Source organism: Amycolatopsis sp. cmx-11-51, assembly GCF_047608665.1.
Lineage (GTDB): Bacteria > Actinomycetota > Actinomycetes > Mycobacteriales > Pseudonocardiaceae > Amycolatopsis.
On sequence record NZ_JADNQO010000004.1, the window covers coordinates 56,941 to 286,416 of the forward strand.

The window sequence follows — 229,476 nt, forward strand, 5'->3', positions numbered from 1 at the left end:
TCGCCGATCTGTGCGGACATCTGCCCCTCGCGCTGCGGATCGCGGGCGAGCGCGTGGCCGCCCATCCCTATCTACGCCTCGCCGACCTCCTGACCGAACTCGCGTCGGAGGCGCTGAGGCTGGACGCGTTCGAGACGGGTGACGACGAAATGTCCGCCTTGCGGCCCGTGTTCTCGTGGTCGTACCAGGCCCTTGATTCCGCGACCGCCCGCGTCTTCCGGTTGCTCGGCCTGCATTCCGGCCCGACGATCAGCGTGGCCACCGCGACCGTGCTGGCCGGGACGCCCTCGGCCGATGTCCGGCGCAGGCTCGACAAGCTCACCGGCGGCTGCCTGTTGTCCGAAGTCGGTCGCGACCGGTTCCGGTTCCATGACCTGCTGCGTGTCTACGCGAAGGAGTGTGTCGAAGCAGAGGAGTCGGCCGAGGAGCGGGAGAACTCGTCCAAACGGCTGCTGGAATGGTATCTCGCCTGTGCCGATTCCGCGGATCGTGTGCTCACACCCATGCGAAGGCGCACCGCCCTCGAGATTTCCGCCTCCGACAGGCTCGAATTCGACACCTACGGGGACGCGCTCGCCTGGTGTGAGGCCGAGCAACCGAATCTGGTCGCGTCCGTGCACGGTGCGCTGGCCGCGGACCGGCCGTCGATCGCGTGCCGGTTGCCGCTCGCGTTGTGGGCGTTCTTCACCCTGCGCAAACCGTGGGCCGACTGGATCGCGACCTACAAGACCGGGGTGGACGCCGCCAGGCGATGCTCCGACCCGTTCAGCGAGGCGTCACTCCTGGCCGGACTGGGGATCGCGCACCGAGACCTGTGCCGGTTCGAAGAAGCGATGGAGTACCTGGAGTCGGCGCTCGCCATCCGGCGCCGGATCGGTGACTCCTGGGGGCAGGGTCAAGCGCTGATCAGCCTCGGAATCGCCTACCACGAACAGGGGCGGTTCACCGAGGCCCTCGAACATCACGCCGACGCGCTGGCGGTCTTCCACGCGCTCGGCGACGAATGGGGAGCGGCGCAGACCCTGCACTTCGTCGGTCTCACGAACCACGAGCTGGGCCGGTTCGATCAAGCCTACGAGAACCTTCGGCAGGCTTTGGCCATCCGCCATCGCATCGGCAATCGCTACGGCGAGGCGGAAACGCTGGTGGGGCTCGCGCTCGTGTTCCAGAAGATCGACCGCAGCGGGGAATCGGCGGGACAGCTGGACCGGGCGCTGCGGCTCCGCCGTGAAATGGGGGATCGCTACGGCGAGGCGGCGGCGTTGGACCATCTCGGCCAGCTCTGGGAGACGAAGGGCAAGACCGACTCGGCCCGGGACTGCTGGGGTGACGCGCTGAAGATCTTCAACGAACTCGGCGCCCCGAGGGCGGCGGACGTGTACGCGCGGCTCCGGCGGATCCAGGCAAGCTCACCGGGGTCGTGAGCGGTAAAAGCGGTTATTGAAGGTAAGGGGAAAGGGCTCGACCCCTTCCCGCGTCGACATCACGGAGCCGGACTCCCGAGAGCCACCCGCGTGCATGAAGGAATCGGGACAGTGACCTCACCAACAAGCCCGAGACCGTCTACGAAATCCGCGTCTGTGGCCGTCGCCACGAAACGGCAAAGTGAGTCCCCCTCACTACCCGGACCCTCAACACCGTTTCCGTGCCCAGCCTCCGTTTCGTGAGCGTCAGCGGAACTTCCACCGCGCCGGCGAGCCGCCGGGCGGCCGGTTCGGGAAGGCCCCGGCCGCGCGGGGAACAACGCGACCGCGGCGTGATCGGGAAGCGTCACGAGCCGGGCGTCCCACGACCGGACCGATTCCACCTCGAACACCTTTCCCAGCAGGGTTTCCGCACCCTCCGCGTCGAAGTTTGACAACCGCCGGGGCGAAGACCCGGCTCACCTCGGTGAGCGCCTCGATCGGTTCGGGCACGTGGTGCAGCGTCCGCAGGGCCGCGGCGCCGTCGAAGGTCCCGTCGTGGAAGGGGAGACCGGCGACATCCGCCCGGACCGCGAACCCCGGTGCTCGCGAAACGTGCGACGACAGGTCCGCCACCACGGTCCGAATCTTCCGGCGCGTGAGTAACCGCGAGAGCGTCCCGGTGCCGCCTCCGACGTCCAGCACGAGCGAGCAGCCTTCCGCACGAAGAGAACTGCGCCGCCGAAAGCCCATTGGCCGCGAAGCGCCCGGAATCGGTCTCCTAGTCGACGGGTACGGCAGCGTTCGTCGACGTCGGCATCCAGGACTTCTCCCGCCCACGGCCTTCCGGGGTAAGGACCGGGAAGTCGTCTGCTCGGTTAGAGTGCGGTCAGAGCGAGGGGAGGGCGATGACGACGGGATCGGGCGAGTCCCGGCTGCGGTCGGCCGTTCTCGCGCAGGCGTGGGAGAGCATCTCCGGGGTGGAGGTCCTGTCGTCGGCCGACGGCGGCCCGCTGACCCGCACGATCAAGAAAATCATCGACCCGCTGGTGATCCGCACGGCGGCGCGTCCCCGGCTCGGCCGTCCGGTGCTGGACCCGATCGTGGCGGCGGAGCTGACGGAACTGCTCTTGGCCGACGCGGACCGGTTGCGCGCGACGGCCGCGTGGTTCATCCATCTGAAACGGCAGCGCCGCGTCTTGCGCATCACGGCGGGCAACGTCCAGGACGTGTGCTTCCCGCTGGCGTACGAGCTGGCGACGGGTTTCGGCGCGCCGGGTCCGGAAGCACCGGCGACGGCCGCGTCGGCGTTGCGTGATCTGCACGGTGAGGGCGGCGCGGCGGGTGTCGATCAGCTCACCGGATATCTCGCGGATCCCCTGCTGTCGGCCGATCTGACCGCGGAGCTGCATCGCCGCTGGCACGCCGAGTCCGCCGCGCCTCAGGACATCACCGCGCTCCAGACGTTCGTCGAGAGTCTTTCCGACACCGCCTGGCGGGTCCTCGCCGATTCGGCGACCGGGCACGCCCTCGGGCTCGCGCTGCGAAGGCCGGGTGGGGCGCGGGCCTTGAGCCAGGCCGTTCAAAGGATTTCCGGGCTGCCCGTACCGGACCTCGGCCTGCAGCGCGGGGACCGCACCGCCGTCCCGCCACTGAACCGGCGCGACGAAACCGGCGCCGAACTCCTCGAACGCAGTGTCGAGCGCCGGGTACGCGCGACCTTGCGCCGCCTTCCGCCGGACGAGCGAGCTTCCGTGGCCGAACTCGTCGACGACGAACTCGACCGTGTCGCCGCCGGGTTCGGGCTCGGCCTGCCCGCCTTGGCCGCCTGCTTCGCGCTCGGTGTCGTCCTCGCGCCCGCGTTGCGTCCGCTCGATGGCGCGGCGCCAGCGGGCGTCCCCGAATTCGCACGGCAGCTCAACGCCCAGGTCGCGCGAGAGGGTTACGTGCTGCACGCCCGCCGCGCACTGGCCGGGGCCACGCCGCTCACCCCGCGGCCCGACGCCGAACTCCTGCGCGATCTGCGTGAGTTCGCCAAGCAGTTCCTCAGCAGACTGTGGGTCCGGCTCCACGGCTTCGACGTCCGCGGCGACCTGCCCGCCGACGCCGCCGACGTACGCGACCTCGTCACCGGCGTGGTCCGGTCGACCTCACTGGATCTGCGGACGAAGGTGCGCCGCGCGCTCGTGGCCCGCCTGCCGGATCTGGAGGCCGTGTCGTGACGCATCCGGTGCGCACCCCCGTCGTCGCGGCGGACGGCGGCCTCGTCCATTTCGCCCTCGACGATCTTCTCGCCGGTCGGGCGTCCTCGATGCGGATCGAACTCAGCGACGCCGGAGCCGCGGAACCGTGGCTGACCCGGCTCGTTGGCGCGGAAACCAGCCTCACCGTGCTGGCCAAGGGGCACGCGGACCTTCCCGCCCGGCCGGAACTGGCCAGACTCGCCTTGCTGCTTTGGCTGCGTCGCTGGTGGCCTGCCGGCCCATCGCTCGGAGTTCCTTCGCTCGACCCGGCGTTGCTCGACCTCGAAACGGCGGTCGCGACGGTCGAGGTCGAGGAAGTCGCCGAAGGTCTCCTCGACGGTTTCGAAGCGTCCCCGGCCGAGCTGTTCGACACGGCGATCGCGGACGACGCCCTCCTGGCGGCCGCGCCACCGGTCGCACACGAGGTCCGAAGCCTGTGCACCCGCCTCGCGGCCTGGTTCGACGACCAGGACGACGTCGTGCGCGCCGAAGCCGCGGCGGAAGTACTGGCACGCCTGGCGATCGCGGCGCCGGGCCAACGCGCGTACACGCTGGCGGCCGGCACCGATCCCGGCGCACCCGGGGAAAGCGTACTCGCGAGCGGACGGGCGAGCGTGGACTGGGCGCGAGTACCGTCAGGGATCCTGGACGCCGCCGAAGAGACGGTGACCTGGCGGATCGTCACGGCCGCGGCCGCCACCCGGCTCGAAGTCGACGTCGCGGGCGCGTTCGCCGACGCGACGCTCACCGCGGTCGCGACCCACGACGGTGAACCTTTCGCGGAGGTGTCCCTGGCGCTCGGAGCCGGGCGGTTCACCGGGACGGCGGACCTGGACGAAGCCGCATCCCGCCTCGTGGCGAGCGTCCACAGTGGACGCATCGGGCTCGTCGTGGGTGTGGCAGCCGAAGGAGTCGCCGGGACAACGGCGGAAGACCGGGCGGAAGTGGTCGCGCTGGTGCGGGCTCGACCGCCGGAAGACCGGACACTGGCCGAACGGGCGGCGGCCGCTTCCGCCGAAGAGGAGTTCTGACGTGCTCGTCGGCATGCCGCCGCCCCAGACCCCGCCGGACCGCCCGCTCCCGCCCGAGCTGAGCCCCGCGACCTCGCACGGCTACAACTGCCGTTGTGTCGCAAGGCATTTCGGTCTCGACCCGGTCCGGTATGACGAAGTGCCCGCATGTTCGCTCTCCGAGAGCAAGTATCGCAAGCTGCTCAGGGAAGCCGCCAAGGTCCAGGACCAGGCCAAGCGGCTCGCCGCGGTGCGGAACGTCGCCGGTGCGCATCGGAAGTACGCGCGGATGCGGGAGATCGCGCGGAAACTCGACCGGACCGACCTCGAAGTCGCCGCGGTCAGCGATCTGGCCCACGTCTGCTACACCGCGGGGGACCTGCGCAACGCGAGGCAATGCGCCGAGGCCGTACTCCAGGTCTTCAAGGTGAGCACCGCCGCCATCGTCCACTTCGGACAGTACGCCGAGGTGCGGATGATCGAAGGCTCACGGGAGGTCGCCGAGCGTGTGCTCATTTCCCTGGCCACGGAGGAAGGTGACGTCGCCAAGGCGCGTGAGCTGATCGCCGGGCAGCGCCGCCGGGCGGCGTTCCGCAAGGAAGCGGGGCCGGAACAGTATCCGCCCGAGTTGCTCGACATCCACGGTTCCGACGAGATGGAACTGCGGATCTTCGACGTGCGCGTCCAGATCGCGGCCGGAGATCTGGCGGGTGCGCGGGTCGCGCTCGAGGAGATCCTGGCGGCGCTGGAGGCCATGGCGGAGATCGACGAGGTCCGCGAACGGGTCATCCAGCAGCAGGCCATGGCCAGGGCCGAACGTGCCCGGATCCGCCAGGCGGGCGGTGAGGACGCCGACGCACGGGCCGACCTGCTGAGGCTGAGCGCTCAGCACGCGAGCGCCCCGATGGCCGCGAAGGCCGACATCGGGCTGGCGGAGGGCCGTGCCCTGGCGGGTGACTTTCCCGGCGCGGTCGCCGCGATCGTCGCCGCCCGCGACGAACTCGCGGCGGCGGGCCTGACCGGCGACGTCGCGGAGGCGAGCCACGCGCTGGGCACATTGCTGCTGTACACGGGCGACGTCACGCAGGCAAGAGAACAGTTCGAGCACGCGAAAACGATCCGGACGGCCAACGGCGACGTTCCGGGCCTGCGCCTCGTCGACACGGCACTGGCCCGCTGTGCCGCGGCGGAAGGCGACTGGGCGACGGCGGAGGACTACGCGACCCGCGCCAGGGAGTCGGCGCGGGCGTCGGGGGACTGGTCGGACTACCTGCACACGGATTTCGTGGCGGCCACGATCGGGTTCGCCCGCGGGGAAGACCTGCGGGCGGTGCTGGATCTGGCGCTCCCGCTGACGCTTGCGGCGGCGGAGTACCGGTTCGAGTTCGTTTCGCCACCGGCGCGCACGGCCTGGGCGCGCGACATCGCCGCTCCGACGATGGGGCTCACGCTGGCGTTGCTGGCCCAGTTGAAGGAGCCGAGGCTGGCGGCCGAACTGATCGAGCGCACCTGCGCGGTCGGGGCGTACACGGGGGTCGAGGGGCCGTCGCTCGACCTGACCGGAACACTGCCGAGCCTCGAAATACTCCCGTCCACTGAGGACGATCGACTTCCACTGGCGGCACTGGGTTCCGTCACGTCGTCGCTCCCGCTCAGGCTCGCTCCACCGCCCGCCCTGCGCTGGTCGCCATCCTCGCCCATGGAGCTGGATCGGTGGCACCGCCTCGCCACCGAGCGGTATCGCCTGCCGCGGCTCGCCGCCGAAACCGTCGAGACCTGGCCCGCCGCCCAGCCCGGCCGTGAGACCTTCCTCCTGCGCTTCGCCGACGCCGGGCACACCTTCCTCACCTGGCGGACCACCGAGGATCTCGACACCGTCCACACGCATCCGCTCGACTTCGCCTTGGTCGGGACGGCTCGCGAGTACCTGGACGCCGCCTCCCCGACCCCGCACGAAGGCGAGAGTGTCGCCGGCGCCGTCCGGCGCTCACTGAGCGAGGAAGCGTTCGGCAGCCTCGCCGGTGAACAACGCCTGGCCCGCGTCCTTGCCCTCAATCTCCTGCCCGCCGACCTGGTCGAACGGCTCCGGCGTGCCGCCGACGGAGGAAACCGTCCGCTCCTGCGCGTCCAGCCGTCGCCGAGCCTCGCCGGGATCCCGTGGGGACTGCTGGCCCTGCCCGACCGGCGGGCCGATCGCGTGCTCGACATCGGTGAGCTCGGCATCTGCTTCGACAGCGACGATCGCGTTCTCGACATCGCCGACGTCTCACTGCTCGCCCCGGCCGGGATCCCTCGTCGTCCGCCCACCGCCGACGGCCCGCCCGTCTACCTGCTCGATCCGCGGATTCCCGGGCAAAGCGCGTTCGGCGACCTGGGATCGGTGCTCGGCAAGCAGGACACGACGTCGCCGCTGATCCGGCACCTGGACGCGCGGCTGGCCGACGGCCCGGTCCTTCCCGCCGCCGCACGCGGGCTCGATCTGGTCCGCCGCACCGACACCGACCGCCGTCTGCTCGCTTCCCTGTTGTCCGAGCCGTGTTCGCGGCTGGTGTTCGTGGGACACGTCAGCCGTGTCCGCGACGAGTACGGCGCGCAGACCGCGCTGCACCTGTCCTGTTCGGCCGATCTCCCCGGCACGGCCGAGCCGATCGGAGCGCACCGGCCGTACACCGCCGCCGACCTCGCACTGTCCGAAGTGGACACCATGCCCGCGCGGGTGGCCTTGATCGGCTGCGCGAGCGCGGGCGACTTCGGCCTGGCCGAACCGTTCGGTGTGCTGCTCGCCGCCGTCGCGGCCGGAGCGGGGCTGGTCGCCGCGACCGTCTGGGCCCTGCCGACGTCGGCCGCCGTGCCCGGCGCGGACCCAATGGCCGAACTGGTCATCGCCGTCGACACCGCGCTCGCCGGTGAGGACCCGGTCTCCGAGCTGAACGCCTGGCAGCGGTCGAGGCTCGCGCGCTGGCGCGAGAATCCCGAACCGGCCGCGTCGCCGGTCTTCTGGGCGCCCCTGACCTGCCTCGACGCGACCGACGACGGGAAAACCTGGGTTCGGTAGCAGGCCGCCCGGCCGAAGCTGTGTTCATCGAGAACGACACAGCGAAAGGCGGCACCTGATGTTCAAGAAGATCCGCGACAAGATCAACGACGCGACGCAGCAGGGCATGGCGCGGGGCGAGCAGGACTTCCAGCGGCACGCCGAGCAGTTCCGTCAGGCCGCCGCCGCGCAGGGGCACGACATCACCCCGCAGCTGCCGACGCCGCAGCTGGCCGCGCAGGCGTTCCGGACCATGAACGCCGACCCGGACATGGCCGCGTTCCTGGCGCTGCCGATGGAGGAGCAGCTGCGCCAGCGGCAGGAACTGCAGGCATACGGCACCGAACTGCGGCGGCTCTACGACACCTGCGAGCCCGCCACCCTGGTGATCCGCGGCCTGGAGCCGACCGGCCGGAAGATCGCCGGACAGGCGCAGTACACCGCGACGCTCGAGGTCATCCGCGCCGACGGCGCCACCTACCGGACGGTGACGCAGCTGATCACGCCGCTGGCGACGATCCAGCAGTACGCGCCAGGAACCCGGCACGAGGCCCGCGTCGACCCCGCCGACCCGGCGAAGGTCGCCGTGTTCGGCCCGATCGCGTAGGGAGTGGCGATGTTCGGGTCCTTCGAGTTCGCTCTGCCGGAAGACCCCCGGCAGGCCCGCCGTCCCGGCCTGCGCCTGTGGCTGCTCGGTGTGCCCACGACGCTCGCCTGGGCGGTCGCGGGCTGGTCGGGAACCCTCGGGCTGCTGGACGGCTTCCGGCTGATGTCGCTGAACCGCGTCGGCGCGTGGGGGGCCGACGCGGGCCCGGCGGTCTCGCTCGTCCTGTTCTTCAGCACCTCGATCACGGTGGCGTCCTCGCTCGGGTTCGCGATGCTGTGGGGCGGTGGGATGTCGTTGCGGGGGATGGGCGTCGGCTTCCGCGCGAGCAGCCTGGCCGCATCCCTCGGTGTGGCGCTGGGCAGCGGCTTCGCGATCCCGTCGTGGACGCCGCCCGAATCGGTGGGGCAACGGTTGCCGGTCGGCGGCGGCGTGGCCGAGCCGTGGACCGACGTCGACTGGATCGTCTACTACGAACCGTATCTCGTGCCGGGAGTGGCGGGGGTGACGGCGCTGGTCATGGTCATGGTGCTGGGGCGGGCGTTCGTCACCAGGGCGGAGGCGGACGACCGCGCGCAGGCGCTGGCGCAGACCGGCCGCCAGGTGACCGGGCAGCTGATCGGCGTCGAGTTCACGAACGTCTGGGTGATGGGGAATCCGAGGTTCACGGTGCAGGTCCGGTTCCCCACGGAAAACGGGGAGCGGACGGTGGTCACGACGATGACCACCTCGCCGTTGCAGACCCCGTCCCGCGGTTCGACGGTGAAAGTCACCTACGACCCACACAATCCCGACTCGGTCCAGGTCGATCCGGACCCGGCGGATCGGGCCGCGGGCGGGAACCTCGGTGCCTTCCTGCCCCCGTTGTTCTGATCGCCCTCTACACTCCCGCGGATGGACGAACAGACGGCAGAGGTGTCCACCTCTCAAGCGGTCCGCAAAGCGATGATCCGGCTGGTCCCGTTCCTCGGGCTGCTCTATCTGCTCAACTATCTCGACCGGGTCAACGTCGGGTTCGCCGCGCTCACCATGAACGCCGACCTCGGCATCAGTTCGGCCGCCTACGGGCTCGGCGCCGGTCTGTTCTTCGTCGGGTACTTCTTCTTCGAGGTGCCCAGCAACGTCATCCTGCACAAGGTCGGCGCCCGGATCTGGATCGCGCGGATCATGGTCACCTGGGGCATCGTCGCCTCGGCCACCGCGTTCATCCAGGGCGAGGTCAGCTTCTACATCGTCCGGGTGCTGCTCGGTATCGCCGAGGCCGGGTTCTTCCCCGGCATCATCCTGTACCTGACCTATTGGTTCCCGCGTAAGCAACGAGCGAAGATCGTCGCGCTGTTCTTCCTCGCGGTGCCGCTGTCGTCGGTCATCGGCAGCCCGGTTTCCGCCCTGCTCATCCAGAACGGTGAAGGCGTCCTCGGCTTCGACGCGGGCTGGCGCTTCATGTTCTTCGCCGAAGGAGTGCCCTCGATCCTCCTCGGCCTGGCCGTGTTCTTCCTGCTGCCGAACCGGCCGAAGGACGCGAAATGGCTGACTCCGGTGCAGCGCACGGCGTTGCAGTCATCCATCGACGCGGAGGACACCCGCGAGGTCGGCAAGGAGGTGAGCACGCGATCGGCCCTGACCGACCCGCGTGTGCTCGCGCTGAGCGCCGTCTACTTCGGGATCATCTTCGGCCTCTACGTACTCGCTTTCTTCCTCCCCCAGGTGGTCAAGGGCTTCCAGCAGCAGTTCCAGACCACGTACAGCGTCGTGGAGATCGGGCTCATCACGGCGATTCCCTACGCCGTGGCCGCCGTGGCCATGGTGCTGTGGGCACGCCATTCGGACCGCACCGGCGAACGGGCGGGGCATGTCGCCATCGCCGCGTTCGTCGGCGCGGTCTCGATCGCCGTCGCGCTGTACCTGGGATCGCCACTGATGGTGATGATCGCGGTGACCCTCTGCGCGGTCGGTGTGTTCACCGCGATCCCGGTGTTCTGGCAGCTTCCCAACGCCTTCCTCACCGGCGTCGGCGCCGCCGCCGGGATCGGCCTGATCAACTCGTTCGGCAACCTGTCGGGCTTCGTGGGCCCCTATCTCACCGGGTGGCTGCAGGGTTTGACCGGCAGCTTCCGTGCCGGGATGTGGTCCGTCGCGTTCTTCATGGCGATGGCGGGCTTCATCGCGTTGTCCTTCCGCCGCAAAGAGAAGAACGCAATCAAGTGAGGTGGTCGAAGTCGCCGTTCACCCACCGGATGTGGGTTTCGGCGCTTCGGTGGACGACGGCCCTGGCGTCACGATCGATGGTGTCGCCGCCGAGGGTGTAGAGCCGGTCGTAGGAGAAGTCGTCGAGCCGGTCGACGATCCGGCGCACCACGGCGGCGGACATCGGGATGTGCTTGGGGAAGTTGCGCTGGAACGACACCCAGTCCGGCGCGAGTCCGCCGGTGATCGTGTCCCCGGCCAGAATGCTGCCGTCCGGGGTGCGGGCCACGGCGCTGCCGCGCATGTGTCCGCCGAGCCGGACGAGTTCGAGTCCCGGCAAGGGTTCGGCGTGCTCGTCCCAGAACTCGAACGCCGGGTCGGGCGCGGGCAGCCATTCGCGATTGCGTTCGTTGACCAGCACCGGGACCCCGCCCAGCGCGCGGCTCCAGCCGAGCTGGGCGCCGAACATGTGCGGGTGACTGGTGGCGATCGCGGCGACGTCGCCGAGACCGCGGACCACGTCGAGCACTTCGGTGTCCAACCAGGACGGCGGATCCCAGAGCAGGGTGCCCGCCGGGGTCACCGCGATGAACGACCAATGCCCGATGGCGAAATGCGGCTCTCGCTTGATGCTGTGCAGGCCGCGGCCGTGGTCACGGTGCGAGGTCTTGTGCGGCGCGGAAATCAGTTCTTCGTGCGTCCACCAGCGTCCGGTGTGCGCGCCGAGGTCGCCGGCTTCTTCGATGCCGACCTCGCCGCGGTCGAGAACGCACCGGGGCGGCTCCGGAGTGGCGGGATGTTCGATACCGCACCTGTCGCAAATCCACATGATCGACAGCGTGCAACTTCCAGTGTGCTGGAGGTCAAGACGCGTTTCCCCCGGCTCGCCGAGCCGGGGGAAACGGGGTTTCAGCTGACGGTCGTCTTGCCGAGGGTGGCGTCCTGGCCGGGCGGGTCGAGCGTGAGCTGGACGTCGAACTCGCCGAGCGAGCTGTCGGTGACGATGTGCGAGGTCGCCGCGGGGTCCACACTGCTGGTCGCCTCACCGGCGGGGGTCCCCGCCGGGATGGTGAAGTCGACCGTGCCCGACGCGGTGAACTTCAGCGATCCTTCCGCGGGCACCTCGGTGTCCGGGATGGGCAGCTCGATGGGGATCGACACCTTCTGCTCGCCGAGCGCGACGTTGACCTTCGAGCTGATCGTGCCGGAAAGCTTCGTGGCCCCGACCAGCCGGAGTCCGTCGCCCGCGGCCTGTCCGGAATCGACGTCGAGGGTGAACGGCACCGAAATCGGCGTTCCGGCCTGTGCGGTCGCCGGGATTTCCGCCTTCACCACCACCGCCACCTGCTGGTCGCCGATGAGGGGGAAGCCACCCTTGTACGTGAGATTCTTTTCGACGGCGGCCGCGGTTCCGGCCGCGGTGAGCATCACGGTTCCGGCGACCACGGCGGCGATCCCGGCCGCGCAGAACCGGCGAACACCCTTCCGTACGAGGGTTTCCGTCATGTCTGGTCCTTTCGTCGTTGAATGGGCTCGCCGCCGAATCTAGGTGGAAAGTCACCAACGGGGAAAGGGAAAGATTACTTGCGTTTTCTTTGCGCGCCGATCTTGTCACGGGTATGCGGAATGATGTGATCGCGACTTGTCATGCGAAAGCGGAAAGGGGAAATCTGCCGGAGTTTCTTGTCACCCCGGTGACAGGTGCTCCGGTCGCAGGGTGACCGGCTAGGGTCATGATCGTGACCGACCGACCCGAGCCGTGGCACCTCCGGACCCGCAAGTTCCTGCGGGCGACGGACCAGCGTGGTGAACTGGTGCGCGGCGCGCGGCTCCTCCGCAAGCTCGTCCCCGGGGCCGACACGCCCGGTGATCCGCTGGCGACGTCGACGGGCCGTTCGTCCGACAGGCTCGCGCGGCTGCTCACCGAGGCGGGCGCCGATCGCCCGAGCGCGACCCGTGAACTGGGGCTGGCCGCCGTGCAGGCCTGGCAGGCCGTCCGTCGATCCGGCGACCAGCCACTGGCCGCGAACGGGATCACGGTGCTGTTCACCGACCTCGTCGGCTTTTCGACCTGGGCGCTGCACGCCGGCGACGACCGTGTCCTCGAACTGCTCCGCGCCGTCGCCGACGTGACGGAGTCCGTCGTCACCGGGCATCGGGGAAGTGTCGTCAAGGGGCTGGGTGACGGCGTGATGGCCGTGTTCGCCGACCCGGGTGAAGCGGTGAACGCCGCCTACGAGACGTGCTCCGCCGTGAGCGTGATCAAGGCCGACGGCTACCTGCCCCACCTGCGGGCGGGCCTGCACCGCGGGAACCCGCAGCGTGTCGGCAACGACTATCTCGGTGTCGACGTGAACATCGCCGCCAGGGTCATGGCCGCGGCGGACGGCGACGAGGTGCTGGCCAGCGGCAGTGTCGTGGAAGAACTCGACGCGGACGCCGTCATCGTGCGTCCGCGCCGGAACTTCCGCGCCAAGGGTACCCCGAAGGATCTCCGGGTGTACCGCGTCGTCCCTCGCTACTCGCCTACTTAGGCATCTCCGACGGCTGCGAATCCAGCCCTGCCCGAGGCTTCGACCAGCCGCCGCGGGTGAAGTCCGGCACCGCGACCGGTTTACCGCCGCGGGCCAGCGAGACCACGCTCAGCGGCACGGGGGAGCACCAGACCGCGGAGTCGTAGACGTCGATGTCCGGCACCAGGCCCGCGCGCATCTGCTGCACGATCCGCCACTGCAGCACGTAGTCCATGCCGCCGTGCCCGCCGAGGTTCGGGTCGTCCTTGAGCTTCTTCCACAGCCAGTGGTCGTGACGTTCGCGGTACGGCCCGAAGTCCTTCCACGCGTGCCCGCTGTGGTCGGGTTCGACGTAGATGCGGGCGGGGTAGTCCTCCACGATGCCGCGGCTGCCGGCGAGACTGTTGATGCGGCTGTAGGGACGCGGCGAGCTGACGTCGTGCTCGGCGCGGATGATCCGTCCCCGTTCGGTCTCGATCAGACAGCTCACCAGGTCGCCGTTGATGTAGGTCTCTTTCCACGACGGGTGGCCCGGCGGCATGTGCCGCTTCCGGTAGTCGGCGAGTCCCTTCGGTTCGGTCGCCGTGGCGCGCAGCGTGGCGAACCGGTCGCCGCGGTTGACGTCCATGCAGGCCGCGATCGGGGCGAGACCGTGCATCGGATAGAAGCTCGCGGTGCTGCGGGTGTGCCACTTGCGGCGCCACGCGTCGGTGTAATACGTGTCGGAGAACAGCAGTTCTCGCAGGTCGTGCAGATAGCCGCCGTGCCCGTTCGTGACCTCGCCGAAGACGCCTTCGTGCGCCATCTTGAGGATGGCCAGCTCGTTGCGGCCGTAGCTGCAGTTCTCGGCGAGGAACAGGTGTTTGCGGGTCTGCTCGCTGGTGTTGACGAGGTCCCACAGCTGGCCGAGCTCGGTGGCGATGGGCAGTTCGACCCCGACGTGCTTGCCGGCGAGCAGGGCGGCCTTGCCCTGCGGGTAGTGGAACTCCCACGGCGTCGCGATGTAGACGAGGTCGATGTCGGTGCGGGAGAGCATCTTCTTGTAGGCGTCGGCGGAGCCGCCGTACTCGGCCGGGCGCGGTCGCCCGTCGGCGGCGAGCTTGTCCGCGGCGGCCTTCGCGCGCTCGGCACGGATGTCGCAGACCGCGGTGACCACGGCGCCGGGTACGGCGCTCCACCCGCCGATCATGGACATACCGCGGTTGCCGAGACCGATGAGCCCGATCCGGACGGTTTGGTGCCGGTCGAACGGCACCCCGATCATGCTGCGCTGGCCCGGACGGCGGGGCGCGCTTTCCGCTCCGGTGGTCTCTGCGGCGTCGGCACTCACCGGGATCGCGGCGAGCGCCCCGGCGGCGAGAGCGCCACCGAACAGTGTCCGCCGGGAAACAGAGGGCAGGTCGGCCATGAAGAACACTCCTTCGTGTCACCTTCGGTACCCAGACTGTGTCCAATCGCCGCCAGATATGTCAAGAGATGCATCAAAGCGAGCATAAAAGTGCACTAATGCGCAGTTTGGCTGTGTGGAAACAAGCGGTTCGCGCAACCCGGGTGCGTGCACGCACCTGGGTCACGCGTCCGCTCAGCGGCGGATCAGCACCTGGTCGATCGACTTGCGCACGAGGTTCGGCACCACGCAGTCGTCCGCCGGATAGCCGACCGGGATGACGGCGAACGCCTTCTCGTTCTGCGGCCGCTCCAGAAGTTCGCCGAGGAACCGCATCGGCGACGGCGTATGCGTCAACGCGGCCAGCCCGGACAGATGCAACGCGGTAAGCAGCATGCCGACCGCGATACCCACCGACTCGTCGACGTAGTAGTGCTTGTGCTTGGTGCCGTCCTCGTCGAGGAAGTAGCGCTGCTGGAAGACCACGATGAGGTACGGGGCGTCGGTGAGGTGGGTCTTGACGGCGTCGGTGCCCAGCGGGCGCAACGCCGAGAGCCACTCTTCGCCGAGCCTGCCCTCGTAGGAGACGCGTTCCTCCTCTTCGGCGGCCTCGCGGATACGCTGTTTGGTCGCGGGGTCCTTGATGAGAGCGAAGGTCCACGGCTGCTGATGCGCGCCACTGGGCGCGGTGGAGGCCACCGCGATGGCGTCCACCAGCACCTGCTCGGGTACCGGGTCGGTCGAGAACATCCGCACGGTGCGGCGGGTGTCCATGCGGCGGCGCAGATCGGCGGCGGTGGCCAGCGATTCTTCCTCGGACAGGCGAGTGGGGTGGTAGGGCACCGGCTCGAAGGGGTCGCCGTAGGTCGGGGTCCACTGTGCTGCGGTCATGATCCCGATTCTGGCGCCGCACGGCGCTCACCGGAAGCCCCGGCGACAAGTTATGTCCCCGGCGTTATGCCGCCATCTGTCCCAAATGGACGGACGCCGGGCGGAGTATCGAACCGCTCGGTTCGATACCTAGAAGAACCCTTAAGGGTGGTCGTGACGACGAGATAGGTACCTATTGCACGACTTTCGGCGGTGTCCGATTTCTCTTGTCGCGTCCCAGAATCAGCACACCCGTCCCTATCGCGCGGCTGAACCCCGGGCCGCAGAAACGAGCCGGAACCATGCGACTGCGCTCCTTCGCCCTGATCGCCGGCACCGCCTTCGCGGCGTTGCTCGGCGTGACCGCCCCCGTGGCGTCCGCCGCGGAACCGTCCTCCGATGTCCAGCCGATGATCATCGGCGGCCAGAACGCGTCGAGCGGCCCGTGGGCGGCCCGGCTCTTCGCCAACGGCCGTCAGACCTGTACCTCGACGATCATCGCGCCGCAGTACATCCTGACCGCGAAACACTGTGTGGCCGGCGGCGGCACGTTCACCTTCCGGATCGGCAGCCTCGACCAGCAGAGCGGCGGCACCATGGCCACCGGCTCGACCGTGACCCGCCACGCCAGCGCGGACCTCGCGATCGTGCGCCTCACCGCGCCGGTGAACGCCACGTACTCGCCGCTGGGCACCACCGCCAACGTCTCCGTCGGGCAGACCGTCCAGGTCTACGGCTGGGGCGCGACCAGCCAGTGCGGCTCGGAGATCAACTGCCAGTCGCGCTACCTGAAGGTCGCCAACGTCTCGGTCACGTCGGTCTCCTGCCGTGACTACAACGGTGGCATCGCGGTGTGCGCGCGCCGCGGCGACGGCATCACCGCCGGCGGGGACTCGGGTGGCCCGATGTTCGCTTCCGGCCGCCAGGTCGGCGTCGCTTCGACCAGTGACCGGCAGACGACCACCGCTTACACGAACATCACGCGGTACCGGCCCTGGATCCAGCAGATCGCCGGGGTCTGACCCCTTGGTGTGAGCGGAGCCCTTCCCGGTGGTTGCCGGGGAGGGCTCCGGCTCTTCGTGCTTGGTCACCTAAGCTCGACGTTCGCCTCACCCGTGGCGCTTGACTCCTCGCCTGAGCAGCGAGAGGTTCGCTTGAATGGAGACTATTCGCAGCCTGGCGTTGTCGCGATGACAAGCGCGCCATGCCCTGGCCCGCATGGTTTCCGCCGTCCTCACCCTCGCCGTGAGGGGCGCACCAGCCACCCCCGGGTGTCGCGAAAGCCACTTTCGGGACGTCAGACGTCCCGAAAGTGGCTTTCGCGACACCGCCACCGGGCAGTAACGCCATCCCTTCCGTGGTGGCGACCGGCGTCATCGCCGCTCTTATCGCACTGGGCCTCGGCCTGCTCCTGTGTTCGATGACCGGCACTCTGGTCACTCTCGGCGCCGCGCTGCTGGTGATCCCGATTTTCGCGCACTTTCTCCCATTACCGCTCGGAGAACGTGTCGCCTCGTTCATGCCGTCGAATTTGCCGCCGCAGCTGACAAGAATGAACGACGCATACGTTCTTCCGCCGATCGGGGCGGTGCTGGTGATGCTTTCCCGCGTCGCGCTATCGCTGGTCGCCGGAGTGGCTGGCTTCAAACGTCGCGATGCTTGAGGCGTGCCCGGTGGTTGGCCACGTTGACGCGGTTCCCGCACAACCCCGGCATGCAATAGCGACGCCGCCCGGGTCGTGTCGTGTCGATGAACGCGCCTCGGCAAGTAGGCGCGCCGCACGCACGGAACCGTTCCGTGCCGAGAGCCTGAACGACGCCGAGGATCCCGACGCCACAGATCACGGACAGTGCGTCCGACACGGAAGTGCCCGGTTGAAGTGAAACCGCCCAGCGCACGGAATTGTCGGCGAGGGTGACGTGACCGGCCGGTGATGTGAGTGCGGAGGCACCGGCGATGAGGCGTGCCCGGTCTGGGTGATCGATCAGTTCCCGCACCGTGGCGCGCAGCCGATGGACGGCGCGCAGATCACCGGGTCGAGTGGGCTCGGGTAGCGAGTGAAGGTCAGCGAAGACGGCGAGAGACGCGAGATCGGGCAGGTGATCTTCGCCGTGCCAGACCTCGGAAGCGGTGTTGACCAGGTCAGTAGCGATGCCCGCCGCCCAGACGTAATCGTCCAACGCTACTTGCATCCCTTACCAACCTCTCGTACGTTCACGGTTAACCGCCACTTTAACCCTTACCTGGAGGTTGTCCGTGGAGATCGACGCTTTGGTGTTCGACATACTCGGCACGCTCGTCGACGAGCCCGCCGGGATTCGTGCGGCGGTCCGTCAAGCCGTACCGGCTGCCGACGCGGATGAGCTGGTCAGCCGGTGGCTGGGTCACGTCGAAACCGAGCAGCGGCGCATCGTCGCAGGGGAGAGGCCGTACGTCGCGAGTGACGTCCTCGACCGCGAAGCCGCCCGGACGGAAGCGCTCGCGACAGCGGGCCGCAGGATGCCGCCCTGGCCTGACACTGTCGAAGGGCTTGCTCGCCTCGGCGAGAAGTACGCGCTCATCGGCCTCTCCAACGCCAGTCGGACGACCCTGCTCCGGATGAACGCCTACGCGGGCCTCCGCTGGCATCAGGCGCTCTCGGCCGAGGAGGTACAGAGCTACAAGCCTGACCCGGCCGTCTACGAACTGGCCGTCAAGGTGTCCGATGTGCCGCCGGAGCGGCTGCTGATGGTCGCCGCCCACGCTTGGGACCTGCGAGGTGCCCAGAGCGTCGGTCTGCGGACCGCCTACGTCGCCAGGCCCATCGGGGACCCCCCGTCGGCGACGGATCGGTTCGACTTCCACGCCGAAGATCTCGCGGATCTGGCCGTTCAGCTCGCAAATCATCGAATCTGATCAGAACTGTCGGTGCTTCCCGCTAGGTTCTTCCCAGTCCCCACCGAGGCACCCCGCAAGGAGAAGATGCGTTGTCAGACTGGGAAAGAGCGAGTACGGCCCGGGTGTTGCCACCGGCCCGCCCGCGCAAGCTCGCGAAGGTCCCGTTCGTCGAACTGGCCGACGGACGGGTGCAGGGCGTCGTGTCCAGCGGATCGGACATCGGGCGCGTGTACGTCTCGTCGGTCGCGGCGGGCACGTATGAATTCGCCTGCAGTACCAACAACAACCGGCCCTGCGGCGGGGCGCGGGGCATGTTCTGCAACCACATCCTCGCCTTGCTCAACGAGTCCGTCCTTCAGTACGGCGGCGAGCGTGTCGCGCGCTATCTGCGTGTGGAGCCTGACGAACTGACCGGCCAGGCCATTTCGCAGACCATGAGCGCGACCCGGCCGTCGCAAGGAGACAACACCGCCGCCGCGTCTGTCTTCAGCCAGTTCTTGCGGCACCTGGCATACCTGGAGTTCGAGCCGTCGACTGCTCCCGTGCCGGAACTGCACTGGTTCCCGCCGACCAGGACGGTGGTGTGATGCGTACCGATCTGCTCACCGACCCCATCGCCGGTCTCGACGAGGCATTGGCGACCGTCGACGCCTTCGATCAAGTACTCGTCTCAGGGCTGCTTCGCCCCCAACAGATCACCGGGCTGACCGGGTTGGCCGACGCCGTCGCGGGGTCGCCGCTGGCGGCGCGGGTCGCCGAGGCCGCCGAGAAAACCGCGGCTGGAGCGGCGGGGGAGGAGCACTTCGTTTCCCTTGCCGCAGCGAGGATCGCGGTGTTCGGCTCGGTGCACGACGCCCTTGTCACCCGGGCCGCCGAAGCCACTGGTCGGTCGTCTGGAGAGGAAGCCGTTCGAACAGCCGCCGAGACGGAATCGCCGAATCTGCTGGCGGCCGTTCGTTCCTGGCTGTCCGATCTGGCCCGTGCCGGCTGGCAGGGCATCGACCACGACCTTATTTCGGCCTCGGCGCCGGTGATCTCCGCACTGCTCGCGGAACCGGGCCTGCGACGGCTGGCGGTCCTGCTCGACGGCTTCGCGGCCGAACTCGCGGCGTCCTGCCCTGGTGCGGCGCTGGAGCGCGTTCCCGTCCGGCGCTGGGGTGATCTATGGTCTCGCGGGATGCTGCTGACCGTGCCCGGAGTGGCGGCGACGCCCGCGATCGGCACCCTCACCGGCCGCCTGCTGCCGCTCGGGGTCGACCTGCTGGAGCATGCGACGGCCGCGCAGGCCCAGGTCCACGCGGTGTTCGAACCGGAGGACGGCATCGCGCCACGTCTCGTCCGCGCGAGCGTGACCGTGCCGAAACCGGACACGATCATCGGAGCCGGGATCTGGCAACTGCTACGCCCGCATCTGTCCTTGCTCGCGGCGGTCGGCGAGGGGCGCTCGATGGACCTCGCCGACATGCCGGTGACCGCGGAGGGCGACCTTCTCTGGAAAGACGAACTCGCCCGTCTTGGCGAGCCCGCGGACCCTTTCGCCACCGCACGTGTCGTCTTGCCGAAGGCCACCACGCCGTCGGCCGCGCCACTGGACCGGCATCCGGCGCGAATCGCCGTCCCTGTCTTCCTGGAGGGCTACAGCACTGAAGGCGACGAAGACGCGCTCACGTTCACGTTCGCGGGAAATCAACTCGCCGTCGAGACCGATCGCATCCCCGCCGCCGGTCCGCTGACCCCGAAGGCGGTCGCGAGCTCCAGTGCGTGCATCGGCCTGCTCCGGTGGGACGGCGGTTTCCGGCTGCAGCCGCTCGCCGTGGAGACCACCGTCCGCAAGAAGACCACCGCCGTGCACGCCGGAGCGTGGGCCGGGGGCACCACGGACAAGGTCGGGGTGAAAGCCGAGAAGGCGGCCACCGACGCCGCCGCCGTGCTGCGCGAACGTGCCGGAAGGCTGTTGCGGAAATGACCGAACCCGAGGACAACCGCCGCCAGGTCCTGTACTGGCGGCTGCTCGCCCGGCTCTTCGACAACGACGAGCAGGCCACGCTCGAATCGGCGAGTGTGGCCGTGGTCGAGGACATCGGCCTGCCGTCCGCGTTGCTGGACCCGAACGTCGCCGTCGACTCGATCGTCCAGCGCCATCCCGAGCTGGCCGCCGAGTTCGACGGGCTGATGGTTCCCGAACCCGAGGACAGCCGGGACAAGGCCGCGGAGGTGCGGCGCGCGGCGCTGGTGTCGAAGGTGCTCCTCAACGTCTTCGCCGCCGCACCCCACACGGTGACGGCCGGGCAGCTGTCCTGCTGGCAAGCCGACGCGGGCTGGCTCGAGCGCTCGCTGGGATGCCGTCCGGGTGAACTGCGTGGCGGTCGTCCCGGCGGAGCACTGACCGGGCGCGGAGGCGGGGCGCCCGACTTGAGCACGCTGCTCCCCGCGATCGGCCCGGAACTCGGCGCCATCGAGGCGGACCTCGTCAAGCGGATGCATCTACGTGAGGTCCTCGCCGATCCGGCGCTCGCGGCGAAGTTGAGCCCGAGTATGTCGCTCATCGAACAGTTGTTGCGGGACAAGGACAACCTGTCCGGAGTGGCGTTGGCCAACGCCAAGTCGCTGATCCGCCGCTACGTCGACGAGATCGCGGAAGTCCTGCGGACTCAGGTCGAGAAGGCCTCGACGGGCAAGGTGGATCGCTCGGTCCCGCCCAAGCGCGTGTTCCGCAACCTCGACCTCGATCGCACCATTTGGAAGAACCTCACCAACTGGAGCCCGGAAGAGGAACGGCTCTACGTCGATCGCCTCTACTACAAGCAGACCGCGAAGAAGACCACGCCACAGCGGCTCATCGCGGTCGTCGACCAGTCCGGTTCCATGGTCGACTCGATGGTCAACTGTGCCGTGCTGGCCTCGATCTTCGCCGGGCTGCCCAAAGTGGACGTTCATCTGATCGCCTACGACACCCAGGCGCTCGACCTCACGCCGTGGGTGCACGACCCCTTCGAAACCCTGCTGCGCACCAATCTCGGCGGCGGCAACGACGGCATGGTCGCGATGGCGCTGACCCAGCCGAAGATCGCCGAGCCCGCCAACACCGTGGTGGTGTGGATCTCCGACTTCTACGAGACCCGCGTCGAGCAGCTCTTCGAAAGCATGGCCGCGATCCACCGATCCGGGGCGAAGTTCATCCCGGTCGGCTCGGTCACCAGCGCCGGCCGAGGCAGCGTGAACCCGTGGTTCCGCGAGCGCTTCAAGGACCTCGGCACACCGGTGATCTCCGGCCACATCACCAAGCTCGTCCACGAACTCAAGACCTTCCTCACCTCCTGAACTTTCCGAAAGGCACGACATGTCCGACGTCTTGCGCGCCCCCGCCGAACTCAAGTACGCCGAAGAGCTGGACTGGCTGGAGTCGGTCGACGACAGCCCCAAACCGTTCGCCTGGCGCCTGTCCCCGAAGATGGTTCGCCTGTTCGTCCTGGGCGCCGAGCGCGCCGACGGCCTCGACCGCGAGATCTCGCAGAAATGGTTCGGCGACCGGAGCATCGTCGAGCGAGCCATCGTCACGCTCGCCTCCGACCGAGGGCTGCTGCTGATCGGCGACCCCGGCACCGGCAAGAGCTGGCTCGCCGAGCTGCTGGCCGCGGCGATCTCTCGTAACTCCACGCTCGTCGTGCAGGGGACGGCCGGGACCACCGAAGACCACATCAAGTACTCATGGAACGTCTCCATGGTCATCGCCAAGGGCCAGTCCCGCGACTCGATGATCCCGTCGCCGATCATGACCGCGATGGAGGCGGGCTCCATCGGCCGTTTCGAGGAGCTGACCCGCTCCACCAGCGACGTGCAGGACGCGCTGATCTCGATCCTGTCGGAGAAGTACATCTCGGTGCCGGAACTGGACAGCGACGGCATCGTCTTCGCCAAGCCCGGCTTCTCCGTGATCGCCACCGCCAACAGCCGCGACCGAGGTGTCAACGACCTGTCGTCCGCGCTCAAGCGCCGGTTCAACTTCGTCCGCATCCCGGTGGTGACGAACAAGAAGAGCGAGGCGGAGATCGTCCGCTTCCGCACCGAGGAACTCCTGCGCCGCCACCAGATCGAGCTGGACGTGCCGCCGACGCTGCTCGACGTGCTGTTGCGCAGCTTCGGCGACCTGCGTGCCGCGGCGGCATCTGCGGGCAGCGACGACGAGAAGCTGGAGTCCGCGTTGTCCACCGCCGAACAGATCGGCGTCCTCGAAGACGCGGTACTGCACAGCAACTTCTTCGGAGAACGCGCGCTGACCGCCCGTGCGCTGGCGTCTTCGCTCGTCGGCTCGCTCGCCCGTCGTGAGCCGGAGGACCTGGCGATCCTCAACAAGTACCTGCACGGCGTCGTCGAGCCGCGCAGCAAGGACGAGGGCGGGGACTGGCCGGAGTTCCTCGACGGCGGCCGCGACGCGATCGCCACCCTCTCGTGAGCGGCGCCTTCGAGGCGCTGCGCGGCCAGTTGCAGGAGGCCGCGGCCGCTTTCGCCGACGGGCCCGGCGCACTGGAGGGCATCCTGCTCGGTCTCGTCGACGACGTCGACCGCGCGGTGCGGGAGCCGCTGGAGATCTTCCCGGTCTGCCACCATTCCCCGGCTTCGGCCGTGGCGATGGCGCGGCGGTTGCGGGAGAAGCAGCCGAAGGTGGTCTACCTCGAACTGTGCGAGGACATGGCGCCGCTGCTGACCGAGCTGCGCAACTGCCGTCTTCCGGTGGCCGTGCAGGCTTTCGCGACGGACGTGAAGGGATTCCCCGCCGACTGGGCGCCGCTGTCGGTGGTCGCGCCGATCACCGAGGCTTCGGCCGAGTACCAGGCGATCGCGTATGCCCTCGACACCCCGGGTGTCGAACTCGTCCTCGTCGACCGCTCGGCCGACCATGTCTTCCAGTGGGACGAGCGCGAGCCCCAGGTGGATCCGGACGCCCCGCCCGCCGAGGAAGAGGCGGCGTTGCACGGCGACGCGATCGGTGTCGAGATCGGTGATCTACGGCCTCGGTTCGCCGAACTCGAGGAACACCTGCTGCGTCACGGGCGGGTGCGGCACTGGTCGGAATGGTGGCACCAGTACGTCGAACTGCCACTCGGCGACGGCGACCACGACACCTATCGCCAGGTCATGTTCCTGATCGGCAGCCTGTTCCGCAGGCTCGCCCCCGGGGACACCCGCCGCGTGCGGGTGGACGAGGACCGCGAGCGCTACATGTGGACCCGGATGCGCGAGCACCTCGCCGCTTCGGGTGCCGATCCCGCGGACTGCCTCTACGTCTGCGGCGCGTTCCACGCGGCCAGCCGGGTCGCGGAGTTCGGCGTCGAGGGCACGGACGGGTTCGTGATCAGCCCGCGCAGCGCGAGCGCCTGGCAGTACGGGCTGATCCCGTCGAGTCACGCGTCGATCGAGGCGCAGTTCGGCCTCGCCGGGGGATCGGTGTCGATCGCCGCGACCGAGTGGGCGAAGAATCTCAAACGCACCAAGGTCAAGCAGTTCCAGCTGGAAGGGCAGGTGGGCGGGCCGAAGCGAAAGAAAGCCGCGGAGCTGCCCACTCCCACGCCGGATCCGGTGTCGTCGGATCATCTTTCCGGCTTCCTGCAACGACCTCCGGTCCTGGACCGGCTGGACGAGGCCGAGTTGCTCGGTTGGTCGGTCGAGGTCGTGCGGGCGGCGCGCCGCAACGGATATCTGTCCTCGACGGCCGACGCGATCGCGGTGTTCGAGACCTCGATCCTGCTGGCCGGCCTGCGCGATCGGGCGAAGCCCACGCCGTACGACTTCCAGGACGCGGCGGTCACCTGCATCGAGAAGGAGGTCGTGCCAGGCAGGCGCGACGTGCGCCGCATCGTCGAGATCATGATGGGCGGCGACCGGATCGGCCAGGTCGGCTACGACGCGCTGCCACCGCTGGCACGCGACGTGCACGACAGGCTCGAGCCGCTGAACCTCAAATTGCAGCAACGAGGTGTGCAACGAGCGCTGCTCGACATCGCTTCCCAACCGGAACTCGAACCCTGCTCTGATCTGCTGTGGATGCTCCGGTATCTGATGCCGCACGGCGCGGCGCGGCCGATCATGGGGGAGCGGCGGCTCGGCGAACGGCCGATCCAGGAGTCGTGGGATCTGGCGCTGGGCACCCATCAGCGGGCGCTCATCGAGCTGGGTTACGAGGGTGTCAGCATCGAACAGGTGCTGGAACAACGGCTCCGGCGGTCCGCGTACCACCCGCAGGTCACCGCGGCGAAGGCGCTCGGAGCCGTCGAGGACGCGACGCTCTATCTGCGCGGCGCCCGGCTGGCGGGGGAACTGGGCACGCGCGCCTTGGAAGTCCTGTCCACCGAACGCACCGTCGACGGCGCGCCGGAGGTACTGCGGCGGGTGCGAAGGCTGCTGGCGCATTACCGGACCAGCGAGCCGGTGCTACCCCGGTGGGTCGAGGACTTCGTCAGGACGGGGTACGCGCATTACTGCACCCTGCTTCCGGCGGCCTTCACCGACGAGGAGGCCGGTGTCGAGCAGGTCGCCGCGATGCTGGGCTTCCTGTTCAGCATGGAGGCGCTCGCCCTGTCCTTGGGTTGCGACCGTACCCAACTGGAGCTGGCGATCGCCGGATCGCATCCACAGGAGCCGTCGAAGGTGGCGCTGCTGTGGGCGGCCCAGGTACAGCTCGGCCGGCTCTCTCGTGCGGAACTGCGGGAGAGGTGCGCCGGTCTGCTGGCGAACCCGTTGGTGCTGCCCGCGTACCCGCGTTACCTGAGTGGTTTCGTCCACGCGCTGGAACCGGCGCCAGGACTGGCCGACTTCGTCGTCGAGGCGGTGTCGAACGCCTTCGCCGAGCTTCCGGACAGGTTGTTGCTGCCCTGGCTGCCGACGTTGATCACCACGCTGCGCTCGCGTGGGGCGGACCTCGTTCCGCTGCTCGTCCGCGAAGCCGGGCGGGTCTTTCCCGGCCGTCTCGCGGCGCTCGACGCATGGGTCCCGCCCTGGAAGAACCAGCCGGAAAACCCTGCCGCACCGAGGAAATCGGGTGGGAGCGGCTTGGCACTCCTGGCCGCGCATCCGGCGGCCTGCGACGCGGTGGCGAACCTGCTGGGCTGTGACGAGCCGTGGGGGAGTACCGCGCCGACAGGCTTGGGGCTGCTTGAGCGGTATCCGGACTCCGCGGCGGCGCTGGAGGAGGTGCTCACCGGCGGGTGACCTTCGGTGACCGGGATCCGGGTGGTCCGCACCACGCGGCCGGTCCGGTCGATCATCAGATGCCGTACGTGGTCCCAGGTCGGTTAGTAGGTGACGTCGGCATGGGCGTCGAACTTGGTGTGCGCGGTGTAGAAACCTCCAGCGAACCGCTGAAATCGAACGGCCCCAACGTGTTCAGCTCGTCGTCGAGTTCGTACGGCCGGGGACCGGACTCCTGGAGGGCGAGGATGCGGCCGTGGTGGCGCTCTCAAGTACAGGCAGCATTTCCCGAGATGCACCTGTTCAGCGACGACGAGCTGTGCGCCATCGGCGTACTCATCCGGATCGTCGTCGCCGAACGGAGTGTCCTTCACCAGGCCTGTGAGGTGGCGGCCCGGCTCGAATCACTGAGTCCGCACCTTCGCGTCGAGGTCGTCCCCAAGACCACGCACGGACTGTTCCTCGAGAAACCGGAACTGCTCACCGCCCGGATTCTCGAGGCCGTCCCGGTCAAGCCTGGGGCTTGGCGTCCGGCCATGAGGGGGAACGGCCGAGCAGTGCGACGATCGTGTCCAAATCGGACGGTCCCTTCTCGTCGACGGCCGGGCCGAACGCGGCACCCGGTGCCCTCCGGATCTGCCCGTCCGGGATCGACTCGGCCAACCGCAGCCCGGCGTCGAGTACCTCTTGCTGGAATTTGAGCGGCAGGCCCAGGGTCTTGGCGACGTCCCAGGAGTGCACCAGGTAGTCCACGAAATGGAAACCCAGGGCCTGTTCCGCGGTGAAGGTGATTTCGGTGGAGAACTCGGGGAGCGCGAACCTGCGGGCTTCGAGGTCGTGGGGGACGAAGGCGTTCAGGACTCGGTTGACCGAGTCGCGGTAGGTGGCGATGGGGTCTTCGCCCAAGGGGATCAGGCGCCAGTGGTCGAGGTGGCTTTCCCCGTCGGCCGAGGCGGCGAAGCCGTAGTGCTGGGTGGCCATGTGAGAGAGGAGGCCGTGCAGGGTCCAGGCGGTGCAGGGTGTCGGTCTTTCCAGGTCGCTGGGGGTGATCTGGGAGACGAGGTCGAGGCTGGCCCGGACCACGATGGCGTCGAGGAAGCGAAGGTCATTGATAGGCATATGCATATCATCTACATATGCATATGAGTTAGTCAACCGATTTCGGGAGATCGATCGGTATGGTCTGCGCATGGCGGAGCAGAGGAGGCCGGATCTCGCGGCGATGCTCGGCGGGCTCATGCGACGGCTGATGACGGCCGAGTCGCCGGTGCTGGCCGAGCACGGGTTGACCATGTGGGGTTACGTGGTGCTCAGCGCGCTCGACGACGGCCCCGTCCGCACGCAGGCCGCGCTCGCCAAGGCGATCGGCGCGGACAAGACGCGCATCATCGGCACCCTCGACACACTCCAGGAGGACGGCCTGATCACCCGCGAGCCGGATCCGAGGGACCGTCGGGTCCGGCTGCTGGGGATCACCGACGCCGGCCGCGCCGCGCGGCGGTCCACTCAGACGCGGATCCAGGAACAGGAGGAGCGGCTGCTCGACCAGCTGCCCGCCGCCGACCGCGAGGCGTTCCTCAAAGCCGCGCGCGTGCTGTCCGAGGCGCAGTGGCCGTGAGTCAGCGGTTGGTCAACGTCTGGAACCGCGTGAGGAACTCCGGTTCGTAGTCCTCGTCGACGTGATTGACGTTCCACAATCCCGATCGCGGACCTTCTCGCTTTCCGCGTGCTGGCCGAGCCATCCCCCGCTCGGGCGGTCGGGCGCGTCGCGCCGGTTCGAGAGCGGCGCGATGCTGTTCCGCTCGATGTAGCCGCGCAGGCTGGTACCGTCAAGGTCGGTGGGCACCGTCGGCGAGCGGAACGGCATCCGGCCGATGTACTCGCTGACCTGCCGCTCGATCTCGGTCTCGGCCCACTCGGGCAGGCGGCGCTTCCTTGCCCACGCTGTCAGCAGCTCCCCGGATCCTCCGTCGCGTTTGATCAACGCGGTCCCGACGTGGGACGCCACGCAGCCCGCCGTCATCGACCTTGGACTTGGCCAGGACCCCGGCCCGTGCGCGGAGCATCGTCTCCGACCAGACGGTGCCGGTCTCATCGGCGTGCCCGCCTCGGGTCTTGCTCTTCGAACAACCGAGGATCGTCAGGGCCCCGCGCGGACCGATCGCGTCCAAAACACGGGATGCCTCCACCGGGCGAGCCTATCCGGTGACGCGCTGATCGGACGCTGACCGGGCACGGGCATGCTGGGGAGCACAGACATCGAAGGAGGAGCATGCCGCCGCTCGTCGTGCACGGCCTGTGGTCCCCAGGCCGCGGGATCGTGCTCTGGGGCGAACACGGCGACCGCCCCGCGACGACGTCGATGCGGCCGTCGATGTCGGCCCGGCCGCATCCGTTCGCCGCGTCGGTGGCGGATCTGACCGCGCTGCACCCCGGCAAGCCCGCGTCGGCCACCCTGCTGCTGCCGTCACGGCGCGGCGGCCCGGTCGCTTCGCCCGAACTGGGTGCCCGCGGCCGTCCGCAGCAGGAACTGTCGCTGGAACCCTGGTCGGTACCGGCGCTCCTGATCGACCCCACCGAGCTGGGGGATCTCGCCGACACGGTCAGCTACGGCACCTCCGTCCGCCACCTCCGCGCCATCGTCCGGCTGGCGGACGACCTGGTGCGCCGCGGCCGGGTGCTGCCCACCCTCGTGCGGAACGAGATCGTGGCGCGAGCGCGCTGGCGGCCGGTGGCCCGCGGTGGTGACGCGGTCGCGCTCCAGGCGCTGATCGCGGCCACCCCGCCGGTCGGCCGGGCCGAACACACCAGGCCGGACCCGGCGGCGCTCGTCACCGACGCGCTCCACACTCTCGTCGACACCGCGGTCCGCGAGCGCCTGGCCGCCGCCGGCCACGCCACGGAAAGCGACGGGCGCGAAGGTCCATTCGGATCGTGGCTCCACGCCCTGAAGTCCGCCGACGACCGGATCAGCCAGGCACCGGGGCGGCTGGGGATCGTCGCCGAGGGCATCGCGGCCTGGGACGCCCTCGGTGACACAGACCTCACCGAGGGCACCGTCTGCCTCCGGCTCGACGAGGTCCCCACCCTGTACGGCCCGGTCGACGACCCCGACGACCAGACCGGCGACGGAACAAAGTGGCAGCTGCGGTTCCTCTTGCGCTCCGCGGCCGACCCGAGCCTCCTCCTCCCGGCCGAGGACGTCTGGTCCGGCAAGGCCGGAGCGAAGTTCACCGACCCCGAAGGCCTTTTCGCCGCCGAACTGGAGCGAGCCGCGGGAGTGCTGCCGTTGCTGGGTCCGGCGGTCCAAGCCGACAAGCCGGGTCTCTACGACCTCACCGTCGCCGAAACCGTGGAGTTCCTCGACGGCGGAGCGGAGCGACTGGTCGCGGCCGGTTTCGACGTCCAGCTCCCGGCGAGCTGGGGCGGCAGGCGGAAGCTCGCGCTCAAGCTGTCCGTCCGCGGCGCGCCCGTCGACCAGGCCGCCGTGCACCGTCTCGGCCGTCACCAGCTCGCCTCCTACCGCTGGGCGCTCGCGATCGGCGAGGACGCGCTGACCGACGAGGAACTGGCCGGGCTCGCCGCCGCGAAGTCGTCACTGGTGCGGCTGCGCGGCCGGTGGGTGAGCGTCGACCCCGAGCTGCTGCGCTCCGGCCTCGAGTATCTGCGCCGCGACGCGGACTGGGAGAAACCGCCACTGCCGACGCCTGCCGAACTGCTGGCGTTGCTCCACGGGTTCGATGACACGCCGCTGCCGGTCACCGAGGTCACCACCGACGGCTGGATCGACGATTTCCTCGCAGGCCGCGTCCAGCGCACCATCGCTCCGGTCGAGCCGCCGCCGACCTTCCTGGCGACCCTGCGGCCATACCAGAGCCGGGGCGTCGCCTGGCTCGCGTTCATGACGTCGATCGGCCTCGGCGCCTGCCTCGCCGACGACATGGGACTCGGGAAGACCGTCCAGCTGCTCGCGCTCGAAGCGATCGAGCGGGCGCACGACGACACCGGACCGACACTGCTCGTCTGCCCGATGTCGCTGCTCGGGACGTGGCAACGCGAAGCGGCCAAGTTCGCGCCGGAGTTGCGCGTCCACATCCACCATGGCGCCGACCGCGAGCACGGGGCACGGCTGGCCGCGCGCATCGGCGGCGCGGACCTCGTCGTCACCACCTACTCGACCGCCGCCCGCGACGCCGACGAACTCGCGGGCACCCGGTGGCACCGGCTCGTGCTCGACGAGGCGCAGGCGGTCAAGAACCAGAACACCGGTCCGGCACAGGCCTTGCGCCGGATCCCGGCGGGGCACCGGGTCGCCCTGACCGGGACGCCGGTGGAGAACCGGCTCGCCGATCTGTGGTCGCTGTCGGATTTGCTCAACCCCGGCGTCCTCGGTGTCAGGCAGGAGTTCCGCGAGCGGTTCGAGGTGCCCATCGAGCGCCGGGGCGACTTGACCGCGGCCACCGAACTGCGCCGGCTGACCCGGCCGTTCCTGTTGCGTAGGCTCAAAACCGATCCCACGGTGCTCGCCGACCTGCCCGAGAAGATCGAGATCCGCCAGGAATACCGCCTCACCCGCGAGCAGGTGACGCTGTATCGCGCGACCGTGGACGAGATGATGACCAAGATCGCCGACAGCGCCGGGGTCAAGCGGCGTGGCAACATCCTCGCCGCGATCACCAAGCTCAAGCAGATCTGCAACCATCCCGCGCATCTGCTGCACGACGGTTCGCCGATCGGAAGCCGTTCCGGCAAGGTCAACCGGCTCGAAGAACTCCTCGCGGAGGTCCTGGAGTCGGGCGACCGCACGCTGTGCTTCACGCAGTTCGCCGAGTTCGGGCATCTGCTGGTGCCGCATCTGTCGCATAGGCTGAACGCGAAGATCGCCTTCCTGCACGGCGGGTTGTCACAGCAGCGCCGCGACTCGATCGTCGAACACTTCCAATCGGGCGACGGTCCGCCGATTCTGCTCGCGTCGCTGAAGACCGGGGGAGCGGGGCTGACGCTCACCGCGGCCACCCACGTCCTGCATCTGGACCGGTGGTGGAATCCGGCTGTCGAGGAACAGGCGACCGACCGCGCCTTTCGCATCGGCCAGCGGCGGAGCGTCCAGGTGCGGAAGTTCGTCTGCCCCGGCACCATCGAGGAACGCATCGACGCCGTCATCACCAAGAAGGAAGCGCTGGCCGGCCTCGTCGTCACCGACGGGGAGGACTGGCTCACGGAGCTGTCCACCGATTCGCTGCGTGACGTCTTCGCACTGGGACGGGAGGCGGCCGATGACTGACGGATTCCGCCGGGCACTCGACGAACTGGGCGTCCACAAAGGACTCGTGCCGCCCTGTCGGGTCGACACCCTCACGATCGGGCCCGGCGCGGCCGTCGCCGAGGTCCGGGTGACGCGGCAACGGTTCTACGAGGTCCGCGTCGGCCTGCCGACGTTCGGCAAGCAGGTGTGGACGGCGGTCACGGCCGCCATCGTCGCGGAGGAGGCCACGACGGCCGCCCTGCTCGACGGGCGGGTCCCGGACGACGTCGAACGCTTCTTCGTCGCGGAGCAGGTGCCGCTGTTTCCCGAAGCCGCGTGGGAACTGTCGCTGGACTGCACGTGCCCGGGCACCCGCGTTCCATGCGATCACCTTGTCGCCGGGCTGATCGCACTGGAGCAAGAGGCCGAGACGGAACCGTTCTCGATCTTCGCGCTTCGCGGACGCGATCGCACGACGCTGCTCGAAGACATCGGACGTCAAGCGGGCGCCCGCGTCACGGCCCCATCGGCCAATGCCGAGGCACCCGCTCTGGACGAGGTCATGGACGACTTTTTCGGCTGGGGCCCGGCCGGGGACGTCACGAACACGCGACGACCGCCGTCCGGTGACCCGCTGGGACTGCTCGACGAGGTCCCGCCGCTCAAGGCCACGGTGGCCGGAACCTCGGTCACTGCCCTGCTTCGACCGCTCTATCGGGTGCTCACCGGTCAGGAGTGAAAGAACTCCGGCTCGCGTTTCTCGGTGAACGCGGCCATACCCTCTTTCTGGTCCTGGGTGGCGTTCGAACCGGAGCCCGTCGGCCAGACCGGACTCGGAGGCCTGGTTGACGGCTTCCTTGACCATCATGGCCGCGGGACGCCGACATGCTCGCGATCTTCGCCGCGACCGCGTGGGCCTCTTCGAGCAAGCTCTCGGCAGGCACTGCAGAGCTGCTGGCGGTAGTCGGGGCTTGATTTCTGGTGCCTGCAAGGGCCGAGTGGGGAGGATTTTGGACGTTGAGCGCCCGAAAGGTTCCCCGCTCGGGCGTGTGCCGGGGCATGTCCCCCTGAACCCTTGTTGATCAAGCTCCGCGACCGGTGTGATCCCGCGACGATGGAGGAATAGGGACACTCAACGTCCCGATTTCTCCATCGTCAGCTCACGCAGTGACGAATACCGCCTGACCTACAAGATTTCGACTTTGCCGGGACCTTGACCCTCAAAGTTGGAAGGAGTCCTTCACGGCGTCGCCGACCCGGGACTTTCCACCGGTTGTGAACCGGATCTGGTAATTGTCGGATATGAGCGACCAGCCGACCGCCGCCGAACTCGCGGACGAACTCCTCGACGCCCTCGCGGCCGAGATGCCGTTGATGGCGACCTTCGACAACATCCCTGGGCACGACCACGAACTGCGCGACGTCTCCGAGGCAGGGGACGCGCGGCTGCGGGAGGTGGCCGTCCGGGTCGCGGGGCACGCCGCACGGTCGGCCGATCCGGACCGGGTCACGCTCGGCGTGATCACCCATCACGCGGAAGGGCTTCTGGCGAGGCTGGACTCCCGGAAGATCGAGTTCATCTTCGGCGATCCCATGGCCGCCGAGGCGGCCGGGGTACTTTCTTGGCTGCCGCAGCTGGCACCGTCGGGAGAACAAGCCGAGGAGGACTACCTGGCCAGGATGGCGGCGATCCCCGCGTACCTCGCGGGCCTGGCCGACCGCTATCGCACCGGGATCGACGCGGGACGGACGCCGGTCGAACGCGCGGTCGGCAACGCCATCGCCCACGTCGACCGGTTTTTGGCCGTCGAACCCAACGCCCTGCTACTCCCGCCGCTGACCGGCGATCGTGGCGCACGGCGGGAACGGCTGTTCACCGAGCAGGTCCGGCCGTCGCTCGTCGCCTATCGCGAGATGCTCGCCCGTGACATCGCCGGGCACGGGCGCCCCGACGAACGGCCGGGTCTCTGCTGGCTGGAAGGTGGCGAGGAGACCTACGCGCGGCTGGCCCGGACGCACACCACCACCGGGATCTCCCCGGCGGAACTGCACGAGACCGGCCTCGAAATCGGTCGTGCGCTGGACGAGGAGTACCGCCGTCTCGGCACCGCCGTGTTCGGGGTGGACGATCCCGCCGAGGTCCGGCGCCGGTTGCGCACCGACCCGTCGCTGTGCTGGCGTGACGCGGACGAGATGGTCACGACCGCCGCGGAAGCGGTCGCGCGGGCCACGGCCGCGGCGCCCGGCTGGTTCCGCGAGGTGCCGTCCGCCGAATGCGTCGTGCGGGCCGTGCCGGAATCGGACGGGCCGTCCGCCGCGCAGGCGTACTATCTGACGCCGTCGGCCGACGGCACTCGTCCGGGCGTCTACTACACCAACACCTACCGGGTGGAAGAGCGGTTCCGGTTCATCGCCGAGTCCGTCGCCTTCCACGAAGCCGTTCCAGGGCACCATTTCCAGGCTTGCCTGTCGCACGCCCTCGACGACGTTCCGTCGCTGCGCAAGCTGGTCCCGTTGTCGGCGTTCGACGAGGGCTGGGCGCTTTACACCGAGCGGCTCGCGGACGAGATGGGTCTGTACTCCGACGACGTGATGCGGCTGGGCATGGTCGCCGAGGATTCCCTGCGTGCGGCGCGGCTGGTCGTCGACACCGGACTGCACGTGCTGGGCTGGACCCGGCAGCAGTGCGTGGACTACCTCACCGAGCATTGCGTGCTCAGCGACATCGAGGTGCAGTCCGAGACCGATCGGTACATCGAATGGCCAGGCCAGGCGCTCTCGTACATGACGGGCAGGCTGGAGATCCAGCGGCTGCGCGCCCTCGCCGAGAAACGCCTGGGCGAGGCCTTCGACGTCCGCGACTTCCACGACCTCGTGCTGAAACAGGGGCAGGTGCCGCTGCCCGTACTCGGCGACATCGTCGGAGAGTGGATCGAGTCAGAGGCGAAGTAGCTTTTCGACGTTGCCGTGCGCGATCTTCTCGCGGTCGGCTTCGTCGATGGGCGCGGTCTTGAGCAGGTCCACCATGGGCTCGTTCGGGGTGTACGGATGGTCGACCGAGAAGATGATCCGGTCCGCCCCGAGTACGGCCAGCGCGCACTGCAGCGGCGGGAACGTCGCGTAACCGCTGGTGGTGATGTGGACGTTGGTCTTGAAGTAGTCCGCGACCGGCTGGCGCAGGTGCTCGTTGATCGGCGTCAGCACGACGTCGATCCGCGACAGCGCGAACGGGATCATCTCGCCCATGTGACCGATGACGATCTGGAGGTCCGGGTACTCGTCGAGGACCCCGGAGACGATGAGCCGCAACAGGTGCACGGCGGTCTCGGAATGCCAGCCCCAGGCCGCGGTGGCGAGGTTGTCGGCTTGCAGGTCGGAAAGTCCCGAGAAGTAGGCGTCCAGCACGGGTTTCGGCGGAAGCGCCGGGTGCAGGTAGAGCGGGACGCGGAGTGACTCGGCGGCGGCGAGCACCGGCTGAAACGCGGCGTCGTCGAGGAAACGGCCGGTGGTGAGACCGTTGAGCATCGCGCCCTTGAGCCCGAGTTCGGTCACGGCACGGCGGAGTTCGTCGGCGGCCGCGTCCGGTGCCTGCATCGGGAGGGCGGCGAAACCGGCGAACCGGTCGGGATGGTGGGAGATCGCGTCGGCGAGCGCGTCGTTCGCCTGGCTCGCCCGATGCGCTTCTTCCGGCTTCAAGGCTTCCGCGCCCGGGACGGCGTGCGACAGGACCTGGACGTCGATCCCGGCCGCGTCCATCTCCGCGATCCGGCCCCGGCCGAGGTCGCGGAGCTTCCTCCGGATGCCGGCCATGATCGGGTGGTCACCCAGTTCCCCTTCGCCTTCCTCGTTGTACAAGGTCGGGTGGGTGAAATGCTCCTCGATGGCGATGACCTTCAACTCGACCCCTCCACGCGCACGATCACGGACTTGGACGTCCAGTCTTCTCGTTTCGCGCTCTCCGGGGGTCTTCTTTCGTGCGGAGCACGCGGCGCCGGGAGTGTCCCCGGCGCCGCGTGTTCTCAGTCGCGCTTCGCGAGTGTCGCGACCTCGGCGTCGGACAGTGACCGGTCGTAGAACCGGACGTCGTCCACCGCCCCGCGCAGGAAGTCGACCTGCTGGCCGCCGTACTGGCCGCGGCCGATCACCGTGTGGCCGGTGCTCGGCTGAGCGGCGCAGGCGTTCTGCGAGGCGACTTTCTCGCCGTCGACGAAGAGCGACAATGAGCCCGCTTTCGCGTCACGGACCCCGGTCAGGTGGTACCAGCGGCCGACTTCCGGCTTCTCCGGCGACAGGGCGCGGAGACCGACGAAGCTCATCGCCCACCGCTGGTCCTGCCCGGAGTACTGCAGGAAGAACGCGCTGTCGCGGCCGGTGTCCTGGCTGACGACGGTCTGGAACGCGCCGCTAGCCTCGTCCAGCTTCGCCCACGCCGAGACCGAGTAACTGCCCGCCGTGTCTACGAGGTTCGCGCCGGTGTCAGCCTGTCCGTTCCCGGCGAAGGCCAGCGCACCGCCCTCGACACCGCCTGCCCACTGGGCGTTGGTCAGCGCCGCGTGCGCGTTGCCGACCGAGTCCGCGGCACGGGAACCGTTGCCCTCGTTGAATTTGTACGCGTGCACACCGGTGAGACCCGGGGTGCCGGGGCCCGGGTCGGGCGCGCCGGAACCACTGCCGTCCGCGTTGCGGATGATCGCCTGGTTGACCGCGCGCACCTGCGCGAAGTCCATCTTCTTCACCTGCCTGTCGTAGGTGAAGAAGCCGTTGACCTCGTGCTCGACGTCGGTGATCTGCGTGTAGATCGAGCCGCTGATGGCGCAGCTCTGCGCCGACGCGAGCACGTCACGCTGGTTCTGGACGTAGCGGCTGTTCAGGGTCGTCTGGTCCTTCACCATCTCGTAGGCGTGGCCTTCGCCGAACCACATGTGATCCTTGACCTCGAGGCCGTAGCCGCCGTGCTCACCGTCGATCGAGATCCGCTTGCCGTCGGGCATCGGCTTCGCGGGGCCAGGGTAGGCGTGCCAGTCGATGACATCGCCCTTGCCGGAGTCGCCGAGGGAATCGCAGCAGTTGACGCCGCTGTGCGCGTTGACCAGCCGGGTCGGGTCCTGTGCCTTGACGCTGTCCGCGATCTTCCCGGTGGTGTCCCGCGACCACTCGCCCCAGCCCTCGTTGAACGGCACGTAGCCGACGATCGAGGTCCAGTTCTTCTTCTGCTCCACCAGTTCCTTCAACTCGACCTGGAACTGCCGCTGCGCGTCGGCAGGCGGGCGGCCGCCGGTACGCATCGACGGCATGTCCTGCCAGACGAGCAGGCCGAGCTTGTCGGCGTGGTGGTACCAGCGGTCGGGTTCGGTCTTGATGTGCTTGCGGACCGTGTTGAAGCCGAGGACCTTGTGCTGCTCGAGGTCGAAGCGCAGCGCCTTGTCGGTCGGCGCGGTGTAGATGCCGTCCGGCCAGTATCCCTGGTCCAAAGTGGACTGCAGGAAGAGGATCTTGCCGTTGAGGGTGAACCGGAGTTTGCCGTCGGCACCCTTCGCGGTCCCGAATTCACGCATGCCGAAGTAGGACGACACCTTGTCGACGGTGCGCCGTCCGTCCTTCAGTTCGACGTCCAGGTCGTAGAGGAAGGGCGAATCCGGCGACCAGAGCTTGGCCTTGGGCACCGGCAGGGAGATCGTCCCGGCGGCGGAGGCCCTGCTGCGGCTGACCACCTTCCTGCCGTCGCGGACCACGGCCTCGACGGTCAGCCCGGAAGCGCCGCCGGTGTCGACGGAAAGCTTCAGCGTGGAGGACTTGAGGTCGGGGACCATGCCAAGGGTGCCGACGTGCCTTGCCGCGACCGGCTCCATCCAGACCGTCTGCCAGATACCGGAGGCGCCCTCGTAGAAGATCCCGCGATCGGGGGTCAGGCGCTGCTTGCCGACGGGCTGCCAGGTGGCGTCGGCGCGATCCTCGACGCCGACGATGATTTCCTGTTCTCCCTTCGGTTTCAGCGCCGAGGTCACGTCCGCGGAGAACGCGCCGTAGCCGCCCTGGTGCGCCGCGACCTCCCTGCCGTTGACGTAGACCTTCGCCTTGTAGTCGACGGCGCCGAAGTTGATCCGGAGGGTGTTGTCCTTGCCGACGCCCCAGTTCTTGGGCACCGTGAATGTGCGCCGGTACCACATGTGGTCCTCGTGGCGCTGGATCCCGGACAGCGCAGACTCGGCGGGGTAGGGGACCAGGATCTTCTCGGCGAGCCGCTCGCCGAACGGCGGGACCTCGCCGGGTGCGGCGCCGGCGAACTCCCAGACCCCGTTGAGGTTCTGCCAGTTCTCACGCACCAGCTGCGGCCGGGGATACTCGGGCAACGCGTTGGACGGCGATACCTGGTTGGTCCACGGGGTGGTCAGGCGAGGCTTGCCCATTTTCCAGCCGCTTTCCGCAGCCGTCGCGGCCCCTGACGTCAACGCCAGGGCGGAGACCATCGCGACGGCGGTGGCCAGTGTCTTTCGACAGCGTCTGGTACTACTTCGGGGGCGATGAGGTGACAACGTTGACAACATCTGCTCGACACCCTTCTCCGGGGGCGGCCGCCTCGGCGGAGGTACGCCTCCCGTTGGACTTGTGCAGGCGTGAAACCACGGCCCCGTGGCCGAGGGAACCGGTGTGAGCTGGGCCACGGCAAGCCGTCAGACTTTTTTACATCGTTGATACAACGTTGTAAAGCGTCGAAGGGTGCGGAGGAAGGGTTGATGTCTCCAATGGGGCATTGGAGACATCAGCCGAGCGATCAGGCTTCGTTTCTCCTCTCGTTGACACAGCAACTGACCGATAAGTAACTTACTGAGGAGTCAGATCGAACGGGGACAACGATGTCGACCGAAAACCGGTCCTGGTGGGGCTGGGGCACCACCGACGGCGAATTATCCGAACAAGAATCCGACGCGCTCGTCGCGCGCACGGCGGCGGTCCTGCCTGGCCACGACTTCACCGACCATGCCCCGCCGAAACCCTCGGACCTCGATGTCCCACCTTCGCGGATCCGCCCTCCCGGGGCGCTCGCGGCGTTGTGCGGTGACGAACCCGTCGACCGGTTGTCCCATGCTCGTGGCAAGGCCTTCCGCGACGTCGTCCGTAATCTGCTCGGACATCTCGACCACATCCCGGATCTGGTCGCCCGGCCGCGCACCGAACAGGACGTCATCGATCTCCTTGACTGGTGTTCGGCTTCCGGAACCCCGCTGATTCCTTATGGTGGCGGCAGTTCCGTGGTCGGCGGGATCGAACCGCGCTTCGACGGGCCCGCGGTGTCGATGGATCTGGCGGGTCTCGACGCGGTGCTCGAAGTGGACACGGTCAGCCGCGCGGCCCGGATACAGGCAGGGATCTTCGGCCCGGCCCTGGAAGACCGGCTTCGCCCACTGGGGCTGACCCTGCGGCACTTTCCGCAGTCGTTCGCCCATTCCACCCTCGGCGGCTGGCTCGCCACGCGCGCGGGCGGGCATTTCGCCACGCTCGCCACGCATATCGACGACCTCACCGAGTCGATGCGCGTCGTCACCCCGGCCGGGATCAGTGAATCGCGACGGCTGCCCGGATCGGGCGCCGGACCGTCGCCGGACCGAATGTTCCTCGGTTCCGAGGGTACCCTCGGCGTGATCACCGAAGCCTGGATGCGCCTGCAGGACAGGCCGGTCTGGCAGGTCACCGCGTCGGTCACCTTCGAGCGCCAGGAAGACGCGGTCGCCGCCACCCGCGCGATCGCGCAGTCCGGGCTGTATCCGTCGAACTGCCGCCTCCTCGACCCGGCCGAAGCCTTCATCAACGCGGGCGCGAGTGTGGGCGGCGGCCTTCTCCTGGTCGGATTCGAATCCGCCGACCATCCAGTGGACACCTGGCTGGACCGTGCGCTGGAACTGGCCATCGGTCACGGTGGCCTGGTGAAAGCCCGCCGCGACAAGCATTCCGGGCGCCAGGGTGGCGATTCGGCGTCGGCGTGGCGTTCTTCGTTCCTGCGGATGCCGTACCAGCGCGACGCTCTCGCCCGCCGGTCGCTGATCGTCGAGACCTTCGAGACCGCGTGTACCTGGGAAGCCTTCGACGAACTGCACCACGCGATCACCTCGGCCGCCCGCGCCGCGATCGACGAGGTGTGTGGCGGCGCCGGTGTCGTGACCTGCCGCTTCACCCACGTCTATCCCGATGGTCCCGCGCCCTACTACGGGATCTACGCCGCCGGGCGCTGGGGGAGCACGGTCGGGCAGTGGGACGAGATCAAGGCCGCGGTGTCCGAGGCGATCGCCGGTCACGGCGCCACGATCACCCATCACCACGCCGTCGGCCGCGATCATCGCCCCTGGTACGACCGGCAGCGTCCCGATCCGTTCGCCGCCGCGCTTTCCGCCGCCAAGACCGCCTTCGACCCGGCGGGGATCCTCAACCCCGGTGTGCTGATCCGCTGACCGGCGGGTGGACGAACGAGGTCAGCAGCGCGGTGAACCGCAGGGCGGCCGACGACGACGTCCGCCCCGCCATGGTCTGCACCTGTGCTTCGCGCTTGCGGAAGACGGCGTTGTCGAGAAGCACGTAGGCGACACCCTCGGTGGCCGCGTCCCGCCGGACGTCGCCCAGTCCGCCGACGAGCGCCAGCCCGCCGCCGCAGCGGACGAACTCGTACTTGGGGCTCAGTTCGTCGCACACCAGCACCGGACGCGTCGCGAGGTTCTCGATCCGGGCGGCGATGTCGAACAGATCGCGCAGGCTTTGGCCTTGCGACGGCAGGGCGAGGGGATGTCCGCACAGTTCGGCGAGCCCGACGGAGTCGCGGCCGGTCAGCGGATGGCCGAGCGGGACGATCGCGTACACCGGAACGACGACGGCGCTTTCGACCCGCACACCGTGCTGTGGCCCTGTCGTGAACGTGACGGCGACGTCGGCCGCGCCGTCGAGCACGCGGCGGGTGGCTTCCTCGCGGTTCACGACGTCGATGTGGAAGGTGACGTCGTTTTCGCGGCGGAAGGCGGCGATCGCCTGCGGCACGACACGGCGGGCGAATCCCTCCGAGCAGGCGACGGTGACCGAACGCGCTTGAAGCCCCCGCCCGGTGCGAAGTTCGTCGACGAGGACGGCCGATTCGGCTTCGCCGCGGCGGACGTGGTCGAGTAGCCGGTTCCCGGCGTCGGTCGGCTCCATGCCACGCGGATGCCGGACGAACAGCGGTACCCCGATCCCGGCTTCGAGCTTCGAGATCTGACGGCTGATCGCCGATGGCGCGACGGTCAGTTCGGCTGCCGCTTCGGACACCGAGCCGGTGCGGGCGACTTCGAGGAAGTACGTCAGCGCGATCGGCAGCAGGCGCATGGGTCTTCCTTTGCCTCGATCAGAACGCAGGGCACCGTAAACGGCAATGGTCAGTGTAGGGCGAACCGGCTTACGCTCTCCTCGACATTCGGCGGACGAATCGGGAGAGAACGTGCCCACCCCAGCGGAACTGGTTTCGAAGGCCCGAGCACACGTGGACTCGGGCGCCTTCTTCGCCGAACTCGCCGAACTGGTCCGGTATCCGACCGTCAGTGACCATCCGGACGGTCGCGTTGCCATCAAGGCATACCTGGACGAGGTGCTGACTCCGGCACTGACGGCGCTCGGCTGCTCGGTGCGGCGGTATCCCAACCCCGACCCCGCCGGTGGTCCTTTCCTGATCGGCACCCGGATCGAGTCGCCGGAGCTGCCGACCGTCCTGTGCTACGGCCACGCCGACGTCGTCGACGGCCATGAAGGGCGGTGGAGCGAGGGCCGCGACCCGTGGACGCTGACCGCGGACGGCGAGCGCTGGTACGGCCGTGGCTCGGCGGACAACAAGGGACAGCATCTGATCAACTTGACCGCGCTCAGGCTGCTCCTCGCCGAAACGGGCTCGCTGGGGTTCAACCTCAAGTTCCTGTTCGAGACCGGCGAGGAGATCGGCTCACCCGGTCTCGGCGAGTTCGTCACGGCACAGTCGCCGGCACTCGGCGCCGACGTCCTCATCGCCTCGGACGGCCCGCGGCTGGACGCGGCGACGCCGACGGTATTCCTCGGCGCGCGCGGCAGCGTCCGGATCTCGCTCGACGTCGACCTGCGCCCCGACGCCTATCACTCGGGGAACTGGGGAGGAGTGCTGCGCAATCCCGCCACCACCCTCACCGGGGCGATCGCCTGTCTCGTCGACGGGCACGGTCGCATCCAGGTGCCAGGGCTCCTGCCGCCCGAACTCCCGGACAGCGTCCGCGAGGCACTCGCGGAGATCCGGATCGACGGCAAACCAGGTGATCCGGCACTGGAGGAAAGTTGGGGCGACACCGGGCTTTCGGCCGCTGAGCGGCTCTACGGCTGGAACACCCTCGAAGTCCTTTCGCTGGGAGCCGGCGACATCGACCGGCCTGTCAACGCCATCCCCGGCAAGGCCCGCGCGGTACTTCAACTTCGCTACGTCGCCGGGACCGATGTCTCGGGTGTCGCGGACACGATCACGAAACAGCTGGCCTCGCACGGGTTTTCGATGGTCGAGGTCAGCGCCGAAGCGAGTTTTCAAGCAAGTCGCACCCCGGTCGGGAACCCGTGGGTGGGCTGGGCGAAAGGCGTCCTCGACGAGGTTTCCGACCGGCCGGTGGCGATCCTGCCGAGTTTCGGCGGCGGCTTGCCCAACCACGTGTTCACCGACATCCTCGGCATCGCGACGCTGTGGCTGCCGCATTCCTACCCGGGTTGCCTGCAGCACGCGCCCGACGAACACCTGCTCGCGCCGATCGCCAGGGAAGGCCTCGTGCTCGCCACTACCCTGTTCCACGCGCTCGGCCGGTTCACTGCTCCCGCAACAGGTACCGCCGCAGCTTCCCGCTCGCGTTCCGCTCGGTGACCGCCAGCGCGCCCGCCTTGAGCACGGCCAGCGAGACCGCGGCGCGCACGGTGTGTTGGTGCCTCTCAGGAGTACGCGGTTTCCCGGCACCACACCGAAGTCGTCGACGAGGACGTGCGCGCCGGCACTTGTCACGACCGTCGAGAAGGCGCAATGCCATGGCAGAATGTCCCCTGTGGACGTCGAACCGCCCCAACACGCGCGCTATACCGACTATCGCCGGGCTTTGGCGCGAGTGGCGGACGCCGACGAGGTCGTCTTGGTGGCCGAAGTGCTCGCCGACCCGGACCGGGTGATGGCTGAGGCGGCCATCTCGGGGCATCTCGACGACCGGACGATCACGCTGAACGCGCCGCGGGCGACCGAAGACCTGCTCGCCGCCACGGATTGGTTGCAGCGCAAGGCTTGCGAATGCTCCACGTCGCCAGAAACCCTCGCCGTCCTCGCCGTCCTCGCCGGGAACGGCCGGACGAAACGAGTGCGCAACGCGGCGTCATTGAAACTCAGCCGACGACGTCGGTGACCGCGCGGCGCAGCGTGCTCCGTACGGTCTGGGCGTCGTCGAGGTTCCCGCCGTGCAGCGCGCCGTCGCGGAGGAGGACGAGCGTGCGGGCGGCGTGCTCGGGGTCGGCATGGCCGGCGTCGCTCGCCAGGTCGCGGAGCAAACCGAAGAACCAGTCCCGGTGGTCGTCGATGACCTGCCTGACCCGGTGCTCGGGATCGGGGTACTCGGCGGCGGCGTTGAGGAACTGGCAGCCGCGGAAGTCGTCGTCGAGCGTGCGGTCGCCGATGATGCCCAGCGCCGCCAGCAGGGCCTCGCGGGCGGATTTACCGTATGTCGCCGCGCCGACGCCCGCGCGGATCCGCTCGCTCGTGATGTTCAGGTACGCGGCGACGAGGTCGTCCTTGGTGGGGTAGTGGCGGTAAAAGGTCGCCCTGGTCACGGCCGCCTCGGAGACCAGGCGCTCCACCCCGACGGCGTGGATGCCTTCGGCGTAGAACAGTCGCGACGCGGTCTCGAGCAGCCGGATCTTCGGGTGCGGCCCCCGGTCGGCAGTTGTCATCTTCGCAGCTTAGAGAAAGAACGGTCATTCCACTAGATGGCCCACGCCACATTGTGGAAGATCTGACGGACGGGCATTGTTCAGGCAGAAAGACCGATCGTTCTCGCTAGCTCTTAAGGAGCAACCATGAGCAACCAGAAGCCCACCATCGTCCTGGTCCACGGCGCTTTCGCAGACTCGTCCAGCTGGAACGGCGTCGTCCCGAAGCTGCGTGAGCAGGGCTACCGGGTGCTGGCGGCCTCGAACCCGCTGCGCGGGATCGAGTCCGACGCCGACTACGTCGCCGACGTCGTCAACGGAGTGGACGGCCCGGTGGTGCTGGCCGGGCACTCCTACGGCGGCGTCGTGATCAGCCGGGCGGCCACCACGGCGCCGAACGTGAAGGCGCTCGTCTACATCGCCGCCTTCCAGCCGGAGGTGGGGGAGAGCGTGTTCGAGCTGTCCGGCCGTTTCGAAGGCAGCAAGCTCGGCCCCGACACCACGAACGTCCTCGCGGCACAGGGCGAGCTGTCGATCAAGCCCGAGAACTTCTCGGACGTGTTCGCGGCGGACGTCCCCGCGGAGACCGCCGACGTCATGGCCGTCACCCAGCGCCCGGTCACCGAGCGCGCGCTGGCGACCCCGTTCGACGGCGAGCCGGCGTGGAAGAACGTGCCGTCCTGGGCGCTGATCGCCGAGCAGGACCACGCGATTCCCGCCGCCGCGCAGGCGTTCATGTCCGAGCGGGCCGGTTCGGAGGTCACCCGGATCGAGGCCTCGCACGCGGTCTCGGTCTCGCGGCCGGACGTCGTCGCCGAGGTCATCCTCGCGGCGGCCGCCATCGCTTGACAGGTGAAACCCTCTCCGGAGAGACTGCAAAAGCGTTTTTGCAGTCTCTTTCGGGGAGGACCACGTGAAGGTCTTGGTGCTCGATTCGAGCCCGCGTCGTGAAGGGAATTCCTGGGCGCTGGCCCAGGCACTGGCCAAAGGGGCGGAGGAGGCCGGTCACACGATCGACTTCGTCCGCCTCTCGGATTTCGTCGAGTCGCCGCTGGGGGACTGCCGCCGCTGCCGGCTGAGCGACCGGTCCTGCGGGATCGCGGACGGCTACGAGCGGCTGCTGTTCGACCATGTGCTCCCGGCGGACGCGATCGTGTACGCGACCCCGCTGCACTGGTACGGCATGACCGGACGGCTCAAGTCGTTCTTCGACCGGCTTTTCTGTTACACCTCGGGGAGTTCGCCGCACACCGGCCAGGTCGTGCCGGGCTTGATGAACAAGCGTGCCGCCGTGGTGATCTCCTGTGAGGAGAGCTATCGCGGCGCGACGCTCGGCCTCGAAGCGCAGTTCCAGGAACTCACCCGGTACCTGCGCCAGGACCTCGCCGGGATCGTGGTCGGCGTCGGCAACAGCAGGGGCGAGGTGGAGCGCGATCCCGCTCGGCCGCTGGAGGCCGCGGCGGACCTCGGACGTAGGCTGGGCGACGCCCACGTCACCGACTATCGGCTGGACACCGACCGGCCGAACCGCGTTTGGGGACCGCCTGTGGAGGTCTGATTGTCGCCGACCATCCGTGATGTCGCCGCCGCCGCGGGGGTCTCGATCACCACCGTGTCCCATGTGCTCAGCGGGCAGGGCAGGATCTCCGAGGACACCCGGCGGCGCGTCGCGCGGGCGGCGGCCGAACTCGGCTACCAGGCCAGTGTGCACGCACAGCAACTGGTCACGCGGCGCAGCCGGACCCTGGCGATCCAGCTCGCGAACTCGGTCGACGCGAGCAATGCCTGCGCGCTCGTGCCGAACTCGGACTACTTCCTCGAAGTTCTCAACGGCGCGGCCGAAGCCGCGTCGAAACGGTCGTATGGCCTGTTGCTGACGCCGCCGGACGCGGACCTCGACCGGCTCAACGCGTTCGCGGTCGACGGCGCCGTCCTCGTCGACCCCCGTGGCGACGAGCCGTTCTTCGCCACCGGCTGGTGCCGCGACCGCCCGCTGGTGACCGTCGGACGCCCGCTCGCGTCGCCGTGCCCCGTGCCGGTCGTCGTGGACAACGACCTCGTCACGGCGGCCCGGTTGATGCTGGATCACTTGGCGGACAACGGTTATGAGCGCCCCGCGATGATCACCACCGACACCAGCCGCTCCTACGCGGCGGATCTCGTCGCGGGGTACACCGGCTGGGCGGAAGACCGGGGACTGGAGCCGGTGGTTGTCGAGATCGACGAACCGCCGACCACCGACGGCACGGCGGCAGCGCTGGGCAGACTGCTCGACCGGGGAGTGTGCCCGGACGCCGTCTTCACTACGTCGGAGAATCTCGCGCTCGGCGTTCTCCACGAGGCTCGTCGCCGACGGCTCGCGGTGCCCGGTGAACTCGGGATCTGCAGTGCGGTGGACAGCGGTTCGCTTCGGCTCACTTCGCCGCAGGTCACCGGGATGTTCGTGCATCCACGCGAGGTGGGCGGCCGCGCGGCCACGGCGTTGATGGACCTCATCGAAGGCGGCGCTCCGGACGGCGGGCCACGCCGGATCGAAGTGCCCGTCCGGTTGAACGCGCGGGAATCGACCAGCCGCTGAGCGAGGTCCTCATGAGTGGCCCCGCGCCACTACCCGACCGCAAGTAGTCCTCTAGTGGCGGTAGTTGCAAGCGCAACTACCGCCACTAGAGGACTACTTGCGGCAGGGATAGCCGGGTTCCTCGCCGTCCGTGACCTCGGGGGGAGAGCTAGAGCCGCGGAGCTCTTTCGACCGGCACACCGGCCGCCGCGAGCCACGCTTCGGCGAGGAGCCGATGGCCGAGCGGGCTGGGGTGAACGCCGTCCGGGGCCAGCGTCGCGGCGCCGTGTTCCTCGGCGGCGCGCGGCATGAACAGATCCGCGCGAACCAGGCGGGCGCCGAACTCGGTGGCCACTTCCAGCGCGACCTCGAGACGCGGTGCCAGATCGGCTACCCAGTCGTGCTGCTCCGGTTCGACCGGCAGCAGGAACGGCGTGATGACGTACAGCTCCGCCGGAAGGTGCTGCCGCGCGGCGGACAGCAGCCGGGCGTAGGCCGCGCGGAACTTCCCGATCGGGCTCGGCAGGCCGCGGTCGAAGGTCCGCCAGGTGTCGTTGATGCCGATCTTCACGGTCAGCACCGTGGGGCGGAGCGCGAGGACGTCGGTGGTCCAGCGCGCTTCCAGGTCGTAGATCCGGTTGCCGTTGAGCCCCTTGTTGAGTACCTCCGGGCCGTCGCCCAAGCGGTCGGCGATCTGCCGGACGTAGCCCTTGCCCAGCGACGCCGGATTTCCGCGGTCGCGGCTGGAGTCGGTGATGGAGTCCCCGGCGAACAGCAGCCGATCGGCTTCGGTGAACCTCACGCGCCCGCCTCGATCAGTTTGCGCAGCGAGTCGGCCTCACCAGGGATGAGGTGGGGATCGTTGTCCGGGACGAACTCGAGCAGCGCGTCGAGCGGTCGTTCCGCCCGCGCGAGCAGGGCGAACGCCCGCGTCCACAAGTCCGTCCTCGCGGTCAGCGGATGCCGTTCGTTGCTGGGCCACCACGAGAAGACGTGTACCGCGCGAACCCGGTCGAGGACCAACTCCAGTCCCGCCAGCGCCTGCTCGTCCGGCAGGTCCTGCGGTGGTTGCCAGTAGGTGCCGAGATTGTCGCGACCGACCTCGTCGAGTAGCCGGACGGTCGACTCGGCGGTGTCGGTCAGCGTCCCGCCGTGGAACTCCAGCGCGACTTCCAGACCGTGCCCGCCCGCGACGTCGGCGGCCTCACGGAGACCGGCGACAACCTGCTCCCGCTCTTCGGGGTCGACGTCCGCTGAGCCCGCTTTGCCCGCCCACACCCGGATCCTGGTGGCACCGAGCCGGACGGCGGTGGCGGCGATGTCGCCGAACTTCCCGGCCTCCATCGGGGTGGCGCGGAAGTAGGACCCGTAGGAATCACAGCTCAGGCCGTGCTGTGCCATGGCTTCGAGTACGCGGTCGGCCGCCCAGTCGTCGCCGGGACGCACATGGACGTCGGCGCCCCACTCGATCACCTGAAGGCCCGCCTCCGCGGCGCGGCGGGCGACCGCGTCGGCGTCCAGTCGTCGCAGCGTCACCGAACACAGTCCCGGCCGGATCATTTTCCCTCCAACGGTTGAGTACTTTCCCGCAGCACGACCTCGCCGGTGATCGGTTTGACGCGGGGGCCGTCCGCGCGGTCGTCGAGGATGAAGTCGAGTGCTTGTTCGCCCATCCGCTCGATCGGGACGCGCACGGTGGACAGTGAAGGCCGGATGTCGCGCAAGGTGATGATGTCGTCGAATCCCGCGATCGCGATGGGCGACGGCACCTCCAGGCCGTGGTCGCGGCAAGCGGCCATCGCGCCGACGGCCATCACGTCGTTGACGGCGAAAACGCAACCGCGGAAGCCGTTCTCGATCGCCCGCATCATCGCCGCGTAGCCCCCGTCGCGGGTGAATTCCGCGCGCAGCACGCGGTTCTCGGGCAACGGGATGTCCTGTCGGATGAGGCCGTCACGAAAACCCAGGACACGATCCCGCGAGGTCATCAGGCCGGGTGGCCCGGCGAGGACGAGAAAATCGCGGTGTCCGAGGATGACGAGACGTTCAGCCAGATCCGCTGCTCCAGCGCGGTTCTCCAGCATGACGGTGTCGAACGGAAGCTTCCGCTGCCCGATCACCACGACCTGGCCGTCGGCGGCCTCGAACGCCTTGAGTTCCTTCGTCAGATCTCGTTCCAGGGCATCGCCCTCGTTGCGCGACCCGGCGAGGATGACCGCCCGCGCCCGTTGCCCGCGCAACGTCGTGACGTACTCGAGTTCCTTCTCCGGACGGTTTTCCGTACTCGCGATGGTGACCGTCAGCCCGTGCCGGGCGGCCACGCGCATGACCCCGGACGCGATCGAGGAGAAGTACGGGTCGACGATGTCGTGCACCAGCAGGCCGACGACGTTGCCGCGGCCGCGGGCCATTGCCTGCGCGGGCACGTTCGCGGTGTACTGGAGCCGTTCCGCGGCCTGCAGCACCGATTTCCGCAGGTCCCCGCTCACCTGTCTGGTCCCGCCGTTGAGCGCCCTCGACGCCGTCGCGAGCGACACTCCCGCCTCGCGGGCGACGTCGGCAAGGGTGACCGAACCCGCGGCGCGCTGCGGCATGGTTCCTCCTCGGTGGTACGGGCTCACGCCGGCGAGGACGGCCGCCGGCGTGAGCCCGGGTTTCGCTACGGAGCGGCGGGACCGACGTCCGCGGTGGTGAGCGGCCGGTTCGCGATGGCGGCCGTCGAGTACTCGTCCGCCCCGACGTCGCGCCGGCTGCCGCGGGCCTGGCCGTCGATGTCGAACGCGGTCGGCGCGGTGGACAGCGTGGCCGCGTTGATCGCGGGGCTGTTCGAGGCGAGGCGCGAGACCCCGTCCGACGCCTGCACGAGTTTCGGGTCGATCCGGCGGAAGGTGCCTGCCGGGATGTTGCCGTCCCCGCCCGAACCCCACAGGATGTTGCCGGACCACGTGAAGTTGCCCGTGGTGCTCATCGAAACCAGGTCGCCGTTGCCGCCGACGAAGATGTTGTCCGAGATCGTGCAGTCGCGCGGTTCGATCGTCCGTTTGGTCTCGCCGGAGAGCGTGCCGCCGTTGTTCAGCAGCGTGTTGTGCGCGATGAGCACGCGGTCCGCCGCGTCGTTGCCGCGCCGCGATTCCTTTGATTCACCCGGGAAGTGGTCTCGAACGGAGCCGCTGCCGACGACCAGCGCGCTGCTGGACACTCCGGCGACGTAGTTGTTGAGGATCTTGTGGTCGTTGCCGTAGATCCGGATGCCTTCCTTGCCGCCGAGGATGAAGTTGGCTTCGACGACGGACTTGTTCCCGTGGCGCAGCACGATGCCGCCCAGGCTGTTCCGGATGGTGTTGTTGCGGATGAAGTTGCCCGACGACTTGACCGAGATCGCCTCCGGGTCGCCGTTCGCGCGTTCGAAGAGGTTGAACTCGATCTTGGCGCCGGCGGTGCTGAGCGCACGCGGGCTGACACCGAGCCGGATCGGCTCGCCGCCGTTGTCGCCGGCGAAGGTGTGGTCGGAGAAGTAGTTCCGGAAGACCTCGACGCCGGACGCCATCTTGTCGTCGTCCGCGCCCTCGATGCAGAGCATGACGCCGAGCGTGGTCTTGTGGTGGAAGTGGTTGCGGTCGATCTTGCTGTTGTCGGCGCGGACCATCACCCAGTGCAGGTCTGTGATGTCGGCGAACTGGAGATCGTTGCGGGTCAGCCGGATCCGCGAGCAGTTCGGCGGGATCTCCAGCGTGGTGCTCTGGCGGAACTTGAACCCGCTGATCGTGACACCGGTGGAGTCGTCGAAGACGAAGCTCTGCTCACCGTTGAGGGTCACTCCACCGCGGGACTGCGCGACGATGGTGATCGGCTGGTCCTTGGTGCCCCGCCTGCCCTTGATGCTGATCGGCTTGCCCGTGGGCACGGTGTATGTGCCGTTGTTCACGGTGATGACCGCGCCGGCGGCCGCCGAATTGATGGCGTTCTGCAGTTCGGTCAGCGAACTGACATTCAGCGCGCACAGCCCCTTCGGCTTGGCCGACGCCGTTCCGGCGGTGACCCAGGGGACGGTGACCAGCGCGGCGCCGAGAGTGGCGCCGGTGAGGAACCTTCTGCGATCCATGATGCCTCCGTGCTCAATCGGTGGGGAGGGTTTCGGCGGCGGGGCTGGTGAGGAACAGCTCGATCACCGGGACCGGGGTGTCCGGTTTCCGGATGGGGAGTTTGAGGGTGAGCGTGCCTGCCAGCTGCCCGCCCATCTGGGTGTTCTGCGCGGTCTGTCCTGGATCCGTGTGCACCTGCCGGATTTCCGATGCGTCGTCGAGCAATTGGGCGTAGCGGACGCGCCCGGCCATCCCCGGCAGGTGGACGTGGTTCATCGGCCAGCTGAACAGGTGCAGGTAGAGCCGGTCTCCGCGCTGGGTGTAGCGGCCGTCCGCGGGAGCGGTGAACTCGGCGGGACCGCAACCGCGGACGGAGCGTTCGTGCCGGTCCATCCAGCGGCCGAGTTCGGCGAGCACCGCGTGCGCACGAGGGTCGATCTCGCCCCGGCCGTTCGGCCCGACGTTGAGCAGCAGGTTGCCGTCCTTGGACACACCGTCGACCAGCATCCGGATGAGCAGTTCGGGGCTCTTGTAGTCGAAGTTGTCGCGGTCGTAACCCCAGCTGCCGTTGAGGGTCTGGCACGCCTCCCACACCACCGGGACGCCGTCGCGGGTCATCGGCCCGGACGGCTGGTACTGCTCCGGGGTGATGAAGTCGCCGGGAATGCCGGTGCGGTCGTTGACCAGGATGCCGGGCTGCAGTTCGCGGACCAGGTCGAGCAGGCCGGGGGAGTCCCAGTCGTCCGGTCCCTTGCCGCCCCACCACTCCTTGCGGCCCTGGTACGAGAAATCGAAGAACAGGTAGTCGATCGTGCCGAAGCGGGTGAGCAGTTCGCGGACCTGACCGTGCAGGTACAGCTGGTATTCGGCGATGTCGGCGTACTGGTGCGCGGCGATGTACTCCGCGTCGTCACGGCGGGGATGGGTGCCGTCGACGGGGAACGCGGGATGGTGCCAGTCGATCAGCGAGTGATAGAAGCCGACCTTCAAGCCTTCCTCGCGACAGGCGTCGACGAACGGGCCGAGCAGATCCTTGCCGTACGGCGTGTTCGTCACCTTGAAGTCGGTGAGATCGCTGTCCCACAGGCAGAACCCGTCGTGGTGCTTGGTGGTGAGCACGACGTAGGTCATGCCCGCGCCCTTCGCGGCCCGTGCCCAGGCGCGCGGGTCGTACTTGTCCGGTTCGAAGTGGTCGAAGTAGACGCGGTACTGCTCGTCGGTCAGCTCTTCGCGGTTCTGCACCCATTCGTGCCGGGCGGCCAGCGAATACAGGCCCCAGTGGACGAACATCCCGAACCGGTCGTGGGTGAACCAGGCGGTGGAACTCACTTCAGGATCGCTCCTTGATTGTCTTTGGTGCGTCAGCCCTTCAGTGCGCCCGAGGCGAGGCCGCGGACGAACGAACGCTGGAAGAACAGGAACGCGGCCACCGAGGGCAGCAGCGCCAGCAGCGAGGCGGCCATGATCACGCCGGGTGTCACGTCCGCGTCGATGCGCAGCGTGCGCAGGGCCAGCGGCAGCGTGTAGGTCGAAGCGTCGGACGAGACCAGCATCGGCAGCAGGTACTGGTCCCAGATCATCGTGAAGCCGAAAACACCGATCACGCCGAGCGCGGGCTTGCACATCGGCAGGATGATCTGCGCGAAGATCCGCAGATCCCCGGCGCCGTCGATCCGCGCGGCCTCTTCGAGTTCGCGGGGCACGTCCTTCATGAACTCGGTCATCACCAGGATCGAGAAGGCCCACGCGCCGAGCGGCACGATCATCCCGGCCAGGCTGCCGATCAGGTTGATGTGCACCACGGGAAGGTCGGACAGGATCAGCGAGAGCGGGATGGCGAGGATCTCCTCCGGCAGCATCAGCGTCGCCAGGATCGCGACCAGCACGAAGGTCATGAAGCGGAACTTCTTGCGTGCCAGCGCGTATCCGGCCAGCACCGAGACGACGACCTGCAACAGCAGGCCGAAGCCGACCACCAGGAAAGAGTTGAGCAGGTACATTCCGACGCCGTGGTCGAACGCGATGCCGAAGTTGTCCAGGGTCGGGCTCGACGGGATGACGCTCAGTGCCGTCGGGTCGGACACGTCGCTGAACGCGCCGACCAGCAGCGCCAGCAGCGGGCCGGCGAACACCACCAGCAGAAGCGCGTACACGGTGTACTTCAGGATCCGTCCGCCCGGCGACTTGACGGCGTCGAGGCCGAGTGCGGAATCGTTGGCCGCGGTCATGCGTCTCGCCTCCGTCGGAGCACCTGGACGAACAGGGTCAGCACGAGCGTCGCGAGGAACAGCAGGACCGCTCCCGCCGCGCCGACGCCCAGCCGGTTCTGTTCCAGTCCGAGTTTGTAGATCAGGGTCATCGCGACTTCCGTCGAGCCGTTCGGCCCGCCGTTGGTCAGCAGGAACACCTCGGTGAACACCCGCAGGCCGCGGATCGCCGCGAGGACGAACAGGATCGAGAACACCGACCGCAGGCCGGGCAGCGTCACGTGGAGGATCTTGCGCCAGCGGGAGGCACCGTCCACAGTGGCCGCTTCGTAGAGCCCGCGGTCGATTCCCGCCAGGCCTGCCAGGAAGATCATCATGTCGTACGGCGCGCCGCGCCAGATACCGGTGACGATGACCGAGATCATCGACGTGTCGGGATCGTTGATGAAGCCAGACGGCCCCAGCCCGACCATGCCGAGGATGGAGTTCAGCATCCCGTCCTCGGTCGGGTGGTACATGATCCGCCAGAGTTCGGCGACCACCGCGATCGGCACGACCACCGGCAGGAACGCCGCCGACCGCAGGAACTTCAGCCGTTTGCTCTGGCCCTCCATCAGCAGGGCGAGCGCGAGGCCGATGACCATCGACCCGACCGTCTGCCCGACGGCGATCACGATGGTGTGCCAGATGGCGGAGTGGAACGCCTCGTCACCGAGGACGGTGCTGTAGTTCTGCCCGCCGACCCACTGGTTGCCCAGGTACGGCTGGACGTCCTGGAAGGACATCGTGACCGCGGTGATCATCGGGATGAACTTGAAGTACACGAACAGGATCAGGGCGGGGGCCAGGAACACCCACGGCGTCCACCATTTCCCGTCGCGGCCGCTGCGCCCGCGGGCCTTCGGCGCGGGCGTCCGCTTGGCGGCGGGACGGTCCGCGCCGACGGCAGCCGGCTTGGCGTGATCTACGGTCATGACGCGCTGATCCCCTGTTGCTGCAAGGTCGCGGTGAGCTTGGTGTCGAGTTTGGACAGTTCCGCCTTGGTGTCGAGCTTGCAGTCGGCGACGAGCGCGCTGACCGTGTCGGCGGTGTCCTGGCGGACCGGCGTCCAGTTCGGGATGGACGGTGCGTAGTGGCCGGACTTGGCGTAGATCTCGGCGTAGGTCTTCCAGCGCGGGTCCGGGCGGACTTGCGCGATGTCGACGTTCTTGTTCACCGGGAGCTGCACGATGAAGGCCGACTCGCCCGCCATGCCGATCTTCTGGCCGTCGGTCGAGATCGCGAAGTCACCGAAGGCGTCCTGCCCGGCCTGGTTCGGGGAACCGGCCATCATGTAGATCGACAGCCCTTCGGCCAGGACGTCGGAGTTCTTGGCACCCTTCGGCATCGGGACGACCTCGTACTTGTCCTTGCCGAGCGACTTGTCGAAGCGCGGTAGCAGATACGGGCCGACGACGTACATCCCGGCCTTGCCCGCCTCAAAAGTCTCGTTGGTCGCCGGGGTCGGCATGGTGACCGAACCGGGCTGGATCACGTTGTCCTTGCAGCCGAGGTCGCGGAACCACTGCACCGCGGCCTGGGATTCGGGCGTGCTCATCGACGGCTTGTACTTGCCGCCGCCCGCCTCGGTGATGAAGTCGCCGCCCGCGGCCCACAGGAAATTGGAGAAGTACCAGGAGGCGTAGCCCCGCTTGGTCGACAGCGTCGCGGTCAGCCCGGCGGTGTCGTTCTTGCCGTTACTGTCGGGGTCGCCGGTGGTGAACGCCTTGGCGAGGTCGACGAGTTCGGGCCAGCTCTGCGGCACGCTCTTGCCGAGCTTCTCGCGCCAGTCCTTGCGGATCAGCAGCGCGGAGGCCTGAGCGCTGTACGGCAGGCCGTACAGCTTGCCGTCCGGGGTCTGGTTGGACTTGAGCGCCTGCTCGGTGAGTTCCGAGGCGTGCTTGATCTTGCCCTGTTCGACCTCGCGGACGAGGCCCTGGCTCTTGAGGGTGCCGACCTGCGTGACGTCGTTCATCACGATGTCCGGCAGGTCGCGCTGGGCGGCGCGCTGGGCCAGCTTCGTCTCGAAGTCGTCGAAGATCGCGGTCACCTGCACCTTGAACCCGGTGGCCTTCTCGAAGGCTTCCGCGAGTCGTTTGGTGGCCTGCTCACCGGCGCCGCCGGGAGTCGTCCTGGTCCACAGTTCCAGTGGTGCCTTGGTGTCCTGCGCGACGTTCGTGCCGGCGGGGCCTGCCGAGCAGCCCGAAACGACCAGCGCTGAGACGGTGAGTCCCACGCCGATCCATCGCGATTTCCGCATCGCTTCTCCTGTTCACTGTGGACCACGCTGTCTACTCCGCAGGGACGGTAAGCGCTTTCACAGTCTCCGGTCAATGGTCCGATGATTACGAATTTCCATCAACGGCTGTTGCCTATCCGTCGGACTTGCCGCCCGTGGACCGGTTCAGGCATCCGATGTATGGTCGCCGCGGAGGTAGGGATGACCGAGCTGCAACACCGCCCGACAGCGCTTCTCGTGATGGAGGAGCGACGCCGCGACGACGTTTACCCCGAGGCGGTGCTGAAGGAGATCGGGGCGCTGGCGGATCTGCGCGAGCCGCTCACCCGCGAGCGGCTGGCGGAGCGCCCGGAGGCCATGGATGGCGTCGAAATATTGCTCTCGGGCTGGGGATCGCCTGTTCTTGACTCCGTACTGATGGCACACGCGCCGGACCTGCGAGCGGTGCTCGTCGCCGCCGGATCGGTACGTCCGCTGACCACGCCGGAGTTCTGGGCACGCGAGATCCCGATCGTGTCGGCCGCGGCCGCGAACGCCGTTCCCGTCGCCGAGTTCACCCTGGCCCAGGTCCTCTTAGGACTCAAACAGGCGCATCGCATCTCCCGTGAGATCCGGGAGCGGCGGTCCTACCCGCCCGATTCCAGGGTTGCCGGCGCGTACCGCTCCAGGGTCGGGCTGCTCGGTCTCGGCGAGATCGGTGCTCTCGTGGCGTCGCATTTGCGGAGTTTCGACGTCGAAGTCCTCGCGAGCGATCCCGTCGTCGACAGCGCGGCCGCCGCCGAACTCGGCGTCCGGCTGGTGGGGCTGGACGAACTGTTCGCCACCTGCGCCGTGGTCAGCCTGCACGCGCCGCTGCTCCCCGAGACCGAGGGACTGGTGAACGGGGACCTCGTCGGCCGGATGGGCATCGGCGCGACCCTGATCAACACCGCGCGCGGCGCCGTGGTCGACGAGCCGTCGGTCATCCCGGTGCTCGGCGAGCGCCCGGACCTCACGGCGATCCTCGACGTCACCTGGCCCGAACCGCCCGTACCGGACTCGCCGCTCTACACGCTGCCGAACGTGGTGCTCACCCCGCATCTGGCAGGCGCGCTGGGTGCCGAGCGGGCGCGGATGGGTGAGCTCGTCGCGCGGGAACTGCGTCGGTTCGTGCTCGGGCAGCCGTTCCAGCACGCCGTCGCGCCGGATCGAGCCCACCTGCGGGCCTAGGCCGGCCATGCTGGGGGAGGTCGGAACAATTCGGGCTCGGGCTCGACTGCGTCCAGTGCTGAGCCCGGTCAGGTGCCGAGCCAGCCGGGATTGGCGGCCGCCCACTCGGGAAGCCGGTTCCGGATCGCGGCCAGCTCGGCGATCGCCCGCACCAGTCCACTTCGGACGGCCGGGACGTCGACCGGTGAGCCGTCGCGCCACAGCAGGAGATGCCGCGTCCTCAACGGCACACCCCGCAGGGCCACCACCGTGCCGGGCGTCGTGGAACCGGAGTCGAGTGACCGGGTGAGCGCCACTGTGCGGGGATCGTGCCGCAAGGTCTGCCGTAGCACCGCCGGTTTCAGCTCTCGCATGGTGATCGTGCCGAGTCCGGCGCGGGCCCATTCGTCCTTCAGATGATCGTGGAACGCGTCGTCCCCGCCCGCCGGAGTCAGCCAGGTCGAGTCGGCCAGCTCCGTCAAGGACACCTCGGCGCGCCCGGCGGTGGGATGCCCTGGAGACACGATCACGAAAACCGGCTCCGTTCCTACGGGAAGCATCTGGACACCGTCCGGGGGAACGATTTCCTGGCCCGGATGGTCGACGTACAGCGCCAGTTCCACCGTGCCGTCGAGAAGCGCGGAGAACAACGCCGTCCTGCTGGTCACCGTGAGCAGTTCGACCGGACGGCCGGGGGCGACCTCGGCGACCACGCCGCTCACCGTCTCGGCGAAGACCGTCGGGAGGGCGCCGATCCGCAGCAGGCCGTCGGCCGGTGCGCGGTCGAACCAGCGGATCGCCTGGTCGAGGTCGTCCGCCGCGGCCACCACCCGCCGTGCGTGGCTCAGCAGCACCTCGCCAAGAGCGGTGGGGCGCACGCCGTGCCGGTCCCGTTCGAACACCGTCCGGTCCAAGATCCGCTCCACCCGGTGGAGTTGTGCGCTCAGCGCGGGCTGGGAGAGTCCGAGCGCGGCCGCGGCCTTCGCGATGCTGCCCGCCGACGCGATCGCGTCGAGGAGGCGAAGATGCCGGACGTCGAATTCCACCGGCCAGGTCTGTCCGTTTCCGGGACCGATCAGAGGGCTGATCACAGGTCGTCCTCGCTGACGATCGTGCGGAGTTTGTGCAGGGCGCGGTGCTGGGCGACCCGGACAAGGCCAGGGCTCACCCGCAGGACCGCGCCCGTCTCGGGCGCCGACATGCCGACGGTGATGCGCAACCGGAGGATCTCCCGCTGGATGCCGGGCAGGGTGCTCATCAACCGGGTCAGCCGGTCGTGGCCGTCGGCGGCGAGGGCCTGTCGTTCGGGCTCGTTGGGCTCCGGCGTCGCGCGATCGGGCGGATCGGGGGTGGGTTCGGACCTGTCCCGGGCCCGCACCCGGAAGGCGTCGGCGACCTTCCTGGCAGCGATCCTGAGGACGGCGGTGAGGAAGGCGCCGCCGGTGACCCGGGCCGTGGGAAGCGCGGTGAGCACGGCGAGGCAGGTCTCCTGCGCGACGTCCTCGGCGGCGATCACCCGTGCGTCGGTCCCGCTCATCCGGCTGCGGCAGTAGTTCGCGACGACCGGCTGAACGAGGCCCATCAGCTCCCGGGTCGCGGCGGGGTCGCCGCGACGGGCGCGGGGGACGAGGGACTCGAGATCCGCCGTCAGCGCGACGTTGTCGGGGGAAGGAGCCGCCCCCGGCGAGGTGAGCTCACCGGGGGCGGTCCAGGTCAGGCGAGTTCCCAAAGCGCGGGCACGTTCGGCGGTTCCCAGCCGGGCATGGAGGTGTGCGGCTGGATCACGCGGTAAGTGCTACCGCCGTAGGTGGTGGTCGCGCCGGAGCCGTAGTAGGTGTACGGCGCCCAGGTGCCGCCCGGCGGGTTCGACGTCGTCGGGCTGGTCGGGGTGGTGGGCGTGGTCGGCGTCGTGGTGGTGCTGGACGGCGGGTTCCCGCTGACCGTCAGGCGCAGGCTGTAGACGCTCAGGATCTCCGTGATCGGCTGGAAGTAGATGGTGCCGCCGGAAGTGCAGTTGCCGGAGCCACCGGAGGTGACGCCCTGCGCCTGGTCGCCGGTGATCCACGAGCCGCCGGAGTCGCCGGGTTCGGCGCAGGCGTTCGTGCGGGTCAGGCCGGTGATGGTGCCCTCGGGGTAGGTGACCGAGGTGTTCTTCTGCAGGATGGTGCCGCAGCGCCAGCCGGTGGTGGAGCCGGAACGGCACACCGACGAGTTGACCGGGGCCTCCGTCGAACCGGCGACCGGCACGGTGCCGGGGTAGCGGTTCACCAGCGGACGCGGGGTGTTGCCGGCGTCGGCGCGGACCCAGGCGTAGTCGTTGCCGGGGAAGCTGGAGCCGGCGACGGTCCCGCTCGGGTTCGAGGTGCGGGTTCCGGTGGTGCCGCAGTGGCCGGCGGTCACGAAGCCGCCCTCAACCGCGAAACCGATGGAGCAACGGCCGGAGCCGAAGGTGTAGGCGTTGCCGCCGATGATGTCGATCAGCGCACGCGGCCGCTCGGTGCTGGCCTCGACCCGGACCAGGTCGGCCTGGACACCGGACTCGGCGGCCCACGACTTGGCCGCGGCTTCGCCACCGGCGTTGGCCAGCACGACGATCGAGTTGGTGGTGACGTCGGTGTACCAGCCGGGCACGGTCTTCGGTGCCTTGGCGGACTTGGCGTCCAGCGCCAGCTTCGCGGCGTCGAGCTGGGCGGCGCTGCGGGCGACGGTCTTCGGGGTCGCGCCCGCGGCGCGCACCAGGTCGGCCTGGACGGCGTCGGTGACCGCCACGGTGAGCGCGGTATCGCCGGCGTCCAGCCACGATCCGGCGTACGAGGCGCCGAGCTGCCTCTTCAGCGTGTTGTCGGCGACCGCGGCGCGCTGCTCGCTCGCGACCCGGAGCTTGGCCTGTTCGGGGCTGATCTTCAAGTCGCGGGACAGCGCGGCCAGCATTTCGGACTGTGCCTGGTCGGCGGCCGTGACCGGTTGACCGGCACTCGCACTCGGGGTGAGGGCGATGGCCGTGACCAAGCCCGCCCCGGTAATGGCCGCGGCTGTGGCGGCGAGGATCTTTTTGTTCATGTCAACGCTTTCCTCGAAACTGGCGGGGGAGGGAGGTTCGTTCCCGACCGTACGAGGCACCTCACGTGACTGGTACATACCATTTGGGTCATATCACCCGGCTTGAGCGTGGGGTGATATGGCGGCCCGTCATGGTGATCCTGCAGGCACTTCCGTTGCTGTGCAACGGTTTCAGTCAATGGGAAAAGGGGATGTCCGCCGTGCCCGATTCGGTTCGCCGCGGTGCCCCAATCGTCAATACCGTACTTTTGAGGGGTAGGGCAAAGGGTACGCCACAACTTCTCACAGAGTGAGGAAGTGCCCGAGCGCAAAACTCAGACGTTCTTGACCGGTGCGGTTGCGTGGAAGTCGCGCGAAGAAGGAACGAGCGCGGCGGCGGCCGGAGCGGCGAAGCAGATGACGGTGCACACCGCCAGCACCGGTACCGCGCCGAACTGGCCGATCGCGGGTGCGATGAGCGCCAGCCCGGCGGGCGCCAGGCCGTAGGAGAACAGGAAGTCCAAAGAGGACACTCGAGCGAGCTTTCCCGGTTCGACCTCCCGCTGGGTCGCGGTGAACCACGGGACGTTGAACAGTTCGATGCCCAGTCCGGCGACGGCGTAGGCCGCGATGACGAAGGCCGGGTGCACCGGGAACAGCAGGCTCAGTGGCGCGAAGCCGTAGCAGCCGAGTCCGATCAGCGCCGCCCAGCCCTGCCGCCGAGGGCGCCGGCGCGCGATGACGACGGCACCCGCGAGCGCGCCGAGTGTGTACGCGGTCAGTCCGACGGCCAGGACGGCTTCGGTGTCGTAACGGTCGCGGCTGACCATCGGCAGCACGACGCCGGTGGCGGAGTAGCCGGTTGCGATCACGGCGGTGAGTGCCCCGAGTCCGGCCAGGAACCACGGGTGACGGCGAGCTTCGCGGAGCCCTTCGGCGAACTCGCCGAAGAAGCGGGTCTTGGCGGTCGGCGACGGCGCGAAGGTGCCTCCCGGCGGGATCAGCGCCGCGCCCAGCCAGAGCACGCCGGTGCCGATGACGAGGACCGACGTGGAGGCGAACTGCGACAGCAGGGCGGTGAGACCGGGCGCGACCAGCGTCGTGACCCGGACGGCCAGGGTCATCGCGGCGTTGGCCTGCTGGCGCTGGTCCTCGGCGATCACCTCGGCGGTCAGCGCCTGGAACGCCGGGCGGCACGCGCCCTGGCCGATGCCGACGACGGTGGCCGCGACGGCCATCAGCAGGACGGATCGGCCCATCCCGACCGCGATCAGGGGAGTGGCGAGACCGGCGATGAGTCCTGCCCAGAGCACGACCTGGCGGCGTGAGTGCCGATCGGCGAGTACTCCTGCCACCGGGACGGCCACGAGGAATCCCGCGGTGCGCGCGGCCAGCACGATGCCCAGGTCCACGGCTGAAAGTGACCGTTCGAGCACGGCCAGCCCGAGGATGAACGGCAGCGCCCAGGTCGCCAGCCCGGAGGTCGTGTTCCCGGTCCAGAGCCGTCCGAACGACAGGCTGCGGAACACCGGGGTCCGTGTCTGCGCGGTGTCGTCGGTCACGGGGTCTCGCACCTCAACTCACTTGAAATCGGTAATCGTTATCGGTAAGCCTATCGGGTGACACTCGAGGGCTGGAGGATCCATGGCATTTCCCGTACGGCTGGCGACCGCGTCCGTCGTCATGGCGCTGGTCGCGGGCTGCGCCACCGGCACATCTGATCAGGGTGCGCCTGGCGCCGCCGCACCGGGCGCGATCGAAAGCTGCGGCAAGCGGTCGTCGTTCGCCGCCCCACCGCAGCGCGTCGTCGCCTTGGACCAGTCTTCGACCGAGACCCTGCTCGCGTTGGGCGCGGGCGGCAAGATGGTCGGGACGGCCAATCTGAAGACCAAGGTGTCGCCGGAGCACGCCGCGGAGTACGCGAAGATCCCGGTGCTCTCGCCCAAGGTTCTCACCGCCGAACCGCTGCGCGCGGCGAATCCGGACTTCGTGACGGCCTCCTTCAAGGAGCTCTTCACCGCGGACCGCGCGGGCACCCGTGACGAACTGGCGGCCCTCGGCGTCCCCACCTATGTCAGCGCGGTCAACTGCCCGTACGGCAAGGCCGACGCGTTCGAGCGGTTGTTCCGCGACTACGAGAACCTCGGCAAGGCACTGGGCGTCGCCGATCGCGCCGGTGAGCTGGCCACCGCTCAACGGGCGTTGCTCGCCGAGGCCCGTCAGAAGGCCGCGAAACGACCGCAGGGCCTCAAGGTCGTGTGGGTCTACTCGGTGTTCAAGGACGTCCCGTATGTCGCCGGGCGCACCGGGATGCCGAGCGAGATGAGCCGGATCTCCGGTGTCACCAACGTTTTCGACGACATCGACCAGGAATGGCCGGAGGTCTCGTGGGAGGCGATCGCCGACCGTGCCCCCGACGTCGTCGTGATCGGCGACCTCTCCGAACGCGGCAACCCCGGCGACACCGCCGACGAGAAGCTCGCGATGATGCGCGCGCATCCGGTGCTCTCGCAGCTGCCGGCGGTACGCGACGGCAAGGTCGTCAAGCTGCCGGGGATCGAACTCGACGCCTCCGTGCGGACGGTCAACGCCTTGCGTGCCTTCGGTTCCGGGCTCGACACCCTCGGTCATGGCTGAACCGGCGAGAGTCCGGAGCCGAGGGCTCCTGGTCTCCGGCTGGCTGCTCCTGCTGATCGTGTCGCTGGTCGTCGCGACGCGCGCCGGGCTGGGAAGCGGGATCGGCTGGGCGGAACTCGGCCGGGCCGCCGGTGTGCGGCTCGGTCTTCCCGTCCAGCCGTTGCCGCGGCTGGCCGATTCGCTGATCTGGGATCTCCGGGTGCCGAGGGTGCTGCTGGCGGCGTTGGTCGGTGCGGTGCTGGCGGTGTGCGGCGCGGCCCTGCAGAGCGTCACCCGTAACGCGCTCGCGGATCCCTATCTGCTGGGCGTCTCCTCCGGTGCGTCCACCGGCGCCGTCGTCGTGGTCGTCCTCGGCTTCGCCGGTTCCCAGCTCGGTGTCACCGGCGGCGCGTTCGCGGGCGCGCTGATCTCGTTCGGGCTGCTGATGCTCCTGTTGCGGCGCCGGGGCGTCGACTCGATGCGGATCGTGCTCACCGGTGTCGTGATCGCCGAACTGTTCGCCGCGCTGACGTCGCTGGTGATCATGTCCTCCGGTGACGCGGACAGCACGAGGGCCTTGGCCCACTGGCTTCTCGGTTCGCTGGCGCCCGCCCGGTGGCAATCGGTCGCCGTCTGCGCCGTCGCCGCCGCGATCGGGCTGCTGGTGATCTGGTCCTGTTCGGCGGCGCTGGACGGATTCGCCTTCGGCTCGGACACCGCCGCGTCCTTGGGGATCGACGTCCGCACGACCCGGACCGTGCTGCTGGTCACGACTTCCCTGCTGACCGCGGTCGCGGTGGCGGCGGTGGGCGCCATCGGCTTCGTCGGGTTGATCGTCCCGCACGGCGTGCGGTTCCTGACCGGGCCGTCGCACCGGTTGCTCCTGCCGCTTTCGGCGGTGGCCGGGGCGGTGTTCCTGGTGTGGACCGACGCGGTGGCGCGGGTGCTGTTCGCGCCACTGGAGGTGCCGGTCGGCGTGTTCACCGCGCTGGTCGGCGTTCCACTGTTCCTGCTGGTACTGCGCGGACGGGGAGAACTGTGAGGATCGAAGCCCGCGGGGTGGACTGGGGCGTCCCCGGCAAGAGGATCGTGCGCGAGGTGGACCTCGTGGTCGAGCCGGGGGAGACCGTCGGCATGATCGGGCCGAACGGCTCCGGCAAGTCGTCGCTGTTGCGCTGCCTCGCGGGGTTGCGGGCTCCGACGGCGGGCTCGGTCCACTACGACGGTGTCGACATCTCCACCTGGCCGGTGCGGACGAGAGCGCGGCACGCGGCCTTCGTCGAGCAGAGCGCCGAGACCGAGAGCGATCTGTGCGTCGCCGAGGTCGCGATGCTCGGCCGCACGGCCTACCGCTCCCGATGGCGGGCGCCGGACGCGACGGACCGGGCGATCGTCATGGCGGCGCTGGACCGCCTCGACCTCGGAACGCTGGCCGACCGGCCGTGGAAACAGCTCTCCGGCGGCGAGCGCCAGCGCGCCCATCTCGCACGGGCGCTGGCGCAACGTCCGTCGGCGCTGCTGTTCGACGAGCCGACCAACCATCTCGACATCCGGCATCAGCTGGAGCTGATGGACCTCGTCGCCGGAACTGAGCAGACCGTCGTGATCGTCCTGCACGACCTCACGCTGGCCGCGCGATACTGCGATCGTCTGGTCTTGCTGCGGGACGGAACGATCGTGGCGGACGGCCCGGCCGGGGACGTCCTCACCGAGTCCTCGCTGCGGGAAGTGTTCGAAGTGGACGCCGAAATCGGCCGTGACCAGGACGGATACTTGTCCGTCCGCTACCTCGGCGCGAGCAGGAAGGATAACGAACGGATAACGCCGTGATCCGCGGCCGACCTCGAACCGTAGTACCCGATATGCCCCGGGCGTCATCGATACGCGACAGCGGGCCCGGTCGCGTTCTACTCTGCCACCCGTGCGCGTGCTGACCCCGACCCGAGGCCCGGCCCGGCGCCTCCGGGGCGGTGCCGTGGGGGTGCTGACCGGCAGCCTGGCGACCGGTGCCCACCTCGGCGCCAGCGGGCGGATCCCCGATCTTGGCGTGGTCGTGCTGCTCGTCGCCCTGCTGAGCTGGGTGGCTTACGCGCTCGCCGGGCATCAACGCGGTCCGCTCGCCATCCTCGGCTTGGTGGGCGGCGGGCAGTTGGCGATGCACGCCTCCCTCACCTTCCTGGTCTGGGAGTCGCACTCCCCGCACGCCGAAATCCCGGACAACGGTCTGCTCATGACCGCCGGGCACGCCGCCGCGACCCTCGTGGTGGTCGCGGTGCTGGCCGGCGCCGAGCGTGTGCTGTTCGCCCTCATGACGCTGATCGCCTCGGTCCTCCCGCGCCGCCTGACGCCGTGGCCCGCGACAGCGCCGCTGCGGATCCACGTCCCACTCGCGGTGAAGCACCCCGCGACCGAGGCACTTCTGCGGGACGTCCTTTCCCGGCGCGGTCCACCGGTGTTGTTCGCCTGATCCTCGAAACCCTGCCGAGACCCGTGTCGCGGCAGGGCTCAGCACGTGCGCCGTGACCACTTCCGGCGTACGGCGCAGGCGCACGTCTCCCCACCGACGCCTCAGGAGTTCCCCATGGCAACCCAAATCGAACCGGCCACGAGCCCGCCGCGCGCGTCCGCCTGGCGCGGACTGTTCCTCCGGCTCCACTTCTACGCCGGCGTCCTCGTCGGTCCTTTCGTCCTCATCGCCGCGCTCACCGGTGTCCTTTACGCGGCGACTCCGCAAATGGAGTCGTGGGTCTACTCCGACCAGTTGCGGGCACCCGTCGGGCTGAACCAGGTCTCGCTCGCCGACCAGGTCAAGGCGGCGCAGGCGGCCAACCCCGGCGGTGACCTGGTCGCCATCCGCCCCGCCCCCGAGCCGGGCGACACGACCCGCGTGCTGTTCGCCGAGGAAGGGCTCGGCGAGTCCGAACGACGAGCGGTCTTCGTCGACCCCGCCACCGCGCAGGTGCGCGGGGACCTCGTCGCGTATGGCTCGAGTGGCTCCCTGCCACTCCGGACCACCCTCGACCAGTTGCACCGCAACCTGCTGCTCGGTGAACCGGGCCGGCTCTACAGCGAACTCGCCGCGTCCTGGCTGTGGGTGGTCGCGCTGGGCGGCCTCGTGCTGTGGGTGAGCCGCCGTCGTGCCCGCCGGACCGAAAAGGCCGCGAAAACGGAGTCCCCACGCGGAAAATCCGTCCGCAGGCACGGATCTGTCGGCCTGTGGGTGCTGCTCGGCGCACTGTTCCTGTCCGCGACAGGGCTGACGTGGTCGACGTACGCGGGCGAGAACGTCTCCGCGCTGCGTGAATCCCTCGGCTGGGCGACCCCGGCGTTGAAGGTGACGGGCACCGACGAGCACGCTGGTCACTCCGGGCACGGGGAAGCGCCCGCGGCGCCTGCCCCCGTCCGGCCCGAGAGCGTGGACGCGATGCTGGCCTCCGCCCGCGCCGCCGGAATCGACGCGGCTTCGGTCGAGATCGGGCTGCCCACCGAACCCGGATCTCCTTGGCAGGTGGCGGAAGTCGAACGCGGCTGGCCGACGCAGGTCGACGCCGTCGCGGTCGACGGCACCACCGGGCAGATCCTCGGCGAGGTGCGGTTCGCCGACTACCCGCTAATGGCCAAGCTCGCCCGCTGGGGAATCGACGCGCATATGGGCGTGCTCTTCGGCTGGCCGAACCAGATCTTGCTGCTCCTGCTCGGCGCAGGTCTGGTCACGCTGGTCGTGCTCGGCTACCGGATGTGGTGGCGGCGCAGGCCGACCAGGGCCACCGGGCTGACGTTCGGACGGCCCATCCCGCGCGGACAGTGGCGGAAGGCGCCGCCCGCTCTGGTGGCGGGGCTCGTCGTCCTCGCCGCCGCGATCGGCTGGTTCCTGCCGTTGTTCGGCATCAGCCTGCTGGCGTTCCTGGTGATCGACCTGCTGCTGGGCCTCCGGCCCGGCCGTCGGTCCAAATCGGACTCCGCCGACGTCACCGTGTGACCTCGACGCCGATGAGACCAACGCTCGCCGCCCACAACCGGGCGGCGAGCGCGGTGTCGGCCAGCTTCCCGCGCACCGGCTCCAGCCGTGGCTCCCCGCGCAGGCCGAATACCCGGGGGCCGAACATCTCACCGCCGCGCACGTCCGGGTCGAGAACCGCGCGGACGGCGGGCCAAGCCCCGGCTTCCTTGCCGTGCAACAGAAGTCCGGCGGGAAACTTCCGGCCGCTCGGCGCCGCGTGCACCGGCCTCGGCGGTGTCAGGGAGTCGAGCGCACCACCGGGATGGTTGACGACGCTTAGCGCCGTGCTCCCGGCCGCGCGCTTGGGCTGGTAGTCCCGCTTGCTCTGGAGGTCGTCCAGGTCGAGTTTCGCGGACTTGCCCACGAAGCTGCCCGTGGTGACGACGCGACCGGCCTCCGCCGCTTCGAGCAGCGGCATGAGGTGGTGGACCAGGACGAAATGCCCGAGATGGTTGGTGGCGAACGTCAGTTCGTGGCCATCGGCGGTCTCGCGCCTCGGTTGATTTTCCAAGAGCACGCCGGCGTTGCAGACGACGGCGTCGAGCCGCTCGATCTCCAGGGTGTCCACGGAGGACTTGAGGGACGCAAGGTCGGAGAGATCGAGCCGCAGGTGCCCGAGGCTCGTGTCCGGGACCCGGGATCGGATCGACGTCATCGCGGCGGCGGCCTTGGCGGCGTTTCGGCTGCCGAGGAGCACGGTGGCACCGGAACCGGCGAGCTGTTCGGCGGTGAAGTAGCCGATACCCGCGTTGCCGCCGGTGACCAGGAAGGTCTTGCCTTCGGCACGCGGTGGATGGCGAACGCCCCAAGAGGTCATGGCGGGCTCCAGGGCAAAGTCGAACTCACTCCGAATATACATACATTTCGCGTTCGGACTTCATCCGATGGACCGTGGGTGGCATGACACAGACCGAGCCGGGCAGGCGCGAACGCAAGAAGGCGGCGACCCGCCTGGCCCTGTCGGTGGCGGCGCGGGACCTGTTCCTGGAACGGGGCTTCGACAACGTCACCGTCGCGGAGATCGCCGACGCCGCGGACACCGCGGTGTCCACGTTGTTCGCGCATTTCCCCGGCGGCAAGGAGGCGCTGGTCCTCGGCCACGGGCGTGCGCGCGAAGAGTCGCTGGCCGCCGCAGTGCGTGACCGCGCCGAGGACGTCTCGATCCTGCAGGCTTTGCGGGACTTTCTCGCGACCCGTGGCCCGTTCGACCCGGATCCCGATCCGCTGTCGCGCCGCGTCGCGGATCTGGTGGTCGCCACCCCGGCACTGCGCGCTTACGCGAGGACACTCTGGACCGGTTGCGAGGACGCGCTCACAAAGGTCATCGCCGAGCAGTCCGGCCAGGACGATTTCTCCGTGCGGTTGCTGGCCCGCTATGTCCTGGAGATTCCGGACCTGGTCGGTGTCGAACCCGATCCCGGCGCCGCGCTGGACGCCGCGTTCACCTTTCTGCGGCGGGGTTGGCCGGAGTTCTGAGCCGAGATGAAGGGTCTGCTGCCGCGGTCCGGTCATCGCCGGCCGTCGGATGCCGGACCAGGTGCGGCCTCATGGACCATGGGCGGCACGATACGACACGGCATCGAACTGCAGAGCCCGGACCGGCACGGCAGATCCATGACGAGTTCGACGAACTCGGCCGACCCGCCGGATTCGTTCAAACAAAGCCCCGCCGAACGATGGCGCGGCACACGCGAAACTAACGAATCGGCGGACCAGGGTTGTGCCCGATTCTTGTCGGTGGTCGGTTGTAGGTTCTTTTCGTGGCTACTTCTGGGGCCGAACTCTTGGCCGTTCTCGAGGAGATGACCGATCCCGATCGTTTGGAGGAGATCAATGCTTTAGTGAGTTCTTTGGATGACAAGGAATCCATGCTTGTCGCGAAGAAAGTTAGTGTCGCTCTCGCGCGTCTTGAGGCAGTGCGGTTTCGGGCTTTGTCGCGGTTGAGTGAGGTGCGCGGCGGGGTGCGGAGCATGGTGCAAGAGGTGGCGATGGATCTGCACCTTGTGGACGGTTTCGCGGGTTCTCTCGTGGCGACCGGTGTAGCTTTGACGTCGCGGTTACCGAGGACGTTGTCGTTGATGGACAAGGGAAAGATCGACGGTCACTCCGCCATCAAGGTGTCCGAGGCGACGGCCTGGCTGTCCGATGAGGACTCACTTGTCGCGGATGCGGCGCTGGAGTCGAGGTTGCCGGAGAAGAACAGCGGCCAGGTTCGCAAAGCGGCGAGCTACGCGGCGATGAGAGCTGATCGAGCCGGCGCCGACCGGAAGGCGACCGAATGCAGGGAAGGACGTCGGTTGTCCATGGCACAAGGTGAGGCCGGAGTCGCTTCGATCGAGGTGGTGGACGGCCCGGTGGAGAAGGTCACCGCCGCCTATCAGCGGATCAATCGTGAGGCTCGAGCACTTCGGAACCAGGGAGATTCGCGGACGATGGATCAGCTTCGGGCTGACATCGCCCTGGACCTGCTTCTGGGTGGACAGGGCGGTGTCTCGGAACGCACCGAGGTGTTCCTGTACATGGACCTCTCCACGTATCTGGGCTTGAACCATGATCCCGTGAAGATGGCAGGGCACGGCCACCTCCCCGCCTCGCTGGCACGCCAGATCGCCGCGGGACCGAACACCGTGCTCCGGCGCATCATCACCGACCCTCTCAGCGGCCAGGTCCAAGACTTGGGCAGAACCCGGTATCGCCCCGACGCGGCGACAGCCGAATTCGTCCGCGTGCGGGACCGTGAGTGCCGAAGAGCCGGCTGCAACCGGGCCGCCCATGCCTGCGAACTCGACCACTCGATTCCGTGGCAGTTCCAGGGCGAGACGAACGTGGCCGACCTGGTCACCTACTGCCCCCGTGATCACCGGTTGAAAGACGAACCCGGCTGGATCTATCACCTCGACCCCGATGGCACCTTGAAGATCACCACCCCGACCGGACAGATCCACACCAGCACGCCGCCGCCACTGCACGACCCACGGCCGGAACCGCCGCCGTTCTGACTCGTTGCCGCGAAACGGCGACGAGTTGTTTGTGGTCGTGTCGAGCTGTTCCCGTGTGGCGGCCAGACTGGCTTGTCTCGTGCTCGGTGGTGGGGTGTCGCCGCAGAATGGCAACGACCACGGCTGGCGGCCTGACCTAAGCTGCTCGCCTGCTGGGTTCCCCTGGGGCCGTTCCCGCAGAACGGCAACGCCAGGTGCCTGGGTGTTCTGTGCTCGGCGGCATGGTGCTGTCGCGGAATGGTGACGGCCGCGGGTGGCCGCCTGATCAACGCTTGTCGGTCGCTGGGTTCGTCCTTGATGGTTGCTACGAAACGGCAACGTGTGCAGGGCTCGTTCCGGCAGCTGAACAGGAATCTATGACGTGACCTCTCGGACGGTCGCCCGGGTGTTCTTCGGCTTGCCGAGTTCGTTGCCGTAGAACGGCAACACCAGGCACCTGGCAGTCGCGCGCTCGGCGGCACGGCGTTGCCGCGAAATGGTGACAACCACGGCTGTCGCTCGACCATGCTGCCGCATGCTGATCCGCCTGGGCCCGTTGCCGCAGAACGGCAACGTGTGCGCGGGGCTCGTTTCGGCAGCTGAACAGACTTCTATGACGTGATCACTCGGACGGTCGCCAATGATCTCCGGCTTGCCGAGTCCGTCGCCGCAGAGCGGCAACACCCGGAACCTGACTGTCCTGCACTCGGCGGCAAGCCGTTGCCACGAAATGGCGACAGCCGGGGCTGTCACCTGACCAAACTGCCGCATGCCGATCCGCTCAGGTTCGCCGCAGAACGGCGACATCCTGCTCAAGCCGCAAGTGCTAGCCCACTTCCCGAGCGACCCGGAACTCCACCGCCGTCCGTTCCTCCGAAACCAGCCGTGAGCCCTGCAGGGTCAGTCCGCATTCGGCCCCCAGTTTCGCCAGTTCGTCGATCGTCCGTTCGCGGCCGGCGTAGCACATCAGCATGAACAGGTCGGTCGCTGTGTCGGCGCCGCGTTCCCGGACCAGTTCGATCACCACGACGGTGCCGTTCGGTGCGGCGGCGCGGCGGCAGGCGGTCAGGATTTCGCGGGCGTGTGCGTCGTCCCAGTCGTGCAGGATGTCGGACAGGAGGTAGGCATCGGAGCCTGCGGGCAGCGGGTCGAAGAAGCTGCCGGTGAAGGTGCCCGCGCGGTCGCCGAGGCCTGCTTCGGCGAATCTGGCTGTGGCGGCGGCTGTCGCGGGGGCCAGGTCCAGGACCTGGCCCCGGACCGCGGGGTTCGCCCGCAGGATCGCCTCGAGGATGGTGCCATCGCCGCCGCCGACGTCGACGATGTCCTGAAAACGGCTCCAGTCGAACCGTTCGGCGACTTGCGGGGCCTCTCGTTCGATGCGCCAGGTCATCAGGTGGTCGAACGAACGCCGCAGCGCCGGGTCGGCTTCGACGTCGGACCAGAAGTCGCGCCCGTAGCGTTCGGTGTAGGCGGGCTTTCCGGTGGTGATCGTGCCGAGCAGGTCCACGAAAGCGAGTTCCGCGCGCCCGCCGGCGGCGTTGATGTCGAGCAGGGGCCCGACGTCGCGGATCTGGGCGCCGAGGCTCGTCGGGCTGTAACGACCGGTTTCCGTGTCGAGGGCGAAGACGCCGACCGAGACCAGATGGTCGAGCAGGCATTTCAACGGGCCGGTGGAGGTCCCGGTTTCGGAAGCGAGGTGCTCGGCCGTTCCCTCGCGCTCGGCCAGGCCGAGGGTCGCTGCCACGCGGATGGCCATGGGGGTGGCCAGACCTGCCAGGTCCAGAATCGAGGATTCGTCCATCGTCCGAGGCTAGCCAGGCGCCCTCGAAATCCGGACCAGACGAGTCAAAAACCGATGGGCAGCCCCGCGTAGTTCTCCGCCAGCCCCGCCCGGCCCGCCTCGCTCCGCGCCAGCCAGCGTAACTGCGAAAGCTGCAACTGCCGGTCGAACGGATCACCCGATTGGTGCAGCATCGTCGTCATCCACCACGAGAAATGCGTACACCGCCAAACCCGGCGCAGTGCGTCGTCGGAGTAGGCGTCGGCGAGCGCGGAGTTCTTGTCCCGCACCAAAGCGGCCAGCGCGGGGGCGAGGAGGGCGACGTCGGCCACGGCGAGGTTGAGGCCTTTGGCGCCGGTCGGCGGCACGATATGGGCGGCGTCACCGGCGAGGAAAAGGCGGCCGTGCCGCATCGGTTGCTGTACAAAACTGCGCATGGGCAGCACGCTTTTGTCGATGATCGGCCCGGGGGTGAGCGTCCAGCCGTTCTGACCGTGGCCGAGCCGGGCCGCGAGCGCCTCCCAGATCCGCTCGTCGGACCACGTGCCGATATCGGTGCCGTTGGGCACCTGGAGATACAGCCTGCTGACGGTGGCCGAACGCATCGAATGCATGGCGAAACCGTCGGGATGCCAGGCGTAGATGAGCTCGTCGGTCGACGGGGCGACGTCGGCGAGGACGCCGAGCCACGAGTACGGGTAGGTGCGCTCCCAAGTCTGCTTCGCGGCGTCGGGAATCGCGGTGCGGCAGGGCCCGAAGGAACCGTCGCAGCCGACGACGACGTCGGCGTCCAGCCGCTGAGGTGTGCCGTCCAGGGCAGTGAAGGTGACGTAGGGCTTGTCGGTCTCGATGTCGTGTACGGCAGTGTCGCTGACTTCGTAGTGGATCTGCTGCCCCGCAGCCGCTCGCGCCTTGCCGAGGTCCTTGGTCACCTCGGTCTGGCCGTACACGGTGACGCTTCGCCCGACCAGATCGACGAAATCGAGATGGTGCCGTTCCTCCGGCCACTGCAGGTAGATGCCGCGATGCTCGTCACCCTCGCGGTCGAGCCGGTCGGCGAGCCCGACCCCGCGCAGGAGGTCCACTGTGGACTGTTCGAGGATGCCCGCCCGGATCCGCGCCTCGACGTACTCGCGCGAGCGGGTCTCCACGATCACCGATTCGACGCCCGCCAGATCGAGTAGCTGCGACAAGAGCATTCCGGCGGGGCCGGCGCCGACGATGGCGACTGGGGTTCGCATGACCGGAGTCTGGTCGCGAGGCAGGCGAACTCCTAGCGTTTGCTTTCACTCAGTGAAACTCGCAGGCTTCGGCCGATTCCGGCGGCCGCCACCTGCAGTGCGGAGACCAGCCGTGCCCTGCCGCGGCTTAGATCCGGGACGACCAGGCCGAGTGCCGCCACGACGTTCCCGGTGGCGGACGGCCGGATCGGGACGGCGACCGAGCAGGCGCCTCGGCTCATCTCCTCGACGGTCTGCGCGTAACCCTCCCGGCGGACGCGCCGCAACTGCTCGCGCAGCCGTCCGGGCTGCGTGATGGTGTACGGCGTGACGCGGGTCAGCGAGGCGAGCACCTGCCGCTGGACATCCTCCGGAGCCCACGCCAGCAGGACCTTCCCGACCCCGGTGGCGTGCAGCGGCAGCCGCCCGCCGATCCGGCTGACCACCGGCACCGACGCGTTCCCGGAAAGCCGGTCGAGGTAGAGCACCTGGCCACCGTCGCGCTCGCCGAGGTGCACGGTCGCCCCGGTCGCGCCGTAGAGATCCTGCAGGAAGGGGGCCGCGACCTGCCGCAGTTCGAACTGGACGGGGGCGAGCAGGCCGAGATCCCAAAGCAGCCTGCCGACGGCGTAGCGATCCTCGCGTCGCTCCAGCGCGCCCAGTCCCACGAGTTCGCGGGCGAGCCGGTGCGCGGTGGGCAGCGGCAGGTCCGCGCGGTTCGCGAGTGCGGTCAGCGGCAGCTCCCGGTGGTCGACGTCGAAGGCGCCGAGCAGCGCGAACGCCCGCGACGTGACGCTGGCGCCCGGCGTGGAAAGATTCCCGGACATCCGGGCATTCTCTCACTGAGTGGAATCAGGGGCAGCGAGACAAGGCCGGCGACGAGCTAGTCTGGGCAGGGTGCGCGAGACGAACTGGGCGGGAAATCAGACCTTCACCGCGGAACGGATACTTCGCCCTCGCACGGTCGAACAGGTTCAGGAGGCGTCGCCGAAGCGACCGCCGTCAAGGCACTCGGCAGCAGGCACTGCTTCAACGACATCGCGGACTGTCCGGGCGGCGTCCAGCTCGACCTGACCGCGCTCGACGCCGAGGCCGTACTCGACGCGGAGTCCGCGACGTTCTCGGTGCCGGCGGCGGCCCGTTATGGCGACGTCGCCGTCCAGGTGCACGCGGCCGGGTTCGCGCTGGCCAACCTCGCTTCGCTGCCGCATTGCACGGTGGCGGGCACCGTCGCGACGGCGACCCACGGCTCCGGATGGCGCAACCAGAGTCTCGCGTCGGCCGTGTCCGGTCTGGAACTGGTCACCGCGGACGGGGCGCTGGCCACCGAACTGGACCCGGACGGCAAGTTCCGGAGCCCGTTCGTCCGGCGGCTCGTGTTCGGGGAGCGCTAGTCCGATTGCGACCAAGCGGCGACAGGCAGTGAGAGGTACACGCCGACATCGTCGATCCCGGTCGCGGACTCGATACTCGTGCGCAGCAGGTCCACCCGCTCCTGGCGATTGCCCGCCCGGCTCGGGAACCATTTGGACTTGACCTCGATCAGCAAATCGAGCCCGAAACGGTCGAAGGGGCCCGGCTGGCGGAAGCGCAGCTCGACGTCGCCCGGCTGCAGATCGCCGTCGTAGGGCTCCTCGGGACACTCCACCGCGACGGACACGAGGTGCGGCAGAACCGAGCCCAGTTCGCGCAGCTTGGCTTCGGAAAGGCGGGGCGCATAAGTGATTTCCACGATCGGCACAAGACCGAGCCTATGGCAGGCGTCGACTGATATCCTGACGGCGGTTGCTTGCGCACGGGACGATCCCCGGTGGCCGCACACTGAGCCGCACGTTCTCCCGAGGAGCTTCCATGTCTCTTCCCCTCGCCCGTCGTATGGACGGCGTCACCAGTTCCCCCGTGCGTGACCTGCTCGCGCTCACCGCCCGCCCGGGCGTGATCTCCTTCGCCGGCGGCATGCCCGCGCCGGAACTGTTCGATGTGGACGGTCTCCGCACCGCCTTCGATCGCGCGCTCGCCGAGGAGCCCGCCCGCCGCGCGCTGCAGTACTCGCCCACCGAAGGGAATCCGCGTCTGCGGGAACTGCTCGCGGCGCGGCTGACCGGTCGCGCCCTGGCGACCACTGTGGACGATCTGCTCGTGACCACCGGTTCCCAGCAGGGCCTGCAGTTGCTGAGCACCGCGTTGCTCGATCCCGGCGCCACCGTGCTGGTGGAAGAACCGGTGTACCTGTCCGCACTGCAGTGCTTCCAACTCGCCGAGGCACGGATCGTGCCCGTTCCCGGCGACTCGGAAGGGATCGACCCGGCCGTGCTGGACGAGATCGCGGCCAGGGAACGGCCTTCGCTGCTGTACGTCGTTCCGACGTTCTCGAATCCGTCCGGTCGCACGGTCGGTCCCGCGCGACGCCGCGCGCTCGCGGAAGTGATCGCGCGCCACGGGTTCTGGCTCGTCGAGGACGATCCGTACCACGAACTGCGGTATCGCGGTGAACGCGAAGAACCGATGTCGGCCCGGCCGGAACTCGCCGAGCGCGCGATCTACCTCGGCAGCTTCTCGAAGGTGATCGCCCCGGGCATGCGGCTGGGCTGGCTCCGGGCGCCGAGGGAGCTCCTGCGCCGGGTCGCGATCCTCAAGCAGGCGAGCGATCTGCACACCTCGACCATCGACCAGGCCGCGGCGGCCGAGTACCTGGCCACCGCGGATCTCGACGCGCATGTGCGGAGGCTGTGCGAGACCTATCGTGTGCGCCGCGACGTCATGCTGGCCGAACTACCCGCGATCACCCCGTCCGGAACGACCTGGACCGATCCGGACGGCGGGATGTTCGTCTGGGTCATCCTTCCCAGCGGCACGGACACCGACCTGCTGCTTCCCGAGGCGCTGCGCCACGACGTCGCCTTCGTGCCCGGCTCGGCGTTCCAGGTGGGGGAGCCGGACCGGTCGGCGTTGCGGCTCTCGTTCGCCACGCACGCGCCCGAGACGATCGCGGAAGGACTTCGGCGGCTGGGCAAGGCCTTGAGCTAGTCGGTCCGCGGACCTGGTCACGGCGCGGCTCCGCCAGTCGTCCGAGCACGGAAGGTGCGGCGGTAGCTGTCCGGCGGCACTCCGACGGTCCGGTTGAAATGCCGTCGCAGTGTCGTGGCGGTGCCCATCCCGGTGGCCTCCGCGATGAGGTCGACGCTGTCGTCGGTCCGCTCCAGTAGTTCCTGCGCGCGACGGATGCGCTGGTTCAGCAGCCAGCGCAACGGCGTCGTCCCGGTCGCCGACCGGAAATGCCGGGCGAGGTTGCGCGAACTCATGTTGGCGTGCCGGGCGAGATCTTCCACGGTGAGCGGCCGGTCCAGCCGTTCGGTCGCCCAGGGGAGCAGGCCGCCGAGCGGATGCTCGTCCTGTTCGGGCACCGGGGCGGTGACGAACTGGGCCTGCCCGCCCGCGCGGTGCGGTGGCACGACCAGCCTGCGCGCGACGGTGTTCGCGACCGCCGAGCCGTGGTCGGAGCGGACCAGATGCAGGCACAGGTCCATCGCGGCGGCTTTGCCCGCCGAGGTGAGGACACTGCCGTTGTCGACGTAGAGGACGTCCGGCTCGACCTCCACCAGGGGATGGCGGGCGGCGAGCACGTCGGTGTGCGCCCAGTGCGTCGTCGCGCGGCTGCCGTCGAGGAGACCGGCGGCCGCCAGTACGAAAGCGCCAGTGCACAGGGACGCCACCCGTGCGCCCGCCTCGTGGGCGGCGCGTACGGCGTCGACGAGGTCGGCGGGCGGAGCGACGTCGACGTCGGCCCAGCCGGGAACGATGACGGTGTCGGCGCGCGCGAGATGGCCGAGATCGTGGTCCGGTTCGAGGAGGAACCGGCCGACCTTCACCGCGGCCGGACCGCAGACGGTGAGTTCGTACCAGGAGCCGGTGAATCCCGGCAGGCTCGAGCCGAAGACCTCGTTGGCGATGGCCAGCTCGAACTGCAGCATCCCGTCCGTGGCGGCGAGGGCGACCGTACTCATGTCCGAAAGTGTACGCATGATGGCGTTCCGGACACTGTCGTCGGCCGGTTCCCGTCGGCAGAGTGGTCCACAGTGGATCGGTCGAGGGCAGGAGAAATCATGGGTACGGGGTTCAGTGTCGCGGTATTCGGGGCCTACGGGCACACCGGCCGGTTCGTGGTGGCGGAGTTGCGTGAGCGGGGCTTCGGTGTCGTGGCGGTCGGTCGTGACGAGGCCAAACTGCGTGGTCTGTCCCGGCCCGATCTCGAGATCCGCCGAGCTTCGGTCGACGACCCGGCCTCGCTCGACCGTGCCTTCGCGGACGCGGACGCGGTGATCAACGCCGCCGGGCCGTTCGCCGACACCGCCGCCCCGGTGGTCGAAGCGGCGCTGCGGGCGGGCATCCCGTACCTGGACGTGGCCGCGGAGATCGAAGCGAACATCGACACCTTCGCGCAGTTCGGCGACCGTGCCGCGGGAGCGACCGTGATCCCGGCGATGGCGTTCTTCGGCGGCCTCGGCGACCTTCTGGTCACCGCCGCGATGGGCGACTGGACGGCGGCCGACGAAGCGCACATCGCCTACGGGCTGAGCAGCTGGCACCCGACGGACGGGACCCGAGCGGCGGGCAAGGTCTCGCGGGAGCGGCGGAACGGGAAGCGGATCCGGTTTTCCGGCGGCCGGATCGAACATCGCGAAGACGCGCTGCCGGCACTGGACTGGGACTTTCCCGCGCCGTTCGGGACTAGGGCGGTGCTCGGCGAGTTCACGATGGCCGACGTCGTCACCGTCCCGAGTCACCTCGCCATCCCCGAAGTGACCACGTACATGACGGTGAACGCGGCCAGTGAGGTGGTGACGCCCGAGACGCCGGCGCCTCCCGCGGACGGCCCGTCCTCACAGACGTTCGTGGTCGACGTCGTGGTGCGTTCCGGTGGGGAGGAACGGCGGATCGTCGCTCAGGGGCGGGACATCTACGCGATCACGGCGCCGTTGGTGGTGGAGGCCGTCCAACGGGTGCTCGACGGGCGGACCAAGGCGACCGGGGTCGTCTCGGCGGGGAAGATCTTCGACGCGGCCGACTTCCTGGCGGCGCTGGCTCCCCACGTCACCGTCACCGGGTGACCCCCATCCGCCAGCCGGGGTGCGGCAGCCGCGCGGGCGGAATCCCGGGCCAGTACTCGAAATGCCACCATTCGTTGTCGTACGTCCGGTAAAGCGCGAAGCGGGCGCCGTGGTCCTCCAGCCACTGCGCGCCTTCGCGGCCGGACGTCCAGCGCGATACCCCGGACGTGCGCCGAGTCCTTCGCTGGCAGGACCCGCTTGCGCGCCGCCTCCGTCTTGGCGACCTCGTCGACGTACAGGCGATGCTGCTCGGCGGCGTCGCGGTGCCCCGAGGTGAGGCCGAGCAGCGTGCGGTGCCGCCAGAACGCCTCGGTCCTGGCGGCGGTGAACGCGTCGAGGGTGCCGCCGGTGAGCCCGGCGAGGTCTTCGGCGGGGAAACGCAGCGACAGCGCCCATCCGCAGGCGAGCCGCCGGGCGTGGCCGGGGGACCGCAGCCACGCCGGGATCAGCAGCATCGTCGCGAGGACGCGGGTGACCACGGCGAGAACGATTTCCTTCATGTCGTCCACCGTCGATGCCGCTTGTCAGAAGCCGATCGCGGCCACGTGCGCGGACGCCTATTTCGGTGACTCCCGGGTCGTCGACGCCTGCGTTCAGCGGCTGCGGGCGAAGATCGAGGACGACTCGTCCGCCCCGGTGTACGTGCAGACGGTCCGGGGGTTCGGGTACCGGTTCGGGCCACTGTGAAGCTCTGGGGTCTGCGCACCCGTCTCCTGGTGGCGTTCAGCCTGCTGGTCGTGATCACCGCGGCGACGGTCGCCGGTGGCACCTTATGTCCTGTCCCGCACCTTGATCCTCCAGCAGACGCAGGACGCCACCGCCCGCGTCCTCGTCGACAAGGCCACCGCCCTGTATCCGCTCGGCACGCTGCCGCCGGGCGACGGGACGCTGGGCCGGATCAGCGGCGAACTGGCGGACCGTGACCTGAGTTCCCTGGTCCTCTACGCGGACAGGGCGGTCGGGAACAAGCAGATGCGAGCGCTGATCTCGCCGGAACTCCGGGCGCAGGTCCAGTCGGGAACCGTCGCCTGGCAACGGGTCGTCTCCGAGGGGACGCCGATGCTGGTGGTGGGTACCGGGTTCACCGTCGCCCTCCCGGACGGGAAGCGGCAGGACTCGGGCATCGAGGCCTACGTCGCCCGCTTGCTGGTTTCCGAGGAACAGAGCATCGGAGAACTCGCCACCCGCGCCTGGATGATCGGCGGGGTGGCCCTCGTGTTCGCCGTCGGGCTGGCGCTGCTGCCCGCGCGCGGGGTGTTACGGCCGGTGCGGGAACTGGGCGCCGCGGCGCACCGGCTGGGGGAGGGTGACCTGCGTGCGCGGATCAGCGTCCGCGGTTCGGACGAACTGGCCGGAGTGGCGCGCACGTTCAACGAGACGGCCGAGGCCTTGGAACGGCACGTCGGTGAGCTGGAACGGATGGAGTCCGACGCGCGCCGGTTCGTCGCCGACGTCTCCCACGAACTGCGCACTCCGCTGGCCGCGATGACCGCGGTCGCGGACGTGCTGGAGCAGGAGGCGGCGCGCCTGCCGGGGGACGCCGGCCGTGCGGCGCGGCTGAGTATCGAGGAGACGCACCACCTGACCCGGCTGGTGAACGACCTCATCGAGGTGTCCCGGTTCGACGCCGGAGCGACCACCCTGATGCCGGAGGAGGTCGACGTCGCGGAGGTGATCACGGCGAGCCTGCGCGTTCGAGGCTGGTCCGCCGAGGTGGAGAAGGACCTGCCTGCCGGGATCTTCGCCGGGCTAAAACCGAGGCGGCTGGACGTCATCGTGGCGAATCTGGTCGGGAACGCGGTGCGGCACGGGGAAAAGCCCGTTTCGCTCCGGCTCTCCGAAGCGGGGGAGTGGATCACGCTGGAGGTCTCGGACCGCGGCCCCGGCCTGGCGCCCGAGGTGCTGCCGCACGTGTTCGACCGGTTCTACAAGGCGGATCCGGCACGGGCGCGGTCCGGCGGGAGTGGGCTGGGGCTCGCGATCGCCTGGGAGAACGCCCGTCTGCATGGCGGGACCCTGGTCGCCGCGAACGGCACGGACGGCGGTGCGGTGTTCACCCTGCGCCTGCCCCGGCGGGTGGTGACGGCGTGAGGCGGGACTGGCTCGCGCTGCCCCTGGTCGCGCTGGCGGTGGCCGGCTGCGGTGTCCGGCCCAGTGGCGTGATCCCCGGTGGGCCCGCTCCGGTTGGCCCGTCCAGCGACGCCCCCGGGCAGCCCGATCACGGGACGGTGCTCTACTTCCTGTCCGGTGGGGAGCTGGTGCGGGTTCAACGTCGGCTGGACGAGGAACTGCCCCCGGCACGCACGATCGAACTGCTCGCCGCGGGACCGGACGAGACCGAACGGGAACGGCGCTACACCAGCGAGGTCCCGCTCGGGACCAGGGTTCTCGACCAGGCGGCGGGGCCGGACGAGGCCACGGTGACCCTGTCGGCCGAGGTCGCCGGGCTGTCGACGGGGGCCGTCGACCAGATCGCGTGCACCGTCAGGGACTCCCTCGGCGGTACCGCGGTGATCACTTTGCGGAGCGGGGAAACCGACCGCGGCCCGCTGTCCTGCCCTGTGCCTCGTTAGAAGTGTCCCTAATCACCGGTGTCGGTCCCTCGCTTTGTCCGGATCCGCCAGCTAGCTTAGGCAAGGCTAACTAGTGGGACGTGGGGTGGTTGTGGCGTGGAAGGGATCGAGGGCAAGGTCGCGCTCGTGACCGGAGGCGCGCGCGGGATCGGAGCGGCCGTCGTGGACGGGCTCGCCGAGGCGGGCGCGATCGTGGCGGCGGTGGACCTGACGGACGGGCCTTCCCTGGACGGGGTGACCTCGTTCGTCGCGGACGTGGGGGATCCCGCGGCCGTGGCGCGGGTGGTCGACGAGGTCGAAAGCGGACTCGGGCCGATCGGGATCGGGGCGTCCGTCGCGGGCGTGCTGAAGCCGGGTTCCGTCTGCGAGACGAGCGACGAGGACTGGGCGGCGACCTTCGCCGTCAACTCCACCGGCGTCTTCACCGTGCTCCGTGAGATCTCCCGCCGGATGCTGCCGCGCCGGAGTGGTGTGCTGGTGACGGTCGGGTCGAACGCCGCGGGTGTCCCGAGGACCGGGATGGCCGCCTATGCCGCTTCGAAGGCCGCGGCGACGATGCTGACCCGCTGTCTCGGTCTCGAACTGGCGGGCTCCGGCATCCGCTGCAACATCGTCTCGCCCGGTTCGACCGACACCGATATGCAACGTCTACTGTGGACGGACGAAAACGGCGCGGACCGTGTCATCGCGGGAAATCCGGAGCAATACCGGGTCGGCATACCGCTGGGCAGGATCGCCGAGCCCGCCGATATCGCCGACGCCGTGTTGTTTCTGGCTTCCGATCGCGCGCGGCATATCACCATGCAAAACCTCTATGTCGACGGGGGTGCCACGCTCCGCGCGTGATCTCGATGCGGCAACGAAGACTTTTCGCGGTGGTCTGATTAGGTTAGGCTAACCGAAGATTGTCCGCCTGATCAGTAGTATTTGCGAAAGGGAATCCTGTCGTGTCCTCATCCGCACCGGCCCGGCCAAGGCCGGTCCACCAGGCGGCCGATCTGCTGGCGGCGTACCTGCCTGGATCGTTCTACTACTCGTCGGCTCGAGGATCACTGCTCGCCGACGGCGTGTACTCCCCGGTGCACGCGGCGCCTGGGCGGCGGGCCCGCGCCGCCGCCGAAGTCCTCGACGCCGCCCTCGTGGCCGGAGTGACCGACCCCGTGGTGGCCGGGGCGATCGGGTTCCGCCCCGACGCCCCGAGCAGCCTGGTGGTACCCGCCGTGGTGCGCCGCGCGGGCGCGCCGGGAGCAGGCAGGCCGGTGGCCCCGCTCGGTGGCGGGAGCTGGTCCGTGTCGCCCCGGCCGGCGCCCGAGGTCTACACCACTGCCGTCGCCAAGGCGCTGGACGAGATCCGCGACGGCGACCTGCGCAAGATCGTGCTGGCCCGCTGCCTCGACGTCACCGGTGGCGACCCCATCGCCGTGCCGCGGCTGCTGGCCCGCCTCGTCCACGCAGACCCGGCGGCCCACGCCTTCGCCGTCGACGTCAGCGCGCCGGGGGATCCCGCGCCGCGCACGCTCATCGGCGCGAGCCCGGAACTGCTGGTCTCCCGTCGCGGGCGGACCGTGACGGCCAACCCGCTGGCCGGATCGCGGCCGCGGGTCGCCGACGAAGCCGAGAACGCCCGCCGGATCGGTGACCTGCTGGCGTCCGGAAAGGACCGTGCCGAACACGCCCACGTCGCCGCGCAGGTGGCCGAGGTGCTGGGCCGGTTCTGTGTGGACCTCGACGTTCCCGCCGAGCCCGAGGTGATCGGCACTCCCACGATGTGGCACCTCTCGACCCGGATCACCGGACGGCTCTCCGACGCGGGTGACGCCGGTTCGTCCGCGCTCGCGCTGGCCGAAGCACTGCATCCGACGCCCGCCGTCTGCGGCGTCCCGACCGGACTCGCCCGCGACACCATCGCCGCGCTGGAACCCGAGGATCGCGGCTACTACGCGGGTCTCGTCGGCTGGACCGATCAGGACGGTGACGGCGAATGGGTCGTCACCATCCGCTGCGCGGAGGTCCGTGACCGGACCGTTCGGCTGTTCGCGGGCGCGGGAGTGGTGGCGGGTTCCGACCCGGAGGCCGAACTCGCCGAGACCGGCGCGAAGTTCGGCACCATGCTGCGGGCGCTCGGCCTGGAGGGAGTCGCGTGAACCCGGACCAGGTGCCCTGGCCGCCCGAAACCGCCGCGCGTTACCGGGCTTCGGGACACTGGCGGGGACAGACCTTCGGCGCGCTGCTGACCAGCCTCGCCGAGGCCTACGCCGAACGTCTCGCCGTGATCGGCGAGACCGCTCGCTGGACCTTCGCCGAACTCGACGAGCGGGCACACCGTCTCGCCGCCGGGTTCGCCGGAGCCGGAATCCAGGCGGGTGACCGGGTCGTGGTGCAACTGCCGAACGTGCCGGAGTTCGCGTCCGTCGTCTTCGGACTCTGGCGAGTGGGCGCGCTGCCCGTGTTCGCGTTGCCCGCGCACCGGGCCAGCGAACTGCGGCACTTCGCCGAACAGAGCGAGGCCGCGGCGATCCTGACCGTCGGTGAGCACGAACGGTTCGACCACGCGGCCATGGCGCGTACGGTCGCGGCCGGAATCCCGTCGGTGCGGGAGGTCTTCGTCGTCGGCACGGAGGAGTTCGCCGCGCTCGAGGCGACGAAGCCGCGCGCACTGCCCGATCCGGATCCCGCCGGCGTCGCGTTCCTCCAGTTGTCCGGCGGCAGCACCGGGCTGCCCAAACTGATCCCGCGCACGCACGACGACTACCTCTACAGTGTCCGCGAAAGCGCCCGGATCTGTGGCCTGCGCCCGGAAAGCGTGTACCTGGCCGCGTTGCCGGCCGCGCACAACTTCCCGCTCAGCTCACCCGGCGTACTCGGGGCGCTGCACGCGGGCGCGGCCACGGTGTTCGCGCCGCGTCCGGACGCCGACACCGCGTTCCGGCTGATCGAGGCCGAGGGCGTGACGATCACCGGGCTCGTGCCACCGCTGGCCGCCGCGTGGGCACAGGCGGCCGCGAGGACCACCCGCGATCTGTCCACTTTGGACGTCCTGCTGGTCGGCGGCGCCAAATGCGCCCGCGAACTGGCCGAGAAGATCGGACCCGCGCTGGGCTGCCGCCTGCAGCAGGTGTTCGGCATGGCCGAGGGCCTGGTCTGCTACACCCGGCTCGACGATCCGGACGAGTACGTCCTCGCCACGCAGGGGCGGCCGATCTCGCCGGATGACGAGATCCGGGTCGTGAACCCGGACGATCCACTGTCCACTTCGGACGACATGGTCGCGCCGGGCGAGATCGGCGCGCTGCTGACCCGCGGCCCGTACACGATCCGCGGCTATTACCGGGCCGTCGAGCACAACAAGACAGCGTTCACCGAAGACGGCTTCTACCGCACCGGCGACCTGGTGCGGCAACATCCGTCCGGGCACCTCGAAGTGGTCGGGCGGGCCAAGGAACAGATCAACCGCGGCGGCGAAAAGGTGGCCGCGGAAGAGGTCGAGAACCACCTGATGGCCCACCCCGGCGTGCTCGACGCCGCCGTCGTCGCGGTGCCGGACCCGTACCTCGGCGAGCGCACCTGCGCCTACGTCGTCGCGGTGCCCGATCCGGAGGTGGCCGAACCGGTCGCGGCGGAGCTGCGCCGGTTCGTGCGCGAGCGCGGGGTGGCGGCGTTCAAGGTGCCCGATCTGGTCCAGGTGGTGCCGGAGTTCCCGGTGACCGGCGTCGGCAAGACCAGCAAGCGCGAGCTGCGGGCGGCACTGGCCGCCCTCGCGAAGGAGGGATGAAAGTCGTGTCACTGCCCGAGATCCGGCCCTATCCGCTGCCGACGGAGGCCGAGTTGCCCGCCGGACGGGTCGACTGGAAACCCGACTCCGCCCGCGCCGCGCTGCTGGTGCACGACGCGCAGCGGTACTTCCTCGCGCCGTACGAAGGATCGCCGGTCCCGGAGATGGTCGCGAACATCGCCGCGCTCGCCGGAGCCGCCCGCGCGGTGGGGGTTCCGGTGTTCTACACCGCGCAGCCCGGACGCCAGGCCGCCGAGGACCGCGGTCTGCTCACCGAGTTCTGGGGTGACGGCATCGGCGCGGTCATCGACGACGACCCGAGTGCCGCCGACGTCGTCGACGAACTCGCCCCACAGCCAGGCGACACCGTACTGACGAAGTGGCGCTACAGCGCGTTCCAGCGCAGCACGTTCACCGAACAGCTCGCCGAGGCCGGCCGCGATCAGCTGCTGATCACCGGCGTCTACGCGCACATCGGCTGCCAGGCCACCGCCGTCGAGGCGTTCATGCGCGACGTCCAGCCGTTCCTGGTCGGAGACGCCGTCGCGGACTTCTCCCGCGAACGCCACGACCAGGCCTGCGAATACGTCGCCCAGCGCTGCGGCGCCCTGACCACCACCGCCGCCGCGCTCACCGCGCTGGCCCCGATCCACGCCGGAGCACAGTGATGAGCCTCTCCACCGAGAAGATCCACGCCGACGTCGCCGAACTGCTCGGCTGCGACGTGGCCGAGCTGAAGCCGGAAACCGACCTCACCGACCTCGGGCTCGACTCGATGCGGATCATGGGCCTGGTCGAGCAGTGGCGTGCCGACGGGGCGGACACCCTCGAATTCGCCGACCTCGCCGAGCAGCCGAATCTCGGCCACTGGACGAAGCTCCTCACCGGGAACGCCGCGTGAGCCGCGCCGACCATCGCCACCGCCACCTCGAACGCATTGCCGAGGTCCGCGGCGGCCGGCACGCGGAGAAGGTGCCGTACCCGATCCGCGTGCGGACGGCCGAAGTCGTGCGCACCGCGAGGATCGGCTCCGGACTGCTCCGCGTCACCCTCGGCGGGCCCGGAACGGCCGGGTTCGAGGCACATTCGCCCGACGAACACGTGAAGCTGATGTTCCCGGAACTCGACGCCGAGCCGAAGCTGCCGGTGCAGGACGGTGACATGCTGCGCTGGCCGAAGCCGTCGCCGACGTCGCGGGAGTACACGGTCCGCCGGTACGACCCGGCCACCGGCGAACTCGATCTCGACGTCGCGCTGCACGACGGCGGACTCGGGTCCGGATGGGCGGAGAAGGTGACTCCTGGAACCCCGGTGCACGTCGCCGGCCCGCCCGGCGGGCTGATCGTGCCGCATACCTACGACCGCTACCTGCTTGTCGGTGACCTCACCGCGCTGCCCGCGATCGCGCGCTGGCTCGAAGAACTGCCTCGCACCGCCACGGGCTGGGCGTTCATCGAGGTGACCGACGCGAGCGAAGAGATCGAGCTGTCCGCGCCCGAAGACGTCGAGGTGCATTGGCTGCACCGCGGCGACGTCGCGCCGGGTGCCTCCGACGTGCTCGCCCGCGCGGTGCGGACGATCGAAGTCCCCGCCGGTGAACGGCTCTACGCCTGGGTCGCCGGGGAGGCCGGGCAGATCAAACCGCTGCGCCGCTGGCTCAAGAACGACCTCGGACTCGGCAAAGACGACCACGACGTGACCGGCTATTGGAAGCGCGGCGTCGCGGACTTCGACGACGAGCACGACCACTGATCCCCACCAAGAAAACCGAGGAAAACCCATGAGCACCACCAGAACCCGCCGCTTCGCCGGAGCGATCGCACTCGCGTTGACGGTCGTGACCGCGGCCACCGCCTGTGGCTCCGGCGACGACGGCAAAGCGGCCGACGGCGGCCAGACGCGGGTGTTCGCGGCCGACAACGGCCAGATCACCATCCCGGTCTCGCCGAAACGGGTCATCGCCACCGGTTACGCCGTGCCCGCGCTGCTCGAAGCCGGCGCGCCGTTGGTCGGGGTGTCCAGCTGGAAGCGCGGCATCCCGCTGTTCAACGAGCAGGAGCGCAAGAAGTACGACGAACTGGCGAAGGTCGCGGGTGAGGCGGCGTCGGAGACGAACTACGAGGCGATCGCGCAGGCCGACCCCGACCTGATCGTGATCGGCGTGCCGAAGCCGGTGCTCGCCGACATCGACCTCAAGCGCCTCGAAGCGATCGCCCCGGTCGTGGCGATCGGCCCGTCGGTGCCGTCGATGTGGCGTGAGCTGTCCCGTAAGCAGGCCGACGCCGCCGGTGCGGCCGCCGGGTTCGACGCGATCAAGACCGCGTACGAGACCAAGGCCAAGGGCCTGACCGAGAAGTACAAGGCCGTGCTGCCGCAGCTGAAGCTCGGCCACGTCGGTGCCTACGGCGAGGTCGCGAAGGGCAACTTCCAGCGCGAGTTCAACGGTTCCTGGGGCACGAACGCCGCACAGGACATCGGCGCCACCTACTACGGCCAGGTCAAGGTCAAGGGCGGCGGCTCCAAGGACGTCAGCGAGTACCCGTCGATCGAAGAGCTGTCGACGGCGTTCGCCGAGGCCGACGCGATCACCTACTCCGTCAGTGCGGACGGTGCCGTCCCGGCGCCGGTCAAGTACGTCCTCGACTCGCCGCTGTGGAAGGAACTCCCCGCGGTGAAGGCGGGCAAGGTCTACCCGTTCCGCTACACCGAGGCCGCCACCTACCGGGCCGCGACGTCCACTTTGGACGCCATCGACCAGGCGTTCGCGCCGTTGCTCAAGCAGTGACCACGACCGGGCGGTCCGCGCTGCTCGGCGCCGCACTGCTCGGGCTCGTCGTGGTCGCCGTGCTGAGTGTCGGCGTCGGCGCGCACGCCATCGCCCCCGGCGAGGTCGTGCGCGCCCTGCTCGGCGACGGGAATCCGAGTGACCGGGCGGTCGTCCTGGACATCCGGCTGCCGAGGGCGGTGCTCGCGATCGGTGTCGGCGCGGCCCTCGCCGTCGGCGGCGTGCTCGTGCAGGCCTTGTCCCGCAACGCCTTGGCCGAACCCGGCGTGCTCGGCGTGACCGCCGGGGCCGGATTCGTCATCGCGGTGGGGTCGGCGTTCGGCCTCGCCGCGTCGGCGCCCGCGGAACTGGGCCTGGCGGTCCTGGGCGCGCTCGGCGCTTCGGCGCTGGTGTACGCGGTCGGCAGCCGGTCGCCGTTGCGGCTGGTGCTCGCCGGGACCGCGTTGAGCGCCGTGCTGCTGGGCCTCACCCTAGGCCTGCGCCTGCTGTTCCCGGACACCTTCGACGTCTACCGGTTCTGGTCGGTGGGTTCGCTGGCGGGCCGCGAACAGGCGCCGACCACGGTGCCACTGGTCATCATCGGCCTGTCCCTGCTGGGCGCGTTCGCGGTGAGCCGTCAGCTCAACGCCATCGCGCTCGGCGAGACGGTCGCGCATACGCTCGGCGCGAACGTCGCCAGGGTCCGGACGGTCACCCTGCTGCTGATCACGCTGATGGCGGGCGCGGCCACCGCGCTGGCCGGGCCGATCCTGTTCGTCGGGCTGATCGTGCCGCATCTGGTGCGACGGGTGGCCGGTGCGTCGATCCCGTGGCTGATCGCGTTCGCCGCGTTGCTCGGCCCGGTCCTGATGCTGGCCGCGGACGTCGGATCCAGGGTCCTGCTACCGACCGGTGAGGTACCGGTCGCGATCGTGACCGCGTTCCTCGGCGGCCCGGTGCTGATCTGGGCCGTCCGCAAATACGGGGCGGCGCCGCTGTGATCACCACTGGGTCCACCGCATTCGTCCTGCGGCGCGGGCGGTTCTCCGCCCGGCTGGAACGCCGCACCCTCTGGTTCCTCGTGGCGATGACCGTGGTCGTCGCCGGGCTGACACTGCTCGGGCTCTGTTACGGCGCGGCGTGGGCGAGTCCCGCCCGCGTGTTCGCCGCGCTCACCGGTTCCGGTGGCGGCCCGGGGGTGGTCATCCGGGAATGGCGCCTGCCGCGGGTGCTGGCCGGGCTGGTGTTCGGTGCCGCGCTCGGACTGGCGGGCGCGATCTTCCAAAGCGTCACCCGCAATCCGCTCGGCAGCCCGGACGTGATCGGCCTCGACGCCGGCGCCTACACCGGCGCGTTGTTCGCGATCACCGTGCTTTCGGGCACTTCGACACAGCTGACGGTCGGTTCGGTGCTCGGCGGCGTGCTCACGGCGGCCGTCGTGTACGCGCTGTCGCTCGGCGGCGGGCTGTCCGGGCTGCGGCTGATCGTCATCGGCATCGCGATCAACGCGATGCTGACCGCGCTCAACTCCTGGATCGTGTTGCGCGCGGAACTCGAAATCGCGATCGCGGCCGTCGGCTGGAGCGCCGGTTCCCTCAACGGGGTCGGCTGGGACGACATCGCCATCCCGTTCGGAGTGCTCGCGGTGCTGTTCGTCGTGTTGTTCACCCGGGCACAGGCGTTGCATCAGGCCGCGCTCGGCGGCGCGCTGGCGGTCACCACCGGCGTCCGGTGGGACCGGCTGCGCCTGGTACTGGTGCTGATCGGGGTCGGCTGCACGGCCACGGTCACCGCCGTCGCCGGGCCGATCGCGTTCATCGCGCTGGCGGCACCGCAGATCGGACGGCGTCTCGCCCGCACGCCCGGTATCGGCCTGCTGCCCGCCGCTCTCACCGGCGCGGTGCTGCTGACCGCCGCCGACCTGGCCGCCCAGATGTTGCTCGCGCCGGAAGCGCTGCCGGTCGGTGTGGTCAGCACCGTGATCGGCGGCGGCTATCTGATCTGGCTGCTCACCAAGGAGGTACGGCGCACATGAGTGCTCGCTTGACCGCGCGGGAGCTGACCCTGCGCTACGGCGACCGGGTCGTGTCGACCCGGCTGAGCCTCGACGTGCCCGACCGCGCGTTCACCGCGGTCGTCGGGCCGAACGCCTGCGGCAAGTCGACCTTGCTGCGCGCGTTCGTCCGGTTGCTGCGCCCGGCCGGGGGCGAGGTCCTGCTCGACGGCAAGGACGTCGGTTCCTTCCACGGCAAGGGTTTGGCGCGAGAACTCGGTTTCCTGCCGCAGGATCCGGTCGCGCCGGAGGACGTCCGTGTCCGGCAACTGATCGCGCGGGGCCGGTTCCCGCACCAGTCGCTGTTCGCGTCGTGGTCCGAAGAGGACGAACGCGCGGTACTCGACGCGATGACCGCGGCCGGGGTGGTGGGCCTCGCCGACCGGCCGGTGCAGGAGCTGTCGGGCGGACAGCGCCAGCGTGTGTGGGTGGCGCTGGTGCTGGCGCAGAAGACGCCGTACCTGCTGCTCGACGAACCGACGTCGTTCCTCGACATCGCGCACCAGTACCAGCTGCTGGGGTTGCTGGCACGCCTGCGTGACGAAGGCCGCACGGTGATCGCCGTCCTGCACGACATCAACCAGGCCTGCCGCTACGCCGATCACCTCGTCGCACTGCGGGACGGCCGGATCGTCGCCGAAGGCGCTCCCGCCGAGATCGTCGACGCCGAGCTCATCAAGGAGGTCTTCGATCTCCCCAGTGTCGTCGTACCCGACCCGGTGACCGGCACCCCGATGGTGGTGCCCGCATGCTGAGCCTCACCGGAGCGCAGCTGGGCATCTGGACCGCGCAGCGGTTGGAGCCCGACTCGCCGTACTACGTCGTCGGTGACGTCATCGAGATCACCGCGGGCGAGGATGACAAGCCGGTCGACCTCGCCTTGCTGGCCGAGGCGATCCAGGCGACCGTCGAGGAGGCCGACAGCCTGCGGCTGCGCGTCTTCGAGACGCCGGACGGGCCGCGCCAGACGGTGTCGGCGGAGCCGGTGCCCCTGCCGGATGTGGTGGATCTGAGCAATGAGGCCGATCCGGTGGCCGCGGCGCACGAGCGGGTGGCGGCCGAACGACGCCGGGTCGCCGAGGCGTGTCGCGAAATGGTGGACCGGCCGCTGTTCGCCCATCTCGTGCTGCGGCTTTCGGCGTCGGAGGTGTGGTTCACCCAGCTAGGGCACCACCTCGTGTTCGACGGGTACACCGCCGCGATGCTCGCCCGCCGGACCGCGGCGCGCTACACCGCCGCGTTGAACGGGACGAATCCGCGTTCGTCGGCGTTCGCGCCGTTCACCGACCTGGTCGAGGCGGATCGCGCCTACCGAGACAGCGATCGGTTCGAGCGTGACCGGGAGTACTGGCGTTCCCGGTTCACGCCGTTGCCGGACATCGATGACGGCAGTGGCGCGTCGGGGCCTCCTGAGCGCACGGTGACGGCCCGGTCGGTCCTTCCCGCCTCGGACGTGGCTCGGCTGGGCGAGCTGGGCAAACGTGCCGGAACGACTTGGGGCGACGCGCTGATCGCCTGCTACGCCGCCTTCCTGCACCGCGTGCTCGGCTGGTCCGACGTCGTGTTCGCGGTGCCGTTGATGTGCCGTGAAGGGGCCGCGTTGCGGACTCCGGCGATGGCGGTCAACGTGCTGCCGTTGCGGGTCTCGGTGCTCCCGGGGGACTCGGCCACCGAACTGACCGCGCGTGTCGCGGGCGCGCTGAAGGAGATGCGCACGCACCAGCGCTACCGGGGCGAGGAGCTGCCGCAGGAGCTGGCGGTGCCGGGCGCGGGCGCGTTGCTGCACGGCCGCGGTATCAACCTCAAGGCGTTCGACCTGAAGCTCGACTTCGCGGGTGCGCACGGCACCATGCGCAATGTCGCCGGAGGGCCGCCCGAGGATATGGGCCTGTCCGTGCTCCCGACCTCCGATGGCGGGCTGCTGCTCGGGTTCGAGGTCGACGCGCGCACCCATGACCAGGCCGCCGTCGACGCGAAGCTGACCGCGTTGCGCTGCCTGATCACCGCGATGACCGACCCGGACGGCCCGGCGGTCGGTGGCGCGGACCTGGTCCCGCCGGGGGAGCGGGACGCCTTGCTGGACGCGTGGTCGACACCCGCGCCGGGCAGCGAACCCGCCGGTGTGCCGGAACTACTGGCCGAACTCGATCCTGGCCAGACCGCTTTGGTGTCCGGCGACGAGCGCCTGACCGCCGGGGAACTGGTGGCGCGGGTTCACCGGCTCGCGCGGGCTTTGCGGGCGCGTGGCGTCGGGCCCGACGACGTCGTCGCGCTGGCCCTGCCGCGGTCGGCGGATCTCGTCGTCGCCCTGCTGGCGGTGCTGGACGCCGGTGCCGCGTTCCTGCCGCTGGACCTCGCCCATCCGGCCGAGCGGTTGCGGGAGCTGGCCGCCGAAGCCGGTGCCGTCCTGACGGTGGCCACCAGCGCGGACATCGTGCCCGGACCGCAGTTGCTGCTGAACGAAACCGATCTGTCCACACTGGACGCGTCCCCGCTGCCGGTGACGCGTCACCCTGAACATCTCGCGTATGTCATCTTCACCTCGGGTTCAACCGGTCGCCCCAAGGGGGTACTCGGCCGGGTCGGCGGTCTGGCGACGCTGCTGCGTCACCACCGCGCGACGACGGTCGCCGTGACCGAACGCGCCGCCGGGAGGCGGCTCCGGGTGGCGCACACCTACTCGTTCGCCTTCGACTCCGCGCTCGACCAGCTGATGTGGCTGCTGTTCGGGCACGAACTCCACGTTTACGGCACCGACGTCGCCCGGGACGCCGACGAACTGCTGGCCGCGTTCGCCGGCGACCGGATCGATGTCGTCGACACCACGCCGTCGATGGCCGCGCCCCTGATCGAGGCCGGACTGCTCGACGGCCCGAACCCGCCCGCGCTGCTCGTCCTCGGCGGCGAGGCGACCCCGCCCGCGCTCTGGCGCCGCGTCGCGGAGTCCGGTGTCCGTGCCCGCAACATGTACGGCCCGACCGAGGCCACTGTGGACGGTGCCGGATCCTGGCTGGACGGCGGGGAACCGACGATCGGGACCGCGGTGCCGGGGACGGCGGTCCGGGTGCTCGACGCCGCGCTCCGACCGGCACCCGCGGGAACGCCGGGTGAGCTGTACCTCGCCGGACCGCATCTGGCGCGCGGCTACCTCGGCCGCCCCGGCGCGACGGCGGAGCGGTTCGTCGCCGATCCGTACGGCGCGCCCGGCGACCGCATGTACCGGACCGGCGACCTCGTCCGCTGGGTACCGGGCCGAGGGCTGGAGTACCTGGGCCGCCGTGACGGCCAGGTGAAGGTGCGCGGCCACCGCGTCGAACTGGGCGAGGTCGAGGCCGCGCTGACCGCCGTGCCCGGCGTGCGGGCGGGCGCCGCCGCGGTGCGCGGACCGAGGCTCGTCGGGTACGTCGTCGGTGAGGTCGCCCCGGACGACGTCCGCGCGGCACTCGCGGCACGGGTGCCGGAGCACCTCGTGCCCGCCGCGGTGGTCGTACTCGACACACTTCCGTTGACCTCAAACGGGAAGATCGATCGCGCGGCACTGCCCGCTCCGCGTGCGGCGGCCGGGCGGACCGCGGCGACCGAACGCGAACGGCTGTTGTGCGCGACCATCGCCGAGGTCATCGGTGTCGAGGAGGTCGCCGTCGACGACGACTTCTTCGCACTGGGCGGCGACAGCATCACCGCGATCAGCGTCAGCAGCAGGCTGCGCGCGCACGGCCTCGACCTGCGGCCGCGCGATCTGCTGGCCCGGCGCAGTTTTGAGGCGCTGGCGGCGGCGAGCACGCAGCTCGGCGGCCCGGCGGACCCGCCGGACGAGCCGGTCGGCGAGGTGCCCGCGCCGCCGATCGCCCGCGCCCTGCTCGACCCGCATCCGGACGTCACCACGGTCGCGGGGTACACGCAGTGGACCGCGGTCCGGCTCGACGAGGACCTGCCGCCCCACCTGCTGATCGAAGGTGTGCAAACGCTGCTGGACCACCACGACGTCCTGCGCCTGCAACTAGAGGACGAATTGCGTGTCCGCGAACGCGGTTCCGTGCACGCCGCTGACATCGTCGTCGAAACGACAGGTGATCCGGCGGACATCGCCAAGGACCTCGCGGACTCGCTCGATCTCCGAGCGGGCGTGCTGAGGGTCGCGTTGCTGCCGGACCACCTCGTCATCGTGCTCCACCACCTGGCGATCGACGGCGTTTCCTGGCGAGTCCTGCTGCCCGACCTGCGTGCCGCCTGCGCGGGCGAAACACTCGAACCGGCCGGGACGTCGTGGCGGCGGCACGCGCTCCGCCTCGCCGCACAAGGCACTTCCGGTGCCCGGCGCGGCGAACTCGACCACTGGCGCGGCGCGCTCGACGGCCCGCGCCTCGGCCACCGGCCGCTCGACCGGGCCGCCGACACGGTCGCGACCGCGCGGCGTTCGGTCACCATCGCCTCACCGGAGCAGACCGAGGCGGTGCTCACCGGCCTGCCCGCGGCTTACCGGGCCGGACCGGACGACGTCCTGCTCGCCGCGCTCGTGCTCGCACTCCGGTCGTGGCGGGCCGCTCCGGTCACGGCCGAAACCGTGTCCCTCGAAGGGCACGGCCGGGATCAGGACGGCCTGGACCTGTCCCGCACCGTCGGCTGGTTCACCGCCGAACATCCGCTGCGCGTGCCCGCCGGAGAGGTGGCCACGACCGCGGACTTCGACAACGCGCTCACGGGTGGTGCCGTGGCCGGAAAGCTGCTGCGGGCCGCCAAAGAGGCCAAACGCGCCGTGCCGGACAGCGGTATCGGCTTCGGTGTCCTGCGCTACCTCGACCCGCTCACCCGGGACGAACTCGCCGCCGCCCCGCCGCCGGACGTCGTGCTGAACTACCTCGGCCGGTTCGCCGCCCTGCCCGGTACCGGCTGGCGGCTACCGGAGGAAGACCCGTTCGCGGTCACCGAACCCGAGGGCAAGTCTCTGGACCAAGTGCTGGCGCTGAACTGCTTCGTCCGCGAGGGCGGCCGTCCCCGGCTCGCCGTCGAGTGGACGGCGGCGAGCGCGGTCCTGCCGTCGGCGAGTGTCGAGGCGCTTCAGGAAGCGTGGTCGCGAGCGCTGGAAGCGATGGCCGCGCACGCCGCCCGGATCGGACCGGACGGCGGCGGCCTCACACCGTCGGATCTGCCGCTGGTCGGCCTCGGCCAGGCCGACATCGACGCGCTCGAACGCCGGGGCCGGATCGAAGACGTCCTGCCCGCGACCCCGTTGCAGACCGGGCTTTCGTTCCACACCCTGGCGCGTGGCGCCGACGACACCGACGTCTACGTGGTCCAGGCCGTCACCCTGCTCAGCGGCGCGCTCGACGCCGACCGCATGCGCGAGGCCGCGGCGGAAGTGCTGCGACGGCATCCCGCGTTGCGTGTCCACCTGCACACCACCGACGCGGGCGAGGTCGTCCAGGTGGTGCCCGAGGCGGTGTCGCTGGACTGGCGGCACGTGAGCGCGGCGCCCGGGGAAGTCGCGGCCGAATGCCGGGTCGAACTGGCCCGCCCGTTCGACCCGGCGACCCCGCCGCTGATCCGGTTCCTGCTGCTGACCCTCGGCCAGGACGAGCACCGCCTGGTGCTCACCAACCATCACGCGCTGCTCGACGGCTGGTCGATGCCGCTGGTCGGCCGGACGCTCTTGGCCACCTACGCCGAACTCGGCGGCGGCCCGGCGGCCCCGGTCGCTCCGCCGCTCTCGGAGTATCACCGGGTGCTCGGCGAACGCGATCCGGACGCGGCATTGGACGCGTGGCGTGCGGCGCTGGCCGGTCTCGATGAGGGTACGCGGCTCGCCCCCGCGAGCGTCGAGTCCACTGTGGAGCGTCCGGACCGGGTCACCGTGGAACTGGGCGACGAGTTCAGCGAACGGCTGCGCGCCTTCGCCCGCGAACGCGGGATCACGCCGACGACGGTGTTCCAGACCGCGTGGGGTGTCCTGCTCGCCCGGCTGACCGGCCGCCGCGACGTCGTGTTCGGCTGCCCGGTCTCCGGACGGCCCGCCGACGTCCCCGGCGTCGAGCGGATGATCGGCCAGCTCGGCAGCACGATCCCGGTGCGAGTCCGGTTCGACGCCGCCGACACGGCGGTCACCGTGCTGGAACGCGTGCACACCGAAAGTGTCCGGCTCACCGATCACCACCACGCCGGACTGCCGGACATCCAGCGCGCGGCAGGCGTCGGCGACCTGTTCGACACGATGCTGGTGATGGAGAACTTCCCGCTCTCCAGCCGCGCCCGCACCACTTTGGCGCCGGGGCTCGACCTCGTCGGGGTCGACATCACCGACGCCACGCACTACCCGCTCACGGTGATCGTGCTGCCCGGCGACGGGTTCACCGTCGGCCTGGGCTATCAGCCCCAGGCCTTCACCCGCGCCGAGGCCGAGTCCTACGGGCGCTGGCTGCGCGCCGTCCTGCACGAGATCGTCGCCGATCCGGCGCGGCCCGTCGCCCGGCTGCGCGCGCTCGACGCCGACGAGGAACGCGCGATGCTGCGGCTCGGCGAAGGGCCGGAGCCAAGGCGCGAACGCGGCGGGATGCTGGAGGAGTTCGGCCGCTGGGTCCGCGAGACCCCGGACACCGAAGCCGTGGTCTGCCGCGACCGGAGCCTCACCTACGCCGAACTCGACCGGCGGGCCAACCGGCTCGCGCACACCCTGATCGACGCCGGGGTGCGGCCACAGGACCCGGTCGCGGTGCTGCTGCGCCGCGACGTCGATCTGGTGGCCGCGCTGTTCGGCGTCATCAAGGCGGGTGCGGTGCACGTGCCGATGGATCCGGACTACCCGGCCGACCGGCTGGCCTACATGCTCGACGACATCAAGCCCGCCGCCGTCGTGTCCACTTCGGACGTCGACGGGCTACCGGTGGTGAACCCGGAAAATTTGTCCACTAAGGACAGCCAGCCATCGGTTCGGATCAGTGAAGACTCGCTCGCCTACGTCATCTACACCTCCGGCACCACCGGCAAACCCAAGGGGGTCGCGGTGCCGCACCGCGGGATCCCGAGCCTGATCGCGCTGCAGGAGGACATCGTCGGCATCGGCACCGCCGAGCGGTACCTGCACTTCGCCTCGACGAGTTTCGACGTCGCGTTCTGGCAGTTCATGCTTCCGCTGCTGTCCGGCGGCACGTCGGTCATCGCGCCGGAGGAGGTGCGCGTCTCCGGCGACGACCTGCTGGCCTACGCGGCCGAACACCGGGTCACCGGGCTGAACCTGCTGCCGTCGTTCCTGTCGGCCATGCCCGACGACACGACCGTCGATCCGGACGTGTTCTTCGTCGTCGGCGCCGAACGCCTCGACCCGGAACTGGCCCGGCGCTGGGGGAACCGGCGGGCGCTGTTCAATGCCTACGGCCCGACCGAAGTCACCATCAACTCGGTCACCTGGCACTACGACCCGGCCGACCCCGGGCCGTTGCCGATCGGCCGCCCAGATCCGGAAGTCCGCGCATACGTGCTCGACGGCGGTCTGCTCCCGGTCGGGACGAACGTCACCGGCGAGTTGTACCTGGCAGGCCCGAAGCTCGCCCAAGGCTACGTCGGCCGGGCGGCGCTGACCGCCGAACGGTTCGTGGCGGATCCGTTCGGGCCGCAGGGGGAGCGCATGTACCGCACCGGTGACCTGGTCCGGTGGCGGCCGGACGGGCAGATCGTCTTCCTCGGCCGCGCCGACCACCAGGTCAAGCTGCGCGGATTCCGGATCGAACTCGGTGAGATCGAGACCGCGCTGACCGGGCACGACGACGTGCGTGCCTCCGCCGTGATCGTCCGCGAAGACCGGCTGGTCGCCTACGTCGTGCCGGTCGACGGCGCCGAACCCGATCCGGCGGCGCTGCGCGAGCACCTCGCGGCGGATCTGCCCGCGTACATGGTTCCGACGGCGTTCGTGCCGCTGGAGCGGCTTCCGCTCGGCCCGAGCGGCAAACTCGACCGGTCCGCACTGCCCGCGCCCGAGGCCCGTTCGACGGGTGGCAGGGAACCGGCGACTCCCGCGGAAGCCGTGCTGCTGCACGTCGTCCGCGATCTGCTCGGCCCCGGCGTCGGCCTGGACGACGGCTTCCTCGAAGCGGGTGGGGACAGCATCGCGTCGCTGCGGGTGGTTTCCCGCGCCCGCCGCGAAGGGCTGCACCTGACCGCGCGCGACGTCCTCGAAGGCGGCACTGTCGCCGGGATCGCGGCGCGCTGTGGCGAACCCGAACAGGCCGAGGAGGCGCCCGCGGTCGGCGATGCGCCGCTCACGCCGATCATGCGCGATCTGTTGCTGCGTGCGGAAAAGGCGGCGGACGGGTTCTGCCAGTGGGTCGAGGTCTGCGTGCCGTCGGCGGACGACGTGCCGCGGTGGCGCGCGGTGCTCGACACCGTCCTCGCCCGCCATGACGTCCTGCGGGCGCATCTGGTCGAGGACGCGTTGCGGATACCCGCCGTGGGCGCGGTGACCGGTGCGGACGTGCTCACCACCGCCAGGGTGGCCGACGATCCGCGCGCGGTGCTGGACGCGCGGGTCGAGCAGATCGTGGCCCGGATGGACCCCCGTACCGGCCCGCTGCTGCACGCGGTGCTGGTGGACGCGGGCGAGCACCGCCCGGGACGGCTCCTGCTGGTGGCGCACCACCTCGTCGCCGACGCGGTGACCTGGCGCGTCCTGCTCGACGACGTCGAACAGGCCTTCCACGGCAACACCCCGCACCGGCGCGGGCAGTCGTTCCTCGGCTGGGCGCGTTCGCTGCGGGCCGCCGCACCGGCTCGGCAGGACGAACTGCCGTACTGGCAGTCGATCGCCACCGCGCCCGCGACGCGACTCGGCCGGACCGGGCTCGATCCGGCGCGCGACACCGTGGCGACCGCACGGCACCACCGGATCGACATCGGCGCGGACACCACCCACGCCGTGCTCACCGCCCTGCCCTCGGCCTACCGCACCGGGCCGGACACCGTGCTGCTGACCGCGCTCGCCCGCGCGGTCGCCACCTGGCGCGGTACCGAAGCCGATCTGCTCGTCGCCGTCGAAAGCTACGGCCGGCCGGGGCACACCCCGGACTTCGCGGGCACCGTCGACCTGGCACAGACCGCGGGCTGGTTCACCGCCGTGCATCCGGCGCGGATCACCCCGACGGCCGGACCGCTGCCGGACGCGCTGAGGGCGGTCCGCGACCACCTCCGCGCCGCCGGCGACGGCCTCGGGCACGGAATACTCGGCGTCGGGGGCACCCGGCCGGAGATCGCCTGGAACTACCTCGGCCGGTTCCCGGCGCCGCCGGTCGACGAAACGCCGTGGCAGCGCCCGCCGGACGCCGACCCGCTCGGTTCGGGCGGCGGCGCGGACCTGCCGCTGCCGTACGCGCTGACGGTGAACGCGATGGTCCCCGACGGCGGCACGCTCGGCGTCCGCTTCACCTGGCCGTCCGCGCTGTTCACCGACGACGAGATCGCCGTACTGGGTGAGCACTTCCGCCGGGCACTGGACGAACTCGCCGCCGATCCGCCCGGACCGGGCGAGGTCCTGCCACTGACGCCGTTGCAGGAGGTGATCCTGCGCGAGTCCCGCGCGGCGGACGAGGATCCGTATCCGGTGCAGGCCGCTTTCGCGCTGTCCGGGGAACTCGACGTCGAGGCACTGCGGGCCGCGGCGACCACCCTGGTGCGACGGCACCCGAACCTGGGCGCCGTGTTCCCGCCGTCGCACGAGGTCCAGGTGATTCCCGCGGTACCGGAAGCCGGGTTCGGCATCCGTGAAGTGTCCGATGTGGACAGTGCGCTGGACGAAGAACTCGCTGAGCCGTTCGATCTGGCGAACGGTCCGCTGTGGCGGGTCACCGTGCTGCGGCAAGGGCCCGGCCGTCAGACCCTCGTGCTGACCAGTCACCACTTGCTGTCCGACGGCTGGTCCGCGCCTCGCGTCCTCGGCGAGTTGTTCGCGCTGTACGCGGGGAAGCCGCTGCCGGAGCCCGTACCGCTGGCCCGGTACACCCGCCTGCTCACCGCGGCCGATCACTCCGCCGACGTCAGAGCCTGGCGGGCGGAACTCGACGGCTTGCCCGAAGGTGACCACCTGCCGCGTACCGGCGGTCCGGCCGAGCCGGTGGTGTTCACCGTGGACGGTCAGCTGGTCGCGGAACTGACCCGGCTCGGCGCGGCACGCGGGCTCACCGTCAACACGTTGTTGCAGGGCGCCTGGGCGGCCGTGCTCGCGAACCACGCCGGGCGCCCGGACGTCAGCTTCGGGGTGATGACCTCGAACCGGACGTCCGATGTGGACGGTGTCGAGGAGATCATCGGGTTGCTGGCGAACAGTGTCCCGGTTCGCGCCCGGTTCACCGGAACTGTCGGCGAGGCGCTCACCGACCTGCAGAAACGGCAGCAGGCCATGATCGCGCACCACCGGATGGGCCTGCCGGAACTGGCGTCGCTCGCCGGACGCGGGCGGCTGTTCGACAGCCTGCTCGTCTTCGAGAACTACCCGGTGGATCCGGCGAAGCTGCGCGAACCGGCGCCCGGCCTGACCGTCACCGGCACCCGGTTCCGTGAACGGACCCACCATCCGGTGAGCGTCACCGTCGTTCCCGGCGAGCACGGCTGGGAAGGCGTCCTCTACGCACGGGGCGGAGACGCTCGGCCACTGGCGGACGACCTGGTCCGGTTCCTGCGGGAGCTGCCGTCCTGGCTGGACGGCGACGCCGCCGAATTCGCGGGGGAGCGGTGACCGCGCGCCCGATCGACGCGACGCTGTGGCGCACCGCGTCGGTGCTGGTCCTCGGCACGTTCATGGCGACCTTGGACAGCACGATCGTCTCGGTCGGCGTCGACACCCTCGCCGAGGAGTTCGGCGCGCCGGTCACCGGCGTCCAGTGGGTGACGACGGCCTACCTGCTGGCCGTGGTCACCGCGGTGCCGTCGTCCGGCTGGCTCGCCGACCGGTTCGGCGGCCGCCGCGTCTGGCTCACCGCGGTCGTCGTGTTCCTGCTGGCGTCCCTGTTGTGCGCGCTGGCACCGACTTTGCCCGCGCTCATCGCCTGCCGTGTCCTGCAAGGGCTCGCGGGCGGGCTGCTGCCGCCGATCGGCCAGGCGTTGCTGGCGCGGGCCGCCGGACCGGACCGGATCGGCCGCTTGATCAGCGTCGTCGGCCTGGTGCCGCTGTTGTCGCCGGTGCTCGGCCCGCTGGCGGGCGGCACGATCCTCGCGATCGCCGACTGGCCGTGGCTGTTCTACGTCAACCTTCCGGTCGGCGTGGTGGCCATCCTCCTGGCGCGGCGCTGGGTTCCGGCCGGAGAGCCGGGCGGGCGGGGTGAACGGTTCGACTTCCGGGGCGCGTTGCTGCTTTCGCCGGGGCTCGCGGTGCTGGTGTTCGGGCTCACCTGGTTCGAACGGGGGAGCCCGGTGGTCGCCGGGATCGCGGTCGCGGCGGGTGTCGTGATGCTCGTGGCGTTCGTCCGGCACGGTCTGCGAGCCGAAGCGCCGCTGCTCGACCCGCGGCTGTTCACCCAGCCGCCGTTCGGGGTCGCCGCGCTGGCGCTGGTCCTGCTCGGCGCGTCGGTGTTCGGCACGATGTTCCTGCTCCCGCTGTATCTCCAGCGCGGCGCCGGACTGTCCACTTGGGACACCGGATTGCTGCTGGTGCCGCAGGGCATCGGCGCGGCGGCCGGGTCGGTGCTGGTGAACCGGCTCGTCGACCGGATCTCGCCGCGCACCCTGGTGCTGAGCGGCATCGGGCTGGTCGCTCTCGGCACCGCGCCCTTCACCCAGCTCGGCCCTGGTCTCCCGGACTGGGTGATCGTGGTTTCCCTGCTGCTGCGCGGTTTCGGCGCGGCGCTGATCGGCGCGCCGGTGATGACGATCGTCTACCGCCGGGTCGAACCCGCCCGGCTGCCCCGGGCGGCCGGGGCACTGAATCTGCTCACCACGCTCGGCGGCTCGATCGGCACCGCGGTGCTGGCCGTGGTGCTGCAGGCCCGGCTGGCCGCGCGCGGCCCGGACGTCGCCGCGGCCTTCGCCGACTCTTTCTGGTGTGTTCTCGGCCTCGCCGTCGTGGCGGTCGCCGGTGCGACGCGGCTGCCCCGGACCGGGGTGGCCGCCCCCGACAAGAAGAGAGGTCATGCGGATGCTTGACCAGGACACTCTGCCCAGCCCGGCCGACATCGCCACGAACGGCGTCGTGGCGGAGGAGATCGCCCGGCACCGCGAAACCGTCGCGAATGTCCTCGCCCGGCGCGACTCGCGGCTGCTCGTCGTCGTGGGTCCCTGCTCGGTGCACCACCCCGGCGGCGCGCTCGAGTACGCGCACCGGCTCGCCGAGGTGTCCCGGCGCTTCGCCGACGACCTCGTCGTCGTCCTGCGCGCCTACTTGGAGAAGCCGCGGACGATCGCGGGCTGGACCGGTCTGGTGCCCGATCCCACCCTGGACGGCAAGGGCGATCTCGCGTCCGGCGTGCGGATCGGACGGCAGTTCCTTGTCGACGCCGCCGCGACCGGGCTGCCGCTGGCGTACGAGTTCGTCGATCCGTTCCTGGCGCCCTATTTCGCGGACACCATCAGCTGGGGCGCGATCGGCGCGCGGACCGTGGCCAGCCAGCCGCACCGGCACCTGGCGTCGTGGCTGCCGATGCCGGTGGGCATGAAGAACTGTGTCTCCGGCAGGCTCGACACGGCCGTCTCCGCGATCCAGGCCGCCGGGCTGGCTCACGTGTTTCCCGGCGCCGCACCGGACGGGCGCCCGCGGATCCTGCGCAGCACCGGGAACCCGGACGCCCACCTCGTCCTGCGCGGCGGCCCGAAGCCGAACCACCACGCCCACGCGGTCGCGGACGCCCTCGACGCGCTGACCACCGTCGGCCTGCCGCACCGTCTCGTCGTCGACGCCTCGCACGGCAACAGCGGCAAGGACCACAACCGGCAGCCCCTCGTCGTCGCGGACCTGGCGGACCAGATCTCGGCGGGCAACGACGCGCTGGCGGGCGTGATGATCGAGTCGTACCTCGCCGACGGCAGGCAGGACGTCGGTGCCGTGCCGCCCCGGCCGGATCTCAGCATCACGGACGCCTGCCTGGGCTGGGACCGCACCGTGCCGCTGCTGGAGTCACTGGCCTGCGCGAACGCGGTGCGGCGGATCAGCAACCCCCGTCACGCCTCCGCGGCCCGCCCCTAGCCCCTGCCCGCTGATCGCCGTTCAATCACGCGTGTTCGCCGTTCAATCACGTGAGATCGCCGTTCAATCACGCGGGCGACCGGGGGACGCGACGCTAGAGGGCCTCGAGGGCTTTCCGCATGGTCGGCACCAGCTCGTCACCCATCTTTTCGAACAGCCCGCCGCGTTCCGGTAAGACCGCTACTTCTTCCAGATGACCGGGTTGTCCTTGTACGCGTCACTGTCGGAGTAGGTCGCGCCGCCGACCTCTCCGCCTTCCCTGATGGCCTGCAGTCCACAGGTCTGGTAGGTGGCGCCGACGACCTTGAAGTCCCTCTTGGCCGTCTCGGTCTGGCACTGCGGGGTCTCGCCGGTGATGATCACTCCGGTGCTCTTGCCATCCGGGCCCACCGCGCGCAGCCGCACCGAGCTGTAGGTGAGGTCCGTGCCGCCGACGTTCTCCACGGACATCCGGATGTACACCGGGATCATGCCCTTGGCCTTGTCACCGTAAGCGGCGAGATCCTCCTTGGCGCCCAGCTCGATCGACTTGACGGTGATCGCGAGGGTGCCGGTCTTGTCGGTGCCGTACTTGAACGGGACGACGGCGCGGTCGCCGACCTTCAGTTCGCTGCCGGGCGCGGTGGTGTCGGCGTTCGAGACCGGGACGGTGCCGCTCGTCGCGGGGGAAGAGGCGGGGGCCGACGTCGGAGACGAAGCCGGGGTGGGGGCGGGAACCGGGTTTCCGGCCTCCTCCTTCCCGCCACAGGCGGTGAGCAGCAGCACCGCGGCGAAACCGGTGGTGAACAGGGCGATGCGGTCGGACTTCATGGATCTCCTCGGACTACTCGCCGAATCGGTCACGGCGTTCTCGCCACGCACCGTAATCGCCGTCGGTGTCCGGCGGTGTGGCCCGTTCGCACCACAATCGATCACGAATCGCTTACGCCGATCGGCCCAGCCCGGTTGGCCAGGATCACCTTCTCGCCCTTGCCGCCCGCGTCCACCGCGCACCGATCGGTCACGGCGTTCTCGCCACGGACCGTATCGCCGGATGGATCCGCTGGTGTGGCCCGTTCACACCACAGCCGATCACAAATCGCTCACGCCGATCAGCCCGTCCTGGATCGCCCGCGCGACGAGCGCGGCCTTGGTCGGGGCCTCCCTGCCGATCTGGGCGTACTTGACCCGGATCCGCTCGAGGTGCGAGTTGACGGTGTTCGGCGAGATCCCCAGCCGGTGCGCGACGAAGTCCTTCGACTCGGATTGGAACCACTCGATGAGCACTTCGGTCTCCCGCGCGGAGAGCGCGGGACGCCGCTCCGAACGGTCCCCGGCCAGCGCGCCCGCCAGCGACGGCGGCGTGTACGGCCGGTCGGCGGCCGCCGCGCGCACGGCTTCGAGGAGGTGTTCCGCGCCTTCGGCTTTGGTGAGGTAGCTGAGCGCGCCGAGTTCGAGGCACTGCAGGACGGTCTCGTCGTCGGCCCGCATCGAATAGACGACGACACGGCGGCCTGCCTCGGTGAGCCGCCGCAGATCGCCCATCGCGGGGGTGGTGCTGTTCAGGTGCAGGTCGAGGATGACGACGTCGGCCTGTGCGCCTTCGCCGATCCACGCTGCACGCACATCCTCGCCCTCGGCCACGACGGTGACCGGCGGGGTGCCCGAGGACAGCCAGTGCACGACCCCGGCCCGCACGGCCGGGTGATCGTCGACGACCACCGCGGTCAGTTCGGTCGCGAACGCCATTTCGCCTCCATCCACGATCGTTGTCCCCATGCGTGCCATTCGACGTCGACGGCGCCCGATCCGTTCGCTGGCGCACCGGGTTCACCGTCGGTGATCGCCGCGACCCGGATTTCGTCGCCGGCGCGCAGCACACTGACCCGCGCCTGGGACCGCGCGGCGACGAGCGCGGTCATCAGCGGGCCGGTCAGTTCGCGCCGGACGGCCGTCGGCACGGGCGCCGGTTCGCCGCTGACCGCCAGCGTCACCGTCAAACCCCGCCGTTCGGCGAGATCGACGCACGCGGACACCTCGTGCACCAGCGGATCGGGGACGTCGTCGTTCTCCGCGAACAGCCGTCGTAGTTGCGTGGCCGCGAGCGCGCACCGCTCTCGCACCACCGCGTCGCGCGGGTCCAGGGTGCGGTCGGCCAGTCCGGCGAGCAGCGGCAGGGTGGCGCCGAGCTGGCCGGCGAACCGGTTGCGCTGGTCGGCCTCCCGCTGCTCGGCGAGTGCCTTACGGTGGGCCAGCCGATCCCGTTCAGCGGAGGCCTCGGCGGCTTCGCCCGCCCGCCGGTGGACGACGCGGACCAGCGCCAGCGTCGCGGCCTGGAAGGTGACCACGCTGAGCCCGACGATCACCACGCTGCCGATCTCGGACCGGTCGGCCGGCGCGGACACCACGAGCCTGACGACGGTGAGCGCGAGTTGCGCGCCGAGGGCGGCGACGGCGGCCACGGGACGGTCCAGCAGCAGGACCAGCAGATGCCAGCCCGCCAGGCCGAAGACCCAGTGCCGGTCGCCGAACAGCTCACCGGGCGGCACCGCCCAGGTCGCGACCGCCGAGGCCGCCAGCACCACGACCGACCCCGTCACCGCGGCGGGCCAGGGGACCGCCTTGCCGCGCAGTACCCAGAACGCCGCGACCACCAGGACCGCACCCAAGGCCACGAAGGCGTACCCGCTCGGGGCGCCGCTCACCACGGGCAGGCTGAGGCCGACCTGGAGTACCGCGGTCACGATCAGCAACGCGATCCGGCAGCCGCCGAGGACCCGGTCCGTCGTTTCACCCATCGGGCCACACCAGTTCCACCGTGGTGCCCGCGCCGGGCGCGGAGGTCACCTTCGCCCGGCCGCCCGCCGCGGCCATCCGCTCGACGACCGATCCCCGGACGCCTCGACGCTGCGCCGGCGTCTCCGCCGGATCGAAACCGCGGCCCTCGTCCCGGACGATCACGCGGAGGCCGTCTTCGACCGTCAGCCGGGCCTCGGTGACGCCCGCGTGCCTCTCGACGTTCACCAATGCCTCCCGCACGGCACGGACCAGCGCGAGCGCGGCCGACGCCGGGATCGGCGGGACCGGCGACCAGCGCGTCTCGACCTGCACCGGGCTGTGCGCGAGCACCCCGCGCAACGAGGCCTCCAGGTCCACCTCCCCACCGGGACCGGATTCGCCGGTGAGCATCGCGAGATCCCGGCGAGCGTATTCCGCGACCTCGGCCGGGCCCGCCGCTTCCCCGCGCTGGGCCACCGTGAGAAAGGTGGCGGCCGCCGTGTCGTGCAGGACGGCCAGATACTCCCGTTCCTGACGTCGTCGTTCCACGGCAAGGGATTCCTCGCGCGCCAGCCGGGCGCGCCGCTCACGGAGGTGATCGATCCGGCGCGTCGTGCGCGACAAGAGGAGGAAAGCGCCCCTGGCGAGCGCGGCTTCGATCAGCACCCGCAGCACCACCGAAAGGCCGTCCTCGAAGCCGAGTGGCACCACCTCGATCGCCAGCAGGCAGGCGATGGCGGGCACGGTGATCTTCGGCGCCCATTCCCATTGCAGGGTGATCGCGGTGATGGTGAGGACGTTCAGCGCCCACTGGTTCAGCTCGCCGGCTTCGGGCGCGGTCAGGAATTGGGTGCCGCAGATCGCCGCGGCACGCACCAGAGTCAGTGCGAAAGCCACCGGCCTGCCCCGGCCGGTCTTGCCCGCGAAGTGCTCGGCCACGGCGGCGACCAGCGCCAGCGTCAACAGTCCGAAGCCGAGCGGGAGCGCGGCCGACGGCGTCGCGAGCACCCCGAAAACACTGATCACCAGCAGCCCGGCACCCCTGGCCGGTCCGGCGAACCGGCCGACCACCGTCGAGAACTCCGCTTCGACGGAGGTCTCACGAGCGGACGGCACGGGCAGCAGTCAAGCAGACGGCATCGATGCCCGCAGATGCTGGCCGTCAGAACGACGCGAAGAATTCGCGCGGGACGAAACACGAACGGGGTGGGCGATCACTCTCGCCCTGTCGGGGGTATTTCCGGTTTTCGAGGGTGTTCACCCGGTCGATCGGCACAAGAATCGCCGAATGCGTGCAAGGCGGTTCGCCTCGATCTCTGCCGGTGCCGCCGCGGCGGTGTGCGTGGCGGCCCTTGTCGTCACCGGTGGCGCGGTCGCGGCCCCACTACCCGGCGGCCTCGGTCCGTGCGTCGGCGATGCTTGCCCCGGCCAGTACCCGCCGGTGAACAATGGGGCCTACCCTGGCCGGGACAACGGCATCAACGTCTATGTCGGTGGCGAATTCCAGGTACGCGAAGCGGCGGCGGAAGCCGAAGGACGAGTCGTCGTCCTCGGTGATTTCGACATGGCGAAACGAGCGGGTGTGTCCGCCATCTACAACGTCGGCATCGCCGGTGTCGGCTCACGGGTCCCGCCCCCCGACGGCGCGGACTTCCTGACCACCGGCGGGAACGTGCGTGTCGCCCCGCGGCAACGGCTGGTCGCCGACGACGGTGTCGTCCGGCTCGCGGGGACCGTCACCGGGACGGTGAACGGAACGCTCGCGAAGGACCCCGACGCGGCGAAGCCATACGTGGGCCTGCGCGAGGATCTTCGGGTGGCGAGCCAGTGCTACGCGCGTGAAGGCACCACGCCGCGGCCTGCCACGGGCACGGCGCGCAACGAGGGATACCGCACCCTGTTCACCGGGGACGGGAAATCCGCGTTGCAGGTGTTCACCGTGGACTTCGACGTGACCGCGGCCAACGGCGGTATGCAGGGCATCGAGTTCGAAGGCATCCCGGCCGGGGCGACGATCCTGGTCAACGTGGTCGGCGCCGTCCGGACGATCAACACCTCCACCGGCGACCCCGGCGACGCGGACCCGATCAACAAGCTGCGGGAACGCCTGCTGTGGAACTTCCCGGACGCCACCAAGGTGAAGATCGCCGGTGGCGCCCAGTTCCAGGGAAGCGTGCTGATCGGCGACCAGGGGAGCACCGCGACGGTCACCGCGTCCGGGATGAACGGCCGCTTCTTCACCACGGGCAACCTGGTGCACAGCTCGGAGGCCACCGGTGGTGGCGGGCAGGAGTTCCACGCCTACTCGTTCAACGGTGACCTGCCCGAATGCGGCAGTACACCGACCACGACGCCGAGCAGCTCGACTTCGTCTTCCGGCACCACGTCGTCCAGTTCCACGAGCCCGACGAGTACCACTACATCGAGCAGTAGTGCCACTTCGAGCAGCAGCACTACTTCGAGCAGCGAGCCGTCGAGTACGACTTCGTCCAGCAGCACGTCGCCGACCACCATCAGCAGTGCCACGAGCACGACGCCGGGGCCCGGGATGACCACCGGCACCACGCCCGGCCAGCCGGGTGCGACCACGCCCGGTGGCGGGCCGTCCGACAGCGGCCCGCTGGCCTCGACCGGTAGAGAGGTCCGTGGCCTGCTGGTCGCCGGCCTGTTCCTGCTGTTGCTCGGTGGCGTGCTGGTGGCGCTCACGATCCGGTCGAGGCGCCGCGAGTCCTAAGAGATCCGGTCGAGCGCGGTGTCGATGACGTCGCGGCGGTCCGCGAGCAGGGCCTCCGCGGCGGTGCGGCCCGTCGCCGCCAGGTAGGCGTCGACGAGACGGTTGCCGACCGCGTACCCGGCACCCGTCGGCAGGCCGACGGGAGTGCTGCCGTAGCGCGCGGCGGTCTCGTCACCGTGCACCCAGGCCGCGAAGTTCCGCATGCCGGTGATCTCCAGCCCGGAGACGACCTTCGCGAACACCGAGCCGTCGTGCAGATGCGGCACACCGATGCGGGTGTAGCCGAGGTCGTCGCCGTACAACTGGCGGGCGAAGGCGTCGGCCAGTCCCTCGGACACGATCTGCTCGCCGACGGTGACCGTCGCCGGGTCCCAGATCACCCCGCCGGGGCTGTAGCGAAGGTTGTGGTTCAGCTCGTGAACCGCCGTCGCCTCCAGCCGTACCAGGTTCTCCGGGTATGGCCAGAAGTTGAGGTAGATGTAGCCGGACACGCTGCCGTTCGCCGTCATGCCCAGGTTCGGGCCCATGAAGTGCTCGTCACCGGGATCACCCAGGACGATGAGGACGGTGATATCCGGTACCGCGATGCCGGGAGTCGCCGCCGCCTGCGTGGCGACGGCGTCGTCGAGCGCCCGCTGGATACGGTTCCAGGCGTCGGCTTCACGCAGAGCGCCGAGAGCTTCCAGGCAGCGCTCTTCGTCGCTGTCGAGCGGGAAACCGGAACTCATCGCGTGCATCGCGACGAGGTCCACGTCGCCGGGGAAGTAGCGGTACATCCCGGCGGCGGGCTCGACCATCGCCTTGAGCAGCGCGGCGCGGTCCGCATGCGGCGCGCGCAGGATCTCGCGCATCGCCGGGTAGGTGTCCAGAACCTTGATCGTCATGGAAGCGACGTTAAAGGCTCCAGTGGGTGGAGACTCAAGCCTCGTGAGTGTTAAGGACCAGGAGTGTCTTAGGTCAGGATCGCGGTCCGTGAAGGACTCCTTGAGGGACCCAGGGTCCCTCAAGGAGTCCTTCACGGATTCGGAACACTCGGCCGGTCGGATGGGTCGGGTCTCGTGAGTACTGCCACCGACGGCGGACGAGAAGGAACTTTCCGTGCGCTTCTACGCGTTCCCGCCGCCGGGCGCCTAGGGATGCCGCCAGGCCAGGAACGTCTCCAGCGTCGTCAGCCGGTGCTCCCGCACCGCCAGTTCGATCTCCCCGGCAGGCGCGTTCCTGTCGAACAGGTCGAGGATGTTCTGGTGCTCCTGCACGGATTCGTGCGCGCGGCCGGGGACGAAGCTGAACGTCGACGTGCGCAGTCCGGCCAGCCGGTTCCAGCCGCGGTTGACCAGGTCGAGCACCTGGGGATTGGGGCAGGTGCCGAACAGGACACGGTGGAAGTCGCGGTTCAGCGCGGTGAACCGCGACGGCTCGAAGTTGTCGAGGCAGGCGGTCAGTTCCGCGTTGAGTCCTTTCGCCTCCTCGAGTGCCTTGCCGGGCAACGACGGCGCCGCCAGCGCGGCGGCGTAGCCCTCGACCAGCGCGAGCGTCTGCATGGTGTGCTGGTAGTCGCTCTCGTCGGCCATCGCGACCTGCGCGCCGATGTTGTGCTCGTAGGTCACCAGCCCCTCGGCCTCCAGCCGCCGGACCGCCTCGCGCACGGGCACGGTGCTGACCCTGAGTTCCTGCGCGATCTGCCCGAACACGAGGCGGTAGCCGGGGGAGAAGGCGCCGTCGTCGATCCGCGCCTTGATCCAGTGGTAGGCGATCTGCGACTTGCTCATCGCGGTCGAGTTCACCGCGTCGCCAGCGGTCACGAGTAGTGCAGCCAGACGGACTTGATCTCGGTGTACGCGTCGATCGCCCACGGACCCATCTCGCGGCCCCAGCCCGACGCCTTGTACCCGCCCCAGGGCGCGGCCATGTCGGGGATCGGCGGCATGTTGACGAACACCGCGCCCGCCCGGATGCCGTTGGCGAACCGGTGCGCGACGCCGAGGTCACGGGTCCACACGGTGGCCGCGAGCCCGTACTCGGTGTCGTTCGCGCGGGCCAGCAACTCGTCCTGATCGTCGTAAGCGGTGACGGCGAGGACCGGGCCGAAGATCTCTTCGCGCATGATCGTCATGTCGTCGGCGACACCGGCGAACAACGTCGGCGAGTAGAAGTAGCCATCGCGATCAAGCGCTTGGCCGCCGGTGACCAGTTCCGCGCCCTGCTCGCGACCGGTCGAGACGAGGAAGTCCACGTGCTCGCGGTGCTTCGCGGAGACAAGGGGACCGAGCTGGGTGGACTCGTCCAGGCCCGGCCCCAGCTTGAGGCCCTCGAGCCCGGCGGCCAGTTTCGCGACGAACTCCTGCTCGCGTTCGCGGTCCACGAAGAACCGGGTGTAGGCGGCACAGACCTGTCCGCTGTTCAGCGTCGCGCCCGCGAGGTTACCCGCGACGGCGGCGTCGATGTCGGCGTCCGAGGCGATGATGCTGGGTGCCTTGCCGCCGAGTTCGAGGGTGAGCCGTTTCAGGTTCGACTCCGCGCTCGCCGCCGTGATCAGCTTCCCGACCGCGGTCGACCCGGTGTAGGACAGGTGGTCGACGTCGCCGTGCCCGCTCAGGAGCGCGCCCACCGTGCCGTCGCCGGTGACCAGGTTGACCACGCCCGGCGGGAACCCGGCCTCGTCGACCAGCTCCACCAGCCGGATGCTGGTCAGCGGCGTGACCTCGCTGGGCTTGATCACCACGGTGTTGCCGGTGGCCAAGGCGGGCGCGAGCTTCCACACCAGGATCATCAGCGGGAAGTTCCACGGCGTGATCAGCGCGTTCACCCCGACCGGCTCACGGCGCGTGTAGTGCAGCGTGTCCGGGAAGGACACCGGGTTGGTGGTGCCCTGGATCTTGGTCACCCAGCCCGCGAAGTACCGCAGGTGCTCGGCCGAGCCGGTGACGCTGACCTGGCGGGAGATGCCGATCGGCTGGCCCTGGTCGCGTGTCTCGAGCGCGGCCAGCTCCTCGTGGTGTTTGTCGACCAGTTCCGCCAGCTTGAACAGCAGCGCGGCCCGCTGGACCGGCAGCAGTCCCGCCCAAGCGGGGTCGCTCAGTGCCTTCCTCGCGGCGCCGACCGCGGCGTCGACGTCGGCGGCCGACGCGGTGCCGACCTCCTCGATCACCTGGCCGGTGGCCGGATCGTACGTCGGCAGCGACCCGCCTCCGGCGGCGGTCCACTGTCCGTCGATGAACAGGCGTGTGGCCATGGCTAGCTCCTCCTCGACCGGTGTGTGATCGAGTATCGGGCGCCACATGGTCCCCGGTCTTGCCCGCCAGGGCACGCCGATTGTCGGCCAGCGAACCGAATCCGCCGGACGGCGTCCCGGCTTGCGAGGGTGGGGACATGGACGTCATCGTGGTAGGAGCGGGTTCGGCCGGTTCGGTGGTCGCCAGGAGACTGGCCGACTCCGGGGCGTGGGTGACCCTGCTCGAGGCCGGCGGGCCGGACACCAACCCGGCCATCCACGACCCTTCGCGGGCGGGAGAGCTGTGGCACGGCCCGGAGGACTGGGGCTACCACACGGTGCCGCAGCCGCACGCGGCGAACCGGCGGCTGCACCTGCCGCGCGGAAAGGTGCTCGGCGGGTCGCATTCGCTCAACGCGATGATCTGGGTGCGCGGCGCCCCCGCCGACTACGACGGCTGGGAACTGCCCGGCTGGCGGTGGGAGGACGTGCGCCCGGTGTTCGAGCGGATCGAGAAGGATCTGCTCGACGTCGTGCCGAACGAGCCGCTGCACCCGATCCAACAGTCCATTGTGGACGCTGCCGTGCAGTCGGGCCTGCCGTTCAACCCGGACTACAACGGCGACGACCTCGACGGCGTCTCGATTCAGCGTGTCACCACGCGGGACGGGAAACGGCTCAACACCTGGCTCGCTTACGGGCAGCCCGCCGCCGGGCGGATGACCGTCCACACGGAAGCTTTTGTGCACCGGTTGCTGATCGAGGGCACCAAGGTGACCGGGGTGCTGGCGGAGGTCGACGGCGAACTGCGCAAGGTCTTCGCCGACGAGGTCGTGCTCGCCGCGGGCGCGCTGGCCTCGCCCGCGATCCTGCTCCGCAGCGGCATCGGACCGGTCGACGAACTCGACGTGCACGGCATCGACGTCGTCGCCGAACTACCGGGGGTGGGGCGGAACCTGCACGACCACCTGCTGTGCCCGGTCATCTTCGCGACCGACCGCCGTGAGGTCGAGCCACCCGCGCCCGGCCGCTCGGTGACGCAGACCCACCTGTTCTGGCGCAGCCGTCCCGGCCTGGAAGTGCCCGACACCCAGCCGATCCACTTCAGCGTGCCGATGTACGAATCTTGGATGACCGGCCCGGAGACCGGGTTCTCGCTGATGGCGGGCATGGTCACGCCGCGCAGCCGGGGCAGCCTGCGGCTCTCGGGGCCGAACCCGCTCGACGAACCGCTGATCGACCTCGCCGCGCTGGAAGACCCGGCCGACTTCGAGAGCCTGGTCGCTTCGGTGGAGCAGTGCCGGGAGATCGGCCGGGCGGCCGCGCTGGCCGAGGATTGGGGCGCCCGCGAGCTGTATCCGGGGCCCGGCGCCGATGTCCGCGAGTACGTCCGGCGGACCGCCATCACCTACCACCACCAGGTCGGGACCTGCCGGATGGGCACCGACGAACTGGCGGTGGTCGATCCGGAACTGGCCGTGCACGGGATCAGCGGGCTCCGGATCGCCGACGCGTCGGTGCTGCCGCGGGTGACCACGGGCAACACCAACGCGCCGGCGGTGCTGGTCGGCGAACAAGCTGCTCGGTTCATGCTCGGCCGATAGTGCGGCGCAGCCAGGAGGCCCGGGCGGCCAGCGCGGCCCGGGTCACCTCGCTGTCCGGGGCGATCCGGTCGAAACCGTGATACGCGCCCGCCCAGACATGCAGTTCGGTGGGTACTCCCGCTCGCCAGAGGCGCCGCGCGTAGTCGACGTCCTCGTCGCGGAAGATCTCGGCCGCGCCGACCTCGATGAAGGCGGGCGGGAGCCCGGTGAGGTCGGCCGCGGTCGCCGGGACGGCGTAGGGCGAGGTCTGTCCATTGAGGAGGGATCGCCAGCCGAACTCGTTGGCTTCCCGGCCCCAGACGCCCCGTTCGGCGAATTCCACCGTGGACGGAGAATCGTTGCCACTGTCGATCATCGGGCACAGCAGCAGCTGGCCTGCCAGCGCCGGTCCGCCGCGATCCCTGGCCAGCAAGGCGATGCCAGCGCTGAGCCCGCCACCCGCGCTGCCGCCGCCGACGATCAGTTTCGCCGGATCGAAGCCGAGTTCACCGGCATTCTCGGCCATCCAGGTCAAGCCCGCGTAGCAGTCTTCGAGTGGCGCCGGATGCGGGTGTTCGGGTGCGAGCCGATAGTCCACGGTCACCGCGACAAAGCCGAAAACCTCGACGAGCGCGACCATCCGGGGCAGGTCGGCGAACCGGTTGTCCAGCACCATGCCGCCGCCGTGGATGTTGTAGAACCCCGGCGCGCCCCTGGCATCCCGGGGCGTGACGACGGTGACGACGACGTCGGTGCCGGGCACGGACCGGTCCTCCCAGACGAGGTCCCGGTCGCCGATCGCCTCGGCGCAGGTCAGGTTCCCGTCGGCCAGCGCCTTCCGCACGCTCGCCAGCGACTCGGCGCTGACCGGGGGGCCGGACGGCAGGCCTTCCAGGGCTCCGGCGAGTTCGGGGTCGAAGGTCGTCACGGGCCCTCCGGGTCGACGCTGTCGCGGTCCGCCCAGAACGGTTCGGCCAGCTCGCGCAGCTGCTTCGCGCCGACGCGTTCGACGAGGTCGACAGCGCCAAGATTGTCCTTGAGCTGACCGGTGCTGGTCGCGCCGAACAGGGTGGTGGTGTTCGCCGGGTGGGTGAGGGTGAAGGCAAGGCACAGCTGAGCCGCCGTCACGCCGAGATCACCCGCGATCTTCGCGAGTTCCGGTGCGGAGGAAGCGATGCGCTCGCGGATGCCGCCGGGATCGCGGCCGACCTGACGCGCGCCGCTGTTCTTGCCCAGCAGGAACCCGCCCTCGAAGATGTCCGAAGACTGGAGCGTGACCCCGAGTTCGCCGAAGACCTGCTTGAAGGGTTCACCATCCGGAATGGACCGCCGGGCGACGCTGTACTTCAGCTGTGCGATGGCGGGGCCGGGGACGCTTTCTCGCGCGGCGAAGTCGTGCAGGGCGCGGATGGTGGTGGCGGACCAGTTGTTCACGCCCCACTGCCCGATGAGCCCGGCCTCACGGAGTTCGTTCAAATCCAGCACGAGCCGGTGCAGATCGGTGTCGTCACGCCGGAGGTCACCCAGCACCACCAGATCGGCGTGCTCGACCCCGGCGCGGAACAGCGCGTTGTCCAGCTGATCGCGCAGGTTGTGCTCCGGATAGCCCTCCAGCCACAGCTTGGCCGAAAGCAGGTAGTCCTCGCGTTTGATCCCGGCCGCGCGGACCATCGCGGAGAACAGCACGTCGGTGTAGACCGGGGTGGCGCCGGGGAACCCGTAGACGCCGACGTCGAAGAGCGTGATCCCGGAATCGACGGCGGTGCGGACCAGGTTCACCGCCTCTCGGAAGTCCATCCGGTCGTAGGTGTGCCAGGAACCGAGCGAGAGCACGCCGGTGAGCGGGCCGTCGCGGCCGATGCGGCGCTGGGGGATGACGGACACGGAAGTCTCCTAGGAACAGGTGGCGGAGCAGAGGTGTGATCGGGAAAGTGCCCGTACGCGTGAACCCGCCTCGGCCAAAGGCCCCGCTATCGCGGTGGAAGGGCGCCCTTCCTCCTGACTTGACTTGGATCTACGGGCTGGCGGCCTGCCGACGTCGATCGCGGTCGCGGGTTCACCGACAACCACTAGGGAAGGCGGGGATCGATGACGGCTTTGAGTTCGCCGAGCCGCGACATCGACTCGACGCTGCGGGAAGCTTCGGAAAGCCCGACAGGTGCGCTGAAGAGTTCGTCCCATGGCAGCCGGTCGGCGAACGTGCGGAAGAAGTCCACCGAGCGGTGGTAGTCGGCGATGTCGCCGTTGAGCGAGCCGGCGACCGTGAGCTCCTTGCCCATCACGGTGCCCAGCGCCACGGGGGAGGGCGCGGGGCCGGTCGAGCCGACGATCGCGATCGTGCCGCGTTGCGCCGCGAAGGCCACGGCCTCTTCGCCGATGGTCGGCCCGCCTGCGAAGTCGAAGACGTGGTCGGCGCCGCGGCCGCCGGTGAGTTCCTTGACCCGCTCGATGCGGTCTTCGGCGGTGCCGTCGACCGGAATCGTCGCGGTGGCACCGAAACGTTCGGCGGTCTCCAGCCGATCGGCGGGTCCGCCGATGGTGATCACGTCACCCGCGCCGGAGATCCGCGCGACGGCGGTGGCGAACACGCCCAACGCGCCGGCACCCTGGACCACGACTGTCGCACCGGGACGGATCCCGCCCGACCGCGAGACGGCCCGCAGTACGGTTTTGCCCGCACAGCCGGACATCGAGGCCCAGGTGTCCTTGACGTCGTCCGGGAGCAGGAGCTTGGCCGCGCCAGGGGTCACGTAGCAGTACCGGACGAGACCGCCGGTGGCGTACGGGAAGACGTCGGAACGCTGGAGAAAGCCGTATCCACGCTTCTCACAGGCGACCGGCTCGCGCAGGATCGTGCAGCCGTGACACTTTCCACAGGTCGACTCGGACCAGCCGATGCGGTCGCCCTCGGTGATCTCCCGGCCGAGGGTGTCGGTGGTACCCGGTCCGACGGACACCACCTCGCCGACCATTTCGTGACCCAGCACCATCGGGAGCATGCCGGGGAAGGTCATCTGGCCCGACCAGATGTGTACGTCGGTGCCGCACAGGGTGGTGCAGGTGATCCGGACCAGCGCGGCGCCCGGTTCCGGTTCGTCCGGCAGCGGTAGTTCCCGCAGGGTGAGCGCGGAGCCGTGTTCGGTGAGCACCGCCGCTTCGGTTCTGTTGACCATCTTTTTAGTCTACAGTTGTAGGAGAAAAAGTCCAGATCCTGGAGGAACCATGCCGTCGCAACGTATTCGCCCCGCATCGCTCGTGGTCCGCGGCGGCCCGATCCTCACCTTCGACCCGGCGGGCACCGTCGTGCGGGCGATGGCGGCGCGCGACGGCCGGATCGTCGCCGTCGGCGATGTCGCCTTGGATCACGTCGGCCCGGAGACCGAGGTGATCGAGCTGGCCGGCAGGACCGTTTTGCCCGGTATCAACGATGCGCACCTCCACGCGACCTGGCTCGGTGCCCGATGGCCGGACACGCTCATCGGTGGTGCGGGATTCACCGGGGGAGAAGAGAAGACAGTGCGCACCGCGGCCGAACGGCGAGCCGCCATCCTGCGCGCGGGCGATCTGTGCGCGTCACTCGGCATCACGAGTTACACCGAGCCCGGCCTGGGCCCTGGTGAAACGGGCTGCTTCGGGGCCGAGGTGCTGGAGGAGTACGCGGCGTTGGCCGCGGAAGGACTTCTGCGCGCGAGGGTGACCGCGCTGCGGTTGTTCGGCCTGCTCGACGGCGTCAGCTCGCTGGCGGACTTCGAGCGTGGGCTGGCGACACCGTCACCGGCCGCGGATCCGTTGTGGCTCACCGTGCCCGGGGTGAAGATCTTCGCCGACGGGATCCCGCCGATGCGGTCCGCGTGGACACATCACTGCTACGCCGACGGTTCGCACGGCGCCCTGCTGGTGGACGGCGACGACGATCCCGCGCGCGCGGGCAATCTCGCCGCCATGATCGACTTGGCCCACGCTGCCGGGATGGTGGTCGCGGTGCACGCCACGGGGGATCGCAGCATCGAGGCCGCGCTCGGGTCGCTCCGCCGGGGTGACCATCTGGTGCACGGGGACCTGGTGACGGCGGAGCAGCTGGCGCGGATGGCCTCGGCGGGGGTCGGTCTGACCACACAGCCCGCGATCGCGGTGGCGATGCGGGGCATGCTGTCGGACGCCCTCGGTGCCGAGGTCGGCGCCCGCGCGTGGCCACTGGCGGAAATGCTGGAGTCGGGTGTCGCGCTGACGTTGAGCAGTGACGCGCCGGTGGTCACCCCGGACTGGCGGGTGCACATCGCCGCGGCCGCCCGGATGCTGGAAGCGTCCGAAGTGGACGCCGCACTGATGACCCGGCTTCTGCGCTGTTACACGGTCGAGGCCGCTCGTCAGGACGGGTCGGCGGAGTGGAAGGGCTCGCTGACCGTGGGTCGCGTCGCCGACTTCTGTGTGCTGGCGAGGAATCCGCTGGAGGTCGCGTTCGCGGACCTGCCGGACGTCGGTGTCGAACTCACCGTGTCCGGCGGCCGCGTCGTCCACTCAGGTGAGCAGTTGCCCGCCGTCGACCTGGAGGCTCACCCCGGTGAGATGGCCGGCGTCGGCGGAGGCGAGGAACAGGACTGACGGCACCACGTCGGCGACGGAAGCGATGGTTCCCAACGGAATCCTCGCTTCCCACGCCGCGCGGGCGGCGGTGTCCGACGCGAATCCGGCGGTCATCGGTGTGAGTACCGGGCCGGGTGCGACGGCGTTGACCCTGATGCCGTGGGGTGCCAGTTCGAGCGCGGCGGAGCGGGTGAGCGCCTCGACCGCGGCCTTGGTGGCCTCGTAATGGCCGAGCCCGGGGGTCGGCTGACGGGCGCCGATGGAGGTGATGTTGACGATGGAACCGCGGGTGCCCGCTTCGAGCATCCGCGCGCCGACCGCGCGGGTCATCAGGAAGGTGCCGCGGAAGTTCACCCGCATGCACAGGTCGAAGACGCCGATGTCCAGTCCCACCAACGGGCCGCCGCCTCCGGCGAGGCCGGCGTTGTTGACCAGGACCTCCACGGGGCCGAACCGGCCGGTGATCAGCGCCAGTGCCGCGTCGACCGACCCTGGGTCGGAGATGTCGAGTTCGACGTGTTCCGCGCCGAGTTCACCGGCCAGGTCGTGGGCCGCACGCGCGTCGACGTCGGCGATGACCACGCGGTCGCCCGAGGACTGGAAGGCTTCGGCGACTCCGCGGCCGATGCCACTGGCGCCGCCGGTCACCACTACGAGTCTCTTGTTCATTCTACGATCGTAGACTAAAAATGGTTTCTGTTGCCAGCGAAAGGAAATCTCGTGTACGAGAAGCAGAACGGGCTGGGCTTCGCCACTTCGTCACTCAGCCTGGGATCCTGGAACACGTGGGACCGGATGACTTTCGACGAGGCGGTGCGCCTGATCCGGCACGCGATCGACGCCGGGGTCACGCTGTTCGACGTGGCCCACTACAACATGGGACCGCATTCCGAACAGTCGCGCACGGATCTCCTCTTCGGCGAGGCCGTCCGAGCCGCCGGGATCAACCGCGACGACTATCAGCTGTGCGGGAAACTCTGGCTCTGGGACTACCCGAACACCGGTTTCGCCGAGCAGCTCGCGACCTCTTTCGACCGGATCGGCGTCGACCGCGCGGAAGCGGTCGTGGTCGGCGACTACTTCGAGCGGCCCGACATCTCGCGGATCGTCACCGAGGTGGCCGAACAGATCCGCCTCGGCCGGTTCGACGTGTGGGGCGTGAACAACTGGCTCGCTTCGGATCTCGACCGAGCGCTGGACTTCGCTTCGCAAGAGGGGCTTCCGGCGCCGACTTTCGCCCAGCTGAAGTACAGCATCGCGCGGCGCTCGATGGCTGAAGGTCCTTTCTACGGCCCGCATTTCGAGTCCGGACGGCTGGCCTTGCAGGCGTCGGACATTTTCGAGGGCGGGGTGCTGCTCGGCAAGACCCCGGACCGGAAGATCGGCGCGGACCCCGGCGGTATCCGTGAGTCGATCCGGGCGGCCGCCTCGCGTGTCGCACAGGTCGCCGGGGAGTTCGGAGTGAGTCCTTCGCGGCTGGCGATCGCGTTCTGTCTCGCCTACGCGCCGGTGGCGAACGTGTTGTTCGGGGTGAGCCGCTTCGAGCAACTAGAGGACAACTTGGGCGCGGTTCGGCTGGCGTCCGAGCATGGTGCGGCGGTGCGGGACGCGCTCGAGGACCTCTGGCTTGACCGCTCGGTCGCCGCCGATGGCACCCTCTGACGCCTGTCGCATGTGCAAGGAAGGACGCTTTCATAGCGAAATTTGCTATGAAAGCGTCCTTCCTTGCACGTCCGCAGTGGTACTGGTGTGCGCCGGTCCGTGATGTCCAGCGGCCGTGTCGCGAAAGCCACTTTGGGGACATCAGGCGTCCCCAAAGTGGCTTTCGCGACACCCGGAAGGGGCTCCTGGGCCCGACCCAAATCGCCACCGACGGCACCTCGGCACAGGCGCGAAACTAAGTCCCTACCCGAAGAACTCCCGCACGGCGGCCTTGAACTCCGGGCTCCGCAGTGCCCCACCGTGATCCCCTGGCACCCGTACCAGCGTGGCCCCCGGCACCAGCTCGACCAGCGTCTCGATGCCCTGACTCACCGGATCATCGGTACCGGCCACGAACCGCGTCGGCACCGTGACGGCACCCGCGACCGGGGCGAACGGCTCGGCGCGCAGATCCTCGATGCACCGCGCGAGCGCGGCCGGATTCCGGCCCGGCGCGGTGATCATGTGCGCGATCATCCCGGTCAGCGGATCGGACGGCGCCTTGCCGCCGTCGGCGAACGCCAGCGCGGCCGCGACATCGACGGCGCCGAAAGGCTCGAACGGGCTCACGCCGGCCAGCACGAGCCGCCGCACCGGCGCCTGGGCGGGCAGGTCCCAGGACAACCGGGCACCCAGCGAGTATCCGACGACGTCCACTTCGGACAGCGTCCCGACGAGCCGGGTGAGTTCGGCGGTGATCGCCTTGGCGCCCAGTGAGCCCGCGGGCGCCGGGCTGGAGCCGTGAGCGGGCAGGTCGGGCACGAGCACCTCGCGACCCGCGGCGATGAGTGCGGCGGGCCATCCCGTGGTGATCCAGTCGGTGTGCCCGTCGGAGGCGAATCCGTGCACCAGCAGTATCGGTGGTCCCGAGACGACCTCGGGGGTGAACCGGCGCACGGCCAGAGAAGTAGTGGCAGACAACGGAATCCTTTCTCAGCTGCCGGAGGGGCGGCGGGTGCGCAGGCGCTGCATCTCGCTCAGCGTCCGAGCGCGGGCGTCGACGGCGATCCGCAGCGACGATCCGATGAGGTTCAGCAGGAACACGCACACCATGATCGTCACGCCGGGCGCGATCACCAGCCAGGGCGCCTGCACCAGGTATGACCGCCCTTCGGCGATCATGTTGCCCCAGGTCGGGGTCGGGGGAGCGATACCGAGGCCGAGGAAGCTCATCGCGCCGTCGACCAGCATCGCGGCCGCCGACAGGATCACCACCTGCACCAGTGCCAGCGGCAGCACGTTCGGGAACACGTGGACGACGAGGATCTTCCCCTTGCTCATTCCCGAGACCCGCGCCGCGCCGATGTACGCCCGGCCGGCGATGCCGAGCACCCGGCTGCGGATGACGCGGGCGGTGAACGGCGTGAAGATCACCGTCAGTGCGATCAGTTCGGTCCAGATGCTCGCGCCGAGCGAGATCGCCAGCGCCATCGCCAGGATGATCGCCGGAAACGACATCCAGGCGTCCATCACCCGCATCAGCACCGCGTCCGCCGCCCGGAAGAACCCGCTGATCAGCCCGATCACGAGACCGGTGAAGGCCGCGCACAGAGTGATGAGGGCCGACAACCCGAGCGACGCCCGCCCACCGGAGACCAGCCGGGCGAGCACGTCACGGCCGATCGAGTCCGTGCCGAGGGGATGCGCGGCCGACGGCGGCAGGAGCCGGTTGACCGGGTCGGTCGCGCTCACGCTGGGCAGGAAGAACGGCAGCACGAGCACGGCCAGGACGATCAGCGCCAGCAGCGCGGTGGTGATGATCAGCATCCGGTTGCGCCGGAACAGTTTGGCCGCGCGACCGGCCGAGGGTACTGCACGCACCGACGGCGTCTTTTCCACCAGAGCCACGCTCACGACACACGCACCTTCGGGTCGAGCAGCGCGTACGACAGGTCCACCAGCAGGTTGACCAGTACGAACAGCACCGCGACGAACAGCGTCACACCCTGGATCAGCGGGAAGTCCCGAGTGGACACCGCGCCCATCAGCAGATGGCCGAGCCCTGGCACGACGAAGATGGACTCGATGATCACGATCCCGCCGACCAGCATGGCGAAGTTGCTGCCCAGCTGGGTGATCAGCGGCATCAGCGCGTTCGGCAGGACATGTTTGGTCATGACCTGCCGCTCCGACAGTCCCTTGACCCGCGCGGTGCGCAGATACGCCAGCGGAAGCTCGCCGAGCAGGCTTTCGCGCAGGGTGAGCACGAACAACGCGGTCTGCCCGATGATCAGTACGGTCAGCGGCAGCATCAGCGCGGGCACCGCCGTCGCCGGATCGGTGAACAGGTTTTCGTACCCGCTGGAGGGGAACCAGCGCAGTGTCACCGAGAACACCAGCACGAGCATCAGCGAGATCCAGAAGTCCGGCATCGCCATCCCCAGTGCGGACAGCCGGTCGAGCAGCCGCGCCACCGGATTGCGTGGTGACACTGCTTGCCAGGACGTGATCGCGACCGAGAGGAAGAAACTGATCACCGTGGACAGCACGGCCAGTGTCAGCGTCGGCAGGATGTGGTCGGCGACCACGCCGAGCACCGGCGCGTGGTAGGTGATCGACGTGCCGAAGTCGCCCTGCAGCACGTTTCCGGCCCAGCCGAGGTACTGTTCCCACAGCGTTCCGTTCAGTCCCATGCTCTCCCTCAACGCGTCCACATCGGATGGACGCGCCGTTGGGCCGAGGATGGCCTGCGCCGGGTCGCCGGGGATCAGCCGGATGACGAAGAACATCATCGTCCCGACGATCACCAGGATGATCACCAGATCGCGCAGCCTGCGCAGCAGCAGACCGGTCATGATGCCAGCCAGGTGTTCCAGAAGACACGGTAGAAGTCGCCGTAACCCTTGAGCTTGGGGGAGTAGGCCGCGTACAGCTTGGACTGGCTCAGCGTGATCACCGACAGCTGCTTCCAGGTGAACGCCTGCAGCTTGTCCACCACCGCCTTGGCCTGCTCCGGCGTGGTCGAGGCGTTGAACTCGGCCATGAGCCCGTCCAGTTCGGGTGAGGAAGACCCGTTCAGCGTGCCGAGGGTGAGCGCGGGCATCTGCGCGGGCGAGGTCAGCGCCGAGTCGAAGAACAGCGTGGTGATGTCCCAGCCGCCCGGCTCTTTCGTCAGGGTGCCCAGCATCGTGGCGAAGTCGAAGGTGTCGATCTTGGTGTTGATGCCGATCTTCGACAGGCTGTCCTGGATCAGCACGGCCCATTTGCCGAACTCGGGGTAGGAGCTGGTGGTGACGATGCGGATGGTCGCGCCCGCGGTGATCCCGGCCTCGGCCAGCAACTGCTTGGCCTTCTCCGGGTCGTGCTTCTTGTAGACCTCTTCGCCCGCGGTGGAATAGAACTGCTTGTTGTCCGGGGAGGCGAAGGCGCCGGTCTCGACGGTGAGGTCCTTGCTGCCGCCGGTGGCCGCGTTGATCGCGGGCTTGTCCAGCAACAGGTTCAGCGCCTCACGGGCACGGGGGTCGGCGAACTTCGAACCGGTGTTGAAGTTCGGGATGATCACATTGTCGTTGCCGCCGGGCAGGTTGTGCACGACCACGGCCGGGTTGTTGCGCAGCGTCTCGTACTGGTCGTTGGTGGGCATGATGTGCTCCCACTGCCCGGTCTGCAGGCCGTTGATCAGCGCGTCCTGGTCGGAGACCACCTTGTAGGTCACGGTGTCGAGGTACGCGTGCTTGGCGCCCGCCTGGCCGCCCCAGTCCTCTTCGGACCGGGATTTGTAGCCCTGGTTGCGCTCCAGCACCAGTTCACGGCCGATATCCCAGCTCTTCAGCTTGTACGGCCCGGTCCCGATCGCCTTGTCCTGGCCGAACCCGGTCGGGGGGACACCGGTGAGGTTCTTCGCCTCGTAGATCTCCGTGCCCGCGCCGGCGAGTTCGTTGATCAGCGGATAGCGCGGCTGCTTGAGCTTGATGGTGACCGTTGCCGGATCGGCCGGGGTGATCGCCTCGATGTCCGGGGTGACCAGCTGACCGGTGCGGTGGACCTGCTGCCACCGCTTCAGGCTCGCCACGACGTCCTCGGACGTCAGCGGGTTGCCGTCGTGGAAGGTGACGCCCTGGCGCAGCTTGAAGGTGTAGGTGAGCCTGTCCGGGCTGGTGGTGAAGTCCTCGACCAGCATGGGCCGCGCGGTGAAAGCTCGGTCCACTTCGAACAGCTTCTCGTACATCATGTTGCCGATGTGCGCGGTCACCTGGCCGGGGTTGGCGACCATGTCGAGGGACTGCGGATCGGTGGGCACGGCGACGTTGAGGTTGCCGCCGGGCTTCGGGGGGCCGTCGGCGGCGCCACCGCCCGCCTGCTCTCCCATACACGAGCTGAGCAGCAGGACGGTCGCCACGCCGAGCGCGGCCGAGGTCAGGGTTCGTCTCATGGGTTCCGCACTCCAATTTCGGGGTTCGCCGCGAGCAGGCGGCGGGTGTACTCGTGCCGGGCGCGGAGCCGGATCTCTTCCGGGTCGCCGATTTCGATCAGTTCACCCCGGTACATCACGCCGATCCGGTCGGCGACCGAGAGCACCAGGCTGAGGTTGTGCGTGATGAACAGGAAGCTGAGCGCGCGGGTGCGCCGCAGGTCGAGCAACAGGTTCATCACCTGACCCTGCACCGAGACGTCGAGCGCGGAGGTGGGCTCGTCGGCGACGATGAGGTCGGGTTCGGCCGCGATCGCGCGGGCGATCGAGACGCGCTGCCGCTGACCGCCGGAGAGCTGCGACGGCAGTTTCTTCGCGGTGTCCGAGGGGAGCCCGACCTCGTCGATCAGTTCGGTGACCCGGCGGTCCAGTTCGGCGCCGCGCAGGCCGGTGAGTTCCCGCAGCGGTTCGGCGATGATCCGGGCGGCGGAATGCCGGGGGTCGAGCGAGCTCTGCGGGTCCTGGAAGATGAGCTGTGCGCGGCGGCGGAACGAGCGCTCGTCGCCGTCGAGTCCGGACGGGGTGCACCGATGCTCGCCGAAGGTGATGGTGCCTCCGGTCGGCGTCTCCAGCGCGCTCACCAGACGGCCGAGTGTCGTCTTGCCCGAACCGGATTCCCCGACCAGGCCGAAGAACTCGCCTGGCGCGATCTCCAGTGACACGTTTTTGACCGCGTGCACCTCGGGCCGGCGGTTCAGCGAGAACCGCCCACGGCGTCCGTACACTTTGGACACCGAGTCGATGACGAGCGTGGTGCCCTCGCCCGCGTTCTCCGCTTTCGGGCGGCTCAGCGCCTTGGTCTCGGTCGCGATCGCCGATTCGCCGTTCATCGCGGCATCGAGGAGCGCTTCGGAGATGGTGGGGAAGCCGTCGCGCCTGCTCACCCCGAGTTTCGGCACGCAGTCGAGCAACGCCTTGGTGTAGGGATGCTCCGGCGCGTGCAGAATGTCCTCTTTGGACCCGAGTTCGACCAGTTCGCCGCGGTACATCACCGCGATCCGGTCGGCCACCTGCGCGGCCACGCCCATGTCGTGCGTGATGAAGACGCACGCGGTGCCGTGGTCGCGGCGGACGCGGTCGAACAGGGTGAGGATCTCCGCCTGGGTGGTCACGTCCAGGGCCGTGGTCGGCTCGTCGGCGATCAGCAGGCCCGGGTCGGCCATCAGCGCCAGCGCGATCATCACGCGCTGCTGCATCCCGCCCGACATCTGGTGCGGGTACAGGGAAAGCACCCGGTCGGTGTCGGTGAGGCCGACCTCCTTCAAGAGGCCTCGCGCCTTCCCCTCGGCCTCGCGGTGCAGCGGCGTTCCCTTGCGTGCGGCTTGGCGTGGCAGGGAACCGGGCTTGCGGTAGGCCTCGATCAGCTGCTTGCCGACTCGTTGACTCGGATTGAGCGAATCCAGCGCCTCCTGGAAGATCATCCCGATTCGCGGGCCGCGATAGGAGCGCATCTCATCGGCCGACAACCGGGTGAGGTCCACGCCGTCGACGGTGATCTCACCGCGGGTGAACACCGGCGCGACGAACTCCAGCAACCGGATGATCGACAAGGCCGTCACCGTTTTACCGCTGCCGGATTCGCCGACCACGCAGAGTGTCCGGCCTTGTTCGAGGTCGAACGAGAGTTCTCGGACCAGTTCGCGTTCGGTTTCGTCGGCGATCACGCCGACGGTCAGTTCTCGTAATTCGAGCAGGGTCATGATTCCCCTTTCCCGAGCCCGCCCGAAGCGGACCGCACAGCCGGGGAACGGGCCTCCGGCGGGGGTAGTTCTACGCATGTTGACACTGGGGGACGACACTGTCAATGGGTATATTCTACGAATGTAGGAAGTTGATATCCGGCAGGTTTTGCCTGGCAGTGGGCGGAAACTCGCGCTGGATTCTTTTGTCTACACCTGTAGACTCTCGGCGGAAACGAGCTAAGGAGGGCACCCGTGAGCGGGTCGACCAAGACTGCCGGTCCCGAGCGGATCGTGGACATCGCCGTGGGTTACATGGCGGCAAAGCAACTCTTCGCGGCGAGCCGGATCGGCTTGTTCACCGCACTCGCCGACGGGCCGCTGACGGCGGCGGAACTGGCGGGGAAGACCGGCAAACCACAAAAGATCACCCGTATTCTCGGTGACGCCATGTCATCACTCGGTCTGCTGTCCCGTGTGGACGGAAGGTACGAACTGGCCGCCGACGCGGCGGAGTACCTCGGTGGCGGAGACCTCGATCTGGCGCCGTTCCTGACCTTCCTCGACGCCATCAGCTATCCGCACTGGTTGCAGTTCGGTCACACCGCCGACAGCGGCGAGCCCGGCAAGCTGGAGATGGACGACGCGCGCTGGGGCACGTTCATGTCGGGCGTGATGACGTATAACGCCCTGCACGCGAAGATGCTGGCCGGCGCGTTCGATTTCGGCCCCCACCGGAAGCTGCTCGACCTCGGCGGACTGTCGAGCGCCTTCGCGGTCGAAGCCATGAAGACCAACGAAGAACTGCACACGACGTTCGTCTTCGATCCGGGCTTCACCGAGTCGGTCACCACCGCGGCGGCCGAGGCGGGGTTCGCGGACCGTGCGACCGTCGTCGGTGCGGAGACGCCCACCGCGCGCCCCGAAGGCGAGTTCGACCTGGTGATGGTCAATCACGTCGTCCACCGTTTCGACGCGAAGCAGAACGCGGAGATCCTGCGCAACGCCCGCGCGGCCGCCGCACCCGGCGCGCGACTGCTGCTGCTCGACTTCTTCCTCGACGCCGACGCGAACCAGCGGCCGATCGACGCGCTGCACGCGGGGGAGTACCTGGTGATCGACGGGACGGTCGTCTACCCGGAGGCCGAGGTCAGGGAATGGCTGAGCGGGGCGGGCTGGCGGGTCGCCGACCGGCTCGCGCTGCCGGGCAGCCCGCGGGTCCTCGTCGCGGAAGCGGTGTGACCCGTGACCCTCGATCCCGCGGTCAAGGAGCTGCTCGCCCGCAGCGCGCCGCCCGAAGCGCCCGCTTTTCCGCCGACGGCCGCCGAGTTGCGTGCCGCTTTCGCCGCCTCGTGGCGACGCCCCGAAACGGTCGAAGAGGTCGCTTCGGTCACCGACCACGTCGTGCCTTCCGGCGTGCGGGTGCGGGTCTACCTGCCTGACGTCGTTTCGCCGGTGCCGGTCTTCGTGTGGATCCACGGCGGCGGGTGGACGATCGGCTCGATCGACGAGAACGAGGTCGCGTCACGGGCGGTGTGCAACGCGGCGAAGGTCGCCGTCGTGGCGGTGGACTACCGGCTCGCGCCGGAGGATCCGTTCCCGGCGGCGCCGGACGACTGCTACGCCGTCGTCGAATGGCTCGCCTCGGGTGGCGCGGGTCCTTTGGTCGACTCGGGACGGATCGCGATCGGCGGGGAGAGTGCCGGTGGAAATCTGTCCACGGTGGTCTCGATGATGTCCCGCGACCGAGGCGGTCCGCAGTTGGCCGCGCAGGTGCTGATCTGCCCGGTCTACGGTCACCCGGACGACGGTTTCCGGTCCTACACGGACTTCGCCGAAGGGTTCGGCATGACCGCCGGGGCGATGCGGTTCTTCTTCGATCAGTACGTGTCGGATCCGGCGCAACTGAACGATCCGTATCTGCTGCCGCTGCGGGCCGGCGACCTGACCGGGCTGCCGCCGGCGTTGGTGCTGACGGCCGAGTACGACGTCCTGCGGGACGAGGGCGAGGAGTTCGCGCGGCGCCTGACCGACGCCGGGACGAAGGTGGAGATGACGCGGTACTCGGGGCAGATCCACGGGTTCTACGGCCTGTACTCCGATCTTCCGGCTTCGCCGCGCTCGCACGCGCACGTGGCGAGCTTCCTGAGCCGGGTGTTCGATCGCCGCGATTAGTGCTGCTGAAGGACGCTTTCCTCGCATGCGATGCGGGGAAAGCGCCCTTCACTGCGTGAGATGCGGGGAAAGTCCCCTTCAGCTCCCAGGCGTCAGGGGCGGCCCAGACGGGCGAAGAACGACTCCAGGTGTTGCCGCTGCAAGGCGATCGTCGAGAACTCTCCGGCGACCAGGCTCATCACGTTCGACCCGGCGTTGATCAGCACGACCTCGTCGACCAGTTGCTCATCCGGGGTCTCGGTGACGATGTCGCCGTCCTCCCGGCCCTCGGTGAGGTACCGGTGCAGCAGGCCCCGCCACGAGCGGATGTGCTCAAGGTACTTGTCCTGCAGTTTCGGGTTGGTCAGCGAGAGCTGCCAGAAGGTGAGCAGGACGCGCCCCGCGGCGATGCGGTCCTCGTCGATCGGCATCGACGAGACGCACAGCTCCCGGAGCGCGACCAGCCCGCGCAGTTCGTCCAGGTCCACGTACTCGCGCATCATGCCGAGCGCGCGTTCGTAGGTGGCCTGGATGATGTCTTCCTTGCTCGGGAAGTACAGCTTGAGCGCACCGTTGGCGAAGCCGGCGGCGGCCGCGATCTCACGCATGGTGGCGGCCTCGATCCCGCCCTGGGTGATCAGCTCCCAGGTGACGTCGACGATGTGACTTCGCCGCTCGTCGTGGTCGATGATCTTCGGCATCGGCAGACCTCCCGCACTGGTTCTTCTACCAGTGTAGGAGATCAGGCGCGGTGATACACGCGGTGCCCGGCGAACCACGTTTGTGTCACCTTTGTCTTGACGAGCGCGTTCGGATCGGTGGCGAACGGGTCACGGTCGAGGACGACGAAATCGGCCGACTTCCCGGGGATCAGCGAGCCCGTGACGTCGCCGAGTCCCATCGCGCGCGCGGCGGCGAGGGTGAAGACCTCGATCGCCTCGGCCAGGGTGATCGCCTGCTCCGGCCACAGCGCCCCGGGGAACGTGCCGGTCGGGTCCTGGCGGGTGACGAGACCGTGGATGCCCTCCCACGCGTTCGGGGACTCGCTGACCGGCCAGTCCGAACCGCCGGCGACCAGCGCGCCCTCGTCCAGCAGGGACCGGTTCGGCTGCATCCGTCCGGCCCGTTCGCCGGGCAGCACCTCCGCGATGGCCGCCGGGATGACCCCGGGGACCCACAGGAACGGTGAGATGTCCGCGGCGACACCCAGCGCGGCGAAGCGCGGGAGGTCGTCGGGGTGGACGAACTGACCGTGCGCGACCTGGAAACGCGCTTCGGTGAAGCCCTCGCCGCGTACCTTTTCGACGGCGTCCAGTGTCGCGCGCACCGACGCGTCCCCGGTGCAGTGGACCTTGGCCGAGAGCCCCGCCGCGGCCGCGGTGCGCAGCCAGCCGACGAGTTCGTCGCCCGGCATGGTGGTGGCGCCGTGATGACAGGCCCCGTGCGCGTCGTCCGGCAGGTACGGCTCCAGGAAGGCGGCGGTACGCGTCGGCGGGACGCCGTCGAGGAAGATCTTCACGAAGTCGGGCCGGTGGTGTTCACCGCGGTACTGTCCGGCGACCTCCAGCAGCGGCGCGCCGATCGGGTCGAAACCGAAGATCGGGTCGTTGATCAGCAACGACGACACGACCCACGCGCGCAGTTCGCCCGCGTCGTCGAGTGTCTTCAGCGCGCGCAGGATGTCCGAGGAGACCCCGGCGTCCTGGAACGCGGTGACCCCGTACGAGTGCAGCGTGCCGATCCCGTGCCGCGACGCGGCCACGTGCTGCTCCGCGGTGAGGGTCCGCGTCTCGCTGAGCGCCCGTTCGACGGGGACGCCCGCCGCCTCGAGCAGGACGCCGACGGGCTCACCGGTCGACGGGTCGCGGACGATCTCCCCGCCCGCCGGATCGGGCGTCGACGTGGTGACCCGCGCCAGTTTCAAGGCCCGGCTGCTCACCCAGCGGTTGTGCCTGCTGTCGTCCGTGAGCATGACCGGCCGGCCGCCCGCGGCTTCGTCGAGCGCGTGCCGGGCCGAAGACCGCGAGAGGGTACTGACCAAAGTGGACGCCCAAGCACCGCCGACCACCCAGTCGTCCGGACCGAGTCCTTCGGCCCGCGAGCGGACCGCGGCGAGGATGTCGTCCAGGCCCGCGTCGGGGCCGAAGTTCAACTCGAACAGGGCCGCGCGACCGGCGAGGGCGTGGTGGTTGTGCACGTCGACCAGGCCGGGCATCACGAACGCGCCGTCGAGGTCGACGACCTCGGTGCTCGGCCCGCGTTCGATCTCCTCCAGGGACAGCACCAGGCCGTCCTTGATCGCCAGTGAAGACGCCCAGGGTCGGACACCGTCCACTGTGTACACCGTGGCGTTGGTGAGAATGAGGTCGGCGGTCAACTCAGCTCCCGGCGGGGTCGTACGCCTCGGCGTGCACGGTGGTGCTCAGCAGCTTGCCGTGCGCGCCGAAGGTGAAGTGGGTCGGAGTGCTACCGGTGGCGTCCAGTCCGAAAAGGACACCGTGCGAGCGCAGCCGCTTCGCGTCGCGGTGGTCGGCGACGGTCACGGAGGCGCACGGGATCACCTTCTCCCGCCAGGCGAAGACGTAGATGCCCGGCCGCAGTTCGTAGACCGAGTTCTCGTCGGTGTCCGCGAGCCCCTTCTCCGGCCCGGCCAGGCACTGCCAGGTGTACCAGTGCGGGCTGAGGTACACGTGCTCGTAGGCGTGTGCGGTGCTGTACACCCACAGCACCCGGCGTCCGACCAGCGACGTGGTCGGCGCGAGCGACTCGCCGCTGGGCTCGATGCCGCCGATCGTGGCGGCCAGGAAGGTCTGCTTGACCCGGGGCGAGGTGTCGCCGATCTTGCTCAGCACCAGGAGCGCGCGCCCGCGGCGCAGGTCGAGCAGCAGGGTGAACGCCTCTTCCCGCCGTGCCTGCGGGTGGAACTGGACGTAGTACAGGTCGTCGTCGACCAGGAACGTCTCGCAGCGGTCGGTGCCCGTGCCGTGGTAGGTCCACTCGATCCGGGTGCCGGAGAAGCCGGCGGTGAACGTGGTGCCGTCTTCGCAGGCGAGTTCGAAGGTGCGGCCGTGCAGGTCGCCGACCGTGGGGGCCTTGTTCGCGTCGAAACCGGGGGCCAGGCCGTCCAGCGGGAGCCAGGTGGAGGTGTCGGACAGGGTCAGTTCGGGCATCGATAAGTCCTAGTGCTCGTGGGCGGAACAGTGCTCGTCGGTGGCACCGGAAGGCAGGTCCAGTGCCGGGTTGCGGTCCAGGAAGCCATACGGGCGCAAGGAGAAACCGGAGTAGTCGACAGGCATGACCGGCCAGTCCTCGGGGCGTGGGATATGGGTCGGCCCGAACACGTGCCACAGCACGAGGTCGGTGTCGGTGAGATCCCGGTCGGCGGCGGTCCAGGCGGGCAGGCCGGCCCCGCCCGGATGCGCGTTCGGCCGGTCGCCAGCCGGGAAGCGTTCGTCGGCGCGGTACGGCGTGGCCCACAGGTGACGGGTGGCGAACGTCGCCCGCTGGTGGACACTCGATTCCGGTTGCGCCATCAGGGTCGCGGACGGCCGCGGCACGAGCTGGTACGCCGTCGGTGTGCCGAGCCGGTTGGTCCGTTCCGCGCTGCGGATCTCCCAGACGCGTGCCTTGGCCGGATCGGCGTGCCGCTGCGCCTCCTGTTCGGTCCGCAGCGGGGTTTCCTTCCAGGTGAAGGCGTTCCCGTACGGGTTCTGGTCGCCCATCGGCACCCGCTCGACGTCGATCTCGACGAGCGAGTTGCGTTCGCCGTCGATCGCCACGTCCAGCCGCGCGCAGAACAGGTGCTGGTGCACCGGCGCGAAGAGCCCGGGCGCGATCTCGTTGGCGTGCGGGTGTTTCGTGCCGGAGTGCGCGGCGCCGGCGAACACGATGCCGGTGGCCTTCGCCTCGAGTTCCACGGTGCCGTCGAGGTAGAGGTACCAGAAGAAGCCGTAGTCGTAGTTGCCGATGGTGGAGATCGACGAGATCACCAGTCGTCGCGAGCGGCGGACCTCGGCGCGGCCGTCGAGATCCGTGTGCTTCCACAGGATCCCGTAGTCCTCCTCGTGCAGGCAGATCGCGCGGGGGATCTCGACCGGGTGCCCGTGGTCGTCGGCGACGAACGCGGGGAAGTAGTGGATGACCCCGAGGCAGTCGCAGCCAAGCCGCAGGTCGTTGCCGTTCTTGCCGAGCAGGTACTCGCCCGCGTCGAAGTAGCTGATCCAGAACCGGCCCGGCGCGGTGTCGCCGTAGGGCACCACCATCTCCGGCACCGACGCCCGGTGGAGCACCGAACGGTCCTGGAACGAGATCCGGTGCAATGTCAGGCCCTCGCGGGCGTTGAACCCGACCCTCAGGTTCCAGCCCTCCCAGGTGACCTCGTTGCCGTCGACGGTGAAACTGGGGCCCTCTGGCTGGGTGATCTCGATCGGCTTGAGCGTGGCGCGCGCCGGGGCGTCGCCGTAGCGGCCGTGCTCCGGCGGAACGGGCACATCGCCTTCGTCCTCGACCCGGAGGACGCGCTGTTCGGTCAGGTCGATGTGCACGATCAGGCCCTCGACCGGATGTGCCCACGGGCTGTCGGACTCGTCGTCGCGCAGGAAGGTCAGTGACCGGATGACCCGGCCGGTCTCGTCGGGCCTGCCGAAGAAACCGGGCGCCAGTGGAGCGCAGAACGCGTGCTCGATCCGCTCGGCGAGCCCGCGCCGCTTCATCGCGGCCTGCCATTCCGGCGACGCCTTGGTGATCGACGCGGCGAGGTCGTACTCCTCGAACAAGTACGCGGGCTGACCGTCGCCGCAGTCCTCACTGGAGACCACTTCGCGTTTCGCCAGCGACACGACCACGTCGCGCGCCTGGCCGGTCGCGGTGTCCAGCAGCGTGTACTGGACGCGGCGGTCCGGGGCGGCGTCGGCCTTGTCCGGTTCCACCGGCAGCACCGACGGGAACCGCGTGGTCTCGGTGAGCAGGCTCTCCTCGGCCAGGATCGCGCGGCCTGCGGTGAGTTCGACGGCGGTCAGCGGGTCCAAAGGATGCGGCCTGGTCATGCTTCGCAGTCTTGCCGGTCCGGAGCCGGGAGGAAAGACGCCGCGGCCGTCATGCGGCTGCGGACAAGAAGGATGCACTGACGGCCAACCCCAGGGAAAGGCGCGGGCTGGAGGATGACGCCATGCGACTGGATCTCGCGGGCAAAGCCGTGCTGGTGACCGGCGCGGCGTCCGGTATCGGCCTTGCCTGCGTCCAGGCGTTCTTGGCGGAAGGCGCGCGGGTCGGCGCCCTCGACAGGGCGTCCGTGCCCACACTCGCCGACGGCCTGCTGGCGGTTCACGCCGACGTGACCGACGAACGGTCGGTGGCCGCCGCGGTCGGCACCGTCGCCGAGCGGTTCGGCGGGCTGGACGTCGTGGTCGGCTGCGCCGGGATCTCCGGCCCGGTCGGGACACCGGTCACCGAAACCTCGGTGGCCGACTTCGCCGCTGTCATGGCGGTCAACGTCACCGGGCAGTTCCTGCTGGTCAAACACGCGGCCCCGTGGCTCACCGCGGCGCGCGGTTCGGTCGTCCTGCTGGCCAGTGACTCGGCGTTCACCATCGCGCCAGGTATGGCCGCCTATGGTGCCTCGAAGGGCGCCGTGGTCGCCATGACCAGGGCTCTCGCGGTCGATCTGCCCGGCGTCCGGGTGAACTGCGTATGCCCGTCGGTGGTCGACACCCCGATGGCGCGCGGCGACCTCGGCGAGGCGCTCGACGATCCCGCGTTCCCGGTGCAGGCTCCGGAAGACGTCGCCGACCAGGTGCTCTATCTCGCGTCCGCGCGTTCGCGGACGATCAACGGCCAGGCCGTGCTCGCCGACTTCGGCGTCTCGGCCCGTTCGGGTTTTCCCGCTTAGAAAGGACTTACGCGAGTGAAGAAGGTTGTCGCGATCACGGGTGGCGGTACCGGTATCGGCGCGGCGGTCGCCCGCCGGTACGCCGACGAGGGTGCTCAGGTGGTGGTCCTCGGACGGCGGCGCGAACCGCTGGAGAAGGTGGCGGCCGAAACCGGCGCGTACGTCGTCACCTGTGACGCCAGCGAACGCGAAGCCGCCGAGAACGCCGTGGCGGAGATCGTCGGCAAGTTCGGCAGGCTGGACGTCGTGGTGGCCAACGCGGGCGGGCACGGGTTGTCTTCGGTGGTCGACACCGGCGACGAGGAATGGGAACTGGCCCTGCGCTCGAACCTGTCCAGCGCCTTCGTGTTCTGCCGGGCCACGCTGCCCTCGCTGGTCGAGACCGGCGGCCAGGTGGTCATCGTGTCGTCGCTGGCCGGGTTGTTCGCCGGGCCGAACGTCGCCGGCTACACCGTCGCCAAGCACGCGCTGATCGGGCTGACCCGCTCGATCGCCCGGGACTACGGGCCGAAGGGCGTCCGCGCGAACGCGGTCTGCCCAGGCTGGGTGCGCACCCCGATGGCGGACGGCGAGATGGACCAGTTCGCCGAGGCCGCGGGCTTCACCGGCGGCCACGCCGAGGGCTACCGCCGCGTCACCGCGGAGGTCCCGCTACGCCGTCCCGCCGAGCCCGAGGAGATCGCGTCGATCGTGCGGTTCCTGGGATCTTCTGAGTCGTCCTACATCACCGGCGCGGTGATCGTGGCCGATGGTGGTGCGCACGCGGTCGACCTGCCGACACTGGCTTTCGAACGGGCAGGCATGGGCTCGTAGCCATCGGGCCAGAATCCGCGAAGGCCTCTGTGCCTACTCTCAAAGTAGGCACAGAGGCCTTCACAGCGCCCCCGCGTGATCCATGTCGGTACCGAAGCCCAGGCGTGTCGCGAAAGCCACTTTCGGGACGTCTGATGTCCTCAAAGTGGCTTTCGCGACACGATCGGTGACGGGCTCAGGATTCGCCCAGGTAGGCGGAGTGCAGGGTGCCGGGGGAGTCCAGGAGGCCTTGCGCGCCGCCCGCATAGGTGACGCGCCCCGAAGACACCACCAGCGCGTCGCTCGCCACGCCGAGGGCGAGGTGCGTGAACTGTTCGACGAGCAGGATCGCCGCCCCCTCCTCCGCGAACCGGGTCACCATCGGCAGCAGCCGGGTGAACACCACCGGCGCGAGGCCCAGTGACATCTCGTCGATCAGCAGGAACGACGGCCGCGCGGCGAACGCGCGGGCCAGCACCACCATCTGCTGTTCGCCCCCGCTGAGCAGCGCCGCCGGCGAGTCGCGGCGTTTCTCCAGCTCGGGGAACAGTTCGAACAACTCGTCCGCCCGCGCGCGGGTGCGCGCGGTCAGCATCAGGTTCTCCAGCACGGTCAGGCCGCCGAACACCGCGCGACCCTGTTCGATATGCGCCAGACCTCGCCGCGCGCGGTTGACCCGCGACTGTTTGGTGATCTCGTCCGATCCGATGTGGACGGTGCCCGCCGAAGCGGGCACCACGCCGGAGACGGCTTCGAGCAGACTGGTCTTCCCAGCGCCGTTGGGCCCGACGAGCGCCGTGATCCGGCCCGGCTCCAAAGTGAGGTCGACGTCCCGGATCACCGGACCCGCGCCGCGGGTGACCGTCAGCCCGGATATCCGCAATGCGTTCACAACAGCTCCGTTTCACCCATGTAGGCCTTGAGCACGGCCGGATCGGCGAGCACTTCCGCCTGAGGGCCGGAGGCCAGCACGCGGCCGAAGTCGAGGACGGTGATCGTGTCACAGACCGAACGCACCAGGTCGAGGTCGTGCTCGATGAGCAGCACGGACACCCCGAACCGCGCGGGAACCTGCCGCAGCCGTTCCCCGAACGCGACGTGCTCTTCGTGCGGAAGTCCAGCGGCAGGTTCGTCGAGAAGCAGGACGCGCGGTCCGGCCAGCAGGTGCCCGACGACCTCGACCAGCCTGCGCGCGCCCACGTCCACTTGCGACAGTGGAGTGCGGGCCGCCGGGCAGCCGAAGAAGTCCAGTGCCTCGCCGATCTCGTCGGCGGTGAGCCGTCGCCTGGCGAGGAACTTGACGTACGCCCCGACCGTCAGCCCTGGCGGGACACGGTCCTGCTGGAACGTCCGGCGCAGTCCGGCGCGGGCCCGGTTCGACGGCGACCCCGTCAGCGGCTTTCCGCCCAGCTCCACCGAGCCGTCGGCGTTCGGCAGGAAACCGCTGATCGCGTCGACCAGCGTCGACTTGCCGGCGCCGTTGGGCCCGATGACGCCGAGCACACCGTTCTCGGGCACCGCGATGTCCACTGAGGACAGTGCGGCCACGTGCCCGAAGTTCACGCTCAGCCCGCGTACGGTGAGAACCGGCGGGCCGGGCGCCTTGGACTCGATGTTCGCGGTCTTAGCGGCCAGGTCGAGTTTCGCGGGTTCCTTCTTCGAGCGCCGGTACCAGACCTGCCGCACCGTGGTGCCCAGGTTGCCGCCACTGGCCAGCGCCTGGACGCCGAGCACGCCGAAGACCACGAATCCCCAGTCCTGCGGGATTCCCCAGCGCTTCAGCAGTTCCGGTACGCCGACCCAGAGCACCGCGCCGAACACCGCCATGTCGATCAGGTGCGCGCCCGACATGATCGCCAGCACGTACAGCGCCAGCGACTGGATCGCGGTGAAACTGGCCGGGAAGGCGAGTCCGACCTGTCCGGTGAGCAGGCCGCCGCTGATCCCGCCGAGGGTGGCGCTCACCGCGAACGCGGTCAGTTTCGACGTCCGCACGCTGGTGCCCGCCGCCGCCGTCCCGCGTTCGGAGAACGCCACCGCCTGCCAGGCGCTGCCCCAGCGCCCGCGGCGGAGGAAGTACACGGCGAGGCAGCACAACACCAGCACCACGACGGCGAGCTGGAAATAGGACCGGTCGTCGGAGAAGGCTTCCGGCCGATCGACCGAGACCCCGCCGGAGACGCCGGGGAACTGGAGCTGGACCAGGGCGAGATCGGCCGCGGCGGCGAGCCCCAGCGTGACGACGGCGAGGTTGATCCCGCGCAGCCGCAGCGCCGGGAGCCCGACGAGGATCCCGACCATTCCGGCGGCGAGTCCGCCGAGCAGCAGCCAGACGAGGAACCCGCCGGGCGCCTGTGCCTCGTTCAGCGCGGACACCACCCAGGCACCGACAGCGCCGAAGGTCAGCTGGCACAAGGAGATCATCCCCGCGCTGCCGGTGACCACGCCCAGCCCGAGCAACGAGATCCCGGCGACGACCGCGCTCATGCCCAGGTACACGAAGTACCCGTCGAGCCCGACGCTCAGTCCGTAGCCGACCGCGATCGCCACCAGTGCGACCACGAACGGGAACCCGGCGCGTACCCCGCGCTGTTCAGCGAGCCGCATCCCACACCTCCTTGCGCTGCGACCACAGCAGCAGCGCGACGATCACTGCGAACGGCAGGAAGTACCGCACCACCGAAAGGCCGTCGACCTGCGCGGCCGCACCCTGGATCAGGCCGAGGCCCAGCCCGCCCGCGACCGCGAGGTCGAGACGGCGGAACCCGCCGAGCAGGGCCGCCGCGGCCGAGGGGACCACCAGCATCGCCAGCGACGTCGCGTCGTTCGACTGCGAAGGCGCCACGATCGAGATCACCAGCGTGCTGACCACTCCGGTGACCGCCCAGACCGCGACGCTGAGCCGTTTCGCCGGGATGCCCAGCAGTTCGGCGGTGGTCGGGCGTTCGGACAGTGCCCTGAGCTGGACCCCTGCCGAGGTCCGGCTCAGCACGATCTTGCTGGCCACCGCCACCAGCACCGCCAGCGCGACGGTGACCACGGTGACCTGGCTGATCACCACCCCGCCGACGGTGAGTGCCGGGCCGTCCAGGATCGGGTGGAACGGCTGCGGTTTGTTGCCGAACAGGATGAACGACAACGAGATCAGCAGGAGCAGCACCGCCACGGTCACCGCCGAGCGGGTGCCGGTGTCCGCCTCGGCGAGCCAGGTGGACACGATCCAGCCGAGGAGCGCGCTGAGCAGCCCGCCGAGCAGGATTCCCGCCACCGTGGCGAGCCACGTCGGCAGTCCCCACTGGACGGACAGTGACACCGCCACGTAGCAGCCGAACATCCCGGTGGCCGACTGGGCGAAGTTGACCACCCGCACCAACCGCGACATCAGCGTCAGGCACACCGCCAGTACCGCGTACAGTCCGCCGGCGGCCAAGCCGGCCAGCGCTCCCTGCAGCATCGTTTCCTCCAGTTACTTCTTGGGAATCCGCAGCCAGTCGTTCGCCACGAGCTCCCATTTGCCGGTGCCGGAGGCGAGCTTGATCGGCCAGCCCGCGGTGTTGTCGTGATGTGTCTGGCCCGGTCCGAAGACGTACGGCGTGCCGACCATCGGATCGGTGATCGGCTTCATCTCGCGCAGTGCCTTGGTCACCGACTCGCGGGTGACGTCACCGCTGATCCCGCGGACGACTTCGAGGAAGTACTTCGCCGCCAGGTAGCCGCCCTGGCTGAACGACGTCAGCGGGATGTTGTTCTTGGTCATCAGGTCGCGCCAGTCCTTGTTCTGCGGGCTGGTCGAGTCGGTGAACGGGTAGAACTCGGCGGGCACGTACACCCCGGCGCCCGCGTTGGTGACGGCCTTGGCGTAGCTCTCGCTGTAGACGCTGGTCAGCAGCAGCCAGGTGACGTCGTTCCAGCCCTGCGCGGCGGCGGCCTTGAGCTGCCCGATGGAATCCGGCTCGACCGGGTTCACCGTGATCGCCTTGCACCCGGCGTTGCGGGCCTTGACGATGTAGGAGGTGTAGTCGGAACCGCCGTAGGGCACGGTCGCGTCGAGGTACTTGAGCTTCTTGCCGGTGATGGCCGACCACTCGTCGATCGCCGCCTGGTACGACGGCAGTGTGTTGCCCGCGATCTCCAGCAGTGCGCAGATGTCGTTCAGCTTCAGCGTTTCCGAGCCGTAGAGCAGCGTCAGCGTCATGTCGTGGTACGGGCCGACGTTGGCCGGGCCGATGTTGGGGCTGGAGAAGCACGCCGGGTCCACGCCGATGCCCTGGATGGACAGGACCTTCTGCTGCTCGTAGTACTTGTTGTTGATCTCGCACTCGATGAGGCTGGACGAGCCGACCAGCGCGACCGCCTCGTCACGGCCGACGACCTCACGGGCCGCGGCCGCGGCGGCCGCCGGGTCGCCCTTGTCGTCGAGCGCCTTGTACTCGATCTGTCTTCCGTTCACGCCGCCGCTGGCGTTGGCCGCGTCGAAGACCGCCTTGGCCGCCTGGGAGGCTTCGGGGAAGGTGGCCGAACCGCTCAGCGCGTTGACCGAACCGACCTTGATCGGGCCGCTTGAACCGCTTTCGGCTCCGGCGCAGCCCGCCGTGGCTATCAGGACCGCGGCGGCGAGGGCGACGAGGCGCCGCGCGGGCTTCACCGGTCCTCCGCGGCGTTCACGACAGGGACGGAGTCGACGATCTGCTCGAACGAGGTGACCTTGCCGCCGTCGAACTTCCACACATGCGCGACCCTGGCGGTGAACGAGCGGCCGGTCTCGCGGTGCTTGCCCTGGTAGGTGCCGATGCCGATCACCGTGTCCCCCGCGTCGGCGAGCTCGCCGAGTGCGAAACCGTAGCCGTCCCAGTCACGGGCGATCGCGCCGAAGACGTTGTCCCGCACCTCCTCCGGACCGGTGTAGGTGCCGGCGTAAGGGAATCCGGCCGCCTCCGTCCAGGTGGTCTCGGGACCGAGCGGGGCCAGCATGCCCGCCAAATCGCCTCGGTCGCTCGCGGCGTAGTGCGCGGCGATGATGTCTGAATTGGACACTTGAAGCTCCTTAGACCGGTTGCGCGTCGGGATAAGAGACGGCGCCGAGTGGGTAGATGTGCCCGCCCGCACGGGAGTGTTCCGACCGGCCGTCGCCGGTCAGGCCGAGGAAGACGCCGGTGGTCTTCAGTGCGTAGCCGAGGTCGTGCAGCCACACACTGGCCACGGCGATGCGGAATTCGCGGAAGCAGAACAGGTAGAGCCCGTCCTGGAATTTCCACACCGTCGACAGGTCCATGTCTCCATGGCCGCGCTGCACGCCTTCGAGGCATTGCCAGGCATAGCGTTGTGAGGACACGTAAACGTGCTCGTAGAGGTGCTCCGGGCTGTAGCGGTAGACGTTGCGCTTGCCGATCAGGTCGCGTGACGGCCCCGGCCGCTCACCCGTCGGCGTGCCCGCGTCGGTGGTGCCGGACCAGAACGTCTGGGAGACACGAGGAACGCCTTCGACGTCCTCGGTACCGATCACCGAACGCACGGCGAGCGCGCGATGCGTCGTCGTGGAGAAGACGACGGTGAGCGCTTCACCTTCCACGCTGGTATGGGGGAGATTAACGAAGAAGACGTCTTCCCGGACGGCGATCGCGTCGTACGGATCCTTGATGCCGTTGCAGATGACGGATTCCGCGTCCTCGAACCGCAGCGCGAGCGTCTTTCCGTCGTCGAGGGTGACGGTGAGCTGGCGACCTGACAGGTCCGCGTTCGGCAGGCGGTAGGTGGCTATTCCGGCGGCGAACTCGTCATAGGTGCGCCACTGTTCCTCGGGTGCTTCGGACATGCGGTCATCGTCGGGGCGACCGCCGGGGGAGGGCCAGCTGTCACGCGCTGGGCGGCAACAACCGATCGCTCACGGTCAAGCCGCGGCGCAGTTCGCTCGGCGAGCAGCCGAATTCCGTCTTGAACACCCGGCTGAAGTGCGGTGCGTCGACGAAACCCCACTTGGCCGCGATGGCCGCGACGGGCCGCGAAGCGTGTAACGGGTCGAGCAGTTCGCGGCGGCAGTGTTCGAGGCGCCGGGTGCGGATCCAGCCCGAGACGGTCGTGCCCTGCTCGTGGAAGAGGCCGTGCAGATGCCGGGTCGAGATGTAGTGCTCGGTGGCGATCTGCGCCGGGCCGAGGTCGGTGGAGGAAAGATTCGTGTCGATGAAGGCGAGAACGCGGCGCATCAGTTCGTGGTGCGGCCCGGCCGTCGCGCGGGCGAGGTCGAGTTCGCTGGCGAACAGCGTGGCGAGCAGGTCGACCGCCGTATGCGCGAGCCGGACCCCCGCCGGCCCGCCGAGCTGCTCGAGGTTGCTGCCGAGCTGCGCGAGGAAGGGCACCACCACGTTCCCCATCCCGCGCTTGCCGGACATGGGGACCGCGGTCAGCTGGCCGACCAGGTCACGCGGGAGATCGATGAGGCGCTGCGGGAACATCACCACGAGCGTGCGGAAATCCTCTTCGAACGCCAAGGAATACGGGCGGTGCGTGTCGTACAACGCAACGTCACCGGGGCGGAGCATCGCCTCGCGGTTGTCCTGCACCAGCAACCCGGTCCCGGACAGGATCAGGCTCAGCTTGTAGTAGTGCCTGTCCGCCCTGGCGATGAGTTCGGGCGTCCGTTCGACCACGTGCGCGGACGCGGTCACTTCGGTCAGCTGTACGTCATCGGCGCCGCACGAGCGGATGCGGCCGCGGAAGTGGTCGCGGTGCTCGCTCGTCACGTGCAAAGGCACGAAGGAGTGCGACACCACCGTGCGGAAATCCGTGAAATCGCGCGCGACCGTGGTGGTGGTCGGGTCGGCGGTGGCGGTGGTCAAAACGTCACCTCGCAGCATCGGGGGGTGAATTTCATATACGATAAGCGATACGATGCTGCCGGGCAATGATCGCGGCGAGGTCAGTCGCGAGGCGGACAGGAGGGGCCTCGGGTCCACGTCGACGGGCACGGTCGAGCGCGCGGTGGGTCTCAACCGCGGTTGTGCCGTGCCAGCGCCTCGAAGGATCGCTTGCGCTCGAACCGGTAAGGCGACTCCTCGTCGTGATGTCGTTCGCGCAGCGTCTTCACCAGGCCGAACGACGCCATGTCGTAGTCGTGGACCGGCTGGGACGGATGATGCGGCAGGTTCGGCGCGATGAACGTGTACACATGCGCGCCCCGCACACCCGCCGCGCCGAAAACGCGCAACAGGCGGGCGAGATGGTCGGCCTGTTCGCGTTCGTTCCGCACGTGGCCGGGCTTGATCTCGGGCGGGACCTGTTCGTAGTCGACGATGTCCCAGCCCATTCCGCCCGCCTGCGCGGCGCCGGTGAAGGTGCACGAGCCGAACTCCAGCAGCATCACCGGTTTGTTCCACTCCCGGTACTGCGCGAGGTCCTTTGTGTACTCCGCATCCGTGGCGAAGTACGGGTAGTAGTCGATTCCGACGATGTCGAAAAGGTTCCAGTCGATCGGCTCCAAGCCGCCGACAGCGGCGTAGGTGATCGGCCCATGGAAATTCCGGCGGGCGACTTCGGCCGCCCGCGCGACGAAATCGGCCAGCCGCTCCATGATCTTCGGCCACCTCCGGCGGGAGAGGGCCTGGCGCGGTGTCGAGCCCTGGACGATGGGGGAGATGTCGAGGACCGAGAGGTGTGGGGTTACGGAAGGCATTCGGACCTGTCTCGTGAGTGGTAACAGCGGTTCGAGCCGACGGTGTCTGGCCGGTGGCCGTGTCACGAAAGCCACTTTCGGGGCATCAGACGTCGCGAAAGTGGCTTTCGCGACGTCTGGGATGGCGGCCGCGCTCAAAACCTGAGTCACGCTTCGGCCGGTTGGGTCTCACGAGAGGGCAGCCGGTAGCGTCTCGAAGCCGCGCAGGATCCGGGTCTGCCGCCGCCGCGCCCCATCGGCGAGCCGCAGGCCGGGGAACCGCTCGAAGATCGACCGCAGCCCGATCTCCCCTTCCATCCTCGCCAGCGAAGCGCCGAGACAGTAATGCCGCCCGGCGCCGAACGACACGTGGTCTCGCGCGTTCGCCCGCTCGACGTCGAAGGCGGCCGGATCGTCGAAGATCTCCGGATCCCGGTTGGCTCCCGCGAGCACCGTGCTGACGATCGCGCCCCGGGCGATGGCCTTTCCGTCGACCTCGGTGTCGCGGGCGCACAACCTGCCGGTGAGCAGGACAGGCGGGTCGTACCGGAGGATCTCGTCGGTCGCGTTGCTCCACAGTTCCGGATTCGCGCGTAGTTTCTCGAGCTGGCCCGGATGCCGGACGAGCAGGGCGATGCCGTTGCCAAGGAGGTTGACGGTCGTTTCGAACCCGGCCGCGAGTACCAGCCCCGCGGTCGCCTTGAGTTCCCGTTCGGTCAGGCCGACGCCGTCCTCGCGGGCGGCGATCAGCTTGCTCAGCAGGTTGTCACCGGGGTTCGCCCGCAGCTTTTCCAGATGCAGGGTGAGCCAAGAGTCGAACTCGGCCAGCGTCGCTTCGACGGTACGGAAGGTCTTCCACGGCAGCCCGAGGTCGAGGCTCGGGGCCGCGGCCCCGCCGAGCGCGAGCACCTTGTCGCGTTCTTCGGGCGGCACACCGAGGATCTGGCTGATGACGGTGACCGGCAAGAGCCCGCAGTAGGACTCGACGAGATCGACGGGGTTCGCCGGGTCGAGGCCGTCGAGCAGTTCGTCGGCGATCGCCTGCGTGCGGTGCCGCAGTTGCTCGACCGCGCGGGCGGTGAAGACACGCGTGACGAGTCTCCGGTAGCGCGTGTGGTCGGGTGGTTCGCTGGCGAGCAGTGACGGCGGTTCGATCGGATGGATCAGGCCGGACGCGGACCAGGCGACGAGCCGGTTGAGCAGCGGGTTGTCCGGAACGAACCGCACGGACTTGAACGCGTCGCTGGTGAGGATCTCTTTACAGGCCGAGTGCCGGGTGGTCACATGCCCGACCCTGGTGGTGGCGATGGCGCCGTGCGCGCGGATCTCGTCGAACAGGCCGGTCAGATCCGCACCGCCGCTCGCCTCGACGGACAGCCTGCCCTGCAGATCGCCCCGCCGCGCCGCGGCCCGCAGGGCCACCCGGGGGATCGCGTGGCCGATGCTCCAGCGGGTGACCGGTTTGGCGATCTCCTCCGCCCGGCGCCGGAGATTCCGGGCGGGTGCGGTCTTGAGTGCGAACATCAGGACTCCGTCCGTGCGGGTTCCTCGACGGTAGCGGAACGACGTGTCAGTAGCGAGCCGCTCGACATCTGCGTACCCGTGTTTTCCTCGGTAGTGTTCTGCACTTCCGGCGGGCCGGGGAGTGCTTGTGGGCGGCTACGGGTTCGACATCGCGCTGGTCGCGGTGCTGGTGGTGCTCAACGCGGTGTTCGCGGGCAGCGAGATGGCGTTGATCTCGTTGCGTGAGGGGCAATTGCGATCCTTGGAACGGGACGGCCGCGCGACGGCCCGCACGCTGGTCCGGCTGGCGCGCGACCCGAATCGCTTCCTGGCGACGATCCAGATCGGCATCACGCTCGCCGGGTTCCTGGCTTCGGCGACGGCGGCGGTGTCCCTCGCCGACCCCGTGGTGCCGCTGCTGAGTTTTCTCGGTGACGCCGCCCGTGCGGTGGCCGTGGCGCTGGTGACCATGGTCCTCACGTTCCTGACCCTGGTGCTCGGGGAGCTGGCGCCGAAGCGGCTGGCCATGCAGAACGCGCTGCGGTGGGCCTTGCTGGTGGCGCGCCCGCTGAACCTGTTGTCGACGATCTCGAGGCCCGCGGTCTGGGCGCTGAGCGTGTCGACGAACTTCGTCGTCCGGGTGCTGGGCGGGCGGGCGGAAGCCGATCCGGACCAGATGTCGCCCGAGGAGCTCCGGGAACTGGTCTCGGCGCAACGCGGTCTCAACGCCGAGCAGCGCATGATCATCAACGGTGCCTTGGAAATCCACGAACGACGGCTGCGGGAGGTGCTCGTCCCGAGGCGGGCGGTGCTGACCCTCGCCGCGGAACAGGACCTCGAGTCGGCGCGGCGGCAGCTGGCCGAGTCGGGCTACTCCCGGGCGCCGGTCGCGCGCGGCGGGCATCTGGACGACGTCATCGGCGTGGTGAGCCTGCGCGATCTGCTCGAAGACCGCGACGATCTCGCCGAAGTGGTCAGGCCCGCCGTGGTGTTCCCCGATTCGCTGCGGGTCTCGGACGCGCTGCGCAGCTTCAAGGCCGAGCGGCAGCAGATGGCGCTGGTCGTCGACGAGCACGGCGCCGTCGCGGGCATGGTCACGCTGGAGGACCTGCTGGAGGAGATCGTCGGCGAGATCTACGACGAAACCGACCGTGACGTCCTTGCCGTACGCGACGGCAAGGACGGGTCCCTGATCCTGTCCGGCACGTTCCCGGTGCACGACCTCGTCGACGTCGGCGTCGAGCTGCCCGACGCGCCGCCGGGGGAGTACGCGACGATCGCGGGGCTCATTCTCGTGCTCCTTGGCCGGATCCCGGAGAAGCCGGGCGACCGGGTGGTGGTCTCCGGCTGGACGGCCGAGGTGCTCGGCGTGGAGCATCACGCGATCACCCGCGTGGCGCTGCACCGTGGAGCGAATGCGGAGTGGTGAGTTGCGCCGGGCGCCTTCGGTTGGCAGCGTGCCCGGTGTCCCACCACGAAGAAAGGTGTCCCGATGCCGGAAGACCAGCCCGATTTGAAGCCTCGTTCACGCGACGTGACCGACGGCCTGGAGCGCGCGGCGGCCCGCGGGATGCTCCGCGCGGTCGGGATGGGCGACGACGACTTCGCCAAACCACAGATCGGGGTGGCGTCCTCGTGGAACGAGATCACCCCGTGCAACCTGTCGCTGGACAGGCTGGCGAAGGCGGTCAAGAACGGCGTGCACGCGGGCGGGGGGTACCCGCTCGAATTCGGCACGATCTCGGTGTCCGACGGCATTTCCATGGGGCACGAGGGCATGCACTTCTCGCTGGTGTCGCGAGAGGTGATCGCCGACTCCGTCGAGACGGTGATGATGGCCGAGCGGCTGGACGGCTCCGTGCTGCTGGCGGGCTGCGACAAGTCGTTGCCGGGCATGCTGATGGCCGCCGCGCGGCTCGACCTCGCCTCCGTTTTCCTATACGCCGGCTCGATCATGCCTGGTCAGGTCGACGGCCGGGACGTCACGATCATCGACGCCTTCGAGGCCGTCGGCGCCTGCTTGGCCGGCAAGATCACCCGCGCCGAAGTGGACCGGATCGAACGCGCGATCTGCCCCGGCGAGGGCGCCTGCGGTGGCATGTACACCGCCAACACGATGGCGTCGGTCGCCGAGGCCCTCGGCATGTCGCTGCCCGGCTCGGCCGCGCCGCCCGCCGTCGACCGGCGCCGTGACGGGTTCGCTCACCGGTCGGGGGAGGCCGTCGTCGGCATGCTCCGGCAGGGCATCACCGCGCGGCAGATCATGACCATGGAGGCGTTCGAGAACGCCATCGCCGTCGTGATGGCGCTGGGTGGTTCGACCAACGCCGTCCTGCACCTGCTCGCGATCGCGCGTGAGGCGGAGGTCGATCTGCGCATCGACGACTTCAACCGCATCGGCGACAAGGTGCCGCATCTCGGCGATCTCAAGCCGTTCGGGAAGTACGTGATGAACGACGTCGACAAGGTCGGCGGTATCCCCGTGGTGATGAAGGCACTGCTCGACGCCGGGCTCATGCACGGCGACGTGCTCACCGTGACCGGCAAGACGATGGCCGAGAACCTCGAGGGCATCGCGCCCGACGGTGTCGACGGCGAGATCATCCGCCCGCTCGACCGCCCGATCCACAAGACTGGCGGGCTGACCATCCTCAAGGGATCGCTGGCGCCGGAAGGCGCGGTCGTGAAGTCGGCGGGCTTCGACGAATCGACGTTCACCGGCACCGCGCGGGTGTTCGACGGCGAACGAGCCGCTCTCGACGCCCTCGCCGAAGGCCGGATCGTCGCCGGGGACGTCGTCGTCATCCGGTACGAAGGCCCCAAGGGCGGGCCGGGGATGCGCGAGATGCTCGCCATCACCGGCGCGATCAAGGGCGCCGGGCTCGGCAAGGACGTCCTGCTCATCACCGACGGCCGGTTCAGCGGGGGCACGACCGGCCTCTGCGTCGGCCACATCGCGCCCGAAGCCGTCGACGCCGGGCCGATCGCGTTCGTGCGCGACGGTGACCCGATCACGCTCGACGTCGCGAACCGGACACTCGAAGTCGAGATCGACGACATCGAGGCACGCCGGGAAGGGTGGGCGCCCAAGCCTCCGGCGTACACGCGCGGAGTGCTCGGCAAGTACGCCAAGGTCGTCCGGAGCGCCGCGCACGGAGCCGTTTGCGAGTAAGCCGACGCGCTTGGCTCGTCTTTACGCGTGATCGTGGCTGAGGGTGCTGTTGGTGCCGCGGTCCGTGAAGGACTCCTTGAGGGACCCAGAGTCCCTCAAGGAGTCCTTCACGGACCGCGGCGTCAGTGAGCGCGACCCTCGATCCGGCAGACGCCACGAACGGGTGATCCATATGGCGGATAGGCGCGAGTACGTAATTCACCCGATGTGCCCGTTACTCCGCGGTAGCAGACTCGGCGGCCCGACGATTCCCGCTGCCCCGGAGGTCGACGATGACTGTGTCCCACGCTTCAGCCCGCCCGACTCGTTCCACCCTGACCCGCTCCGCCGCGCTCGTCCTCGCCCGTGCGGTCGTCGACGGTGTCCGGCATTCCCTGCCCGAGCACGCGCCCCTGTTCGAGGCGCGTGCCACGGAGTTCGTCGTCTCGGTCCTGGAACACGACGGAATGGGCTCCGTGCTGGGTATCGCCGCCGGTGCGGACGCCTTCCGGGAGGTCGGGGTCGCCGAGTACGCCGCCGGCAAGGAGCTGGACCGGCTCTCCCGCGCCTACCACTCGGCGGGCCGGTGCGCCTTGCCCGTGTTGGCCTCGCTGTCGCGACAGTACGGGGCCGGATCGGCTTTGATGGACACCGGGGTGGAGGCCCTGCTCCGCTGCACCGACGTCCTGATCCGGCTTTCCACCACCGCCTACCGCGCCGCGCACACGCCTTCGCTGGCCGAGTTGCGCCGCGAACTCCTCAGGGAGCTTTTGAGCGGCCGGAAGTGGGCGGGGCTCGCGGCCGAGGCGGGCTGGGTGCCGCCCGCCCGGGTGGTCGCCATCGCCGCGGAGCCGGGCGCGGTCCGTGCCTCGTTCGGCCCGGAGGTGCTGGCCGACCTCACCGGCGAGTATCCGCATCTGCTCGTTCCCGACGACATCGAGATCGGTGGCGTACTGGCGGGGACGCGGGCGGCTGTCGGTCCCGCGGTTGCGCCCGCCGACGCGGCGGTGTCGCTGCGGTGGGCACGCCGGACGCTGGAACTGGTGCGGCGCGAGGTGATCGAAGACGGGCCCCTCGTGCGGTGGTCGGACCATCTGACCACGCACTGGCTGTTCGTCGACGAGGCGCTCACCTCCGCCCTCGTCACGCGCAGTCTGGCGCCGATCGCCGAGCTGTCCCCGAACGAGCGCACCAAGCTCGCCGAAACCCTCGACGCGATGCTCGCCGCCCGCGGCGGGGCACCCGAGATCGCGGAAAACCTCGGCGTCCACCCGCAGACGGTCCGTAACCGCCTGCGGCGCCTCCGCGTGTTGTTCGGCGACCGCCTCGACGATCCCCAGGAGCGGCTCGACCTGCGCATCGCCTTGCGAGCCGACGTGCTCCCCGCCGAACCGGCTCGGCCCGTCACCCCGATCAGGGCCGCGTGAGCCCGGCGGTCAGGACTCCGCGGTGCGGGTGACCCAGGTGGCGACCTGGACGCGGTTGGCATAGCCGAGCTTGGTCAGGATGTGGTCGATGTGCGTGTCCACCGTGCGCCGGGCGATGCCGAGCCGGTCGGCGATCTCCTGGTTCGTGAGTCCCTCGGCGACGACGTGCGCGATCTCGGTCTCGCGTTTGGTGAGCACCTGCGCCGTCTGTTTCCGGGGCTCGGTGGACCGCTCTTCGAGGGCGTACGCGATGGCGTCGGCGGTGGGCATCGCGGCGCCGTCGGTGAACTCCTTGATCGAGACCTCCCAGCCCAGCGCCGCGGTCACGGTATCGGTGTCGGCCCGCAAAGGTTCGGTGAACGCCTCGTACCGCGTCGGCCACGCGCCCACCGTGCGCCAGACGTTCATCGAGGCGCCCAACAGGATCGCGGCCCTGTTGGGACGTCCGGTGCGGGCCGCGCAACCCGCCAGCACCGTGAGCGTGAACCCGACGACCACGCGGTCGTCCACCCGGGCGTGCAGGCGCAGGATCTGCTCGCAGCAGCGGCTCGCCACGGAGAAATCACCTTGGAGGTACTCGGCGGCCGCGCGCGACCACAGCGCCCAGCCCCGCCAGAAGACCTCGCCCCGCCGCTCGCAGCGGTCGACGGATTCGGCGAGCACCTGCCTGCCGCGGTCGATGTCGCCGTCCAGCCAGACGGCCAGCCCGTGGTTGTAGCTCGCCCAGAGGTCCCCGCCCTCGTCGCCGTTTGCGCGGAACAGGTCGATGGCCGTGCCGAACAGCCGCGCCGCCACGGGCATGTCGTTGCCGATCAGCGCGGCGTAGGCGCGGACGTGGAGCACGTAGGCGGCGGCGAGTTCGTCGCCGCTCGCCTCGGCTTCGGCGGCCGCCCTGTCCAGCATGGACCGGTGGGCGGGCAGGTCTCCCTGCACCAGCGCCAGGAAACTGGACAGCCACAGCCCGTGTGCCCGCTCCGGGACACCCGGTACGGCGACCTCGTCGAGCCGCCGGACCCACATCCGGCCTTCGGTGTTCAGCCCGCGGACGATCCAGAACTCCTTGACGTCACGTAACATCCGTAGCCCGACGACGGCGTCTTCGGGGCTGCCGGTGCAGTAGTCGAGTGCGACACGCAGGTTCGCGTGCTCACGCCGCAACCGGCCGATCCAGGCGAGCTGGTCTGTCTCCAGCCACTCGGTGGCGTACCGGACGGCGAGTTCGGCGAACCAGTCGCGATGCCGCGTGCGGAAGACGGCTGTCTCGCCCGCTTCGCTCAGCCTGCCGACGCCGTACTCGCGCACCGACTCCAGCATGCGGTACCGCACGCCGCCCGGGTACTCCTCGCGCAGCAGGATGGATTTGTCGAGCAACCCGTCGACGACTTCGAGTACGCGGTCGCGGGGCAGTTCGCCGCCGGAACAGACCTGCTCGGCGGCGTCGAGGTCGAAGCTGCCGGAGAACACCGAAGTGCGCGCCCAGAGCAGCCGTTCCGGGCCGGTGCACAGGTCGTGGCTCCAGTCGATCAGGGCCCGCATGGTCTCGTGCCGCTCCGGCCGCCCGCGCCGATCCTTCGTGAGGACGGAGAACTGCCGGTCGAGCCGGTCGGCCAGCTGGCGCAGGGACAACGCCCGCGCGCGGACCGCGGCCAGTTCGATCGCCAGCGGCAGACCGTCCAGACGGCGGCACAGCCGGATCAGCGGTTCGGTGTCGGATTCGGTGAGCCGGAACGACGGCGCGACCGCGGTCGCCCGGTCCACGAACAGCCGCACCGACTCGTAGTTCACCGCGCGTTCGAAGGAGTCGCCCTGGTCCGGCACCGCCAGTGGCGGCACCGGCAGGATCCGCTCGCCCGCCACCCCGAGCGACTGCCTGCTCGTGGCCAGCACGGTGACCTGGGGACACTCCCTGGCCACGGTGTCGGCGAACCATGCGCAGCTGTCCACCAGGTGTTCGCAGTTGTCCAGTACCAGCAGCAAGCGGCTCGCCCGGAGCGCCTCGACGACGACCTCGATGGCCGGTTTCGCCGAACGGTCGCCGAAACCGAGGACGTTCGCCACCGTCGGCACCAGCAACGCGGGCTCCCGCAGTTCGGCCAGCGAGACGAACGCGACCTCGTCGGCGGTGGCCTCGCGGTGGGCCATCGCGATCCGCCACGCCAGCCTGGTCTTGCCCACGCCGCCGGGCCCGGTCAGCGTCACCAGCGACGAGGCTTCCAGCAGGCGTCGTGCTTCGCCGGTTTCGGCGTCACGGCCTACGTAGCTGGTCACTTCGGTGGGTTCGGCAGACCACCCCGAAAGCGAGCCAACGCCGTCCGCCATGCACTCTCCCGCGATCGACCGGTCCCGCGCCTCCGTCCGATGTAGACGGAAATCGCCCGGCTGGGGATCTTAGCGGACCGGTGTTCCGCTAGCGGGACACTCGCTTGCCGCGGTCGTGCGCCCAGCCTGCCAGCACCGTCCCGGCGGCCGCGAGCAGCAGGAACACGATCAGCCTGCCGCCACACTCACCGGGTACCCAGTCGAACGCTCCCCATAACTGGGTCGCGGAATGGTCGAAGAGGCTGCGGATGGCGGCCTGCGCGAAGACGGCGACCGCCACCATCCCGAGAATCCGCAGCCCCAGACAGCCGCCCTTGCTCATGCTCCCTGCCTCCTGTTTCGTGGTCGGTGCCCAGCATCGCCCGGTGCGGACGGCGAGCACATCGGCATCGCGTCGCGCGTGGCTTACGACCAAAGTCGACCCCCGGCCGCGACCGAGGTCCGGGGCCCGGGATCGTCCCGTGTCCGGCTGCGCCGCCGTGGACGGGTCGACCATGATGGGCCGGTGATCACCGACGTCGGCGCTTTCCCGCCTCTCCGGCCGTGGCAGCAGGCCTGGCGGCTGGTGGCGGCGGCCGCGCTGGGGGTGGTGCTCTGGTTGCTCACCGCGGCTCAGGTGCCGCCGGGGGTGGGCGGCCCCAGGGTCCAGTGGCTGATCACCGGTGACCCACTGCTGGCTCTCGCCTGCCTGATCGCGCTGCTGTGGCGCCGCCGATTCCCTGCCGTGATCGCGATCGCGGTCATCCTCGCCTCGACGGCTTCGGTGCTGTCCGCCGGCGCCGCGTTGCTGGCTCTCTGCTCTCTGGCCACCCGGCGGCGACCGGCGGAAACGGCGGTCGCCGCGATGCTGAGCGTGGTCACCGTGATGCTCACCACCGACCTCTACCCCCGGCGTGAGGTGCCGGAACCGCTGTGGTTGTTGCTCAGCGTCCCCCTCTTGATGGTGGGCATCGTGGTGGCGGTCGGGGCCGCGATCGGCGCGCGCCGGGAGGAAATGCGCGCCCTGCGGGAACGGGTCGAGAGCGTGGAACGGGAGCAGGCCGCCCGTGCGGCCGAGGCACGGATCCTGGAGCGGCACCGGATCGCCCGCGAGATGCACGACGTCCTCGCACACCGGGTCTCGCTGGTCGCCATGCAGGCGGGGGTGCTGGGCCACCGCCCGGATCTGTCCGCCGAACAGGTCGCGGAACTGGCCCGCGGGATCGCCGACGGCTCCCACCAGGCACTGGAGGAACTGCGGGACGTCCTCGGCGTGCTGCGGGCGAGCCCGGACGACCTGGAACCGCCGCAACCCTCGCTCGCCGACCTGCCCGCGCTCGTCGGGCACGCGCGAGCGCTGGGACTCGACGTCACCTTGACGGCCACGACAGCGAGCGAGCCACCCGACGCGATCGCGAGGACCGCCTACCGGATCGTGCAGGAAGGGCTGACCAACGCGGGCAAGCACGCGCCGGGGGCCCTGGTGGCGGTCACCGTCGAGGGAAAGGCGGGTGACGGTTTGCGGGCGACGGTCCGGGATTCCGGTGCGTCGCGGCTGATCGAGGGCCCGCCCGCCTCGGGATTCGGCCTGCTCGGCCTCGCCGAGCGGGTCGCACTGGCCGGAGGAGAACTGGAGCACCACCCGGATCCCGGCGGCGGATTCGTCCTCGCCGCGCGCTTGCCGTGGCCGGTCCGCGAAGGGAGCGAGTGAAATGGACAGCGAGCGGGTGCGGGTCGTCCTCGTCGACGACGAACACCTGGTGCGGATGGCGTTGCGGCTGATCGTCGACGGCGAACCCGACCTCGTCGTGGTCGGCGAGGCCGCCGACGGCGACACCGCGGTCACCGTGGTGGGAGAGCAGCGGCCCGACGTCGTCCTGATGGACGTCCGGATGCCGGGGCGCGACGGGCTCAGCGCGACAGAGGAGATCCTGAGGCTTCCGGAACCGCCGCGGGTACTGGTGCTCACGACCTTCGACACGGACGAGATGGTGCTGGGCGCGCTGCGCGTCGGCGCGCTCGGGTTCGTCCTCAAGGACACCCCGCCGCCGCGGATCCTGGCCGCCGTCCGGACGGTCGCCGCCGGGGAACCCGCGCTCTCGCCCGCCGCCACGGCCCGGCTGATCGCCGCGGCCACCGGGCCGCATTCATCCGATGCGCGCCGGACGTCCCGCGACACGGCGCGCGATCTGCTGGCCACGCTGACCGACCGCGAACTTGAGACCGCGGGCGCCATCGCCGAGGGGCTGTCCAACACCGACGTCGCGCGGAGGCTGAACATCACCGTCGCGACGGTGAAGGCCCACACCAGCAGCATGCTCGCGAAACTCGGCGTCGAGAACCGGGTCCAGATCGCCCTGCTGGTCCGCGACGCCGAAGGCTGACCACCGGTCCTTCCCAGGGGAAAGGGGCCTTCACGAAACTCTTCCGGCAAGGTGTCGAATCCGCCGGTTCCCGGTCGACGCGGTGTCGAAAGCAGTTCGGAACGACCAAGGAGAAACCAGATGCGCCCCTGATCGCCACCGCGTTCGTCTCGCTCGACGGCGTCGTCGAAGGGCCCGGCGGCGAGCCGGGCTACCGCAACTCCGGCTGGACCTTCAACGGCATCGAGTTCGACGAAGCGGCCTACGAACTCAAGGGCCGTGAGCAGGGTGAGGTCGCGGCGATGATGATGGGCCGGACCAGCTACGGGGCGTTCTCGCCGGTGTGGCCGGACATGACCGTGGAGTTCGCGGGCTACAACGTGATGCCGAAGTACGTCGTTTCGACCACGCTGCGGGAGGAAGACCTCGTCGACAACTGGGGCGAGAGGCTCTCGCCGACGCCTGCCTCGTCGACCGTTACCACCTGCTGCTGTTCCCCGTCCTGCTCGGCGCGGGCAAGAAGCTGTTCAGCGACACCGACAAGGACAAGCAGAGCCTCATGCTCGTCGAGAGCGAGGCCTACGGCAACGGCGTCCAGAAGCTGGTCTATGACATCATCCGATGATCGGGCCTCGAACGGGGCAGGCCGCGCGTCCTGCGATCATGAACCGCGGTCAGGTCCCCGTCCGAGGAGGTTCCCGTGAGCAAGCCCGTCTTCGTACAGCCGAACCTCGACGGCCCGGCGGTGGAACTCGCCGGGGTCGAGGTGCACGTCGGCCGCGTGCCGCTGGTGTCGGACGTGGACTGGCGGGTGGACTACGGCCAGCGATGGGTCGTCCTCGGTCGCAACGGCGCGGGCAAGTCGACGATCCTGTCGGTGGCCTCGACGCAGCGGTTCCCCAGCGCGGGCACGGCCGTCGTGCTCGGTCACCGTATGGGCGCGGTCGACCTGCGCGACGTGCGGACGCACATCGGCTTCGTCGGAGCGAACCAGCGGCTGCCCGACGCGGAGAACCACGACGCGCACACCGTGGTCCTCACCGGGTTCAGCGGAAGTGTGCTCCCGCTGTGGGAGCGCTACGACGACGCGATCGGTGACAGGGCGTCGAAACTGCTCGAACTGGTCGGGTGCGCCGAACTGCGTGACCGGCCGGTGCGGGTGTGCTCACAGGGCGAACGGGCCCGGGTCAGGCTCGCCAGGGCGCTCATGGCCGATCCTCTGCTGCTCCTGCTGGACGAGCCGTTCGCCGGTCTCGACCTGCCAGGCCGCGAGGACCTCCTGATGGCGTTGGAGAACCTGACGCTGGCCCAGCCGGAACTGGCCACGGTCACCGTGACGCATCACCTGGAGGAGATCCCGGCGACGGCCACACACGCCCTGATGGTGCGCCGCGGCAAGGTCACCGGGGCGGGGCCGATCGACGAGGTCCTCACCGACGAGGGGCTTTCCGCCTGCTACGAACGGGACGTCGAGGTCCACCGCATCAACGGACGCTGGGCGGCTCACGCGGTCAGGCGTTCTTGACGACGCCTGTCACTCCTCAGGGTTGCTTTCGAGGGACCAACATCATCTCCGCGCATCTTCCGGGTGCCCGTGGGCATCTTTCCCAGTGAGTTCGATCAACGTGAATCGATCACCGAGCGGAAGGGGATGTCATGAACGTCCAGGTGAAGCGAACGGCCGCGGCGATGACCGTCGGGGGACTGGTCGCGAGCGGGCTCCTGGTCGCGGGCGGGGTCGCCGGGGCGATGCCGAGCGACAAACTCTGCGGTGCCTCAGACGTCGAGGTGACCGTGACGCCGGAGCCGGCGCACGCGAGCGGGCACGAGGCTTACGTCCTCACCTACGCCGCGGCCTCGCCGACGACGAACTGCAAGCTCCAGGGCGCGCCCACCGCGACGACGTTCGTCGCCGACGGGCAGCTGATCGATGACGTCGCCGTCGTGCCGGACGCCACCGCGGCGGACGCGGCACCGGTGAACCTGCGCGAGGGGCACCCGGCCGTGTCGCGCATCGTGCAGGCCTCGGCCGAGGCGCCGAACCCGCTCACGCCGACGACGGTCACCTTCGACCTGCCGACCGGGCCCGGCGGTGTTCCCGTCGTCGCGGACTGGCCGGCGGGCGAGCCGCTGAAGGGCGCCACCGTCCAGGTCACCGCCGTCACCGCCTGAGAAGGAAAGACCATGTCCGGCAAGGAGATCAGGCCGGTACAGTACGACGTCCGTCGACTTTCGAGAACGTCTCGTCGCACACCTGTGGCCTCAGGGGTCCCGGCAAAGTTGCGGAGCCGCTGGTCAGCGCTGCTGTTGTTCCTGCTTGCGGCCTGCACCGGGTGTGGCTCCACGTCCTGGACGCCGTCGAACCCGCTGACCATTCCGCCGGGCCAGACCGAGGCGGTGAGCGCGGACTGGCCGTCCGCGGTGATCCGGTGAGCTCAGATCAGGCGGTGGGACAGGGCCAGGAAAGCCGGACGACGGTGCCGGTGAGTGTGCTCGTCACGGAGGCCTCCGGCGCGAAGGCGCGGATGATCGGCAGGCCGCGGCCGCCATCCGGACGGCGCCCGTCGCGCCAGCGGCCTTCGTCGGCGACGGTGATCTTGATGTGGCCGTCGACGAAGGCGGCGGTGACCTTCATGACGTTGTCGTCGGTACCGTCCGGATAAGCGTGCTTGACGACGTTGGTCATCGCTTCGTAGGCGGTGAGTTTGAGATCCTCGGTCAGTTCCCGTGGAAGGCCTCGTTCGAGGGCCCAGTTCGCCAGGACGTCCCGCAACGCGGCTGCCTGGGCGGGGACGGCGACGACCTCGCGAACCAGTTCGTCAGTGCTGTCGCGCACCGGCTCGTCGATCGGCATCACGGAGCTTCTCCTCCTCGTCCGCCGCGGTCCACGACCGCCGGATCCACCGACCAGGCTAAGGCACCGGCGGAATCGAGGTGCGAGTGCCGCGCGGGCGGGCGCCGCCATCGGATATCTTCGGAACTCTCGGTGTGCCGATCGTGAGGGAGTGTGACGGTGACGAGCGGAGACGGCGACATCCGGGAGGTTCCGTTCTCGGTGACGGTCACCAGGCCCGATGGCACGCAGGTCGTCATCGCGGTGGCGGGGGAAATCGACCTGACAACGTCCGAAGAACTCAAGGAGACCTTCGAGGAGGCGCTGGAACCGGCGCCCGGCCGGGTCGTCGTCGACCTCGAAGGCGTGGAGTTCTGCGATTCCACCGGCTTGGCGACCCTCGTCAGGATCAACAACCGGTGCGCCACCAGGGGCGTTGACCTGAGCTTCCTGCCGTCGCCGACGATCCGGCGGCTGGCGCTGAAGACGGGCCTCTCCACGCTGCTGCCGCTCGCCGGAGCCTGAGCGCCATCGCAAGCTCAGGGTTTAGGTGCGGGCACGGCCATCGACACTTCGCGGATCGCGGTGGCAAGGTACTGGTACACGGGGACATGGGCGTCGACGCCGAACAGATGCAGCAGCCGTAGAACCGGCCGGGTGCTGGCGACGACCCCGGTCGCCCGGCGTTCGGCGTGGGCGCGGGTGGCGGCGGATTCGATGACCCGCAACCCGGCGACGCCGAGGAAGGTGACCTCGGTGAGGTCGAGGACGGTGGCGGCGGGGAGGTCGCCCCACAGGGCGCGTTCGAGTCGACCGGCGGTGGCGAGGTCGATTTCGCCCGTCGCGGAGACGACGAGCAGATCTTCACTCCATCGGATCCGCCGGACTTCCAGCAGGTTGTCTTCCGACGAGCGAGGTCGCGGCACCTCCGGGTGAACGACGGTCCGGACGAGGGGGCCGTCGCGGCCACTTCTCGTGGACGGGATTCGGTCGGTCATGGTGCTGATCTCCCGGATAGCCGGGGACGAGACGGACAACGGGTGAGCCTGCACAACGGCTGCGCAAGTCAACTCGCCGCCGCGTCGCCCTGTGAAAAGGTGGGCCGCGGACGTACGGGTCGTTCGCGCGGGCTGGTGGACTCAACCTCACGTACCTGTCACCGTACGCTGCTCCTCGCGGCTGGCAACACCGCGTGGCGGAGCAGGGCACGATGCACGCTCGCGCATGGTCACTCACGCAAGGCCTTTTCCCAGGCGAGACCCCATTCTTCCAGCGGGTGCAAGGCTTCGAGAAGCCGTACACCCAGGGGCGTCAGCCGGTACCCGTCCTCGCCGGATTCGACGATGCGGGCCTCGGTGAGTTCGCCGAGCCGCGTGGTGAGCACACTCGACGACATGCGCTCGCAGCGCCGCTGGAGTTCGCGGAAGCCGACATGGCCCTGGCGCAGTTCCCAGATCACCCGCAGGGTCCATCGGCGCCCCAGCAGATCGAGCGCGGCCATGAGCGGGCGACCGGTGGCGGAGCCGCGGACCGGCCGCCCGGGACGCGGGACCGGATCTTCGGCCATGACACACCCCCTTGTGCTTCGACTTTCGAAGCAGCATAGTGGTTCGAAAGTCGAAGCACACGAGGTGGTCATGACCCGGATCGCACCGCTCACCCCGCCTTACGAGGCAGAAGTCGAACAGGCCCTGCGCAAGTGGATGCCGCCTGGCGTGGCGCACGATCCGCTGGCGCTGTTCCGGGTGCTGCAACGCCATCCGGAGCTGGCTTCGCGGATGCGCGTCTTGGGCGCCGGTCTGCTCGCGCACGGGGAATTGCCCGCGCTGGACCGGGAAATCATCATCGCGCGGGTGACCGCGCGCTGCGGATGCCGGTACGAATGGGGTGTCCACGCCACGGTTTTCGCCTCGGCCGTCGGGCTGACGCCGGAGCAGGTCGAAGCGACCGTGACGGGCGATTCCAGCCATCCGGCCTGGTCCGGGCGGCATCGGACCCTGATCGCCGCCGTCGACGAACTCCACGACACGGCAACGGTTTCCGGCGACGTGTGGGCGGCGCTCGCCGAACACTACCCGGCCGCACAGCTCCTGGAGTTCCTCGTGCTCGCGGGCTGGTACCGGACGATCGCCTACGTGGCGAACGGCGTCGGTCTCGAGGAGGAACCGTGGGCGGCCAGGTGCCCCGATACCGACCATCGCTAGGGCCTGCGTCCGGTGTCGGTGGACGAAGCACTGTCGCCGGACAGGCAGCCGCACCGGCGGTACATCGTCTGTGGAACGGGTCATCCAGCGGATTCCCGTCGACCGCCGACAAGATCACCGCCTGGGTCCGGGCGGCCAGGGGTGAACAGGTGGAGGGCCGGGCCGAGGTCCGGCCCCCCACTGTTCCGTTCTTCAGCCGATGGTGTGCCCGGCGAGGGTCCGGTCCGTTCGACGCCCACGGTCCAGCAGGGACTTTGGCCGCGGCTATGCCCTCCCCGTCGGGAGGCGTGTCATGATGTCCGCGAACTCGATCGGCAAAGCGAACGATTCGCCATCCGGTCGTACGGTTTGACGAACGACAGGGAGAAGCGGTGGAGGACGAGGCGCCCTCGATCCGGGACATGCTGGCGGTCAACCTGCGGGCGGCCAGGGCGGCGAGGGGGATTTCGCTGTCGGAGCTGGCCCGCCGGTCGGGTATCGGCAAGGCGACGCTGTCGCAGCTGGAGTCCGGTGCCGGCAATCCGACCATCGAAACCGTGTTCAGCCTGTCCAGGGTGCTGGAGGTGGCGATCTCCGACCTGCTCGACCATCGCGCGGGTGGCGCGCTGACCGTGGTTCGCCGCGCCGACGTCGAGGTGCTCAGCGGTGAGGGCGTCGATCTTCGGCCGTTGCGCCGGATCGAAACCGGTGACGGCGTCTTCGAGGTGTACGACCAGGTGGTGCGTGGTGACGCGCCGCAGCGTTCGCAGGGGCACGTCGGGATCGAGCACACCGTGGTGCAGTCCGGCTCGCTGCGGGTCGAAGTGACGGGCAGGACCGTCGAAGTCGGCCCGGGGGACTACGTCGCCTTCGACGCCCGCGAGCCGCATTGCTACACCGCTTCGGCGGGGCCGGTGCACTCGGTACTGCTGTTGCAGTACCGCGCCGAAGAGCGGCTCGACGGCAGGCCGCATCCGGTGTTGAAGGGCTGACGGCGCCCCAGCTATTGACACCCTCCAGGGTGGAACCTACTCTCCGTTCGTTCGCTTTACCGAACGCTGGAGGGTCGATGAACCGGACGCGCGTGGTGGTAATCGGCGCGGGCATCGTCGGCGCCGCGTGTGCTCGGGAGCTGAGCCGGGCGGGCTTCGACGTCGTCGTCGTGGATCGCGGCCGTCCCGCCGGGGGCACCACGTCGCATGGCGAAGGCAACGTCCTCGTCTCCGACAAGGGACCGGGCGCCGAACTCGAACTCGCGAAGCTGTCCATTCGATTATGGCCCCAGGTGGTCGCCGAAATCGCCGATGAAAACGCGCGTGCCGCTTCGGCGATCGAATACGACCCCAAGGGTGGCATCGTGGTCGCCACCACCGAAGACGGCGCCCATGCCCTCACCTCGTTCGCCGCGTCGCAACCCGGAATACACGCGGAGTCGTTGTCTCCCAAGGAACTCATTGACGCCGAACCCGCACTGACCCGCGAGGTGACCGTCGCGTTCCACTACCCGGAGGACGCCCAAGTGCAGCCCGCTGGGGCGGCGCTGGCCCTGCTCGGTTCCGCATTGCGCCATGGCGCCCGGCTGCGGTCCGACACCGAGGTCGTCGGCGCGTCTGTCCGCAATGGACGGATCACCGGTGTCCGCGTGCCCGGCGAGGTGATCGAGGCCGACGTCGTCGTCAACGCCGCGGGACCGTGGGCCGGGCAGGTGTCGGCGCTCCTCGGCGCCCCGATCGCGGTCCGGCCCCGCCGCGGCGAAGTGCTGGTGACCACGCCGATGCCCGGCGTCGTCCGGCACAAGGTCTACGACGCCGATTACGTCGCCGCGGTCGGGGCCGACTCAGGGGATCTGCAGGCTTCCGCCGTCGTCGAGTCGACCTGGGGCGGCACCGTGCTGATCGGTTCGTCACGGCGCCACGTCGGCTTCGACGACACGATCCGGCCGGAGGTGCTGAGTGCCATCGCGGTCAAGGCACTGCGGCTTTTCCCGGCACTCGCGGACGCCTCGATCATGCGGGCCTACGGCGGTTTCCGGCCCTACGTCGACGATCACCTCCCGGTGCTCGGCGAGGATCCGCGGCTGGAGAACCTCTGGCACGCCACCGGACACGAAGGCGCCGGTATCGGGCTTAGCGTCGGCACCGCCCGGTTGCTGTGCGAACTGCTCAGCCGGGCGGAGCCCGCGATGCCGGTCGGGGAGTTCACTGTGGACCGTCCGGCGGTACTGGCCGAGTTGCCCGCATGAGCGGACGACTGTTTCCCCGGGACAGGGATCCGGTGGGCCGTACCGACCGGCCGATCGAGATCACCGTCGACGGCGAAACCCTGACCGGGATCGCGGGCCAGAGCGTGGCGGGTGTACTTCTCGCTGCCGGGCGGATCTCCTGGCGCACCACGCGTTCCGGTGCGCCGCGCGGGGTGTTCTGCGGTATCGGCGCGTGTTTCGACTGTGCGCTCATGGTCAACGACGTGCCCGATGTCCGCGCGTGCCGCCGTCCGGCAGCCGACGGCGACGAAATTCGCACCCAGTCCCGGGAGGACGGCGTATGAAGCAGGTGGTGATCGTCGGCGCCGGACCCGCCGGGCTCGCGGCGGCCGAGCACGCTCTGCGGGCGGGTGCCCGGGTCACGGTGCTGGATCAGGCCGACGCTCCTGGCGGGCAGTACCACCGGACGCTGCCCGAGGCTTTCGCGGCGCGGAACCCGGAGCGGCTCCAGCACGGCTGGGCGGAGTTCGACCGGCGCCGTCGCTTGCTGGACCATCCGCGGTGCCAGTGGTGGCCCGGCTCGACCGTCTGGGCTCTCGACCGGGCTGAGAACCGGGTACACGTGCTGCGAGGGCGGGCCGACGGCAGCGGACGGCGGCGATCGTCCCTCGAGTCGGACGCGCTGATCCTGGCGACCGGCGCGCACGACCGCACGTTGCCGTTCCCCGGCTGGGAACTGCCCGGCGTGTACACCGCGGGTGCGGCGCAGGCGCTGGCGAAGGGGGAAAGGGTCGCGATCGGCAGGCGGGTCCTCGTCGCCGGGGCCGGGCCGTTCCTGTTGCCGGTCGCGGAATCATTGTTGGGCGTCGGGGCGGAGGTGGTCGCTGTCCTGGAGGCGAACCCGTTCACGACCGTCCGAAAAGGATGGTCGGCGCGGCCGTGGGAACTCGCCGCCCACGCGGGCAAGTCTGCCGAGCTGGCCCGGTACGCCGCGACACTGGCTCGCCACCGCGTCCCGTACCGGTTCGGCAGGACCGTGATCGAGGCGCGCGGGGCCGACCGTGTCCGCGAGGTCCGCACCGCCAGGGTCCGGGCCGACTGGTCGGTCGTTCCCGGCACCGAGCGGACGTACGAGGTCGACGCGGTCTGCGTCGGACACGGTTTCGTCCCGCAGCCCGAACTCGCCGTCGCGGCGGGCTGCGTCCTCGACGGCGGTTTCGTACGGGTCGACGACGCGCAGCGGACCACGGTGGACGGTGTCTTCGCCGCGGGTGAGATCACCGGTATCGGCGGCGCGGTCACCGCCGCGGCCGAAGGCGCGGTGGCCGGCCGCGTCGCCGCCGGAGGAGATCCGGGCCGATCACTGGTCCGCGAGCGCGACCGGGCCCGAGCCTTCGCCCGACGACTCGCCGCCGCGCATCCGATCGGCCCGGCCTGGCGCGGCTGGCTGGCCGACGACACGATCGTCTGCCGCTGCGAGGAAACCACGTACGGCGAACTCACCCGTGCGGCGGGCGACCCGGCCTGTCCGGGCTCGCACGCGCTGAAACTCGGTACCCGGGCAGGCCTGGGCCCGTGCCAAGGCCGGATGTGCGGCCCCACCGTGTCCGAACTCCGCGGTGGTACCGAACGACACCACCGCCCGATCGCCCAGCCGATCCGGCTGGGCGAACTCGCCGAACCCGAGGAGACATCCGCATGAGCACCCCCGACCTCGGTGGCGTCGTCGTCGCGACCGCCCTCCCGTACCGGGCGGACGAATCGGCGCCCGCCGGGCTGGCCGTGGACTACGAGGCCTACGCCGCGCACTGCCGGTGGCTGATCGACAACGGCTGCCGGGGCGTCGGCCCGAACGGTTCCCTTGGCGAGTACTCCTCGCTCACCGACGACGAACGCCGCCGCGTCGCGCGCACGGCGATCGAAACCGTCGGCGAGGACGGGATCGTCGTCGTCGGCGTGCACGGCCCCGGGTCGCATCAGGCCAGGCACTGGGCCGAAATCGCGGCCGAGGACGGCGCTCACGGCCTGCTGTGCCTGCCGCCGACGATGTACCGCGCCAACCGCGGCGAAGTGCTCGCCCATTTCGAGGCGGTGGCGTCGGTCGGCCTGCCGGTGATGGTCTACAACAACCCCATCGACACCAAGGTCGACCTCACCCCGGGTCTGCTGGCCAGAATCGGGGCGATCGACAACGTGGTGGCGGTCAAGGAGTTCTCCGGTGACGTCCGGCGGGTGCTGGAGATCCGCGAGCAGGCACCGGGGCTGGACGTGATCAGCGGCGCCGACGACGTGGTGCTGGAAAGCCTGCTGATGGGTGCGACCGGCTGGTTCGCCGGGTTCCCGAACGTGTTCCCTGCCGAATCGGTGCGGCTGTTCGAACTGGCAAGGGCCGGGAAGCTGGAGGAGGCAAGGGCGCTGTACGAACCACTGGTGGCCGCGTTCCGCTGGGACTCGCGCACCGAGTTCGTCCAGGCCATCAAGCTCGGTATGGACCTCGTCGGCCGCTACGGCGGGCCGTGCCGTCCACCGCGCGGGTCGCTGACGGACGAGCACCGCGCGCAGGTCACCGCCGACATGCGTCGCGCGCTCGCCTCGCCGGGGGTGGAGTAGATGCGCTCGATCCGGTCGATCACCGCCGTCGATTCGCATACCGAGGGCATGCCGACCCGGGTGGTGACCGGCGGGGTCGGCGTCATCCCCGGTGACACCATGGCCGAACGCCGCCGGTATTTCATGGAACACCTCGATCACCTTCGTCAGTTCCTGATGAACGAGCCGCGCGGCCATTCCGCGATGAGCGGGGCGATCCTGCAGCCACCGACCCGGCCGGACGCGGACTGGGGTGTGGTGTACATCGAGGTGTCGGGCTGTCTGCCGATGTGTGGGCACGGCACGATCGGCGTCGCGACCGTGCTGGTGGAGACCGGCATGGTCGAGGTGACCGAACCGAAGACCGTGGTGCGCCTGGACACCCCGGCCGGGCTGGTGCACGCCGAGGTCGAGGTCCGGGACGGTCGTGCGGAACGCGTCAAGCTGCGCAATGTGGCGTCCTTCCTCGCCGACCGGGACGCCGTCGTCGACGTGCCCGACCTCGGGGAAGTGCGCTACGACCTGGCCTACGGTGGCAACTTCTACGCCATCCTCGAACTGTCTCAAGTGGACATACCGTTCGACCGGGCGGAGAAGGACCGGATCCTCGCCGCGGGGCTGGACATCATGGCGGCGATCAACGAGCAGCGCCCGCCGAAGCATCCGGCCGACCCGCTGATCGGTGGCTGCAAGCACGTTCAGTTCCTGGCCCCTGGATCGGACGCACGGGCTTCGCGGAACGCGATGGCGATCCACCCCGGCTGGTTCGACCGGTCGCCGTGTGGCACCGGCACCTCGGCCAGGATGGCGCAGTTGCACGCCCGCGGTGAGTTGCCGCTGCACACGCCGTTCGAGAACAGTTCGTTCATCGGCACCACCTTCACCGGCGAGCTGGTCGAGGAGACCACCGTCGGCGGTGTCCCCGCCGTGGTGCCGCGATTCTCCGGACGCGCCTGGATCACCGGCAACGCCACCTACCTGCTCGATCCGGACGATCCGTTCCCCGTGGGGTTCGTCCTCTGAGACTTCGGCCCGTCGCGCCTGCTCCTAACCCCGCGTTTCGTCCTCTAGTTGCGATCCATGCACGTGCAACTACCGCAACCAGAGGACGAAACGCGTCAGGCGGAGACCACGGTCCCGCCTTGGACGATGTGCCGGAACGCCTCCGGCTCGGCCAGGACGCCGACGTCCTCCAGCGGGTCCCGGTCCACGACGACCAGGTCCGCGTATGCGCCGGGCGCCAGGGTCCCGATCTCACCGGTCAGGTTCAGCAGGTCCGCCGCCGTCGACGTCGCGGAGCGAATCACCTCGAGCGCGGACTGGACCTCACCGCGCAGCCGGAATTCGTGGTTCTGGTGCCGGTGCATCCCGCCGAGGAGATCGCTGCCGTACACCAGTTTCACCCCGCCGCGGGCGGCCCGCTCCAGCGCGGCCATGCCCGCGCCGAGGACCTCGTCGACCTTGCGCCAGCTCGATTCCGGCAGCCCGTGCTCGCGCCCCTCTTCCTTCAATGCCCAGTACGTGACCAAAGTGGGCACGAGGTACGCGTCGTGCCGGAGGAACAGTTCGACACTGAGGTCGTCGATCAGGTTGCCGTGTTCGATCGACCGGATGCCCAGCTCCAGCGCGCGGTTCACCGCGCGGGCGGTGTAGGCGTGCGCGGCCACGTAGCGGTTGGCCGACTCCGCCTCTTCGACGATCGCGCGCAGTTCGTCGGCGGAGTACTGCGTCGAGTCGATCCGGTCGGTGGGGGACGCGACGCCGCCGGAGGCCATCACCTTGATGTGGTGCGCACCCTTGCGCAGTTCGTCGCGCGCCGCCGCGCGGACCGCGTCGACACCGTCGGCGACCCGGCCGAGACCCGCGCAGCACGGGTGGTCGTCGCTGGCGTTGGCGCCGCGGGTCCGGCTGTCGCCGTGCCCGCCGGTCTGGCTCAGCGCGCGTCCGCAGAACAGCAGCCGCGGGCCGCGGAACAGCCCCTCGGCCTGTGCGTCGGCGAGGCCGTAGTCGGCGCCGGAGGCGTCCCGGACCGTGGTGAAGCCCCGATCCAGCATCTGGCTCATGGTGCGGGCGCTGTGGGCGGCCACGTAGGAGGGGGACGACGCGGGGAGCGACCCCAGATCCGCGGTCGACGCCGTCACGTGAACGTGCGCGTCGACGAGGCCGGGCAGCACGAACGCCCCACGAAGGTCCTCGGTCCGCACGTCACCGGCGGTGAGACCGGTGCCGGTCTCGACGATCCGGCCGTCGGAACACCGGAGGTCGCCCTCGGTGTACTCACCCTCGACCGGGTCGAGCAGCCGGGCGTTGCGGAGGAGCAGCGATCCGTTCATCGGGTCTCCAGAAGTTCGCGCAGGGCCGGGACCGCCAACGGTGCCAGTGAACGGGCCGCCGCGACGGAATCGTCGTCGTAACTGCCTTCGGCGTCGAGGATGTTGAGGACGCCGAGGGTGCGGCCGTCGTCCACCACCGGCACGTTGATCACCGCGCCGCAGCCGAGCCGGTCGATGAGTTCGTGGTCGGCGAAGATCTCCCGCACCGCCGCGCTGTCCGGGCCGAAGTACGGCTCCTGGCCGGTGATGCACTTGTCCAGCCAGCCCGCGGCCACCTCGACGGTCTTCTCGCCGCCGACCGGATACTCCGCCGGGTGGCTGCTGTGCACGCGCCGCAGCGCCCGCCGTTCGGGCACCCACGCCAGCACGGTGAACAGCCGTACGCCGATCGTGGCGCGGGTCTTGTCCTCCACAGTGGACAGTGACACGGTCACTTCGTCATCTCCTTCGCGGTGGTCACGGGCGCGCCGTGTTCGGTCAGTTCTTCCAGTGAGCGGCCGGCGGTGGACAGGCCGAACACGACCACGACCACCACCCCGGCCGCGAGGACGGCGGTGGTCAGGCCGAAGACGCCGGCGAACCCGAGGCTCGCGGCGGACAGGCCGATGATCGTCGGGGCCAGGATGCTGCCGACCCGGCCGAACGCGCTGGACAGCCCGGTCCCGCTGGCGCGGATCCAGGTCGGGAACACCTCGGGGGTGTAGGAGTACACGCCGGCGTAGGTGCCGTTGAGGAAGAACGACAGGACCGCCCCGGCGAGGGTGATCGACCACGGTGCGTCCATCTGGCTCAGCCAGAACGCGCTCACCGCCGATCCCGCGAGGTACAACGCGATGGTGTGCTTGCGGTCGAGCCGTTCGGAGAGCCAGGCGGCGGAGAAGTACCCGGGGATCTGCGCCAGGTAGATGATGATGGAGAACTCGAAGCTCTTGGTCACCGTGATCCCGCGCTCGACGAGCAGTGTCGGGATCCAGGAGAAGAAACCGTAGTAGGAGAACGTGATCACGAACCAGACGGTCCAGATCACCGCGGTGCGGCGGGCCATCGCCGGGCTCCACAAGAACTTCAGCGCGCTGAAGAGGTTGACCTTGGGGGTTTCCGTCGCGGGCTGGGCATCGGTCCCGGCCACGGCCGGAAGTGGTTGCCCGGTCGCCTTTTCGACGTCGCGCTCCAGTTTCGCGACGATCTTCTCCGCCTCGGCGTGACGTCCGTTCGCGACCAGGAACCTCGGTGATTCCGGCAGCGACCGGCGCCACCACAGCAGCATGACGATCGGCAGCGCGGTGATCAGCTGGGCGACCCGCCAGCCCTCCGGCACCGTCGGGACGACGAACCGCCCGATCAGTGCGGCGGCGACGAATCCGAACGAGAAGAATCCGGCGAGCGCGCCGACGAACCAGCCGCGCCGTTTTGCCGGGACGAACTCCGACAGGAACGGCGCGATGATCGCGCTTTCGGCGCCCGCGCCCGCCCCGGCCAGCACCCTGGCGCCCAGGAAGATCTCGTAGTTGGGGGAGAAGGCGGCGAGCACCGAGAACACCGCGTAGAAGGCCAGCGCGTACATCATGACCTTCTTGCGGCCGATGCGGTCGCCCAGCAGGCCGGCGGCGATCGCGCCGAAGAGGAAGCCGAACGGCGTGGCCGAACCGATCAGGCCGAGCTGCCCGTTGTCGAGACCCCAGACCGCTTTCGCACTCGGCAGGAGGAAGGCGACAACGGCGGAGTCCATGCCGTCGAAGGTGTAACCGAGCCCGCCGATGAGCAGGAGCAGATAGTGGGGACGGCTCAGGGGAAGCCGGTCCAGTCGTGCCAGAAGCGTCATGGGGAACGCCTTCCGTGGTTCGGGCGACGAGGAGTGCGGACAACGTATACTGCGTTTTGACCAAACTGCAATGGTTGTTGCAAGTGGTTCGACGGGCACGATGCGTTACCGTGGCGCGGTCGAGGGAGGGTATGCGTGGCAGAGACGGGAGCCGACGACGGTTTCGAGGTGTGGCTTCGGGATCGGACGCCGGAACGCGGCCTGCGGCCGAAGTCGGCCGCGGTGCTCGAAGTACTGGTCTCGCAGCCGCGCCGGGCTTCGTTCGGCTCGACGGCCGAGCTCGCCCAGCTCGCCGGGGTCAACGTCGCCACCGTGACCAGGACCGCCCAGGCGCTGGGGTTCGCGGGCTGGCCCGCGCTGCAACAGGAATTGCGGGCGCGGTACCTGTCGTCGCTGAGCGCGCCGCAGGTGGCCGAGGAACACCGGGACGTCGACTCGCCAGGGTCCGCGTCGCTGCGCCGCGATCTCGACGGTCTCGCGCTGCTCAACCGGCGGTTCGCCGAAGACGAGATCCGCAACGTCGCGCACGCCGTCGCCGCCGCGCGCCGCACGCTCGTCATCGCCGACGGCAGTTACGCCGCTGTCGGGATCGCCTTCGCGCACAACGCCCGGCTCGCCGGTTACGACGTCCACGCGATCACCGCCGGCGACGCCGAACTCGCCAACTCCACGGCGAAACTCACCGGTGACGACGTGCTGATCGCGATCAGTTTCTGGCGGCTGTACGAAAGTACCGTCCTCGCCGCGAACGAGGCGAAAGCCAGGGGAGCGCGCGCCTTCGCCATCACCGACGCGGCCAGTCCCGCGCTGGCGGGTGCCGTCGAACAGGTGCTGATGGTGCCTGCCGAGGGTGTCACCTTCTTTCCGTCCCTGACCGCGGGCATGAGCCTGGTGCAGGCGATCGTCGCGCAACTCGCCGCCGTCGATCCGGTCCGTACCGGCGAATCGATCGAGGCGGCCGAAGCCATGTGGGCACGGTTCGATCTGCTGCATCGCCGTCCGGGGTCGGCCGATCGGCCAGTATCGAAAAGGCCGACCGGGCGAGGCACGTCCGCCGGATGACCGATCCGCCGCACCCCGTCGAGAGGCGATCCTGGTTCCAGGCCGCCGAAACAGGCGGTACGGGGATCGAGGAGGCCGAAATGACGATGATCGCCACTCTGGGTGCTTACGCCGGATTCGCTTTGCTCGCGCTGATGGCGGTGACCCCGCTGCTGGTCGAGCTCGACCAGCGCTTCCCGGTCACCCGCCGGGCGAAGGCGGCCGAACGGGAACGCAGGATGCCGGTCAACCTCGCTTCGGCGTGACCCAGAGCACAGAGAAGCATGTGGAATTACCTCACGTGAGTGATTCCGGCTCAGTCAACTCGTAACTTCGTGTCGCGTCATGAAACGCTGAGTGACGTGACCGTGGATTGCTGTACCAGAGCCCAACCCGCCGACGCCTTCGCGGAGTTTCGCGAGAACATCGACGAACTGACCCAGGCGTTCATCGACGCCTGCCGTCAGGGCCGCAGCCCGGGCGACGCCACACTCGACCTGTTGCAGCGGGTCCACCGGGAAGACCGCAACTGGGTCGTGGTCCATCTGACCTTTGCCATCGCCGCGCTCGCGCGGCAGCGAGCCCTCGCTCCCGCCGACGCCATCACTCGGCCAGGTGGCGTAACGGGTGCGCCTGAGCGGGCGTTGCTAGCTTCCGCGAGTGACTGATCCGACCGTCTCCGCGATCATCGCGGTGTTCGCGGGTTTCGCACTCGCGGGCGTGCTGGCCGTCCCGTACATCGCGGCGAGCTACCGGCGCCGCGGTGAACTCGGGCTCTGGCGGGTCCTGCTGGTGTTCGGCTTCTTGGTCTACGTCATGTCACTCTGGACGTACACGTTGCTCCCCATCCCGCAGACCACGGCGGCGTGGTGCGCCGAGCACGCGTCCAGTCACCTGCAATTGCGCCCGTTCCAGTTCATCACCGACATCCGCCGCGAACAGACCGGGATCGGTCCGCGGGCCTTCCTGCGCAATCCCGCCGTCCAGCAGGCAGTGTTCAACGTCGCCTTGTTCGTGCCGCTGGGGATGTTCGTACGGCACCTCTTCCGGCGGGGTTTCGTGGCCACCGTCGCCATCGGGTTCGCGGTTTCACTGTTCATCGAGTGCACCCAGCTCACCGGGGTCTGGTTCCTGTTCGACTGCCCGTACCGGCTGGCCGACGTCGACGACCTGCTGACCAACACCCTCGGCGCCGCCGTCGGTTTCGGGCTGGCCCCCTTGCTGCGGCTGCTGCCGGGCAACGAGCCGTCCGCGCCGCCGGGAACGCCGCGGCCGGTCACCGCGCGCCGCCGTCTGCTCGGGATGGCCGTCGACCTCGTCTCGGTCGTCCTTCTCGGCACGACCGTCGGGATCGTGACGACGTTGGTGGCAGGCGAACCGAACACCGTGGTCACGGCCCTGATCAGCACCCTGCTGCCCGCGGTACTCCTGCTGTTCGTCATCCCGGTCTCGGGAAACGGCGCCAGCTTCGGTCAACGGGTCGTGTTGCTGCGCCCAGCCGGGCCGGACGGCGGGAAGCCCGCGCTGTGGCGGATGATCGTGCGGTTCCTCGCCGGTTCCGGCGGCTACTTCACGCTGCTGACCTTGGCTTCCGCCGTCAACGGCGGATTCGAACCGCTGGCGAACCTGCTGTTCTTCGTCAGCGGCATCCTCGCGATCCGGCCTCAGGGCCACCAAGGACTGTCCGGTTTGATCGCCGGTCTCGAGGTGGTGGACGCGCGGGCGGTCGAGGTGCCTGCCGGTGCCGCCACGGTCGCCTGAGGACTGTGGGGCTGGGAAGCCGACCAGTCCCGAGTTGGGCCGCGGCGGTTGTGAACGAGAACGGAGGCTGCGACACCCGATCGGGTTGTTCCGGTCGCTCACGCGAGTCGATCCGGCCGCCGTCGGGGACGGCCCGGAACACTCCTCGCGGTGGACGTGGAGTCGATGGATGACGTGGCCGACTGCCTGCTCTCGGTGGCCTGGAAGATCTTCCCGCTGATGGGGAAACCGCCCGCGCGTCCGGAAACCCGCGCCGAGGAGATCCGGTCCTTCCTCGTCGACGCGTGCCACGGCGCGGGAATGCGGGCCCGCGAATGGGCGGCCGCACACGGGGCGGGCACCGACGCCGACCACCGTCCGTTCCTGCGGCTGGCGGAGGTCTGCGCGGACGCGAACCTCTACCTGGACATGGTTTCCGGTGTCTTGGTGATGGACCCGGAACGCGTCCACCGCCGGTGGGCCGAGATCGAGACGCTGGTGCACGAGGCCCGAGGCCTTGCCGAAAGTGTCACCGAGTTCCTGGACGCCCACGAGGGCGCCTTGGCCGTGAGCGCCAATTCGGGGCAAGTCCGTTCCCCAAGTACATGATGGCCCCTTTCTTTGCGCCTAGCGCAAGGAAAGGGGCCATCATGTACTTCGAGCGCCCATGGCGCCAGCCGCGGGATCAGTCCTTTTCGAGGGTCAGGTCGTAGCGGTTGAGTACCTCCTTGACGGGTTGGAAGAAGGTGGTCCCGCCTTCGTCGCAGTCACCGGAACCACCCGAGGTCATGCCCTGGGCCTGCACCAGCTTCGTACCGGAACCCGACGAGGGGCGGCTGACGAACGAGCCACCGGAGTCACCCGGTTCGGCGCAGGCACTGGTCTGGGTCAGGCCCTTCACGATGTCTCCGTTGCCGTAGTTCACCGTCTGGTCGAGAGCCTCCACGCGCCCGCACTGCCAGTGGGTGGTGATCCCGGACCGGCAGACCCTGCCGCCGACGCCGACGACGTCCGCGCCTTCGATCCGCACGTCCGAACCATCCTCGTACCGGTCGACCCTGGGCGGGGTCGAGACGTCGGACTGGGTCACCTTGACGGTCCCGTAGTCGTTACCGGGGAACGACGACTTCGCGACCTTGCCGATCGTGCCGTCGACGCCCTGTACGGTGCCGCCGAGTTCGGTGCAGTGGCCGGCCGTGATCACGTAATGATCGTCGTCGTCGTCATAGGCGTTGAACCCGACCGAACAGGCGCCGCCGCTGAAGTAGAGACCCTGTCCACCGATCACGTCCCACAACGGCCGCGGAGCGCTCTTCACCGGATCCACCCGGACCGGGACTCCGGTGGACGTCACCCAGGCCCGGCCTGCGGCGTCGCCGCCCACCACGCTGACGACGACCTCGTTCGCGGGCGCGTCGACGTACCAGCCGGCGACCGAGCCAGGGAGGCCCGCGGTTCTGTTGTCCAATGTGGACTGGATCTTCTTCAGTTCGGTGGCACTGTGCCGGACCACCTTCGGTGTCGCGCCCGCCGCGCGGATCTGGGCCGAGCGGCTCGCGTCGGTGGTGCCGACGACCAGTCCGCCGGTCGTCGTGTCCAGCCAGGAACCGGCGAACGTGGCGCCGAGCGAATCGCCGAGTTTCTGCTGTGCGGCGGCCAGGACGGCCGGACCCGCCGTTTCGTTCAGCACCGGTGCCGCCGAAGCCGGGGCCGCGAAGGCGGTGACGGCTGCCGCGGCGCCGACCAGGACGGTCATGGTGCGCAGAGGATGTCGGATCACGAAAACCTCCATGGGATTGCGGAATTCGTTGCGGGATGTGTACTGGAGAAGCAACTCCTCATTCGACGTTACGACAGTGGGAGACCCGCGAATGCCGCCATTTGAGTAGCGCCCGCGATTCCCCTTTCCGGCTCAGCGGAACGGAGGGCTTCCGGTCATCACTCACTCTTGTGAGTGGAGGCTGCACGATTTACCGTCCCCGAATTGTCGACCGGTGCACGACAACCAGCGATGCTTGTGCGCCCATTCGGGGAAACGTGGATCTCGGCCCGGCGCGGCGCCTCACCTGATGGTGTTCGCGCCGAACCCGTTCGTCGCATTGGTGAATGCCAGGGTGCCGCCCGCGACGGTTCGCACTTTTTGGAAACCGAGCCCACTGCCGGGCTGTGCGGCGAGCGGCGGTGAGCCTCGGCGGTCAGATACGGGAATTGAGGACGTGGTCGACGGCCGCGTGCAGCGTCTCGGTTTCGGTGGTCAGGATCGATTCGTCAGAGGGCCGGGCTCTCGCGATGGTGAGTCCGTTGAGGACGGTCACGAGGAATCTGGCGCGTCGCCGGTTGTCGCCCTCGGCGAGGTTGCCTTCGTTGCTCAGGACGGTCACCAGTGCTCGACGCGGCGTTGCGCTTCCCGCTCGATAGCGAGATACGCCGCGCGGTTCTCGTCGGTGGGTTCGGGCTCGATGTATGTCTTGAAGATCTGGCCCCAACCTGCTCGTGCCTGTTCGCCCACGCCGGCGAGAGCGAACATTTGCCGGAGGCAATCGATCAGCCGCTCCCGCGCCGGTGCCGATCGGTCGTGGATCCTGTCGCCGGGGTGACCACGTCATAGCTGCCGGTGAGCACGGCGTCCTGCAGCGCGCGCTGTGTCGGGAAGTGATATCTGAGCGACGCGAACGACGGCAAGGGCACAGCCGACGGGTTGTGCGCGGTGACAGGTGTCAGCGGCTGTCCGGGGAGCTGCGGATGATGTCGTAGGCGGTCATCGCGGCGGCGAGACGTCGGGCGTCGGCAGGCTGGGTAGCGTCGTACCCGGTGAGGATCTGGACGCGTCCGAGTCGGTAGGTGAGTGTGTTGCGGTGGATCGTGAGTGCGGTGGCGGCCTCACCCCGGTTGTACCCGGAGGCGACGAACGAGCGCAGCGCGGCGATCAGGTGCGGGTGGTCCTCCAGCGGGTCCAGCACCGCCGCGAGCGCCGTCCTGGCTGGACTCGGCTGGGCCAGTTGGTATTCGATCGCGAGGTCGGCCAGCAGTACGGATCGGGTGGACGATGCAGGTTCTCGGCCAGCGCCAGCACGTCGGCGGCCTCGGCGGCGGCGTCCGGGATGCCGGCGTGCGTCATCGAGGTCGAGGCTCCCGCCGTGCAGCGCAGGCACGCCGCGGCGTCGATGCGGGTGAGCAGTCCAGCCACACGGGAGCGCGCGCGGCCGTCGTCCCGCGCGGGCACGAGCAGGACACCGCCGTCGCCCTTGAAGGCGGTAAGGACGTCCGGCGAAGTGTCCAGAGCGGACTGGATCGCGCGGAAGAGGTCTGTGGTGGCGCGCGTGCTCGTGTCGGCGGGATGCGGAGGGAGGTGGAACACCATGACGTCGTAGCGCTCGGCGAGGGCCCGCCCGTACCGCTCGGCCACCCGCCACGCGGGCCGCCCAGCCAACAACCTGCCCGCCAGGTTCTGCCGGTGTTCGCGCTGCTCCCAGTCGAGGTCCTCGCGCTCGCGCAGGTAGGCGGCGGCGACCCGGGGGATCACCTCGGCCAGGAAATCGATCATGGGCTCGACCAGTCCGTCGAGTTCCGCGGTGCCCTCGTCGGATACCAGCAACCAGGCCTCGCGCGCGGCGAGCGGGTAGAGCTTGAGCACCGCGTCGAGCGGCAGGCCGTCCCGCGCGCGTTCGGCACCCCAGGCGATGGGCAGCGCGAGTTCCTCCTCGGTGGGCAGGCGGTGCTCGGTGACGGTGGTGAGGAAGAGCTCGAACACCGCGGTGGCGTTGGCGACCAGGTCGCCTTGGAGCACGCTGGCCGGGAGCATGCCGTACGCGGGGATCTCGGTGACGCAGCGGGCGACCATGGCCGCGCCGATCTCGGCCATCCTGGGCAGCAGCGCGGCCACCACGGACGGCGCCCCGCGATCGGCGGCCCCGGCGTCCATGCCACATTGTCACCCTGAACAAACTGCTGTGGCAAGTGTTCGACGGATGGCCAGCAGACGCGAACAGGGGTAAAGCGCTCGCGCGCAGAACTGACCCGTGTCGTGGCGTTCGAGGTGGTGTTTCACCGCGATCAGGGGCCAGCCGTGGTCGGCGTGCGTGACTAAATCTGCCTCCGTGCAAGGTCAGCGGTCAGTGGTCCCGGATGTCGGACAGTCCGGTGAATTGCGGGATGCGACCGCGCCTTCGAGTTCAGGATCGAGAGGGTGTCTCGCGAAGAGCTGCTGCGATGGTGGTGGGGTGGTCGCCGACGTAATCGGACAAATCCCATTTTTAGACAGGCCGCTGCGGATCGTTCGGGTTTGGCGGCGTGCACAAACTCTGAGATCAACTTCTACTCATTTTGCCAGGAGACAGCTCGGTGCCGGATGGTCATGCTGGGTGCAGTGACGAACCGACGAATTCACCGCCTCGCTCCGGACCGGGCGGTTCGACCGGGTCACCGACCATCCGAAGTGGAAGCGGAGAGGACATCCCTGTGACGAGATGGGTGAAGAGCGCGGCAGCCCTGTCCATGCTGCCGCTGTTGTGGGCGGCCGCACCCGTCGCGGCTGACGCGGCGCAGCCGGTGCGGACCGCGATCGAGGCCGGGGTGCCCCTGCCCGATGACGATCCGTTCTACGTGCCGCCCGCGGGTTTCGAGAACAGTCCTAACGGGACGGTGCTGCGCTCGCGCCCGGTGAACACGGTGGCCATCGTGCTGCCCATCACCGCGACGGCGCACCAGGTTCTGTACAAGTCTGTCGACAGTCACGACAAACCGGTGGCAGAGGCCGCGACCGTGCTGATTCCCCTGACGCCGTGGAAGGGTGCCGGTCCGCGGCCTCTGGTGTCCTACCAGCTGGCTGAGGACTCGCTGGCCACGCGATGCCAGCCGTCCTACACGCTGCGCGTTGGCATTGCGGCGCCCACCGCGGCCTCCACCTACGAGATCACCCAGTCCCTCGCCGCGCTGGCCAGGAACTACGCCGTGGTCTATTCCGATTACGAGGGCCCGCACTCCGACTTCGCCGCCGGTCCGCAGGCGGCGCACGGCGTGCTCGACGGCATCCGGGCCGTTCAGCACTACGCCCCGGCGGGGCTGGACCCGGCGGGACCGGTTGCCCTGTGGGGTTACTCCGGCGGCGGCCAGGCCACCACCTGGGCGGCCGAACAGCAGGCGAGCTACGCACCGGAGTTGAACGTCGTGGGTGCCTCGGCCGGTGGTGTCCCGGTCGATCTGAAGGCCTTCATCAAGCACAACGACGGCGGGCTCGGCGCCGGCCTCAACCTCATCGGCTTCATCGGCCTGGCCCGCGCGTTCCCAGAAGCGGGTATCGCGCCGCTGCTCAACGAACGGGGCCGGGCTCTGTTCGCGGCCAGTAATGACAGCTGCACACTGGACGTCGCCCTGGCACACCCATTCAGCCACCTGGGGGATTACACGACCATTCTCAATCCGGCCGACTCGGCTCCCGCGGAACTGCTGTATCGGATCAACGACCTCGGCAAGACCACGCCGCGGTTCCCGTTCTACAGCTACCACGGGCAGAACGACGAGTTCGTGCCACTGGCACCAGCGGACGCGGTGGTGCGCAAGTACTGCGCAGACGGTGGCACGGTCGCAGTGTCGCGCATCCCGTTCTCCGGGCACCTCACCACCGAATTCATCAATAGCGGCCCTGCCCTGGACTTCCTGACCGACCGATTCGCGGGTAAGCCCGCTCGAAGCGACTGTGGCAAACTGCCACCCGGCTGATCGGGTCTCACTTGTGCTGCCGCTCGGGTCACGCGTGATCCGAGCGGCAGCGCCTGTGTCCGGTGTCGACGTGAACCATCGAAAGTGGTCGGTCCTTGCGGACGCGCGCGTCCGCCGGCGGCCACGGAGCGCTCGATTGCATGTTGTTCGCAACTGCATGGTGCCGGCCACCCTCGTCCGCGATCACGACAGCCAGCTTCGCGGGAGCTAACTGGCGCCAGGCAGGTTGCCGCTGCCACTGCCGCGACGAACGTGCCAGCCACCGGCATGGCAGCGTGTCCCTGTCCCGAACCGTGCAGATCAGCAGTGGGCGAGACGGCTGCGGGTGCTGAGCCACTCGGCGATGTCAGCGATGACTTCGGGGTCTACGCGATGCGGATTTGTGTAGTCCTCGGGCATGGATGGCCCGGTCACAGGGAAGAACATGTGGTCGTCGGCGGCGTAGGTGCGGAAGTGACATCTGGTCGGTCGGCCACGCCGGCGCGCCATCCGGCCAGATCGCCGTCGATGGTCAGTTGGTAGTCGCGCTCGCCGTGCAGGAAGAGCATGGGCAGATCCAGTGTTATGGCGACCGCCACGGGATCGTAGGCGCGCATGTCCAGCCAATACGGTGCGGGCATCCCGAACGGCAGCTTCACGGCGGGCGTGGCAGACGAAAGACCCGGGCTGTCCACCAGCCTCGCCTGTTCGGTGGCTGCCTCGACAGTGGGTAGCATCGCCGCCGTCGCCGGGGCGATCTTTGTCAGATGTTCGATGACCCGCACCATCGACCACTGCATCGGCATCGTGTCTCCGGCGAGAACGATCAGACCTGCGACCGTGGATCCGGCGGTGGCGGCCACCCGCGGTGCGAACTTGCCGCCCATGCTGTGCCGATCACGAAGACCTGATCATCTTCGTAGGCGGCCAGGGCGGCTTGGAGATGTCGGGTTGCTTCGCGGTGGTTCCCCGCGGTGTGGCGGGTTTTGCCCAGGCCGTGGTGGGCGCGGGCGCGTTCGTGCAGAGCCCGGGTAAAGAACGCGGGACGTCGGCGCGACGCATCAGCTATCCCACGATCGGACTACCCGCCACAGATCCCGCAAACCGATCAGGACCGTGGCATCGTGATCGGTTCAGGCGGCGGATTTGCTCCAGCGCCAGGCGTTACGCAGTGCGGTGATCAGGGCTTCGTCATCGGCGAAGGTGGGCTCACTGTCACCGACCGGCAGCCACATCTTGTGGACGAGGTACCCGCGATGGAGACGGGCGAGCGCGATGCCGGGGTAGGTCACCGTTTCCGGCTGGTCGCCGCGGTCGTCGTCGAGCGTCACCGTCCGGGGCTCCCAGCGCAGCTGGACATCCCGATCAGCCCTCATCCACTCCCACCTTCCTTGTGCGTTCTTGTCTCGCTATGTCGTTCCAGGCGCCATATATGTAACAGGGCGTGTTCGAAAGGCTGCGACGAAAATCGTGGTCCTACCGTCGTCTGGGTACGAAATCCGGCGACGTTGCGCCATTTCGGGTTACGGTCGGTATGCGGGGACGGAGGGCCGTCATGGCAGACGGTGCGCGGCCGGGTGTTCGCCGACGAAGACAAGTGGGCTTCTGTACTCGGTTTTGCCCGTTGGGGCTTAGCGACATGCGAGCGCGAGTCGGCCGGTCTCGCGGGACCGGCAGCCCGCTGGGCTCCGGAACTCGCTGAGCCGTCAGTCCGCGGACGGTACCCAGTGCGGGCCGGCCTGCCTCGCGCTGACCCGTTGTCATCGGAATTTCATCGAAGATCCTCGATGTTCGCGCGGTGACCGAACCATAGGGGCAGCAGGAACCATCGCCGAAGAAGACCGACGTCGGCCTGCTCGGCCTCGCGGGCGGCGGTCTCACACGTGCACGCGATCGTGACAATCGACGGGGAACCCGCGTGGCCCCTACGAGGGTAGATAGAGCTTGGGATCGGGGCTGTCCGCTCCGAACGCCCTAGTCACGGCGTGACCGAGTGCTCGTGGCCGGAGGAGCAACGTCACGGTCACGGTCGGCGAGGACGTCTTGCTGTTCGCCGTGTCGCCGGCGATTTCGGCTGGCCAGCGTGGCCGGGGTAGGCGAACCCGCTGCACGGCTTCGCCTACCCCCGCCAGCTACCGAGGCGAAGCGGGGAGTCAGTCGGTGGTGTTGCGTCGGCGACGGAGGAGGAAGAAGGCGCCGCCCGCGAGCACGAGCACCGCGCTCGAACCGCCGACGAGCGACGGCACCGTGGATGACTCGCTCTCCGTCTCCCTCGCTGTGCCGTAGCCGCTGGACATGCCTTTGGTGTCGTACTCCGATGCGGCCAGCTTGTCGGCATAACGGGCCTTGACCAGCTTTTGGTACTCCCTCAGCGACATCGACGACCGGCCTGCCAGTCCTTCCCGTGCCTGGTCGTTGAGCGGCTCCACCGTGATGAGCCTCAGCATGTACCAGCCGCGGATCTGCGGCTCGGTGAACACCAAGGTCCCCGCACCGGCCTTGCCGGCGTACGTAGCGTCGCTGTCGCCCTCGCGCACCGCCGCCAGGTGCCAGCCGCCGCCCTGCGTGGGAGCGAGCATGACGGTGACCTGACGGTCGTTGACGGGGGTGCTCAGCGAGGACACCAGCCGGGTCAGCTTGACCGCCTCGGTGGCGATCGGCTGAGACGTGCCCGCGACGAAGCCCGGCGTGATCTCGCTGACCGCCAGCGGGTCCTTGATCGTGAAGGCAGGTATGCCCTCGCACGGATCGGCCTTGTCCGGAATCGTTTGCACCGTGTCGGCCTCGCCCTGGGGCACCGGCACGGTGAGGAAGCGGCATACGGCGTTGCGGATGTCGGTCGACCTCACAGCGTCGAGAGCGGCCTGGTAGTCGGGGATGTCCACCGGGAGCGGGTCCTTGACCGGGGCCGCGTGGACGGACCCGGTGACCGACAGCAGCGCGGATGCGCCCAGTGCCAGGACAGCGATCAGGCGGGAGAGGCGCGAAGCCGCCCGCCGCTCGGACGTTCTTGGTTCGCGCATGATGCCTGCCTTAACGGGAGATGCCGATTCGGGAGTGGGTCCACTTGAACGAGCTGTTGCTGACGTAGTCGCTGTAGTTCCACCACGTGTAGGTGGCGGTGTCCGGCCACGGGTCGGCGACCGCGATGGTATTTTTCGAGGTGTCGAAGCCGTAGACGACGTTCATGTGGCCTCCGCCGGAGGTCCACCCGATGCGCGCACCGACGGGGCGGGAGGCCTTGACGTCGGTGTAGACCTGGTTGAACGAGGCCGCGCTGCTCAGGCCCGAGCCGGGGTGGGCCATGCCTAGGCTGTGCCAGCCCCTGGCCATGTCGTCGAGCGTGGCAGGCTGGTTGTTGCAGCCGTAGGACGGCTGGGCCCGGGTGCAGAAGTCCGCCTGCGTGCTGCCGAAGCCTTGGTACTTGGCGATCGTCAGGCCGGAGGCGGCCCAGCACCACTGGGTCTTCTCCTGCTTGTACATGCCGATGTTGTCGTACCCCGATTCCGCTTGAGCCGTGCCTGCTGCGGCCATGAGGAACCCTGAGGCCGTCAGCGCGATGGCCGACGCCGTGATCGCGAATCTGGATCTGCCCATTTCCCTGCCCTCCTGTATGCGATGAGTATCGGATGACCTAGGGATATGAAAGCGTGAAAACCCGTTGTCACACAGATGCGACGGACAAATACGCCCACAAGAGTGGACACTATATAATGTGAAACCGTCTCCATTAGGGCCAGCGTCGGGAATCGTTGAACACTGACAACACACCGCCGAAGCTGCCGTTGTTTTTCACCCTCTTCTCGCGATGGTCGCAGAACTGCACCCTTTACGGTGTCGACGACAGCCGAAAAGGCCACCATCCGCTTCCGGCAACGGGAATGCGAGGGTGAGGTGAACACTTTGAGGTGAATGCATGAGGTTCCCGCTGGCTTTGCGGGCTAAAGCGCGGCGATCCGCGTGCGGGCCGGGCCCGCAACCGTGTCGTCGGTGCCGCCCAGGCGTCGATCCCCTCGACCGGGTCGCCGGTCAGCCAACCACGCGCCTACCGGTAGCACGCGGCCGAGGTCCTGCTGTCGCGCTGGCGACGGGCCGCGAGGTCGACTGAGTACTCCGCGATGGCTTCGCCGGTGCCGGACTCTGCGGCGGACCACTGACACCGACGGACGCCTACTGACGTATCTCAGGTTCAGGGGCGTCGTTGCCCTGAACGGCGTCGATGCTGGCGTAGCTCGGATACGCCGTGGTAAAGGCTGTCTTCGTCAGTTGTGGTGGAAGTCGACGAGCACCTGAAGCGGTGCTTGTTTTCAGTAGCTTGTCCACTGGTCGAAATCGGGCTCCGGCTTTACTCCGGCGACCGGAGTACGGCTGCGGTGTCGGTCGGTTCGAGCAGGTCACATGCGCTCAGCCGACTCAGTGAGTTGGCCGGTGCCGCGGCTCGGCGGGAATCTCACCGCCGGTGATCACGCCGCTTGCCACGGTGGCATCCAAATGGTATTCCGGCGGTGGTTGGGATCGGCCAGAGGGGTGAGTGGTGCGGTTTCGCCGGTGATGTCTTCGAGCAGGCGCTTGACCATCCGGGCGGCAGGCCGCCGGGCAGGCAGGGGGTCCAGTCACCGGACGCGGCCTGGCGCAACTGCACCATAGGGACCCGTTCGCTCGGACCCCACGGTGAATACCCCGCCAGAGCGGCGAAGAGTCGGCAACCTCGGGCGCGAGGTAGCCGGGTGTCCCGCCCACCTGCCCACCGCCCGTCCGGGTCACTTCCGCCCGGTGCGCGATGCCGAAATCCGTCAGCTTCGCAGTGGCGGACTCCACGACGAGCCAGCGGATGTCGTCGTCGAGCACCACGTCGAACACAGTGACGTCATTCGGATGATGCAGGCCGGCGCCGATTCGGGCTTCCCGCCGGATCTGCCGTCGTCACCCGCATGGGATTGCTTCAGCGCCACCACTCGGCGGAATTCGAGGTCCGTGGCACGCGACAAGATCAGCGTCGTGGCGAGTCGGGTAAAGGTACGTCTCCTCATGAGATTCCTTCCACTTGATGTGGTCATCTGCGGTTCGGTGCAGCGTGGTCGAAGCCTGATTATCAGGATTCGACCACCGGGACTCGTCCCCGGCCGACGTGTTTGGGGATGGGTCCCCGAATTTTCTGAATACACTTCCGGCGCCCAGGTGGCGGCCATTCCTCCCGGCAGTCGGCTGCAGCCGTCACCTCTCCGAAATCAGAATGATGGTGGAATGGTGTTGTCGAAAAACACACTGGCGATCACCCGTGGACTGATGATCACCCTGTTGGCCTTCGGACTCGGTTCGGCAGGTTCGGCACAGGCCGCTCCTGGACGACCGGACACCGCGGCCCAGGCACGAGACCTCGGCCTGGAACCGGCGCAGATCTCCTGGCTCCAGAACGTGGTCGGGCAGGGGTGGGATCCGACCGCAGTCAATGTCCGGAGTCGTGTGCACGGATGTATGAAGTCGTCCGCACGTTGTCAGAGCGGTCGTTTCGTTGTGACTGAGCGGCCGAGTTGGCCAGTTCAGCGTGACAGTCGGCCGGGGGTACGCCCAATGCCAACGCATGCACGTGCCCTGGACGAAGCAAGTGCTGCGCCGCAGCCGATCGCTCCGAGCTGCTCGAGTATGCGGCGCCATGCGTCCATTGTGGACGGGTGCCCTGCCGGGCGCGCTGTTCCGCTGTCGGTGAACACCCGCCCGGGCGGGCTCGATGATCACTAGAGTCAGTCTCATGTCGACGGTAACCACGCGCACGGTCGAATATCCGGCCGACGGCCTGACCATGATCGGGCACCTCGCACTTCCGGCCGGTGTCGGCCGCCGGCCCGCGGTCCTGGTCGGGCCCGAAGGAACGGGACTGAACGACTTCCAGCGCCGCCGGGCCGATGCTTTGGCCGAGTTGGGGTATGTGGCGCTGGCTTTCGATTTCAACGGCGGGCGCTGGTTCACCGACCCCGAGGAAATGCTGGCGTACGTGATGCCCCTGCTCGCCGACCCGGGCCGGATGCGGGAGATCGGCCACGCGGCCCTCGACGTGGTGCGCGCGGAGCCGCGGACCGACCCCGACCGGATCGCCGCCATCGGCTACGGCACCGGGGGCGCGATCGCGCTGGAACTCGGCCGCGACGGAGCCGACCTGCGCGCGATCGGGACGGTCAACGCACTGACCACGGGCCAGCCAGGCGAAGCGGCGTCCATCCGCTGCCCGGTTTGGGTCGGCGTCGGGTCGGAAGACCCGATCATGCCGCCCGCGCAACGGGAGGCGTTCACCGCCGAAATGCAGGCCGCCGGGGTCGACTGGCGCCTCACGGTCTACGGCGGCGCCCTGCACGCCTTCCACCACCCCCCGGTCGACCAGACCGTGCTCCCGGGTGTCGGCTACCACCCACAGCACGCGCAACGGGCCTGGCGCGACGTCGTTGACCTCCTCACCGAATGCCTGCCCGTAACGGAGTGATCCGGCCTGGCGTCGGCGCGGGACTTCGTAGGGGCCCGCCGGGATACGAGCGAGCAGGCCGTGGAGGCGCGTAGGCCCGGGTCACTGAGGGGTGGATGCCGGCGTTCTTGCCGGTCGTGATGGTCAGCTTCTTCACGATGTCGCTTAGCAACTACCTCGGTCGTCTGAGCTAGTGTCGCGTGATCCTGCTTGTTTGACGTTTGGTTTCGTTCCTCGGACGGCGATCTCGCGTGATCAGACGGCGATCTCGCGAGATCAGACGGCGGTTACGCGTGATTGAACGGCGATCTCCAGAGATCGCCGTCTGATCACGGGTAAGACCTGCAGGATCACGCGACACTAGGTGATAGCCCTCTTTACCACTCACGACCCCCTCCTGAAGTCGCAAATGGCTTGAATCGGACGGCCGCATCCCGACAAGTGTCCTTTGTGGATAGTCAAGGAACGGCTGGTTTCTCTGACGAACTCGCCGTAGGCCCCTGAATCCCGGTCGACGCCTCAAGCCGCGCCTGCGCCAGGTCGTGTGCCGCCTTGGTGGTCGTGACCCCGCGACTTTCCGCACGCGCCAGCAGATCGGCGATCACGCCCTCGACCGCCAGCACCCGCTTGTGCGCGGACTCGTCGGTGTGGCCCAGAATCTGTTCCTGCAGGAAGATCACGCCGCCCGAGTTCACGCAGAAGTCCGGCGCGTACACGATCCTTCGCTCTCGAAGGTCTTCAGCCAGCTCCGGCGAAGCCAGCAAGTTGTTGGCCCCGCCGGCGATGATCCGGCATCGCAGGCCGCCCACCGTCTCTGGTGTGATCACCTCGCCGAGCGCGCACGGCGCGAGCACGTCCAGTTCGCTTGTCAGCAGCGTGTCTGCGTCGGCCACCGTCGCGCCGGTTTCCGTGGCGAGCGAGGTGGCCCGATCCTCGATCACGTCGCTCACCACGACGTCCGCGCCGTCCTCGACGAGCAGCCGGACCAGCGCGCTTCCCACGTGGCCTGCGCCTTGGACGCCGATCCGCAGTCCTTTCAGGTCCGGATGTCCCGAAAAACGGGCGCAAGCCTTGATTCCGGCGGCCACGCCCAGTGCGGTCCAGGGAGAAGGATCGTCCTGCGCGCACACCGGCGACGTCACTTCGCCGATCTTCCGCAGGTCGGCTTGGTCCGTGCCGACGTCGTTCACCGGGATGAACCGGCCGCCGAAGGTGGCGATCGCCCGGCCGTGGGCCAGCAGGCGTTCCGGTGTCTTTTCGGACGCGGGAATGATGCTCCAGCCGCCGCCCAGGTCGAGCCCCGCCGCGGCCGCCTTCACCGTCATCGCGCGGGCGAGCGACAGGCATTCCGCGACGGCGTCGTCCTCGCTCGGGTACGGGCGCATCCGCACCCCGCCGAGTGCGGGGCCGAGCCGGGTGTCGTGCACCGCGATGATCGAGCGCGCCGTGCCTGCCGGGTCCCGGTCGACGACGACTCGCTCGAAGCCGTTCACGGAGAGTTCTTCCACGGTCAAGGTTCCTCCACGGGGTCTCGGGATCTGCGCCGGGACACCGCCACCCCGATCAGGCACAGCGCACCTCCGGCGAACGACAACGCGGCGGGGATCTCGTCGAGCGCCACCCAGCTCAGCAGGACCACCAGCACCGGCACGAGATACGTCGTGGCGCCCAGTTTCCCGGCCGTCGTCCTGGACAACGCGTACGCCCAGGTCGAGAACGCCAGCGCGGTCGGGAACAGGCCCAGGTACACGATTTCCAGCAGCGCGCTTGGCGGCGCCACGGCCACTTCGCGCACCAGCGACCCGGCGAACGGCAGGCACACCACCGCGCCGATGATGTTGCCGAATGTCGTCACCTGCAAGGCCGTCGCGTGCCGCAGCGCCGGTTTCTGGGCGATCACCCCGATCGCGCTGCCCGCCGCGGCGAGGACGCACAGCAGGACGCCGACCAGGTTCGCGCTTCCTCCGTTCGACGAGGCGAAGCCGACCAGGACGGCGCCTGCGAAACCCAGCGCCAGGCCGGCCATCAGCTGGGGCGGGAACCCTTCCTTGAGCAGCCAGCCGCCCAGCCCGGCCATCAGGATCGGACCCAGGTTGATCACCAGCGAGGCGGTGCCCGCGTCGATCCGTTGCTCACCGGCGTTCAGGGCGACCATGTAGACGCCGAACCACGCCACGCCGGAGACGAGGATGCCCGGCCAAGCAGCTTTCGGCGGGATACCTTGCTTGCGTACCAAAAGGAATACGCACAGTGCGAGCGCGCCGGTCAGGAGCCTGCCGAGGGCGAGCGCGCCGGCGGAGATGTGTTCGCCCGCGTCGCGGATCACCACGAAGGCCGACGCCCACAGCACGATGGTGACGCCCGCGGCGGCGAGCGCGCGGTAGTCCGTTTCCTGGTGTGTGGTGGCCACGGCCGGTTTCGGTCCCCTCGTCCCCGTGCGGCGTTCGGCCGCGCTCGCGGCCCGGTTTTCGATCATAACGACGCGGCGGGCAGTCGGCAGCCCAGCGCGGCCAGCTCCACGGCGCCCTCGTCCCGCCGGTCCGGGAGCAGGCAGAGGGTGCAGGCACGCTCGAAGCGGGCACCGATCGCCTGCCATCCGGATATCGCTTCGTTCAGCGCCACGCGGTCGTCGTGGAGCCGGCCGCGGGCACGGGCGAGGCAGGCCGCGGCCCAGGTGTTCTCCCCGGCCGCGGGTTCGGCGGCGGCCAGCAGAGACTCGGCGCCGGGATCCCCGGCGACGACCGCGATTTCCGCGGCGATGGCCCAGGCGTAGGCGTCGTAGAACTGGTGCGAGGTGTCGTACCAGTCGCTTTCCGGTGTCAGCGCTACGGACTTCGCAGCCTCGGCATCGCCTTGATGCAAGGCGACCCGGGGGAGCGCGAACGCCGCGAAGCTCTCCCTGAGCCGGCTGTGCACACCCGGTTCCGACAACATCTGCGCCCGCTCGACCCACTCGTCGTGCCGGCCGGTGTTCCCGCGCAGGCCGTGCACCAGGCCCGCGGCGTGCGCGGCCGGGGCCATCCAGCGGGCGGCGGGCCGGCCGACGCGCTGCCAGGCGTCCCACGTGGTCTCCGCGTACTCCAGCGCCTTGTCGAATTCACCGCTCAGTGCCAGCGGGACGACGAACTTGCTGGCCCGCATGTACAGGCCGCGGAAGGGGTCTTCCCAGGACGTTTCCGCCGCGCGGACGGCGTCCGGCAGCCTGCCCGCGGCGAGCGCGACCAGCGGCACCACGTGCAGTGTGTCGACGACCTCCACCCCGATGTTCGGTTCGTGCCGGGGGAGTTTCTCGAACAGGGCCAGCCGTTCACCGCAAGAGTCGTGTGCGCGGGCGAAGCGGCCGGAGGCGCCGTCCGCGCTGGCCACCGCGTCCAGTGCCGCCGAGATCAGCACCGGCTGGTCGGTGGCCCGTGCGGCGTCCAGGGCGATCGCCGTCAGGTCCAGGTCGGGGGTGGTCTTCTCGCCGGTGGCGTTCCACGCGCGCGCGGCCGCGAGATAGGCCTCGGCGACCCGGTCGCCGTCCGGGGCGGCGCGTTCGGCTTCGGCCATCAGCTCGACGAGCCGTTCGTGCGGGACCAGGTCGGTGAACGTGGCCGGGAACCGGTTGCCGATGCAGACGGCGTAGGCCAGGGCGATGGCGGCGCCTGCCCCGTCGCCACCCCGGACGGCGCGCTCCGCGGCCTGCTGGAGCAGAGTGAACGCCGGCTCTCCTTGGTGCTCGGTCATGGCGACGTCGGCGGCCGAGCGCAGGTCACGTGCGGCGGCGCGGTCCTCGGGGGCGAGTGCGGCCGCCTGTTCGAAGGTGGCGCGTGCCTCGGACAGGAACTGCCGCGCGTAAAGAAGTTCGGCCAAGGTACGGGCGATGTCGTGGTGGCGGGCGTCCGGGACGGTCCGAGCGCGCACCGTGGCGCGCAGGTCGTCGGCGACCAGGTCGAACCGGTCGCGCCAGTCGCCACCGGTCTCCACGGCGGCACGTAGTTCCGCAGCCTCTTGTTCCGCCCAGCCGACGCGTCGGTCCGTGGCGGTCTCCGGCTGGGACATCAGGTCGTGGACCTCCGGCGGAAGCCACCAGCCTTCCTTCTCTCGCCGCGCCAGGCCTGAAGAAGACAGCCTGGTCAGGGCGGCTTCGGCGGCGGCCGGGGTGACGCCCGCCAGCGCGGCCGCCATCCGGACGTCGAAGGTGCGGGAGTGCAAGGAGGCGGCCGCCAGCAGCGCGGCGTCCTCGACGGAGATTTCCCTCTCGCGGTAAGGAATCCACGGCGCCGAAAGCGGGATAGCGTGTTCGCCTGGGACGCCGAGCGGGGCGGGCGACTCGGCCAGCACGGTCAGGTTAGGGCACTGCCGGAGCAGTTCGGCGACCAGTTCGGCGACCTCGTCGGGCCGATGCCCGCAACCGCGTACGACCAGCAGTGGCCTGCCCTGGCGCAGGGGTGTGCGCAGCGCCTCGGAGAGGGGCTCCGCCGGCCGCTCGACGACCCCCAGCGCGGCGGCCGCGGCCTGAGGGAAGGTGCCCGGAAGTCGCCCTGCCGTTATTTCGGTGACGCCGGAATAATCGCTTTCCGTGTCCCGGACGGCCTGTGCGATCGCATCCGCCCTCGCGGACGGTGATTCTCCCGTGATGGTCGTCAACTGGTTTTCTGTCAGGCTATCGATAATCTCGTCCGGCGCAATCACAGATCCAGCTTGGCAGGTCGCCAGGAACCGACAACTCGGGAAAGTATCTTCACACGTTCGGCGCAAGCCGAACGTCGAAAATAGGATTGTGTTAATGCGTCCATAAAGGACGGAATGTGGTCGGAACGGCTGCCCGAACATCGACCATGTGGCGGTGTCGATGGTGCGGACGGGCTACGAAAGCGGGTGTTCGGTGACCGTTCTCGTTGTGAATCAACAAAAGATCACCGCTCGCTGTGCGTTGTCCGTGAATCGCGTGCTAGCGTTGGCACGGCACCAAGAGGCGGCACGGAATCGATGTGTTCGCCGACTGAACGTGGTGCGTGGTCCTCGTCCGCGACGGATTAATCACACGGTGGGGCCTGGGGTCGCGTCGATTGGCCGGAAGGCACTCGCTCCTTATCCTCGGGTAGCGAATTCGGCGTGTCCTTGACCTGAAGTCCCGGTTAATCGGGCTGGTGGCGTCTGTGCGCTCGCCGGTGCGATTCACCGTTGACGAATCATGGAAGTACGCGTGAAGGGTAGTACGGGAAGGGGTCACGATGCGCGAGAAAATCGAGAACCGGACGCGGAGAACGCGACGGCCAGCCGTCTGCGAGAAAGGGAGGAACGCGTGGTGACCGCTCCTTCGCCGCGACGTCCCCACCAGGAGGCAGCGCACTACCGGTGCCTCGGGGTCGGGGTGGGGCCAGCCAATCTCAGCCTGGCGTCCCTGCTGCACGACCGGGACGGGGTCGCCAACCTGTTCCTCGACCGGGAAGAGCGGTTCGGCTGGCACGACGGGCAGCAGATACCGGGGGCGACGCTGCAGGTGTCGCTGCTCAAAGACCTGGTCACGCTGTCCGATCCGACCAACCGGTTCTCGTTCCTGTCCTATCTGCACGACCAGGGCCGGATCTACCACTTCATCAACGCCCAGTTCGACGCCGTGCCGCGGCAGGAGTTCCGCAACTACCTCCAATGGGCCAGCGAGGTCAACCAGAACGTCCGGTTCGGTGAAGAGGTCCGCGAAGTCGACTTCGTCGGGTCGTCCTTCGTCGTGCGCACCACCAAACGAACGGCCACCGCGGACAACGTGGTGGTCGGGATCGGCACGCGGCCCTGGGTGCCGGAACCGGCACGCGGCAAGCTCGGCCACTCGCAGTTCCACGTCAGCGACTTCGTCTCGAGCAGCCGCGACTTCGCGGGCAAGCGGGTCGCGGTGGTCGGCGGCGGGCAGTCGGGTGCCGAGGTCTTCCTCGACCTGCTTTCCCGGCCCGCGGAGCAACTGCCCCGCCGGGTGACCTGGGTTTCCCGGCGGCACAACTTCTTCCCGATCGACGACACCCCGTTCACCAACGAGTACTTCGTCCCCAGCTACTCCGACTACTTCTTCGACCTCGATCGCACCGCGCGGGTCGCGCTCAACGCGCAGAACGTGCTGACCAGCGACGGCATCTCCGAATCCACGCTGCGGGAGATTTATCAGCGGCTCTACGCCCACCGGTTCGTCGACGGCGCCGGCGACCTGTTCGCCCTGCTGCCCAACCGGACCGTGAAGGACGTCAACGCCGACCGCGACGTCTGGGACCTGACCGTCGAGGGCAACGACGATCCGGACCTGGTCGAGCATGTGGAAGCCGACTTCGTGGTCTGGGCCACCGGTTACCGCCCGGCCGCCGCGGAGTTCCTGTCGCCGTTGGAGGACAGGCTCGAACGCGTCGGCGACGAATACAACGTGGACAAGGATTTCGCCATCCGCTGGGACGGTCCCCGCGACCGCTCGGTGTTCCTGCAGAACGGGGTGCGCGAGCAGCGCGGCCTCGCCGACCCGAACCTGAGCCTGGTCGCCTGGCGCAGCGAACGGATCATGGACCGGCTGCTCGGCGTGCGCTCGAATGAGCAACTGGAGCCGTTCATCGACTGGGCGGGCAAGCACGCCGACGAGCTGAACAGGGCGTGAGGGGCGTGGTGGCCCCTCGGACCGCACCGCGAACCGGTGCGACGCGGGAGGACGTCGCCGATGTGGCCGTGCTCGGCGCGGGCATCGTCGGCTGCCTGATCGCCCGCGAGATCGCGCGTCGCGCGCCGGAGGCGTCGGTGCTGCTGCTCGACCGCGACCAGGTCGGCGGCGGCGCCTCGCTGCGGTCGGCGGGACTGCACACGCCGCGCGGCGCCACCCCGGCGGTGCGGGAGATGACCCGCTTCAGCCAGGACTACTACACCGATCTGTTGCGCGACCGTCCCGATCTGCCCCTCCACCCGGTGGCCATGCGGGTCGTCGGCACTCCCGCCGACGAGCCGAAGCTGCGGACCGATTACCTGCCCGAAGCCGAACTCACCGCCACCGAAGACCTGCCCGCCGACGTGCGCCTGCCGGAGGGCTCCGTCGCCTGGTCGGTGCGCGGCAGTCACTACGCCGACGTCGCCGAAGTGACCCGCGCACTGACCGCCGGCCTGCGTTCCACCGTCGTAGTGCGGGAGGCGGTGCGGGTCGAGGCCGTGTCCGAAGGCCCGGCCGGTGTCGGCCTCCGGCTCGGCACCGGCGAAGAACTGACCGCGGGCCGGGTGGTCCTCGCCCCCGGCCCGTGGCTGGCCGCCCCCGCGTGGCGTTCGCTGCTGGCGCCGGTGGGCGCCAGGGTCAAGAAGGTCGCCGCGCTGCACGTCGGCGGGCGGCCCGCACCCGGCGACGCCGCCGTGGTGTTCGAGCGCGAGGACGCGTTCCTGTTGCCGCTGCCCGAACGCGGGCACTGGCTGTTCAGCTACACCTGCCAGGAATGGGACGTCGACCCGGACGAGCCGTCCACCGGGCTGACCGGGCACGACCTGGACGGGGCGCGGGAGATCCTGCGGCGCTACGCCCCCGCGATGGCGGTGGACCGCGTCTCCGGACGGGTCTTCTGCGACGCCTACAGCGGGACCGGCGAGCCCGTGGCACGTGCCCTCGGCGACGGCCGGGTCGTGTTCGCGGGCGCGGCGAACGGGTCCGGCTACCGGCTCGCGCCCGCCATCGCCGCCCGCGCCGCCGACCTGCTCGACCTAGGAGGAAGTTGATCGTGGACATCAGTACGTTCACCGGCGAGAACCTGAGCCGGGCGTTCGGTATCGACGTGGCCGCATTGGATCCGGGCGGTGCCGCGGACTTGGGCGTCGGCGCGTCCTGGGGCCGGGTGGCGCCCGGGGTGCGGTCGCTGACCCACCAGCACGACGAGACCGAGGTGTGGGTGCTCGTCGCGGGTGCCGGCGACCTGGTCGTCGACGGCGCCGAGCACCGGATCGAGGCCGGGGCCGTGGTGCGCTTCGACCCGTTCGAGACCCATTACGTCACCAACAACGGCGAGACCGACCTGGTGCTGGCGTCGTTCTTCTGGCGCGACACCACCCGTGCCGTGGCGGCCGCGGGGCGGTCGGTGCGCCGCCGCTTCGATCGGCGCCCGGTCTTCGTGTTCTCTTCCGCGCCCACCCCCAACGGCGATCTGCACCTCGGTCACCTGGCGGGGCCGTTCTTCGCCGCCGACGCCTACACCCGGTTCCAGCGGATGAACGGCGTCCAGGCCTGGCACGTCTGCGGAAGCGACGACTACCAGAACTACGTCGCCGCGGCCGGGGCCAAGGAAGGCCGCACCCCGCTGGAAACCGCCGAACACTACAGCGGCCGGATCCGGGAAGCCCTCGCGGCCATGGACATCGAGGTCCACCAGTTCACCGCCACCAGCACCGACGACACCTACCCGGACGGCCTGCGCCGGTTCTTCAGCAAGCTCGCCGCCTCCGACACGGTGCGCCTCGCCGAGGCCGACGCGTTGTTCGACCCGGAATCGGGCCGGTACCTCTACGAAGCCGGCGTCACCGGCACCTGCCCGTCCTGTGGGGAGACCACCGGCGGCAACATCTGCGAGGGCTGCAAGGAACCCAACTCCGTCGCCGATCTCGGGAACCCGGTGTCGGCCGAATCCGGCGCCTCGCCCCGGCGCGGCACCGTGCGCCGCTATCAGCTCGCCCTGCACGAACTAGCCGACTACGTGCGTGACCACCACCGCAAGGGCCGGGTTCCGGCCTCGGTCAAGGAACTGGCCGCTCGCGTGCTGTCCCGCGGACCGGTCGAGGTCCCGCTGACCCATCCCGCCGACTGGGGACTGACGCCCGTCGAGTCCGATGTGGACGGACAGGTGGTGTGGTCGTGGATCGACTACGCCTACAGCATCCTGCACGGCATCGGCGCGCTCACCGGCCACGACTGGCGGACCGCCGATCCGGACGCCGACTGGAAGATCGTGCACTTCCTCGGCGCCGACGGGAGTTTCTTCCACCCCATCGTCGTCCCGGCGCTCTATCGGGCGGCGCATCCGGGCTGGGAACCCGACATCGACTACCACATCAACGAGTTCTACCTGCTCCAGCAGCGCAAGTTCTCCACCAGCCGCCGCCACGCGGTGTGGGGACGCGACGTGCTCGGCCCGGAGACCGCGGACGCGTACCGGCTCTACCTGGCGCTGACCCGCCCGGAGGGCAGGCGCACCAACTTCGACCCGGACGAGTTCGACGTCTTCACCCGCGAGACACTCGAAGGTGAGTGGCAGGGCTGGCTCGCCGGCCTGGGCGAACGCCTGGCCCGCGACCACGACGGCAAAGTCCCCGACGCCGGTGTCTGGACGCCGGAGCACACGGCGTTCCTGGCCCGGCTCACCGAGCGGCTCGCCGCGCTGACCCGTTCGCTGGGCGCCGACGGGTTCTCGCTGAACTCCGCCGCCGCCGAACTGCTCGGCCTGGTCGAGGACACCCGCGCGTTCGCCGCCAGGGAGTCGGCCGCCGCGCACGTCGGCGACTGGGCCGACGACGCGCGTACCGCCCTCGCGCTGGAGGTGGCGGCGGCCCGGTTGCTGGCCACCTGCGCAACGCCGGTGGTGCCCCGGTTCGCGGGTGCCCTCGCCGAAGCGCTGGGCCTGCCCGCCGAGCGAACTTGGCCGCATAACGTGGAACTGGTGCCCGCGGGCACCGCCGCGACTCTCGCCGGTCGCACCTTCTTCGGGAAACGACCTCAGGAAGAGTCACCGCTGCTGCCGTGGCTTTCCGGCGTCGTGCGCGAGGTGCTGAGGCTGCCCGCCGACGAGCCGGTGGCACACCTTTCCCTGACCGAACTGGGCATGCAGTCGATGCAGGCCGTCGCGCTGCAGTACCAGCTGACCGACCGGCTGGACGCCGACGTCCCGCTGGAGACGCTGCTCAACGGCGGTGACGTCGCAGGCCTCGCCGTCATCCTGGCCGAGGAGCTGCCCGAAGACGTCGTGCGCAAGCACGCGGAGGTGAGCCGATGACGACGACCGAACGAGAGACCACCGCCCAGGTACTGCGGGAACTGCGTGCGCGCGGGCTCAACGTCAGCCTCTCGGGTTCCGACCTGAAGCTGCAGGGGCCGCGCGAGCGGATGGACGCCGACCTGGTGGCGAAGGTCAAGGCACACAAGGCCGAACTGGTCGGCTACCTCGACACCCCGCCGGGGGCGCCGATGACGGCTTTGCAGCGCGGCTACCTGATCGGCCGCGACCAGCAGGTGGAGATCGGCTCGGCCAGCCACGTCTACCACGAGATCTCCGGCGGCTGGGACGTCGGCAAGCTGGAATCGGCGCTGAACGAGGTGGTGGCCAGGCACGGCATCCTGCGCACCCGGTTCACCGAGGACGGGACGCAGATCGTGCAGCGTGCCGCGAAGGTGCCGATCGTCCGGTACGACCTGCGCGGAAAGCCCGCCGAGGAGCAGGAATCGCATCGGGAGGCCGTACGCGCCGAACGCGCCCACCGCAGCCTGCCCGCCGACGAGGCACCGCTACTGGCCGTCGCGGTCACCCTGCTCTCCGACGAGGAAATGCTGCTGCACGTCGATCACGACGGGTTGATCCTCGACGCGATCAGCATCTTCCTGTTCTTCCAGCAGTGGCACGCCGCGTACACCGGAGAGGCCGGCGAGCCCGAAGAAGAGGCGGCGTTCGCGGATTTCGTCGCCGCTCAGGAACGGGCTCGCGACCGGGCTCCCGCCAAGCGGTCCAAGGAGTACTGGCTGGCCCGACTGGACGACCTCGCGCCGCATCCGGACCTGCCGTTGCGGACCAGTCCGTCTTCGATCACCGAAGCCCGGTTCACCGCGCGTTTCGCCCGCCTCGACAGTCCACAATGGACTGTCCTTGAGGAGCGGGCCGCCGAGCACGGGCTGACGCCGTCTGGACTGCTGCTGGCCGTCTACGCCGAAGTGCTGACCTGCTGGGGCGCGGGGGAGCGGTTCACCCTCAACACCACCGTGGCCAACCGGCCGCCGATCCACCCGCGCATCCACACCGCGCTGGGCAACTTCGGCGAGACCATGCTGGTCCAGGCCGCGCCGGACGCCGGTGCCGGATTCGCCGACCGTGCCCGCGCCATCCAGGCGTCGTTGCGCGAGTCGCTGGACAACCGGCACTTCTCCGGCATCGACGTCCTGCGTGAACTGGCCCGCCGGGACGGCGCCGACGCCCGGATGCCGTACACCTTCAACAGTGCCATCGGGTACGAGGGCGCCGACGGGTCCGCGATGGAACTGTTCGGCCCCGAGGTCCACACCGAGAGCCAGACTCCGCAGGTATGGCTGGACGTGTCGCCCTTCGAACAGCACGGCGGGGTCGTCGTGCAGTTCGACAGCGTCGACGAACTGTTCCCCGAGGGCCTGGTCGACGCGCTGGTCGGTGGCTACCAGCGGCTGCTCGGCGAGCTCCAGGACCCGGACGCCTGGTCCCGGCGGATCTTCGACCTGCGCCCGGACGACCAGCGCGCCCGTCGCGCCGCCGTCAACGACACCGCGACCGAGATCCCGGACCCCCTCCTCCCGCAACGGTTCCTGGCCCAGGCGACGGCCACTCCGGACGCTCCGGCGGTGATCACCGCTGCGGCCGAGGTCAGCTACGGCGACCTGTACGCGCACGTCCAGCGGGCCGCGCGGTGGCTGCGTGACCGCGGAGTCCGCCGCGACGAGCCGGTCGGGCTGGTGATGACTCGCGGACCCGAGCACGTCGCGGGCATCCTCGCCATCGTGCTCGCCGGCGGGGCGTATCTGCCGGTCGACGCCGGACTGCCCGCCGAACGGCGCGCGCTCATGCTCGCCGACGGCGGCACCCGGTTCGTCCTGACCAACACCGGATACACCGACGGCGAGCGCGAAGTACTGGGTCTCGACCTGACGCGTCCCGCCGAGGCCGTCGAGCCGGTGGAACCGTTGCCCGACGCCGATCCGGACGATGTGGCGTACGTGCTCTACACCTCCGGCACCACCGGCAGGCCCAAGGGCGTCATGGTGACCCACAGAGCGGTCGCCAACGTCGTCGCGGACTGCAACAGCCGCTTCGGCATCGGCCCCGCCGACCGGTTCTTCGGCATCAGCATGTTCTCCTTCGACCTGTCCGTTTACGACGTCTTCGGCGCGCTGGCGGCCGGGGCAGCGGTCGTGTTGCCGGACGCCGACCAGGCCGCCGACCCGGCGCACTGGCTGCGGTTGTGCGGTCAGGCCGGGGTGACCGTGTGGAACTCGGTGCCCGCCATCGCCGGGTTGCTGCTCGAACAGGCCGAGGCCGACGGCGCCGGATCGCTGAAGACGTTGCGGCTGGTCATGATGAGCGGTGACCGGCTGCCGCCGGCGCTGCCCGCCGCGTTGCGGGCGATGCGTCCCGGCGTGGACGTGATCTCGCTGGGCGGGCCCACCGAGACGACCATCTGGAACATCTCGCATCCGGTCGGCGAGCACGAGGACGGCACCGAGTCGATCCCGTACGGCAAACCGAACGCCAACAACCGGGCCTACGTGCTCGACGCGGCGGGCCGCGACCTGCCGGACTGGGTCACCGGAGAGATCTGCGCGGCGGGCACCGGCCTGGCACGCGGCTACTGGCAGGACGCGGAGCGTACCGCCGAACGGTTCTTCGACGACCCGGCGCGCGGCGAGCGGATCTACCGCACCGGGGACCTGGGCCGCTGGCTGCCCACCGGCGAGATCGAGATCCTCGGCCGGTCGGACTTCCAGATCAAGGTCAACGGCTATCGCATCGAGGCGGGTGAGGTCGAGACCCGGCTGGTCGCCCTGGACACGGTCCGCCGAGCCGTGGTGGCCCGCGAGTCCGGCGCACGCGGTGCCCGGCTGGTCGCGCACCTCGTGCCCACCGGGGAAGCCCGCCCCAGCTCCCACGAACTCGGCGAGCAGTTGCGTGACGTGCTGCCGCCGTACATGGTGCCGTCCGGCGTGTACTGGCACGACGCGTTCCCGTTGACCCGCAACGGAAAGGTCGACCGAGCCAAACTGCAGGACCACAAGCCGGACGCGGTGTCCGTCGCCGAGGCGCCGCCGGACACCGATTTGGAGCGCGAAGTCGCGCAGCTCTGGGCGAAGGTCCTCAAGGCCGACGCCCCGTCCGCCACCACGACCCTGTTCGACCTCGGCGGCGATTCGCTGGCCGCGGCCCGCATCTTCGCGGGTGTCCGGAAACGGTTCGGGGTCGGTTTCACGCTGGACCGGCTGCCCGAACTGGACACCGTGCGCCGCATGGCCGCCAAAATCGCCGCCGCCCCACGGAAGGGGGATCGCCGATGACCACCACCGAGACTCCGACCACGCCGCGTTCCACCGGTACGGCCGAGGTGCTGAACAGCATCACCACCACCCCACCCGAACCGGGGCACCGGCTGTACATCGCCCGGCTCGACCGCACCGAAGACGTCGACCTGCGCGAGGTGCACGAGATGGCGGGCAGGCTCGCCCGAGCGCTCGTCGATCTGGGCGTCCGGCGCGGCGACCGGGTCGGGGTGCTGGCGCCCAACTGCCTGGAATGGGTGCTGCTGGACCTGGCGGCCCTGCGCGTCGGCGCGGTGACCGTCGGCTTCGACCCGGCCAAGTTCGACCCCGACCCGGCGCTGGCCGTCCGGTACGGCCTGACGTTGCTTTTCGCCGACGGCGAAGGCGATCGGGTGCAGCCACTCACCGACGTCCGCACGCTGGCCGCCGATCAGGCCGCGGTCCCGCCCGACCCGGTGCGCTACGGCCCGGACGACTTCACCACCCTCAAACTCACGTCGGGCAGCACCGGCGAGCCCAAGGGCATGACCGCCTCGGTCGGCAGCATCGACGCCGGGATCGCCGCCGTGCAGGAGATCTTCGAGCACGGCGCCGAGGACAACCTGTTCGTCTTCCTGCCGTTGTCCGTTCTGCAGCAGCGGTATTGGGTCTACTCGGCGCTGCACTACGGCCACGACGTCACCCTGAGCACCTACGAAGCCGCGTTCCCCACACTGCGCCGCGTCAAGCCCACCGTGGTGATGGGCGTGCCGGGGTTCTTCGCCACCGCCAAGGCCTACATCGAGCGGCAGGTCGAGCGGACCGGTCCGGAGACCCCGCCGTCCGAGGCGCTGACCGAAGGCGCCCGCCGGGTGTTCGGCGACCGCGTCCGCTACCTGTGGACCGGCTCCGCGCCGGCCGCCGAGGACGTCCTCCGGTTCTTCACCGACGCCGGGCTGCCCATCTACGAGGGCTATGGGCTCAACGAGACCTGCGTGGTCACGAAGAACCATCCGGGCGCGCACCGGCCCGGCAGCGTCGGCAAAGTGCTGCCGCACAAGGAAGTGCTCATCGACGACGAAGGCGTCGTCAGCGTGCGCAGCCGGTTCCCGGTCTGCGACCGCTACGAGTTCGCCCCGCCCGGCGCCTCCGAACGGGTGTTCCCGGCGCCCGGTCTGGTTCGCACCGGCGATCTCGGGGAACTGGACGAAGAGGGCTACCTGTACATCAACGGGCGGGCCGACGACGTGATCGTGCTCGAGAACGGGCGGAAAGTGGTGGTGCGCCCGGTGGAGGACCACATGCGCACCAGCCCGGCCATCGCCGAATGCGTGCTGTTCTGCCCCGCCGAGACCTATCTGGTGGCGGTGGTGTCCCCGGCGTCGCTGCCCGCCGACAAGGCGGCGATCACCGAGCAGCTCACCCGTACCAACGCCGCTTTCGGCGCCGACGAGCAGATCCGCAAGGTGGTCGTCGCCGCCGAACCGTTCGGTGTCGGCAACGGGCTGCTCACCTCACAGTTCAAACCGGTGCGGTCGCGGATCGCCGACCGTTACCACGACGAGATCCACGACGACCAAGGGAGCGTTCATGTCTGCTGACCAGACCACCATCGACGACACGGTGCGGGACAACCTGTCCCGGGTGCTGAGCAGGCCGGTCGAACCCGCCGAACTCGACCCGGACCGCGACCTCGCGGACGGCTACGGCCTGACCTCGATGCAGAAGGTGATGTTCCTGATGTCCGCCTGCGATGACACCGGAGTCGGCCTGGAGGCCTTCACCGAGCCGGACGTGGCCGCCATGCGCACCCTGCGCGACGTCACCGACGCCCTCGCCGGGGCGGTGACGAAGTGACCGAGCAGAACTGGGCGGACCTCGCCCGGACCGAACTGGCCGACGAGCACGTGGTACTGCGCCCGATCGCCGAGACCGACCGCGAGCCACTGCGCACGCACGCGCTCGACCCGGCGATCTGGCGTTACTTCGTGCAGTTGATCGAGACCGACGAACAGTTCGACGCGTTCTTCGACGCCGCTGTCGCCGACCAGGCCGCGGGGGACCGGGTCGTGTACGTCATCACCGACCTGTCGTCCGGGCTGATCGCGGGGAGCATGAGCTTCTGCAGCATCAACCAGGCCGCGGGACGGCTGGAGATCGGCTGGTCCTGGCTGGGCACCAAATTCCACGGCAAGGGCGTCAACCACTGGGCCAAGTACCTGATGCTGCGCGAGGCCTTCGAGCACCTGGGCGCCGAGCGGGTCGAGTTCAAGACCGACGCGCTGAACAAGCAGGCCCGCCAGGGACTTCGCAACATCGGCGCGGCGGAGGAGGGCATCCTGCGCAGCTTCAACCCGATGCCGGGCAACCGCCGCCGGGACGCCGTCTTCTACAGCGTCCTGCGCGCCGAATGGCCCGAGGTCGCGGCCACCCTGCTCGCGGGCAGGAAGGGCAAGGAGCGTGGCTCGTGACCATTCCCTTGGTACATGCCCCCGGTGACGCCTTCGCCCGCGGCCGGGCACATGGCGAGGCGCTCGCGACCGGGCTGCGGGGCTTCCTCGGCGACCGGCTCGCCCGCCTCAACGCGCTCTCGCCCGATCCGCTGACCCTCGACGCGCTGCGCCCGGACCTCGCCGCGTACGCCGACGCCATCGACGAACAGACCCCAGAACTGGGTGCGGAGATCCGCGGCCTGGCCGACGGTGCGGGCATCGCCCACGAGGAGGCGGTGCTGCTGCAGGTGCGCCGCGAGGTGCTCGGCTACCAGAAGCTGCCGACGATGGGCGACTGCACCACCTACGCGCGGACCGGAGCCGAACCGGTGCTGGCACAGACCGTCGACCTCAACGGCGACCTCGACGACCACATCGCCGTCCTGGACGTGCGAGCCGGGACGCGGCGGTCGCTGGTGCTCAGCTTCGGCGGCCTGCTCGGCTACCTCGGCGTCAACAACGCCGGGCTCGCCGTGGGGCTGAACCTGGTGCTGGCCGGGAAATGGCGGCACGGGCTGTCGCCGTATCTGGCGATCCGGCATCTGCTGGACACCTGCGACACCGTCGCCGAGGCACTGGACGCGCTGCGCGGCCTGCGGCTGGCCAGTTCGCGGTCGCTGACCTTGTGCGACGCGAAAACGACTGCCTGGGTGGAGGTCGCCGACGACGACGTCCGGGTGACCGAGGGTGCGGAATCGACGCATACCAACCATTTCCTGCATCCGGACCTCGCACCGCGCGACGAGCTGACCGTGTTCGCCCGCAACTTCTCCGTGCAGCGCCTGAAGGCCTGCCGCACGGGGCTCGACCGGCTTCCGGCGCGAGCGTCCACAGAGGACCATTTCGCGCTGCTGTCCCAGGATCCGGTGCGCGTCGCCGGGAACGGCGACATCCGCCGCGACCGAACCGTCGCCGCGGTGGTGCTCCGGCCGGGCCGGGGGGAACTGCACGTACGCCCCGGCGACCCGGCCGTCTCGGCCACCGAATCCTTCGCGCTCTGATCCCGAGAGGAGACACCCCGGTGCCCGACTGGTTCCTCACCCGCGGCGGTGATCGCCCCGCCCGGGTCTTCTGTTTCCCTTACGCGGGCGGCGATCCTCGCGCCTACCTCGACTGGCAACCGCGTCTCGACGACCACGCCGACGTCGTCGCGGTCTGCCCGCCGGGCAAGGCGCACCGCGCGCACGAACCGCTCCCGGTGTTCGACGACCTCGCCGACCGGATCGCCGACGCGATCGCCGACGAGGTCGGCCGGGACCCGCGGCCGGCGCAGCTGTTCGGCCACAGCTTCGGCGGGCTGCTCGCCTTCGAGGTCGCCCGCAGGCTGCGTGACGTCCACGCCGTCGGCCATCTCACCGCGTCCGGGATCTCCGGCCCCTCGCTGCTGCCCTCGGAACGGGTGCGCGGGATCGCCGGGCTCGAAGGCGCCGAATTCGCCGAGGCGCTGGCCTTCTTCGGACAGTTCCCGCCCGACGTCGTCGCCGACAAGGACGTGCTGGATCTGCTGCTGCCCGGTCTCAAGGCCGACTTCGACCTGGCCGTGGGCTACCGCTACCGGCCGGCGCCTCCGCTGGAGATCGGCGTCTCGGTCATCGTCGGCACCGAGGACCCGCACGTCGGCGACGCCCAGGTCGCGCCTTGGGACAAGGAGTGCGCCGAGCCGCCGGAGCAGCATCGCGTTCCCGGCGGGCACTTCTACTTCGATCCGGATCCGGAGCCGGTCGTGTCGCTGCTGCGCGCGCACGCCGAAGCCGCGACGCACGTGGAGGTGATCTGATGACGGTGTTCCTCAGCGATCCTCGATATGTGCTCGGGGAACAGGAGATCGACCACGCGGACCTGCCCGGTCTGGAAGCCAAGGCCGAGGAGTACGGGCTCGCCCTCGAACCCCGGATGTGGGGCTGGGGGAGCGTCTTCCGCACCGAACGCGGACTGGACGACCTCGCCGTCGACGCGGGCACGGAAGCCCTGCGCACCACCGGGACCGACCCGGGCGAGGTCGACGCCCTCGTGTTCTGCTCCACCTACCTGCCCGGTCCGGCGGAGGGGCACGGCGCGTTCATCCGCGGTGTGCTCACCCGGCTCGGTCTCGGCGACATCCCCGTCTACGGCGTGAGCATGGGCCGCTGCGTCAATCTGCTGTCCGGGTTGGACGTCGCCACCGCACTGGTCGCCGTCGGCCGCTTCCGCCGGATCCTGGTCGTCACCGCGGACAGGGTGTTCGACGAGAACACCCGGATCACCGGCTACGCGTTGTTCAGCGACGGCGCCGCCGCCTGCCTGGTCGGCGCCGAGAGCGACGCCTACGAGGTGCTCGGATGCGCGTCCGCCCAGGAAACCGCGTCGCTGGACTGGTCTTCGGAGATCAGTTCCGATCTCGCCAAGCAGGTCAACGAGCAGCTCCTCGGCACCCGCGGTATCGACACCCGGGACCTGGATGCCTTGCTGCACGCCAACATCTACCTGCCGCTGCTGGTGATGAAAGAACGGCAAGCCGGATTCGCCCCCGCCCAGCTGGACACCACGAACATCACCCGGATCGGCCACTGCTTCGCCGCGGACCCGCTGATCAACCTCGCCGACCGCGAGGCGGCGGGACGGGTCCGCCCCGGCGGGCACTACCTGCTGGCGTCGAGCGTCCCCGGCTCCCGCGCCGGGGTCCTGGTCCGCAAACCGGAAGGAGCGACCGATGGCCGTTGAGCCGACCCTCGTCCCCGACGACACCACGACGTCTTTGCCACGTAAGCCTTTCCACTTCACACCCGGCACCGGTGACGCCGTCGACGCGGTGATCGCCGCGGGCCCGCACGAGATCTTCCGGACCTTGTTGCAGGAGCGCGAATCCGAGGCGACACTGCTGCTCGCCCGCCGGGTCCTGCACGCTTTCCTGGGCCAGGCCCGCAGGGAGCCCGTCGAAGACCTGCCCGCGGCTGTCGCCGAACTCGTCGAACAGGCTCGCGCCGATCTCGCCCCGGTGCTGGACGCCGTCGCCACCGCCGAACCGGAGATCCGCGTGGATCTGCTGCGTCAGCGCGGCGTGCTCGCGTTGCTCGACGGCTGCTGGCTGGACACGGTCTCGCAACCGGCCACCCAGCCCGCCGTGGTGGTGAACCGCCTGTTCGCCCACCACTTCGACCTCGCCGGGGGCGGCGACCCGCTCGCATCCACCCAGCACCGCCGGGCCCGGGCGCTGGAAGACGCCGGAGCGGCGCTGCCGGACATCGCCGCCGCGGACTTCCTCGACCGTGCCGGGGCCCGGCCCGCGACAGTCCTGCTCGCCTGTTTCCCGCTGGCGCTTTCGGTGCTGCCTGGCAACTTCCTGCCCGAGGTCGTCGGCCTGCACCACGCCTTCCACCGGCTGGGCGTCGACGACAAGCTGCTGGGTACGCCGCCGCCGATCCGAGCGGGCGACCTCGACGCCCTGCTCGCCGAATACGCCGGGCAGGCGAGCCCGGAAGACCGCGAACGAGTACTGGCCGCGGTCGCGCTGACACTGTCACTCGAACGGGACCAGGCCGGCCTGCTCACCGAACTGGCCGAGTTCCGCCGCGCGCAAACGCTGGAGTCGCAGGTCGCCCAGGTGATCTCCCGGCACGCGCCGCTGGCCGGACGGCAGCACGGCCGGGTCGCGCTGGGCGAGCGGCGGCTGGTGGACGTGTTCGCCGAATTCGGCCGCGCCGCCGGTGGTGCCGACCCCGCCGTGCTCGCCGCGTTCCTCACCGACTTCCGGGAATCCCCGTACCTGGCCGAACAACCGGACGGGGACTGCTGGTTCCTCGCCGCGACCCGGTTCGGCGGGCCGATGTTCGGCATCTTCGACGAGCGGGAAGCCGCCGTGCTCGCCGAGTGGGTCGCGACCGTGCACAAGGGCGACCGGCCGTCGATCACCGTACGGCTCAACACCGTGGGCGACGACGCCGCCGCCCGCTGGTCGGCCGCGATCACCGAGGCCGCGCCGGACGACGTCGTGTTCGACGACTCGCCGCCGTCCGACGAACGCGACCTGTTCTACCGGCTGATCACCATCGAGAACCACGCCAACACGTTGCCCGTGGCGATCGAACGCGCGGAGCGGTGCTTCGCCGACGCTCAGGTGCTGTTCGTGCACGGCGCGGGCGGCCGCTACACCGACGCCAGCTTCTTCGACTACGACGCCGACGCCCTCTACGCGCGGGCGGAGAAGATCTACTGGGAGAAGCTGGTCGACCCGTACAAGCCGTTGGAGGAGGTCCCGGACGCCGACGAGGTGCTGTTCCGGCAGAGCACCTACCAGCTGACCTATCTGATCGACGGCGCCTGGCTGCACCGCGTCGGCAGGCTGGGCCGCCGCGAGCGGGAGAGCGACGGGATGCTGTTCCGCATCCACGCCGACGAGATGGGCAACGGCGACCTGCGCAAGAACCACCTCACGCTCACCCGCCGCGCGATGGTCAGCCAGGGCAGGGAGCTGCCGCATATCCGCACCGAGGAGTTCGCCGACCAGGACGAACTGCCCGACGACATGTACGGCTTCGCGTTGCAGCAGCTGTCGATGTGCTTGTTCCCGGACCGCTTCTACAACGAGATCCTGGGTTACAACCTGGCCATCGAGATGTTCGGCTCCGGCGAGATGCGGCTGCACGAGATCCAGAAGCTGCGCCACCACGGTTTCGACGACTGTTACGAACAGGCGCACCTGACCATCGACAACTTCTCCGCCGGACACGCCAAACAGGCCGCCGACATCATCGTCGCGTACCTCGACCGCGTGCGGCGCACCAGCGGCGAATCGGCCGTCGCGGGGGAATGGCACCGGATCTGGCGCGGTTACGCCTCTTTCGCCTACTTTCTGGAGCAGCCGCTGCTTCGCGACGTCGAAAACGACCTCGCGGCGGCCGAGTCCACCGAAGACGAGAGTGCGGAGCTGGTGTTGTGACCGAGTTGAAGTTGCTGATGCGCGAAGAGTTCCGGTCGACCGAGCGGCGCGCGCCGTTGTCCCCGGATTCGGCCGGGGACCTGGTCCGCGGGGGCGTCGCCGTCAGCGTGGAACGGTCGCCGCGACGGGTGTTCGCCGACGAGGAGTACGCCGCCGCGGGCTGCGCGCTCGTCCCGGCGGGAAGCTGGCCCGACGCCCCGGACGACGTCCATGTGCTGGGGCTGAAGGAATTGCCCGATCAGCCCGACGCGCTGCGGCATCGGCACATCTTCTTCGGGCACGCCTACAAGAACCAGCCCGGCGCGCGTGAGCTGTTGCGCCGCTTCACCGACGGCGGTGGGGCCCTGCTGGATCTGGAGAGCCTCGTCGACGACCACGGCCGCCGGGTCGCCGCCTTCGGGTACTGGGCCGGGTATATCGGCGCCGCGCTCGCCGTCCTGCGGCACCGCGGCAAACTGAGTAAGCCGCTGGAACCCGGCACCCGTGAGGACCTCGACAAAGCCCTGATCGCGGACGGGAAACCTGTGCGCGCCTTGGTGATCGGCGCCCTCGGCCGCTGCGGCCGTGGCGCCGGGGACGCGCTCACCGCGGCGGGCGCGGAAGTGACCCGCTGGGACCTGGAAGAGACCAAGGACCTCGACGTGACGGCCTTGCTCGACCACGACATCCTGGTCAACGCGGTACTCGCCACCGGCCCGATCACCCCGTTCCTGACCGCGGAGACACTGCGCCGCCCGCGGCGGTTGTCCATCGTCGCCGACGTCACCTGCGACGTCGGCTCGCCCGCCCACGCGCTGCCGATCTACGACGAAACCACCACCTGGGAGGAGCCGGTGCTCCGGCTCGACGGGCTGGACGTGATCGCCATCGACAACCTGCCGTCGCTGCTGCCCCGTGAGGCCACCGTGGACTTCGCCGCGGATCTGGCCCCGCATCTGACCGCCCTCGGCGATTCCGACGTCTGGCGGCGCGCCGTCACCGCGTTCACCACCGCCCGCGAAAGCCACGACCTCCATCGGAAGGAAGACCATGTCTGACACCCCGGCCGTGCACTGGGTCGGCACCGGACTGTCCACCGGACCCGGCCTGACCACCCTGGCCGAGCGGGCCCGCGTGCTGGTCTGGGGCCGCACCGAAGCCAAGGCCGCCGCCTGCCTGGACCGGCTCGGCGCTCAGGGCGAGCCGCGGGCGTTCACTCCCGAGGCGCTCGCCGCCGAGGTCACCGCGGGCGACGTCGTCGTCTCGATGCTGCCGGGCACCGAACACCCCGGGCTGCTGCGGATCTGCCTGGACAAGGGTGCGCACTTCGCGTGCAGCAGCTACGCGTCGGACGAGATCCGCGCCGACGCGGACAAGGCGTCCGGTGCCGGGCTGACCGTGCTCACCGAGATCGGACTCGACCCGGGCATCGACCATCTCTTCGCCGACGTCCTGGTCACGCGCGCGGCGCGGGCACTGGGCCAGGACTCGCGCGCCACCGCGGCGTTCACCTCCTACTGCGGCGGGGTGCCCGCGGAACCGAACGACTTCCGCTACCGGTTCAGCTGGGCGCCGCGCGGCGTGCTCACCGCGCTGCTCACGCCGGCGCACTACGTCGAGGCGGGGGACAAGCAGGTCGCCGACCGGCCGTGGGAGGTGGCGCGGCCGCTGGACCTCGACGGTGAGCGGTTCGAGGTCTATCCCAACCGCGACAGCCTGCCCTACATCCGTCAGTACGGGCTGCCGGAAACCTGGCGGCTGGACGCTTTCGTCCGCGGCACCTTGCGCTTGGACGGCTGGCTGGACGCGTGGGCGGACGTGTTCGCCGAACTGCGCGAGGGTGATTCGGACCGGATCACCGAGCTGGCCGCCGAACTCGCCGCCCGCTACCCGACGGGTGCGCAGGACCGCGACCGCGTCGTGCTGGCCGTGGAGCTTTCCGCCCGCGGCGAGGACGGGCGCGCCTGGTCCGGCCGGTACTCGCTGGATCTCGTCGGCGACCCCGGGGCCAGCGCCATGGCGCGCTGCGTGTCCTTGCCGCTCGCCCTCGGCATCGGCGAACTGCTCGACGGAAACCTGCCTGCGGGCCTGGTCCAGGGCGCACCCGATCCGGCAACCGCGGAACGCTGGCTGGATCGCCTTGCCGGGCAGGGCCTGCCGATCCACGTCACCGATTCCTGAACCGACCAGCGAGGAGGCAGTATGACCCCGTCCACCGACAAGCCCGGCGCCGTCATCCTCACCGGCTCGTTCCCGGTGATCCGGCGCAATCCGCTCTACCTCGGCGAGCTGACCCGGCGCGGCCTGCGTGTCCTGGTGATCACCGCCGAGTCCTACCGCGACCAGGCGACAGCGGCGGTCGGCGACCAGGACAACCCGGCCTCGCAGATCACCGAGATCGGCTACGTCTCCGGTGATTTCACCGTGCAGGGCGCCTTTCTCGCCGGCGCGGTCGCGCAGGCCACCGCCTGGCGAGCCAGGTACGACATCGTCGGCGCCTACGCCGTCGGCGACTACCTGGCCGAACCGACCGGCCTGCTGTGCGACGCGCTCGGCGTCCCGTCGCCCGGACTGCGCGCCAGCCGCGCGTGCCGCAGCAAGTTCCTGCAACGCTGGTACGCGCCGGAGCTGAGCCCGCCGTCGCTGACCATCCCGGCGGGCGACCGCGACACCACCGATCTGTCCGGCGTCACGTATCCGGCGGTGGTCAAACCCGCCGGCCGCGCGTCGAGTTCCGGGGTGGAGACGGTCCGCGACGAGGGTGAGCTGCGCCGTCGTCTCGCCGAGTACCCCGGGCACGAGGTCGTCCTGGTGGAGCAGAAGGTCGACGGCCCGGAGTACTCGGTGGAAAGCCTTGTGCAGCAAGGCGAAGTCATCTTCGCGTCGGTCACCGGCAAGGAGACCACCGATTCGCACGCCCGCACGTTCGTCGAACTCGCGCACAGCGTGCCCACCGCCGACGACGGCGTCCGCGACAGCGTGCTCGGCGCGAACCGCGCGCTACTGGGCAAACTGGCGTTCGCCGACGGCATCGCGCACTCCGAATGGCGGGTCGGCTCCGATGGCGTCCCCCGGCTGATGGAGATCGCCGGCCGCACTCCCGGCGACGGGCTCTTGGTGCTCTACCAACTGGCCACCGGTGCCCCGCTGGAACCGGAGATCATCCGCATCGCCCTCGGCGAGCAGGCGGCGTACCCGAGCCCGAGCCGCTACGCCCGGCAGGTCTACCTCGAGCACGAAACCGGCGAACTGGCCGACGTCCTCGTCGACTGGCCGGACGTCGACCCGGTGTGGATCGGCTCCAGCGGCGTCTGGCCGGACATCCTGCCTGGCGCCCCGGAGGACGCCCCCACCCTCCGCGCGGTCCTGGTCCACCAGCCGCGCGGCACGAAACTGAGGCCGCTGGCCAGTTCCGACGACCGCTCGGTGAGCTTCTTCATCGACGCCGTCACCCCCGGCGAACTGGACGAACTGGAGAAGAAGGTGCGGGCCGCGATCTCCCTCGACGTCCGCGCCTAGTGCTCGGGTCGTGAGTGGCGGTTCGGGTTGGCGTCAACCGCGCCTTGGCTACCTACTGCTGGGCGGTTTCGCGTGACTGGCGGGACCACCGGCCCGACCCGAGGGGTCGTGAGGGCGATTCGGGATATTGAGGGGTAAGTCAAACAGGGCATGGCGGGTTCGCGGCGGCAACGGGCTCGGTTGGGAGACCAGACCCTCCTTGACTATCCACAAAGGACACTTTCGGGACGCGGGTGTCTGATTCAAGCCATTTGCGCGGGTCTTGATCGAGCATTTGGCCACAAAATATGACCTTTGTAGATATTCAGGCCGCGCGTGAACGGGTCCCGAAGGCGTCCCTCGCCGCGTCAGACGAGGCGAGGGGAGCCTTCGGCCCACAGTCGACTCGCCCGCCAATCACGACACGTTTGCCCTTCCTCTCGATAGAGCAATGGCCGCGCATCGCGCGGCGTGGGCGGGCCAGGCAACTCGACCCGCCGATATCATTGCCATTCTCTCATGACGGCACGTGAACGTGTGGTGACAGTGCGTAGGAATTGTTCACCTCCGCGGGGAGACTGCCGCGTGCGGCGCCGACGTGGTTAATCACGCTTGATCAGCAGGATCCACCCGTTCGAAGTAGGCTCGCTGACTCCATCTTGCCTCAGTCAAGTGCGCCAGGAGCCCTGAAATCGATCTGGTCCCCACGTGGTCCCAAGCGCTTGCCTCGGTGTGCACCGTAAATCTCTTGCGGCATAACGAAAAATCCGCCTGACCCGAACTTTCGTCCAAATCAAGCGGTTCTTCGTTCCGGTCGGGCTGACAGGATTCGAACCTGCGACCCCTTGACCCCCAGTCAAGTGCGCTACCAAACTGCGCCACAGCCCGGACCCGCGCTCCGTGGAGTGCGATGTGAGTACTTTAGCGGGTCCCGAAACCGGGCTTGCAACCAGGGGTAACTGTATGTCTGACCTGCGAAAACGGACCGTGAGGGCCGCCCTGCCGCAATCAGGCGGCCCTCACGGAGTCACTGTGGGTCGTCCGCGTGCGAGAGGGTCTGCCAGGACACGAACAGGCCGTCGGGGCCCGCGGGGCGCTGGCGCAGGGTGAGGGCCTCGGTGTTGCTCATGGTGTGCCCGAGGTGGTTGTAGCCGACTTCGGTGATCGGGCCGAGGCCGAGCTTCAGGCTGCCACCGAACAGCCACGACGGGATGGCCGCGCCCATCTGGTACTTCGCGTGGAAGCCGAGGCCTTCGCGGAGGCGGTCGGCGATCTCCGGGTAGAGGTCCTGGCCCTGAATGCAAGTGGTCTCGGCGAAGTTCGCGACGGCGGCGAGACCGTAGCCGGTGTGGGTGAAGTCGCGACAGGTCTCCTGTGAGAGGCCGTTGACGAACGTCGTCTGGCTTTGCTGGTATTTCGCGATCTTGTCGCGGGTGTGCAGGCCGCTGCCGATCGCGACCTCGGTCATGCTGAGTTCCCAGTTCCCAGTTCCCGTTGCCGTGACTGCTGTTGATCACCTCGGGCAGGTACACGTTTCGGAGCATGGTGCCAAAGCGGCTCGGGTAAGTGGGCTTGACAGTCTCCGCCGCGCGCGGCAACGAGGAGGCCGACCACGCCGAGTGCAAGGGCGCGTTGCTGTTCGTGCGATCTTTCAGCACGGCGGATCAAGCGTCCATGATCCGGATCGCCTTGGTCGCGTATTTCACGTCGCGCGTGAGGTACCAGGCTAGGGAAAGTGAATACGCGGCGATCGCGTCTTGCCGTTCGTCGGTACAGCCGATGTTCGGAGTCGAATAGGGACCACATTCGACGACGGCACGCGGTTTCGGTGACCGGGACAGTGGAGCGTACGGGCTCGACATCATCGCGTCGTGGCCTGTTTCAGTGCCGCCAGGGGCCAACGAACGCCGGGCTCCCGATGGGATAACTGCCGATCAGAGTCCAGGTCGCGAGTTCGTAGGCCTGAATCATGTCGGCGCTCTGTGCCGCGACATAACAATGGTCGCCGACAACGGAGAAATGCCGCGGCCATGCGCCGGTCCTGTGGTCGGCGACAGTTACGCCGTCGAGACCGAACTCCGTGATCGTTTCGGGTCCCCGGTTCGACAAGAACAGCCGGTCTCCGGACAGTTCCAGTTGCGCCGGGAGGTTGTCGTGACCGGGCTCGAGCGTCGCGGGGACGGAGTTCTCCACGGTGAACGTGCCCGGCGGCTCTTCGCGCACCGTCACCAGCGACGCGGCCAGTTCGCCGACGACGTACGCGTGGTTCGTGCCCGGGCGCCGGACCAGCTGCCGAGGGCCGGTCCCCGCGGGCAGTGCCGACACCGCGACGGGGACCAGGTCCCCTTTCTCGCTGAGGCGGTAGCTGCGGATCTCGTCGGTGCCAAGGTCGACCGCGCTGACCAGTGTGCCGCTCTCGTCGACCACGGCCATGTGGACGTGAGCGGCTTCCTGCCGCCTGGCGTCGGGGCCGGTGCCTTCGTGCTGGACCAGCACCGTACGCACGGTGGGCAACCCGTCCGGACCCAGCGCGAACGCGGCCAGGTTTCCGCTGCCGTAGTTGGCGCAGAACAGGTACCGGCCGTCGGGAGTGATCGCCAGATGGCATGGATCCGCGCCGCCGGTCGGCAGCGAGTTCAGGGCCTCCAGGGTGCCGTCTTCGGCGACCGCCACGGCGGTGATCGCCCCTTCGGCCGTCTCGTTCACGGCGTAGAGCACTGGCAGTGTGGGATGCGGGGTCAGCCAGCTCGGCGAGTCCAGCGCGAGCGAGCCCGCCGGGGTCAGCGCCCCGGTCCGCCCGTCTCGCCAGAAGGTGCCGATACCTTCGCCGTTGCCGTCGCTCGCGGCGGTGTAGGAGCCGACGATGATCAGGATGCGGTCGTCGTTCGCAGGAGTCACAGGCACACTGTGCAGCAAACCGCGGAGAAGGTGAAGGCCCGGCGGGTCGCGGAGCTGCTGCTCTGCGCTGCTGTTGGTGATCCGGGCTTGGCATCGCTAGTGCCTGTAAGGGCCGAGTGGGGAGGATTCGGGGGGTCGAACGTCCCAAATCCTCCCCACTCGGGTGTACGGCGGGGTATCTGATGATCGAGCTCCGCGACCGGTGTGCTCACGCAGCGACGAATCAACCGCCTGACCTGCAAGACCTCGACCCTGCCCTCAAGGTAGGCAAGAAGGCCTTCAGTGATCACTACTTCAGCGAGTTGTCCACTGTGGTCATGAGGGATCCGGTGTCACCGGACATCTCCCATGCCATGACTCCGAGCAGTCCTCTGGTCTTGAGCCAGGCGACCTTCTGCTGGATGGACCAGGCGTCGTCGAAGGTCCACCATTGCCCGCCATTGCCCGTGTAGCACGCTGTGGCCACGGCCGTGGTGTCGTGCTGGACGGTGCAGTTCGGGACACTGGCCAGGAGATTCGCGTAGCCACGGGTACCTGCTTCCTCGGGGAACTGGCCGGGCGCGGCTCCGGTCGCGCTCTGCCATTCACCGTTCTTCGCGCCGGCCGCGACCCCTTGCCACCCTCGCCCGTAGAAGGCGAGGCCGAGTGTCAGTTTCCGTGGATTGGCCCCGGCATTGGTGTAGGCGTTGATCGCCGACTCAACACTGAACTTGAAGTTGTACGGGTCGTCCGCGTCGGCGTACAGGTTCCCCTGATGGCCGGTGCGGTTCGGCTCCCACGAGTTGTCGCTGCCCGAGCCGTGGAAGTCGTAGCCCTGCACGTTGGCGACGTCGAGGTAGTCGAAGATCTTCGGGATCTCCCAGCCGCCGCTCACCTTCGCCGGGTCGGCGGGGGTGAACGCCTGCAGTTCGTACCGCTTGCCGGTGGTGGCGCCGTAGGCGTCCATCTGTGTGCGGAACTCGGCCAGCAGGGCGGTCAGGTTCGTCTTGTCGTTGGCACTCCAGTGGTTCCCGGGGTGCCCGTCTGGGCTGCCCGGCCACTCCCAGTCGATGTCGATGCCGTCGAAGATGCCCGCGGCCGTGCCCGGCCCGCCGGCGCCGCCGTACGCCTTCACGTTCCCCTTCAGGTACGTGTCGATGCACGACGCGACGAACTTCTGCCGTGACGCGGCCGTGGCCGCGACGTCGGAGAAGTACTTCGAGTAGGTCCAGCCGCCCAAGGAGATGAGAATCTTCAGGTTGGGGTTCTTGACCTTGAGCTTCTTCAGCTGGTTGAAGTTGCCGCGCAACGTTTCCCAGCCGGTGTCGCCGACACCGTCGACGGACTGCGCCGCGGACATCGGCCTCGAGTAGTCGGCTTCCGCGTCGCCCGCGCCGTCACCCTGGTTCGGGTCCTGGGGATTCGACGTCGTTCCCTTGGTGACACCCGAAAGACAGGTGTGGTTGACCGGGTCGATGTTCCCGAAGGCGTACAGCAGATGCGTCAGCTTGCTCGCGGATCCGTTGGTCACCAGGTTCTTGACGAAGAACTGGCGGCCGTAGATGCCCCACTGGACGAAGTAACCGACCCGGGCGTACCCGTTCACGATGTCGCCGGTGCGAGCGCTGACGGCGGCGCTCGCCGCGGAGACGTTGTCATAGCCGTCACGGGCTTTGACCGTGAAACTGTACGAAGTGGACGGTGAAAGACCGGTCACCGTCGCGGTCGTCCCGGTCACCGTGGTGGCGAGGGTCGTGCCACGGTAGACGTCATAGGAGACGACGCCGGTGTTGTCGGTGGAGGCGTTCCACGCCAAGGCGACGGAACTCGCCGTGACCGCGGTCGAGCGGAGGTTCGACGGTGCCGTCGGCGCCTGGGTGTCGTCGCCCGGGTTGTTGGTGGTGACCGCCAGGGCGGGGGTGGCCGGAGACTTGGCGTCCTTCCGGTCCTTGGCGACGACGGTGAAGCTGTACGCCGTGTTCGGCGTCAGCCCCGTGATCCTCGCTTCGGTGCCGGTGACCGAAGCCGCCAGCGTGGTGCCCTGGTAGACGTCGTAACGGGCGACGGGCAGCGAGCCCGGTACCGACGCGTTCCAGGCCAGCGCGGCGGTCGTGGTCGTCTTCGCCACGAGGCGCAGGTTGGCCGGCGTCGACGGCGGCGTGTCGCCCGAACCGTCACAGTTGGCGTCGTCGATCCGGCACGTGGTCGGGTTGACCGCGGAACTGAGCCTGAACGACGGGCTGTACGGGTAGGTCGAACGGCCCGGCGCGAGGGATTTGATGTAATACGCCGGAACGAGGGTGACCTGGTTGCCCGCTTGGGAAACCGTGGCGTTGGAGCCGCTCGTGGCGGTCACGCCGGCGGGGACGGTGAAGGTGATGGACCAGTCGGCGACGGTTTCGCTGCTGGGGTTGGTGACGGTGTACTCACCGGTGGTGCCGGTCAAGGTGAAGGCGGCGCGGAGGCGGCCCGCCGCCATCGCCGGACTTCCCGCGGCCACCAGGAGCCCGGCGGCGAGGAGTAGCACGGTAAGTGCGCTGAGTAGTCGTTTTCTGGTGCGTCTCATGGCGGTTCTCTCCAAAAGAGGCGGCGAGACTGACCTGCTCTGAACTGGCGCGCTGTGGTCTAGACCACACTTGAATGTAGCGCGGCTCGCATAAAAGGTCTAGACCGATTCGTCGGGCGTGAACCCATTCGACACCGGATGCGGACAACAGGGTGACACTGACGAACGGCGAAGGGCGGTTCATGAGTTCATCGAGGGCGGATCCGAGCGATCTGGAAGACGCGGAAGTCATCGCGAGGTCGGTGACCAGTCCGGACTGGTTCTCCGCGATCTTCGACCGGCATGCCGCGCACATCCACCGCTACCTGGTCAGACGCATCGGTCCCGCCGCCGCGGAGGACGCGCTGGGGGAGACGTTCCTGGTGGCTTTCCGCAAGCGCGAGGGATATGACACCGAGCGCCGCGTCGCCCGGCCGTGGCTCTACGGCATCGCGACCAACCTGGTGGCCCAGCGGCGCCGGGACGAAGTCAGGGAACTGAAACTGCGGGAAGCCCTCGGTCCGCCGCCCGAGGAAGAGGGGCATGCCGAGCGCGTTGCCGACCAGGTGACCGCCGAGGCGATGGGAAAGCTGCTGGACTCAGCGCTGGCGGAACTGGCCGACGGCGACAGGGACACCCTCACGCTGTTCGCGGGGGAAGGTCTGAGCTACGAGGAGGTGGCCGCGGCGCTGGACATCCCGCTCGGCACCGTCCGCTCACGGCTCAACCGTGCCCGCCGGAAAGTCCGTGAGGCGCTGGAGCGTCCGGAAACCACGACTGCGAAGGAGATCGCCAACCATGGATGAGTTGAACCTGATCGCCGAGCGGACCGGCTCGGTGCCACTCGCGGAATCCGGTGTACTCAGCCCGGCGCGCGCGCGATTGCTGGCCGAGATCGCCGCCGCCGAGCCGGAAAACGTGGTGCCGCTGAAGAACCGGCGGCGCTGGGTCTGGACCGGGGTGGGGGCGGCGGGCCTGGCCGCGGCCATCACCGCCGTCGTGGCGCTCGCCCCGGCAGGACTGGAACCGCCCACAGCCACCGCGGATCCCGTGGCCGTGCTGCGCGGCGCCGCCGCCGCCGCGCTGAAAACACCGGACACGCCGCCGAAACCGGACCAGTTCGTCTACACGAAGACCAAGCAGCCCGACGGTGAGCGGGAATCGTGGCTTTCGGCGGACGGCACCCGTGACGGGTTGATCAAGATGGCGGACGGAAGTTTCTTCCCGCTTCCGGGCTGTCGGAACGGGCTGGCGCAGGCGTACAAGGGCGAAGAGCCGCTCAAGGGCGTCATGGAACCGTGCACGCCGCGGCCCCACTACCGGGCGGATCTTCCCACCGACGCGGACGCGATGTTCGCCTACCTCAATGCCGACAATGCCGACCACAGCGGTGAGAAGGGCGACTACAACGCGATGGGCAAGGACATCCTCGCGCTGGCGAACGAAAACCACCTTCCGCCCGCCGTTCGGGCGGCTCTGTTCGGCGCGGCGGCCAAGGTGCCCGGCCTGCGCGCCGTCGAACACGCCAAGGACGGGGCCGGCAGGCCCGGTGTGGGCATCACCTGGCCGCTCAGGCCGGAGGACGACCCCAAGGTGGCGAAACCGGACATGATCGTCTTCGCCGCTGACACGTTCCTGTACCTGGGCGGGAATGGGACGGCGGTGACCGCGTCCGGAGTGGTGGACGCGGTCGGCCAACGGCCGTAGCGGATCAGCGGCCGGTGAAGGTCGCCTTGCCGGGGCCGTCGGCGAGGAACGACTTCACCGCGCCGCGCAGGTCCTCGGTGTCGAAGAGACCGGCGGCGATCGTCGTGATGTGCTCGTTCGCCTCGGCGACACCGCCGTGCTCGTAGTGCTCGAGGACCTTCTTGGTGGCCGCGTGCGCCCTTGTGGGCCCGTGCGCGAGGTCGGTCGTGAAGGCGCGTACGGCCTCGTCGAAGCCGTCGATCGGGAACACGCGGTTCACCACGTTCCAGCGTTCCAGGGTCGCGGCGTCGTAGGTCGCGCCGGTCATCACGAACTCCTTGGCGCGGCCGACGCCGGCGCGGGCGGCGAGCCGCTGCGTGCCGCCCATGGTCGGGGTCAGGCCGACGACGCGTTCGACCAGGCCGAACTTGGCCCTCTCGGTCGCGAGGATGATGTCGCAGGCGACCGCGACCTCGAAGGCCCAGGTCAGACACAGGCCGTGGGCGGCGAACACGGTGGGGACCGGGAGTGCGGCGATCCGGTCGGGGATCGCCAGCATCCCATCGAAGAGCACCTTCGCCTCGGCCGCGGAGGACTGGGCGTCGAACAGGGAGACGTCGACGCCGCCGCTGACGATCTTTCCCTCGGCCCGGATGAGCGCCGCGCGTGGCGGTGTTGCCTCCAGTTCGCCGATCGCCTCGCCCAGTTCCCGCTGGAGTTCCGCGGTGTAGAGGTTCAGCGGCGGCGAAGCGATGGTCAGGACGGCGACGTCGTCGTCCTCGCGGTCGAGGCGGATCGAGGTGGCCAAGACGAGTTCCCTCCGCTAGATCGTTTTCCGTGACCCTAGCCGGAGGTGTCCGCGAGTTCGTCCCACTGGCCCTGTGCTTCTGGTCGCCATTCGACGTACTTGCGGTGGAACAGGTCCGCCGCGCGCACGCCGCTCCAACCGTCGGGGAGCAGTTTTAGCGGAAGCCGTGGATCGAGAAAGGGAAAACTACGCCATTCGTGGACGAGTTCGGTCTGTGCACGAAAAACGCCGCGTTCACCCGAAGGCCGTGAACCGGTGAAACGGTCGATGAAGTCCTCGTAGCGATCCTTGAGTTCGCTGAGATCCCAGGACCGCGCGACCATCGTCTCCTGATCGCCGACATCGCCGTAGGCGGCGGTGAACGACATAGCCTGCGCGTCGAGTCCGAGTTCCTGCACGATCTGCTGGGCTTCCCGCTGGCGGGAGAGGTCCGGGCTGACCCAGACGCCCGCCACCGGTGAACCGAACCCGGCCCACGTCAGGCGGGTGCGCAACCGGTGCCGGAGATCCCGCTTGGCTTCGGGCACCGAGACGATCAACATCAGCCAGTGGCCGTCCCAGGCCCGCTCGTCGTTGCCGAAGGCGTAAATCCGTTCCGCGCCTTCGGTCAGGAGGCGTCTTCCTGGTGGAGTGAGCGACCAGCGCACTCTTCGTCCGACGCGTTCGGAGACCACCCAGCCCTCGGCGGAGGACCTGGCCAGCGCCTGCCGTGCGGACTTCTCCTCGATGTCCAGCACTCGCAGGGCTTCGACCAGCGTGGACGTCCAGATCGGCAGATCGCGCGGCAGGACGTACTCGCCGAGGATGGTCATCAACAGCGAGCGCGCGCTGGCGTGGCTGACTTCCCGCCGCCTGCTCATCGTCGGCCTTCGGGTACCGCCTTTCTGCTGGTGGGCGACGGGGACCGGGGTGGCGGAGTCCGCCATTTGCTGTCACCGACCTCAATGCTCGGGGGTTCGTTCGGGTTCAGAAGAACAACCAGGTTACCCACGTTCCGTGATCGCTTGGATACTTGCCACTCTTCCGAGGGACCACAAGCTGTTCAATCGGTCCCCGTAGACTTACCGATCTCATGAGCGCCACACTCGTTGTCAAGGATCTCGCCGCCGGCCACGGCGACCGTGTTCTGTTCTCCGGTCTCGACCTGGTCGTCGCCCCGGGTGAAGTGATCGGTCTCGTCGGTGTCAACGGCGCGGGCAAGTCGACCCTGCTCGAGACCCTGGGCGGCCTCGTGCCGCCGGAAGAGGGCAGTGTCCGGCTGAACCCGCCGACGGCCACCGTCGGTCACCTCCCGCAGGAGCCGGAACGCCGCGAAGGGGAGTCTGTCCGTGGGTTCCTCTCACGCCGTACCGGTGTCACCGCCGCGCAAGCCGCCCTCGACGCCGCCACCGAGGCGCTCACCGCTGGTGAGCCCGGAGCGGACGACTCCTACGGTGTCGCCCTCGATCGCTGGCTCGCGCTCGGCGGAGCCGATCTGGACGATCGGGCGGGCGAGGTCGTCGCGGACCTCGGGTTGACCGTCAATCTCGACCAGCCGATGCTGTCGCTGTCCGGTGGGCAGGCGGCGCGGGCGGGCATGGCTTCGCTGCTGCTGAGCCGATACGACATCTTCCTGCTCGATGAGCCGACCAACGACCTCGACCTCGACGGCCTCGACCGGCTGGAGCGGTTCGTGACGGGGCTGCGCGCCGGGACGGTGCTGGTCAGCCACGACCGGGAATTCCTCGCCCGCACCGTGGACCGCGTTGTCGAACTCGACTTCGCCCAGCAGCAGGTGCGGACCTACGGCGGCGGTTACGAGTCCTATTTGGAGGAACGTGCCGTCGCGCGGCGGCACGCCCGCGAAGAGTACGACGAATACTCGAACACCAGGGCCTCGCTCGAATCCCGTGGTGCGATGCAGCGTTCGTGGATGGAGAAGGGCGTCAAGAACGCCCGGCGCAAGGCCACCGACAACGACAAGGTGGGCCGCAAGTTCCGCAGCGAGGCGACGGAGAAGCAGGCGTCGAAGGCCCGCCAGACCGACCGCATGATCGAACGGCTCGACGTCGTCGAGGAACCGCGCAAGGAATGGGAACTGCGGATGGAGATCGCCACGGCGCCCAGGGCGGGAGCGGTCGTGGCGACCCTGCGCGGCGCGGTGGTGCGGCGAGGCGAGTTCACCCTCGGCCCGGTGGACCTGCAGATCGACTGGGCGGACAAGGTCGCGATCACCGGGGTCAACGGCGCGGGGAAGTCGACGCTGCTCGCCGCCCTGCTGGGCCGGGTCCCGGTCGACGAGGGCGGCGCGTCGCTCGGCTCCGGTGTCGTGGTCGGAGAGGTCGACCAGGCGCGGAAGCTGTTCCTCGGCGATCTTCCGCTCTTTGAAGCCTTCGCCCGCGAGGTCCCGGAACTCGCCGACGCCGACGTGCGGACCCTGCTGGCGAAGTTCGGGTTGAAGGCCGCGCACGTGCTGCGGCCGGCGGCCACGTTGTCGCCGGGGGAGCGGACCCGGTCGGCGCTGGCACTGCTGCAGGCGCGCGGGGTGAACCTGCTGGTGCTCGACGAGCCGACGAACCACCTCGACCTGCCCGCGATCGAGCAGCTGGAGTCGGCGCTGTCGGAGTATCCGGGGACACTGCTGCTGGTGACGCACGACCGGCGGATGCTGGAGGCGGTGGCGACGACGCGGCGGCTGGAAGTGGCCGACGGGAAGGTCACCGAGGCTTGAGCAACTAGAGGACTAATTGCGGCAGGGTTCAGCCCTTGGTCGCCCCGCCGGTCCGCCCCTTCACGAACTGTTTCTGCAGCGCCAGATAGAAGATCAGCACCGGCAGCGTCGCCAGGAACATCAGCGCGAACAAGCTTCCGAGATCAGCCTGGTACCGCCCGATCGAACGGTAGATCCCGGTGGTGATCGTGGTCCCTGGCTGGGGCCGAGGATGATCAGCGGGTCGATGAAGTCGTTCCAGATCCACACCCCGAGAAAGATCAGCACACTCGCTCCGCAAAGTGTTGTACACCACGATCACGGCCAGGATCGTGGTGACCCCGAGCGCGGTCAGGAACTGCTCGTCCTGGAAGAGCAGATAGTGGCCGGGGCTGTTTCCCATGTCCTGAAGGCCACCGCTCGACGGCGGCCTTCAGGACTTCGGCCGGGAGGCTGGCGTCACGTCCGTTCCGGTGTCACCGAGGATCACAACGGTGGGTGGTGACTCTTTCACTACCTTCAGGGTCAGGGTCCCGGCAAAGTCGCCGAGCTGCTGCTGGTGATCCGGGCTTGGCATCGCTAGTGCCTGGAGGGGCCGAGCGGGGAAGATTCGGGACGTTCACCGTCCGAAATCGTCCCCGCTCGGGGGCATGTCCGTGAACATCGGTCGATGCGGCTCCGCAACCGGTATGACCCCGCGACGATGAGCCGCCCGACCTGCAAGACCTCGACTTTGCCGAGACCCTGACCTCAGGGTAGGCAAGGAGGCCTTCACCGCCGGTGACCGCGTGCACGGGGCGGCCACACGCCACGTCGAGCAGCACGCAGGTCAGGGGCGAGCGGTGAGGTACCCGCCCATCGTGCGGAAGTAGTCGGTCGCGGCCAGTTCGGTGCCGTCCTCGGTCCGGACCCGCTCGATGACGAGCCCGTGCGACCGGCCGCGGCGCGCTTCGGGACCGGCCACGATCACGACACCTTCACCCTCGCGGATGAAGATGCGGCCCGGGGTGCCGCCGTAGTGACCCACCGACACCGAGGAGCGGACGACGCGCAACTGCTTCCCGCGGTGGTAGGTGAACGCGTTGGGGTAAGGGTCGGATTGCGCGCGCACCAGCCGCTCGATCTCGTCGGCGGGCCAGGACCAGTCGATGCGACTGTCTTCGAGGGCGCGCTTGTGGAAGAAGCTGGCCTTCGACCTGTCCTGTTTGACAGGCGTGTAGTCGCCCTTCGCGATCAGTTCGATGGCGTCGGTGGTGATCGGCGCGATGAGATCGACCGTCCGGTGAAAGAGATCGGTCGTCGTGTCCTTCGGCCCGACCTGGACGGACCGCTGCAGCACGATGTCGCCCGCGTCGAGGTCGGCGTCCATCAGGTGAGCCGTGACACCCACCTCCGGCTCGCCGTTGATGAGCGCCCAGATCAGCGGCGAGAAGCCGGCGTAGGCGGGCAGCAGCGAGTCGTGCACGTTCAGCGTGCCGTGGCGCGGCATCTCGAAGATCTCGGGCGGCAGCCAGGTACGCCAGTTGTTGGCCACGATCAGATCGAGGTCGGCTTCCTTCAGCTCCGCCAGCAGTTCCGGGTCGTCGGGACGCTGACGCAGCAGCGCGCGGATCCCGTTGGCCTCGGCGAGATCGGCGACGGAGTCGGACCAGATCTTCTCGTAGGCGTGGTCACTCTTCGGGTGGGTGACGACGAGGGCGACCTCGTGCCCCGCGTCGATCAGCGCACGCAGGGTGCGGTGTCCCCAGGTCTGGTATCCGAACATGGCGACCCGCATGGGACCGGCCTCCTCCTGGTCGAGGGATGAACATCACCACTGAAAGTACTAGTTGAGCCTCACCTAACTTAGGTTAGGGTTCCCTGGTCTTATAGCGAAGTACCGAGAAGCGGCCCAGCCGCGCTAGGGGTTCAAGATGGCACGAGCAGTGGTCGGCGAACGGGTTCCGGTCTACGACGTGGTCGGGGTCGGGTTCGGACCGTCGAACCTGGCGCTCGCCATCGCCGTCACCGAGCACAACGCCGCGCCAGGAGCCGAGACCGTCACGGCCCACTTCCTCGAGCGCCAGGTCCGTTTCGGCTGGCATCGCGGGATGTTGATCGACAACGCCACCATGCAGGTCTCCTTCCTCAAGGATCTGGCGACGATGCGGAACCCGACGAGTTCGTTCAGCTTCCTGTCGTATCTGCACAGCAAGGGCAGGCTGGTCGACTTCATCAACCACAAGAACCTGTTCCCCTTGCGGATCGAGTTCCACGACTACTTCGAATGGGCGGCGGAAAAGGTCGACGACCTGGTTTCCTATGGCGCCGAAGCACTTTCCGTCACGCCGGTCTTCGATGGCGAAGAGATCGTGTTCTTCGACGTCCACGCCCGCATCGACGGTGAACTGGTGAACCTGCGCGCCCGGAATCTGGTGATGGGCACCGGGTTGCGGCCGAACCTCCCCGAAGGTGTGACGCCGGGTGCCCGCGTCTGGCACAACAGCGAACTCCTGCACCGCGTCGAGGGCATGGCCGCCGGGGAGCCGCGCCGGTTCGTCGTCGTCGGTGCCGGGCAGAGCGCGGCCGAGGTCAGCGCACTGCTGCACGATCGCTTCCCTCGGGCGGAGGTGTGCGCGGTGTTCGCACGCTACGGCTACAGCCCGGCCGACGACAGCGCGTTCGCCAACCGGATCTTCGACCCCGAGGCGGTCGGGCGGTTCTACGAGGCGCCGGAAGCGGTCAAGGAGCGCCTGATGCGCTACCACGGCGCGACCAACTATTCGGCCGTGGACATCGACCTGATCGACGAGCTGTACCGCCGCGTTTACCGCGAGAAGGTGCAGGGGATCGAGCGGCTGAAGCTGATCAATGTCTCCCGCCCCACCGAAGTCGTCGACACCGGCTCCGAGGTGCGGGTCACCGTCGAGGCGCTGGAGACCGGCGAGCGGACCCGCCTCAACGCCGATTTCGTCGTGTACGCCACCGGGTACAGCCAGGCGGATCCGACGCCGTTGCTCGGTGAGGTCGCCTCCGCGTGCCTGCGCGACGACGAGGGCAGGCTGCGCGTCGAACGCGACTACCGGATCGTCACCGAACCGCCGCTGGACGGCGGGATCTACCTCCAGGGCGGCACCGAGCACACCCACGGCATCACGTCGTCGCTGCTGTCCAACACCGCCGTCCGGGTCGGTGAGATCCTGCGATCCATTGTGGACCGGCGTGGCGCCGACGCGTCGCGGCCCGAGTACGCGGTCAGCGGATCCGGGCCCGTCTGACCCGGCCGGCACTGGACGCGCTCAGCCACCGAGCGAATACATCGGATACGCAGAAGGAGAACAAGGCATGACGAACCCGTTCGAGAACCCGGACGGCACGTACCTGGTGCTGGTCAACGACGAGGGACAGCACAGTCTGTGGCCCGAGTTCGTCGAGGTCCCGGCGGGGTGGGCCACGAAGTTCGGGCCGGCTTCGCGCCCGGAGTGCCTTGAGTATGTCGAAACCAACTGGACCGACCTGCGGCCCGCTTCGCTCGTCAAGGCCATGGAATCCTGACGTAGTCCGCGAGCGGAAAGCTCACGGCCCTGTTCTTCGCCGCGCCGGTCCGATCGCGTTCCTGGCGCTCGCCGCGCCTCGTGCTCCTGCTGGTGACGAGCGAGCTGATCACTCAGCAGGTGCTCGCCGGACTGGTGTCCCGGCGTGGGGTCGACCGAGCGGCGCGCTGACCGGTTCGATCGGGGCGGGCTCGCCGAAGCGGGCCAGCGCCAGTGCCGCCGAAACCGCGAGCGCGAATCCGACCGCCGCCACCGCCGCGAACCCGGGTCGCGTGGTGTCGCCCAGCACGAGAACCCCGATCAGGGAAGGGAAGACGGTCTCGCCGATCACCATCATGGCGGTCGAGGTGGTGACACTGCCGCGTTGCAGCGCGGTGGCGTAGAACAGCATCGCCAGCGCGCCCGCCACGGCCAGTGTGTAGGTGGCCGGGTCGCTCAGCAGGTCCAGCGGGGCGAGGCTGGTGAGCACGCGGCCGGACAGCGCGACCACGCCGAAGCACAGTCCGGCGATCAGGCCCAGCGCCGGTGTCCGGATCCGCCGTGACGCGCGACCGGCGAACATGCCGGCCGTGCCGAGCACGACGACCGCTCCGATCAGCACGAGCCGGAAGCCCATCCCGGTCGCCGACGAGCCTTCGCTCTCCGCCGACATCCCGAGCAGCGCGAGCCCGGCGCAGACGACCGCGACCGCCGTCCACTCGCGACGTCCCAATCGGACACCGAGCGTCCGCGCCGCGACCGCGGTCACGGCGAGGCTGCCCGCCAGCGCCGCCTGGACCACGAACAGCGGCAGCACCCGCAGGGCGACGAGCTGGGCGACGAACCCGACGACGTCCAGCGCGAGCCCCGCGACGAACTTCCACTGCCGCAACACCCGTACGAGAAGCTTGGGGTCGACACGGTCTTCGGCGCCCGAAGTCGCCTTCGCGGCGATCGCCTGCATCACCGAAGCGACGCCGTACGCACAGGCCGCGAAGAACGCGCACATCAATCCCCACCACATGACGCGTCAGCCTAGTGTCCTGCGGTTTCCACACGGCGGTCTCACGGGATCCGCCCCGATCACGCGAGTTCGCCGAGGTGTAGGGTGGTCGCATGTCGAACACGAGTTCGAGTGCTGCCGAGCCGGTGGCCCGGGCCTGGCCGGACGGGATCGCCGAGGACGAAGCCGGGATCCAGTGGGACTTCCTGCACTTCCTTCGCGCCACCGCGGTGAACAAGGTCGCCGGGCTGACCAGGGAACAGGCGGCCGCGACACCGCTGCCGTCGTCCCCGCGGATGAGCGCGCTGGGAGTGCTCAAGCACCTGACGGCGGTGGAACGCTGGTGGCTTTCGATCGAGGCGGGCGGCGCCGAGCTGCCGTCGCTGTGGAAAGGCTCACCGGATCCCAGCTGGGACCTGACCGACGACGACGACCCGCGGTCGGTCGTCGAGGCCTACCGCGCGGAGTGGGCGCTTGCGGAGTCGTCGCTGGCCGGGATGTCACCGGGCGAGCGGGCACGACGGTCGGGGAAGTTCACCGTCCGCTGGGTGCTGGCGCACGTGGTCCAGGAGACCGCGCGGCACACCGGGCATCTGGATGTTCTTCGGGAGCTGGCCGACGGCACCGTGGGGGAGTAGAGCACCGTAAGGTGTGCGCCATGGCTGACAGGCTGTACTTCCGGCAGTTGCTCGCGGGCCGAGACTTCGCGGTGGGGGATCCGGTCGCGACGCAGATGGTCAACTTCGCCTATCTGATCGGCGACCGGGAGACGAACGAGGCCGTCATCGTCGACCCGGCGTATGCCGTCGGTGATCTGCTCGACCTGCTGGAAGCCGACGGCATGCGGCTGACCGGCGTCCTCGCCACGCATCACCATCCCGATCACGTCGGCGGCGAGATGATGGGCTTTTCGCTGCCGGGGATCGCGCAACTGCTGGAACGCGTCCAGGTCCCGATCCACGTCAACGGCGCGGAAGCCGAATGGGTCCGCCGGATCACCGGTGTCTCGGAGACCGACCTGCGCTCGCACGACCACGATGACGTCCTCGAGGTCGGCGCGGTGCCGATCCGCCTGCTGCACACGCCGGGACACACCCCGGGCAGCCAGTGCTTCCTCGTCGACGGCCGGCTCGTCTCGGGGGACACGCTGTTCCTCGAAGGCTGTGGCCGCACCGATTTTCCCGGCGGTGACGCGGAAGCGATCTACCGGAGCCTGCAGTGGCTGGCCGGGCTGGACGGGGATCCGGTTGTCTACCCGGGACACCAATACTCGGCCGAGCCGTCGGCGAACCTTTCGCGCGTGAAGGACACGAACTTCGTGTTCCAGCCGAAGTCGCTGGACGAATGGCGGCTGATGTTCGGCGGCTGAGCTCGTGACCCACCGCAAGTAGTCCTCTAGTTGCGGTCCTTGCGCGTGCAACTACCGCAACTAGAGGACTACTCGCGGCGGGGACGTGTCCAGATCGCGGGACGCGAGGCCCACCGATTGACCGGAGCCGCCTCCGAAGCCGAAGCTCGGACGGGTGACGGTCAAGCTGCATTGGTTCCTGCCCACCACCGGTGACGGCCGGACGATCGTGGAGCACTTCCACGCCAGTCGCGCCGCCGGCGCGACCGCCGCCCGTGAGCCGAGCCTCGACTACCTCGCCCAGGTCGCCCGCGCCGCCGAGGCCAACGGCTTCGAAGGGGTCCTGACCCCGACCGGGACCTGGTGTGAGGACGCCTGGCTGGCGACGGCCGCGTTGATCCGCGAGACGAGAACCCTCAAGTTCCTGGTCGCTTTCCGGCCGGGAGCCGTCTCACCGACGCTCGCCGCGCAGATGGCGGGCACCTTCCAGCGGATCTCGCGGGGACGCGTGCTGCTGAACGTCGTCACCGGCGGGGACGCGGTCGAGCAACGCCGGTTCGGCGACTGGCACGATCACGACCAGCGCTACGCCCGCACCGGCGAGTTCCTCGAGATCGTGCGCGGAGTGTGGAGCGGCAAGCCGTTCGACTTCGACGGCGAGCATCTCAAGGTCGAGGGCGCGACCACGCGAGCGGTGCCGGATCCGGTGCCGCCCATCTACTTCGGCGGTTCGTCCGCGGCCGCGCTCCCGATCGCCGCGCGGCACGCCGACGTCTACCTGACCTGGGGCGAGCCGCCCGCGCAGGTCGCCGAGAAGATCGCCAAGGTACGGGAACTCGCCGAGGAGCAGAGCCGGAAACTCCGGTTCGGCATCCGGCTGCACACCCTGTCGCGTGACACGGCCGCCGAAGCGTGGGCCGAGGCGGGCAAGCTGCTGGAAGCGATCGACCCCGAGCGGATCGCCCACACGCAGAGACAGTTGTCCGCCAGCGAATCCGTGGGGCAGCAGCGAATGGCGACACTGCACGGTGGCAAGACCGTTGGTGGCGTCCGCGGTCTGGAGATCCATCCCAACCTTTGGGCGGGAATCGGGCTGGTGCGCGGCGGGGCGGGTACGGCGCTCGTCGGCAGCCATCGCGAGGTCGCCGACCTCATCGAGGAGTACCACGCGCGCGGCATCGAGGAGTTCGTCCTCTCCGGATACCCGCATCTGGAAGAGGCGTACTGGTTCGGCGAAGGCGTCCGGCCCGAATTGGTCCGCCGGGGTCTGGTCCCAGCGTTGTGAGGCGTAGACGACGACGTTGTCCCGATAGGACCGGTCACCGCGTCGAAGGTGCCACCGCAAGTGGTCGACCGGAGCGTAGTTCACGCAGCCGGTAGGACGGCGCGGGTCCCGAGACGGTGACGGCGTCCGGCCCTGAACCCAAGACGGCGACCTTGCGGTAAACGTGCCCGGTGACGCTGTCCGGACGTGGTCGGCACGGACCACTCCGGGATGTGCAGCCTGCCGAGCAGGCGCGATCGGGACCAGTACCCCGGGTGGGCCAGCCGTCCGCGGCGAGTGCGGTCCAGCTCTCGTCGTCGACCAGGACGACGGCGCCGAAGCGTTGGCCCGCAACCATTCTCGCGCCTGGGTGAGCGCGAGCCCGCCGGACAGGGGAGAGCACGTCGGGACCAGACGATGCCCGGCGAAAGCCTCGTCCGCGTGGAGAATTTCTCACAAAGTACGGGAGAGGGCCAAAGCGGCGGTCCGTACCGCGGGCGCGACGCGGTTGGTGTGCATGCGATTCGCCCAGCCGGAGATCGACAACGCCGCCACCGCGACACCTTTCGCGTCGAGTAGCGGGCTCGCGGCGCAGACGACGCCGACACCGGACTCCTCCCGCTCGAGCGCGATCCCGTCGCTGCGGACCTTCGCGAGTTGTCGGCGCAGCAAACCGGTGACGGTGATCGTCCGGACGCTGACCCGGGACAAACCGGCGTCGATCACCCGCGTCACCATGGATTCCGGAGAGAACGCGAGGATCGCTTTTCCGACACCGGTGGCGTGCGCGGGAAAACGGCCGCCGATCCGGGACGGCAACGACGGCGCGTCGGGTCCGCGCAGGATGTCGAGATAGACGACTTCGGTGCCTTCCAGTACCGCGAGATGCACGGTGTTGCGGGTCGCCTCGCGGAGATCGGCGAGGTACGGGCGCGCCGCCTCGACCAGTCCACGGCGCCGCACCGCCAGTTGGCCTATTTCGAACAGCTTCAGCCCGAGCCGCAGCGCCACGCCCTCGCGTTCGAGCAGTCCGGTGGCGACGAGGTGACCGGTGAGGCGGTGGACGGTCGACTTCGCCAGTCCGGTCCGCCGCGCCAGTTCGGAAACGCCGAGCGTTTCGTCGCCGGGCCGGAAGGCCGAAAGCAGCGCCGTGACCCGGGCGGCGACGAGGCCGTCCGCTCCGGTTCGTTCCGGGTCGTCGTTCCGCCCAGCGGCACGCATGGGTTGAGTGTGCCCTATCCGCTCGGGGAGCGTCACCTGACATGGCGCGACGGAAAGCGGTGGCCGCGATCGTCGGTCCCGGCAACATCGGAACCGACCTGCTCGCGAAGCTGAGGCGCAGCGAACACGTCGAGGTGCGCTACATGGTCGGCGTGGACCCGGACTCGGATGGGCTGGCCAAGGCCGACGAGCTGGGACTGGAGACGTCCGCGGGCGGTGTCGACTGGCTGCTGTCCCGTGACGAACTGCCGGACCTGGTGTTCGAAGCGACCTCGGCGAAGGCGCATCTGGCGAACGCACCGCGCTACGCCACCGCCGGGATCCGGGCGATCGACCTGACCCCGGCCGCGGTCGGCCCGTTCACCTGCCCGGCGGTGGGCCTGCCCGAACGGCTGGACGTGCCGAACGTCAACCTCATCACCTGCGGCGGCCAGGCCACGATCCCGATCGTGCACGCGGTGTCCCGGGTGACGCCGGTGCCCTACGCCGAGATCGTCGCCTCCGTCTCGTCACGCTCGGCGGGGCCCGGCACCCGGGCGAACATCGACGAGTTCACCGCGACGACGGCACGCGGGATCGAACTCGTCGGGGGAGCGAGCCGTGGCAAGGCGATCATCATCATCAACCCCGTCGAGCCGCCGATGATCATGCGTGACACGGTGTTCTGCGCGATCGACCCGGACGCGGACTTCGACGCGGTGACCGAATCCGTCCACCGGATGGTCGAGACCGTCCAGGCCTACGTGCCGGGTTACACGCTGAAGGCGGATCCCCAGTACGACCCGCCCCGGCCGGACTGGAGCGGGCAGGCGCGGGTCGCGGTGTTCCTGGAAGTCGCCGGGAACGGGGACTTCCTCCCGAAATACGCCGGGAACCTCGACATCATGACGGCCGCGGCCGCCCGCGTCGGCGATCTGCTGGCGACTCAGGAGGTGGCGGCGTGAAGTGGGACGAGATCGACCGTGAGGTCCGGCTGGTCGACACGAGTCTGCGCGACGGCAGTCACGCGATGGCGCACCGGTTCACCGAGAAGAACGTGCGCGACACGGTCCGGGCCCTGGACGACGCCGGAGTCTCGCTGATCGAGGTCAGCCACGGCGACGGGCTCGGCGGCTCGACGTTCAACTACGGCTTTTCCTTGGTCGACGAGCGGAAACTGATCGCCGCGGCGGTCAACGAGGCACGCCACGCGAAGATCGCGGTACTGCTCCTGCCGGGCCTCGGCACGGTCGGCGACCTGCGGGTGGCGGCGGACCTCGGCGCGGGCGCGGTCCGGATCGCGACCCATTGCACCGAGGCCGACGTTTCCGTCCAGCACTTCGGCGCGGCGAGGGACCTCGGGCTGGAGACCGTCGGTTTCCTGATGCTGTCCCATATGTCGACGCCGGAAGCGCTGGCGAAACAGGGCCGGATCATGGTCGACGCCGGTTGTCGGTGCGTGTACGTCGTCGACTCCGCCGGGGCGCTGATCCTGGAGGACGCGGGCGAACGGGTCGCCGCGCTGGTGGCGGAGTTCGGGGATCAGGCGCAGGTCGGCTATCACGGGCACCAGAACCTGAGCTTCGGCGTCGCGAACTCGGTGCTCGCCTATCGCGCGGGCGCCCGGCAGATCGACGGTTCGCTCGTGGCGCTCGGTGCCGGTGCGGGCAACGCGCCGACCGAAGTCCTCGCGGCGACGTTCGAGCGGCTCGGGATCCGCACCGGCGTCGACAAGGACGTGCTGATGGACGCGGCCGAGAACGTCGTGAAGCCCTACATCACGCGGTTGCCGGTGATGGACCGGTCGTCGATCGTGCAGGGATTCGCGGGGGTGTACTCGAGCTTCCTCCTGCACGCGGAGCGCGCCGCCGAGCGCTACGACGTCCCGGCGCACGAAATCCTCTACCGCGTCGGCGCCGCGAAGTACGTGGGCGGACAGGAGGACATGATCATCGACATCGCCCTGCGGCTGGTCGCCGAACGCGGTCAGGGCTGACGGTCGGCGCCGAGCACGAGGCGGACGCAGTGGTCGATCAGGCGGTCGCGGCTCACCTTGAGCGAGCCGTCGAGGTAGGCGATGAACACGTTGCTCAGCGCGCCGACCAGCCCGATCGAGGTCATCTGCCGCATCGCCGCGTCGCCGTGGGACAACTGCCCGCTGACCAGTTCGGCGAACGAGGGGAGGAGCGCGATCCCGCGTGTGGTCAGCGCGGGATCGGTGATCGGCGCGAGCAGGAGCACGCGGCCCTTGCGCGGGTCGTCGAGCATCAGTTCGACGAAGGCGCGGACGGCGGCCTTCGCCCGTTCGGCGGGTTCGGCCGTGTCGCTGACCGCGTCGACCAGTGCCTGCCGAGCCTGCGCGCCGATGTGCTCGTAGACCGCGACGACCAGTTCCTCGCGGTCGGTGAAGCTCTCGTAGAAGTACCGCTCCGTCAGCTTGGCGTGGCGGCACACCGCGCGGACGCTCACCCCGGCGCTGCCCTGGGTGCCGAGCAGGTCGAGGCCCGCGTCGACGAGCTGTTCCCGCCGCGCGGCCTTGCGGTCGTCCAGGGTCGTGCCTGCCCAGCTCCGGCCGGCCATGATCGGCTCCTCGTCCTGAATGCGACAGTTGACTACGGCTGTTGTCAACTTTAACCTGACAACAGGTGTGGTCAATTTAACCAGCTCATTGAGGAGACCGGGGATGGCACAGCCGCGGCCGCTGGGACCGGATTCGCTGACCTGGAAGTATTTCGGCGACTGGCGTGGACTGTTGATCGCGCTCTGGGCCGGATCCATGCAGAACATGCACCCTGAGCTGGGTGCGGGCGTCGAGGAACATTCGCGGTTCTTCGAGGAGCGCTGGCAGCGGCTGTTCCGCTCGTTGTACCCGATCGGGGGAGTGATCTATGACGGGCCGCGTGCCCAGCGGACGGCGTCGGAGGTGCGCGGCTACCACGATCGGATCAAAGGCGTCGACAAGCACGGGCGGCGCTATCACGCGCTCGACCCGGACACCTTCTACTGGGCGCATTCGACGTTCTTCATGAGCGCGATCCTCATCGCGGACAACTTCGTCGGCGGTATCGGCGAGGCCGAGAAGCGGAAGCTGTTCGACGAGCACGTCCAGTGGTACGAGATGTACGGCATGAGCATGCGTCCGGTGCCGGAGTCGTGGGAGGACTTCCAGCTGTACTGGAAGCGCATGTGCGAGAACGTCCTGGAGGACAACAAGGCGACCCGCGACGTGCTGGAGATCAAGGACATCGCGAAGCCGCACTTCCTGCCATGGCTGCCGGATTTCGCCTGGAACCTCGTCCGCGGGCAGGTGGCGCGGAACTTCGTCTGGCTGACCGTCGGCCTGTACGACCCGCCGATCCGTGAGCGGCTCGGCTACACCTGGACCGACCGTGACGAGCGGCGGCACCGGCGGACCGGGAAGCTGATCAACGCGGTGTTCAAGCTGGTCCCGCGAGACCGTCGCTACCACCCGCGCGCTCGGGCGGGCTGGCGCCGGGAACGTGGCGAACTGGCCCCCGACACCCCATTGGTCGAGACTCCCGCGAGGAACCTTCCGCCGCTTTCGGAGCGGGGCAAACCGGAGCACTACTCACCGAACGTCTGACTAGGAGCCTCGATGAAGCTTGGTTACCACCTCGGTTACTGGTCCTCCGGTCCGCCCGAGGGTGCGCTGGACGCGGTGCTGAAGGCCGAAGAACTCGGCTTCGATTCCGTGTGGACCGCCGAGGGCTACGGTTCGGACGCGTTCACCCCGCTCGCCTGGTGGGGCGCGTCGACCAGCCGGATCAAGCTCGGCACCAACATCGTCCAGATGTCGGCCCGCACCCCGACCGCGACGGCCATGCACGCGCTGACCCTGGACCACCTCTCCGGCGGCCGGTTCGTGCTCGGGCTCGGCGCGTCCGGGCCGCAGGTGGTCGAGGGCTGGTACGGGCAGCCGTATCCGAAGCCGCTGGCCCGCACGCGCGAGTACGTCGACATCGTGCGGCAGGTCGTCGCGCGTGAGGCGCCGGTGACCCATGACGGGCAGCACTTCCAGCTGCCGCTGCGGGGCGGGACCGGGCTCGGGAAGGCGCTCAAGTCCACAGTGCACCCGTTCCGCGAGGAGATCCCGATCTTCCTCGCCGCCGAGGGACCGAAGAACGTGGCGCTGTCGGCGGAGATCTGCGACGGCTGGCTTCCGCTGTTCTTCTCGCCCAAGAGCGACGCCTTCTATCGGACTGCGCTCCAGGAGGGCTTCTCGCGCCCCGGTGCCAGGCACGGCTTCGACGAGTTCGAGGTCGCCGCGTCCGTGCCTGTGCTCGTCCACGACGACGTCGAGGAGGCCGCGAGCTGGATCAAACCGTCGCTGGCGCTCTACATCGGAGGTATGGGCGCGAAATCGGTCAACTTCCATCACGACGTCTTCGCCAGGATGGGGTACGAGGACGTCGCCGACAAGGTCCAGGAGTTGTACCTGGCCGGGCGCAAGGACGAGGCGACCGCCGCGATCCCGACGTCGTTGGTCGAGGACACCTCGCTGATCGGACCGGCGGGAAAGATCCGCGACGAACTCGCCGCGTGGAAGGAGACCGTGGTGACCACGCTGCTCCTGCGGGGTGACGCGGCGACGCTCGCAAAAGTCGCGGAAACCCTTTCGTAGGGGCTGAAGGGGACTTTCCCCGCGTGCGATGCGGGGAAAGCGCCCTTCACCGCGTGAGACGCGGGGAAAGTCCCCTTCAGCTCCTTCGTGGGTTGCCAGAGTGAGCCCCATCACGTAGCGTCCCGCCCACGAACATGAAGTCCGTTCATGTTCGCGGCCGGGAGGTGCTACTCATGGCGGTGAGCCGGAGGCGGGTTCTTGCGGGTGCGGCGGCCTTGCCGGTCGCGGCAGGCGTGCTCGGCGCGCCGAGCGCTCAGGGCACGCAGGCGGCACAAACGCCGCAGCGGCAAGGTTTCCGCGTCGGTATCGGCATCTCCGACGTCACCGGTCCTGCCGCCGAGAACGGCATGATGGGTTACTCGATGCCGCAGCAGCAGACCGCCGGCATCCACCTCCGCACCCGGGCGCGGGCGTTCGTGGTCGACGACGGCGCCAAGCGGATCGCGTTCGTGACCGCCGACCTCGGCGCTCTGTTCCAGTCCGTGCACCAGGGCGTGATGCGCAAGCTCAAGGCCGCGTACGGCGACCTGTACTCCGAGCAGAACGTGCTCCTCAACGCCACGCACACCCATTCCGCGTGCGGCGGCGATTCCCATTACGCCGCCTACGATCTGGCGATCCTCGGCTTTCAGCAGGAGGTCTACGACGCCGTCGTCGACGGGATCTTCGAGGCGATCAGCCGGGCACACGCGAACGTCGCGCCCGGGTCGATCCGGCTCGGCCGTGCGGAACTGACCAAGGCGAGCGTCAACCGCTCCCGGAAGGCGTTCGACCTGAACCCGCAGGCGGACAAGGACCATTTCCCGCAGGCGATCGACCCGGCCGTCACCGTGCTGCGGTTCAGCCAGAACGGCGCCGACGTCGGCGCGATCAGCTGGTTCGCCACGCACGGTACGTCGATGAGCAACGGCAATCACCTGATCAGCGGCGACAACAAGGGTTACGCCGCCTACGAATGGGAGCACGACCACGCCGGCGTACGCTACCTCGACGGGAACCCGCGGTTCGTCGCCGCGTTCCCGCAGACCAACACCGGCGACATGAGCCCGAACCTGAACCTCTCGCCGGGGACGCCGGAGACGGAGTTCGAGAACACCCGCACCATCGGCGACCTCCAGTTCCGCGCGGCGAGGAGTGCCTTCGACGCGGCCGCCGAGGCCGTGACGGGCGGCGTCGACCATCGGATGTGTTACGTGGACATGTCCGATGTGGCGGTCGACGCGAAGTACACGCCGAACGGGCGGCCGCAGCACACCTGCACGGCCGCGATCGGGGTGTCGATGCTGGCGGGCAGCCGCGAAGACGGCCCCGGCTTGCCGCTGCCGGAAGGTGTGAAGAACCCGTTCATCGACTGGCTCGGCGGCATCGACGCGCCGATCCCGCAGGCACTCGCCGACGCGCAGGCGCCGAAGGTGGTCGCCGTCCCGTTCGGCGCGATGAAGCCGTATCCGTGGACGCCCGAGGTCTTGCCGCTGCAGATCGTCCGGATCGGACAGCTGCACCTGGTGGCCGTACCCGCCGAACTGACCATCGTCTCCGGCCTGCGGCTGCGCCGGACCGTCGCGGCGGAACTGGGTGTCCCACTGGAGAACGTGCTCGTCCAGGGCTACTCCAACGCCTACAGCCAGTACGTCACCACCCCGGAGGAGTACGACTCGCAGCAGTACGAAGGCGCGTCGACCCTCTACGGCCGGTACACACTTCCCGCCTACCAGCAGGAATTCGCCAAACTCGCGGCCGCGATGAAGGCAGGGAAGACCGTCCCGCACGGGCCGATACCTCGGGACCTGCGCGGCAAGCTGATCAACTTCCAGCCCGGCGTCGTCTTCGACAGCGCGCCCGCGTTCAAGAACTTCGGCGACGTCCTGGTCGACGCCAAGAGCACCTATGCGCGCGGTGAACAGGTCGCCGTCGAGTTCGTCACCGGGCACCCGAAGAACGACCTCCGGCGCGGAGGCACGTTCCTGGAGATCCAGCGGTTGCTCGACGGTAACTGGGTCCGGCACGCCGACGACGGCGACTGGGACACGAAGTACCACTGGGCACGGACTTTCGTCGCCGAATCGAAAGCCGTCGTCCACTGGAAGATCCCCCCGAACGCCCCGATCGGCAAATACCGCGTGGTCCACTTCGGCAACTGGAAGAACGGCTGGAACGGGGTGATCTCCGCGTTCAGCGGAACTTCGCGGACGTTCGTCGTCTCCTGAGGAAGGGTCTTTCGTGCGGAAGCTCGCCGTGCTCGCCATCGCCGCCGCCATGTTCGCCGGAACCGCCGTCCCCGCCCAAGCCGCGGTCTCGGTGAAGGTCATGGCGTTCAACATCTGGCAACTGCCGTGGGTCGCCAGTCCGAACACCGCCGACAAGCAGGCGAGGGCTCTCGCGGCGGAAGCCGTCATCCGCGCGAACGACGCCGACGTCGTCGTCCTGGACGAGGCGTTCAGCGCCCAGGCGGAGGAGACGCGGAACCGGCTGAAGGACGTCTGGCCGTACCAGACTCCGCTCGTCGGCCAGTACTGCAAGACCTCCGCGGGCTGGAACTCGGTGAACGGGAACTGCTCGAACTCGCCCATCGTGGTCAACGGCGGGGTCACCGTGCTGAGCAAGGCGCCGGTGACCGAACAACACCAGCTGGTCTTCCGCAATTCCCACTCGGGCACGGCGGATTACCTGTCCAACAAGGGCGCCGCGCTCGCCCGGCTGGTCGTGAACGGGAAGCCGCTCTGGATCGCGGGTACCCACATGCAGGCCGACGAGGGGCCGGAGACATTGCCGAAGGCGCACGAGGTCCGGATGGCGCAGCTCGGCGAGATCCGGGATCTGGTCACGAAATACGCGCCCGCGGGCGAGCCGGTCGTCATCGCCGGGGACTTGAACATCGAGTTCTGGGCGGGACAGGCGCGCAAGGACGCCCAAGGCCGGGCCCAGGTCCAGCAGGGAGAAGCCGCTCTCGGCGGCGTCCTCCGCACGACGGGCGAAGGCGCGTACACCTTCGACGCGGCGACGAACCCGCACGCCGCGAAGTCCGTTCCGGCGACCTACCGGGACTCGCTCGACTACGTCGGAGCCGTGCGTGCGGGCGGCCGCCCACTCGCCGCTGTCGGCCCGGTACAGCTCGTGCATCACGACGGTGGCACGATTCCCTCCGACCACTACCCGGTGGTGGCCAAGATCCAATA

At 69.3% G+C, this 229,476-nt stretch carries 198 protein-coding genes, 1 tRNA gene and 5 pseudogenes (2 of these 204 cut by a window edge); 112 read left to right on the forward strand and 92 right to left on the reverse strand.

Features of this window, described 5'->3' with window-relative positions; translation table 11 throughout:
• Positions 1-1,424: the 3' portion of an ATP-binding protein gene (locus tag ACM6LU_RS16805; protein WP_414938641.1), read on the forward strand. 574 nt of this gene lie to the left of the window's left edge; the window shows 1,424 of its 1,998 coding nt (coding positions 575-1,998); the start codon falls outside the window, past its left edge; it ends in the stop codon at positions 1,422-1,424.
• Positions 1,425-1,670: 246 nt separating this feature from the next.
• Here the strand turns inward: ACM6LU_RS16805 and ACM6LU_RS16810 are convergent, their stop codons facing one another.
• Complete coding sequence (locus tag ACM6LU_RS16810; RefSeq protein WP_414938642.1) at positions 1,671-2,156, reverse strand: class I SAM-dependent methyltransferase; 486 nt, start codon at positions 2,154-2,156, stop codon at positions 1,671-1,673.
• 155 nt (positions 2,157-2,311) lie between these two features.
• On the opposite strand from ACM6LU_RS16810, the gene ACM6LU_RS16815 reads away from it, so the two are divergent.
• Genes ACM6LU_RS16815 through ACM6LU_RS16840 form a run of 6 tightly spaced genes read left to right on the forward strand, consistent with a single transcriptional unit; the run spans position 2,312 to position 10,502 of the window.
• The gene (locus ACM6LU_RS16815) at positions 2,312-3,625 is read left to right on the forward strand and encodes a hypothetical protein (RefSeq protein ID WP_414938643.1); all 1,314 of its coding nucleotides are present in this window, start codon (positions 2,312-2,314) and stop codon (positions 3,623-3,625) included.
• Entirely contained in the window at positions 3,622-4,677 is a 1,056-nt protein-coding gene (locus ACM6LU_RS16820) for a hypothetical protein (protein ID WP_414938644.1), read from the forward strand. The genes ACM6LU_RS16815 and ACM6LU_RS16820 overlap by 4 nt, the downstream gene beginning before the upstream one ends.
• A gap of 1 nt (position 4,678) precedes the next feature.
• Entirely contained in the window at positions 4,679-7,711 is a 3,033-nt protein-coding gene (locus ACM6LU_RS16825; protein WP_414938645.1) for a hypothetical protein, read from the forward strand.
• A 58-nt stretch (positions 7,712-7,769) separates the two neighbouring features.
• Positions 7,770-8,297, forward strand: coding sequence for a hypothetical protein (locus ACM6LU_RS16830; protein WP_414938646.1), 528 nt, complete (start codon positions 7,770-7,772; stop codon positions 8,295-8,297).
• 9 nt (positions 8,298-8,306) lie between these two features.
• Positions 8,307-9,167 carry a DUF3592 domain-containing protein gene (locus ACM6LU_RS16835; protein WP_414938647.1) on the forward strand — a complete coding sequence of 287 codons (861 nt, stop codon included), beginning with the start codon at positions 8,307-8,309 and terminating at the stop codon, positions 9,165-9,167.
• A 21-nt stretch (positions 9,168-9,188) separates the two neighbouring features.
• Positions 9,189-10,502, forward strand: a complete 1,314-nt coding sequence (locus ACM6LU_RS16840; protein ID WP_414938648.1) for an MFS transporter — start codon at positions 9,189-9,191, stop codon at positions 10,500-10,502.
• Here ACM6LU_RS16840 and ACM6LU_RS16845 read toward each other — a convergent pair.
• Together ACM6LU_RS16845 and ACM6LU_RS16850 are read right to left on the reverse strand one after the other, a co-directional pair.
• On the reverse strand, positions 10,495-11,310 hold the full coding sequence (locus tag ACM6LU_RS16845) for a hydrolase (RefSeq protein ID WP_414938649.1): 816 nt from the start codon (positions 11,308-11,310) through the stop codon (positions 10,495-10,497). The genes ACM6LU_RS16840 and ACM6LU_RS16845 overlap by 8 nt on opposite strands.
• Before the next feature lie 80 nt (positions 11,311-11,390).
• On the reverse strand, positions 11,391-11,987 hold the full coding sequence (locus ACM6LU_RS16850; RefSeq protein WP_414938650.1) for a DUF6801 domain-containing protein: 597 nt from the start codon (positions 11,985-11,987) through the stop codon (positions 11,391-11,393).
• A 227-nt stretch (positions 11,988-12,214) separates the two neighbouring features.
• On the opposite strand from ACM6LU_RS16850, the gene ACM6LU_RS16855 reads away from it, so the two are divergent.
• Positions 12,215-13,015, forward strand: a complete 801-nt coding sequence (locus ACM6LU_RS16855) for an adenylate/guanylate cyclase domain-containing protein (RefSeq protein WP_414938651.1) — start codon at positions 12,215-12,217, stop codon at positions 13,013-13,015.
• Here ACM6LU_RS16855 and ACM6LU_RS16860 read toward each other — a convergent pair.
• Together ACM6LU_RS16860 and ACM6LU_RS16865 are read right to left on the reverse strand one after the other, a co-directional pair.
• Positions 13,008-14,402: a Gfo/Idh/MocA family protein gene (locus ACM6LU_RS16860; protein WP_414938652.1), complete on the reverse strand. Its 1,395-nt coding sequence runs from the start codon at positions 14,400-14,402 to the stop codon at positions 13,008-13,010. The two genes, ACM6LU_RS16855 and ACM6LU_RS16860, sit on opposite strands and share 8 nt — an antisense overlap.
• A gap of 174 nt (positions 14,403-14,576) precedes the next feature.
• Positions 14,577-15,272 carry a nitroreductase family protein gene (locus tag ACM6LU_RS16865; protein ID WP_414938653.1) on the reverse strand — a complete coding sequence of 232 codons (696 nt, stop codon included), beginning with the start codon at positions 15,270-15,272 and terminating at the stop codon, positions 14,577-14,579.
• Positions 15,273-15,553: 281 nt separating this feature from the next.
• Between ACM6LU_RS16865 and ACM6LU_RS16870 the strand changes: the two genes are divergently transcribed.
• Complete coding sequence (locus tag ACM6LU_RS16870) at positions 15,554-16,273, forward strand: S1 family peptidase (protein ID WP_414938654.1); 720 nt, start codon at positions 15,554-15,556, stop codon at positions 16,271-16,273.
• Between the two features lie 290 nt (positions 16,274-16,563).
• Positions 16,564-16,914 carry a hypothetical protein gene (locus ACM6LU_RS16875; RefSeq protein ID WP_414938655.1) on the forward strand — a complete coding sequence of 117 codons (351 nt, stop codon included), beginning with the start codon at positions 16,564-16,566 and terminating at the stop codon, positions 16,912-16,914.
• On the opposite strand, the gene ACM6LU_RS16880 is transcribed toward ACM6LU_RS16875, so the two are convergent.
• Positions 16,895-17,443 carry a CGNR zinc finger domain-containing protein gene (locus ACM6LU_RS16880; protein ID WP_414938656.1) on the reverse strand — a complete coding sequence of 183 codons (549 nt, stop codon included), beginning with the start codon at positions 17,441-17,443 and terminating at the stop codon, positions 16,895-16,897. The two genes, ACM6LU_RS16875 and ACM6LU_RS16880, sit on opposite strands and share 20 nt — an antisense overlap.
• A 64-nt stretch (positions 17,444-17,507) precedes the next feature.
• Between ACM6LU_RS16880 and ACM6LU_RS16885 the strand changes: the two genes are divergently transcribed.
• The 6 genes from ACM6LU_RS16885 (at position 17,508) to ACM6LU_RS16910 (ending at position 25,334) form a co-directional block, all read left to right on the forward strand.
• Complete coding sequence (locus tag ACM6LU_RS16885) at positions 17,508-18,146, forward strand: haloacid dehalogenase type II (protein WP_414938657.1); 639 nt, start codon at positions 17,508-17,510, stop codon at positions 18,144-18,146.
• A 71-nt stretch (positions 18,147-18,217) separates the two neighbouring features.
• Positions 18,218-18,715 (forward strand): hypothetical protein, encoded by a 498-nt coding sequence (locus ACM6LU_RS16890; RefSeq protein ID WP_414938658.1) that lies wholly within the window; start codon positions 18,218-18,220, stop codon positions 18,713-18,715.
• Positions 18,715-20,094 (forward strand): hypothetical protein, encoded by a 1,380-nt coding sequence (locus ACM6LU_RS16895; protein ID WP_414938659.1) that lies wholly within the window; start codon positions 18,715-18,717, stop codon positions 20,092-20,094. The genes ACM6LU_RS16890 and ACM6LU_RS16895 overlap by 1 nt, the downstream gene beginning before the upstream one ends.
• On the forward strand, positions 20,091-21,449 hold the full coding sequence (locus ACM6LU_RS16900; protein WP_414938660.1) for a VWA domain-containing protein: 1,359 nt from the start codon (positions 20,091-20,093) through the stop codon (positions 21,447-21,449). Before ACM6LU_RS16895 ends, ACM6LU_RS16900 begins: the two co-directional genes overlap by 4 nt.
• A gap of 19 nt (positions 21,450-21,468) precedes the next feature.
• On the forward strand, positions 21,469-22,581 hold the full coding sequence (locus tag ACM6LU_RS16905; RefSeq protein ID WP_101608346.1) for an ATP-binding protein: 1,113 nt from the start codon (positions 21,469-21,471) through the stop codon (positions 22,579-22,581).
• Positions 22,578-25,334, forward strand: coding sequence for a DUF5682 family protein (locus ACM6LU_RS16910; protein WP_414938661.1), 2,757 nt, complete (start codon positions 22,578-22,580; stop codon positions 25,332-25,334). Before ACM6LU_RS16905 ends, ACM6LU_RS16910 begins: the two co-directional genes overlap by 4 nt.
• 489 nt (positions 25,335-25,823) lie before the next feature.
• Here the strand turns inward: ACM6LU_RS16910 and ACM6LU_RS16915 are convergent, their stop codons facing one another.
• A complete protein-coding gene (locus tag ACM6LU_RS16915) occupies positions 25,824-26,432 on the reverse strand; it encodes a TIGR03086 family metal-binding protein (RefSeq protein WP_414938662.1) in 609 nt (202 codons plus the stop codon).
• 70 nt (positions 26,433-26,502) lie between these two features.
• On the opposite strand from ACM6LU_RS16915, the gene ACM6LU_RS16920 reads away from it, so the two are divergent.
• Positions 26,503-26,931 carry a MarR family winged helix-turn-helix transcriptional regulator gene (locus ACM6LU_RS16920; protein WP_414938663.1) on the forward strand — a complete coding sequence of 143 codons (429 nt, stop codon included), beginning with the start codon at positions 26,503-26,505 and terminating at the stop codon, positions 26,929-26,931.
• 12 nt (positions 26,932-26,943) lie between these two features.
• On the opposite strand, the gene ACM6LU_RS16925 is transcribed toward ACM6LU_RS16920, so the two are convergent.
• Complete coding sequence (locus ACM6LU_RS16925; protein WP_414938664.1) at positions 26,944-27,321, reverse strand: hypothetical protein; 378 nt, start codon at positions 27,319-27,321, stop codon at positions 26,944-26,946.
• 264 nt (positions 27,322-27,585) lie between these two features.
• On the opposite strand from ACM6LU_RS16925, the gene ACM6LU_RS16930 reads away from it, so the two are divergent.
• From ACM6LU_RS16930 to ACM6LU_RS16940, 3 genes are all read left to right on the forward strand, one after another.
• Positions 27,586-30,597, forward strand: a complete 3,012-nt coding sequence (locus tag ACM6LU_RS16930) for a DEAD/DEAH box helicase (RefSeq protein WP_414938665.1) — start codon at positions 27,586-27,588, stop codon at positions 30,595-30,597.
• Positions 30,590-31,297: a hypothetical protein gene (locus ACM6LU_RS16935; RefSeq protein WP_414938666.1), complete on the forward strand. Its 708-nt coding sequence runs from the start codon at positions 30,590-30,592 to the stop codon at positions 31,295-31,297. Before ACM6LU_RS16930 ends, ACM6LU_RS16935 begins: the two co-directional genes overlap by 8 nt.
• Before the next feature lie 563 nt (positions 31,298-31,860).
• The gene (locus tag ACM6LU_RS16940) at positions 31,861-33,510 is read left to right on the forward strand and encodes a DUF885 domain-containing protein (RefSeq protein WP_414938667.1); all 1,650 of its coding nucleotides are present in this window, start codon (positions 31,861-31,863) and stop codon (positions 33,508-33,510) included.
• On the opposite strand, the gene ACM6LU_RS16945 is transcribed toward ACM6LU_RS16940, so the two are convergent.
• Positions 33,496-34,455, reverse strand: a complete 960-nt coding sequence (locus ACM6LU_RS16945; RefSeq protein ID WP_414938668.1) for an amidohydrolase family protein — start codon at positions 34,453-34,455, stop codon at positions 33,496-33,498. The two genes, ACM6LU_RS16940 and ACM6LU_RS16945, sit on opposite strands and share 15 nt — an antisense overlap.
• A 122-nt stretch (positions 34,456-34,577) precedes the next feature.
• Positions 34,578-37,025, reverse strand: a complete 2,448-nt coding sequence (locus ACM6LU_RS16950) for a LamG-like jellyroll fold domain-containing protein (RefSeq protein ID WP_414938669.1) — start codon at positions 37,023-37,025, stop codon at positions 34,578-34,580.
• A 387-nt stretch (positions 37,026-37,412) separates the two neighbouring features.
• Here ACM6LU_RS16950 and ACM6LU_RS16955 point away from each other — a divergent pair, with 387 nt between their 5' ends.
• Positions 37,413-39,002, forward strand: coding sequence for an FAD-binding oxidoreductase (locus ACM6LU_RS16955; protein ID WP_414938670.1), 1,590 nt, complete (start codon positions 37,413-37,415; stop codon positions 39,000-39,002).
• Here ACM6LU_RS16955 and ACM6LU_RS16960 read toward each other — a convergent pair.
• Positions 38,977-39,900, reverse strand: coding sequence for a LysR family transcriptional regulator (locus ACM6LU_RS16960; RefSeq protein ID WP_414938671.1), 924 nt, complete (start codon positions 39,898-39,900; stop codon positions 38,977-38,979). The genes ACM6LU_RS16955 and ACM6LU_RS16960 overlap by 26 nt on opposite strands.
• A 112-nt stretch (positions 39,901-40,012) precedes the next feature.
• On the opposite strand from ACM6LU_RS16960, the gene ACM6LU_RS16965 reads away from it, so the two are divergent.
• Entirely contained in the window at positions 40,013-41,437 is a 1,425-nt protein-coding gene (locus ACM6LU_RS16965) for a M20 family metallopeptidase (protein WP_414938672.1), read from the forward strand.
• Between the two features lie 175 nt (positions 41,438-41,612).
• A complete protein-coding gene (locus ACM6LU_RS16970; RefSeq protein WP_414938673.1) occupies positions 41,613-41,960 on the forward strand; it encodes a hypothetical protein in 348 nt (115 codons plus the stop codon).
• On the opposite strand, the gene ACM6LU_RS16975 is transcribed toward ACM6LU_RS16970, so the two are convergent.
• Positions 41,941-42,501, reverse strand: coding sequence for a TetR/AcrR family transcriptional regulator (locus ACM6LU_RS16975; RefSeq protein WP_414938674.1), 561 nt, complete (start codon positions 42,499-42,501; stop codon positions 41,941-41,943). The genes ACM6LU_RS16970 and ACM6LU_RS16975 overlap by 20 nt on opposite strands.
• 126 nt (positions 42,502-42,627) lie before the next feature.
• Here ACM6LU_RS16975 and ACM6LU_RS16980 point away from each other — a divergent pair, with 126 nt between their 5' ends.
• From ACM6LU_RS16980 to ACM6LU_RS16990, 3 genes are all read left to right on the forward strand, one after another.
• On the forward strand, positions 42,628-43,329 hold the full coding sequence (locus ACM6LU_RS16980; protein ID WP_414938675.1) for an alpha/beta fold hydrolase: 702 nt from the start codon (positions 42,628-42,630) through the stop codon (positions 43,327-43,329).
• A 64-nt stretch (positions 43,330-43,393) separates the two neighbouring features.
• Positions 43,394-44,038 (forward strand): flavodoxin family protein, encoded by a 645-nt coding sequence (locus ACM6LU_RS16985; RefSeq protein WP_414938676.1) that lies wholly within the window; start codon positions 43,394-43,396, stop codon positions 44,036-44,038.
• The gene (locus tag ACM6LU_RS16990) at positions 44,039-45,058 is read left to right on the forward strand and encodes a LacI family DNA-binding transcriptional regulator (protein WP_414938677.1); all 1,020 of its coding nucleotides are present in this window, start codon (positions 44,039-44,041) and stop codon (positions 45,056-45,058) included.
• A gap of 148 nt (positions 45,059-45,206) precedes the next feature.
• Here the strand turns inward: ACM6LU_RS16990 and ACM6LU_RS16995 are convergent, their stop codons facing one another.
• The 8 genes from ACM6LU_RS16995 to ACM6LU_RS17030 form a co-directional block, all read right to left on the reverse strand.
• Complete coding sequence (locus ACM6LU_RS16995; protein WP_414938678.1) at positions 45,207-45,839, reverse strand: SGNH/GDSL hydrolase family protein; 633 nt, start codon at positions 45,837-45,839, stop codon at positions 45,207-45,209.
• On the reverse strand, positions 45,836-46,597 hold the full coding sequence (locus ACM6LU_RS17000) for a sugar phosphate isomerase/epimerase family protein (protein WP_414938679.1): 762 nt from the start codon (positions 46,595-46,597) through the stop codon (positions 45,836-45,838). Before ACM6LU_RS17000 ends, ACM6LU_RS16995 begins: the two co-directional genes overlap by 4 nt.
• The gene (locus ACM6LU_RS17005; protein ID WP_414938680.1) at positions 46,594-47,631 is read right to left on the reverse strand and encodes a LacI family DNA-binding transcriptional regulator; all 1,038 of its coding nucleotides are present in this window, start codon (positions 47,629-47,631) and stop codon (positions 46,594-46,596) included. Before ACM6LU_RS17005 ends, ACM6LU_RS17000 begins: the two co-directional genes overlap by 4 nt.
• Before the next feature lie 65 nt (positions 47,632-47,696).
• Positions 47,697-49,139 (reverse strand): chondroitinase-B domain-containing protein, encoded by a 1,443-nt coding sequence (locus ACM6LU_RS17010; RefSeq protein ID WP_414938681.1) that lies wholly within the window; start codon positions 49,137-49,139, stop codon positions 47,697-47,699.
• Positions 49,140-49,152: 13 nt separating this feature from the next.
• Complete coding sequence (locus ACM6LU_RS17015) at positions 49,153-50,448, reverse strand: alpha-L-fucosidase (RefSeq protein WP_414938682.1); 1,296 nt, start codon at positions 50,446-50,448, stop codon at positions 49,153-49,155.
• 32 nt (positions 50,449-50,480) lie between these two features.
• Positions 50,481-51,347, reverse strand: a complete 867-nt coding sequence (locus ACM6LU_RS17020; protein ID WP_414938683.1) for a carbohydrate ABC transporter permease — start codon at positions 51,345-51,347, stop codon at positions 50,481-50,483.
• On the reverse strand, positions 51,344-52,300 hold the full coding sequence (locus ACM6LU_RS17025; RefSeq protein ID WP_414938684.1) for a carbohydrate ABC transporter permease: 957 nt from the start codon (positions 52,298-52,300) through the stop codon (positions 51,344-51,346). The genes ACM6LU_RS17020 and ACM6LU_RS17025 overlap by 4 nt, the downstream gene beginning before the upstream one ends.
• Positions 52,297-53,625 (reverse strand): sugar ABC transporter substrate-binding protein, encoded by a 1,329-nt coding sequence (locus ACM6LU_RS17030; protein WP_414938685.1) that lies wholly within the window; start codon positions 53,623-53,625, stop codon positions 52,297-52,299. The genes ACM6LU_RS17025 and ACM6LU_RS17030 overlap by 4 nt, the downstream gene beginning before the upstream one ends.
• A 180-nt stretch (positions 53,626-53,805) precedes the next feature.
• Between ACM6LU_RS17030 and ACM6LU_RS17035 the strand changes: the two genes are divergently transcribed.
• Positions 53,806-54,813 (forward strand): hydroxyacid dehydrogenase, encoded by a 1,008-nt coding sequence (locus tag ACM6LU_RS17035; protein WP_414938686.1) that lies wholly within the window; start codon positions 53,806-53,808, stop codon positions 54,811-54,813.
• A gap of 68 nt (positions 54,814-54,881) precedes the next feature.
• On the opposite strand, the gene ACM6LU_RS17040 is transcribed toward ACM6LU_RS17035, so the two are convergent.
• The 4 genes from ACM6LU_RS17040 to ACM6LU_RS17055 form a co-directional block, all read right to left on the reverse strand.
• Positions 54,882-55,883 carry a LysR family transcriptional regulator gene (locus ACM6LU_RS17040; RefSeq protein WP_414938687.1) on the reverse strand — a complete coding sequence of 334 codons (1,002 nt, stop codon included), beginning with the start codon at positions 55,881-55,883 and terminating at the stop codon, positions 54,882-54,884.
• Positions 55,880-56,521: a sigma-70 family RNA polymerase sigma factor gene (locus ACM6LU_RS17045; protein ID WP_414938688.1), complete on the reverse strand. Its 642-nt coding sequence runs from the start codon at positions 56,519-56,521 to the stop codon at positions 55,880-55,882. The genes ACM6LU_RS17040 and ACM6LU_RS17045 overlap by 4 nt, the downstream gene beginning before the upstream one ends.
• Entirely contained in the window at positions 56,506-57,852 is a 1,347-nt protein-coding gene (locus tag ACM6LU_RS17050; protein WP_414938689.1) for an alpha-lytic protease prodomain-containing protein, read from the reverse strand. The genes ACM6LU_RS17045 and ACM6LU_RS17050 overlap by 16 nt, the downstream gene beginning before the upstream one ends.
• Positions 57,853-58,166: 314 nt before the next feature.
• On the reverse strand, positions 58,167-59,360 hold the full coding sequence (locus ACM6LU_RS17055) for an MFS transporter (protein ID WP_414939142.1): 1,194 nt from the start codon (positions 59,358-59,360) through the stop codon (positions 58,167-58,169).
• Between the two features lie 115 nt (positions 59,361-59,475).
• Here ACM6LU_RS17055 and ACM6LU_RS17060 point away from each other — a divergent pair, with 115 nt between their 5' ends.
• The 5 genes from ACM6LU_RS17060 (at position 59,476) to ACM6LU_RS17080 (ending at position 64,426) form a co-directional block, all read left to right on the forward strand.
• Positions 59,476-60,468 carry a helical backbone metal receptor gene (locus ACM6LU_RS17060; protein ID WP_414938690.1) on the forward strand — a complete coding sequence of 331 codons (993 nt, stop codon included), beginning with the start codon at positions 59,476-59,478 and terminating at the stop codon, positions 60,466-60,468.
• Positions 60,461-61,489: a FecCD family ABC transporter permease gene (locus tag ACM6LU_RS17065; protein ID WP_414938691.1), complete on the forward strand. Its 1,029-nt coding sequence runs from the start codon at positions 60,461-60,463 to the stop codon at positions 61,487-61,489. The genes ACM6LU_RS17060 and ACM6LU_RS17065 overlap by 8 nt, the downstream gene beginning before the upstream one ends.
• The gene (locus ACM6LU_RS17070; RefSeq protein ID WP_414938692.1) at positions 61,486-62,277 is read left to right on the forward strand and encodes an ABC transporter ATP-binding protein; all 792 of its coding nucleotides are present in this window, start codon (positions 61,486-61,488) and stop codon (positions 62,275-62,277) included. Before ACM6LU_RS17065 ends, ACM6LU_RS17070 begins: the two co-directional genes overlap by 4 nt.
• Positions 62,278-62,368: 91 nt before the next feature.
• The gene (locus ACM6LU_RS17075; RefSeq protein WP_414938693.1) at positions 62,369-62,914 is read left to right on the forward strand and encodes a hypothetical protein; all 546 of its coding nucleotides are present in this window, start codon (positions 62,369-62,371) and stop codon (positions 62,912-62,914) included.
• Positions 62,915-63,028: 114 nt separating this feature from the next.
• Positions 63,029-64,426, forward strand: coding sequence for a PepSY-associated TM helix domain-containing protein (locus tag ACM6LU_RS17080; RefSeq protein ID WP_414938694.1), 1,398 nt, complete (start codon positions 63,029-63,031; stop codon positions 64,424-64,426).
• Here the strand turns inward: ACM6LU_RS17080 and ACM6LU_RS17085 are convergent.
• A complete protein-coding gene (locus ACM6LU_RS17085; protein WP_414938695.1) occupies positions 64,416-65,264 on the reverse strand; it encodes an SDR family NAD(P)-dependent oxidoreductase in 849 nt (282 codons plus the stop codon). The two genes, ACM6LU_RS17080 and ACM6LU_RS17085, sit on opposite strands and share 11 nt — an antisense overlap.
• Before the next feature lie 83 nt (positions 65,265-65,347).
• Here ACM6LU_RS17085 and ACM6LU_RS17090 point away from each other — a divergent pair, with 83 nt between their 5' ends.
• Together ACM6LU_RS17090 and ACM6LU_RS17095 are read left to right on the forward strand one after the other, a co-directional pair.
• Complete coding sequence (locus ACM6LU_RS17090) at positions 65,348-65,923, forward strand: TetR/AcrR family transcriptional regulator (RefSeq protein ID WP_414938696.1); 576 nt, start codon at positions 65,348-65,350, stop codon at positions 65,921-65,923.
• Positions 65,924-66,249: 326 nt separating this feature from the next.
• Positions 66,250-67,446: a DUF222 domain-containing protein gene (locus ACM6LU_RS17095; RefSeq protein ID WP_414939143.1), complete on the forward strand. Its 1,197-nt coding sequence runs from the start codon at positions 66,250-66,252 to the stop codon at positions 67,444-67,446.
• Positions 67,447-67,800: 354 nt separating this feature from the next.
• On the opposite strand, the gene ACM6LU_RS17100 is transcribed toward ACM6LU_RS17095, so the two are convergent.
• The 4 genes from ACM6LU_RS17100 to ACM6LU_RS17115 are packed head-to-tail and all read right to left on the reverse strand — an operon-like array spanning position 67,801 to position 71,252.
• Positions 67,801-68,241, reverse strand: a complete 441-nt coding sequence (locus tag ACM6LU_RS17100) for a hypothetical protein (protein WP_414938697.1) — start codon at positions 68,239-68,241, stop codon at positions 67,801-67,803.
• 10 nt (positions 68,242-68,251) lie between these two features.
• On the reverse strand, positions 68,252-69,226 hold the full coding sequence (locus ACM6LU_RS17105) for a methyltransferase (RefSeq protein WP_414938698.1): 975 nt from the start codon (positions 69,224-69,226) through the stop codon (positions 68,252-68,254).
• A gap of 44 nt (positions 69,227-69,270) precedes the next feature.
• Positions 69,271-70,446 carry a 4-hydroxybenzoate 3-monooxygenase gene (locus tag ACM6LU_RS17110; protein WP_414938699.1) on the reverse strand — a complete coding sequence of 392 codons (1,176 nt, stop codon included), beginning with the start codon at positions 70,444-70,446 and terminating at the stop codon, positions 69,271-69,273.
• A 32-nt stretch (positions 70,447-70,478) separates the two neighbouring features.
• Positions 70,479-71,252 carry an IclR family transcriptional regulator gene (locus tag ACM6LU_RS17115; RefSeq protein ID WP_414938700.1) on the reverse strand — a complete coding sequence of 258 codons (774 nt, stop codon included), beginning with the start codon at positions 71,250-71,252 and terminating at the stop codon, positions 70,479-70,481.
• 210 nt (positions 71,253-71,462) lie between these two features.
• Here ACM6LU_RS17115 and ACM6LU_RS17120 point away from each other — a divergent pair, with 210 nt between their 5' ends.
• Positions 71,463-71,819, forward strand: a complete 357-nt coding sequence (locus ACM6LU_RS17120) for an FAD-binding protein (protein WP_414939144.1) — start codon at positions 71,463-71,465, stop codon at positions 71,817-71,819.
• On the opposite strand, the gene ACM6LU_RS17125 is transcribed toward ACM6LU_RS17120, so the two are convergent.
• Entirely contained in the window at positions 71,816-72,166 is a 351-nt protein-coding gene (locus ACM6LU_RS17125) for a hypothetical protein (RefSeq protein ID WP_414938701.1), read from the reverse strand. The genes ACM6LU_RS17120 and ACM6LU_RS17125 overlap by 4 nt on opposite strands.
• A 110-nt stretch (positions 72,167-72,276) precedes the next feature.
• Between ACM6LU_RS17125 and ACM6LU_RS17130 the strand changes: the two genes are divergently transcribed.
• Positions 72,277-73,452, forward strand: coding sequence for a PLP-dependent aminotransferase family protein (locus ACM6LU_RS17130; RefSeq protein ID WP_414938702.1), 1,176 nt, complete (start codon positions 72,277-72,279; stop codon positions 73,450-73,452).
• Positions 73,453-73,469: 17 nt separating this feature from the next.
• Here the strand turns inward: ACM6LU_RS17130 and ACM6LU_RS17135 are convergent, their stop codons facing one another.
• Complete coding sequence (locus ACM6LU_RS17135) at positions 73,470-74,429, reverse strand: helix-turn-helix domain-containing protein (protein WP_414938703.1); 960 nt, start codon at positions 74,427-74,429, stop codon at positions 73,470-73,472.
• Positions 74,430-74,528: 99 nt separating this feature from the next.
• Here ACM6LU_RS17135 and ACM6LU_RS17140 point away from each other — a divergent pair, with 99 nt between their 5' ends.
• Entirely contained in the window at positions 74,529-75,533 is a 1,005-nt protein-coding gene (locus ACM6LU_RS17140; RefSeq protein WP_414938704.1) for a saccharopine dehydrogenase family protein, read from the forward strand.
• On the opposite strand, the pseudogene ACM6LU_RS17145 reads toward ACM6LU_RS17140, so the two are convergent.
• A pseudogene (locus ACM6LU_RS17145) lies at positions 75,523-76,033 on the reverse strand (D-alanyl-D-alanine carboxypeptidase). The gene ACM6LU_RS17140 and the pseudogene ACM6LU_RS17145 sit on opposite strands and share 11 nt — an antisense overlap.
• A 58-nt stretch (positions 76,034-76,091) precedes the next feature.
• Here ACM6LU_RS17145 and ACM6LU_RS17150 point away from each other — a divergent pair.
• From ACM6LU_RS17150 to ACM6LU_RS17225, 16 genes and pseudogenes are all read left to right on the forward strand, one after another.
• Positions 76,092-76,220: pseudogene (locus tag ACM6LU_RS17150) on the forward strand (winged helix-turn-helix domain-containing protein); the annotation flags it as partial.
• A pseudogene (locus ACM6LU_RS17155) lies at positions 76,217-77,624 on the forward strand (ATP-binding protein). The pseudogenes ACM6LU_RS17150 and ACM6LU_RS17155, both read left to right, overlap by 4 nt.
• Positions 77,621-78,106, forward strand: coding sequence for a GerMN domain-containing protein (locus ACM6LU_RS17160; RefSeq protein WP_414938705.1), 486 nt, complete (start codon positions 77,621-77,623; stop codon positions 78,104-78,106). The pseudogene ACM6LU_RS17155 and the gene ACM6LU_RS17160 overlap by 4 nt, the downstream one beginning before the upstream one ends.
• A gap of 96 nt (positions 78,107-78,202) precedes the next feature.
• Positions 78,203-78,952, forward strand: coding sequence for a 2,3-dihydro-2,3-dihydroxybenzoate dehydrogenase (gene dhbA, locus ACM6LU_RS17165; RefSeq protein ID WP_414938706.1), 750 nt, complete (start codon positions 78,203-78,205; stop codon positions 78,950-78,952).
• A 101-nt stretch (positions 78,953-79,053) separates the two neighbouring features.
• A complete protein-coding gene (locus tag ACM6LU_RS17170) occupies positions 79,054-80,250 on the forward strand; it encodes an isochorismate synthase (RefSeq protein ID WP_414938707.1) in 1,197 nt (398 codons plus the stop codon).
• Positions 80,247-81,878 carry a (2,3-dihydroxybenzoyl)adenylate synthase gene (locus ACM6LU_RS17175; protein WP_414938708.1) on the forward strand — a complete coding sequence of 544 codons (1,632 nt, stop codon included), beginning with the start codon at positions 80,247-80,249 and terminating at the stop codon, positions 81,876-81,878. The genes ACM6LU_RS17170 and ACM6LU_RS17175 overlap by 4 nt, the downstream gene beginning before the upstream one ends.
• Positions 81,875-82,546, forward strand: a complete 672-nt coding sequence (locus ACM6LU_RS17180; protein WP_414938709.1) for an isochorismatase family protein — start codon at positions 81,875-81,877, stop codon at positions 82,544-82,546. The genes ACM6LU_RS17175 and ACM6LU_RS17180 overlap by 4 nt, the downstream gene beginning before the upstream one ends.
• Positions 82,546-82,779, forward strand: coding sequence for a phosphopantetheine-binding protein (locus ACM6LU_RS17185; RefSeq protein ID WP_414938710.1), 234 nt, complete (start codon positions 82,546-82,548; stop codon positions 82,777-82,779). The genes ACM6LU_RS17180 and ACM6LU_RS17185 overlap by 1 nt, the downstream gene beginning before the upstream one ends.
• Complete coding sequence (locus ACM6LU_RS17190) at positions 82,776-83,630, forward strand: siderophore-interacting protein (protein WP_414938711.1); 855 nt, start codon at positions 82,776-82,778, stop codon at positions 83,628-83,630. The genes ACM6LU_RS17185 and ACM6LU_RS17190 overlap by 4 nt, the downstream gene beginning before the upstream one ends.
• A gap of 28 nt (positions 83,631-83,658) precedes the next feature.
• Positions 83,659-84,663, forward strand: a complete 1,005-nt coding sequence (locus tag ACM6LU_RS17195; RefSeq protein WP_414938712.1) for an ABC transporter substrate-binding protein — start codon at positions 83,659-83,661, stop codon at positions 84,661-84,663.
• Positions 84,660-85,643 (forward strand): FecCD family ABC transporter permease, encoded by a 984-nt coding sequence (locus tag ACM6LU_RS17200; RefSeq protein WP_414938713.1) that lies wholly within the window; start codon positions 84,660-84,662, stop codon positions 85,641-85,643. The genes ACM6LU_RS17195 and ACM6LU_RS17200 overlap by 4 nt, the downstream gene beginning before the upstream one ends.
• Positions 85,640-86,677 (forward strand): FecCD family ABC transporter permease, encoded by a 1,038-nt coding sequence (locus ACM6LU_RS17205; protein ID WP_414938714.1) that lies wholly within the window; start codon positions 85,640-85,642, stop codon positions 86,675-86,677. Before ACM6LU_RS17200 ends, ACM6LU_RS17205 begins: the two co-directional genes overlap by 4 nt.
• Positions 86,674-87,450 (forward strand): ABC transporter ATP-binding protein, encoded by a 777-nt coding sequence (locus ACM6LU_RS17210; protein ID WP_414938715.1) that lies wholly within the window; start codon positions 86,674-86,676, stop codon positions 87,448-87,450. Before ACM6LU_RS17205 ends, ACM6LU_RS17210 begins: the two co-directional genes overlap by 4 nt.
• Positions 87,444-97,409, forward strand: a complete 9,966-nt coding sequence (locus ACM6LU_RS17215) for an amino acid adenylation domain-containing protein (protein WP_414938716.1) — start codon at positions 87,444-87,446, stop codon at positions 97,407-97,409. Before ACM6LU_RS17210 ends, ACM6LU_RS17215 begins: the two co-directional genes overlap by 7 nt.
• Positions 97,406-98,812: a DHA2 family efflux MFS transporter permease subunit gene (locus tag ACM6LU_RS17220; protein ID WP_414938717.1), complete on the forward strand. Its 1,407-nt coding sequence runs from the start codon at positions 97,406-97,408 to the stop codon at positions 98,810-98,812. Before ACM6LU_RS17215 ends, ACM6LU_RS17220 begins: the two co-directional genes overlap by 4 nt.
• Positions 98,799-99,848, forward strand: a complete 1,050-nt coding sequence (locus ACM6LU_RS17225; RefSeq protein WP_414938718.1) for a 3-deoxy-7-phosphoheptulonate synthase — start codon at positions 98,799-98,801, stop codon at positions 99,846-99,848. The genes ACM6LU_RS17220 and ACM6LU_RS17225 overlap by 14 nt, the downstream gene beginning before the upstream one ends.
• A 180-nt stretch (positions 99,849-100,028) precedes the next feature.
• Here ACM6LU_RS17225 and ACM6LU_RS17230 read toward each other — a convergent pair whose 3' ends face one another.
• The 4 genes from ACM6LU_RS17230 to ACM6LU_RS17245 all read right to left on the reverse strand — a co-directional run bounded on the left by ACM6LU_RS17230 (position 100,029) and on the right by ACM6LU_RS17245 (position 103,721).
• A complete protein-coding gene (locus tag ACM6LU_RS17230) occupies positions 100,029-100,658 on the reverse strand; it encodes a hypothetical protein (protein WP_414938719.1) in 630 nt (209 codons plus the stop codon).
• Between the two features lie 261 nt (positions 100,659-100,919).
• A complete protein-coding gene (locus ACM6LU_RS17235; RefSeq protein ID WP_414938720.1) occupies positions 100,920-101,576 on the reverse strand; it encodes a response regulator in 657 nt (218 codons plus the stop codon).
• Positions 101,555-102,625, reverse strand: coding sequence for a histidine kinase (locus ACM6LU_RS17240; RefSeq protein WP_414938721.1), 1,071 nt, complete (start codon positions 102,623-102,625; stop codon positions 101,555-101,557). The genes ACM6LU_RS17235 and ACM6LU_RS17240 overlap by 22 nt, the downstream gene beginning before the upstream one ends.
• The gene (locus tag ACM6LU_RS17245; protein ID WP_414938722.1) at positions 102,618-103,721 is read right to left on the reverse strand and encodes a sensor histidine kinase; all 1,104 of its coding nucleotides are present in this window, start codon (positions 103,719-103,721) and stop codon (positions 102,618-102,620) included. Before ACM6LU_RS17245 ends, ACM6LU_RS17240 begins: the two co-directional genes overlap by 8 nt.
• 172 nt (positions 103,722-103,893) lie before the next feature.
• Between ACM6LU_RS17245 and ACM6LU_RS17250 the strand changes: the two genes are divergently transcribed.
• On the forward strand, positions 103,894-105,339 hold the full coding sequence (locus tag ACM6LU_RS17250; protein ID WP_414938723.1) for a choice-of-anchor A family protein: 1,446 nt from the start codon (positions 103,894-103,896) through the stop codon (positions 105,337-105,339).
• Here ACM6LU_RS17250 and ACM6LU_RS17255 read toward each other — a convergent pair.
• The 3 genes from ACM6LU_RS17255 to ACM6LU_RS17265 all read right to left on the reverse strand — a co-directional run bounded on the left by ACM6LU_RS17255 (position 105,336) and on the right by ACM6LU_RS17265 (position 108,571).
• Positions 105,336-106,223, reverse strand: a complete 888-nt coding sequence (locus ACM6LU_RS17255) for a DUF2268 domain-containing protein (protein ID WP_414938724.1) — start codon at positions 106,221-106,223, stop codon at positions 105,336-105,338. The two genes, ACM6LU_RS17250 and ACM6LU_RS17255, sit on opposite strands and share 4 nt — an antisense overlap.
• Positions 106,224-106,469: 246 nt before the next feature.
• A complete protein-coding gene (locus ACM6LU_RS17260) occupies positions 106,470-107,141 on the reverse strand; it encodes a GntR family transcriptional regulator (RefSeq protein WP_414938725.1) in 672 nt (223 codons plus the stop codon).
• Positions 107,138-108,571 carry an aldehyde dehydrogenase family protein gene (locus ACM6LU_RS17265; RefSeq protein ID WP_414938726.1) on the reverse strand — a complete coding sequence of 478 codons (1,434 nt, stop codon included), beginning with the start codon at positions 108,569-108,571 and terminating at the stop codon, positions 107,138-107,140. Before ACM6LU_RS17265 ends, ACM6LU_RS17260 begins: the two co-directional genes overlap by 4 nt.
• A 137-nt stretch (positions 108,572-108,708) precedes the next feature.
• Here ACM6LU_RS17265 and ACM6LU_RS17270 point away from each other — a divergent pair, with 137 nt between their 5' ends.
• Positions 108,709-110,154, forward strand: a complete 1,446-nt coding sequence (locus tag ACM6LU_RS17270) for a GMC family oxidoreductase (RefSeq protein WP_414938727.1) — start codon at positions 108,709-108,711, stop codon at positions 110,152-110,154.
• Here ACM6LU_RS17270 and ACM6LU_RS17275 read toward each other — a convergent pair.
• The 3 genes from ACM6LU_RS17275 to ACM6LU_RS17285 all read right to left on the reverse strand — a co-directional run bounded on the left by ACM6LU_RS17275 (position 110,138) and on the right by ACM6LU_RS17285 (position 113,306).
• Positions 110,138-111,061 carry an alpha/beta hydrolase gene (locus ACM6LU_RS17275; protein ID WP_414938728.1) on the reverse strand — a complete coding sequence of 308 codons (924 nt, stop codon included), beginning with the start codon at positions 111,059-111,061 and terminating at the stop codon, positions 110,138-110,140. The genes ACM6LU_RS17270 and ACM6LU_RS17275 overlap by 17 nt on opposite strands.
• The gene (locus ACM6LU_RS17280) at positions 111,058-112,017 is read right to left on the reverse strand and encodes an aldo/keto reductase (RefSeq protein ID WP_414938729.1); all 960 of its coding nucleotides are present in this window, start codon (positions 112,015-112,017) and stop codon (positions 111,058-111,060) included. Before ACM6LU_RS17280 ends, ACM6LU_RS17275 begins: the two co-directional genes overlap by 4 nt.
• A 185-nt stretch (positions 112,018-112,202) precedes the next feature.
• Positions 112,203-113,306 (reverse strand): zinc-binding dehydrogenase, encoded by a 1,104-nt coding sequence (locus ACM6LU_RS17285; RefSeq protein ID WP_414938730.1) that lies wholly within the window; start codon positions 113,304-113,306, stop codon positions 112,203-112,205.
• 49 nt (positions 113,307-113,355) lie between these two features.
• Here ACM6LU_RS17285 and ACM6LU_RS17290 point away from each other — a divergent pair, with 49 nt between their 5' ends.
• Entirely contained in the window at positions 113,356-114,735 is a 1,380-nt protein-coding gene (locus ACM6LU_RS17290; RefSeq protein ID WP_414938731.1) for an amidohydrolase, read from the forward strand.
• Here ACM6LU_RS17290 and ACM6LU_RS17295 read toward each other — a convergent pair.
• On the reverse strand, positions 114,652-115,368 hold the full coding sequence (locus ACM6LU_RS17295; RefSeq protein WP_414939145.1) for an SDR family NAD(P)-dependent oxidoreductase: 717 nt from the start codon (positions 115,366-115,368) through the stop codon (positions 114,652-114,654). The two genes, ACM6LU_RS17290 and ACM6LU_RS17295, sit on opposite strands and share 84 nt — an antisense overlap.
• Positions 115,369-115,437: 69 nt before the next feature.
• Here ACM6LU_RS17295 and ACM6LU_RS17300 point away from each other — a divergent pair, with 69 nt between their 5' ends.
• Positions 115,438-116,379 carry an aldo/keto reductase gene (locus ACM6LU_RS17300; RefSeq protein ID WP_414938732.1) on the forward strand — a complete coding sequence of 314 codons (942 nt, stop codon included), beginning with the start codon at positions 115,438-115,440 and terminating at the stop codon, positions 116,377-116,379.
• A gap of 243 nt (positions 116,380-116,622) precedes the next feature.
• Here the strand turns inward: ACM6LU_RS17300 and ACM6LU_RS17305 are convergent, their stop codons facing one another.
• The 5 genes from ACM6LU_RS17305 to ACM6LU_RS17325 form a co-directional block, all read right to left on the reverse strand.
• On the reverse strand, positions 116,623-117,276 hold the full coding sequence (locus tag ACM6LU_RS17305; RefSeq protein ID WP_414939146.1) for an alpha/beta fold hydrolase: 654 nt from the start codon (positions 117,274-117,276) through the stop codon (positions 116,623-116,625).
• Positions 117,277-117,351: 75 nt separating this feature from the next.
• Positions 117,352-118,272 carry an ABC transporter permease gene (locus ACM6LU_RS17310; protein WP_414938733.1) on the reverse strand — a complete coding sequence of 307 codons (921 nt, stop codon included), beginning with the start codon at positions 118,270-118,272 and terminating at the stop codon, positions 117,352-117,354.
• Positions 118,269-119,213 carry an ABC transporter permease gene (locus ACM6LU_RS17315; protein ID WP_414938734.1) on the reverse strand — a complete coding sequence of 315 codons (945 nt, stop codon included), beginning with the start codon at positions 119,211-119,213 and terminating at the stop codon, positions 118,269-118,271. Before ACM6LU_RS17315 ends, ACM6LU_RS17310 begins: the two co-directional genes overlap by 4 nt.
• Complete coding sequence (locus ACM6LU_RS17320) at positions 119,210-120,790, reverse strand: ABC transporter substrate-binding protein (RefSeq protein WP_414938735.1); 1,581 nt, start codon at positions 120,788-120,790, stop codon at positions 119,210-119,212. Before ACM6LU_RS17320 ends, ACM6LU_RS17315 begins: the two co-directional genes overlap by 4 nt.
• Positions 120,787-122,529, reverse strand: a complete 1,743-nt coding sequence (locus tag ACM6LU_RS17325; RefSeq protein WP_414938736.1) for a dipeptide ABC transporter ATP-binding protein — start codon at positions 122,527-122,529, stop codon at positions 120,787-120,789. The genes ACM6LU_RS17320 and ACM6LU_RS17325 overlap by 4 nt, the downstream gene beginning before the upstream one ends.
• A 234-nt stretch (positions 122,530-122,763) precedes the next feature.
• Here ACM6LU_RS17325 and ACM6LU_RS17330 point away from each other — a divergent pair, with 234 nt between their 5' ends.
• Both ACM6LU_RS17330 and ACM6LU_RS17335 read left to right on the forward strand, forming a co-directional pair.
• Entirely contained in the window at positions 122,764-123,750 is a 987-nt protein-coding gene (locus tag ACM6LU_RS17330) for a methyltransferase dimerization domain-containing protein (protein ID WP_414938737.1), read from the forward strand.
• 3 nt (positions 123,751-123,753) lie between these two features.
• A complete protein-coding gene (locus ACM6LU_RS17335; RefSeq protein WP_414938738.1) occupies positions 123,754-124,683 on the forward strand; it encodes an alpha/beta hydrolase in 930 nt (309 codons plus the stop codon).
• Positions 124,684-124,775: 92 nt separating this feature from the next.
• Here the strand turns inward: ACM6LU_RS17335 and ACM6LU_RS17340 are convergent, their stop codons facing one another.
• From ACM6LU_RS17340 to ACM6LU_RS17355, 4 genes are read right to left on the reverse strand one after another with little or no spacing between them, the layout of a single operon-like run.
• A complete protein-coding gene (locus tag ACM6LU_RS17340) occupies positions 124,776-125,363 on the reverse strand; it encodes a TetR/AcrR family transcriptional regulator (RefSeq protein ID WP_414938739.1) in 588 nt (195 codons plus the stop codon).
• 41 nt (positions 125,364-125,404) lie between these two features.
• Positions 125,405-127,039, reverse strand: a complete 1,635-nt coding sequence (locus tag ACM6LU_RS17345) for an amidohydrolase (protein ID WP_414938740.1) — start codon at positions 127,037-127,039, stop codon at positions 125,405-125,407.
• A gap of 1 nt (position 127,040) precedes the next feature.
• Positions 127,041-127,832: a molybdenum cofactor biosynthesis F family protein gene (locus tag ACM6LU_RS17350; protein WP_414938741.1), complete on the reverse strand. Its 792-nt coding sequence runs from the start codon at positions 127,830-127,832 to the stop codon at positions 127,041-127,043.
• A 9-nt stretch (positions 127,833-127,841) separates the two neighbouring features.
• Positions 127,842-129,707, reverse strand: a complete 1,866-nt coding sequence (locus tag ACM6LU_RS17355) for a primary-amine oxidase (protein ID WP_414938742.1) — start codon at positions 129,705-129,707, stop codon at positions 127,842-127,844.
• A 122-nt stretch (positions 129,708-129,829) separates the two neighbouring features.
• On the opposite strand from ACM6LU_RS17355, the gene ACM6LU_RS17360 reads away from it, so the two are divergent.
• Complete coding sequence (locus tag ACM6LU_RS17360) at positions 129,830-130,549, forward strand: SDR family NAD(P)-dependent oxidoreductase (protein ID WP_414938743.1); 720 nt, start codon at positions 129,830-129,832, stop codon at positions 130,547-130,549.
• 15 nt (positions 130,550-130,564) lie between these two features.
• On the forward strand, positions 130,565-131,362 hold the full coding sequence (locus ACM6LU_RS17365) for an SDR family NAD(P)-dependent oxidoreductase (RefSeq protein ID WP_414938744.1): 798 nt from the start codon (positions 130,565-130,567) through the stop codon (positions 131,360-131,362).
• 175 nt (positions 131,363-131,537) lie between these two features.
• Here the strand turns inward: ACM6LU_RS17365 and ACM6LU_RS17370 are convergent, their stop codons facing one another.
• The 9 genes from ACM6LU_RS17370 to ACM6LU_RS17410 form a co-directional block, all read right to left on the reverse strand.
• Positions 131,538-132,233, reverse strand: a complete 696-nt coding sequence (locus tag ACM6LU_RS17370; RefSeq protein WP_414938745.1) for an ABC transporter ATP-binding protein — start codon at positions 132,231-132,233, stop codon at positions 131,538-131,540.
• The gene (locus ACM6LU_RS17375; RefSeq protein ID WP_414938746.1) at positions 132,230-133,948 is read right to left on the reverse strand and encodes an ABC transporter permease subunit; all 1,719 of its coding nucleotides are present in this window, start codon (positions 133,946-133,948) and stop codon (positions 132,230-132,232) included. The genes ACM6LU_RS17370 and ACM6LU_RS17375 overlap by 4 nt, the downstream gene beginning before the upstream one ends.
• On the reverse strand, positions 133,935-134,795 hold the full coding sequence (locus tag ACM6LU_RS17380) for a branched-chain amino acid ABC transporter permease (RefSeq protein ID WP_414938747.1): 861 nt from the start codon (positions 134,793-134,795) through the stop codon (positions 133,935-133,937). The genes ACM6LU_RS17375 and ACM6LU_RS17380 overlap by 14 nt, the downstream gene beginning before the upstream one ends.
• A gap of 12 nt (positions 134,796-134,807) precedes the next feature.
• The gene (locus tag ACM6LU_RS17385; protein WP_414938748.1) at positions 134,808-135,986 is read right to left on the reverse strand and encodes an ABC transporter substrate-binding protein; all 1,179 of its coding nucleotides are present in this window, start codon (positions 135,984-135,986) and stop codon (positions 134,808-134,810) included.
• Complete coding sequence (locus tag ACM6LU_RS17390; RefSeq protein WP_414938749.1) at positions 135,983-136,375, reverse strand: nuclear transport factor 2 family protein; 393 nt, start codon at positions 136,373-136,375, stop codon at positions 135,983-135,985. The genes ACM6LU_RS17385 and ACM6LU_RS17390 overlap by 4 nt, the downstream gene beginning before the upstream one ends.
• A 10-nt stretch (positions 136,376-136,385) precedes the next feature.
• Complete coding sequence (locus ACM6LU_RS17395; protein WP_414938750.1) at positions 136,386-137,153, reverse strand: MoaF C-terminal domain-containing protein; 768 nt, start codon at positions 137,151-137,153, stop codon at positions 136,386-136,388.
• 40 nt (positions 137,154-137,193) lie between these two features.
• Positions 137,194-138,192, reverse strand: coding sequence for a helix-turn-helix domain-containing protein (locus ACM6LU_RS17400; RefSeq protein WP_414938751.1), 999 nt, complete (start codon positions 138,190-138,192; stop codon positions 137,194-137,196).
• 131 nt (positions 138,193-138,323) lie between these two features.
• A complete protein-coding gene (locus tag ACM6LU_RS17405) occupies positions 138,324-139,007 on the reverse strand; it encodes a hypothetical protein (RefSeq protein WP_414938752.1) in 684 nt (227 codons plus the stop codon).
• Positions 139,008-139,175: 168 nt separating this feature from the next.
• Positions 139,176-140,510 carry a cytochrome P450 gene (locus tag ACM6LU_RS17410; protein WP_414938753.1) on the reverse strand — a complete coding sequence of 445 codons (1,335 nt, stop codon included), beginning with the start codon at positions 140,508-140,510 and terminating at the stop codon, positions 139,176-139,178.
• 127 nt (positions 140,511-140,637) lie between these two features.
• Between ACM6LU_RS17410 and ACM6LU_RS17415 the strand changes: the two genes are divergently transcribed.
• The 3 genes from ACM6LU_RS17415 (at position 140,638) to ACM6LU_RS17425 (ending at position 145,067) form a co-directional block, all read left to right on the forward strand.
• Entirely contained in the window at positions 140,638-141,918 is a 1,281-nt protein-coding gene (locus ACM6LU_RS17415) for a hemolysin family protein (protein WP_414938754.1), read from the forward strand.
• Positions 141,919-141,981: 63 nt separating this feature from the next.
• Positions 141,982-143,661 carry a dihydroxy-acid dehydratase gene (gene ilvD / locus ACM6LU_RS17420; RefSeq protein ID WP_414938755.1) on the forward strand — a complete coding sequence of 560 codons (1,680 nt, stop codon included), beginning with the start codon at positions 141,982-141,984 and terminating at the stop codon, positions 143,659-143,661.
• A gap of 272 nt (positions 143,662-143,933) precedes the next feature.
• Positions 143,934-145,067, forward strand: a complete 1,134-nt coding sequence (locus ACM6LU_RS17425; RefSeq protein WP_414938756.1) for a helix-turn-helix domain-containing protein — start codon at positions 143,934-143,936, stop codon at positions 145,065-145,067.
• A 9-nt stretch (positions 145,068-145,076) separates the two neighbouring features.
• On the opposite strand, the gene ACM6LU_RS17430 is transcribed toward ACM6LU_RS17425, so the two are convergent.
• Complete coding sequence (locus tag ACM6LU_RS17430) at positions 145,077-147,386, reverse strand: LuxR C-terminal-related transcriptional regulator (RefSeq protein ID WP_414938757.1); 2,310 nt, start codon at positions 147,384-147,386, stop codon at positions 145,077-145,079.
• 88 nt (positions 147,387-147,474) lie between these two features.
• The gene (locus ACM6LU_RS17435; protein ID WP_414938758.1) at positions 147,475-147,708 is read right to left on the reverse strand and encodes a hypothetical protein; all 234 of its coding nucleotides are present in this window, start codon (positions 147,706-147,708) and stop codon (positions 147,475-147,477) included.
• A 183-nt stretch (positions 147,709-147,891) separates the two neighbouring features.
• On the opposite strand from ACM6LU_RS17435, the gene ACM6LU_RS17440 reads away from it, so the two are divergent.
• The 5 genes and pseudogenes from ACM6LU_RS17440 (at position 147,892) to ACM6LU_RS17460 (ending at position 151,900) form a co-directional block, all read left to right on the forward strand.
• The gene (locus ACM6LU_RS17440) at positions 147,892-149,076 is read left to right on the forward strand and encodes a sensor histidine kinase (protein WP_414938759.1); all 1,185 of its coding nucleotides are present in this window, start codon (positions 147,892-147,894) and stop codon (positions 149,074-149,076) included.
• Between the two features lies 1 nt (position 149,077).
• Entirely contained in the window at positions 149,078-149,749 is a 672-nt protein-coding gene (locus ACM6LU_RS17445) for a response regulator transcription factor (RefSeq protein WP_414938760.1), read from the forward strand.
• A gap of 128 nt (positions 149,750-149,877) precedes the next feature.
• Positions 149,878-150,353: pseudogene (locus tag ACM6LU_RS17450) on the forward strand (dihydrofolate reductase family protein).
• Positions 150,354-150,428: 75 nt separating this feature from the next.
• Positions 150,429-151,253 carry an ABC transporter ATP-binding protein gene (locus tag ACM6LU_RS17455; RefSeq protein ID WP_414938761.1) on the forward strand — a complete coding sequence of 275 codons (825 nt, stop codon included), beginning with the start codon at positions 150,429-150,431 and terminating at the stop codon, positions 151,251-151,253.
• A gap of 131 nt (positions 151,254-151,384) precedes the next feature.
• Positions 151,385-151,900, forward strand: a complete 516-nt coding sequence (locus ACM6LU_RS17460; RefSeq protein ID WP_414938762.1) for a DUF4232 domain-containing protein — start codon at positions 151,385-151,387, stop codon at positions 151,898-151,900.
• Between the two features lie 268 nt (positions 151,901-152,168).
• On the opposite strand, the gene ACM6LU_RS17465 is transcribed toward ACM6LU_RS17460, so the two are convergent.
• Positions 152,169-152,582, reverse strand: coding sequence for an ATP-binding protein (locus ACM6LU_RS17465; RefSeq protein ID WP_414938763.1), 414 nt, complete (start codon positions 152,580-152,582; stop codon positions 152,169-152,171).
• A gap of 159 nt (positions 152,583-152,741) precedes the next feature.
• On the opposite strand from ACM6LU_RS17465, the gene ACM6LU_RS17470 reads away from it, so the two are divergent.
• On the forward strand, positions 152,742-153,086 hold the full coding sequence (locus ACM6LU_RS17470) for an STAS domain-containing protein (protein WP_414938764.1): 345 nt from the start codon (positions 152,742-152,744) through the stop codon (positions 153,084-153,086).
• Between the two features lie 14 nt (positions 153,087-153,100).
• Here ACM6LU_RS17470 and ACM6LU_RS17475 read toward each other — a convergent pair whose 3' ends face one another.
• Entirely contained in the window at positions 153,101-153,559 is a 459-nt protein-coding gene (locus ACM6LU_RS17475) for an STAS domain-containing protein (protein ID WP_414938765.1), read from the reverse strand.
• A gap of 230 nt (positions 153,560-153,789) precedes the next feature.
• Entirely contained in the window at positions 153,790-154,128 is a 339-nt protein-coding gene (locus tag ACM6LU_RS17480; protein ID WP_414938766.1) for a winged helix-turn-helix transcriptional regulator, read from the reverse strand.
• A gap of 70 nt (positions 154,129-154,198) precedes the next feature.
• Here ACM6LU_RS17480 and ACM6LU_RS17485 point away from each other — a divergent pair, with 70 nt between their 5' ends.
• From ACM6LU_RS17485 to ACM6LU_RS17515, 7 genes are all read left to right on the forward strand, one after another.
• On the forward strand, positions 154,199-154,765 hold the full coding sequence (locus ACM6LU_RS17485; RefSeq protein ID WP_414938767.1) for a carboxymuconolactone decarboxylase family protein: 567 nt from the start codon (positions 154,199-154,201) through the stop codon (positions 154,763-154,765).
• Between the two features lie 371 nt (positions 154,766-155,136).
• Positions 155,137-155,736, forward strand: a complete 600-nt coding sequence (locus ACM6LU_RS17490) for a helix-turn-helix domain-containing protein (protein WP_414938768.1) — start codon at positions 155,137-155,139, stop codon at positions 155,734-155,736.
• Between the two features lie 77 nt (positions 155,737-155,813).
• Positions 155,814-156,986: an NAD(P)/FAD-dependent oxidoreductase gene (locus tag ACM6LU_RS17495; RefSeq protein WP_414938769.1), complete on the forward strand. Its 1,173-nt coding sequence runs from the start codon at positions 155,814-155,816 to the stop codon at positions 156,984-156,986.
• Positions 156,983-157,291, forward strand: coding sequence for a (2Fe-2S)-binding protein (locus ACM6LU_RS17500; protein WP_414938770.1), 309 nt, complete (start codon positions 156,983-156,985; stop codon positions 157,289-157,291). Before ACM6LU_RS17495 ends, ACM6LU_RS17500 begins: the two co-directional genes overlap by 4 nt.
• Positions 157,288-158,649 carry an NAD(P)/FAD-dependent oxidoreductase gene (locus ACM6LU_RS17505; protein WP_414938771.1) on the forward strand — a complete coding sequence of 454 codons (1,362 nt, stop codon included), beginning with the start codon at positions 157,288-157,290 and terminating at the stop codon, positions 158,647-158,649. The genes ACM6LU_RS17500 and ACM6LU_RS17505 overlap by 4 nt, the downstream gene beginning before the upstream one ends.
• Positions 158,646-159,557: a dihydrodipicolinate synthase family protein gene (locus ACM6LU_RS17510; RefSeq protein ID WP_414938772.1), complete on the forward strand. Its 912-nt coding sequence runs from the start codon at positions 158,646-158,648 to the stop codon at positions 159,555-159,557. The genes ACM6LU_RS17505 and ACM6LU_RS17510 overlap by 4 nt, the downstream gene beginning before the upstream one ends.
• Positions 159,558-160,559, forward strand: a complete 1,002-nt coding sequence (locus ACM6LU_RS17515; protein ID WP_414938773.1) for a proline racemase family protein — start codon at positions 159,558-159,560, stop codon at positions 160,557-160,559.
• Positions 160,560-160,654: 95 nt separating this feature from the next.
• Here ACM6LU_RS17515 and ACM6LU_RS17520 read toward each other — a convergent pair whose 3' ends face one another.
• From ACM6LU_RS17520 to ACM6LU_RS17530, 3 genes are read right to left on the reverse strand one after another with little or no spacing between them, the layout of a single operon-like run.
• Positions 160,655-161,869: an amidohydrolase family protein gene (locus ACM6LU_RS17520; RefSeq protein WP_414938774.1), complete on the reverse strand. Its 1,215-nt coding sequence runs from the start codon at positions 161,867-161,869 to the stop codon at positions 160,655-160,657.
• A complete protein-coding gene (locus ACM6LU_RS17525) occupies positions 161,866-162,303 on the reverse strand; it encodes a GAF domain-containing protein (protein WP_414938775.1) in 438 nt (145 codons plus the stop codon). Before ACM6LU_RS17525 ends, ACM6LU_RS17520 begins: the two co-directional genes overlap by 4 nt.
• The gene (locus tag ACM6LU_RS17530; protein WP_414938776.1) at positions 162,300-163,691 is read right to left on the reverse strand and encodes an MFS transporter; all 1,392 of its coding nucleotides are present in this window, start codon (positions 163,689-163,691) and stop codon (positions 162,300-162,302) included. Before ACM6LU_RS17530 ends, ACM6LU_RS17525 begins: the two co-directional genes overlap by 4 nt.
• A 135-nt stretch (positions 163,692-163,826) precedes the next feature.
• Here ACM6LU_RS17530 and ACM6LU_RS17535 point away from each other — a divergent pair, with 135 nt between their 5' ends.
• From ACM6LU_RS17535 to ACM6LU_RS17555, 5 genes are all read left to right on the forward strand, one after another.
• On the forward strand, positions 163,827-164,753 hold the full coding sequence (locus ACM6LU_RS17535) for a MurR/RpiR family transcriptional regulator (protein ID WP_414938777.1): 927 nt from the start codon (positions 163,827-163,829) through the stop codon (positions 164,751-164,753).
• The gene (locus tag ACM6LU_RS17540; RefSeq protein ID WP_414938778.1) at positions 164,750-164,998 is read left to right on the forward strand and encodes a hypothetical protein; all 249 of its coding nucleotides are present in this window, start codon (positions 164,750-164,752) and stop codon (positions 164,996-164,998) included. Before ACM6LU_RS17535 ends, ACM6LU_RS17540 begins: the two co-directional genes overlap by 4 nt.
• Positions 164,999-165,094: 96 nt before the next feature.
• Positions 165,095-165,400 carry a hypothetical protein gene (locus ACM6LU_RS17545; RefSeq protein WP_414938779.1) on the forward strand — a complete coding sequence of 102 codons (306 nt, stop codon included), beginning with the start codon at positions 165,095-165,097 and terminating at the stop codon, positions 165,398-165,400.
• On the forward strand, positions 165,393-166,493 hold the full coding sequence (locus tag ACM6LU_RS17550; protein WP_414938780.1) for a VanZ family protein: 1,101 nt from the start codon (positions 165,393-165,395) through the stop codon (positions 166,491-166,493). Before ACM6LU_RS17545 ends, ACM6LU_RS17550 begins: the two co-directional genes overlap by 8 nt.
• 165 nt (positions 166,494-166,658) lie before the next feature.
• A complete protein-coding gene (locus tag ACM6LU_RS17555) occupies positions 166,659-167,081 on the forward strand; it encodes a hypothetical protein (RefSeq protein WP_414938781.1) in 423 nt (140 codons plus the stop codon).
• Between the two features lie 76 nt (positions 167,082-167,157).
• Here ACM6LU_RS17555 and ACM6LU_RS17560 read toward each other — a convergent pair whose 3' ends face one another.
• The 5 genes from ACM6LU_RS17560 to ACM6LU_RS17580 all read right to left on the reverse strand — a co-directional run bounded on the left by ACM6LU_RS17560 (position 167,158) and on the right by ACM6LU_RS17580 (position 170,394).
• Positions 167,158-168,252, reverse strand: coding sequence for a S1 family peptidase (locus ACM6LU_RS17560; RefSeq protein WP_414938782.1), 1,095 nt, complete (start codon positions 168,250-168,252; stop codon positions 167,158-167,160).
• Positions 168,253-168,667: 415 nt separating this feature from the next.
• Positions 168,668-168,853 (reverse strand): hypothetical protein, encoded by a 186-nt coding sequence (locus ACM6LU_RS17565; protein ID WP_414938783.1) that lies wholly within the window; start codon positions 168,851-168,853, stop codon positions 168,668-168,670.
• Positions 168,850-168,999, reverse strand: coding sequence for a hypothetical protein (locus ACM6LU_RS17570; RefSeq protein WP_414938784.1), 150 nt, complete (start codon positions 168,997-168,999; stop codon positions 168,850-168,852). Before ACM6LU_RS17570 ends, ACM6LU_RS17565 begins: the two co-directional genes overlap by 4 nt.
• 190 nt (positions 169,000-169,189) lie before the next feature.
• Positions 169,190-169,432 (reverse strand): helix-turn-helix domain-containing protein, encoded by a 243-nt coding sequence (locus ACM6LU_RS17575; RefSeq protein ID WP_414938785.1) that lies wholly within the window; start codon positions 169,430-169,432, stop codon positions 169,190-169,192.
• Positions 169,399-170,394 carry a hypothetical protein gene (locus ACM6LU_RS17580; RefSeq protein ID WP_414938786.1) on the reverse strand — a complete coding sequence of 332 codons (996 nt, stop codon included), beginning with the start codon at positions 170,392-170,394 and terminating at the stop codon, positions 169,399-169,401. The genes ACM6LU_RS17575 and ACM6LU_RS17580 overlap by 34 nt, the downstream gene beginning before the upstream one ends.
• Positions 170,395-170,930: 536 nt before the next feature.
• Here ACM6LU_RS17580 and ACM6LU_RS17585 point away from each other — a divergent pair.
• On the forward strand, positions 170,931-172,190 hold the full coding sequence (locus ACM6LU_RS17585; protein WP_414938787.1) for a lipase family protein: 1,260 nt from the start codon (positions 170,931-170,933) through the stop codon (positions 172,188-172,190).
• 410 nt (positions 172,191-172,600) lie between these two features.
• On the opposite strand, the gene ACM6LU_RS17590 is transcribed toward ACM6LU_RS17585, so the two are convergent.
• The 4 genes from ACM6LU_RS17590 to ACM6LU_RS17605 all read right to left on the reverse strand — a co-directional run bounded on the left by ACM6LU_RS17590 (position 172,601) and on the right by ACM6LU_RS17605 (position 175,766).
• Complete coding sequence (locus ACM6LU_RS17590) at positions 172,601-173,056, reverse strand: hypothetical protein (RefSeq protein WP_414938788.1); 456 nt, start codon at positions 173,054-173,056, stop codon at positions 172,601-172,603.
• A 246-nt stretch (positions 173,057-173,302) separates the two neighbouring features.
• Positions 173,303-173,545, reverse strand: coding sequence for a hypothetical protein (locus ACM6LU_RS17595; protein WP_414938789.1), 243 nt, complete (start codon positions 173,543-173,545; stop codon positions 173,303-173,305).
• A 777-nt stretch (positions 173,546-174,322) separates the two neighbouring features.
• The gene (locus tag ACM6LU_RS17600) at positions 174,323-175,192 is read right to left on the reverse strand and encodes a hypothetical protein (RefSeq protein ID WP_414938790.1); all 870 of its coding nucleotides are present in this window, start codon (positions 175,190-175,192) and stop codon (positions 174,323-174,325) included.
• Between the two features lie 10 nt (positions 175,193-175,202).
• Entirely contained in the window at positions 175,203-175,766 is a 564-nt protein-coding gene (locus ACM6LU_RS17605; RefSeq protein WP_414938791.1) for a papain-like cysteine protease family protein, read from the reverse strand.
• 2,152 nt (positions 175,767-177,918) lie between these two features.
• Between ACM6LU_RS17605 and ACM6LU_RS17610 the strand changes: the two genes are divergently transcribed.
• Positions 177,919-178,644, forward strand: a complete 726-nt coding sequence (locus ACM6LU_RS17610; protein WP_414938792.1) for a dienelactone hydrolase family protein — start codon at positions 177,919-177,921, stop codon at positions 178,642-178,644.
• 437 nt (positions 178,645-179,081) lie between these two features.
• Here ACM6LU_RS17610 and ACM6LU_RS17615 read toward each other — a convergent pair whose 3' ends face one another.
• From ACM6LU_RS17615 to ACM6LU_RS17625, 3 genes are all read right to left on the reverse strand, one after another.
• Positions 179,082-180,131 carry a Glu/Leu/Phe/Val dehydrogenase dimerization domain-containing protein gene (locus ACM6LU_RS17615; RefSeq protein WP_414939147.1) on the reverse strand — a complete coding sequence of 350 codons (1,050 nt, stop codon included), beginning with the start codon at positions 180,129-180,131 and terminating at the stop codon, positions 179,082-179,084.
• Between the two features lie 2 nt (positions 180,132-180,133).
• Positions 180,134-181,033, reverse strand: a complete 900-nt coding sequence (locus tag ACM6LU_RS17620) for a DMT family transporter (RefSeq protein WP_414938793.1) — start codon at positions 181,031-181,033, stop codon at positions 180,134-180,136.
• 62 nt (positions 181,034-181,095) lie between these two features.
• Complete coding sequence (locus ACM6LU_RS17625; RefSeq protein ID WP_414938794.1) at positions 181,096-183,252, reverse strand: hypothetical protein; 2,157 nt, start codon at positions 183,250-183,252, stop codon at positions 181,096-181,098.
• A gap of 661 nt (positions 183,253-183,913) precedes the next feature.
• On the opposite strand from ACM6LU_RS17625, the gene ACM6LU_RS17630 reads away from it, so the two are divergent.
• The 14 genes from ACM6LU_RS17630 to ACM6LU_RS17695 are packed head-to-tail and all read left to right on the forward strand — an operon-like array spanning position 183,914 to position 202,747.
• Positions 183,914-185,239, forward strand: coding sequence for a lysine N(6)-hydroxylase/L-ornithine N(5)-oxygenase family protein (locus ACM6LU_RS17630; protein ID WP_414938795.1), 1,326 nt, complete (start codon positions 183,914-183,916; stop codon positions 185,237-185,239).
• A gap of 8 nt (positions 185,240-185,247) precedes the next feature.
• Positions 185,248-186,330, forward strand: coding sequence for an NAD(P)/FAD-dependent oxidoreductase (locus ACM6LU_RS17635; RefSeq protein WP_414938796.1), 1,083 nt, complete (start codon positions 185,248-185,250; stop codon positions 186,328-186,330).
• Positions 186,331-186,332: 2 nt separating this feature from the next.
• On the forward strand, positions 186,333-188,591 hold the full coding sequence (locus ACM6LU_RS17640) for a class I tRNA ligase family protein (RefSeq protein ID WP_414938797.1): 2,259 nt from the start codon (positions 186,333-186,335) through the stop codon (positions 188,589-188,591).
• Positions 188,588-191,881 (forward strand): amino acid adenylation domain-containing protein, encoded by a 3,294-nt coding sequence (locus ACM6LU_RS17645; RefSeq protein WP_414938798.1) that lies wholly within the window; start codon positions 188,588-188,590, stop codon positions 191,879-191,881. The genes ACM6LU_RS17640 and ACM6LU_RS17645 overlap by 4 nt, the downstream gene beginning before the upstream one ends.
• Positions 191,878-193,443, forward strand: coding sequence for an AMP-binding protein (locus ACM6LU_RS17650; RefSeq protein WP_414938799.1), 1,566 nt, complete (start codon positions 191,878-191,880; stop codon positions 193,441-193,443). The genes ACM6LU_RS17645 and ACM6LU_RS17650 overlap by 4 nt, the downstream gene beginning before the upstream one ends.
• Positions 193,433-193,699 carry an acyl carrier protein gene (locus ACM6LU_RS17655; RefSeq protein WP_414938800.1) on the forward strand — a complete coding sequence of 89 codons (267 nt, stop codon included), beginning with the start codon at positions 193,433-193,435 and terminating at the stop codon, positions 193,697-193,699. The genes ACM6LU_RS17650 and ACM6LU_RS17655 overlap by 11 nt, the downstream gene beginning before the upstream one ends.
• Positions 193,696-194,313 carry a GNAT family N-acetyltransferase gene (locus ACM6LU_RS17660; RefSeq protein WP_414938801.1) on the forward strand — a complete coding sequence of 206 codons (618 nt, stop codon included), beginning with the start codon at positions 193,696-193,698 and terminating at the stop codon, positions 194,311-194,313. The genes ACM6LU_RS17655 and ACM6LU_RS17660 overlap by 4 nt, the downstream gene beginning before the upstream one ends.
• Positions 194,310-195,335: a C45 family autoproteolytic acyltransferase/hydolase gene (locus ACM6LU_RS17665; protein ID WP_414938802.1), complete on the forward strand. Its 1,026-nt coding sequence runs from the start codon at positions 194,310-194,312 to the stop codon at positions 195,333-195,335. Before ACM6LU_RS17660 ends, ACM6LU_RS17665 begins: the two co-directional genes overlap by 4 nt.
• Before the next feature lie 20 nt (positions 195,336-195,355).
• Positions 195,356-196,111, forward strand: a complete 756-nt coding sequence (locus ACM6LU_RS17670) for a thioesterase II family protein (protein WP_414938803.1) — start codon at positions 195,356-195,358, stop codon at positions 196,109-196,111.
• Positions 196,111-197,034 carry a hypothetical protein gene (locus ACM6LU_RS17675; protein WP_414938804.1) on the forward strand — a complete coding sequence of 308 codons (924 nt, stop codon included), beginning with the start codon at positions 196,111-196,113 and terminating at the stop codon, positions 197,032-197,034. Before ACM6LU_RS17670 ends, ACM6LU_RS17675 begins: the two co-directional genes overlap by 1 nt.
• Positions 197,024-199,249, forward strand: a complete 2,226-nt coding sequence (locus ACM6LU_RS17680; protein ID WP_414938805.1) for an iron-containing redox enzyme family protein — start codon at positions 197,024-197,026, stop codon at positions 199,247-199,249. The genes ACM6LU_RS17675 and ACM6LU_RS17680 overlap by 11 nt, the downstream gene beginning before the upstream one ends.
• Positions 199,246-200,286 (forward strand): saccharopine dehydrogenase, encoded by a 1,041-nt coding sequence (locus ACM6LU_RS17685; protein WP_414938806.1) that lies wholly within the window; start codon positions 199,246-199,248, stop codon positions 200,284-200,286. Before ACM6LU_RS17680 ends, ACM6LU_RS17685 begins: the two co-directional genes overlap by 4 nt.
• Positions 200,279-201,409 carry a saccharopine dehydrogenase family protein gene (locus tag ACM6LU_RS17690; protein WP_414938807.1) on the forward strand — a complete coding sequence of 377 codons (1,131 nt, stop codon included), beginning with the start codon at positions 200,279-200,281 and terminating at the stop codon, positions 201,407-201,409. Before ACM6LU_RS17685 ends, ACM6LU_RS17690 begins: the two co-directional genes overlap by 8 nt.
• A gap of 21 nt (positions 201,410-201,430) precedes the next feature.
• Positions 201,431-202,747 (forward strand): ATP-grasp domain-containing protein, encoded by a 1,317-nt coding sequence (locus ACM6LU_RS17695; protein ID WP_414938808.1) that lies wholly within the window; start codon positions 201,431-201,433, stop codon positions 202,745-202,747.
• Positions 202,748-203,540: 793 nt separating this feature from the next.
• Here ACM6LU_RS17695 and ACM6LU_RS17700 read toward each other — a convergent pair.
• From ACM6LU_RS17700 to ACM6LU_RS17715, 4 genes and pseudogenes are all read right to left on the reverse strand, one after another.
• Positions 203,541-203,614: transfer RNA gene (locus ACM6LU_RS17700), tRNA-Pro, on the reverse strand.
• Between the two features lie 139 nt (positions 203,615-203,753).
• Positions 203,754-204,600 (reverse strand): annotated as a pseudogene (locus tag ACM6LU_RS17705) (alginate lyase family protein); the annotation flags it as partial.
• A 7-nt stretch (positions 204,601-204,607) separates the two neighbouring features.
• Entirely contained in the window at positions 204,608-205,624 is a 1,017-nt protein-coding gene (locus ACM6LU_RS17710; RefSeq protein ID WP_414938809.1) for a lactonase family protein, read from the reverse strand.
• 289 nt (positions 205,625-205,913) lie between these two features.
• Complete coding sequence (locus ACM6LU_RS17715; protein ID WP_414939148.1) at positions 205,914-208,082, reverse strand: glycosyl hydrolase family 18 protein; 2,169 nt, start codon at positions 208,080-208,082, stop codon at positions 205,914-205,916.
• Positions 208,083-208,351: 269 nt separating this feature from the next.
• Between ACM6LU_RS17715 and ACM6LU_RS17720 the strand changes: the two genes are divergently transcribed.
• Together ACM6LU_RS17720 and ACM6LU_RS17725 are read left to right on the forward strand one after the other, a co-directional pair.
• The gene (locus ACM6LU_RS17720) at positions 208,352-208,954 is read left to right on the forward strand and encodes an RNA polymerase sigma factor (protein ID WP_414938810.1); all 603 of its coding nucleotides are present in this window, start codon (positions 208,352-208,354) and stop codon (positions 208,952-208,954) included.
• Positions 208,947-209,855, forward strand: a complete 909-nt coding sequence (locus tag ACM6LU_RS17725; RefSeq protein WP_414938811.1) for a CU044_5270 family protein — start codon at positions 208,947-208,949, stop codon at positions 209,853-209,855. The genes ACM6LU_RS17720 and ACM6LU_RS17725 overlap by 8 nt, the downstream gene beginning before the upstream one ends.
• Before the next feature lie 4 nt (positions 209,856-209,859).
• Here ACM6LU_RS17725 and ACM6LU_RS17730 read toward each other — a convergent pair whose 3' ends face one another.
• Positions 209,860-210,642, reverse strand: coding sequence for an enoyl-CoA hydratase/isomerase family protein (locus ACM6LU_RS17730; protein WP_414938812.1), 783 nt, complete (start codon positions 210,640-210,642; stop codon positions 209,860-209,862).
• Positions 210,643-210,677: 35 nt separating this feature from the next.
• Entirely contained in the window at positions 210,678-211,568 is an 891-nt protein-coding gene (locus ACM6LU_RS17735) for a PaaX family transcriptional regulator C-terminal domain-containing protein (RefSeq protein WP_414938813.1), read from the reverse strand.
• A 146-nt stretch (positions 211,569-211,714) separates the two neighbouring features.
• Here ACM6LU_RS17735 and ACM6LU_RS17740 point away from each other — a divergent pair, with 146 nt between their 5' ends.
• Positions 211,715-213,352 carry an ABC-F family ATP-binding cassette domain-containing protein gene (locus tag ACM6LU_RS17740; protein ID WP_414938814.1) on the forward strand — a complete coding sequence of 546 codons (1,638 nt, stop codon included), beginning with the start codon at positions 211,715-211,717 and terminating at the stop codon, positions 213,350-213,352.
• A 28-nt stretch (positions 213,353-213,380) separates the two neighbouring features.
• Here ACM6LU_RS17740 and ACM6LU_RS17745 read toward each other — a convergent pair whose 3' ends face one another.
• The gene (locus tag ACM6LU_RS17745; RefSeq protein WP_414938815.1) at positions 213,381-213,734 is read right to left on the reverse strand and encodes a hypothetical protein; all 354 of its coding nucleotides are present in this window, start codon (positions 213,732-213,734) and stop codon (positions 213,381-213,383) included.
• A 426-nt stretch (positions 213,735-214,160) separates the two neighbouring features.
• Positions 214,161-215,108, reverse strand: coding sequence for a methionyl-tRNA formyltransferase (locus tag ACM6LU_RS17750; protein WP_414938816.1), 948 nt, complete (start codon positions 215,106-215,108; stop codon positions 214,161-214,163).
• Between the two features lie 136 nt (positions 215,109-215,244).
• Between ACM6LU_RS17750 and ACM6LU_RS17755 the strand changes: the two genes are divergently transcribed.
• Together ACM6LU_RS17755 and ACM6LU_RS17760 are read left to right on the forward strand one after the other, a co-directional pair.
• A complete protein-coding gene (locus ACM6LU_RS17755) occupies positions 215,245-216,588 on the forward strand; it encodes a lysine N(6)-hydroxylase/L-ornithine N(5)-oxygenase family protein (protein WP_414938817.1) in 1,344 nt (447 codons plus the stop codon).
• A gap of 67 nt (positions 216,589-216,655) precedes the next feature.
• The gene (locus ACM6LU_RS17760) at positions 216,656-216,865 is read left to right on the forward strand and encodes an MbtH family protein (RefSeq protein WP_400935820.1); all 210 of its coding nucleotides are present in this window, start codon (positions 216,656-216,658) and stop codon (positions 216,863-216,865) included.
• 108 nt (positions 216,866-216,973) lie between these two features.
• On the opposite strand, the gene ACM6LU_RS17765 is transcribed toward ACM6LU_RS17760, so the two are convergent.
• Entirely contained in the window at positions 216,974-217,867 is an 894-nt protein-coding gene (locus ACM6LU_RS17765; protein WP_414938818.1) for a DMT family transporter, read from the reverse strand.
• Positions 217,868-217,959: 92 nt separating this feature from the next.
• Here ACM6LU_RS17765 and ACM6LU_RS17770 point away from each other — a divergent pair, with 92 nt between their 5' ends.
• From ACM6LU_RS17770 to ACM6LU_RS17780, 3 genes are all read left to right on the forward strand, one after another.
• The gene (locus ACM6LU_RS17770; RefSeq protein ID WP_414938819.1) at positions 217,960-218,484 is read left to right on the forward strand and encodes a DinB family protein; all 525 of its coding nucleotides are present in this window, start codon (positions 217,960-217,962) and stop codon (positions 218,482-218,484) included.
• Between the two features lie 20 nt (positions 218,485-218,504).
• The gene (locus ACM6LU_RS17775) at positions 218,505-219,215 is read left to right on the forward strand and encodes an MBL fold metallo-hydrolase (RefSeq protein WP_414938820.1); all 711 of its coding nucleotides are present in this window, start codon (positions 218,505-218,507) and stop codon (positions 219,213-219,215) included.
• Between the two features lie 154 nt (positions 219,216-219,369).
• Positions 219,370-220,479, forward strand: a complete 1,110-nt coding sequence (locus ACM6LU_RS17780; protein WP_414938821.1) for an LLM class flavin-dependent oxidoreductase — start codon at positions 219,370-219,372, stop codon at positions 220,477-220,479.
• Positions 220,480-220,911: 432 nt separating this feature from the next.
• Here ACM6LU_RS17780 and ACM6LU_RS17785 read toward each other — a convergent pair whose 3' ends face one another.
• Complete coding sequence (locus tag ACM6LU_RS17785) at positions 220,912-221,679, reverse strand: IclR family transcriptional regulator (protein WP_414938822.1); 768 nt, start codon at positions 221,677-221,679, stop codon at positions 220,912-220,914.
• Between the two features lie 41 nt (positions 221,680-221,720).
• On the opposite strand from ACM6LU_RS17785, the gene ACM6LU_RS17790 reads away from it, so the two are divergent.
• Both ACM6LU_RS17790 and dmpG read left to right on the forward strand, forming a co-directional pair.
• Entirely contained in the window at positions 221,721-222,623 is a 903-nt protein-coding gene (locus tag ACM6LU_RS17790) for an acetaldehyde dehydrogenase (acetylating) (RefSeq protein WP_414938823.1), read from the forward strand.
• Positions 222,620-223,654: a 4-hydroxy-2-oxovalerate aldolase gene (dmpG, locus tag ACM6LU_RS17795; RefSeq protein ID WP_414938824.1), complete on the forward strand. Its 1,035-nt coding sequence runs from the start codon at positions 222,620-222,622 to the stop codon at positions 223,652-223,654. The genes ACM6LU_RS17790 and dmpG overlap by 4 nt, the downstream gene beginning before the upstream one ends.
• Here dmpG and ACM6LU_RS17800 read toward each other — a convergent pair.
• Positions 223,645-224,238 (reverse strand): TetR/AcrR family transcriptional regulator, encoded by a 594-nt coding sequence (locus ACM6LU_RS17800; RefSeq protein WP_414938825.1) that lies wholly within the window; start codon positions 224,236-224,238, stop codon positions 223,645-223,647. The two genes, dmpG and ACM6LU_RS17800, sit on opposite strands and share 10 nt — an antisense overlap.
• Before the next feature lie 103 nt (positions 224,239-224,341).
• Here ACM6LU_RS17800 and ACM6LU_RS17805 point away from each other — a divergent pair, with 103 nt between their 5' ends.
• The 4 genes from ACM6LU_RS17805 to ACM6LU_RS17820 all read left to right on the forward strand — a co-directional run.
• The gene (locus tag ACM6LU_RS17805) at positions 224,342-225,262 is read left to right on the forward strand and encodes an oxygenase MpaB family protein (RefSeq protein WP_414938826.1); all 921 of its coding nucleotides are present in this window, start codon (positions 224,342-224,344) and stop codon (positions 225,260-225,262) included.
• Between the two features lie 12 nt (positions 225,263-225,274).
• Positions 225,275-226,300: an LLM class F420-dependent oxidoreductase gene (locus ACM6LU_RS17810; protein WP_414938827.1), complete on the forward strand. Its 1,026-nt coding sequence runs from the start codon at positions 225,275-225,277 to the stop codon at positions 226,298-226,300.
• A gap of 173 nt (positions 226,301-226,473) precedes the next feature.
• On the forward strand, positions 226,474-228,507 hold the full coding sequence (locus ACM6LU_RS17815; protein ID WP_414938828.1) for a neutral/alkaline ceramidase: 2,034 nt from the start codon (positions 226,474-226,476) through the stop codon (positions 228,505-228,507).
• A gap of 13 nt (positions 228,508-228,520) precedes the next feature.
• Positions 228,521-229,476 carry the 5' portion of a sphingomyelin phosphodiesterase gene (locus ACM6LU_RS17820; RefSeq protein WP_414938829.1) on the forward strand. It continues 4 nt past the right edge of the window, so the window shows 956 of its 960 coding nt (coding positions 1-956); the start codon lies at positions 228,521-228,523; its stop codon lies off the right edge, out of view.

What these genes read in the sequence shown, in the direction of transcription:
- ACM6LU_RS17425 (WP_414938756.1), top strand. Translation starts at nt 143,934, where the DNA reads ATGACTGTGTCCCACGCTTCAGCCCGCCCGACTCGTTCCACCCTGACC.
- ACM6LU_RS17570 (WP_414938784.1), bottom strand. Translation starts at nt 168,999, where the DNA reads ATGTTCGCTCTCGCCGGCGTGGGCGAACAGGCACGAGCAGGTTGGGGC.
- ACM6LU_RS16940 (WP_414938667.1), top strand. Translation starts at nt 31,861, where the DNA reads ATGAGCGACCAGCCGACCGCCGCCGAACTCGCGGACGAACTCCTCGAC.
- ACM6LU_RS17460 (WP_414938762.1), top strand. Translation starts at nt 151,385, where the DNA reads ATGAACGTCCAGGTGAAGCGAACGGCCGCGGCGATGACCGTCGGGGGA.
- ACM6LU_RS17180 (WP_414938709.1), top strand. Translation starts at nt 81,875, where the DNA reads ATGAAAGTCGTGTCACTGCCCGAGATCCGGCCCTATCCGCTGCCGACG.
- ACM6LU_RS17290 (WP_414938731.1), top strand. Translation starts at nt 113,356, where the DNA reads ATGCCGTCGCAACGTATTCGCCCCGCATCGCTCGTGGTCCGCGGCGGC.
- ACM6LU_RS17325 (WP_414938736.1), bottom strand. Translation starts at nt 122,529, where the DNA reads ATGACCCTGCTCGAATTACGAGAACTGACCGTCGGCGTGATCGCCGAC.
- ACM6LU_RS17595 (WP_414938789.1), bottom strand. Translation starts at nt 173,545, where the DNA reads ATGAGGGCTGATCGGGATGTCCAGCTGCGCTGGGAGCCCCGGACGGTG.
- ACM6LU_RS17030 (WP_414938685.1), bottom strand. Translation starts at nt 53,625, where the DNA reads ATGCGGAAATCGCGATGGATCGGCGTGGGACTCACCGTCTCAGCGCTG.
- ACM6LU_RS17225 (WP_414938718.1), top strand. Translation starts at nt 98,799, where the DNA reads ATGCGGATGCTTGACCAGGACACTCTGCCCAGCCCGGCCGACATCGCC.
- ACM6LU_RS16895 (WP_414938659.1), top strand. Translation starts at nt 18,715, where the DNA reads ATGCGTACCGATCTGCTCACCGACCCCATCGCCGGTCTCGACGAGGCA.
- ACM6LU_RS17610 (WP_414938792.1), top strand. Translation starts at nt 177,919, where the DNA reads ATGTCGACGGTAACCACGCGCACGGTCGAATATCCGGCCGACGGCCTG.
- ACM6LU_RS17235 (WP_414938720.1), bottom strand. Translation starts at nt 101,576, where the DNA reads ATGGCGTTCGCGACCGAACTGACCGCGGTGGTCGTCGACGATCACCCG.
- ACM6LU_RS17765 (WP_414938818.1), bottom strand. Translation starts at nt 217,867, where the DNA reads ATGTGGTGGGGATTGATGTGCGCGTTCTTCGCGGCCTGTGCGTACGGC.
- ACM6LU_RS17285 (WP_414938730.1), bottom strand. Translation starts at nt 113,306, where the DNA reads ATGGTCAACAGAACCGAAGCGGCGGTGCTCACCGAACACGGCTCCGCG.
- ACM6LU_RS16920 (WP_414938663.1), top strand. Translation starts at nt 26,503, where the DNA reads ATGGCGGAGCAGAGGAGGCCGGATCTCGCGGCGATGCTCGGCGGGCTC.
- ACM6LU_RS17800 (WP_414938825.1), bottom strand. Translation starts at nt 224,238, where the DNA reads ATGGCCGGCCGGAGCTGGGCAGGCACGACCCTGGACGACCGCAAGGCC.
- ACM6LU_RS16840 (WP_414938648.1), top strand. Translation starts at nt 9,189, where the DNA reads ATGGACGAACAGACGGCAGAGGTGTCCACCTCTCAAGCGGTCCGCAAA.
- ACM6LU_RS16845 (WP_414938649.1), bottom strand. Translation starts at nt 11,310, where the DNA reads ATGTGGATTTGCGACAGGTGCGGTATCGAACATCCCGCCACTCCGGAG.
- ACM6LU_RS17580 (WP_414938786.1), bottom strand. Translation starts at nt 170,394, where the DNA reads ATGGACGCCGGGGCCGCCGATCGCGGGGCGCCGTCCGTGGTGGCCGCG.
- ACM6LU_RS17715 (WP_414939148.1), bottom strand. Translation starts at nt 208,082, where the DNA reads ATGGCGGCGGGCCGCCTCCGCGCCGCCTTCACCTTGACCGGCACCACC.
- ACM6LU_RS16935 (WP_414938666.1), top strand. Translation starts at nt 30,590, where the DNA reads ATGACTGACGGATTCCGCCGGGCACTCGACGAACTGGGCGTCCACAAA.
- ACM6LU_RS16905 (WP_101608346.1), top strand. Translation starts at nt 21,469, where the DNA reads ATGTCCGACGTCTTGCGCGCCCCCGCCGAACTCAAGTACGCCGAAGAG.
- ACM6LU_RS17720 (WP_414938810.1), top strand. Translation starts at nt 208,352, where the DNA reads ATGAGTTCATCGAGGGCGGATCCGAGCGATCTGGAAGACGCGGAAGTC.
- ACM6LU_RS17230 (WP_414938719.1), bottom strand. Translation starts at nt 100,658, where the DNA reads ATGAAGTCCGACCGCATCGCCCTGTTCACCACCGGTTTCGCCGCGGTG.
- ACM6LU_RS17540 (WP_414938778.1), top strand. Translation starts at nt 164,750, where the DNA reads ATGACCGATCCGCCGCACCCCGTCGAGAGGCGATCCTGGTTCCAGGCC.
- ACM6LU_RS16865 (WP_414938653.1), bottom strand. Translation starts at nt 15,272, where the DNA reads ATGACCGCAGCACAGTGGACCCCGACCTACGGCGACCCCTTCGAGCCG.
- ACM6LU_RS17350 (WP_414938741.1), bottom strand. Translation starts at nt 127,832, where the DNA reads ATGCCCGAACTGACCCTGTCCGACACCTCCACCTGGCTCCCGCTGGAC.
- ACM6LU_RS17605 (WP_414938791.1), bottom strand. Translation starts at nt 175,766, where the DNA reads ATGGGCAGATCCAGATTCGCGATCACGGCGTCGGCCATCGCGCTGACG.
- ACM6LU_RS16830 (WP_414938646.1), top strand. Translation starts at nt 7,770, where the DNA reads ATGTTCAAGAAGATCCGCGACAAGATCAACGACGCGACGCAGCAGGGC.
- ACM6LU_RS17785 (WP_414938822.1), bottom strand. Translation starts at nt 221,679, where the DNA reads ATGCGTGCCGCTGGGCGGAACGACGACCCGGAACGAACCGGAGCGGAC.
- ACM6LU_RS17690 (WP_414938807.1), top strand. Translation starts at nt 200,279, where the DNA reads ATGTCTGACACCCCGGCCGTGCACTGGGTCGGCACCGGACTGTCCACC.
- ACM6LU_RS17750 (WP_414938816.1), bottom strand. Translation starts at nt 215,108, where the DNA reads ATGCGGGTCGCCATGTTCGGATACCAGACCTGGGGACACCGCACCCTG.
- ACM6LU_RS17645 (WP_414938798.1), top strand. Translation starts at nt 188,588, where the DNA reads ATGACGACGACCGAACGAGAGACCACCGCCCAGGTACTGCGGGAACTG.
- ACM6LU_RS16960 (WP_414938671.1), bottom strand. Translation starts at nt 39,900, where the DNA reads ATGCGCCTGCTGCCGATCGCGCTGACGTACTTCCTCGAAGTCGCCCGC.
- ACM6LU_RS17760 (WP_400935820.1), top strand. Translation starts at nt 216,656, where the DNA reads ATGACGAACCCGTTCGAGAACCCGGACGGCACGTACCTGGTGCTGGTC.
- ACM6LU_RS17815 (WP_414938828.1), top strand. Translation starts at nt 226,474, where the DNA reads ATGGCGGTGAGCCGGAGGCGGGTTCTTGCGGGTGCGGCGGCCTTGCCG.
- ACM6LU_RS17140 (WP_414938704.1), top strand. Translation starts at nt 74,529, where the DNA reads ATGGGTACGGGGTTCAGTGTCGCGGTATTCGGGGCCTACGGGCACACC.
- ACM6LU_RS16930 (WP_414938665.1), top strand. Translation starts at nt 27,586, where the DNA reads ATGCCGCCGCTCGTCGTGCACGGCCTGTGGTCCCCAGGCCGCGGGATC.
- ACM6LU_RS17555 (WP_414938781.1), top strand. Translation starts at nt 166,659, where the DNA reads ATGGATGACGTGGCCGACTGCCTGCTCTCGGTGGCCTGGAAGATCTTC.
- ACM6LU_RS17270 (WP_414938727.1), top strand. Translation starts at nt 108,709, where the DNA reads ATGGACGTCATCGTGGTAGGAGCGGGTTCGGCCGGTTCGGTGGTCGCC.
- ACM6LU_RS17405 (WP_414938752.1), bottom strand. Translation starts at nt 139,007, where the DNA reads ATGCCTTCCGTAACCCCACACCTCTCGGTCCTCGACATCTCCCCCATC.
- ilvD (WP_414938755.1), top strand. Translation starts at nt 141,982, where the DNA reads ATGCCGGAAGACCAGCCCGATTTGAAGCCTCGTTCACGCGACGTGACC.
- ACM6LU_RS17010 (WP_414938681.1), bottom strand. Translation starts at nt 49,139, where the DNA reads ATGGATCGCAGAAGGTTCCTCACCGGCGCCACTCTCGGCGCCGCGCTG.
- ACM6LU_RS16950 (WP_414938669.1), bottom strand. Translation starts at nt 37,025, where the DNA reads ATGGTCTCCGCCCTGGCGTTGACGTCAGGGGCCGCGACGGCTGCGGAA.
- ACM6LU_RS17775 (WP_414938820.1), top strand. Translation starts at nt 218,505, where the DNA reads ATGGCTGACAGGCTGTACTTCCGGCAGTTGCTCGCGGGCCGAGACTTC.
- ACM6LU_RS17430 (WP_414938757.1), bottom strand. Translation starts at nt 147,386, where the DNA reads ATGGCGGACGGCGTTGGCTCGCTTTCGGGGTGGTCTGCCGAACCCACC.
- ACM6LU_RS16975 (WP_414938674.1), bottom strand. Translation starts at nt 42,501, where the DNA reads ATGACAACTGCCGACCGGGGGCCGCACCCGAAGATCCGGCTGCTCGAG.
- ACM6LU_RS17805 (WP_414938826.1), top strand. Translation starts at nt 224,342, where the DNA reads ATGGCACAGCCGCGGCCGCTGGGACCGGATTCGCTGACCTGGAAGTAT.
- ACM6LU_RS17265 (WP_414938726.1), bottom strand. Translation starts at nt 108,571, where the DNA reads ATGGCCACACGCCTGTTCATCGACGGACAGTGGACCGCCGCCGGAGGC.
- ACM6LU_RS17515 (WP_414938773.1), top strand. Translation starts at nt 159,558, where the DNA reads ATGCGCTCGATCCGGTCGATCACCGCCGTCGATTCGCATACCGAGGGC.
- ACM6LU_RS17060 (WP_414938690.1), top strand. Translation starts at nt 59,476, where the DNA reads ATGGCATTTCCCGTACGGCTGGCGACCGCGTCCGTCGTCATGGCGCTG.
- ACM6LU_RS17485 (WP_414938767.1), top strand. Translation starts at nt 154,199, where the DNA reads ATGACCCGGATCGCACCGCTCACCCCGCCTTACGAGGCAGAAGTCGAA.
- ACM6LU_RS16815 (WP_414938643.1), top strand. Translation starts at nt 2,312, where the DNA reads ATGACGACGGGATCGGGCGAGTCCCGGCTGCGGTCGGCCGTTCTCGCG.
- ACM6LU_RS17360 (WP_414938743.1), top strand. Translation starts at nt 129,830, where the DNA reads ATGCGACTGGATCTCGCGGGCAAAGCCGTGCTGGTGACCGGCGCGGCG.
- ACM6LU_RS17340 (WP_414938739.1), bottom strand. Translation starts at nt 125,363, where the DNA reads ATGCCGAAGATCATCGACCACGACGAGCGGCGAAGTCACATCGTCGAC.
- ACM6LU_RS17110 (WP_414938699.1), bottom strand. Translation starts at nt 70,446, where the DNA reads ATGCGAACCCCAGTCGCCATCGTCGGCGCCGGCCCCGCCGGAATGCTC.
- ACM6LU_RS17590 (WP_414938788.1), bottom strand. Translation starts at nt 173,056, where the DNA reads ATGGGCGGCAAGTTCGCACCGCGGGTGGCCGCCACCGCCGGATCCACG.
- ACM6LU_RS16880 (WP_414938656.1), bottom strand. Translation starts at nt 17,443, where the DNA reads ATGCAAGTAGCGTTGGACGATTACGTCTGGGCGGCGGGCATCGCTACT.
- ACM6LU_RS17050 (WP_414938689.1), bottom strand. Translation starts at nt 57,852, where the DNA reads ATGAACAAAAAGATCCTCGCCGCCACAGCCGCGGCCATTACCGGGGCG.
- ACM6LU_RS16850 (WP_414938650.1), bottom strand. Translation starts at nt 11,987, where the DNA reads ATGACGGAAACCCTCGTACGGAAGGGTGTTCGCCGGTTCTGCGCGGCC.
- ACM6LU_RS17090 (WP_414938696.1), top strand. Translation starts at nt 65,348, where the DNA reads ATGACACAGACCGAGCCGGGCAGGCGCGAACGCAAGAAGGCGGCGACC.
- ACM6LU_RS17315 (WP_414938734.1), bottom strand. Translation starts at nt 119,213, where the DNA reads ATGACCGGTCTGCTGCTGCGCAGGCTGCGCGATCTGGTGATCATCCTG.
- ACM6LU_RS17465 (WP_414938763.1), bottom strand. Translation starts at nt 152,582, where the DNA reads ATGCCGATCGACGAGCCGGTGCGCGACAGCACTGACGAACTGGTTCGC.
- ACM6LU_RS17655 (WP_414938800.1), top strand. Translation starts at nt 193,433, where the DNA reads ATGTCTGCTGACCAGACCACCATCGACGACACGGTGCGGGACAACCTG.
- ACM6LU_RS17395 (WP_414938750.1), bottom strand. Translation starts at nt 137,153, where the DNA reads ATGTCCGAAGCACCCGAGGAACAGTGGCGCACCTATGACGAGTTCGCC.
- ACM6LU_RS17770 (WP_414938819.1), top strand. Translation starts at nt 217,960, where the DNA reads ATGTCGAACACGAGTTCGAGTGCTGCCGAGCCGGTGGCCCGGGCCTGG.
- ACM6LU_RS17695 (WP_414938808.1), top strand. Translation starts at nt 201,431, where the DNA reads ATGACCCCGTCCACCGACAAGCCCGGCGCCGTCATCCTCACCGGCTCG.
- ACM6LU_RS17185 (WP_414938710.1), top strand. Translation starts at nt 82,546, where the DNA reads ATGAGCCTCTCCACCGAGAAGATCCACGCCGACGTCGCCGAACTGCTC.
- ACM6LU_RS17480 (WP_414938766.1), bottom strand. Translation starts at nt 154,128, where the DNA reads ATGGCCGAAGATCCGGTCCCGCGTCCCGGGCGGCCGGTCCGCGGCTCC.
- ACM6LU_RS17130 (WP_414938702.1), top strand. Translation starts at nt 72,277, where the DNA reads ATGTCTCTTCCCCTCGCCCGTCGTATGGACGGCGTCACCAGTTCCCCC.
- ACM6LU_RS17680 (WP_414938805.1), top strand. Translation starts at nt 197,024, where the DNA reads ATGGCCGTTGAGCCGACCCTCGTCCCCGACGACACCACGACGTCTTTG.
- ACM6LU_RS17020 (WP_414938683.1), bottom strand. Translation starts at nt 51,347, where the DNA reads ATGACCGCGGCCAACGATTCCGCACTCGGCCTCGACGCCGTCAAGTCG.
- ACM6LU_RS17520 (WP_414938774.1), bottom strand. Translation starts at nt 161,869, where the DNA reads ATGAACGGATCGCTGCTCCTCCGCAACGCCCGGCTGCTCGACCCGGTC.
- ACM6LU_RS16810 (WP_414938642.1), bottom strand. Translation starts at nt 2,156, where the DNA reads ATGGGCTTTCGGCGGCGCAGTTCTCTTCGTGCGGAAGGCTGCTCGCTC.
- ACM6LU_RS17495 (WP_414938769.1), top strand. Translation starts at nt 155,814, where the DNA reads ATGAACCGGACGCGCGTGGTGGTAATCGGCGCGGGCATCGTCGGCGCC.
- ACM6LU_RS17085 (WP_414938695.1), bottom strand. Translation starts at nt 65,264, where the DNA reads ATGACCTCTTGGGGCGTTCGCCATCCACCGCGTGCCGAAGGCAAGACC.
- ACM6LU_RS16860 (WP_414938652.1), bottom strand. Translation starts at nt 14,402, where the DNA reads ATGGCCGACCTGCCCTCTGTTTCCCGGCGGACACTGTTCGGTGGCGCT.
- ACM6LU_RS17095 (WP_414939143.1), top strand. Translation starts at nt 66,250, where the DNA reads ATGACCGATCCCGATCGTTTGGAGGAGATCAATGCTTTAGTGAGTTCT.
- ACM6LU_RS16900 (WP_414938660.1), top strand. Translation starts at nt 20,091, where the DNA reads ATGACCGAACCCGAGGACAACCGCCGCCAGGTCCTGTACTGGCGGCTG.
- ACM6LU_RS17375 (WP_414938746.1), bottom strand. Translation starts at nt 133,948, where the DNA reads ATGCGGCTCGCTGAACAGCGCGGGGTACGCGCCGGGTTCCCGTTCGTG.
- ACM6LU_RS17400 (WP_414938751.1), bottom strand. Translation starts at nt 138,192, where the DNA reads ATGCTGCGAGGTGACGTTTTGACCACCGCCACCGCCGACCCGACCACC.
- ACM6LU_RS17510 (WP_414938772.1), top strand. Translation starts at nt 158,646, where the DNA reads ATGAGCACCCCCGACCTCGGTGGCGTCGTCGTCGCGACCGCCCTCCCG.
- ACM6LU_RS17530 (WP_414938776.1), bottom strand. Translation starts at nt 163,691, where the DNA reads ATGACGCTTCTGGCACGACTGGACCGGCTTCCCCTGAGCCGTCCCCAC.
- ACM6LU_RS17255 (WP_414938724.1), bottom strand. Translation starts at nt 106,223, where the DNA reads ATGACGATCAAGGTTCTGGACACCTACCCGGCGATGCGCGAGATCCTG.
- ACM6LU_RS17475 (WP_414938765.1), bottom strand. Translation starts at nt 153,559, where the DNA reads ATGACCGACCGAATCCCGTCCACGAGAAGTGGCCGCGACGGCCCCCTC.
- ACM6LU_RS17065 (WP_414938691.1), top strand. Translation starts at nt 60,461, where the DNA reads ATGGCTGAACCGGCGAGAGTCCGGAGCCGAGGGCTCCTGGTCTCCGGC.
- ACM6LU_RS17240 (WP_414938721.1), bottom strand. Translation starts at nt 102,625, where the DNA reads ATGGGTGAAACGACGGACCGGGTCCTCGGCGGCTGCCGGATCGCGTTG.
- ACM6LU_RS17740 (WP_414938814.1), top strand. Translation starts at nt 211,715, where the DNA reads ATGAGCGCCACACTCGTTGTCAAGGATCTCGCCGCCGGCCACGGCGAC.
- ACM6LU_RS17410 (WP_414938753.1), bottom strand. Translation starts at nt 140,510, where the DNA reads ATGTTCGCACTCAAGACCGCACCCGCCCGGAATCTCCGGCGCCGGGCG.
- ACM6LU_RS16955 (WP_414938670.1), top strand. Translation starts at nt 37,413, where the DNA reads ATGTCGACCGAAAACCGGTCCTGGTGGGGCTGGGGCACCACCGACGGC.
- ACM6LU_RS17435 (WP_414938758.1), bottom strand. Translation starts at nt 147,708, where the DNA reads ATGAGCAAGGGCGGCTGTCTGGGGCTGCGGATTCTCGGGATGGTGGCG.
- ACM6LU_RS17600 (WP_414938790.1), bottom strand. Translation starts at nt 175,192, where the DNA reads ATGCGCGAACCAAGAACGTCCGAGCGGCGGGCGGCTTCGCGCCTCTCC.
- ACM6LU_RS17735 (WP_414938813.1), bottom strand. Translation starts at nt 211,568, where the DNA reads ATGGCGGACTCCGCCACCCCGGTCCCCGTCGCCCACCAGCAGAAAGGC.
- ACM6LU_RS17195 (WP_414938712.1), top strand. Translation starts at nt 83,659, where the DNA reads ATGAGCACCACCAGAACCCGCCGCTTCGCCGGAGCGATCGCACTCGCG.
- ACM6LU_RS17650 (WP_414938799.1), top strand. Translation starts at nt 191,878, where the DNA reads ATGACCACCACCGAGACTCCGACCACGCCGCGTTCCACCGGTACGGCC.
- ACM6LU_RS17355 (WP_414938742.1), bottom strand. Translation starts at nt 129,707, where the DNA reads ATGACCAGGCCGCATCCTTTGGACCCGCTGACCGCCGTCGAACTCACC.
- ACM6LU_RS17505 (WP_414938771.1), top strand. Translation starts at nt 157,288, where the DNA reads ATGAAGCAGGTGGTGATCGTCGGCGCCGGACCCGCCGGGCTCGCGGCG.
- ACM6LU_RS17445 (WP_414938760.1), top strand. Translation starts at nt 149,078, where the DNA reads ATGGACAGCGAGCGGGTGCGGGTCGTCCTCGTCGACGACGAACACCTG.
- ACM6LU_RS17725 (WP_414938811.1), top strand. Translation starts at nt 208,947, where the DNA reads ATGGATGAGTTGAACCTGATCGCCGAGCGGACCGGCTCGGTGCCACTC.
- ACM6LU_RS17080 (WP_414938694.1), top strand. Translation starts at nt 63,029, where the DNA reads ATGGCAACCCAAATCGAACCGGCCACGAGCCCGCCGCGCGCGTCCGCC.
- ACM6LU_RS17025 (WP_414938684.1), bottom strand. Translation starts at nt 52,300, where the DNA reads ATGACCGTAGATCACGCCAAGCCGGCTGCCGTCGGCGCGGACCGTCCC.
- ACM6LU_RS17105 (WP_414938698.1), bottom strand. Translation starts at nt 69,226, where the DNA reads ATGGACGAATCCTCGATTCTGGACCTGGCAGGTCTGGCCACCCCCATG.
- ACM6LU_RS17210 (WP_414938715.1), top strand. Translation starts at nt 86,674, where the DNA reads ATGAGTGCTCGCTTGACCGCGCGGGAGCTGACCCTGCGCTACGGCGAC.
- ACM6LU_RS17035 (WP_414938686.1), top strand. Translation starts at nt 53,806, where the DNA reads ATGACCGAGCTGCAACACCGCCCGACAGCGCTTCTCGTGATGGAGGAG.
- ACM6LU_RS17380 (WP_414938747.1), bottom strand. Translation starts at nt 134,795, where the DNA reads ATGCTGCAGGGAGCGCTGGCCGGCTTGGCCGCCGGCGGACTGTACGCG.
- ACM6LU_RS17115 (WP_414938700.1), bottom strand. Translation starts at nt 71,252, where the DNA reads ATGTCCGGGAATCTTTCCACGCCGGGCGCCAGCGTCACGTCGCGGGCG.
- ACM6LU_RS17790 (WP_414938823.1), top strand. Translation starts at nt 221,721, where the DNA reads ATGGCGCGACGGAAAGCGGTGGCCGCGATCGTCGGTCCCGGCAACATC.
- ACM6LU_RS16855 (WP_414938651.1), top strand. Translation starts at nt 12,215, where the DNA reads ATGATCGTGACCGACCGACCCGAGCCGTGGCACCTCCGGACCCGCAAG.
- ACM6LU_RS17135 (WP_414938703.1), bottom strand. Translation starts at nt 74,429, where the DNA reads ATGAGTACGGTCGCCCTCGCCGCCACGGACGGGATGCTGCAGTTCGAG.
- ACM6LU_RS17500 (WP_414938770.1), top strand. Translation starts at nt 156,983, where the DNA reads ATGAGCGGACGACTGTTTCCCCGGGACAGGGATCCGGTGGGCCGTACC.
- ACM6LU_RS17675 (WP_414938804.1), top strand. Translation starts at nt 196,111, where the DNA reads ATGACGGTGTTCCTCAGCGATCCTCGATATGTGCTCGGGGAACAGGAG.
- ACM6LU_RS16980 (WP_414938675.1), top strand. Translation starts at nt 42,628, where the DNA reads ATGAGCAACCAGAAGCCCACCATCGTCCTGGTCCACGGCGCTTTCGCA.
- ACM6LU_RS17215 (WP_414938716.1), top strand. Translation starts at nt 87,444, where the DNA reads ATGCTGAGCCTCACCGGAGCGCAGCTGGGCATCTGGACCGCGCAGCGG.
- ACM6LU_RS16835 (WP_414938647.1), top strand. Translation starts at nt 8,307, where the DNA reads ATGTTCGGGTCCTTCGAGTTCGCTCTGCCGGAAGACCCCCGGCAGGCC.
- ACM6LU_RS17320 (WP_414938735.1), bottom strand. Translation starts at nt 120,790, where the DNA reads ATGAGACGAACCCTGACCTCGGCCGCGCTCGGCGTGGCGACCGTCCTG.
- ACM6LU_RS17250 (WP_414938723.1), top strand. Translation starts at nt 103,894, where the DNA reads ATGCGTGCAAGGCGGTTCGCCTCGATCTCTGCCGGTGCCGCCGCGGCG.
- ACM6LU_RS17005 (WP_414938680.1), bottom strand. Translation starts at nt 47,631, where the DNA reads ATGCCGCAGCGCGCCGCGGGTTCGGTCACCCTTGCCGACGTCGCCCGC.
- ACM6LU_RS17755 (WP_414938817.1), top strand. Translation starts at nt 215,245, where the DNA reads ATGGCACGAGCAGTGGTCGGCGAACGGGTTCCGGTCTACGACGTGGTC.
- ACM6LU_RS17745 (WP_414938815.1), bottom strand. Translation starts at nt 213,734, where the DNA reads ATGGGAAACAGCCCCGGCCACTATCTGCTCTTCCAGGACGAGCAGTTC.
- ACM6LU_RS17810 (WP_414938827.1), top strand. Translation starts at nt 225,275, where the DNA reads ATGAAGCTTGGTTACCACCTCGGTTACTGGTCCTCCGGTCCGCCCGAG.
- ACM6LU_RS16870 (WP_414938654.1), top strand. Translation starts at nt 15,554, where the DNA reads ATGCGACTGCGCTCCTTCGCCCTGATCGCCGGCACCGCCTTCGCGGCG.
- ACM6LU_RS17000 (WP_414938679.1), bottom strand. Translation starts at nt 46,597, where the DNA reads ATGATCCGGCCGGGACTGTGTTCGGTGACGCTGCGACGACTGGACGCC.
- ACM6LU_RS16915 (WP_414938662.1), bottom strand. Translation starts at nt 26,432, where the DNA reads ATGCCTATCAATGACCTTCGCTTCCTCGACGCCATCGTGGTCCGGGCC.